Genomic DNA, 226,794 nt, shown 5'->3' with positions numbered 1-226,794 from the left:
CGCCGAGGTGCCGGAGGCGGTGGGGCTGTCCGCGTACCGGATCGTCCAGGAGGCCCTGGCCAATGTCGTACGGCACGCGCCCGGCGCCTCGACGCGGGTGTCGGTGGCGGCGGACGGCGAGCGGCTCACCGTCCTCGTCGTGAACGGCCCGGCGCCGCAGCCGCCCGACGCGCCGCTCGAGGAGGGCGGCACCGGGCATGGCCTCGTCGGCATGCGCGAGCGGGTGCGGCTCGCCGATGGATCGCTCGATGTGGGGCCGCTGCCGGACGGCGGCTTCCAGGTGCGTGCCCAATTCCCCCTGACTGAAGAGGACTTCACGTGACCACACGTGTCATCGTCGTCGACGACCAGGCCATGGTGCGGGCGGGCTTCGTCTCGCTGCTCGCCGCCCAGAGCGATATCGACGTGGTGGGAGAGGCACCCGACGGCGCGCAGGGCGTCGAGCTGAGCCGGCGCACGCATCCGGACATCGTGCTGATGGACGTCCGGATGCCGGAGATGGACGGCCTGGAGGCCACCCGCCGCCTGCTCGCTCCACCGCCGGGGGTCACGCACCGGCCGCGCGTCCTGATGCTGACGACCTTCGACGTCGACGACTACGTCTACGCGGCGCTGCGGGCGGGCGCGAGCGGCTTCCTGCTCAAGGACGCGCCACCGGACGACCTCGTCGCGGGGGTACGGGTCGTCGCCTCCGGCGAGGCGCTGCTGGCGCCCTCGGTGACCCGCCGCCTCATCGCGGACTTCGCATCCCGCCGCCCCACCGCGGGCGGCAAGCCCGCCCAGCGGCTCAAGGCGCTGACGGAACGCGAGACAGAGGTCCTCACGCTGGTGGCCCGCGGCCGGTCTAACACGGAGATCGCGGCGATCCTGGTGCTCGCCGAGCAGACGGTGAAAACGCACGTCAGCCGCGTCCTCACCAAGCTCGACCTGCGCGACCGCGCCCAGGCGGTGGTCTTCGCGTACGAGTCGGGGCTGGTGACCGCGGGCGAGTAGCACTCGGCCCGCCCGCCCCCTACCGGGGTACCCCCTCCAGCTTGGCTCCGCGGTATGACGACCGGCCCGCAGCCGTCCCCGCACTCTCTACCCGTCACACCGAGAAGATCGTGAGAGGGCAGGACATGAGGCTACGTAAAGGCAAGCGGCAGCAGGCGGACGACCGGCGGGAGGCCCCGGTACAGGCCCCCACCCAGGCCCCCGCCACCGCGTCCGGACTCGCCGTCGAGCTGAGCGGTGTCCGGCGCACGTACGGCCGCGGGGGCGGCACGGTGCACGCCCTCGCCGGCATCGACCTCGCCCTCCCCCGCGGCACCTTCACCGCGGTCATGGGCCCGTCCGGCTCCGGGAAGTCCACCTTCCTGCAGTGCGCGGCCGGGCTCGACCGGCCCACCGCCGGGTCCGTACGCCTCGGCGGCACCGAGATCACCGGGATGAGCGAGAACGAGCTCACCGAGCTCCGCCGCAGCCGCCTGGGCTTCGTCTTCCAGGCCTTCAACCTGCTGCCGTCGCTGACCGTGGAGCAGAACGTGCTGCTCCCGATGCGCCTCGCCGGGCAGCGGCAGGACCGCCGCCGCGCCGCCGGAGTGCTCGCCCAGGTGGGGCTCGCCGACAAGGCGCACCGCCGCCCCGGCGAGCTCTCCGGCGGCCAGCAGCAGCGCGTGGCCGTCGCCCGCGCCCTGGTCACCACCCCGGACGTGATCTTCGCCGACGAGCCCACCGGCGCCCTCGACACCGGCACCGCCACCGAGGTCCTCGGCCTGCTCCGGCACGCGGTGGACACCCTCGGCGCCACCGTCGTCATGGTCACCCACGACCCCTCCGCCGCCGCCTGGGCCGACCGCGTGCTCTTCCTCGCCGACGGCACCTTCGCCGGCGGCCTGGAGCGCGCCACCGCGGACCAGATCGCCGCGCGGATGACCGCGCTCACGTCCCGTACCGGCGCGATGGCGGGTGTCGCGGCATGATGCTGAAGCCGAATGGGCTGGCCCGCGCGGCCGTCCGCTTCAAGCCCGCCTCCTTCGCGGGCACCTTCGTCGCGCTGATGATGTCGGCGCTGATCGTCACCGCCTGCGGCATCCTCCTGGAGACGGGGCTGCGGGCCTCGGTTCCGGCGGAGCGTTACGACAAGGCGCCGGTCGTCGCGGCCGCCGACCAGTCCGCGCGGCTCGTCGCCGACTCCGTCGACGGCCCCGAGGAGACCTCCTTCCCGCTGCCGGACACCGCTCGCGTCGACACGGGCCTCGCGGCGAAGGCCGCGGGGGCCCCGGGCGCCCAGGCCGCGGTGCCGGACTTCACCTTCCCGGTACGGGCCGCCGGCGCGGCCGTCACCGGCCACGGCTGGGGCTCGCACGCCTTCACCGGCACCAAGCTGTCCGCGGGCTCCGCCCCGGCGGCCGGCGAGGTGGTGCTCGACTCCGGCGCGGCCCGTACCGCGAAGGCCGCCGTCGGCGACACCGTCACGCTCGAAACCGCCTCGGGACCCGCCGACTTCCGGGTGTCAGGCCTGGCCAAGGCCGGCGCCGGAGACACCGCCGACGGCGCCAAGCCCACGGCCTGGTTCGCCGACGCCCAGTCCGCCACGCTCGCCGGGCACCCCGGCAAGGCCGACGCCATCGCCGTGCTGGCGAAGCCCGGCACCGACACCGATGCCCTCGCCGCCTCCGTGGAGAAGGCCCTCGGCAGCAGCGTCAACGTCCACACCGGCGACGGCCGCGGCGAGGCCGAGGACCACGGCCTGATGTACGCCAAGGAGACGCTCACCTCCCTCGGCGGCCCCTTCGGCGGCATCGCCACCCTGGTCGCCGTCTTCACCGCGGCCGGCACGGTCGCGCTGTCCGTCGGCCAGCGCAGCCGCGAGTTCGCGCTGCTGCGCGCCATCGGCGCCACCCCGCGACAGATCCGCCGCGCGGTCGCGTCCGAGGCGCTGCTCGTCGCGCCGCTTGCCGGGCTGCTCGGGTCGCTGCCGGGGATCGGGCTCGCGCACTGGTGGTTCGGGCAGCTGCAGGACCGGGGCGCCATCCCGGAGGCGGTCGGGCTGCACGTGTCGGGGCTCCCGATGCTCGCAGCGATCGTGGTCGGGCTGCTCACGGCGCTCGGCGCGGGCGCGATCGCCGGGCGCAGGCCCGCGAAGATCAAGCCGGGGCAGGCGCTCAACGAGGCCTCGGTGGAGCGGCTGCGGCCCGGCATCGTCCGTACGGTCCTGGGCCTCGGCGCCCTGGGCGGCGGCGCGACCCTCGCCGGGGTCGCCGCGTCCGCGGGCGGTGACAACGCGGCCAATGCCTCGCTCGGCGTGATCATGCTCTTCATGCTGGCCATCGCCCTGCTCGGCCCGCTGGTGGCCCGGCTGTGCGCGACCCTCTTCGGCACGCTGCTGCGCAGCGGCGGCGCCTCGGCGTCGCTGGCGGCGGCCAACTCCCGTACCAACTCCCGCCGCCTCGCCTCCGCGATCACCCCGATCGTGCTGGCCATGGCCTTCGCCTCGACGTTGGTCTTCATGCACACGAGCGAGAGCAAGGTCGCCTCGGAGCAGCTCCGCGACGGCATCACGGCGGACCACGTCGTCACGGGCGGCCCGGCGGGCCTGTCCGGCGACGCGGCGGAGCGGGCTGCCCACGCGCCCGGCGTCGAGGCGGCCGTGAGCATGCAGGACGCGCAGGTGCTGGTGCCCGTGCACGGCGGCGGCGAGGTGTCCCTGCAGGCCACGCCGACCCAGGCCATCTCGGGCTCCGGCGCCCAACTCGCCAAGGTGCAGGACCTGGACGTACGCGACGGCGACCTGGACCGCGTAGGCCCGGGCCGGATCGCCATCGACAAGACCCTCGCCAACGGCGCGAAGGTCAAGGTCGGCGACAAGCTGCCGATCTATCTCCCGGACGGCACCAAGGCCCGCCCAGAGGTCGTGTCGGTGTACGGCCGCGGCCTGGGCCTGCCCGCGGTGACCATGGACCAGGCCTCGCTGGCCGGGCACGTCACATCGGGCTTCGACAGCACACTGCTGGTACGCGGCGGCGACGCGAAGTCGCTGACCGGGCTCGGCCTCGGCGAGGTCTCCGACGCCTCCGGCTATGTCGCCGCGCAGAACACCGACCGCGAGCTCGGCGCCTGGTCCAACTACGTGATGGCCGCGATCCTCGGCGGCTTCGCCGCCGTCGCCGCGGTCAACACCCTCGTGATGACGGTCCTCGACCGCCGCCGCGAGCTGACCACGCTCCGCCTCGTCGGCTCCACCCGCCGCCAGGTCCTGCGGATGCTCCGCTGGGAAAGCCTCCTGGTCTCCGCGGCAGGCGTGGTCCTCGGCACCACCATCGCCATGATCACGCTGACGCCGATGATGCGCGGCCTGACGGGCGAGTCCCCGCACATCCCGCCGCTCCTGTACGGCACCTTCACCGCCACCGCGGTAGGCCTCGGCCTCCTCGCCGTAACCCTGCCTGCCCGCGCGGCACTACGCGAGAGGAAGGCATGACCGACATCGATGAAGCCGGATTGCACACAAAGTGGAACGCGCGGCTGATAGGCCTGGTCGCCGTCCTTTCCCTGGTGAATTTCGTCGTCGACTCGGCCATCACCGCGCCGCTGGTCGTACTGCCGGAGATGCTCGACCACTTCGGGACCAGTCAGCCCGCATGGCTCAACGCCACGGCGATGCTGGCGGGGGTGGTGTGGGCTCCGCTGCTCGGAAAGGCCGCGGATAAGCACGGAAAGCGCAAGGTGCTCGTGCTGACCTTGCTCCTCAGCTGCGCGGGCGCGCTTTTGTGCGCGGTGGCGCCCAGCCTGTGGCTCTTCGTGCCGGGGCGGATGCTGCAAGGGGCGGCGCTGGCCGCGATGTTCCTGTCCGTCGCGATCGTACGGAGCGCCTGCGCGCCCCGCATCGGAATGATCGTCGTGGGCATCGTGACCTCGGGCTCCGCGGTGCTCAATATCGCGTCCCGGTTCTTCATCGAGAAGCTGGCCAAGGAGTTCGGCTTTCAGATCCTGTTCCTGATCTCGGCCGTCGTAGCGGTCGCGATGGCCGTCTGCGTCCGCAAGGTCGTTCCCGAATCGCCGGTGGTCAAGACTCCAAGCAGCAGCCGGGCCGGCGGTGGCCTCAGGAATCTCGGGCGGCCTTTGGTGCTCACCCTCCTCGTGATCTTCCTCGCCGCCGGTTCGTACCAGAGCATGCTGCAGCTCATCCCGCTCATCGGCGACGTCTCGGCGGGCCAGGATCTCGGGTACGGGCTGGCCGACCAGGGCTCGGTGGCGCTGCTGCTCGCGGCGCCGGGGATCGGGGTCACGCTCGGCGGTCCGGCAGCCGGATGGCTGGCCGCGCGCATCGGACCGGCGCCGACGCTGGCCGGGGCGGTCGCGCTCGGGACGGTGGGCACGATCGGCATGTTCCTCGGGGCCTCCGAGCTGGCCGCCGCGCTCTGCTTCGCTTTCCTGCTGGGGATCACGGCGGGAGCACTGGGGGCGGCGGGCTTCAACATGGCCATCAGCCTGGCCGCCGCCGAACGCCAGGGCATCGTGTCCAGCCTCGTCATGGTCATGGTCTCCATCGGCGCCGTGGTCCTCGACTTCGTCGGCGGGACCGTACTCAAGGCGACCACCGTGGACGTCGACGGCGACACGGTGAACTCGGCCACGGGCGTATTCACCTATATCGCGATCGGCACCGGCATGTTCGCGATCGCCGCGGTACTGGCGGCCACGCTCGTCCGCGGCACCCGCGCAAGCAAGACAGCACAGATCGGAGTCGAAGCATGAATACAGAAACCGCATCCAAAGGCACGGTCCTCGTCTCCGGCGCGAGCATCGCGGGGCCTGCCGTGGCGTACTGGCTGCACCGGTACGGATTCACGGTGACCGTCGTGGAGAAATCCACCGGCGTACGGGGCGGCGGCTACCCGATCGACGTGCGGGGCACAGCGGTCGAGGTGGCCCGCCGGATGGGCATCCTGCCGCGGCTGCGGGAAGCCCACATCAATTCCCGCCAATTGACCTTTCTCGACGCCGACGGCAAGAAGGCGGCCGTGGTGCACCCCCAGGCACTCGCCGGCGGCGTCGAGGGACACGACGTCGAGGTGCCGCGCGGCGAGCTGACCGACGTCCTGTACGAGACGGTCCGCGACAAGGTGGAGTTCGTATTCGACGACTCCATCGCCACGCTCGCGGAGCACGACCACGGCATCGACGTCACCTTCCGCAGCGGCACCCGGCGCACCTTCGACGTCGTCCTGGGCGCGGACGGCCTGCACTCGCACACCCGGAGTCTCGTCTTCGGCCCGGAGGAGCCCTTCCACCGCTATCTCGGCTACTGCTTCTCGATCTTCACCATGCCCAACACATACGGCCTCTCCCACGAGGTGCTCCTCTGGAACACCCCCGGCAGAGCCGCGGCCCTCTACGCCGTCAAGGACAGCAACGAGCTGCACGCATTCCTCAACTTCGCCCACCCGGAACCGCCGTACGAGGCCCTCCGCGACCCCGCGGCCCAACGCGACCTGGTCGCCGCCACCTTCGCGGACGACGGCTGGGAGATCCCGGAGCTGCTCACCGCCATGCGCCACGCGGACGACCCGTTCTTCGACACCGTCAGCCAGATCCGCATGCCCCGCTGGTCCAGCGGCCGGGTCGCGCTCCTGGGTGACGCCGCGTACGCCCCGTCCTTCCTGACCGGCCAGGGCTCCAGCCTCGCCCTCGTCGGCGCCTACATGCTCGCCCACTCACTGGCCACCCACTCCAACGACCACAAGGCGGCCTTCACCGTCTACGAACGCGACACCCGCGGCTTCGTCGAACAGAACCAGGACCTGGTCGGCAAGGGCGGCGCCGCCCTCTTCCCCACCACCGCCGAGGCCCTGGAGCAGCGCAACGCCCGACTCCGCAGCCTCACCACCCTGCCACCGGACACGGGCCGCCCGGCGCACACCGCCCTCACCCTGCCCGACCCGGTCGCCGGCTAGGCCGACGGCAGCCGGTAGACGGACACATGCGACCGCGACTCGGCGGTGAACTCGCCGCCGCCCCAGTCCGCATGCCGGCTCTCCAGCTCAAAGCCGGCCAGCTCGGCCATCAGGTCGAGCTCGGCCGGCCAGATGTAGCGGTGCGGGCTGCGGAAGAGCTCCGCCTTTGTGGAGTCGTCGAACCGGAAGTGGTGCGAGACGACGTGCTGCCGCAGCGTGTCGTACGTGTCCAGAAGGATGTATCCGGGCTCGCTCACGCCCACCGTGGCCTGCTGCCCCGGCGGCAGCTTGCGCAGCTCGGGCACCCAGAGCTCGATCACGAAGCGGCCGCCGGGCCGGAGATGCCTGGCGGCGTTACGGAAGCAGCGCACCTGTTCGCTCTGGTCGAGCAGATTGGAGATCGTGTTGTACACGAGATAGACCAGGCCGAATCGCCCGGGCGCGACGGTCGTCGCCATGTCCCCCATGACCACGGGGATCATCGCCTCGTCCGCCTTCGTACGCAGCTGCGCCACCATCGCCGCCGACAGCTCGATCCCGGTCACGGCCACCCCGCGCTCCGCGAGCGGCACCGCCACCCGGCCCGTACCGATGGCGAATTCGAGCGCGGCCTCACCTCCCGCGAGCTCGGCCAGCCGGGCCACGGTCGGCTCCAGCACCTCGGGGGCGAACATGCCGTCGCCCGGGGTGTCGTATCCCCGGGCGACGGTTTCGTTCCAGAGCTCGTCTTGTCGCATTCGGACAACGCTGGCTGCCGCCTTACGCGTTGTCCACTGATTATTGCTTCAGGTGCCGGCTGAAGAACCGGCCCGCCCCCTCCCCGGCGAACTGCGGGACGCCGGTGTGCCCGCCGAGATTGGCCTCCAGGGTCTTCTCCTTGGAGCCGAAGGCGTCAAAGAGGTCCAGGGCCGCCTGCCGGTCGTTCCCTTCGTCGTCCCACTGCAGCAGGACGTACAGCGGAATGGTGACCTGCCGGGCCTCCTCGAAGATGACGCGCGGCACGAAGCTCCCGGCGAACAGGCCGGCGGCCGCGATCCGCGGCTCGACCGCCGCGAGCCGGACACCGATGGAGATCACTCCCCCCGAGAATCCGACCGGGCCGCCGATCCCGGGCAGCGCCAGCAGGGCGTCCAGGGCCGCCTGCCATTCCGGTACGGCCTTTTCGACCAGCGGGAGGGTGAGGGCATCGATGATCTCGTCGCTGACCGGCTCGCCGGCCTCCAGCACCCGGCGCAGGCCGGCGCGGCCTCGCTCCAGGTCCGGCAGCCGGGGCCGGTCCCCGCTCCCGGGCAACTCGATGGTCGCCGTGGCGAAGCCCTCCGCCGCGGCGTGCTGGGCCCGCGCCACCAGGCGCGGATACATCTTGCCCAGCCCGAGCGGAGGGTGGCCGAGCAGGATCAGCGGAACCGGCTCGGATACGGGGGCCGACGCGGGCATCCACAGGATGCCGGGGATCTCGCCAAGGGTGAATGCGCGCTCGAAGACGCCGTCATCGAGGCGCTGCTCAGAAGTGAAGTGCATGGTCGTGCCTTTCGGGAGTGCACGGAAACGGCGCTCCCGGACGACCTGTCTACCGCCCGACCGTGACCCCGGAGGGGAGCACCCATGTCGATACTGAGTTCACGGGTACCACCTCCTGGATCTGTCGCACGGCCGTCAGGACATTAACACGGCCGGTGCAGCAGAGCGGCCTCGACGTCCTGGTCCACGGCGAGGCCGAGCGCAATGACATGGTCCAGCACGGCTGGGTCCAGGCCCGGACACTCCCGAGCCCCGAGGAGCGCCGAGGGCTGAGACATGCCGGTGGCCCCGTACGGAACGGATCCGTACGGGGCCACCGGCCGAGCTGTGCTCAGTACTGCTCGATCAGTACTGCTCGGTCTCCGCGAAGCCCGCGTCGACATCGTCGGCGCCCGCGCTGAACGGGGCCGCGGCGCCAAGCGCGGCGGTCGGGTCGAAGCCGGCCGGAGCGCTGTCCTTGAGGCCGAGGCCCATGCCGGTCAGCTTCTCCTTGATCTCGTCGATCGACTTCGAGCCGAAGTTACGGATGTCGAGCAGGTCCGCCTCGGACCGCGCCACGAGCTCACCCACGGAGTGGATGCCCTCGCGCTTGAGGCAGTTGTACGACCGGACCGTGAGCTCGAGCTCCTCGATCGGCAGCGCCAGATCGGCGGCCAGCGCCGAGTCGGTCGGCGACGGGCCCATGTCGATGCCCTCGGCGTCGATGTTGAGCTCGCGGGCCAGGCCGAAGAGCTCGACCAGCGTCTTGCCGGCGGACGCCATGGCGTCGCGCGGACGCATGGCCTCCTTGGTCTCGACGTCGACGATCAGCTTGTCGAAGTCGGTGCGCTGCTCGACACGGGTCGCCTCGACCTTGTACGTGACCTTGAGCACAGGGCTGTAGATCGAGTCGACCGGGATCCGGCCGATCTCCTGGCCCAGCTGCTTGTTCTGGACGGCGGAGACGTAGCCTCGACCGCGCTCGACGGTCAGCTCCATCTCCAGCTTGCCCTTGCCGTTGAGCGTGGCCAGGACCAGGTCCGGGTTGTGGACCTCGACGCCGGCCGGCGGGGCGATGTCAGCAGCGGTGACCACGCCGGGGCCCTGCTTGCGCAGGTACATCACGACGGGCTCGTCGTGCTCCGAGGAGACGACCAGCTGCTTGATGTTGAGGATGAGGTCGGTGACGTCCTCCTTGACGCCCGGCACGGTGGTGAACTCGTGCAGCACGCCGTCAATGCGGATCGACGTGACCGCCGCACCCGGGATCGAGGAGAGGAGCGTGCGCCGCAGCGAGTTGCCGAGGGTGTAGCCAAAGCCGGGCTCCAGCGGCTCGATGACGAACCGCGACCGGTACTCCTCGACGACCTCTTCGGTCAGGGAGGGGCGCTGAGCAATGAGCATGTGGTGTTGCCTCCAGTAATGGGCGCCCGCCATTTGACGCCCTGCACACTGCAAAATACCTGCTACTCACCCCTAACCGAGACCGCCCCGCCCAACCGGGTGCGTCGCGGCACGTCGGCGGGTGTCAGTCGGCCATGCCCAGAACCGTGATCGCGTACGGCTTCCGGTCGAGCTTCTTGGTGCGGCTGACCTGGAAACCTTCCTTGGACACCTCGGCCTCTACGAGCGCGCTGGTGTAGGGGTCGGTGAGGTAAACGGCCTTCTCGCCGGGGGCGAGCGAGTGCTGATTCTTCGTCCAGTCCGCGGACACCTTGAACGGGCTGGTCACCTTCGAGGAGTGGGTCACCTTCGCCGCCTTCGGGTCGATCGCGTGCAGCTCTCCGTTCGCTGTCAGCGCAAGACCCTGGTTCCAGTACGGGTCCCAGGCGTACGCGCCCCGGTCGGCGGGCAGGTCGATCCGGCGCAGCTTCTTGTCCTTGAGATCGACGGCGACCATGGCCTTGTCGCCGAAGGTGCCGAGGATGCGGCCGGCCCCCTGCCCGACGAAGGAACTGACGTGTTCCTCGTCACCCGTACCCTCCGGGTTGTCGATCTTGCTGCTGTCCCAGCCGCCGCCCTTCCGCTCCAGGACCAGCACGCCGTCCTCGCAGCCGAACAGCAGCTGCTTGTCGGAGACGGCGTACTCGCCGTGCAGCCCCGGGCACTCGGCGAAGGTGTCAGTGCGCCGGTTGTCCTTGTCGTAGACGGCGACGCCCGTGGCCGGGTCGTCCGAGGTCTTCCCCGGCAGGCTGGCGATCATCTCGCCGCTGTCCAGGGTCACGGCGACGCCGTGGTGCGGCCGCTTGGTGGTGAGCTCCCGCTCGGGTTTCGTACTCGCGTGCTCGCCACCGACGTGCAGCACCTCCGCCTTGCCGGTCCCGTCGTCGAAGACGGTCACGTGCTCGCCGTGCGGGACCACATGGGAGGGCGAGTCGCCCTTGAGCTGCCCGACGATGCGGGCGGGCTCGTGCCGCGGGTCCTTGTGGTCACCGTGGTCGTGCCAGCGGATGCCCGCGTCGACGAGGTGCGTGACCCCCTGCTCACCCTGCGGCAGCAGCACGTGGGTGCCGTCCTCGGTGGTCACGGGCCGGGACTGCCCGGCCGGCTTCAGCGTCTGCTCGGTCTTGCCGCTCGCGATGTCGACGACGCTGAGCTCCCCTGACCCCTGCGCGGATATGAGCGCCCGGAGCCGCGGCTGCCCGTGCCCCGCCTTCTCGGCGGGCCAGTCGCCGGCCTGCTCCCGGTTCTTGCCTTGGCTCTTACTCGCGCCCGGCTTGGCCGTGCCGCCCCCATCCCCGTCCTCGTCCTGCCCGCAGGCGGCAAGGGGGGCGACGAGTGCGAGGGAGATGACGGCCGCGTAGGCGGCCTTGCGGATCTTTGTCAGGAAAGTCATGGGTCCTTCCAAGTGCTTGGCAATGTCAGCACCGTACATGAAAATGGGAACCATTAACATGTACGGTGTCAGGCAGACCACCCCACCGAAGGGAGCCAGTCCATGGATCAGGCCATCGCCCCGGAACTGGGCACGGTCCAGGAGACCTTGCTCATCCCCCTCTACGGCCGCGCCGTCGAGACCCGCGACCCGGACGGCATGCTGCGCGACCCCAAGGCGCTGGAGATGGTCGCCGCCCTCGACTACGACTTCGCCCGCTTCGACGGCAAGCCGAGCCTCTTCGGCAGCGTCTTCCGCACCCTGCTCTTCGACCACTGGATCCGCGCCTTCCTGGCCGAGCGCCCCACCGGCACCGTCGTGGAGATCGGCTGCGGCCTGAACACCCGCTACGAGCGCACCGACAACGGCCGGGCCCACTGGCTGAACCTCGACCTGCCCGACGCGATCGCACTGCGGCTGCGCCTCTTCGGCCCCGACGGCGAACGGCGGCGCACCGTCGGCGGCTCGGTGCTCGACGAGCCGTGGCTCGCGGAGGCGGCCGCCCTGCCCGGGCCGCTCTTCTTTTCCGCGGAGGCGGTGCTTCCCTACCTGTCGGAGGAGGAGGTACGCGGACTGATGTCCCGGCTGGCGCACCGCTTTCCCGGTTCGCTGCTGGCCACGGATGCCGCCGCCGCGTCGATGGTCGACACCCAGGATGAGCACGACGCCCTCAGTCTGATGGCCGCCCGCATGCAGTGGCACTGCGACGACGCGCGGACGCCGGAGTCCTGGCACCCGGACATCCGCCTGCTGGAGACCCGCACCTTCACCGACTACCCGACCGTGATCCTCGACGCCCTGCCCGCGCCGCGCCGCGAGTTCGTTGATGTGATGACCGCGGAGGTGCCGGAGAAGCTGGCCGCGTACCGGCTCAACCTGTACCGCCTCGGCGACGGCTTCAGCCCCTCCTGAGCACGCGGGTATTTGCATTCCCGGTGCTACTATCCGGCTGTGCCAAGCGACCGCCGATCGCGTACGAAGCCCGTGCCCGCCGTTCCGGCGCCCGCCACCCCCGAGCCGGCCGACGGGCGGGCCGCCCGCTCGCACCGGACGCGGCTGGCGATCATCGACGCGATGCGGGCGCTGCACGCCGAGGGCGACTTGCGGCCGACGGCGCGGGCGATCGCGGAGCGGGCCGAGGTGTCGTTGCGTACGGTCTGGCAGCACTTCGCCGACCTGGAGACGCTGCTCACGCATGCCGGGGAGCGGGACCATCAGGTGCTTCTATCGCTGTCGCGGCCGATCCCGGCCGGGCAGCCGGTCGACGTACGCATCGAGGCCTTCGCGCGGCAGCGGGCGCGGCTGCTGGAGAAGATGACGCCCAGCTGGCGGGCGGCTCGGCTGGAGGAGCCGTTCTCGAAGGAGCTGCAGCGGATCAAGGAGCGCACCTTCGCGCTGGCCCAGGACCAGGTCGAGTCGGTCTTCGGGCCTGAGCTGGACCTGCTGGGCGAGCGGGAGCGGGCGCGGCTGCTGGACTGCCTGGTGGCCGCGGGTTCCTGGGAGCACTGGGACGCGCTGCGCACCGGGCTCAAGCTGTCCCGGCAGGCGGCGCGCGAGGTGCTCGTCACCTCCGTTACGGCGCTGATCGCGCGGACGGGCGCGGACGTGGGCTAGCACGTGTCTCAAAGTCCGGCTCATCCGGGCATGTGGCAGCATCGCGGGATGCTACGACTCACCGACTTCATCATCGATTGCCCGGACACGATGAAGCTCGCAGCCTTCTACTCCGAGGTGACGGGGCTCCCCGTCAAGGAGGACAGCAACGACTTCTGGGCAGGCATCAAGTTCGGCGAATTCGAACTCGCCTTCATCCGGGTGGAGGACTACCGCGCCCCGCAGTGGCCCGACAGCGAGCACCCCAAGCAGTTCCACCTCGACTTCGAAGTCGACGACATCGAGGCCGAACAGCGCCGCATCCTGGCCCTCGGCGCGACCCTGGAGCGGGACTGCGCAGGCCCCGACGGCTACGGCTTCCGCGTCTACACCGACCCCATCGGCCACCCCTTCTGCCTCTGCCGCAACAAGGGTGTCATCTGGACCGATCAGGGCCCCACCTGGCCCAAGCGCGGCTAGGGCTGGGCGCGCCACCTACTTCGATACACGCCCTAGCCCGCCGCCTCGATCGACGCGAGCTGGACGGCGAGGATCTCTTCGAAGGCGGCCCGGCGGTCCGCTCCGAGGGGGCGGATGTCGCGGGCGAAGTGGGCCAGGGCCGGGAAGCGGTCGGGGTCGGCGCCCAGGACCGCGACGCGGAACTGCTCCATGCCCTGTTCGTATTCCGTGGGGGCGACGGTCCCGAAGCCGGCGTCGGCGGTGACCAGCGCGGCGACGAGGATCACGATGCGGTGATAGCGCGCCGGGATCTGCTCGTCGGGCAGGCCGGACGCGCGCAAAGCCTGCAGCAGCTCCTCCATGAGTAGCCGCGAGCCGGTGCCACCGGAACCGTAGCGCCCCCAGACCGCCGCGAGTTGGGGCTGCTCGCCGAACGCCTCGCGCAGGCGCAGGGCCAGGCCGGTGATGCGCTGCTTCCAGTCGCCCTCTGGGCGATAGCCGTCCATGGCCGTCGCCAGGATGCGGTCGGCGACCGCGCGCAGCAGCTCGGTCTTGTTGCGGAAGTGCCGGTAGAGGCTGGAGGAGTCGGTGCCGAGCGCCGCGGCGAGCTTGCGCACGCTGAACGACTCGGCGTCTCCCGTACGGAGCAGCTCCGCCGCGGTGTCCAGGATCTCCTCGGTCGACCATCGTCTGCGGCCAGTCATCTCGCCCCTCTCGTCAAGTCCGAGCCTAACCTATGCACTTGCCGTTGCACGCACCGCGTGCATAATGAGGGCATCGCTGTTTCAACCACGCCGCATTGCCCGGCAGTTGGCCGGGCGGGAAGCAGGAGCCATGAGCGAGACCACGACCGCGGTCCGGCCGCCCGAGCCGGACTTCGAGACGATCACCGATCAGGAGCTGCTCACCTACCGCGAGGCGGAGAACCGCTGGCGGGCCTCCGGTGCGGCGCGGCCGTTCCTCGGGGAGCCGCATCCCGGCACCGCCATCGAGTGGCAGGAGATCGCCTTGCCCGGCCGTAACGTGCCGGTCCGGGTATACCGGCCGGCCGCCCCGACGGGAGCCGACGCAGCCGCGCCCGGCACCGGCCTGCCGCTCGTCGTGCATGTCCACGGAGGCGGCATCGTGGGCACGGCGACGCAGTGCGACTGGCCCAACAGCCACCTCTCCGCCGGCCTGCCCGCCGTCGTCGTATCGGTCGAGCACCGCCTCGTCGCCCCGGACACCTCACTCGCGGACGCCGCCGACGACGGTTGGGAGGTCCTCCAGCAGGTGCTGCGGCATGCCGCGCACTGGGGCGTCGACCCAGCCCGCACGGCCGTGTTCGGCGAGAGCTTCGGCGGTCTGGTCAGCGCCCTGACGGCCCTCCGGGCCCGGGAGGCGGGCCTGGAGCTCAAGGCGCAGGTGCTGGTGAATCCCGTGACCGAGGTGACCGAGACGATGTTCGCCTACGCGTCGATCGAGGAGTACGCCTACAGCCCGAGCCGGGCGCTCCCGCTGCTGCGGTACCTGCGGCGGCTGGCCGTTCCGTCGGGAACCGATTCCCGTGCATTGTCCCCGCTGTACGCCGACGACCTGAACGGGCTCGCGCCGGCGCTAGTGGTGGTGCCCACCCAGGACGCCGTCGCCGACCACGGCCGCCGCTACGCCGAGCGGCTGCGCGCGGCCGGGACGTCGGTGCGGCTGTCCGAATACCCGGACGCCAAGCACGCGTTCCTCACCCTGCCCGGCCTGGAACCACAGGCCGAGGCCGCTCGGGCGGAGATCCTCCGGTTCCTCCGGGCGTCGCTGGCGGCCTGAGACGTCAGCCGAACCGCAGGATGCGCGGTGCGAAGGTGCTCTCCGGGCCGTCCGCGCGGCCGACCGACCACACCGTCGACGTGCCGGGCACGGGGGCCAGTCGCAGGGTCCACGACTCGCCCTCGCCCGGCACCGCGGGTTCGCTGTGCTCGGTGAAGGTCTGGCCGTTCCAGGAGAGGAAGTCCGGGCCGGGGATGAGCGGTGGAGTGCCGCCCGGGTTCCATTTCTGGGAGCGGGCCACCGAGATCCAGCCCAGCCCGCCCGACGCCGAAGGCGCCAGCGAGTCAATCGAGCCGAAGTCGGTCGGTAGGGTCACCCGGCTCCACGTCTGGCCGTCGAAGCGGACCAGCAGCGGGGGAATCGGGCGGCCAGGAGGGCCGCCGACGAAGCCGGCCGTGCCGCCTGCCCAGACTTCGGTCGGTGAGACCGCGAGGATGCTGCCGACGGCGGAGCGCGGGAAGCCATAGACGATCGTCTGCTGCCACTCCTGGCCGTTCCAGTGCGATACGGCCGCGCCCGAGGCGGTGTCTCCCGCAGCCCAGACGTCGTCCGGGGCCAGGATGTGCAGCCCGTACACCGATCCCGGCGGCGCCGGCACCTCCCGCCACGCGCGCCCGTCGCGGCGCAGCAGCACCTGCGCGCCGTCACGCGAGCCGATCAGCCAGGTCTCGCCGCCGCCCACGACGACCTTCGTCAGCAGGACTCCGTGCGGCGGCCGGCTCTCGGACCAGGTGCTGCCGTCGTAGCGGAGCAGGCGGGCGCCGCCCGCCGTGTCCCGGCCGACCGCCCATACCGACGTCGACGAGGTCGCGGCGATGGACAGCAGCCTTCCCTGCCAGCTGACTCCGGGCAGGGCCTGGCGCTGCCAGGCCGTCCCGTTCCAGCGAAGTACCAGCGGGAAACCCGGCGCCTGGCGGCCGACGGCGTCCTCGCCGACCGCCCATGCGCGGTCGGGGCTGAAGGCCACGGCCTCGTTCAGTCCGGCCTGTGGGCGCACCTGAGCGGGGACCGGGACGTGTTCCCAGGCCTGGGTGTCCGCCGCCGCCGTGGTCATGAGGGTGATGACGGTCATCGCGACGGCGAGCGCCGCGACCAGCAGTCGGCGTGCCATGGTCAGCCTCCCAGCCGCTCGCTCATGAGGTTCGACTTCGAGCCGTAGATCTCGACCGTGCCGAAGGACAGCAGCCCGGATCCGGCCCTCGCGAGCTCCCGCGGCTGGACGTCGATCGCGTTCGTGCGCTCGGGTCCGTACGAGAAGGTGGTGCGGCGGCCGTCGAGCCGCGCGTACTTCGACTGGAAGGCCCGGTCGCTGCGGACCGGCAGCCACAGGGCGCCGTCGGGGCCGCGGGTCAGCGCCTCGGTGTAGGTGTCTCCGCTGAGCGGTGGGTGGGTGGTGCGCCAGGTGCGACCGTTCCAGGTCATCAGATAGACGCGGGATACGCCGTCGGTGTACTGGCTGCCGGTGATCGTGACCTTGCCGGGGCCTTCGACCAGCATGGTGTGCACGTTGCTGTTCGCCGGGAGTGGGACCTTCGCGTCCCGCCAAGCGGTGCCGTTCCAGCGCAGGATGGCCGGGCCGGTGTCGGCGTCCGCCCAGGCCCAGGCGTCGGTGGCGGTGCGGGCGGTGATGCCCATGACGAATCGCACCCCGTCCGGGGTCGACTGCGTGGTCCAGCCGGAGCCGTCGTAGTGCAGCACCTTCAGGCCGGTGTCGTCCTCGCCGACGACCCACGCTGCCCCCGGTACGGCGGTGAAGTCCTGGTAGACCCACAGGGTTTGCGGCAGCGGGATGGCGCTCCACCCCGAACCGTCCGCCGAGCGGCGCAGGATCTCGCCGCCCGTCTCCGCCCGGTTGGAGAAGATCCACACCTCGTCGCCCACAAACTGCACCTTGCCGAGCCATCCCGACCCGTCGGCGCCGGGGAAGCCGGTGTCGCGGCTCCACTCCTTGCCGTCCCACCGGTACAACAGCGGCCGCACCCCGTCCGCGGCATGCTCGTACCCGGTCGCCCACGCCTCACCAGGCCCCCGCGCGGCCAGGTCGGAGACGGTCTGCGGCGAGGCCCCCGCAGGCGGCACCGGCAGCGCGGACCACTTCGGGCTTACGGCGGCAGCGGGTGAAGCCACCGCGGCACACGCGAGCACCAGACACACCAAGAGCGCACGGAGACCTTTCACGGGACCTCCCAGCCGCGAAGGCCGCTCACATTATTGGCGTGCACCTGCCCGTGAACATACGTCATTCGGCCGATGAGTTGACTGCGCCGGAGTCAGTGCGCCCGGCCCGGTGCTACCAGCGGGCCTGCGCCGCCTGCCTCGAGTCCAGGGGCGCCGCGGGGCTCCTTATGCGGTGTCGACGGCGCGTCGCATAACCTCGTGCGTGGGGATGGCATGTGATTCCCCGTGCGCGCGGGTTGAGGAGGGCGATGGTGTTCGGGAGGGGTATGCGGTGGCTCGCGGGCGCCGCCATCCTGACCTGCCTGGTGCTGCTCGGGCCCAGCGCGCCCAGCAGCACCCCCTCGGCCAAGCCGCTGCCCGCGGAGGCCGTCCGGGACATCGCCTCGAACCGGGTCATGACCTGGAACATCTGCAATCCCTGCGGCACCGAGCACAACGCCGGCCGGGCGGCGGAGATCGCCTCGTACGCGCCGCAGGTCATCGGGCTCCAGGAGGCGTGCCAGCGTGACGTCGAGCGGATCCGGGACTTTCTGCGGAGCCGGTACGGGCTCAAGTATCACGTCGAGTACGGGATGGTGCTGCGGAACATGGGCCGCTGCGGCGGTTTCCCGTGGAACGCCGGGGCGTATGGGCAGGCGATCCTCTCCGCGGCGCCGATGACGGACCGCGAGAATGTGGAGTATCCCGAGGGCGGCTCAGAGGACCGCGGGTACATGGCGGTCACCACCAAGGTGGGCGGCCAGTCCGTCCGGGTCTTCAACACCCACCTCGCCGAGCGCGAGCAGGCCGACATCCGGGCGAAGCAGGTCCCGGTCTTCGCCGCCGCCTTCGCCCGGCACCAGCGGGCGATCGCGATCGGCGACTTCAACGCCACGCCGGAGTCCCCCGAGCTCGGCCGGATGTGGCCGCTGGCCCGGGATACGGACCCGCAGTGCCGGCCCCGGTCGACCGGCGACTGCCGGGTGACCACCGACTGGTACAGCAAGTTCGACTACATCTTCCCGCGCGGCTTCGAGCCGCTCGGGCATCAGGTGCGGCAGAGCGAGCACTCGGATCATCACCTGGTGCGCGCCGATCTCAAGCCGACCTGACGCGGCGCGTCTTGCCACACTCGTGACCTTGCATGACCATGCCACATATGCCCCAGAATCCCGTCACACCCCGCAGATCGGTTCTCACCGCCGCGGCCATGACGGCCGCTGCCGGTGCCTCCCTCGCCGCCGGGACCGGCGTGGCAAGCGCGGCCTCCAGCCGCGAGCAGAACGCCCTGCCCGCCACCGCGCAGCGCCCCGGACGCGAACTCCGCGCCCTCCTCAAGGAGATCGACCCCGCCCGCATCGAGGCGATCGTCCGCCGGCTCGCCGCCTTCGGCACCCGGCACACCCTCTCCGACCAGGACGACCCGAAGCGCGGCATCGGCGCCGCCCGCGACTGGATCCATGCCGAGATGAAGCGTTACGCGGCGGCGTCCGGCGGCCGCATGACCGTGGAGCTCCAGTCGTACGTCCAGGAGCCGGTGGAGCGCGTCCCCGTGCCCACCCGGATCACCAACGTCGTCGCCACCCTGCGCGGTTCGACCGACCCCGAGCGCGTGTATGTGGTCTCGGGGCACTACGACTCGCGCGTCACCGACGTCATGAACGCCACCGCCGACTCCCCCGGCGCCGACGACGACGCCTCGGGCGTCGCGGTGGCGATGGAGCTGGCCCGGGTCATGGCCACCCGGCGCACGGCCGCGACGCTCGTTTTCGCGGCCGTCGCGGGCGAGGAGCAGGGGCTGCTCGGGGCGGCGCACATGGCGGAGCGGTTCAAGGCGGCGGGCACGGACGTGCAGGGCATGTTCACCGACGACATCGTCGGCAGCTCCACCGCCGACGACGGCTCCCGCGACCCGTACACGGTCCGGCTCTTCGCCGAGGGCGTGCCCACCGCCGAGACGCCCGCGGAGGCCAACACCCGCCGCTCGGTGGGCGGCGAGAACGACTCGCCGTCGCGACAGCTGGCCCGGTTCGTACGCGACGTGGCGGTCAACGACGCGACCGGCATGGACGTGCGGGTGATCTACCGGCGCGACCGCTATCTGCGCGGCGGTGACCACATCCCCTTCCTGGAGCGCCGCTTCCCCGCGGCCCGCTTCACCGAGCCCGCCGAGGACTACGCGCACCAGCACCAGGACGTACGGGTCGAGGACGGCAAGCAGTTCGGCGACCTGCCCGAATTCTGCGACTTCCGCTTCATCGCCCGCGTGGCGCGCGTCAATGGCGCGGCGCTGTGGACCCTTGCGCAGGCCCCGGGCACGCCGCGCAACGCGAAGATCCTCACCAGCGCGCTGACGAACTCGACGGAGCTGGTCTGGGAGCGCGGCAAGGAGCCGGACTTGGCCGGGTACGAGGTGGTGTGGCGGGAGACCACCGCGCCGGAGTGGACCCACGTGTTCAAGGTGGGCGACGTGACCCGCCACACCGTGGACCTGTCAAAGGACAACGTCTTCTTCGGCGTACGGGCAGTGAATCGCGCGGGCAACCGCAGCCCGGTGGCCTTCCCGGCACCTCAGCGCTGAGCCCTCACGCCACGAGCAGCCGCAGCCCGAGCTCCGCCGCGTCCAGGGCGAGCAGGTCGCGGTTGCGTTCGGCCCAGCGGCCCGAGGTCAGGTCGGCGCGGAGCCCGTCCACCGCCCGCCGCTCGGCCTCCGGGCCGACCCTGGTCCACACCGAGACCGCGCGGCGGACGTGCTCGTCGAGGTACGCCTCCGGGCGCCGCCAGTACGCCTCGAAGAAGCCGTCCGTGCAGTCCCACGGGATCAGCACGGGCTCCGCGCGGCCCTCGATGGCGGACGTGAGATCCGCCAGCGACGGCCAGTCGGCGAGCAGCCCGCCGAACTCCGGCAGGTAGTCGCGGGTCAGCCAGAAGCGCTGCAGCCAGCCCTCGCTGCTGGCGTCGTACGTGAACACCACCACCCGCCGCGCCACCCGCCGCATCTCCCGCAGCCCGGCGACCGGGTCCGGCCAGTGGTGCACGGTGCTCACCGCCATCGCGGCGTCGAAGGACTGGTCCTCGAACGGCAGCTTCCCCGCGTCCGCGGCCACGCACGGCGCCGCTCCCGGCGGGCGCTGCGCCCGCATGACCGCCGACGGCTCGACCGCCGTGATATCGCGGTCGGTGGGCTCGTACGAGCCGGTGCCGGCCCCGACATTCAGCACCGTCTTCGCGTCCCCGAGCGCCTCCCAGATCCGCGCCGCGATCCGCGGCTCGGTGCGCCGCGTCGCCGGATAGGCCGATCCGATGTTGTCGTACAGCCGCGCCCCGAACACCTTCAGTTGATCCTCCGGCGTCGTCTCGATCCCCAAGGCCCGTGCCTCCAGTTCCTTGTCGATGGCCGTCACCATGGCGGCGGCGTGGTCCCGCTGCTCCAGCAGCAGGCCGCGCAGCCGGCGCAGGCGGGCGACCGCGTCGGTGGCCGGGTCGTCGACCAGATCCGCGATTTCGCGCAATCCGAAGCCCAGCCGCCGGTAGGCAAGCACCTCCCGCAGGCGCTCGACGTCACCCGCCGCGTAGGCGCGGTAGCCGGCGGCGGTGCGCGCGGACGGCCGCACGAGGCCGATCTCGTCGTAGTGATGCAGCGTGCGTACGGTCACCCCGGCCAGCTCGGCCACGCGACCCACGGTCAGGTGCTCTTCCACGCCCCCGACCCTGCGGCATGACGCCACGTGAGGGTCAAGCGGCGCCCGCCCGCTTGCGCTCCGCGCCACCGTCACTCGCCCCTCCCGTGGAGACTCCGTTGCGCTATCGCATGCTCGGCAGAACTGGCATCGAGGTCAGCGTGCAGGATCGGCAACATGTACTCCACCGGCGCGACGATGGCCGCAACCGGAGCGGCTGCGAGTGGTACGGGATGGGCGTACTGACCGCATCGACGAGATCGTGCCGCCGGGCACGGACGTCTATCGGGCGGACGGCGTGTCGGCCGGGCTCTCAGGCTCGGGCGCTCCACCGGGATACCAGCGCGGGCACGTAGTCTCGGCCGGGGATACGACCGGTGGAGGACAGTGCACGTGGCGGGCAGTGGAGCGGAGAGCGGTGCGGGGCGTACGTCTCTGAGCGAGCAGGCGCGGGAGGCCGTGCGGCAGCGCATCGTGGACCGCCGGTATCCGATGGGGGCGCGGCTGGTCGAGCGGGAGATCGCCGAGGAGCTGCGCATGTCCCGGGTGCCCGTACGGGAGGCGCTGCGCGCGCTCGTCGCGGACGGGCTGCTCGAGCTGCTGCCGCACAGCGGGGTGCGGGTGCGGAGCCTGGAGCGGTCCGATGTGCGGCATCTGTACGAGGTGTGGGAGCCGCTCGCCGTGCAGGCCTCGCGGATCGCGGCGCGGCGGGTCGCGGAGGCGGCGCCCGCGGAGCCGGCCGGCTTGGCCGAGCTGCGGCGGCTGCTGCGGACCGCCGAGCAGGCGGCGGCGGACGGCGAGGGCGCGGCCGAGGTGGCGGCGCACACCGCCTTCCACGAGGAGATCGTCGCGCTCGGCGGGAATCCGCTGCTGGCCAGGACCATGGAGCAGCTGAGCTGGCAGCTGCAGCTGCTGTTCGGGATGCGCGACGAGCCGGCGCACATGCGGGCGCAGCATGCGGACATGTACCGGTACATCGCCGCGGGGGACGAGGAGTCGGCGGCGGCGTGCACGATGCTGCATGTCCGGGACAGCCAGGCGGTCGCGTTCAAGTCGCTCTTCGGCGATGCGGCTTTGTATACCGAAAGCGCGTGAAGGAGCTTTACTGAAGATCCATCCTTGCCCGAGCTCGCGATTTGGTATACCAATTATGTCACCAGGCCGCCTGCCCGCAAGGAGCTGCCCATGTGCGTCCAGCCCGTCGATCCCCCGTCACGACGACTGACCCGCCGCGGCGTGCTGGCGGCCTCCGCCGCCCTCGCGGGCACGTCGACCGCCCTCGGGGCGAGCGGCCCCGCCTCCGCCTCCGCCCCGCGCCGCCGACCGGCGTCGGACCGGCCCCGTACCGGCGGCAATCTGGTCATCCAGGGCGGCACCCTCCTCGACCCGGCCACCGGCGACGTCACCGAGGACGCCGTCATCGTCATCCGCGACGGCATCGTGGCCGCCGCGGGCAGCCGCGACCGGATACGGATACCCGGCGGCGTCGAGCGCCTCGACGCGCACGGCCGCTGGGTGCTCCCGGGCCTCATCGACGCCCACATCCACCTGAACACCGCCACCGAGGCCCGCGACGCCGTCCGCCAGGGCGCCACCACCGCGCGCAGCGGCTCGACGAACTTCTACCAGGACATCGCCGTCCGCGAGCTGGCCCGCCAGGCGCCCGCGCTCGGCCCGCGCCTCAAGGCCGCCGGGATCTTCGTCACCCCCGACCTCGGCGACACGATCCTCGCCGACCCCGACCTCACCCCGCTCGCCCGCCTCAAGGACGGCGTCGTCTCCGCGGAGGCGCTGCGCCGCGTGGTCGAGGTGAACCTGGCCCGCGGCGCCGACGCCATCAAGACCCGCGTCAACGAGCGCGCCGGACTGCCGGACCAGGACCCGCTGAAGCAGGTCTATTCGTACGAGCAGCTCTCCGAGGTGGTGGCGGCCGCCAAGCGCGGCGGCAAGGGCGTGCTGTGCCACAGCTACAGCGAGAAGGGCTGCCACGACGCGGTCACCGCGGGCATCGCCTCGCTGGAGCACGGCGTGTACGTCGGGGAGCGCACCCTGCACGAGATGCGCCGTCGCGGCACGTACTTCACCCCCACCCTCAGCGCCATCGCGGGGCTCGCCAAGTCCGACGACCCCGTCCTCGCCGAGCGCGGCCGCACGTACCTCCCGGTCCTCAAGAAGGCCGTCCTCGCGGCGCACGAGCTCGGCGTCCCGCTCGCCGCGGGCACCGACTCCTCCGGCGGCACGGTCAAGCCGGTCGGCGGCGAGGTCGAGCTGATGCACGCGAGCGGCCTGTCCGCGCTCGACGCGATCCGCACCGCCACCACCGGCGCGGCCCGGCTGCTGGGCCTCGACGACTCCGTGGGCCGCCTCGCCCGCGGCTACGCCGGCGATGTCGCGGTCGTCAGCGGCGACCCGCTCAAGGACCTCGCCGTTCTCAAGACCCCTGTGCACGTGGTGCGTTCCGGTAACCAGGCCTGATCCCGCCCGCGCGCAGTCTTTCCCCCACCCTCCTGGAGATAGCTATGACTCCCCCGCCCCTCTCCCGTCGCGGCGTCATCACCGGAGCCGGCGCCGCGGCCGCGGCCGCCTCGCTCGGCGCGACGGCCTTCGGCTCGACCGGCGCCCAGGCCGCGGACGACAAGCCGGGCAAGGCGCAGGACACCCGGACCGGCAAGGCGGTCGTCTTCCGTAACGTCCGCCCCTTCGGCGCCGAGAAGGCCGTCGACCTCGTCGTGATCGACGGCCGGATCTCGGACAAGGAAGCACCCAAGGGCGCGAAGATCGTGGACGGCGGCGGCCGCGTCGCGCTCCCCTCGCTCATCGACGCGCACATCCACCCCGACAAGACCACCTGGGGCAGCGACTGGATCTCCCGTAAGCCCGCCAACGGCATCGCGGACTACATCAAGCAGGACGTCGAGGTCTTCCGCTCGCAGAAGCGCTCCGTCGGCGAGCGCGCCTACGGCCTGATGGCGCACGCCGTCACCCGCGGCACCCGCGGCATGCGCGCCCACGCCGACGTCGCCCCGGCGTACGGCCTCGCCGGCGTCGAGGGCGTCGCCGAGGCCGGCGAGCGCCTCTCGGACGCGCTCGACCTGCAGATCGTCGCCTTCCCGCAGCACGGCGTGGCCAAGGCGCCCGGCACCGACAAGCTCCTCGAGGCGGCGGCCAAGTCAGGAGCCGTCGACTTCATCGGCGGCCTCGACCCGATCAGCTTCGACAACGCCCTCGACGAGCAGCTCGACCTGCTCTTCAACCTCGCCGACAAGTACGGCGTCGGCGTCGACATCCACCTCCACGACCGGGACGCCAACGGCACCAAGGTCATGGACGGCATCATCAAGCGCACCCGCGCGCTGTCCCTGCGCGGCAAGGTGAACGTCAGCCACGCCTTCTGCGTGCCGATGCTGCCGGAGGCCGAGCTGGACAAGATGGCCGCCACGCTGGCCGACCTGGACATCTCGCTGACCACCGTGTCGCCGAGCGCCGAGCTGGTGCTGCCGATCGCCACCCTGAAGAAGGCGGGCGTACGGGTCGGCCTCGGCTCGGACGGCGTCCGCGACTCGTGGAGCCCCTTCGGCAATGCCGACATGTTCCACCGCACCCACATCTACGGCTGGGTCACCGACGTCCGCCTCGACGACGAGCTGGCGGCCTGCTTCGACGCAGCCGCGCACGGCGGCTCGGACGTGCTCGGCCTCGACCACGCGGACCTCAAGCCGGGCGCCCCGGCCGACTTCGTGCTGCTGAAGGCGGAGAACGTGCAGCAGGTCGTCATCGACATGCCGCAGCGCGACATGGTCGTGCACGGCGGGCAGGTCGTGGCCCGCAACGGCGAGCTCGTCTGACGTACGCGCACCGGTCTGACGTACGCACGCTGCAGGACGGCCCGCTGGACTCTCTCCGGCGGGCCGTTCGCGCGTTCCGGCAGTGCGGCGGGATTACGCCTTGACCGGCCACTCCCCCGGCCCCAGCATGCACATTGATTGACATGGTCATGATCTTCTCTGCTTCGCCGACAGCTTCGCAGTCAGGAGGCACCATGCGACGCCCCACCCGCGGCACCAGAGCCGCCCTATTGGCCGGCACCGCGGCCCTCGCTCTGGCCGCCCAGCTCACCGGCCCCGCCACCGCGGCGCCCGATCCCTCGGGAGCGGCCACCGCCGCCGGGGACCAGATCCGCCAGTACGAGATCCACGGCCCGTCCACCCCGGCCGCCCGTACCGCGCTCGCACAGACCGGCGTGACCATCGACGAGGCCTCGGACCACGCCGTGGTCGTCAGCGCCGACGCCCGCGAGGCCCGCAAGCTGCGCGCCCTCGGCTATCAGCTCAAGCAGCTGGCGGCGCCACCGGCCCGTACCAGCGGCTCCGACGCCCGCCCGCTGGACTTCCCGCCGGCCGACTCGCGCTATCACAACTACGCCGAGATGAATACGGAGATCAACCAGCGGCTGCAGCAGTACCCCAACATCATGCGCCGCCAGGTGATCGGCAAGTCCTACCAGGGCCGCGACATCGTCGCCATCAAGGTCAGCGACAACGTGGCCACGGACGAGAACGAACCCGAGGTCCTCTTCACCCACCACCAGCACGCCCGCGAACACCTCACCGTCGAGATGGCGCTGTACCTGCTGCGCGAGCTCGGCGCCGGCTACGGCAGCGACTCCCGCGTAACCAATGCCGTCAACGGCCGCGAGATCTGGATCGTCCCGGACCTCAACCCGGACGGCGGCGAGTACGACATCGCCACCGGCTCCTACCGCAGCTGGCGCAAGAACCGGCAGCCCAACACCGGCTCGCGGTACGTCGGCACCGACCTGAACCGCAACTGGAACTACCGGTGGGGCTGCTGCGGCGGCAGCTCCGGCAGCACCAGCTCCGAGACCTACCGCGGCAGCGCGGCGGAGTCCGCGCCCGAAGTGAAGGTGGTCGCGAACTTCGCCCGCAGCCGCGTCATCGGCGGCAAGCAGCAGATCAAGGCCGGCATCGACTTCCACACCTACAGCGAGCTGGTCCTGTGGCCGTACGGCTATACGTACAACGACACCGGCCCAGGGCTGACCCAGGACGACCACGACGCCTTCGCCGCGGTCGGCCGCAAGATGGCGGCGAGCAACGGCTACACGCCCGAGCAGTCGAGCGACCTGTACATCACGGACGGGACGATCAACGACTACCTCTGGGGCACCCAGAAGATCTTCAGCTACACCTTCGAGATGTACCCGCGCTCGGCGGGCGGCGGCGGCTTCTATCCGCCCGATGAGGTGATCGAGCGGGAGACCAGCCGTAACCGGGACGCGGTGCTGCAGCTGCTGGAGAACGCGGACTGCATGTACCGGTCGATCGGCAAGGAAGGTCAGTACTGCACCACCTGAGCGAGGTTCCAGTACTCGGCGTAGCGGCCGCCGCGGCGCACCAGTTCGTCGTGGCGGCCCTGCTCCACAATCCGGCCGCCATCGAGGAAGACGACCCGGTCGGCGCGCCGCACGGTCCGCATCCGGTGCGCGACCATCACCACCGTACGACCCGCCATCAGCCGCTCGATGCCCGCGTGCACGGCGGCCTCGCTGACCGGGTCGAGGGCTGAAGTCACCTCGTCCAGCAGCACGATCGGGGCGTCCTTCAGCAGCGCCCGCGCGATGGCGACGCGCTGCCGCTCGCCGCCGGACAACAGGGTGCCGCCCTCGCCGACATGCGCCTCCCAGCCGCCCGGCAGCCGCTCGACGACCTCGTCGAGCCGGGCCGCGGCGGCCGCCTCGCGCACCTCGGCGTCGGTGGCGTCGGGGCGGCCGAGGCGGACGTTCTCCTCGATGGTGCCGTCGAAGAGATAGACGTCCTGGAAGACGATGGCGATCCGGGCCATCAGATCCTCGGCCGCCATCTCCCGTATGTCCACGCCGCCGACCCGCACCGCGCCTCCGTCCACGTCGTAGAAGCGGGCGAGCAGCTGCAGCAGCGTGCTCTTGCCCGCGCCCGACGGGCCGACGACGGCGAGCCGCTGGCCCTCCCGTACGGACAACGACACCTGGTCGGCCACGGTGCGAGTTCCGTGGCGGAAGGTGACGGCGTCGAACTCAATGTCGTGGGTGGTGGGTTGGCGCGGCTGGGCGGGTTCCGGCAGCGGCTCGGTGTGGAGGACGTCATCGAGGCGGTGCAGTTCAGCGCGGGCCGCGCGGAGGCTGCCGCCGAGTTCGGCGAGCGAGAGGAGTGGGTCGGCGCAGCGGGCGGCGAGGACCAGGACGGCGAGGAGTTCGGGGGCGCCGATGTGCCCGCCGAGGGCGAGAAATGCGCCCAGGGCGAGGAGCGCGGTGAAGGCCGCCTGCACGGTGATGGCGAGGCCCAGCACGCCGGGCAGCGCCGACAGGGTGGAGTGGCGGGAGGCGCGCTGAAGGCCCGTGAGCGAGTCGTCGAGGAGGCCGAAGCGCTCGGTGGTGCGGCCGCCGGCCCGTAGCACCGGCTGGGCCTGGACGTACTCGATGACGCGGCCGGTGGCGTCCCGCTCGCGCTCGACGCGTTCGGCGTCGGTGGCGGTGGTGGCGCGGGCCGTACGGGACTGGACCAGGGCGACGACCGGCACGGCGGCGAGGGCGGCGAGGCCGAGCTGCCAGTTGAAGGCGAGCATGACGGCGATGATCGTGAGGGGGGTGGTGACGGCCGAGATGAAGGGGGCGAGGAGGTGGGCGATGACGCTCATCGCCTGGAGGACGCCCTGGCTGGCGAGGACCGATACCTCGCCGACGCGGGCGGGGGCGTACCAGCCGATGGGCAGGCGGGCGAGGTGGTCGCCGAGGCGGTAGTACATGCCGTGCAGCATGGTCGTGCCCGCGCGGAAGCCCGACCGGTCGCTGAGGTAGCGGAGGGCGGCGTATGCGGCGACGGCGGCGCCGAAGGCGAGGAGCCAGGGCCAGGCGTCGTCCGGGGTGTCGCCGAAGAGGGCGCGGAGGACGGGGACGAGGAGGGCGTAGGAGAGGCCTTCGGCGATGGCGGTGACGGTCATGAGGGCGACGGTGCGGCGGACCCGGGCGGCGTATTCGTGGCCGAGGACGCGCAGGAGCGTGGTGATCATCGGGTCTCCTCCCCTTCGGTTACGCCTGCGTGGAGCTGCCAGAAGTGGGCGAAGTCGCCGTTCTGGGCGAGTAGTTGTGCCGGGGAGCCGCGTTCGGCGATCGCGCCGTCCCGGAGCATCACGACGGTGTCGGCGTCGGCGATGGTCTCCATGCGGTGGGCGATGACGAGGGTGGTCCGCTGCGTCTTCCGCAGGGATTCGCGTACGGCCGCCTCCGTCTGCGGGTCGGCGAAGGCGGTGGCCTCGTCGAGTACGAGCACGGGGGCGTCGGCGAGGAGCGCGCGGGCGATCGAGATGCGCTGGGCTTCGCCGCCGGAGAGGCGGGCGTCGTCGCCGATGACGGCGTCGTAGCCGCGGGGGAGGTCGAGGATGCGGTCGTGGATGTTCGCGAGGCGGGCGGCCTCGGTGATGGCTTCGCGGTCGGCGTGCGGGACGGCGAGGGCGATGTTGTCGGCGACGGAGGCGCGGAGGAGCCGGACGTCCTGGAAGACGAAGGAGACCCTTCGGTAGAGCTCGCGGGTGCCGATGTCCCGGAGGTCGACGCCGCCCAGCAGCACCTGGCCGTGATCCGGGTCGAAGAAGCGGGGCAGGAGCTGCACCAGCGTGGACTTGCCGCTGCCGGAGGGCCCGACGACGGCGGTGACGGTGCCGGGTTCGAGGGTGAGGTCGACGCCGCGGAGCACCTCGCGGTCCTTCTCGTACCCGAAGCGCACATCGCGCAGCTCGACGCGATGCCCCTGCGGCGCCACGGGCCGGACGGGTTCGGGCAGCGGCGGCTCGGCGAGCACCGCTCCGATCCGGCCGACGGCGCGGCGGGCGGCCTGCAGGTCGTCGAAGCCGTGCCCGAGCGCGGCGACCGGCGCGGTGAGCCCGAGTCCGAGCAGGAGGAAGGGCAGCAGGTCGGCGGGGGCGAGCCCGCCGCCGGTGATCCGGTACGCGCCGCCGATGAGGACGGCGAGCAGCACGAAGGGCGGCGAGAGCGCGACTTGCATGCCGGCGGCGACGCCGGAGAGGCCGCGCACCATGGCGTAGAAGGACCGGGTGAAGTCATCGACGGCCGTACGGAATTTGCGATGCGCCCGCTCGACGCCGCCGAAGGCCTTCACCACGGCGATGCCTTGCACGAACTCGACGACGGAGGCGGCGATGCGCCCCATCGCGGCGTCGAACTCCTTCTGCTCGCGGAGCCGGGCCGGGGTCATCATCAGCGGGACGAGCGCTATGGCGAGGACCACCGGGATGAGGGTGATGAGGGTCAGCCGCCAGTCGATGGTGAGGAGATAGCCGAGGGACACGATCGGCACCACGAACGCGGACACCATCTCGCCGGGGGTGTGGGCGATGACGGGATGCACGGCGCTGACGTCGTCCCCGACGAGCTTCGCGAGCTCGCCGCTGCGGCGCCGGGACAGCCAGCCGATGGGGACGCGGCCGAGGGTGGTGGCGAGACGGCGGCGGAGATCCAGCTGGACCTTGGTGTCGAGGAGGTGACCGACGCCGGAGGACGCGGCCGTGAAGAGCAGCCGTACGAGGAGTCCGGCCGCGCCCGCGATGACGATGGTGCGGACGTGGTCGTGGTCGGCAGGGCCGGACGCCAGCAGCGTACGTCCGAGCTCGACGACGGCGAGAAGGGGGACGAGGCCGGCGACGGCGCCGATGACTTGGAGGAGGACGACGGCGGAGAAGGCGGGGGCGTGGGGGCGGAGGAGGCTCGTCGTGGTGGGCGGATCGGTGGTGGCTCGGTCGGTCATGGCTTCACCTTCGCTGGAGGTATGGGGCGGTGGATTGGAGAAATGTTCCTGTCGGTGGTCGGCCGTACGATGGCGGCATGGCAACCGCCGTGGGTTCGCAGGACGAGGCCGATGCGGGAGGGCAGGTCGACACCGCCGTGTGGGACTTGGCCCGCCCGGCCGGACCCAGCCGCGTGCCCGGCGTCGTGATCTCCGGCTTCCGCGACCGCGGCCCGGCGCCCGTGGACCACCGGCTGGACCCGCACCCGGTCCTGACCCTCGCCCTCGCCTGCGGCGACAGCGCGCCCGTCATCTACGACCACACGGGCATGCAGCAGTCAGGCAGCCTGGTCACGGGCCTGGGCTTCGGCTCCGGAGGCGCGGCGCGCATCAGAGCCACCCAGGTCGAATGGCTGCAACTCCGCCTCTCCCCCGCGATCGCCCGCACGGTCCTGGGCGTGGGCCCGGCGGACCTGGAGGGCTCTGTGGTGTCGCTCGACGACCTGTGGGGCGCCGGCCGGGCAGCCCGACTCCAGCAACAACTGGGCGAAACCCCTTCCTGGGAGCGCCGCTTCGCCCTGGTCGAAGAAGTCCTGGCGAGCAGATTCGCGAACACCCACACCATCGCCCCGGAACTGTCCTGGGCCTGGGACCAGATCATCGCGACTCAGGGCCGCATCCGCATCGACAACCTCGCCACCGAACTGGGCTGGACCCGCAAACGCCTCTGGTCCCGCTTCCACACCCACCTGGGCCTCCCACCCAAACGCGCCGCAACCCTCGTCCGCTTCGACCACGCCGCAACCCGCCTGGCGGTCGGCGAGGAAACGGCCCGCGTGGCAGCGGAATGCGGCTACACCGACCAATCCCACTTGCACCGCGACGTGGTGTCCTTCACGGGCGTAACCCCGTCCAGCCTCGCTGGCGAGTCACTGGTCCCCGTCGACGACCTCCCGTGGGCGGACCACGTCCCCCGCCTTACGGGCGCTGACGGCGGCTGACCGGGCCAGTTCGCGGTCCTGGGTCTGTGCCGCCGGGGCTGTCGGTCTTACGGGCCGGGGCAGGATCGCGAGGGCGAGGAGGACCGCGCCCAGCAGCAGGCCCGCGGCCAGGGTCAGGCCCAGGGCGTAGCCGTCGTTGAGGTCGGCGGGGGTCAGCGCATCGCCCGTGCGCTGTTGTGCCGCGGTGCCGAGGGCGGCCAGGCCCAGGGAGGCGCCGATCTGCCGGGAGCTGCCCAGGAGGGCCGAGGCGATGCCTGCTTCATCTGGGGATACGCCGCTTGTGGCCGTGGAGACCACCGGCCCGAGGCACAGGCCGAAGCCGAGGCCGGTGGTGATCGAGGGGCCGAGGACGTCCACCGCGAAGGTGCCGTCGGTGCTCATCAGGCCGAACCAGCCCAAGCCTGCCGCCGTCAGCAGGCCGCCGGTCACCAGCAGGGTGCGCGGGGCGTAGCGCAGGCCGAGCTTTACGGCCAGGAAGGAGCCGGCGACCACGGCGAGGGCCAGGGGGAGGAACATCAGGCCGGTCAGCGCCGGGCCGTTGCCCAGGACGCGTTGCACGTAGAGCGAGATGAAGTAGAAGGACGCGGCCATCGCGGCGCCGACCAGGAGGTTGAAGGCGTTCGCGCCGGTGACCGAGCGGTTCGTGAACAGGCCCAGGCGCAGCAGCGGTTCGCGGGTCGTCGTCCGCTCGACCTGGATGAAGGCGGCCAGCAGTGCCGCTGCCGCGGCCAGGGTCGTCAGCGTCGTCGGCGAGGTCCATGCGTGCTCGTCCGTGCGTACGACGCCGAAGACCAGCAGCGTCATGCCCGCGGTGACCAGGACCGCGCCCAGGACGTCCGGGCGGCCTGCCGTACGGGCGGTGTCGCGCGCGTCAGCCGCGATCCCGCGCCAGGCCACCGCCAGCGCGGCGGCCGCCATCGGCACGTTCACGAACATCACCCACCGCCACCCGGCGTACTCCGTCAGCAGCCCCCCGATCAGCACCCCAAGCGCACCCCCGGCCGCATTGGTCGCGCTCCACACCCCGAAGGCCTTCACCCGCTCCTTTCCGCCGGGGAAGGTCTGCGCCAGCAGCGCCAGCGCCGCCGGGGTCAGCGCCGCGGCGCCGATGCCCTGTGCCGCCCGGGCCGCGACCAATTGCCACGGGGCCTGCGCGAAGCCGCCGAGCAGCGACGCGACGCCGAAGAGGCCGAGGCCGAGCAGCAGCACCCGCTTGCGGCCGTACACGTCGGCGGCCTTCCCGCCGAGCAGCAGCAGGCCGCCGAAGGTGAGGGCGTACGCGTGGATGACCCACGTCAGGCCCACCGCGCCGAAGCCGAGGCCGCCCGCGATCTCGGGCAGGCCGACATTCACCACCGACAGGTCGAGCGACACCATGAACTGCACGACGGCGACCACGGCAAGTGTCAGACCTGGTCGCACACTTGCGCCTCCTCCGCTACGTCCTCTGCTGCTTCCTCTGCCTCCACGCATCACGAGCTCCCCACTCTCCGTGCTACTTTAGGAACGCGTTCCGAAAGTAGCACCAGCAAGCCCGGAAGGGAAACCCGGCATGATGGGCCCATGCCCCGACGTCCCGCTTCACCAGGCCGTACCGGCCGCCCGCCCGTCACCTCGCGCGCGGAAATCCTCACCGCCGCCCGCCGCCTCATCGACCGCGACGGCTGGGAAAAACTCACCATCCGCAGGCTGGCCGCCGAACTCGGCATCGGCGCGACGACCCTGTACCACCACATCCGGGACAAAGAGGATCTGCTGATCCAATTGCTCAACCACTACCTGACCGAACTGGAACGCCCCGAGCTCCGCGGCACCCCGAGCGACCGCATCGTCATCGCGGCCTCCGCCGCCCACGACGCGCTCAAGGCCTGGCCGTGGGCGGCGGAGGTCATCACGGCGGACGGATTCCTCGGCCTGCTCGACGAGTCGGCCCTGTGGCTGGTCGACGAGATCCTGGCGGCCGCCGCCGACCACGGCTGCACGCCGGAGCAGTCCGTGGACGTCTTCCGCAGCATCTGGTACTACACCGTGGGCGAGGTCATCGTCCGCTCCCGGTCCCCGTACCGCCTGCCGGACGGCGGCCTCCCCACGTACCGGACCGCCTTCGACCCGGCCAGGGTCCCGCATCTGGCCGCCATCGGCGTCCAGCGCTGGGGGGCGCAGTCCGCGCAGGACGTCTACCCGCGGGCGCTGCGGGTGTTCGTGGACGGGCTGCTCGCGCAGGCCAAGAGCTGATTTTCGCGCCCGACGTTTCTGTTACGCCCCCGCCCCCGACCGCCCCTCCCCTCGTATGAGCCACTCCTCCCCCACCGGCCCCGACGTCGTACGGGCCGCCCAGGCCGGCGACGAGCGGGCGCTCGACGCGCTCGTATCCGCACATCTGCCGCTCGTCTACAACATCGTGGGCCGCGCGCTCAACGCCCCGTCCGACACCGACGACGTCGTCCAGGACGTCATGCTGCAGATGGTCCGCGACGTGGCGCAGCTGCGCGATCCGGAGGCGTTCCGGTCGTGGCTGGTGGCCATCGCGATGCGGCAGGTGCGGCGTTACTGGCGGGAGCGGCGGGCCGTGCCGCCCGGCGCGGAGCTTGCGGAGCCGGAGTGGCTCGCGGACCCCGGGGCGGACTTCGCGGACCTCACCGTCACCGTGCTGCACCTGTCCGACCAGCGGCGCGAAGCGGCGGAGGCAGCGCGCTGGCTGGACGCGGAGGACCGCGAACTGCTCGCCGTGTGGTGGATGGAGGTCGCCGGTCAGCTGAGCCGGGCCGAGCTGTCGGCCGCGATGGAGATACCGGCCGCGCACGCCGGGGTGCGGGTGCAGCGGCTGAAGGCGCGGCTGGAGGTGGCGCGGGCGGTGGTCCGCGCGCTGCGGGCGGAGCCGCGGTGTGCGGGGCTTGCCCAGGTGCTGCAGGGGTGGGACGGGCGGCCGGCCGGGCTGTGGCGTAAGCGCATTGCCCGGCATATACGGGAGTGCCGCGGCTGTGCGCGGGCGTTCGCGGATGCGGTGCCGGCGGAGCGGCTGCTGGCGGACCTGGCGCTGCTGCCGCTCCCGCCGGCGCTGGCCGCGCTGACGGCGGCGGTGCTACGGGCCGTGGGCGGGGGCGGCGCGGGTGCGGGCAGTGCGGGCGCGGGCGCCGCTCAGGCCGCGCACGTGTCGCAAGCCGCGCACGCCACTAACGCGGCGCACGCCGCGAACGCCTCCCACATAGCCGCCCAAGGCGCCTCCCTCGGCAAGATCGCCGCAATCGCGTCCGGCGTCACCGCCGCCGTCGCCGCCACCACCATCGCCATAGTCGGCTTCGTAGTCTCCGACGACCCTCCCAAGCCCAAGCCCGCGGCCGCACCGGCGCCCTCCAACACCCCACCCCCGCCGCCGACCTCCCCAAAGCCCAGCCCCACAAAGAAGAAGCAGCCCAAGCCCACCCCCCGCCCCACCCCCGACACAGAACTCCCGCTCCGCGCCGCCTTCTACTACCCCTGGTACGACAAGAACCCCCACACCGACGGCGGCAGCAAATACACCGCCTCCGCCCCCGACTACGACCAGGACGACCCGGCCACCGTCAACCGCCAGATCAAGGACATGCAGTACGGCGGCCTCCAGGCGGGCATCGCCTCCTGGTGGGGCGCGGGCAAACGGGAGGACCGGCGGATGCCGCTGTTGCTGTCCGAGGCCGCGAAGCTCGGCTTCAAGTGGAGCGCGTACTACGAGAACGAGGCGTACGGAAACCCGTCGGCCGACCGGATTCGCAAGGACCTGGTCTACCTTCGCAAGTACGCGAAGCAGCGCACCTGGCTGCACATCGACGGCAAGCCGGTCATCTTCGTCTACGCGGACGGCAACGACGCCTGCGCCATGGTCAACCGCTGGACCGAGGCGAATCGCACCACGGGCTACTACCTCGTCCTGAAGGTCTTCGGCGGCTACCAGGACTGCGGCGACCAGCCCCAAGGCTGGCATCAGTACGCAGCCGGCCTGGACATCCAGAAGGGCCACTCGGCGGTCTTCTCCCCCGGCTTCTACAAATACGATGCCACCAAGCCCCGAGTGCCCCGCGATCTGTCCCGCTTCCGCCGGGAAGCCACCGAGGTGGCCACCTCCGGCGAACCGTTCCAGCTCCTCGTCACGTACAACGAATGGGGCGAGGGCACGGCGGCCGAGTCGGGCACCGCCTGGGACAGCGGGAGCGGCCACGGCGCGTATATGGACGTACTCCACGACGTCTTCGCGAAGCATCCGCGCTGAGCGCGGCTACCGGCGGCGGCGCAGCTGAGCGCGCAGGTAGGACGTCAGCGGCCGTTCTACGAAGCGGTGGATGAGCCACGCCGTGCCGAGCATTACCGCCACCGCCGTCGGCAGCGTCCATGCCGCCGGGAGGCCCAGGTGCTGGCGTAGCAGCAGGATTGCCGACCAGCCCACGTGCTCGTGAATCAAGTAGAAGGGGTACGTCAGGGCTCCCGCGACGGTCAGCCAGCGCCACCTGGCGAAGGCCAGGCGGCCCGTCGCGATCAGCGCCATCGCGCCGATCCCGCACGTCAGCACCGCCAGGATGATCAGCGGCTCGCGGGCCGACGTGCTCGGGGCGGGTACGTTCTGCATCGCGAAGCCGCTGCCCAGGGCCCAGTTGACCGCGACCACGCCCCAGAGCGCCGGGTCGTTGCCGAAGCGGTGGATCAGGTACAGGGCGAGGCCGATCACGAAGTACGGGGCGCCTTCGGGGACGACCAGGGTGTTGAGGATGTCGTTCTGCGCGCCCTGCGCGATCACCGCCGCGACCGTCCAGCCGCCGCAGAAGAGCGTCACCCGCCGCTTCGTCGCGCCCTTCCACAGCACAAAGGCCGCGAAGAGGAGGTAGAAGCGCAGCTCCGCCCACAGCGTCCAGCAGACGCCGAGCACTCGCGGCGTGCCCGTGGGCATCTGCAGCATCGTCAGGTTGATCAGGAAGTCGCCGTAGCGCGGCACACTGTCCAGCCCCACCAGCACCGCCGCGCCCGCGGTCAGGAACAGCGCCGCCCAGTACGCCGGATACAGCCGCACCACCCGCGAGCGGAAGAGGTCGCCGACGCCGCGGCCCCAGCTGCTCATGCAGATCACGAAGCCGCTGATGACGAAGAAGATCTGCACGCCGAGGCTGCCGTACTGACCGATCTGCGTCAGATGCGGGAAGACGTCGCGCGGCGAGCCGCCCCAGGCGTCGGCGACCGGGCCGTCGCGGCCTGTGTAGTGGTACAGGCAGACCATCAGCGCGGCGAGCAGCCGCAGTCCGTCGAGTTCGCGCAGGCGGGGGCCGGTGGTACGGGTGGAGAGGCCGGGTCTGGAGGTCGTCAGCGGGGGCCGGTCCTGCGTCGGCATCATGCGTTTGCTGAGCAGTTCGGTGGGGGTCACGCAGGGGCCTCCGGGGCGCGGTGGAACGGTGCCCTCCAGGTCCAGATCCAAGGGCACGGCGAAACGGTTTGCCGGGCAGACGCTAGATCCCGTTGCCAGGTGCACGCCCGGCCGGACGGCGTAGTCCACGGCGAATTCACTAAGTGATCACCGGCGGGGACTGCAGTGTTCCGCTTCTTTTCCGCGCACCGGGAATAGCGGGCATGTACATGCCCCCAGGGGGTTGACCCGGCCGGTCGGTGATCGCAGACTCGTCCAGGCTCCTTGTCCCCGTTGCACGTGCGCGACCCGCAAGAAGCATCACCACCGGCAACGGATCAGGAGGCTCACATGGCCAGATCGCGGCTGCACACCACCGTCGTCGCCCTCGCCGTCACCCTCGCCGCCAGCGCCTTGGCCGCTCCCTCGCCGCCCGGCTCGACGGCCGCACCCGGCGCTCCCGACTCCGCGACGACCACCCACGGCCGCTGGTCCACGGCCTGGGCCGGCAGCCCCGTATCCGGCGAGACCTCCACCGGCGCCTGCCCCAGCGCCGAAGGCCTGCGCGACCAGACGGTCCGTAACGTCGTCACCACCGGCGCGGCCGGCGACCGCATACGCGTCCGCCTCAGCAACTCCTTCGGCAAGGAAGACCTGCACGTCGGCCACGCCACCGTCGCCCGCCAGGCCGGCGGCACCGGCGCCGCGCTCGAGCCCGGCTCGCTCCGCGAACTCACCTTCCGCGGAAAGAAGTCCGTCGACGTCCCGGCCGGCGAGGAGCTCTTCAGCGACCCGGTGAATCTGGACGTAAAGGACCTCGCACGCCTGTCGATCAGCGTGTACGTACCGGAGGCCACCGGCCCGGTCACCAACCACGCCCTCGGCATGCAGCACAGCTACATATCCGGCGCCGGAGACCACGCCGCCAGCGCCGACGCCGCCCCGTACGACACCCCCATCACCTGCATGATGCTCGTCGACGGCGTCGACGTGGACCGCGGCCGCGACGCCGACGGCACCATCGTCACCCTCGGCGACTCAATCACCGACGGCCACTCCTCCACCCTCAACGCCGACCGCCGCTGGCCGAACAACCTCGTCCGCCGCCTCAACGAACGCCCCGGCCCCGACCCGGCGGTGGCCTCCGCCGCCATCAGCGGCAACGAGGTCCTCGTCGACCGCGTCCCGGTCTACTTCGGCATCAGCGCCCTGAACCGCCTGGACCGCGACGTCCTCGCGCAGAGCGGCGCCAAGACAGTGATCATGCTGGAGGGCATCAACGACATAGGCGCGGCAAGCGCGGACGCCAAGTCCCTCATCCGCGGCTACCAGCAGATCATAGACCGCGTCCACGCCCGCGGCATGAAGATCTACGGCGGCACGCTCGTGCCATTCATGGGCTCCAACGACCAGTACGGCGACGACTACGGCAGCGCGTACGGCGAGCGGCAGCGCCAGGCGGTCAACAAGTGGATGCGTACGAGCGGCGCCTTTGACGGGGTCATCGACTTCGACAAGACCGTCCGCGATCCGGCCAAGCCGGCGTACATGCTCCCGGCGTACGACTCCGGCGATCACCTGCACCCCGGGGACAAGGGTTACAAGGCGATGGCCGACTCAATCGACCTGGACATGATCCTCGGCAAGCGCTAAGACACGCGCTTAGCCCCGCCGGGGCTATTTGCCTCTCTGCAGCGCCTTCCAGGTGTTGGCGCCGACGATGCCATCGGCGGTGAGGCCGCGTGCCGACTGGTACTGCTTCACCGCCGATGCCGTGTTCGTCCCGAAGGAGCCATCGACCGCCACGGTCTTGCCGAGGGCGGCGGTCAGCGCGCGCTGCAGCCGCTTGACGGCGGTGCCGGTCGACCCGCCCTGCAGGGTCGGCGTCGTCCCGTACGAAAGCAGCGCCGTCCAGGTGTGGGCGTCGACCTCGCCGGACGCCGACAGCCCGACCTTCCCCTGGAAGCCCTTCACGGCGGCCGCGGTGTCGGCGTCGAACTCGCCCTTGTACGACTTGGGATCAAAGCCGACCGTCTTCAGCAGACACTGCGCCGCCTTGACGAGACTGCCGGTGGAGCCGGACTTGAGGGCGGAGTAGGAGGTCGCGTCGAGGGACACGTCGTCGCAGGTCGTGTCCGCATTCACGAAGGAGTTGGCGGCGGCCTCGCCGAGCTGCACCGCCTGCGCGTGATCCTCATTCTTCGACACCTTCGTGCCGGGGAAGGTCACGTACCCGACGACCTTGCCGCTGACGCCGCCGCTGGACGGGCTGGGGTTCATTCCGAGGTATTTCGCGGTCGCGTACGAGGCTTCGCCGATGATGCCCGCCGGGCCGCGGTCGCCAATGATTCCGTAAACGACCTTGTCCTTGTAGACCACGGCCCCGACCGTGCCGCAGCCCAGACCGGAAGCCGCCGGATCCCAGGTGCTGCTCTTCAGCGGGATGACAATGTGCGGCAGCGCAGCCGAATTCAGCGGCTGCCCATCCGACTCCACACAGGCAGTCTCATTCTGAAACCAAGGATCGGTGTCCTCATTGCACTCCGCCGTCCGCTTCCCATCACAGTCGACATCGAGATCGGCCGTCCAGAAAACCGCACCGCCCTTGCCACACACCGGAATATCCCGCGTACCGCCGGAATCCTGCGCATACTTCCCACTGGATACCTGCGAGCCACACGCGGCAATCTTCGCGCGCAACTGATCGGCACTCGGCCCGGCGAGGGTCGCGGCGGGCGCTTTGGACGCTTCGGGCGCGGCTTCCGCCGTAGTACTCAGAGAGACGGCAAGAAGCAGCGCCGCGATCGCGGCTATGAGCGAGAACGGCTTGATGCGCGGCATCGGTCCTCCGCTGGCGTCGTGGGGGGGGTACGGCGCCGCCAGAGATATCCCAGGGCGGTTGCGCCCCAGTTGCGCAGGGATACCCTGGACTCGACTGGGGCGTATGACACGGGGGAATTGCTGTGAGGCGACGGCGGCTCGGGCAGTTGGCGGCAGTGATCGCGGTGCTGCTGGCGGCCACCGGCGGTGCAATTTGGTACAAGGAGCACACACCGGCGGATCAGTTGGCCGAATTCTGCGACGGCGCCTTGCCCGTCGATGAGATGCTCGAACTGACGGACCCGGACAAGGAATACGCCGACGGTCCAAAGTTCGAACTGGACAGCTGGCATCCCGACCGTGACTCTTCGATCGGCGAGTCGGAAGGGCTGCCGCTCTCCTGCAGGACCACCCCGTCCGGCGTGTCGGTCGTGGTCGAGGCGGCCGACAACCCGTTCAACGTCTATGCGTCCCACACCTTCGTGGGACGTGACGACACCCTGCCGCTGCCCCTGGGACACGGGTGGACCGGGCTGCTGGCGGACAATGATCCGGATGAGGATCCGGGAGAACCCACGGTCTCCGTGCTGCTGAACTGCCCGGACTGGAAGCGCAGCCAAGGCAGCGGAATTCTGGTGACCGTGAGTGCCGAGGGCTCGCGCAGCACGGTGGCCCGGGTCGCCACCGTCGCAGCCGAGCGGACCGCGCGCCGGACCGGCTGCGGCGGCGAACCGGGCGGAAAGATCGACCGGGTCGCCGGGCCCGCCGCAGGTGAGAAGGTTGCCGCCGGCGAGGCGAAGGGCACCTGCGCCGGGCTGCGCTCGCGGTCCCGGATGCGGGAGACGGCGGCGGGCCAGGCGCCGGTCGAGTCGTGTGTGCTTGGCGAGGACCTGGTGCTGAGGGCCTACTACGAACCCTTCATCCTCGGCACTTCCGAGAATTCGGAGTACCGCAGGCCCTACGGCGAGTTCAAAAAGCCCGCGGGTGAGAACGGCTTCGGGATGTGGGGATCCGCCCGCTGCTCAGGGGTGTCCAAGACCGCCGTGTACGACATCTCGGACACCGAGAACAGCCAACGCAACTTCGTCAAGCGCCCGGTCACGGCAGCAGAACACGACGACCTCCGCCGCTTCGCCATCCGCGCCGCCGAACGGCACGGCTGCGAAACCCCGGTGCTGCCGAAATCACCGCGCGGCAACCGCGACCGATAGCTCAGAGCCACGTGGTGCCCAGCCAGACCGCGACCGCGGCGACGGCGATCAGGGTGACATTGAGCCCGGTCTCCTTGCGCTCCCCACGCGACAGGTGCAGGGCCATCGCCCCGATCTGCAGCACGACGAGCCCGACCGCCGCCGCGACCGCGAGCGGGCTCGCGACGCCCGTCATCGGCGGCAGCAGGAGCCCCAGCGCGCCCAGGAGCTCCACCACCCCGATGCCCCGGACCAGCGGCATCGGCAGCTGATCGACCCAGGCCATCATCGGGCGCAGCTGGTCCTGGCTCTGCAGGACCTTCTTGCCGCCGGCGTACGCGTAGAACAGGGCCAGCAGTGCGGCGACGATCCAGTACGCGATCTGCATGACGGGCTCCCGACCTCGAAGGTTACGAATCGTAAGGAGCCCCATCATGAGTCAGTATGGGAAGCCGTACAAAAGGCACACGGATGTGCGCTGCGCACAAGGAGCTGTCATGGAGCAGTACGAGCACACCTGCATGATCCGCGGGGACGGCGGCCAGGCGATCCGGGCCGTGCTGGACCGGATCTGCGACAAGTGGACGATGCTGATCGTGGCCACGCTCGACGAGGGGAGCATGCGCTTTACCGAGCTGCAGAGGCACATTCCGGGCATCTCGCAGCGCATGCTCACCCTGACCCTGCGCAATCTGGAGCGCGACGGGCTGGTCTCGCGTACGGCCTATGCCGAGGTCCCGCCGCGCGTCGAGTACGCGCTCACCGCCACAGGCCGCAGCCTGATCCCGCCCGCCCTCACGCTCGCCCGCTGGGCGATGGATCACCTGCCGGCGATCCTGGCCAGCAGGGACGCGTACGGCGAACGCGCCAAGTGAGGCGAACGCGCCGAGCGATCAGCCCGCCGCCAGCAGCTCCAGCGTGTCGACCACGCGGTGCGAGAAGCCCCACTCGTTGTCGTACCAGGCGACCACCTTCACGTGCCGGCCGTCGACCCGGGTGAGCGCCGAGTCGAAGATCGAGGAGGCCGGGTTTCCGGTGATGTCCGAGGAGACCAGGGGGTCTTCGGAGTATTCGAGGACGCCGGCGAGCTTGCCCGCGGCCGCTTCCCGGTACGCCGTCAGCACGTCATCGCGCGACACGTCACGCGCAACCACCGTATTGAGCTCGACGATCGAGCCGACCGGGACGGGCACGCGGATCGAGTCGCCGGACAGCTTGCCGTCCAGGTTCGGCAGCACCAGGCCGATCGCCTTCGCCGCGCCCGTCGTGGTCGGGACGATGTTCACGCCGGCTGCGCGCGCTCGACGCGCGTCGCGGTGCGGGCCGTCCTGGAGGTTCTGCTCCTGGGTGTAGGCGTGCACCGTGGTCATGAAGCCGTGTTCGATGCCCGCGAGTTCGTCGAGGACGGCGGCCAGCGGGGCGAGGGCGTTGGTGGTGCAGGAGGCGTTGGAGACGATCGTGTGGGCTGCCGGGTCGTACGCCTCGGTGTTGACGCCGGGCGCGAGGGTGACGTCGGCGCCCGCGGACGGGGCGCTGACCAGCACCTTGCGCGCGCCCGCGGCGAGGTGCCCGCGGGCCGCCTCCGCGGAGGTGAAGCGGCCGGTCGCCTCCAGCGCGAGATCGACGCCGAGGTCCTTCCACGGCAGCTGCGCCGGCTCGCGCTCGGCGAGCACGGCGATCCGCTGCCCGTCGACGATGAGCGCGTCCCCGTCGACCTCCACCGGCCGCCCCAGCCGCCCCGCGGTGGTGTCGAAGCGCAGCAGCCGCGCGAGGGTCGCGGGATCGGTGAGGTCGTTGACGGCGACGACCTCGAGGTCGGAGTCGCGCTCCAGCAGGGCGCGGAGCACATTGCGGCCGATCCGGCCGAATCCATTGATGGCGATGCGGGTCATGGTGGCGTCCCTTCCAGTCAGGTGGACCACTTCCAGCCTCGCCCGCGCCCCCGGCCCGTACCAGCACGAACGTCGCCACGATCCGCAAGGATCGCGACACCCGCGCGGGAGGGGGCGCGAGCGACGGGGCTCAGGCGGTCTTGATCGCTCCGCCGTCGATGATGTGGTCGGCTCCTGTGGTCGCGGCGGCGAGCGGCGAGGCGAGGTAGGCGACGAGGGTCGCGACCTCGTCCGGTTCCACCAGCCGGTCGATGAGCATGCCCATCGCCGCCGGCAGGCCGGCCAGCAGGTCGGCGTGCGGCACGCCCATGGACGCCGCCAGCTCCGCGCCGTACCCGGTCGGGCTCTCCCACATGTCGGTGCGGACCGGGCCGGGCGAGACGGTGTTGACCCGCACCCCCTGCGGGCCGAACTCGTGGACGAGGGCCTTGCCGAAGGCGGTGAGCGCGGCCTTGGCCGTCGTATACGCGATGGGGCCGCCGTCGGGGACGCGGGCGCCCAGGGAAGACACGTTGACGATCGCGCCGCGGGCCGTCAGCAGGGCGGGCAGCGCGGCGCGGGTCACGCGGACCGTGGCGAGGAAGTTCAGGTCGACCACCTGCGCCCACTGCGTGTCCGTCAGGTCGAGGAAGCCGCCGCTCAGGCCGCCGTCACCACCGCCGACGTTGTTCACCAGGACGTCGATGCCGCCCAGCTCGGCCACGGCCTCGGCCACCAGGCGCTCGGCTCCGGCCGGGTCCGACAGGTCCACTGCGATCGGCGTCGCACCGGCCGCCGTCAGCTCCGGGCCGGGCTTGCGGGCCGCGGCGACGACTCGGACGCCCTCGGCGGTCAGCGCCCGGACGACGGCCAGGCCGATACCGCGGCTCGCGCCCGTGACCAAGGCGGTCTTGCCGTTCAGCTGCAGATCCATGATGTTCCCCTCCACCAGCAAAAGCATCTTCTGTGTTGCACTGAACGTAGAACATGCAACATGCATGACGCAAGTTGCGATGGAGTCGGCACACCGGCGTACCATCACCACATGACGCCGCCCGCCTCCGCGCAGTCCAAGCCGCTCCGCGCCGACGCCGAGCGCACCGTCCGCGCGATCCTCGAGGCCGCCGAGCGGGTGCTGTCCGCGAATCCGGCGGCGCCGATGGAGCAGATCGCCGAGGCCGCCGGGGTCGCCCGGACCACCGTGCACCGCCGGTTCGCCTCACGGGAGGCGCTGATCACGGCGCTGGCCGCGTGGGCGACACAGCGGTTCCACGACGCGGTCGAGGCCGCCCGGCCGGAGACCTCACCGCCCGCCGTCGCGCTCTACCAGGTGACCGCGAACGTGCTGCGCGTAAAGATCGGCTGGGGCTTCGCCATGGGCGCCCTCCCCGCCGACGCACCCGAGGTCGGACGCGTGCACGCCGAGGTGCTCGCCCGCTGCGAGGGGCTCTTCACCCGGCTCCGGGACGCCGGACTGCTGCGGCCCGGCACCGACTTGGACTGGGCGCGGCGGGTGTATTACGCGCTCATCCACGAGGCGGCGGCCGAGCCGGCGGAGACGGACGCCGCCGTGGACGCCCTCGCGAGCCGGGTGGTCGACACCCTCATGCAGGGGATCGGCACCGGCAAGGGCTAGCTCATACGGTTGCCGGCCGGCGTCCACACGCCGCTGTCCGGGCGGCCGGGATACCCGGCGGTGAGCCGGCGACGCAGTGTGGCCAGCCCTGGATGCGGGTTGTCGGTGCGCCAGATCAGCGAGTGCGGGTAGACCGGGGTCGGGTCGCTGATCGGAATGCGGCGCAGGTCGAAGCCGGCGGGCCAGACCAGCGGGGTCTGCTCGCTGAGGAAGGTCGCCAGCGCGGATGAGCCGCCGATCGTGTCGAGCAGCGCCTCGACGCCGAAGTTGGGCCCGGTCGCCTCGACGGTGAAGCCGTACGCGGCCGCCAGCTCGTCGTAGTACGCCGCCCACTCCGTGCCGGGGTCGTTGCCCGGCATCCAGATCCGGCAGCCCGCGAGCTGCGTGGGCGTGATCGACTGCTCGCCGGCGAGAGGGTGTGCCGGGCCGGTGACCAGTTGGAGCGGCTCGTCCAGGACCGGCGCGGCCTCGAGGCCGGCGGGGAGGCCCCGTCCGGTCATGTGCAGGGCGCGGAACGTCGCGTCGACCGTGCCCGCCTCGACGGCCTCAATGGCCCGGTCCGCGCCGTAGAGAGTCACCACGTCCAGCTCGATGTCCGGGTGCGTCCGGTGGAAGTCGCGCATCAGGCCGCCGGTGGCGACGCGGCGGCCGACGACGTCGACGCGCAGGACGCGGCTGCCCGGCCGCACCGAGGCCGCGGCCCGCTCCTCGGCGAGCAGCAAGGCACGCGCGTGGGGAAGGAATGCCTGCCCGTCGATGGTGAGCTCGGCGCCGCGCGCGGTCCGGGCGAAAAGGCGCACGCCGAGGTCCGCTTCGAGCGCCGCGAGGCGCTTGGAGACGGCCTGCTGGGTGAGCGACAGATCGATCGCGGCCTTCTGGAACTGCCCCGCGTCCGCGGCGGCGACGAAGGTGCGTACGGCATTGAGGTCCACGGTCAGCCACCTTATCCGCACAACAACTGGTTGTGGCACGACGGCTCTGCGGTTGTTTGATCTGCGGTGACGCAGCTCGCTTTCATGGTGCCGGTCAACCTGAGGTTGAGCGCGGAGGTCACTCGCCCATGCCGGATTCCTTTGTCCATCTGCACAACCACACCGAGTATTCGATGCTGGACGGCGCGCAGAAGCTGCAGCCGATGTTCCGGGAAGTTGCCCGGCAGCAGATGCCTGCCATCGCGATGAGCGATCACGGCAACATGTTCGGCGCCTATGAATTCGCTCAGGTCGCGAAGGGCTTCGAAGACGTCAAGCCGATCATCGGCATCGAGGCATACGTGGCGCCCTCCTCCCGGTTCGTGCGCAAGCAGGAGTACTGGGGCCCGGGGAAGGAGCTCTCCGGCGGCGGCCGCTACACCCACATGACCATGTGGGCGCGGGATGCGCAGGGGCTGCGGAATCTGTTCTGGCTCAGCACCCAGGCCAGCTATGAAGGCCAGTTTCCCGCCGGAAAGCCGCGCATGGACCGCGAGCTGATCGCGCAGCGCCCCGAAGGCATCATCGCCACCACCGGCTGCCCCTCCGGCGAGGTCCAGACCCGGCTCCGGCTGCAGCAGTACGAGGAGGCGCGGGCGGCCGCCGCCGCGTATCAGGAGATCTTCGGCCACGAGAACTACTTCCTGGAACTCATGGACCACGGCCTCGCCATCGAGCGGGACGTCCGCGACGGGCTGCTGCGGCTGGCGAGAGAGCTGCGGATCCCCCTCCTCGCCACCAATGACGCGCACTACGTCACCGAGGACCAGGCCGACGCGCACGACAGCCTCCTCTGCATCGGCGTCGGCAAGAACAAGGACGACCCGGCCCGCTTCCGCTTCAACGGCTCCGGCTACTACCTCAAGAGCGCGGAAGAGATGCGCGCCCTCTTCGCGGAGCTGCCGGAGGCCTGCGACAACACCCTCCTGATCGCCGAGCGCATCGAGTCGTACGACGCGGTCTTCGACTACGTCGATGAGATGCCTCAGTTCCCTGACGTGCCGGAAGGCGAATCCCAGGAGTCGTGGCTGCGGAAGGAGGTGCTCAAGGGCCTGGCGATGCGTTACGGCGATCCGGTCCCGCCGCACATCATCGACCGCTTCGAGACCGAGATGTCCGTCATCGGCCCCATGGGCTTCAGCTCCTACTTCCTCGTCGTGGCCGACATCTGCCGCCACGCCCGCGACAACCGGATCCCACTCGGCCCGGGCCGCGGCTCCTGCACCGGGTCCATCGTCGCGTACGCCATCCGCATCACCGAGCTCTGCCCCATCGAGCACGGCCTGCTCTTCGAGCGCTTCCTGAACCCCGAGCGGATCAACCCGCCCGACGTGGACCTGGACTTCGACGACCGGCAGCGGGACCGGATGGTCCGATACGTGACGGAGAAATACGGGGACGAGTTCACCGCGATGGTGAATACGTTCGGCCGGATCAAGGCCAAGAACGCGATCAAGGACTCCGCGCGCATCCTCGGCTATCCGTACGCCCACGGCGAGCGCATCACCAAGGCGCTCCCGCCCGACCAGAACGGCAAGCCGGCCCCGCTCGCCGCCCTCTTCGACCCCGGCCACGAGCGGTATGGCGAGGCGGGCGAGATCCGGCAGCTGTACGGCGCCGAGCCCGACGTGCAGCGCGTCATCGACACCGCCCGGGGCGTCGAGGGCCTGACCCGCGGCACCGGAGTGCACGCCGCCGCGGTGATCCTCTCCAAGACGCGGCTCACCGACCGCATTCCGCTGCACATGCGGCCCGCGGACGGCGTGAAGATCACCGGCTTCGACTATCCGTCCTGCGAGGCCATGGGCCTGATCAAGATGGATTTCCTGGGGCTGCGCAACCTCGGCGTCATCGACCAAGCGATCGAGAACATCCGGGAGAACCGGGGCATCAGCCTGGCCACCGTAGATCCCCTCGACCATGACCACGATGCCGTCGTGATCCCGCTGGACGACGCCAGGACGTACGAGCTGCTCGCCGAAGGCAACACCTTCGGCGTCTTCCAGCTCGACGGCGGCGGCATGCGCGTACTGCTGCGGCAGATGGAACCCACCCGCTTCGAAGACATCGCCGCCGTCAACGCCCTCTACCGGCCGGGCCCCATGGCCGCCAACGCCCACACCAACTACGCCCACCGCAAGACCGGCCGCCAGGACATCACCCCGATCCACCCCGAGCTGCGCGACGCCCTGGAGCCGATCCTCGGCACCACCTTCCATCTGCTCGTCTACCAGGAGCAGATCATGGCCATCGCCCGGGAGCTGGCCGGGTACACGCTCGGCGGCGCCGACCTGCTGCGGCGGGCGATGGGGAAGAAGAAGCCGGAGGTGCTGGCGGCTGAGTGGGACAAGTTCCATGCGGGGATGCGCGGCAATGGCTTCAGCGATGAGGCCATCAAGGCGCTGTGGGATGTGATGCTCCCCTTCTCCGGTTACGCGTTCAACAAGTCCCATACCGCCGGATACGGGCTCGTCTCGTACTGGACCGCCTACCTGAAGGCGAACTACCCGGCCGAGTACATGGCCGCCCTGCTCACCTCGGTCGGCGACGACAAGGACAAGGCGGCGGTCTATCTGGCCGACGCCCGCAAGAACGGCGTCCGGGTGCTGCAGCCCGATGTGAACGAGTCCGTGGCCGAGTTCACGGCCGTCGGCGACGATGTGCGGTTCGGGCTGCGGTCCGTACGGAACGTCGGCGACCACGTCATCGAGGCGATCGCCGACGCGCGGCGCCGGAAGGGGAAGTTCACTTCTTTCGCCGACTTCCTGGACAAGGCCGATCTGCCCGCGCTCAACAAGCGCGCCGTGGAATCCCTGGTCAAGGCCGGGTCCTTCGACTCCCTCGGGCACAGCCGCAAGGGGCTCGCCGCGGTCTGCGAGGGCGCCATCGATGCGGTCATCCCCGTGAAGAAGGCCGCGAGTTACGGGCAGGACGACCTGTTCGCCGGGGCGGGCGGCGCGAGCGAGGACGGCTCGGCACCGGCCTTCGGCCTGGACCTCACCGTCGACGACGCCGAGTGGCCGCGCAAGCAACTCCTCGCCGCCGAGCGCGAGATGCTCGGCCTGTACGTCTCCGCCCACCCGCTCGACGGCGCCGAGCACATCCTCGCCCGGGCCCGCGACTGCGCCATCGCCGAGCTGCTCGCGTCGGGGCGCGCCACCGGGGACGTACGGCTCTCCGGGCTGATCACCGGCGTCCAGCACAAGATGACCAAGCAGGGCAGCGCCTGGGCCATCGTGAACCTCGCCGACCGCGACGCCTCGATCGAGGTGCTGTTCTTCCCCGCCGCCTACCAGCTGGTGCGGCACGCGCTGGCCGAGGACAACGTCATCGCCGTCAAGGGCAAGATCGAGGACCGGGACGGCACGCTGAACCTCTTCGGCCGCGAACTGTCGGTCCTCGACATCTCGGCGGCGGAGCTGGGCGGCAGGCCCCCCGTGCGGCTCGCGCTGCCCGCCCACCGCATCAGCGAGCGGTCCGTCGGGGAGCTCAAGCGGATCCTCGCCGCCCACCCGGGCGACAGCCCCGTACACCTCAGCGTCCGCGGCCCGCACAGGACGACCGTCTACGCGCTGGCGGCCACGGTCGACCCTGCAACCCTCGCCTCCGACGTGAAAGGCGCCTTCGGGGCCGACGCCTGGCAGGGCACGGGGGCGCCGGTCAGCGAGCCGTACGGTTGAACGTCACGTGCGTGACGCCGCTGGGCGAGGAGACGGACTCGACGTCGTAGTCCCGCTCCAGGTGCTCGAGGCCGTCCCAGAGGCGTACGCCGCGGCCGAGGAGGATCGGGACGACCACGACGTGCATGTGATCGACGAGCCCGGCGGCGAGGAAGTCGCGGATCATGCTGGGGCCGCCGCCGAGGCGTACGTCCTTGCCGTCCGCCGCGTCGCGGGCGGTGGCCAGCGCCTTCTCGGGTGCGGCGTCGAGGAAGTGGAAGGTGGTGCCGCCCTCCATCTCGATCGGCGCGTGCGCGTGATGGGTGAGGACGAACGTCGGGGTGTGGAACGGCGGGTTGGGGCCCCACCACCCCTTCCAGTCGGGGTCCTCGTGCCATCCGGGCAGGCCGTACTTCCCGGCGCCCATGATCTCCGCCCCGATCCCGGGCTCGTGCTGCCGCGCATAGGCGTCGTCGAGCCCGGCGCTGCCGCCTTCTCTGCCGGTCATCTCGTACCAGAAGCGGGTCTTGAACATCCACTGGTGCAGATCCTCACCGGCGTGACCGAACGGCGCCTCGGCGGTCAGGCCCTCCCCGGTGCCGAAGCCGTCGAGCGAGATCGAGAAGTTGTGGACGCGGACGAGTGACATGACTGCCCTTCCTTTTCGCCTTCGGCGGTCGTGGCACCGATGCTGGCCGCCTCAATGTCATGACGTCCAATGCCAATTGGCCCGAGTTCCCATAGATAAAATCGATCCATGCTGAACCTGACCCACCTCAGGGTGCTGGAGGCGGTCGCGCGCCACGGGTCGGTGACCGAGGCGGCGAAGGAGCTGCACTACTCGCAGCCGTCGGTCAGCCACCACCTGGGGCGGCTGGAGGCCTCGACCGGCGCGAAGCTCATCCAGCGGGTGGGCCGCGGCATCCGGCTCACGCCCGAGGGTGAGCTGCTGGCGCAGCGGGCCACGGAGATCCTGGGGCGGGTGGATGCCGCGTCGGTGGAGCTGGCGGCGCATGTGGGGCTGCGGGCGGGGCGGGTGCGGCTCGCGGGATTCCAGACCGTGTTGAGCACGCTGGTGCCGCGGGCGGCCGTCGAGCTGTCGCGGTCGTACCCGGGAATCGAGCTCAACCTCGTCGACGCCCACCCGTCCGACGGCCTGGAGATGCTGCGGTCCGGCCACGTGGACATCGCCCTGATCTTCCGGCACACCGAGACGCCGCTGGAGGAGGAGGGATTCCGGCTTACGCACCTGATGGACGACTCCCTCCACCTCGTCAGCGACCAGCCCCGCCAGCGCCTGGAGCAGCATCGCGACTCGGCCTGGGTCGGCGGCTGCGAGCGCTGCCGGGCGGCCACCATCACGGCCTGCGAGCGGGCTGGCTTCGCCCCGCGCTTCGCGTACTCCTGCGATGACACGGTCGTCGCGCAGGCGCTGGTGGCGGCCGGGATGGGCGTCGCGATTCTCAACGGGCTGGCGCTGGCGGCCCACCGGTCGCCGGGCATCCACACGACGCCGCTCCCCGGCAACGCCCGCCGCATCTACGCCGCGACTTACGGCGACCCGCCGGATCCGCCCGCCACGACGGCGCTGATCGAGATCCTGGAGGCGCAGTCGCGGTCTTCTTGAAGCTCAGTGCCCGCGGGCGCTTGAAGCTCAGTCCCCGCGGGCGAAGGTGCGCCGGTACTCGCTGGGCGTGGTCCCGAGGATGCGCTGGAAGTGCAGCCGCAGGTTGGCCCCGGTGCCGAGCCCGACGTCGGCGGCGATCTGCTCGATGCTCCGCTCCGACCGCTCCAGCAGCTCCCGTGCCACATCGATACGGGCCCGCATCACCCACAGCATCGGCGTATACCCGGTCTCGGCGACGAACCGCCGCGAGAACGTCCGCGGCGACACCCCCGCATGCTGCGCCAGCACCTCCAGCGTCAGCGGCTCGCCGAGCTTGCGCAGTGCCCAGTCGCGGGTCGCGGTGAAGCGCTCCCCGGTCGGCTCCGGCACACTGCGCGGCACGTACTGCGCCTGGCCGCCGCTGCGGTACGGGGCCGCGACGAGGCACCGGGCGGCGGTGTTCGACGTGGCCACGCCGCCGTCGGCGCGCAGGATGTGCAGGCACAGGTCGATGCCGGCGCCCGCGCCCGCGGAGGTGAGCACGCTGCCCTCGTCGACGAAGAGCACGTTCTTGTCGACCCGGATCTCGGGGTACTGCTCCGCCAGCGCGTCGGTATAGCGCCAGTGCGTGGTCGCCCGGCGGCCATCGAGCAGCCCCGCCGCCGCGAGCGTGAACGCCCCCGTGGAAATCGCGGCGACCCGCGCACCCCGCTCGTGCGCGGCGAGCAGCGCCTCGACCACCTTGGGCGGCGTGGCCTCGCGGTCCGGCTGCCGGTAGCCGGGCACGAAGACGATGTCGGCCCAGTCGAGCGCCTCCAGCCCGTGCTCCACCACGTACGAGAGGCCATTCCCGCTGGCCACCGGGCCGGGGGTGGTGCCGCACATGCGCACCTCGTACGGCATGTCCGCCCGGGTCGCGAAGACCTGCGCGGGGATCCCGAGGTCGAGCGGCAGCGCTCGGTCGAGGACCAGGACGGCTACGCGGTGGAGGCGGGTTTCGGGCACGGTGCCAAGGTTAGCCGGGGAGCCGGGGGTGGGCGCGTATGCCTCAGGCAGTCCGATAGCGGCTCGCCAGCTGCGGGCTCTGGCCGGCGAAGGCGGCCAGGTCGGCCTCGAAGACGCGGTCGAGGAGGCCTGCGTCCTCGACGCCGGGGGCGCAGACGACCTCGCCGAGGTCGAGGCCGCGGAGGCCCGCGGTGACGACCTCCTCGGCGCTCATCCGCGGGATGACGCTCATGTCCAGGCCCTGGCGGCTGTGGAACTCCGTCGCCACCACCCCGGGGCACAGCACCTCGACCCGTACGCCCGTCTCCGCCAGCTCGGCGCTGAGGGTCTGGGACATGGCGACGAGGTGCGCCAGGGTGCCCGCGTACACGGCGCGACGCGGCATGACCGACGGGTCCGCCGGGCCGCTGAAGGCGATCATCCCGGCGACATTGATGATGGCTCCGGTCCCGCGGGCCTGCATCCCGCCGACCGCGGCGCGGGTGATCAGGGTGGGGGCGAGCACCTTGACGTTGACCAGCTCGCGGGCCTTGGCGGCGGGGAGGTCGGCCAGGGGCATGTAGTGGGAGACGCCCGCGTTGTTGACCAGGAGGTCGAGCGGCTGTTCCGCGGCCAGTGCCGCGACGGCGTCGATGCCGGCGTTGGTGGACAGGTCGGCCGTCACGCCCTGCACCTTCGTGCCGGGGTGCGCCGCCGCGAAGGCGTCCAGGCGTTCCTGGCGGCGGCCGACCAGGATCAGGTCGTGGCCGTCGGCCGCCAGCCGGTCGGCGAAGGCGGCGCCGATGCCGGAGGTGGCGCCGGTGACGAGGGCGAGCTTGCTCATGCGGGGTGGTCCTTTCGTACGGTGACTGCCTCCAGCGTGCGGACAAAACGGGTGGTCAGCCAGCAGTCCCCGCTTCCTAGGACTCTCAGTACCAGCCACCCATAACGGCCCAGCCGCCATACTGATCGTCATGACCTCCACCGACCTCGGCGACGCGCTCAAGACCTGGCGGGCCGCCGTCGCCCCGCAGGACGCGGGCCTGCAGTCCGGCGGCCGGCGCCGCACACCCGGGCTGCGCCGCGAGGAGCTCTCCCAGCTCGCCGGAATCTCCGCCGACTACCTGACCCGCCTCGAACAGGGCCGCGCCAGCAACCCCTCCCCGCAGGTGATCGAGGCGCTGGCCCGCGCCCTGCGCCTGAACCAGGACGAGCGCCTGCACCTCTTCCACCTCGCCGGCCTCGCCCCGCCGGGCCCGGACCGCATCTCCTCGTACATCACCCCGGGCGTGCAGCGCATGCTGGAGCGTCTGCAGCACACCCCGGTCGCGGTCTACGACGCGATGTGGACGCTGCTGCACGCCAATCCGCTCTACGTCGCGCTGATGGGCGAGTGGCACGGCAACGACCGCAACGGCGTCTGGCGCAACTTCCTCGGCACCGGCACCCGCGTACGCCAGTCCCCCGACTCCCTCCGCGCCCTGCGGGCCGCCACGGCCGCCGACCTGCGCAGAACGGCCGCCCGCTACCCCAACGACCCGCGCCTGCGCGCCCTCATCCGCCAACTCCGCGCCGACAGCCCGCTCTTCAACGAGCTGTGGGAGTCCGGCGCCGTCGCCGAACACCACAGCGCCCGCAAAACCATCGACCACCCGCAGCTCGGCGCGCTCACCCTGGACTGCGATGTGCTGCATGTCGCGGGCGACGACCTGCGCCTCATGGTCTATACGGCCGAGCCCGGCAGCCAGGATGCCGAGCGGCTGTCACTGCTGGCCGTCATAGGGACGCAGTTCGCGAGCGGGTGTTGATGTTCGCCTCCCGCATGCGTCCGTCCGGAGCGAACCGGCCGAAGAAGTAGACCTCGATGACCAGGTTCTTCCCGCGCTGTGTCACATGCATCGTGTAGCGGGCAGCGAGCCGGTCGCCGTCGGTTATGGCCTCGTGCACCTCGATCGTGCCTATCGGGCGGTTCTTGCGGACCGGGCGGGTGTGTGCGATGAGCTTGTCGCGGTCGAGCCGGTTCCCGTCGGCGAACTCGATGACGTCGGGGGTGTGATAGCGGTCGACGATCGCTGCCGCGTCCTCGTCCGTCTGCAGCAGGTCATCGGTGAACGTCGTGAAGAAGTCCGCGATGAACTGCTTGGGGTCGCTGTCGGCCAGTGGGCGCATGTCACTCCAGCGGTACGTGGATCACGGGCGTAACTTTTACACTTCGTCAAAGATATCCTCAGCGATAAATTTGGCAAGATGTAAGAGATGAGCCCCGCCCGCAACCTCCGCGCCGACGCCCGCCGAAGCCGGGCCGCGATCCTGGACGCCGCGACCCGGATCCTCAACTCCGAGCCCGACGCGGGCCTGGAGGCGATCGCCACCGCCGCGGGCGTCACCCGCCCGACCGTCTACGCCCACTTCCCCTCACGGGAGCAGCTGCTGCTGGCGGTCACCGAGCGGATTACGGAGGAGTCGGCCGCCGTCATGGACGCGGCCGCCGCATCAGGCGGATCCGCCGCCGATTCCCTGCTGCGCCTCCTCGACGCCGCCGCGCAGGTGGCAGGGCGCTATCCCGTGCTCATGCAGCTGATCAGCGCGCACCCCGTCGCCCCGGCCGCCGACCACGACCGGCACTCCCCGATCGCCGACCGCTTCCGGCGTGTCATCGAACAAGGCCGGGAGACCGGCGAGTTCGACGCCCGCTTCCCCGTCGACTGGCTGGTCGCGGCCACCATCGGCCTCGCCCACACCGCGGCCGGGGAGCAGGACGGCGGGCGGCTGTCCGCCGCCGCGGCTCGCGACGCCCTGCACGGCAGCCTGCTCCGCCTGCTCGGCGCCGCCGCGGATTAGGCAGGCGTCGAGACCCGCCATACAACTGCCGTTCCCCTGCGCCACATGCGCGGTCCATTGCCTCGACCACCTGTCCGGTATTGACTACATCCCCGTGTCGAAGCGTCTTCCGGCGGCCGCGGCCGCCCTCTCTCTCCTTGTCCTGCTCGGTGCGCTGCCCGCCTCCGCGGCCGACGCGCCGCCGGCCTCCCGGTCAGGGCTGCCGCTGGGCCCGTCCGACCTCACCGAGACCCGGACCACCAGCACCCTGCAGCCCGGCGTCACCCTCACCCGGATCGTGCGCGGCGCCGAAGCCCCGGCGCTGCCGTGGACGGTCGAGGTGTCGATCCCGGGCGGCGCCGGTTCGCCCGACCCGGACGCGCCGCCGACCGCGCTCAAGGACCGGGTGAGCGCCGGTGAACTGGCCGACGAGCTCAAGGCGGACGGCTTCGCCGCGCGCGTCGAGGAGGTGACGACGCCCGCCGTCGCCGACTACGACGGCGGCACGCTGGGCTGGCGGGTGCGGGTCGGCAGCTTCGGATCGCAGGACGCGGCCACGTCGGAGCGCGGCCGGCTCGTCGCGGCCGGGTACGCCGGGTCGGCCATCTACACCGGATGGGACGGCGATCCGGACAGCGCCGACGACCGCGGCCCGTGGCGGGTCGACGTACTCACCATCGATCCGCGCCGCTTCCGCGGCAGCCTGCGGGCGTCGTACGGACCCGACTTGGAGCGGCGGGAGAAGACCAGCGAGCTGGCTGCTGAGGCCACTGCCGCGGTGAACGCAGGGTTCTTCGTCCTCGATCCGAAGGCGGGCGCGCCCGGCGATCCGGCGGGTGTGGGCACGTACGGTGGCCGGCTGCTCAGCGAGCCGGTCGGCGACCGCCCGGCGCTGGTGCTCGGCGCGGACGCGCGGCGGACGGACGTCACCCGTCTCACCTGGCGCGGCCGCGTCACCGGCGCGCACGGCTCGGAGCGGCTGGACGGCGTCAACCGCGTCCCCGGCCTGATCCGCAACTGCGGCGGCACCCCCGACGACTCCCCCACCGCCCGCCCGCTGCACGACGTGACCTGCACCGACCCGGACGAAATCGTCGCCTTCACCCCGTCGTACGGGCAGCAGACCCCGCCCGGCGACGGCCTCGAAGCCGTGCTGGACGCCCGCGGCCGCGTCACCGGCCTCCGGACCCCGCGCGGCGGCCCGCTCCCCGCCGGCGGCAGCTCCGTGCAGGCGACCGGCGACCGGGTCGCCGACCTCAAGTCGCTCGCCAGGCCGGGCGCCCGCCTGGCCGTCGACAAGACGCTGCTCGACCGGCGCGGCAAGCCGGTCCCCGCCTCCCGTACGACCGACATCGTCAACGGCGGCCCCGAACTCGTCCACAACGGCCGCACCCACGTCACCCCGGCCGCCGACGGCATGGTCCAGCCCGGCAACCCGAGCTTCTACTACGGCTGGGTCCACAAGCGGAACCCGCGCACCCTCGCCGGCGTGGATGCCTCGGGCCGCACGGTGCTGGTCACCGCCGACGGCCGCGGCACCGGCTCGCTCGGCCTGTCGATCCCCGAGAGCGCGGCAGTGGCCAAGTCGCTCGGCCTGCGCGAGGCGATCAACCTCGACGGCGGCGGCTCGACCACCATGGTCGCCGACGGCAAGGTGATCAACACCCCGTCGGACGCGGCCGGTGAACGCCCGGTGGGCGACGCGCTGCTGATCCTCCCGTAAAGCCTGATCCGCCAACCATCAGGAGCCGCCGTGATCCGCAGAGCCCGAATACTCACCCTGCTCTTCGCCTTACTCGTCGCGCTCAGCCCGGCCGCCCCGGCAGCCGCCTCCCCAAAGGGCGCCAAGGTCGTCGACGTCACCCAGGTCGCCGACCGCCAGGTCGACCTGTCCGTCCGCTCCCCCGCCCTCGGCGGCCGTACGGTGAACGTCCGCCTGCTCACGCCGGACGGCTGGGACCCGTCCGACCGGCGGCAGCACTGGCCGACGCTCTGGCTGCTGCACGGCTGCTGCGGCGACTACACCGCCTGGACGTCGATGACCGACGTGGCCCGCACCGCGGAGCTGCGCGACGTGCTCGTGGTGATGCCGGAGGCCGGCTGGAACGGCTGGTACAGCGACTGGTGGAACAACGGCGCGGGCGGTGATCCGGCGTGGGAGACCTTCCACACCGGGGAGCTGCGGCGGCTGCTGGAGCGGGACTGGGGCGCGAGCGCGAACCGGGTGACGGCCGGTCTGTCGATGGGCGGCCAGGGCGCACTGATGTACGCGGCCCGGCACCCGGGGATGTTCAAGGCGGCCGCGGCGTACTCGGGCTCCGTACACCCGCTGCTGAACGACGAGTCCGCGGACCGCATCATGGGCTTCTTCGCCGGACCCGGCGGGACCGACGACCCGCGGCGGGTGTGGGGCGACCCGGTCGAGCAGCGCGCGATCTGGCGGGCCCACGACCCGTACCACCTGGCCAAGCGCCTCAAGAACACCCCCGTCTACCTCTCCTGCGGCGACGGCCGGGCCGGCCCGCTGGATCAGCCGGGCGGCACCGACGCCCTGGAGGCTGACTTCAACCGCCAGAACCACGCCCTGGCGGACGCCCTCAGGAGCGCCGGCGCCAAGCACCTCACCACCAACTTCTACGGTCCGGGCAAGCACGCCTGGCCGTACTGGGAGCGGGAGTTGCAGGCCTCCCTGCCGATGCTGCTGCGGGCACTGGACGTTCGCCGAGCCTCGCCAATTCATCGGACCAGTAACCACAGATGATGCGCGCGAAGCCTTGACCACCCATCATGTCCCTGCAATCCTCCGATCTCTATGGGACGGAGATTGCGCTTACTCGTGGTCGCACTGGTCGCCGCACTCGCGGCCGGACTGCTCGGCGGGCCTCCGGCCGCGACCGCGGCGCCGCCCGTACCGCAGGAGGTCGAGCATCCGCGGCAGCAGTGGCTGCGCGACTCCACGGCAGGGCTCTTCCTGCACTGGGGGATGTACACCGCGCCCGCGCACACCGACTGCCGCGCGTGGGAGAAGTCGGTCACCGACGGCGGCTGGAGCGCCGATTACTGGGTCGACGAGGCGAAGAAGCTCGGCGCCTCGTACATCGTCCTCGCGACCTTCCACAGCCGGCTCGGCTACGCCCGCCCCTGGCCGTCGAAGATCCCCGGCAGCTGCGCCACCGAACGCGACCTGCTCGGCGAGCTGGTCAAGGCCGGCCAGGCGAAGGGCGTCAAGGTCATCCTCTACATGACCGACGACCCGCAGTGGCACAACGAGACCGGCACCGAATCCCTCGACTCGGCCGCGTACTCGAAGCACAAGGGCAAGGACGTCGACCTCACCACCCGGGAGGGCTTCGGCGAGTTCAGCTACGACCTCTTCCACGAGGTCATGGACCGCTACGACGACCTGGCCGGCTTCTGGATCGACAACGACAACGAATACTGGGAAGAACACCACCTCTACGAGCAGATCCGCGAGAAGCGCCCGTCCTGGCTGCTGAGCAACAACAACGAGGACACGCCGATCATGGACACCGTCAGCAACGAGCAGAAGACCGGCATGACGCCGTCCTACGACTACCCGCAGGCGGCCTTCACCCCGATGCCACGGCTGACCGAGGCGGACTACAAGCTCCCGACCGAGGGCGCCTGGTGGTACGACGGCAAGGACCACCCGGTCGACTACCGCCTCTCCACCGGCCGCTACGTCGCCAACGCCGGCTCCTCGATGAAGTCGCTGATGGCCGAGACGCCGATGGTGAACGGCAAGATGCCTCCGGCCCAGGAGAAGTTCAACGACTTCATGTCGACGTGGGCGCCGCCGATCCGCGAGTCCCTCGCCCGCACCGAGGGCGGCGGCTATCTGTACGGCGGGCTGCAGCCGGGCTTCTGGAACGACGGCGCGCACGGCGTGGTGACGGTCGCCAAGGAAGACGACAACACCCAGTACGTACACGTCCTCACCCGCCCCGGCGGCGACCTGCTGCGGCTGCGCGACAACGGTTACGACGTCACCGAGGTGACCGACCTGCGCACCGGCAAGCCGCTGCGCTTCAGCCAGTCCGGCGGCTATCTGAACCTCCTCGGCATCACCGCCTGGGATCGGTACGACACCGTCTTCAAGGTCGAGACGGCCGGTCAACGCGGCTACTACGACCCCAAGTCCCTCAAGGCCACGGCCTCTTCCGCGGCGGCCGGTCACCCGGCGGCGAACCTCGTCGACGGCACGTACCCCGGCTACTGGGACAGCGACCGCAAGGTCCCGGCATCGCTGACCATAGACCTGGGCCACCGCCGCGCCGCCACCACCCTCGCGGTCAACCAGCGGGAGAGCTCCCCCACCCACGCCCGCGTCTCCTTCGGCAGACCCGAGGACTCTGCGCGGATCAAGGACTACACGGTACGGGCGAGCGACGACGGCAAGCGCTGGCGCAAGGTCAGGACCGGCGTGCTGCCGAGCGCCCGCGGGGTGCGGTTCATCGACCTCGGGGCCCAGCGGGCCCGCTATCTCAAGCTCGACGTACACAGCCTCTGGGGTGGCGCGCAGGCGCCGGAGTACCACAACAGGCTGCAGATCGACGAGATCAAGGTGGGCCACGGCTTCGTGGAGTCGGACCCGTCGGCCGCCCCGCTGGAGGCTGAGGCGCCCGCCAACGGCCGCACCGGACGCGCCCGCTCCGAGCGCTGCGCCGGCTGCTCCGGCGGCCGCCAGGTCACCGGCCTCGGCGGTGGCACGGCCAACGCGCTCACGTACCACAACGTCCGGGCGGCCGAGGGCGGCGACTACCGGCTGCAGCTCGACCACACCGCGGCCGCCGCCACCTCCCTCTCGGTGCGGGTAAACGGCGGCGAGCCGCGGCAGGTCGCGGTCCCGGCGAGCCGCGCGGACGTGCCGGGCAGCACATCGGTGCCGGTGAGCCTGCGGGCCGGGGCGAATACGGTGCAGATCTACAGCACCGACCGCCACGGCCCCGGCGTCGACCGCGTCGAACTGGGCACCCTGCCACCGGAGTCGTCCGTGCCGAAGACCACCATGACCGTGCGGCCGCACGGCCTGCAGTGGGTCGGCAAGGGCGCGCAGTCGATCCGCGTGACGGCGAAGCTGCGGCTCGATGACGATACGGTGCTGGACGGGCTGAAGCTGGCCCCGAAGGCCCCCGACGGCTGGCAGATCGAGGGCGCTCCCGTCACCGCGGATCAGCTGCGGCTCGGCGGGACCATCGAGGGCGAGTGGACCATCACCTCACCCGCCGGCCGGGACGTGACGTCGGCCCAACTCCCGGTCACGGCTGCGTACTCCTGGCTCGGCCGCGCCCACGAGGCGCAGCAGGACGTGGGGGTACGGGCCCGGCCCGCCGACCGCGTATGGATGCGGGAGGCCGAGGACTCGGCGAACGGCATGGGCAGCACCGGACTGACCGGCTGCTCGCCCTGCTCCGGCGGCGAGAAGGTGCGCAACATCGGCGGCAGCGCCGCCGCCGCGGTGACCTTCCCGCAGGTGACGGTGGACAAGGCCGGCATGTACCGCCTCTACCTCGACTACACGGTCAACGGCACCCGCTCGTTCTTCGTCAGCGCGAACGGCGGCCCGGCGGCGGAGGCGAAGGTGAGCGGCTCGGGCAACAGCACGCCGGCGACGACCTCGGTGGCGGTGCAGCTGAAGGCGGGCGTGAATGAGCTGCGGGTCTTCAACGACGCCGCCGGCGCGCCGGACCTGGACCGGCTGTCGCTCGCCCCGTGATCAGTCCGCCAGCCCGACCAGCCGGGCGCTGTCCTGCCACAGGGCCTGGGCCGCCTTGTCGCTGCGGGCCTGCAGCGACGGTTCGGTAGTCCAGGTCAGGTGGCCGCGGCGGAGGGCGGCGTACGCGCCTCCCGGCGGGCGGGAGCCGCGGTCGAGGGCGAGTTCGGCGAGGGTGTTCCCGGCCGCGGCGCGGGAGTTGAGCGTCGGGCTGAAGCGGCGCATCGGCGCGCCTGCCGGAGTGCCCAGCAGGGACCAGGCCAGCCGCAGCGGCAGGGCGAGATGCTGCGCGAGACCCGTGCCGAAGACCTGCCCCGGGTCGTACGCGAGCGCGCTCACCTGCCGCTCCCCCGCCTCCGGCCGGCTCTGCAGCGCACGTACGGTCAGCACGGCGCACAGCTTGGACGCCGTGTACGCGTGCTGGCCCGCCTTGGCCGGGCGGGTGTCCAGGCCCGGGTCGCGTTCGGGATAGGCGAGCAGCTCGGCTTCCGCGTGCCGCGGTGTGACCAGGCTCGCCTTCGTGGCGGGGTCGTGGGTGCCGCTGGTGGTGAGCAGGACTACGGCGCCCGGCGCGAGGGCGGGCAGCAGGAGGCGCAGCAGTAGATAGTGCGCGAGGTGGTTGACGGCGAAGGTGGTCTCGTAGCCGTCGGGGGTGCGGCCGTCCGCGTCGGGGCGGATGAGACCGGCGTTCAGGACCAGGGCGGCTATGCCTTCGGCGCTGCCTGCATCGCCGCCGTCGAGCCGGTCGCGGACCTCATCGGCGAAGGTCCGGACGGCATCGAGGCTGGTCAGGTCGACGCCGATGCGTTCGCCCGCCCCGGTCGTGTCCCGCGCCCCCAAGATCAGCCGCACATCGCCGACCGCCAGCATCCGCCGCGCGGCGATCGCGCCGAACCCCGAGGTCCCGCCGGTCATTACCACCGTCGCCATGCCGCACCCCCTTGCCCAGCCGGGCCCCTCACCCGTACCACCGCCTCCCGGCGCTGTCAGCGGCTGCGGGCCCGTACGTGAATGCGCTCGCCCTGGCCGCCGAAGAGGCTGAGCACCTCGACGCTGCCGCGGCCCGCGGCGCCGAACCAGTGCGGCACCTGACAGTCGAACTCGGCCACCTCGCCGGGCCCCATCACGAAGTCCTGATCCGCCAGTCGGACCCGCAGCCGGCCGCGCAGCACGTACAGCCACTCGTATCCCGTGTGCGTCCGCAGCACGGGCTCCTCGTCATGGGCCGGGATCGTCAGCTTGTACGCGCGCGGCTCCCCCTGGGTGCGGGAGAGCGGCACCATCACCCGGCCTTCCTTCTTCGTCTCGTGCTGCGGCACCCGCGGGTCGACGATCCGCGGCGCGGCGACGATCTCGTCCAGGGGGATGCCGAGGGCGGCGGTGATCGGCAGCAGCAGTTCGAGGCTGGGCTTGCGCTGCCCGGACTCCAGCCGGGACAGGGTGCTGGTGGAGATGCCCGTGGACCGGGCGAGCGCGGCCAGGCTGACGTCCTTCTTCTCGCGGGCCCTGCGCAGCTTGGGGGCGATCTGGTCGATGGCGGCGGCGACGGCCGGTTCCTGCTCCATGCGGCCCAAGACAACCAAGGCGTCCCGGAATCGGCAATGAACTTTGCTGGTGTGGCACGGTCCGGCCGACGCTCTTCGCGGAGGTGATCCGCATGGAATCGACACTGGACACGCCGCCCGCGACCGCCGGTCGGCTTCCCGCCGGGGTGTATCTGCTGGGCTTCAGCCTGTTCGCCATGGGCAGCGCGGAGTTTCTGATGGCCGGGGTGCTGCCGGAGATCGCCGGGGATCTCGGCGTCGGGCTGTCCTCGGCCGGGATGCTCATCACCGCGTTCGCGATCGGGGTCGTGCTGGGCGGGCCGCCGTTCGCGGTGCTGAGCCTGCGCTGGCCGCGGCGTACGGCGCTGGTCGCGACGCAGGCGGTGTTCGCGGCGAGCACCGCGGTCGGGTTGCTGGGGAGTTATGAGGTGCTGCTGGTCATGCGGTTCGTGTCCGGCGTGGCGTATGCGGGCTTCTTCGCGGTGGCGTCGGTGACGGCGGTCGGGCTGGCGCCGCCGGGCCGCGCCGCGCGGGCGTCGGGGGTCGTGGTCTCGGGGCTGAGCGTCGCGATGGTGGCGGGCGGCCCCGCGGGGACGCTGCTGAGTCACGTCACCGCGTGGCGGGGCGGGTTCTGGGCGGTGGTGGCGCTGACGCTGGCCGGGATCGCGGGATGTGCGCGCGGGCTGCCTGCGGGGCGTACGGGATCCGGGGCCGCCGACGCGCCTTCCGCCCGGCCGAGCATGGCGCGTGAGCTGGCCACGATGCGCAACCCGCGGCTCTGGGCCGTCTTCGCCATCACCGTCCTCACCACCGCCGCGTACATGATCTCCTTCAACTACCTGGCCGCCATGCTGGAGGACCGCACCAATCTCCCCCAGGTCTGGATCCCGGCCGTCCTCGCCCTCTTCGGCATCGGCGCCTTCCTCGGCCTCGCCGTCGGCGGCCGCATCGCCGACCGGCGCCCGCACCTGGCGCTGCTCACCGGGGCGGCGGCGATCGCGGTCCTGTCGGGCGCGCTGGCCGGGGTGATCGAGCGGATCTGGGCCGTGGTGCCGACGGTGCTGCTGCTGGGCATCGCGGCCTTCGTGCTCAATCCCGCGCTGTACGGGCGGGTGTTCGCGATCGCCGGGGACGCGCCGACGCTGGCGGGCGCCACCACCGTGTCGTCCTTCCAGCTGGGCATCAGCATCACCCCGCTGCTGGCCGCCGCCTCCCTCGCCAACGGCGGTGCGCTCACGTCGGTCTGCCTGATCGGCGCGGCGCTGGCGGTGGCGGCGGTCCCGTTGATCGCCATCGACCGCAGGTCCTAGGGCCCGTGGTCCTAGTCCCAAGGGCGCAGACCTGGTCCGCCGGGTGCCCGATGCCGCGGGTGCCCGGCGCGCGGCATGCTCCTTCCCGTACTCAACGACGCGGGGAGGTGGCAGCCATGATCGGACCGGATGGGCCGAGCGCGGGCGCCCCTCACCGCGGCGCCCTCAAGGGCTGCGCGAACAAGTGCCCGCCGTCCCCGGTGCACCGCTACCCGAGCACGCACCGGACCACGGACGGACGAAAGGCACCACCATGTCTGCACCGCAGGCGCGCGACACCCGCCCGCAGCGCACCGGGCTGATTCTGGCCCTGCTGGCGCTCTCCCAGCTCATCATCGCGCTGGACTACAACATCGTGTACCTGGCGCTGCCCGACATCAGCGCCGACCTCGGCTTCAACTCCCAGAACCAGCAGTGGGTGATCAGCGCCTACGCCGTCGCGTACGGCGGCTTCCTGCTCCTCGGCGGGCGCGCGATCGACCTGCTCGGCCGCCGCCGCATGGCCGTCACAGGCCTCGCGCTCTACGGCGCCTCCTCGCTCATCGGCGGCCTGGCCTGGAACCAGGGCCTGCTCATCGCCGCCCGCGCCGTGCAGGGCCTCGGCGGCGCGCTGCTCTTCCCGGCCACCCTCGCGCTCATCTCCACCACCTTCGCCGCGGGCCGCGACCGCAACCGCGCCTTCGCCGTCTGGGCGACGGCGGGCGCGTCCGGGATGGTACTGGGGTCGCTGCTCGGCGGGGTGCTCACGGAGGCGTTCGGCTGGGCGTCGGTGTTCTACGTGAACGTGCCGCTGGCCGCCGTCGCGATGGCGCTCGCCTTCCCCCTGATCGCGCCCGACGGGCCGCGACGCACCGACCAGTCCTTCGACCTGCCGGGCGCGCTGACCGCCACCGGCGGCCTGACCCTGATCGTCTTCGCCCTGGTCCAGGGGCCGGAGTCGGGCTGGGCGTCGGCGCCGGTGCTGGCCTCGGCCGCGATCGGGATTGCCCTGCTGGCCGCCTTCGCGGTGATCGAGCGCCGCAGCGCGGACCCGGTGCTGCCGGTGCGGCTGCTGCGCAACCAGGACCTGGGCGCGGGCGTGGCGACCACGTTCATCTTCATGGCCACCTTCGGCACGCTGGTGTACTTCCTGATGACGTACTTCCAGGGCGTCCAGGGCTACGGCCCGCTCCGCACCGGCTTCGCCTACCTGGTCCCGATGGCCGCCGTCGTCGCCGGCTCCAACCTCGGCGGCCGCCTCAACACCCGCTACGGCGCCCGCCGCACGCTCCGCGGCGGGGTGCTGCTGGGCGTGATCGGCACGGTCTGGCTGGGTCTGGCGCTGACGCCGCACGCGTCGTACGGCTCGCTGGTGGCGCCGATGCTGGTGTACAGCCTCGGCCAGGGCATCGTCTTCACCTCGATGTTCGCGGCGGCGGCCGCCACGGTCCCGGCCAAGCAGCAGGGCGTCGCCTCCGGCATGGCCTCGACCGGCCAGCAGGTCGGCAGTGCGGTCGGCCTGGCGGCGCTGGTCGCCATCGCCAACTCCACCGTGGACGGCCAGACCGGCGAGGCGCTGCGAGTGGCGACGACGGACGGCCTGCGCACGGCGGTGTTCGTCGCGGCGGCGGCGATGGCGGCGCTGCTGGTGGTGGCCGGGCGCTTCGAGCGGTCGCCGGGCGGAGAGACTGCGGAACGGCAGGCGGAGGCACCGTCGCAGGAACCGGCCGGCATCGCGCGCGGTCGCCAGGTCAGGTAGACGTGCACGGACGACGCCGCCGGTCCGGCCGGCCGGGTCACCCGATCGGCCCACGGCGGGTGCTGCGCCTGGCGTGCGGGAGTCCCCTGGAGGTATGCGCATACGCAGCTCCCTGGCCGGGGTGGCGGTCGCCACCGCCGGGGCCGTCGCTGCGGTCGCCGCGATTGCCGGGGCGCAGGCGCCGCCGTCGCCCGACGCCGGCGCGACGCCCGGCGGCGCCCGGCTCGTCGTGCACTACGAGCGCGGCAAGACGGAGGGAGATCGCCGGGTGCAGCGCTTCCTGCGCCGCAACCGGGTGCTGGAGCAGGTGTCCTCCTACGCCGGCGAGCGGATCGCGCTGCCGCACGACATCCCCCCGACCGGGAAGAGCTGCGGCTACGCCAACGCCTTCTGGGATCCGGAGACCAAGACCATCACGTACTGCTATGAGCTGGTGAAACAGCTCAAGCCCGTCTTCCGCTCCCAGAACACCAAGGGCAGCCCCGAGCAGCGCACCAAGGCCACCGACGAGGACCTGATCGGCCTCACCAACGGCGTCCTCTTCCACGAACTGGGCCACGGTCTCGTCCAGCTGTACAACCTGCCGATCACCGGCAAGGAAGAGGACGCCGTCGACCAGCTCGCCACCCTGCTGCTCGCCGGCGGCGACGAGGAGCACGTCGACTACGCGATCAGCACCATCAACGCGTGGGCCGGGCTGACCCAGGCCGATCAGGCACCCGGCCTGCGCGAATATTCGGACGAGCACTCCTTCAGCGCGCAGCGCTATTACAACGAGACCTGCTGGCTCTACGGCTCCAACCCCAAGCGATACGCGGACGTCGTGGAGAAGGACGGCAACCCCGACGGGGTGCTGCCGCAGGAGCGGGCGGAGCGCTGCCCGGACGAATACCGGCAGCTCTCGCAGTCGTGGTCGACGCTGCTGAAGCCGTACTGGAAGAAGCAGGCCGGCGCCGCGTCCCCGGCCGCCGCCGACGATGACCCGGGCAAGCTGGTGGCGGTGTACGAGCCGGGGCAGACGGAGGCCGACCGCCGGGAAGAGCGGTTCCTGAGCCGCAACAGGGTCCTGGACCGGATCGCCGCCGACGCAGGCGCTCGCATCGTGCTGCCGGACATCATCGGCGTGAAGGCCACCAGCTGCGGCGAGCCCAACTCCTTCTGGCGCTCCTACCAGCGCCAGATCGTCTACTGCTACGAGTTCGCGGAGAAGGCCAGGAAGGTCTTCCGGCAGCCGGACGCCCAGGCCGACGGCGCCAAGCCGACCGCCGCGGAGGTGAATGAGGACGTCACCGGCTTCACCAACGCGATCGTCTACCACGAGCTGGGGCATGCCCTGATCGACCTGTACGACCTGCCGACCACCGGCAAGGAGGAAGACGCCGTCGACCAGCTCGCCGTGCTGCTGCTGACCACCGGCGACGACCGGCACGCCGGCTACGTGATCGACACCATCAACGCCTGGGGCGGTTTCGCCGCCGCGGACAAGGCCGACCCGAACGCCACCGACGGCCTGGACAAGTACGCCGACGAACACTCCCTGGACAGCCAGCGCTTCTACAACTGGGCCTGCTGGCTCTACGGCTCGGACCCGGACGCGTACGCCGACGTCGTGCAGAACGACGACAACCCCGACGGCATGCTGCCCAGCTCCCGCGCCGCCGGCTGCGACAACGAGTACCACCGCATCGACAAGGCCTGGAAGACGCTGCTGAAGCCCTACCTGAAGGCCCGCTGAGTCCCTCTACTCCGCCCCCGGCCCCGCCAGCCCGTACAGCAACAGCGCCGTCAGGCTGTCGATGATCTCGTCGTCACCCGCCCCCGGCCCGTCCTCGCCGGCGGTGATGACGGCGTACCCGACCATCGAGACCATCGCACCCATGGCCGCGGCAACCAGCTCCGGTTCGCCGGGCAGGTGGTGGCCGCGGCCGCGCAGCCACTCCAGGTGGTCGCGGAAGGCGACCGTCTCCGCGGCGAGGCTCGCCCAGGCGCGGCCTTCCGCGGGCGGGCCGGCGAGGTTGGTCTGCATCATCGCGGCCACGACCGGCAGGTGTTCGCGGATCATCCGCCAGCTCAGCGCGAGGTGTTCGCGTAGCTGATCGGGGTCCGTGAGGTCGTGGTCGACGGCGTGTCCGGCCGCGCCGATCTCCGTGCCCGCCTGCGCGATCATGTCCTGCAACAGAGCCCGCAGTAGCGCGTTCTTGTCCGCGAAGTGCGCGTAGAAGGAGCCGGTGGCGCGGCCGGCCTCGCGCGTGATGGATCGGCATGAAGGTGACGGTCTACGAGACGTATGCCGAACCGGCGGGACAGGTGGGCTCGTTCCTGAGCCTGGCGTCCAACGGCCTGCGGGTACTGCGCACGCTCGGCCTGCTGGAGCGGGTGCAGGCGGCCCGCTTCGCGGTGCCGCGGCAGCGCATGTGGTCGGGCTCGGGCAAGCTGCTCGGCGACGTGCCGCGGGGGCGGCTGAGCGGCGACGATCTGCATAGCGTGACCCTCATGCGGGGCGCGCTGGTCGAGGTCCTGCGCGCCGAGGCGCTCGCGGCCGGGGCGGAGATCATCACCGGGGAGCGGGGGGTGGACGTGATCACCCGGCATGACCGGCTGCCGCCAGCGATCTTCGAATCCACCACCGAACTCCACCACCCCACCCATGCACCGCCTCGCCTCGGTCCCCGTCCACCGCGGCGCCCGCATCGCGCTGCTCGGCGACGCCGCGCACCCGGTCGGCGCGGGACAGGGCGCCTCCATGGCGCTGGAGGACGCCCGCTCGCCCGTCGGATGCGCGACGTGGTGATGCCGCTTGCCGTCCGCTTCTTTTACGAGCGGGCCACCGCCTGGCTGTATACGTACGACTGCGGCGAGCTCAGGGCGCTTGAACCGAGTGACTCACCGCCAGTGGGTCGAAGCTGACGCGCGTCACGGAGGCGTCGTCGCTCCAGCGCACTTCAAGGCTGCCGGCATCCGCATCCACACCGGCAACCACCGCCGAGGGAACAGCGCCACCGGTCAGCGAGGCCAGCGCCACGAACACCTGCGTGCCCTCCGCCGCACCGGTCAGCCGCGGCATCCGGGCCCAGGGCGTGTAGGCCGTGCCCTCGGGGGCGCGTTGCTCATCCCGGTCGGCCCAGCCGAGCAGGGGTTCCAGCCCCGACAGGGTGTCGTCGTCGCGACCCGTCGCCCAGCCGGTCAGCGTCACCCGCGCCCCGGGCGGCGCGCCGAGCACGCGGTGGACGCGCAGTTCGTACGGGCCGCGCGCCACCGTCACGCTCTCCACCAGCAGCCCCGGCACCATCTCAGGACCGGCCCCGTAGACCGGGCGGTGCCAGGACGCCGCCCACCCCCAGCCCTCACCGTCACCCGCGCCCAGCGGGTGGATGCGGCGCCGGACGCTCGGCACGCCGGCCACCTCCACCGCGAAGTGGTTGTCGGCGGTGTTCTCCGCCGATGTCGGGCCCGTGGCGGTGGAGTAGGCCAGGCGCCCGTAGTGCGGATCGTCGGCGGCGGCCGACTCACCCTCGTGCGGGCGGACATGGTCGCTGCCGTGGTTGTGCAGCCGCACGATCCCGTCCGCCCGCGTGGAGTGGATCAGCAGGCCGGGTCCCGGCAGCGCGAGCACCTGATCCCCGGTCTCGACCGGGGCCGGCTCCTCCCCGGCCGTCCACAGCTCGTGCCCCGCGCCCGCCAGCAGCCCGACGAAGCCCTTCGATGCCCAGTACGGCGACGCCGGCCCCGAGTACCGCTGCAGCGAGGCCGCATGCGGCCCGTACCAGCCCAGGCTCAGCAGCCCGTCCTCCCCCACCGCGCCGCGGTCGAGGAAGTGCTTCAGGCAGCCGCTGATCACCCTGCGCGAAGCACCCGCCGACAGCGGCGAGTGACCCGTCAGCGCCCCGAGCGCCACCGCCGCAGCCGCCGCGAAGCGGTACGTCAGCGAGCGCCCGAAGTGGATCGGCGCGCCGTCCGCGCCGAAGAGCAGCGCATGGCTCTCCAGGTACTCGCTCAACCGCTCCCCGTGTCGCGCCAGCCGCTCCGTATCGCCCGCCAGATACGCGTCCAGCACCGGATACAGGTGCAGCGCCCACCCGTTGTAGTGATCAAAGGCCCGCCCGTCGCCATCCGCGTACCAGCCCTGCCCCCGATACCACCCCTCCAGCAGCTCCTCCGCCCGCGCATGCGCCCGCGCCGTCTCCTCGTCGCCGCGCCCGACCGACTCCAGGAAACCGGCCACGGAATGCGGGAAGAAGTACCAGTTGTTCGGCGCCGGTACGTGCCGCAGCGACCCGCGCAGCCACTCCTCCGCCCGGTCCTGCACCCCCGGCTCCAGCCGGTCCCACAGCCACGGCCGGGTCAGCCGCAGGCCGAGGGCCACCGACGCGGACTCCACCATCGGCTGCCCCTGTGCGGGGGTGCCGAAGATCACCGGCCACGACTCGGCGTCGTCGCGCCCCGGCGTCGCGGTCCCCGCGGCCAGCCCGTCGGCATAGCGCTCCAGCATCCCGTCCGGGTCCTTCCCGCCCGCGCCCGCGGTGCGGAAAGCGGCGGCCAGGAACGTACGGGCGTACCCCTCAAGGCCGTCCGAGCGCACCCCGGAACGCGACGGCCGCCCCGGCAGGTCGAGCAGCGCCCCGCGCGGCGTCGCCCACCGCCAGGCCGCCCGCAGCAGCCCGTCGGCCGCGGCCTCCCAGTGCTCGCGGGTGTAGCCGGTGTGCGGGCTGAGGTCGCGGTCGTCGGCGGGGAGTTCAAGGTGAGCGGTCATGCGAGGAAGGCCAGCCTTTCGCGTCGTACGGGATGATCGAAGCCCTCGCCCGCCGCCCAGCGGGCCACTTCGCCGGCGGCGAGGTCGGCGAGGCGGCCCCATTCGTTGCCCTGGGAGCCGGCGAGGTGCGGGGTGATGGTGACGTTGTCGCAGTCCCAGAGCGGGTGGTCGGGCGGGAGCACCTCCGGGTCGGTGACGTCGAGGACGGCGCGGATCCGGCCCGCGGTCGCCGCGTCGGTGAGGGCGTCCTGGTCGATGACGGCGCCGCGGGCGGTATTGATCAGCACCGCGTCGGGGCGCATCGCGTCGAGGAGCGTGCGGTCGACGAGGCCGCGGGTCGCGGGCAGCAGCGGCGTGTGCACGCTGACCACGTCGCTCTCCGCGAACAGTTCGCGCAGCCCGACGGGCCGCGCGCCCAGCTCCCGCGCCTCGTCCTCCGACACGTACGGATCATGCAGAAGAATCTGCAGGTCGTGCGGGCGCAGCAGCTCGATGGTGCGGCGGCCGATGAGCGAGGCGGAGAGGATGCCGATCGTGCGGCGGTAGTTGCCGACGGACTGCGGGACCGCGTACGGGCTGCCGGCGCTGCGCGCCGCCTTGAAGTCGCGGGCGCGCTCCAGGACCTGCTTGCCGCTGAGCAGGATCATCGAGACCGTGTACTCCGCGACCGGCAGCGCGTTGGCGGCCGCCGCCGAGGAGACCTCGATGCCGCGCTCCCAGCAGGCGTCGGTGATGTGGCCGCGTACGGACCCGGCCGTGTGCACGGCCGCGCGCAGCCGGGGCGCCGCGGCGAGGGCGGCCGCGTCGAGGCGCGGGCAGCCCCAGCCGGTGATCAGCAGCTCGGTGTCGCGCAGCACCGAGCGGGCGTACGGGGTGGTGAAGTCGTCGAGCACGGGGCCCTGGTGAAGGTCGCAGACGGCGGCGAGGGCCGCCCGGGACTCGGGGGTGAGGACGGCCTCCGCGATATGAGCCTTCATGGCGAGGGCGGCCTTCGGATGGTGCGGGTGGGTCACTTCGTGGCTCCTGCTGTCACTTGACGGCTCCTGCGGTGAGACCCGAGCGCCAGAACCGCTGCAGCAGCATAAAGGCGGCGATCAGCGGCAGCACCGCCAGCAGCGAGCCCATGACGACGACGGGGTAGTACTCGGGTGAGACGGAGGCTGAGCTGTTCCAGGTGTACAGGCCCAGGCTGAGCGGATACAGGTGCTGATCGGACAGCATCACCATGGGGAGGAAGAAGTTGTTCCAGATCGCGGTCAGCTGGAAGAGGAAGACCGTGACCAGGCCGGGGCCGAGCATCCGCAGCGAGACCTTGAAGTACGTGGTCAGCTCGCCGGCGCCGTCGACCCGCGCCGCCTCCAGGACCTCGCGCGGTACGTATCCCTCGCTGAAGATCCGGCCGAGGTAGACGCCGAAGGGGTTGAAGAGGACGGGGATGAAGACGGCCCAGAAGGTGTCGACGGCGCCCGCCTTCGACGCCATCAGGTAGAGCGGCAGCGCCAGCACCGTCTGCGGGACCATCACGGCCGCGAGGACGAGGCCGAAGACCTTCTCCTTGTGCCGGAACCGGTATTTGTCGAAGGCGTAGCCGCAGGCCACGCTGATCAGGGCGCTCAGCGCGGCGCCGAGGACGGCGTAGAGGAGGCTGTTGACGTACCAGCGGCCGTAGAGCCCGCCGTCCATGGCGAAGAGGTCGCTCAGGTTCTGGCCGAAGGAGAAGTTGCTGAGGTCGAGGATGTTGCTGCTGAAGAGGGCGTCGCGGTCCTTCGACGCCGCCAGGACCAGCCACAGGACCGGCAGCAGCGTGTAGAGGACGGCGATGCCGACGATCGTGTTGACGGCGGCGCGGCTCAGCATCCGGGGCCGCAGGATCATGGACCGGGCGCTCATCGGCCGTCCTCCTCGCGGGTGCGGGTGGTGATGCGGGTGACGCCGTACGACAGCGCGATGGTGCAGATCAGCAGGATCACGGAGGCGGCCGCGGCCAGGCTGTAGTTGTTGCGGGTGAAGGCCGCGTCGTAGATGTACATGCTGGGCGTGAAGCGCGAGTTGATCATCGGGGTCGACTGGCTGAGCAGCATCGGCTCGGTGAAGAGCTGCAGCGCCCAGATCAGCGTGAAGAGCGACACCATGACCACCGCGGACCGCACCAGCGGCGTCTTGATCTGCAGCGCGGTGCGCATCCAGCCGGCGCCGTCGACGACCGAGGCCTCGATCACCTCGCGCGGTACGGCCTGGAGGGCGGCGTAGAAGATCACCATGTTGTAGCCGAGGTTGCTCCACAGCGCGATGTTCACGATCGACGGAAGCACCGTATGCACGCCGAGGAAGTCGATGGTGATGTCGCCCTTGGCGAAGAGGTCGACGATCGGGCTGAGGCCCGGGGTGTACAGGTACAGCCAGATGATCGCGGCGATGATGCCGGGCACGGCGTGCGGAAGATACAGCGCCAGCTGCGCCGAGGCCCGTAGCCGTACGACGCCCGAGTCGAGCAGCAGCGCCAGAGCGAGGGCGGCGATCACCATCAGCGGGATGTAGATCAGGCAGTAGAGGGCGACCAGGCCGAGCCCGCCGAGGAAGGTCGGATCGGTCAGCACCGCGGCGTAACTGCGCAGCCCGACGAAGACGGTGCGCTCGGGACCGAAGCCGAGCCCCGGCTGATCGTCGCTGAAGAAGCTGAGCCAGACGGCGGTGCCGACGGGGATCAGGAAGACGACGGCGAGCAGGACGAGGAAGGGCGCCATCAGCACCGCACAGGCCCCGCCTTCGCGGCGCCGCGCGCTGGCGCGGGCGGACTTGGCGGGGGCGGGCTTCGCGGTCGGTGCGGTACGGGCCGGTGTTGCGGTCGTGGTCATCAGTTGGTTCACCTTCCTCTCTACGAACTGCGCTGGGTGGTTGTGAGACCAAGGGACTTCAGGTCCGGCATCGTGCCTTCCTGGGCTGCCCGTACGGCGCCGAGGATGGAGCCGGAGCCGCCGCCGGCCTGCGCGAAGCCGTCCTGCATGACGCGCTGGGTGGCGGTCATGCGCGGGCCCCAGAGCCAGCCGTCGCGGACCTTGTCGGCTTCCTTGCGGAAGAGGGTGTAGATGTCCTGGCCGCGGTAGTACTCGTCGGGGAAGGCCTTGCGGCCGACGCCGACGAGGCCGGGTGCGGCCGGGTACTGGCTGCTAGCGCCGCTGGAGAGGCGGGCCTTGAGCGCGTCCGGGTGGGAGACCTGCCACTCGATGAACTCCATGGCGGCCTCGGGGTGCTTGCTGTCCTTGGTGACAGCGAAGGTGGACCCGCCGTGCGTGCCGACGGCCGGCCGGTCCGGGTCCCACTGCGGCAGCGGGGCGACCCGCCACTTGCCCTTGTGGCCGGGCTGGGCGGACATCAGCGCCCCGGCGTCCCAGGCCCCGGTGAGCCGGGTCAGGACGAGGCCGTCGCCGATCTGGGCCTTGTGCTGGTTGCTCTCGCTGCCGTTGGCAAGGACCAGGTCCTCGTCGAGCATCCGCTGCCAGTACGCGGCGACCTTGCGGGTCGGGGCGTCGGCGAGGGACACGTTCCAGGCGCCGTCGCGGGTGTCGAACCACTGCGCCCCGGCCTGCCAGGCGTACGCGGCGAACTGCATGCCGCCGTCGGTGGGGAAGAGCACGAGCTTCCGCTGCCGGGACTTGGAGCGCACCTTACGGGCGGCCTCCTCGAATTCGTCCCAGGTGCGCGGCACCCGCAGCCCGAACTCCTCGAAGAGGTCGGTGCGGTAGTGCAGCACCATCGGCTCCACGTCGAGCGGCACGGTGTAGGTGCGCTTCTCGAAGGTGGTGAGGGCGAGGGCCTGCGGGAGCAGCTTGCGGCGCAGTCCGGCGCTCATCAGGTCGGTGATGTCGCGGGCGACGCCGTCGATGGCGAAGCCCGGGACCTGCGGGTATTCGATGGTGGCGACGTCGGGGGCGTTGCCGGCGCGGGCGGCGTTGCTCAGCTTGGCGTAGCCGCCCTGGCCGCCCGAGGGGATCTGCTGGAAGTCGACCTGGATGCGGTCGTGGGTGGAGTTGAACTTGTCCACCACCTCCTGGCTGCCGCGCAGCGCGGACCAGAAGGTGATGTGTACGGCGCCGCCGGTGCGGGCGCTGCTGCTACTGCTGCCGCCGGAGCAGGCGCTCAGCGCACCGGCCGCCAGTGGGGCGGCGGTTGCGGCGAGCAGGGTTCGGCGGCTTGGTCGACCGGGCATGGAGGGCCTCCCGCGGCTCATCTTCGGAGACACGGGAATCCTGACCGCCTGAACGGGTCCGGTCAATATACCGATCAGAAGAACTTAAAGCGGTCAAACGGTCGTTGCGGCCTGGGTGGACCCGCGCACCTCGAGCCGCGGCAGCAGCTCCACCCGGCTCCCGGGTGGCGCGCCGCCGTCCTTCCCGCCCCGCCCGAGCCGGCGGAGCAGCAGCTCGGCGGCCATCCGGCCGACCTCCGCCTTGGGCGGGGCGATGGCGGTGAGCGGCGGGTTGCCGAGGGCTGCGACCACGTCGTCGTACGCCACCACCGAGCAGTCCTGCGGCACCTTGAGCCCGGCGTCGGCGAGCTGCTGCACCAGCATCAGCGCGTCCACGTCGCCGTGCAGCACGGCCGCGGTGGCGCCGCGCTTGCGCAGCAGCGCGGCGAGTTCGACGGGGGTGCCGGGGCCGTGGTCGGCGCCGGCGTCGGGCGCGCTGTAGATGACATCCCAGGTCTCGCCGTCGCTGCGTTCGGCGGCGATCGCCGCGAAGGCGGCCCGTACGGCGCGGGCGGTGGGGCTGTCGTCGCGGGCGGCGAGCACGATGCGGCGGTGGCCGAGCCGCAGCAGGTGGTCGACGGCCAGGTGCACGCCGTACCAGTGGTCGGAGCAGACGGAGTCCATGGCATGCAGCAGGCTGCCGGGCCGGGGCCGCCGCTCCATCAGCACGGCGGGCACCTCGGCGGTGGCGTCGGCGAGCCACGCGTAGTCGCCCTCCTCGACGGCCGCGCTGCGCCACCGCGGGGCGAGCAGCAGCCCGCGTACGCCATCGGCCAGCGCCCGCTCCACGATGGGCCGTTCGGTGCCGGGCGCCTGCGGCGCGATCAGCAGCGCGGGCCGTACGCCCGCGGCTTGCAGCACCTCGCGGGCGCCGTTCATGGTCTCGTACAGATAGGCGTGCCGCTCCGGCACCACGATCCCCACGGTCCCGCCGGCCGGCTCCGCGGCCGGCTCGGCCCGCTGCACGGGCACCACGGGGCGGGCCACGCCATGGCCGCGGCGCAGCTTCCCGGCGCGGGTCAGATCCTCGATGTCCCGCCGGATGGTAATGATCGAGACCTCGAGGTCCCCCGCGAGTTCGGTCAGCCGCACCTCCCCGCGCGCCTGCACCGTCGCCAGGATCCGCCGCCGCCGCACCTCCGCAGACTCCCGCATCCCCCGCCCTCCTCCCGCGCCTGGACGTTCGTTTGAACGCTTCGGCGCCAGAATAACGATCGCCGCGGACCGCGACCACGGATGCCCGTATCCGGACCGGTAAAGGCGCTCACGCTTCGACATGCTCGGCGCGGCCCGGCCGAAAGGTTCCGGCCGCTGCCCATAACTCCCGCGTGGGGGCAAGTGAGATGTCTCCGGGCGGCATGCGCGTGCCGATACTTTGGCCCATGTTGCTACGCCGCGCGTGCACCTTCATCGCTACCGCCGCGGTCGGCCTGGCCGCGGCCGTCGCCGCTCCCGCCGCCTCCACCGCCGCACCCCGGGCGGCCGTCGTGGCCCCCGACATCCCCCTCGCCAACGTCAAGGCGCATCTGTCCCAGCTGCAGTCCATCGCCAACGCCAACGGCGGCAACCGCGCCCACGGGCGCACCGGCTACCGTGCCTCGCTCGACTACGTCAAAGGCAAGCTCGACGCCGCCGGATACACCACCACCATCCAGCAGTTCACGTCCAACGGCGCTACCGGCTACAACCTCATCGCCGACTGGCCGGGCGGCGACCCGAACAAGGTGCTGATGTCCGGCGCCCACCTCGACTCGGTCAGCTCCGGCGCCGGCATCAACGACAACGGCTCCGGCTCCGCCGCCGTCCTGGAGACCGCGCTCGCCGTCTCCCGCGCCGGGCTGCAGCCCACAAAGCACCTGCGCTTCGCCTGGTGGGGCGCGGAGGAGCTGGGCCTCGTCGGCTCCAGGTACTACGTGAACAACCTCCCGTCCGCCGAGCGCGCGAAGCTCACCGGGTATCTGAACTTCGACATGATCGGCTCCCCCAATCCCGGCTACTTCGTCTACGACGACGACCCGGCCCTGGAGAAGGTACTCAAGGACTACTTCGCCTCCATCAACGTCCCCACGGAGATCGAGACCGAGGGCGACGGCCGCTCCGACCACGCCTCGTTCAAGAACGTCGGCATCCCGGTCGGCGGCCTCTTCACCGGCGCCAGCCGTACGAAGACCTCGGCCCAGGCGCAGAAGTGGGGCGGGACCGCGGGCCGCGCCTTCGACTCCTGCTACCACTCGTCCTGCGACACCACGTCGAACATCAACGACACCGGCCTCGACCGCAACAGCGACGCCCTCGCCCACGCGGTGTGGACGATCGGCACCGAGCCCGACATCCCGGGCCGTACCTTCGAGAACACCACCAACGTCGCCATCAGCGACAACGCCACCTCCACGTCCCCCATCACGGTCAGCGGCATCGGCGGCAGCGCCCCAGCGGCGCTGAAGACCTCCGTCGACATCAAGCACACCTGGCGCGGCGACCTGGTCATCGACCTGCTCGCCCCGGACGGCACCGCGTACCGGCTGAAGAACTCCAGCGGCAACGACTCGGCGGACAACGTGCTGGCGACCTACACGGTGAACGCCTCCGCCGAGCAGGCCGACGGGGTCTGGACGCTGCGGGTGCGTGATGTGGCGGCGAACGACATCGGCTACATCGACAGCTGGAAGCTCACCTTCTGACGACCGTGTCCGGCAAGCCGCCGTCCCGGCGCCTTGAGGCGACGAAATATCCGGCCAACAGCCCGACGATGAGGAAGGCGAGGCGGCCGGGGGCCGGCGGCGAGTCGGGCGGGGTGACGTATCCGCCGTCGGCGAGGCCCGCCGCCCGTTCAAAGTGGTTGAAGGCGCCGGGGAAGAGGGATTCGTCGGCGCTGTACAGCGCCGGGAAGGCGAGCGGGCCCGCCAGCAGCGTGGATACGGCCCACTGGTCGGCGTGCTTCGCCTCGTGCTCCGACAGCCGGCGCATCCGCGGCGACGCCGCCTCGGTGCGCTGGTCGGTGAGGAAGACCGTGCCGTACATGGTGCCGCCGCGCGAGAAGCCGTTGTCCATCACGACGGCCGTGGTGCCGTTCCCCGCGCACTGGTACGCGGCGCCGCCCCTGGCCTCGCCGTAGAGCAGCGCGGCGCCGGAGACCGGGGCGTTGATCGCGGTCCGCAGGGTCTGCCAGGCGCCGCCGTGCTGCGGTGGCGCCTTCGGTGCGGAAGATGGCGGCCCGTACGTGGGGGCCGCCGCCTCCGCCGGCCACACCGGCGCCGGTGCTGGACACGCCCGCAGGTCACCGGCGACCGCGATGCCGGCGAACAGGCTCGCGCACACCAGCTGCACCACCGCCCCGCCCACCACGAGCAGCACCCGCCGCCGCGTCGGCCGCTCGCCCCGCAGCGTGCCGCGGACCGCGAGCGCCAGCCCCAACAACCCGCCGCACGCCAGGCATGCCGCCCACCAGCACGCCGCTCTTCGTCGCTGCCGGACCCCGACCGGGACTTTCCGTATCGGCGGTCCGGCCGGGGATAACGGGCGGAGGGATGTTGTCGTGGTCGCCATGGAGCTCCTCTCCTGGCCACGGCAGGCGAGTCAAGACGTCAGCATCACGCTCCTATAACATAAGGGATTCGATTGGGACTCGGGGAGTCGGGTCCACGTCAACCCGTACTCCCGGGGCGCGTTACTCGAACCGGTCGACCGCCCCGGCCCCGCGCCGTACGACCTCCGCCTCCCCGCTGGAGAAGTCGATGACGGTCGTCGGCTCCGTACCGCAGTCTCCGGAGTCGACCACCGCGTCCACGGCGTGGTCGAGCGCCTCCTTGATCTCCCAGCCCTGCGTCATCGGCTCGTCCTCGCCGGGCAGCAGCAGCGTGCTGGACAGCAGCGGCTCATCCAGTTCGGCGAGGAGTGCCTGGGTGACGACGTGGTCGGGGATGCGGACGCCGACGGTCTTCTTCTTCGGGTGCTGGAGCATCCGCGGCACCTCGCGGGTCGCCGGGAGGATGAAGGTATAGCTGCCGGGAGTGGTCGCCTTGATCGCGCGGAACACGTCGTTGTCGATGTGCACGAACTGCCCGAGCTGCGCGAAATCGCGGCAGACGAGCGTGAAGTGATGCTTGTCGCCGAGCCCGCGGATCGTACGGATCCGCTCGGTGCCGTCGCGGTTGCCGAGGCGGCAGCCCAGCGCGAAGCAGGAGTCGGTCGGATACGCCACGAGCGCGCCGTCGCGGATGCTGTCCGCGATCTGGCCGATCGCCCGGGGCTGGGGATTGTCGGGATGAACGTCAAAGTACCTGGCCACGGCGGAAGCTTACGGTCCGCGCGGACGCGCACCGGGCGGAAGAGCGTAGATGAACACGTACAGATGAGCGCTTGTTTACCGCACGTAACCGTCGGATACTCCCGTCAGCGTTTGTCAGGGACACGCCGCGACCCGGATGGCGTCCCTCCCCCACATCTCTGCCTGAGGAGGCCGAGTTGAGAACCAAGCGCACCATCTCCCGATTAGCGATCGTCTCCGCGCTGGCCGCTGCGGTAGCACTCACACTGCCATCGGCCCAGGCGGCAACCACCGCCGACCACCCGACCGCGGAAGCGCGGGCCGCCGTGGCGAACACCGACATCCCGGGCACCGCCTGGGCCACGGACGGCCAGGGCCGCGTGCTGGTGACCGTCGATAAGTCGGTCAGCGGCAGCGAGCTCGCGACGGTCAAGAAGGCGACGGCCAAGTACGGCGACAGCGTGCGTATCCAGCGTACGCAGGGCACCTTCAGCACGCTGCTGCGCGCGGGCGACGCCATCTACGGCGGCCCGTACCGCTGCTCGCTGGGCTTCAACGCCCGCAGCGGCAACACGTACTACCTGATCACCGCGGGACACTGCACCAACGCGGCGAGCACGTGGTACGCCAACTCCTCGAAGACCACCCTGATCGGACCACGCACGGGAACCAGCTTCCCCACCAACGACTACGGCATCGTCCGCTACCAGAACACCTCGCTCAGCCACCCGGGCGGCTTCACCGTGGCCGACGCCTATGTGGGCGAGAATGTGACCCGGCGCGGCTCGACGACCGGCGTGCACACCGGCAGGGTCACGGGCCTGAATGCGACTGTCCGGTACGCCGAGGGCACGGTGTACGGCATGATCCAGACGAACGTCTGCGCCGAGCCCGGTGACTCCGGCGGCGCGCTGTACGACGGCAGCAGGGCGCTCGGCATCACCTCGGGCGGCAGCGGCAACTGCTCCTCGGGCGGCACGACGTTCTTCCAGCCGGTACGGGAGGCGGCGAACCGCTACGGCGTGACGATCTACTGACGGCACGGCGCAAGAGTCCAAGCCACGGACCGGGTTCGTCCATGGCGGGGCTGGGGCGTGGGGCGGTAAAACCTCCACGCTCCAGTCCCCCACAACGAGACGAGTCCCCCATGTCCCGAGCCCGGACCCTCCGCCGCAGCCTTCTCGCCGCCGCCGGCGCAGCCCTGTTACTGGCCGTACCGCAGGCCGCACACGGCGCCGTCGGCGGCGGCAACGTCCTGGTCAACTGGTCCCTCCCCGGCACCCCCGCGGACGGGCTGTCCAACATCACCTTCCCGATCACGGTCAACCCGGAGACCGCCCACAAGGCGGGCATCTACTTCGCCCAGCAGTACGACTTCGCGAACGCCATGGGCTACACCGGCCTCCAGCCCCGCGAGAACAGCGGCGGCAAGGAGCGCCTCTCCGCCCGCTTCTCCACCTTCACCGCGGGCGCCACCACCTCCGACCCGCTCTGCCACGAAGGCGCCGACGGCGGCCCCGGGGTGACCTGCGCGGTGGACTTCGACGCGGTCTACGGCCATCGCTACGACATCAAGGTCGAGCGCACCGGCACCAACACGTGGTCGGGGACGGCCAGGGACACGGTCAGCGGCGCCTCCCACCACCTGGGCACCTGGACGCTCCCCGACGGCAGCGGCAACCTGAAAGGCACCCAGGTCGGCTTCGTCGAGTACTACCTCGGCATCCCCAGCTGCGCCGAGATGCCCCGCTCGGACGTCGTCTTCGGCGGCCCGACGTCCTCCGACGCGGGCGGGCTGAGCGGGACGACGCGGGCGAGCCACGAGTACTCCGACTGCGTGGGCGAGGGCAACTACAAGGCGGCGGACGACGGTTCCGGCACCCATGTGACCCGGGGCTTCGTGAGCTAGAGCCCCAGGATCTCCAGCACCCCGTCGAGCGATGTGACCTCGTGGGCGCGATAGCCGGGCGCCGGCTGCTCGGTGCCGCGGTTGAGGTAGACCGTGTCGCGTACGCCGAGGTCCGTCGCCGACATCAGGTCGTAGCGCGGGCTGGACGATACGTGCAGGGTCTCGTGCGGCGCGCAGCCGAGCTGCTCGTGGAGGAACTCGAAGGCGCGCAGGCGGGGCTTGTACGCCTGTGCCATCTCGGCGGTGACCACCGTGTGGAAGGGGGCGCCGAGCTTGGCGACGTTCCGGTCGACCTGCTCGTCCGCGGCGTTGGAGAGGATCGCCAGCGGGTAGTGCTCGGCAAGCCGGGCGAGGGGCTTCGGGACGTCGGGGTGCGGGCCGAAGTCCGGCACCGCGGCGTAGACCCGGGCGGCGTCCGCCGGGCGGAAGGGGATGCCGGTGGCGGCACAGGCGCGCTCCAGGGTGCGGGCGACGACCTGGTCGTACGGGCGCCAGTCGCCCATCACTTCGTCGAGCGAGTAGCGGCCGAAGCGCTGCAGGAAGGCCTCCGTCTCGCCCGGCGGGAGGAGGTCTGCGACCGCCTCCTGGGCGGCAGCGCCGATGGCGAAGTCGATGAGCGTTCCGTACAGGTCGAAGGTGATGAACTTGGGCTTCGTCATACGTACAACGCTAGCCCCGTCACCTTTCGGTGCCGGCCGAAGTGACGCCGCCGAGCACCGCCGTCACCGTCCTGCGCACCTCTGCCGCGTCCGGCGCGCCGCTCCCCGCCGCGATCAGGTGCCCGGAGCCGATGAGGGTCGGCGCGAGGACGTCGACGTCCGCGTCGGCGGCGATGCGGCCGAGGTCGCGCTCGGCCCGCAGGTAGTCGGCGAGCATCGCCGCGGCCTCGGTGAGCAGCGGGACGCCGACCGGGGTGGTGCGGCGCAGCCGCTCGCGCAGGGCGTCGCGGGCGAAGATCAGCGCCACGATCGAGACGGCGACGGTTTCGAAGAGGTCGGTGAGCGCGTCGGTGAGATTGCCTGCCACGCTGCCGGTGCCGGGATCGAGCAGCTCCGACCGCTCCCCCAGCCGGGCAATGCGGTCCTCCACCAGCGCGGCGAGGAAGTCGTCGAAGTCCGCGAAGTGCCGGTGCAGCACGCCCTTGGCGACGCCCGCCTCCTCGGTGACGGCGCGGCTGGTCAGCCCGCTCGCGCCGGCCCGCAGCAGGACGCGCTCCGCGGCCGCGAACAGCTGCTCGCGCACGTCCCGGATGGCCACTCCTGTCGGCACCCCGCACCGTCTCCTCGTATCGGCGTCGGCCCCAGCTTACGACCTGCACACTTGGTGAGTGGGCAGCCGCCCACTAGAGTGGGCGCATGCCCACTTCAGCGCAGAGCGAGCCACCCGAGACGCACCGGCTCCGCGAGACGGCCGAGTCCTTCGGCACCGACGCCGAGCGTTACGACCGCACCCGCCCGGCCTACCCCGCGGCCCTGATCGAGCGGATCGCCGCGACCGCGCCGGGCCCCGACGTGCTCGACGTCGGCTGCGGTACGGGCATCGCCGCCCGGCAGCTGGCGGCGACCGGCTGCCGCGTCCTCGGCGTCGAACCGGACGCGCGCATGGCGGCACTGGCCCGGCGGTACGGCACCGAGGCCGAGGTCACCACGATCGAGGAGTGGGACCCGGCCGGGCGCACCTTCGACGCGGTCGTCGCCGGGCAGACCTGGCACTGGGTCGACGCGCCCGCGGGCACGGCGAAGGCGGCGCGGGCGCTGCGGCCCGGCGGCCTGCTGACGGTGTTCTGGAACGTGGCCCAGCCCGGCCCCGCGGCGAGCGAGGGCTTCGCGGCGGCGTACCGCCGGGCGGTCCCCGACCTTCAGCTGCCCGCCACCCAGTCGGCCCTGGCCGCGTACGAGCCGATGTTCACGAAAGCCGCCGACGGCATCCGCGCCGTCGACGGCTTCAGCGCGCCGCGGGAGTGGCGCTACGAGTGGCACCACACGTACACCCGCGACGAGTGGCTCGATCAGCTGCCGACCGGCGGCATCTTCACCCGCCTCCCGCGGCCCGCTCTCGACGCGCTGCTGGCGGAGGTCGGGGCGGTGATCGACGCGCAGGGCGGCGGCGTCCCGATCGCGTACACGACGGTTGCCGTCACGGCCCGGCGGGGCTGATCAGCTCGACCAGGAGAGCGTGCCGCTGGCGACGCTCAGGGCCGCCAGCACGGCGAGGTCCGCCACGCCCAGGGCGATGCCGAGCCAGGCGCGGCCGCGGCGGGAGGTGCCGCGGGCGAGGGCGAGGCCGCCGAAGACGAGGGCGCAGGGGCCGAGGAAGAGGTTGAAGACGAGGAGTCCGGCGAGGCCGGTGACGAAGGAGGCCACGGCGAAGTCGTCGCTGCGGTTACGGCGGCGGGGCGCCGCGGCATGCGTGGATTCGGTGGGCTCGGACGTGCGTTCTGTCAGCGTGGTCACCGCTCCGCCCTCCGGGTGTAGCGCTCGCGGACCGCGAAGCCCAGCAGCCACGCGGCGATTGCCGCCCCGGCCACCAGCGAGACGCCGACGGGCAGTTGAGCGGCGGCGCCGATGACGACGCCGAGCAGCAGGAATGCCGCCACGATGATGAGCATGGGTGTTTTGCCCCCTCTTCGGTGAACGGTTGTAGTAACAGTTGTTCACTGAGATCGAGAGTACGCACACCTGGCGCGCCTTGGCAAACGAGTGTTTACTGATTTCCCGTGAGCCGCACCACAAGCACCCCGAGTACCACCCCTGGTCTGCGCGAAGCCCGCAAGCAGCAGACCCGCCAGGCCATGCTCGACGCCGCGCTCGGCCTGCTGCAGGAGCAGAGCCTGTCCAGCCTCGGCCTGCGCGAGGTCACCCGCGCCGTCGGCATCACCCCGGCCGCGTTCTACCGTCACTTCCGCGACATCCCCGACCTGGGCGTCGCCCTGGTCGAGCAGGCGCTGGACAGCCTGCACACCCTCGTCACCACCCTGCTCGCGGAACAGGACGGCCCGCAGGAGCGGATCGACACCAGCGTCGAGCTGATCCGGCAGTACGTACGCGACCACCCGGCACACGTGCGATTCGTGGCGAGCGAACGGCACGGCGGGGTGCGCAAGGTGCGCCTCGCCATCGCGGGGCAGTTGGACCTCTTCACCCGGGAGGTGGCCGCCGCGCTGGCCGGCGAGGCGGAGGCGGACGGCTGGAGCCCGGCCGAGCTGGGGATGCTCGCCGGGCTCTACGTGGACCAGATGGTGCTGACGGCCTGCGCGTTCTTGAGCGCCGAGCTGGGCGAGGGCCCGCCGGCGGACGAGGTCGCGGCCACGGCGCGGGCCCGGATGCGACTCGTACAACTGGGCCGGGCGCACTGGCACGGGTGACGCTGTCCGCCAACCGCGCGGGAGGAGGGTCCGGCCTGCCCCTTGCGGACCCTCCTCCCCCGCGACCTCAGGCCTGGTCGTCGTTGTCCGCGTCCTCGCCCTCGGGGTTGTCCGGGGTGTCGAGAACGGCGTCGGCGGTCTCGTCGGCCAGGTTCGCGATGTCGTGGAGGATGCCCATCGAGAAGAGCTGGCCGAGGAGGCCACCGCTCTCCGGGTCGTCGCCCGCGCCGGCGGCGCTGGCGGGGAAGGCGGTGAGAGCGGTTACTGCGAGGCCGGTTGCGGCGACTACGGCCGCGCGGCGGATACCTGCACGCATGAAGTGTTCTCCTGCATGTGGGGATTGAAAGGACGAATTCAGGTATTCCGCGCAAAACGGATAATATGCTAAATGGCCCCCATTTGGCGGATCCGACGGAGCATCACCCACTGCGCCGCGGCGAACGCGGCGGTGACGGCAGCTTGGAGCGGGATCCAGATGGTGCCGGTGTCGGACGGGTCCAGCCATGCCACGATCGCCACGATGCTGGCGACTGTCCACGCGAGGTTGATGTCGATGAAGGCGGCGACCGCGCCCGGCGGCGGGGAGGGCCGCAGGCCGACGTAGCCGACGACGGCTCCGTATACGAGCAGGAAGGCGCCGAGGCCGAGCAGCAGGCCGCGGTCCATGCCGAGCTCATCGGCCAGCGGGCCTGAAACGGCCAGGTAGGCAAGGCCGTTGGCGCCGGTGACGACGGCATCGAGGAGCAGGATGCGGCGCAGCCAGGTGACGGGGGTGGTCGGGGTCCGCGGGTGGGTGGTGGGAGTGGTGAGGGACACGGCTCCTCCTACGGATGCTGGTGGGTGTGTCCACCGTGCCGTTGGCGCGGAGTCGGGTCGATTACCGCAGAGGTAATGCGGGTTACGCGGGTGCGGGGTCAGGGGTGCGGGGTCAGACGTCGTAGTTGAAGCCGAAGGCGCGGACGCCGGTCTCGGTGCGGGGGCGGTGGCTGGTGCGGTCGCCCATGGCGACATACGTGCCGGGGCCGTGGGTGCGGTCGCCCTCGATGATCTCTCCTTCGACGACGAAGTAGGCCTCGCCGTACGTCTCGTGCACGTCCGTCTCGGGCCATTCGGCGCCGGGGGCGAGATCGATGACCCAGGTGCGTATCCCGGGCATGCCGGGGAGCATGCGGACCTTGATGCCGGGGGCGAGTTCGGTGGCGGGGAGGGCGTCGACGTCCACGGGGAGGATCTGGCCGGTGGCGACGGGCGGTGGTGTGATCATGGCTGCACGCTGTCACAGCTCCGCGCGCGCGGCGAGCGATTTGAGCTCCGCCCGGGAGGCGATGCCGAGCTTCGGGTACGCCTTGTAGAGGTGGTAGCCGACGGTGCGGTGGGAGAGGAAGAGCTGGGCGGCGATGTCGCGGTTGGACAAGCCCTGGGCGGCGAGGCGCACGATCTGCAGCTCCTGCGGGGTCAGGCTCGCGGCCGCGCCGTGGGGCGGGGCGGCCTGCTTGGCGGCGGGGCCGGTGCCGGTGGCGGTGAGTTCGGCGCGGGTGCGGTCGGCCCAGGGCCGCATGTTGAGGCGCTCGAAGACGTCGAGCGCGTCGTCCAGTTGCTTGCGCGCCTCGGCCTTCCGGCGGGAGCGGCGCAGCCATTCGCCGTAGAGGAGGGCGGTCCTGGCGTACTCCAGGGGGCGGCCGTCGCGGTCGTGGGCTGCGAGGGCGGCGGCGTAGTGCGTGGCGGCGGTGTCGTCGGTGGCGAGGAGGGCGCGGCTGCGGTGGAGGAGGGCGTGGGCCCAGTCCTGTTGTACGGAGGTGGCCCACTCGGTGTAGCGGGTGAGGGCGTCGGCTGCGCGCTCTGGGGCGCCGACCCGTACGGCGGCCTCGACGAGGTCGGGGGTGGAGCGCAGGGCGCAGAAGTGGTGGCGCATCGGCTCGCGGGTGAGGCGCTCGAAGCGGGAGAGGGCGGACTCGGCGCGGCCCAGGCCGAGTTCGAGGAGCCCGAGCGACCAGTGCGCCCAGGGGGCGCCGGGGGCGAGGGCACCTGCGGTGCCACCGGCGAGGCCGGCGTCGGCATGGCGGCGGCAGGCGTCCTCGTCGCCTTCGGCCGCGTGGAGATAGGCGAGCACGCTGCTGAACTGGCCGATCCACTGCTCCTGCCCGGTGTCCCGAGCGAGGCGCAGCGCCTCGGCGGCGCTGGTGTGCGCATCGCGATGCCGCCCGGTGAAGACCTCGGCCTCGGCGACGAAGAACAGCACCGTGGGCAGCCGCCCGGCCGCGCCCGCGGTGCGCTGCTTGGCGGCGAGGGTGGTGGCGAGGCGATACGCGTCGGCGTCCTGGCCTCGGGCGAGGGCCGCACCGCAGAGGATCATCAGCGCTTGGTCGGGCGCGCGCCCGCGCACCTCGGCCCCACAATCGCCGAGGACGGGTGGCGGTCCGGTGCGCCCGCGATCGAGCAGGTGGCTGAGGAAGGCGGCGACATGGGCGAGGGGTTCGCCGTCGGGCAGCGGCACCGAGGAGAGGGCGTCGAGGGTATCCGCGAGCTTGCGCTCGCCGAGATACCAGGCGGGGTGGACGGCTTGGATCAGCATGGCCGCGGCCTGGGGTGGATCCGTATCGCGAACCAGCGCGGCGCCGTCGAGGAGCAGCTCCTGGGCGGCGGGGTAGGCGCCGCGCCAGAACTCGACTAGGGCGCGGACGTGGGCGGTTCGGGCGGCGATGGCGGTGGGGGTGTTGGCAAGGGCAGCCGCGGCTGTGCGGTGGGCGCGGTTGGCGCCATCGACGCGGTCGGCGCGGCCGGCGCCATCGACGCGGTCGACGCGGTCATACCCGTCCAGGCGTGCAGCGCGGGCAGCGCTATCGGCGGCGGCCTGGTCCGCCGAGCCGGCGGCCTGGACCGCGCCATAGGCAGCTGTCGCCTTGGCCGAGCGCGGGGCGCCGATACCGGCTGGCGCGGCGGCGGCTCGCTCTGCCGCGCGTATTGCCAGCTGTTCCGCGCGTTCTAGCTGGCCTGCCGCCAGGGCGGCCTCCGCGGCGAGCGCCTCGCGGCGGGCGCGTGCGGCCGGGGCGGTCGTCAGGCGGGCGGCGCGTTCGTACGCGGCTGCCGCCGCTTCGTGGCCGCTGCGGCCGCGCGCCCGCGCGGCGGTGTCCTCCAGTGCGGCGGCCGCCTCGTCGTCCGGCCCCGAGGACGCCGCCGCCAGGTGCCAGGCCCGGCGGTCCGCGTGTACGGGCCCGTCGAGCGCCGCGGCGAGCGCCCGATGCGCCTCCAGGCGGCGGCCGAGTGGCGCCCGATGGTGCACGGCGGCACGGATGAGCGGGTGCCGGAAAGCCACCGTCTCCAGGGGCGCGTAGGCCCCGCCGCCTGCGCCTCCGACGCCGTACGACCCGCCGCCAGCGGCCCCGGCACCGACTGGCCCACCGCCGACGGCCTCAGTGCGGTCCGCCCCGGCGCCGCCCGCGCCGCCCGCACCACCCGCGTCCCGGCGTACCAGCAAGCCCGCCTCCTCGGCCCGTATCAAATCCGCGATCGTCGCGCCGACGGCGCCCCCGGCGCGCAGCAACACCTCCGGGTCACCGGTCTCATCGACCGCCGCGATCAGCAGCAGGTCCTGCACCGGCTGCGGGAGCCGGCTCACCCGGCCGTGAAAAGCCAGCTGCAACCGCCCCGTCAGGGGCAGCGCGCCCGGCGCGAAGCCGCCCGGGTTGTCCGCCGCGAGGGCGAGCGGGAGCTCGTGCAGCGCGAGCGGATTGCCGTGCGCCTCGGCGAGGACGCGATACCGGACGGCCGGTGACAGCGCCGGCACCGGCGAAGCCGGCGTGTCGGCCCGGTCCAGCAGCATCGCCGCCGCCTCCGGTGCCAAGCCCGCAAGCTGCCGCGACGGCAGCCCCGCAGCCGGGAAGGCGCCCTCCCCGTCCCGCGCCGCGAAGACCAGCGCGACGCCCTCCGCGTACAGCCGTCGCGCCGCGAACACCAGCGCGTCCTGCGACGCCCGATCCAGCCACTGCGCGTCGTCCACCACACACAGCAGCCCCGACTCCCCCGCATGCTCCGCCAGGAGCGACAGCACCGCGAGCCCCGTGAGCATCGCATCGCGGTCGCCCGCCGCCCCCAAGCCCAGCGCCGCCTCCAGCGACGCACGCTGCGGCTCCGGCAGCGCGCCGAGCGCGCCCAGCGCCGGGCGCAGCAGCAATTGCAGGCCGGCGAAAGGCAGCTCCGCCTCGACCTCCACCCCCGTCCCCCGCAGCAGCCGCAGCCCCAGCCCCGCGGCCCGCGCCGCCGCATCGTCGAGCAGCGCCGTCTTGCCGATGCCCGGCTCGCCGCGCAGCACCAGCGCGCCGCTGCGCCCCTCCCGCGCCTCGGCGAGCAGCCCGCCGAGCGCCTCCTGCTCCGCCTGCCTGCCGTACAGCTCCGCTATCTGTTGATCACCCATGTCTGCACGCATCATCGCCGCGACAGATGCCGCCCGGCAACCGCCTGTGGAAATACCTAAGCGCGACAGATTCCGCCCCTCCGCGCCCCGCCTAACTTTGTGTTCACCGCAAGGCGATCACAAAGGAGCACACCCCATGGACACCAAGAACGACCTGGTCGAGCGCTACATCGCCGCCTGGAACGAGACCGACGCCGGCAAGCGCAAGCAGCTCCTCACCGAGGTCTTCGCCGCGACCGGCACGTACACCGACCCGCTGGTCGACGTCCAGGGCCCCGAGGGGCTCGACGCCACCATCGCCGCCGTGCAAGGCCAGTTCGGCGGGCTGGTCTTCAGCCTCGGCGGCACGGTCGACGCGCACCACAATGTCGCCCGCTTCACCTGGCACCTCGGCCCCGAGGGCGGGGAGCCGGTCGTGATCGGCTTCGACGTCGCGGTCGTCGACGACGACGGCCGGATCAGCCAGATCGTCGGCTTCCTCGACAAGGTCCCGGCCGGGGCCTGACCCCTCCCGGGAGGGCGGGCGGGCAACGAGCCCCGCCCGCCCTCCGGGCCCAATCCCCGTACCCGATCCCCGTACACCCCCGAAAGGACCCTCATGTCCGCCTACGTCATCGGCCGCCTCCAAGACGCCGCTCCCCACCCCGACATCGCCGAGTACATCGAGCGCCTCCCCGACACCTTCACCCCGTACGGCGGCCGCTACCTCATCCACGCCACCCCTCACGAGACCCTCGAGGGCACCTGGACCGGCGGCATCGTGATGATCGGCTTCCCGTCGCTCGAAGATGCCCGCGCCTTCTGGGACTCCCCCGCCTACCGGGAAATCGCCCCACTGCGCTCCCGCCACATCCCGGGCGACCTCGTCATGGTCGCGGGCGTCCCCGAGGACTACGACCCGACCCCGTTCGCACGGTCGATCCGCGAGGCTGCCAACGCGGCCGCCGAACAGCGATGAGTATTGGCGTGCCGGCGGGTCTGTCCCAGTAACAGACTCATCGCCGCACCCAAGGAGCGCATCATGACCGCCACCTACACCTTCGACATCTTCTCCAGCCTCGACGGCTACGGCTCGTACAACGAGGACGGCGACTGGGGCGGCTACTGGGGCAAGCAGGGCCCCGAGCTGCTCGACCACCGCCTCGGCCTGTACTCCGGTGACCACCGGATGGTCTTCGGGGCCACCACGTACCGGGAATTCGCGCAGATGCTCGCCGAGAGCACCGAGGAGTCCGAGGTACGCGACGCGTGGGTCACCCGCATGCGGAACCTCCCCATGACGGTGGTGTCGAGCACGCTGCAGGGCCCCCTCGACTGGCCGGACGCGACCGTCGTGAGCGGCAATGCCGTCGACATCGTCGCGCGCCTCAAGGAGGAGTCCGACGTCCCGCTGCGCTCGCACGGCAGCCTGTCGCTGAACCACGCGCTCCTGGCGGCAGGCCTGGTCGACCGCGTCCAGGTGACCGTCTTCCCGGTGATCACCGGCAGGACCGGTACCGGGCCGATCTGGGGCGGCGCGGACGACTTCGACCTGGAGCTGATCGAGACGCGGACCCTCGACGGCAACACCCAGGAGCTCACCTACCGGCCCACCCTGCACGGGAAGCAGTGACGCAACCCACCGAGGTATAGTTGAGCTCTCAAGCACCACAGGAGGCCGCTATGCCGACGATGCCCGCGCTCTACCTCTCGCACGGCGCGCCGCCGCTCGCCGACGACCCGGTCTGGCCGGGGCAGCTCGCCGCCTGGTCGGCCGAGCTGCCGCGGCCGCGCGCCATCCTCATGGTCTCCGCGCACTGGGAGGAGGCGCCGCTCGCCATCGGCGCCACCGAGACGATGCCGCTGGTGTACGACTTCTGGGGCTTCCCGGAGCACTACTACCAGGTCACGTACGCCGCCCCCGGCGCCCCCGAGCTCGCCGCCTCCGTACGGGCACTGCTCCGCGGCCCGGGGACGGACGTGCAGGACACCCCGGACCGCGGCCTCGACCACGGCGCTTACGTACCGCTCGTCGAGATGTATCCGGACGCCGACATTCCGGTGCTGCAGATCTCCATGCCCACCCTCGACCCCGAGGCGCTGCTCGCCATCGGCCGCAAGCTGGCGCCGCTGCGCGACGAGGGCGTGCTGATCGTCGGCAGCGGGTTCTTCACGCACAACCTCGCCGCGTTGCGCCACAACGGCGTGCCCCAGTGGTCGACGGAGTTCGATGCCTGGGGGCGCGAGGCGCTCGCCGCGCAGGACGTGGACGCGCTTGCCGACTTCCGCCACAAGTCCCCGGCTGGGGCCCTCGCACATCCGCGTACCGAGCACTTCGCGCCGCTGTTTGTGGCCATGGGCGCCGCCGAAAGTGACCTCCCCACGCAACGCAGCGTCATCGACGGCTTCTGGATGGGACTGGCCAAGCGGTCCGTCCAGTTCGGCTAGCAGAACCTCCCCGCGCTTCATGACAACCGTGTGAAGAGTTTATTCCGAGCTGTTGACATAAAACCTCGACCCTTCGCATGCTGTGCGGCATGCCACAACCCGACGGTCCGCTCGCACGCCTGCGCCGCGGTCACGAATCCCTCGTCCTCGGCCTGCTGCGCAAGCACGGCCCGCTCAGCCGCGCCGAACTCGGCCGGCTGAGCGGCCTGTCGCGCACCACGCTCTACGACATCGTCGCCGCCCTCGTCGACAGCGCCGCCGTGGCCACCGCCGCCCCCGCGACGGACGCGTCCGGCAAGCGCGGCCGCGGCCGCCCGGTGGAGAAGCTCACCCTCAACCCCGAGGCAGGCCAGGCGCTCGGCATCGACTTCGCCCGCCGCGCGGTGCACGTCGCCGCGGTCAACGTCGCCCACGAGGTGATCGGCTCGGCAAGCGAGGCACACGCCCCCGACCTGCCGTGGGAAGAGCGCATCGACCTCGCCGAGCGCCTGGTCGGCACCCTCGGCCGACGCGGTCAGGGCGCGCTGCGGCTCTCCTCGCTCAGCGCCATCGGCGTCGGTGTCGTCGGCCCGGTCGGCGCGCCCGGCGAGGAAGCCACCAGGGCGGGCGACAGCGACGGGCTGCCGGGGCTGCTGGCGAAGCGCTTCGGCGTGCCGGTCCTCGTGGACAACAACACCCGCCTCGCCGCGCTCGCCGAGGCCACCTGGGGCGCGGCGGCCGGTGACGAGGACGTGCTGTATCTGAAGATGTCGTACGGCGTCGGCGGCGGACTCATCGTCGGCGGCTCGCTGCACCGCGGCGCGTACGGCCTTTCCGGCGAGTTCGGGCACATCACCGTAGAGCCGGGGTCGGACGGGCGGCCGTGCGAATGCGGCGGCACCGGGTGCCTGGAGACCGTGGCCTCGGCCGGGGCCGTACTCGAAGCCGCCCGGGACGCGGGCTGCGACGCGGCAGATCTCCCCTCGCTGATCGCCGCCGTGGAGGCGGGCGACGCACCCGCGCGCGGTGTCTTCGACCGCGTCGGTACGGCCGTGGGCGAGGTGCTCGCCGCCACCTGCAACGCCATCGGCCCCGGCGTCATCGTCCTCGGCGGCGAGGTGGCGGGCGCGGGCGCCGCGCTCCTCGACCCCGTCGAGCGCGCCCTCACCGAGCACATCCAGCCCATCGCCCGGCACCGCGTGGACCTGCGCCGGGCGGCCATCGACGAATCGGGCGGCGCGCTGGGCGCCATCGCCCTCGTCCTGCACGAATCCCCCTTGCTCTCCCGCTATCCGGCGGCGTCGCCGGACTCCGAAGTGGAGGACCAGTCGTGAAGATATCGAGGCATACGGAGCGGACATGGCTGTGATCACCGCACCGGAGGATGAGAAGGCCACGGGCGCGGCGGCGCCGGTCCGCGGGAAGAAGCGGCGGGTTCCGGCCCTCGTGCTCAACCTGATAGCGCTCGCCATCGGCATGGTCATCTGGAACATCGGGGCCGGGCTCGGGATGATCGGGGACTTTCCGGGGCCCGGCGATGTCCTGCCCCGTGCCGGGGAGATGATCGGTGACGGTCAGCTCTTCGACAACGCCGGCGCCAGCCTGCAGCGCGTATTCCTGGGGTTCCTGATCGGCAACGTGGTCGCGATACCCCTCGGCTTCCTGATGGGCTGGTATCCGGTGGCCCGTGGGCTGCTGGAGCCGTACATCCAGTTCTTCCGCACGATCCCGCCGCTGGCAATCATCCCGCTCGCCATCATGCTGATGGGCATCGGCGAGACCCCGAAGGTCTTCGTCATCTCCATCGCGGCTTTCATGGCCACGGTGGTGGCCGCGTTCCAGGGCGTGACGAACGTCGACCGGACGCTGATCAACGCGGCCCGGGTACTGGGCGCCTCCGACTGGGTCATTTTCCTGAAGGTCGTCATGCCGGCGTCCGTGCCGTTCCTCCTGGTCGGCATGCGGATCGGCCTCGGATCGGCGTGGGCGACCGTGGTGGCCGCCGAGATGGTGGGCGCGGAGTCCGGCGTGGGCCAGTCGATGATGAACGCCCAGACCTACTACGACATGCCCACGATCGTCGTGGGCGTCATCACCATCGGCGTGATCGGCCTGGTCATGGACCGAGGGCTGCTCTTCGCCGAGCGCCGTCTGACCGCTTGGCAGGAGACCCGATGAACAGCAAGATCTCGTTCCAGAACGTCACCAAGACCTTCGAGATGAAGGACTCCGTCTTCACCGCCCTCGACGACGTATCGCTGGAGATCGAGGACCAGGAGTTCGTGACCGTCGTCGGCCCGTCCGGGTGCGGCAAGTCGACGCTCATGGGCATGGCCGCCGGCCTGGTGACCCCGGACGGCGGGACGGTCGAGGTCGATGGCGCGCCCGTGACCGGACCGGGGCCGGAGCGCGGCGTGATCTTCCAGCAGTACGCGCTGTTCCCGTGGCTCACGGTGCGCGGCAACGTCGAGTTCGGGCTGAAGCTCGCCGGGCTCTCGGCCGAGGAGCGCGGCAAGCGCGCCCAGCAGGCCATCGACCTCGTGGGCCTCACCGACTTCGCCGACGCACTCCCCAAGGCCCTCTCCGGCGGCATGAAGCAGCGCTGCGCCATCGCCCGCGCCTACGCCGTGGACCCCGAAGTGCTGCTCATGGACGAGCCGTTCGGCGCCCTCGACGCGCTCACCCGCATCCAGCTGCAGGACCAGCTCCTGGATACCTGGACACAGAAGAAGCGCACCGTCATGTTCATCACCCACGACGTGGATGAGGCCGTCTATCTGGCCCGCCGGGTGATCGTCATGGCCGCCCGTCCGGGCCGGATCTTCCGCGTTATCGACGTGGACCTGCCGTACCCCCGTACCGAAGAGATGCGCCTGTCGCCCGAGTTCGCCCGGATCCGTAACGAGGTCTGGCACGCCGTCTACCACCAGGACGAGCCGCAGGACGCCGTCGCGGCCTGAGGCCCCACGAAACTTCCTTCCACCCGAAAGGACCTACGCGCCATGAGCGTGACCCGCCGCGGTTTCCTTACCGCACTCTCCGCAACCGCTCTATCACTCCCCGTAATGTCCGCGTGCTCCAACTCCAAGACCAGCACGGGTCCCGGCAGTGGGGGCGGTGGCGGCGGTAAAGCCGACAGCAGCATCAAGTTCGGCTATATCTCCGACTACAACGGCGTCAGCCTGCTCGCCGTGGCCGACAAGCTGGGGCTCTGGAAGAAGCACGGTCTCACCGTCGACGTCACGTCGTTCTCCAACGGCCCCATCCAGATTCAGGCGCTGAACGCCGGAGACCTCGACTTCGGCTACATCGGCCCCGGCGCCATGTGGCTGCCCGCCTCGGGCAAGTCGAGGATCGTCGCGATCAACACGCTCACCTATGCCGACCGCGTCATCGGCCAGCCAGGTCTGGAGACCATCAAGGACCTGCGCGGCAAGCGCATCGGCGTGCCCGAGGGGACCTCGGGCGAGATGATCCTCAACCTGGCGCTCCAGGATGCCGGGATGACCATGAAGGACATCAAGAAGATCCCCATGGATCCGCCGACCGTCGTCTCCGCCTTCTCCTCCGGCAAGATCGACGGCGCCGGCATCTTCTACCCGCTGGTCGACACCATGAAGGAGAAGGTGCCGAAGCTGGAGGAGGTGGCGAGCACCCGCGATCTGCCGGACAGCAACTTCCCGACGGCCTTCGTGTCCGGCCAGAAGGTCTCCGACGCCACCGTCTCGAAGGTCCTGAAGGTGCTCCAGGAGGCCAACGACTGGCGCGAGCAGAACTACGAAGAGTCGATCAAGCTCTCCGCCAAGATGCTCAAGATCTCCGAGGACAAGGTCGCCGCGGACGCCAAGAACGTGAAGATCATGACCACCGACGACCTCGTCGCCAAGACCAAGGACGGCACCGTCGAGAAGTGGCTCGACGGCATGAGCGACTTCTTCGTCAAAACCGGCCAGCTCAAGGAAAAGCCCAAGGCCGCCGACTTCTACACTGCCGATCTCTACACAAAGGCTGCCGGCAAGTGAACCTGCTCTTCCTGATGACCGACCAGCATCGGGTCGACACCCTTGGCTGTTACGGAAATCCGCACGTCGCCACCCCGAACCTCGACCGCCTCGCCGCCACCGGCACCCGCTTCGACCGCTTCTACACGCCCACCGCGATCTGCACCCCGGCGCGGGCCAGCCTGCTCACCGGCCAGGCCCCCTTCCGGCACCGCCTCCTCGCCAACTACGAGCGCAATGTCGGCTATCTGGAGGACCTGCGCGAAGACGCGTTTACGTTCCCGGAGGCGCTCGCCGAGCGCGACTACCAGCTCGGTCTCATCGGGAAGTGGCACGGCGGTACGCGGCGGAACGCCGCCTCGTACGGCTTCGAGGGCCCCGACCTGCCCGGCTGGCACAACCCGGTCGACCACCCGGACTACCTGGCGTATCTGGACGAGAACGACCTCCCCCCGTACCGCATCAGCGACCTCGTCCGCGGCACGACCCCCAACGGCAACCAGGGCAACCTCCTCGCCGCCCGCCTCCACCAGCCGGTCGAGGCGACCTTCGAGTACTACCTGGCCACCCGCGCCATCGAGCAGCTGGAGAAGTTCGCCGCGGACGGCCGTCCCTTCTACCTGGCCACCCACTTCTTCGGCCCGCACCTGCCGTATCTGCTCCCCGACTCCTACTACGACATGTACGACCCGGAGCTGGTCGAGCTGCCGCCGTCGATCGCCGAGACCTTCGAGGGCAAGCCCCCCGTCCAGCGCAACTACAGCGATCACTGGACCTTCGACACCATGCCGATTGAGGTCACGCGAAAGCTCATCGCCGTCTACTGGGGCTATGTGACGCTCATCGACGAGCAGATCGGCCGCATCCTGACGCGGATGGAGGAGCTCGGCCTCGCCGACGACACCTCCGTCTTCTTCACCGCCGACCACGGCGAGTTCACCGGCGCCCACCGGCTGCACGACAAGGGGCCGGCGATGTACGAGGACATCTACCGCATCCCCGGGATCATCCGCATCCCGGGCCAGGAGCCGCAGGTCCGCGACGAGTTCGTGTCGCTGACCGACATGACGGCGACCATCCTGGAGCTGGCCGGCTGCGACACCGAACCCGCCACCGACAGCCGCTCGCTGGTGCCGATCGTCGGCGGCGAGCGCCCGGAGTGGCCGGCCGAGCTGCTGGCGGAGTTCCACGGGCACCACTTCCCGTATCCGCAGCGGATGCTCCGCGACGACCGCTACAAGCTCGTCGTCAACCCGGAGTCGGTCAACGAACTCTACGACCTGCACACCGACCCGCACGAGCTCAGCAACCGCTACGAGCACCCCGAACTGCACGACGTCCGCCGCCGGATGATGCGCCGCCTGTACGACCTGCTGCGCGAGCGCGGCGACAACTTCTTCCACTGGATGACGCCGATGTACGACATCGGCGCGCTGGATTACGACCCCACCCTGAGCTCCTTCGAGACGGAAGGCACTTGATGCGAGGTCCCAAAGGCCTTATACGGACAGCTGCGCTCATCGGCGCGCTGACGGCACCTCTGCTGGCGGCGCCGGCAGGCGCGGCCGGTAACAACACGTATGCCAACGACGTCACCGCCGGTGTCGTCGACACCTTCCCCGACCCGGCGATCATCCGCGGCAAGGACGGCTTCTGGTACGCGTACGGCACCCAGAATCCGGTCTTCCAGAGCAAGGGCGAGAACCGCGAGCGGATGCTGCCGATCCTCAAGTCCAAGGACATGGCGCACTGGGAGTACGCGGGCGAGGTCTTCGCGAAGGACACGCAGCCGGGATGGCACGAGGGCTCGCGGCTGTGGGCCCCCGACGTCCGCTACTCGGGCGGTAAATACCAGCTCAGCTACTCCGTCCCCGGCAAGAACACCGTCGGCCTCGCCACCGCGCCCACGCCCACAGGACCGTGGACCGACGAGGGCTCGATGCTGCCGAAGCCGAGCGGCTGCGCCACGGGGAACATCGACCAGGCGTCCTTCACTGACACCGACGGCACGGCGTACCTCTACTGGGGCAGCTACGACACCATCTGCGCGGCCAAGCTGAACAAGGACCGCACGCGGATCGAGGGTGACGTCACCGAGGTCGCCGCCGGCAGCCGCATGGAGGGCGGTTACGTGGTCCGCCACGGCCGCTACTACTACCTCCTCTACTCCGACGCGGGCTGCTGCGACGGCGCGTACAGCGGCTACCAGGTGAAGGCCGGCCGCTCGACCAGCCCGCTCGGCCCGTTCACCGACGACGAGGGCACCGAGCTGACCGCACCCACCAGCAAGGGCGCGATCGTGGCGGGCGGCAATGGCAACCGCTGGATCGGGCCGGGCCACAACTCCGTACAGACGGACCTGGCCGGACAGGACTGGATGGTCTACCACGCCATCCCGGCCGACGACCCCGACCTCGACCGCTTCCCCGACCTGCCCGACCGCCAGCTCACCCGCCGCCCGATGCTGATCGACCGGCTCGACTGGATCGGCGGGTGGCCGGTGCTGCGGGCGGCCAAGGGCGCGTCCGAGGGCAGGCAGCAGGCGCCCGTCGCCGAGTGGGACGTGGGCGGCTCCTTCGGCGACGACGGATCGCTGGACGGCTGGCACGCCACGGGCGCCGGGGCCTGGAAGGCGGCGAAGGACCCGGACGCCCGCGGGCACACGACCCGCACCGGCGCCGCGGACCCCGGCTTCCTCCTCGCCGACGGCTCCGCCCCCGCGGCGGTGCGGGCCGAGGCCGACCTCAAGGTCGCCTCCTCGTCCGGCGCCGCCGCGGTCGTCTTCGGCTACCGCGACCCGCGCAACTACCTCGCGGCCTGGCTGGACCGCGACAAGGGCGCGCTGGTGACGGAGGCGGTCGTCGGCGGCCGCAGCCGCGGCGCCGAGGCCACGGCGCTGCCGGACGGCTTCGACTGGGACCAGTGGCACACCGTCACCGCCGAGCTGCGCGGCACCCGGCTCACAGCGGAGATCAGCGAGGACCGGCTCGGCGACCCGGTCGCCCGGCAGGAGCGCAAGGTCCCCGGCGAGGCGGCCCGCGCCGGTCGCGTAGGCACGGCCGCCCGCGGCGGCGCCACCGCGGCGGACAACGTCGGCGCCGCACGCCTCCACACCCCGGTGACCAAGCGCGCCGCCGACCCGCGGCCGGGCCCGCTGCTGCCCGCTTACAGCGACGAGTTCACGAGCGCCGGGCAGCCGGGCAAGGACTGGTCCTGGGTACGCGACCCGGCGGCCGGGGCCTCGGTAGGCGACGGCGCGCTGAGCTGGCCGTCCCAGGAAGCCGACCTGGCGCTGAAGAAGAACACGGCGTCGGTCCTCACCCGTAACGCCCCCAAGGGCGACTACACGGTGGAGACGAAGCTGCACTTCACCCCGGACAAGGCGGGCCAGCAGGCCGGTCTCATCCTCTACGCCGGCGACGACCGGTTCTTCAAGAACGTGCACGCGGTCGAGCCCGTCCGGCATCGCGAGGGCAAGGTGCTGCACAACAGCGAGTTCGGCAAGGAGGGCCCGCGGCCCACCACCGACCCGCCGCAGCCGGTGGCCGCCGCGCCGATGTACGGCGGCCCGACCGCCGACACCATGTGGCTGCGGCTGCGCAAGCACACCGACCCGGCGAACGGCGAGACCGAGGTGCGCGCCGCCACCAGCCGCGACGGCAAGCACTGGGTCTGGAACGGCACCTGGACGCTGCCCGGCACCGAGGAGCTGAAGCTCGGGCTGATCTCGATGGGCAAGGAAGGGGCGACCGCGCGCTTCGAGTACGTGCGGACGTACGCGGGCTGACCTGCGCGGATCGTGCTGGGGGCGGAGACCGCGATCTGCGCCCCCAGCACGTGTCAGGGGCGGCTCACGCCTCGTATCGCTCGATGCGCAGCTGCGCCGGCGGGAACGGGGAGGAGGCGTCGGTGCCCACGGAGAGGTAGTCCCCGGTGCCGGGGATACGCGCGATTCCGTTCATCATCGCCGCCTTCCCGCTGGGTGCGGCCGGGCCGCGGACGGTGACCCAGTTTCCCGCCTCCCAGCGGAGGTAGTGCGCGCTGGTGTCGTCCCAGAAGTCCCACCCGGAGATGAAGGCGGGCTGCCCGTCGGCGGCCGCGGCGATGCCGGACAGCGAGCCGACGGTGAACGGGGTGGCGACCTTGGTCCAGGCGCTGCCGTCGTAGTGCAGGAGCAGGACGCTGGGCGGCTTGCCGGGCGGGCCGCCGATGCCGTAGTCGTGGCCGGTCACCCAGACGTCGGTCGCGGACAGGGGCAGCACGCCGGTGGCGACTGGCCGGAGACCCGGGAGCGCGGGCAGCGGCTGCCAGCTGCTGCCGTCGAAGCGGGCGACGGCGTCGCCGCCGACCCAGGCGCTGCCGTCGCGGGCGGTGTACGCGGACCAGAGGGCGGGGGCGGCGCCGCCGGGCAGCGGCGGCGTCCAGCGCCAGCTGCTGCCGTCGAAGTGCAGCAGGCAGGAGCCGCCGCTGTAGCGGCCGGAAACCCACACCTCGCCGCCGTGGGTGGCGACTCCGTAGAGCTCGGTGCCGGCCTCGCCGCGGCCGGGGAAGGTGGTCTCCCGCCAGTCGGTGCCGGTGAAGGACAGCAGGTGGTCGGCCCCTGTGGTGTCGTAGCCGACGGCCCAGGCGGCGTCCGGTGCGCCGCTTGCCACGGTGCGCAGGCTGCCGGGAAAGGCCGGGACGCCGGTGCGCGACCAGCTGCTGCCGTTCCAGTGCAGCGCCAGCGGGCGTCCGCGGGTCCCGCCGCTGCGGGCCTCCTCCCCCACGGCCCAGGCGGCGGCCTGGCCGCCCGCCGCCACGGCGTTCAGCACCGCTGCCGGCTGCCCGTCGGGCGCGGCCATCTGCTCCCACGCCCCCGCCGCGGCCCGCGCCGCGCCCACGGAACCGAACGCGACCGCCCCGGCCGCACCGAGCACCCCGCCTACAAAATGCCGTCTTCGCATGAACTCCCCTTTCACGCACTGCCATTGAGGCCGTAACCGTGACCCGGCGGGAGCAAAGGGTCAATGGGCACACCGCATGCCGCGGCCGTGTGAGTCGCGCCACCCCGGTTCTGCAACTTGTTGCATAACCCAGGTGGCGGCCGCTACAAAGAGCACCATGACGGCTTACCCGCACCTGCTCCGCCCCCTGGACCTCGGCTTCACGACGCTGCGCAACCGCGTCCTCATGGGCTCCCTCCACCTGAACCTGGAGGAGGCGGAGAACGGCTTCGAGCGGCTCGCCGCCTTCTACGCCGAGCGCGCCCGCGGCGGCGCCGGGCTGATCGTCACCGGCGGCATCGCGCCGAATGACGCGGGGCGCCCGTACGGCGGCGGCGCGAAGATGACGACCGAGGCGGAGGCGGAGGAGCACCGCCAGGTCACCGACGCCGTCCACGAGGCGGGCGGCAAGATCGCGATGCAGATCCTGCACTTCGGCCGGTACGCGTACGACGAGGGCCTGGTCGCGCCCAGCGCGCTGCAGGCGCCGATCAACTTCTTCGAGCCGCACGCGCTGACCACCGAAGAGGTCGAGCAGACCGTCGAGGACTTCGTCCGCGCCGCCGAGCTGGCCAAGCGGGCCGGGTACGACGGTGTCGAGATCATGGGCTCCGAGGGCTATCTGATCAACGAGTTCATCGCGTCCCGGACCAATCACCGCGACGACGAGTGGGGCGGCTCGTACGAGAACCGGATCCGCTTCCCCCTCGAAATCGTGCGCCGGACGCGGGAGCGGGTGGGCGCCGACTTCATCATCATCTACCGGCTGTCGATGCTCGACCTGGTGCCGGGCGGCTCCACCTTCGATGAGGTCGTCACGCTCGCCAAGGCCGTCGAGGCGGCCGGCGCGACCATCATCAACACCGGCATCGGCTGGCACGAGGCCCGTATCCCCACCATCGCCACGTCCGTGCCGCGCGCCGCCTACTCCTGGGTGACCAAGCGGCTGATGGGCGAGGTTTCCGTGCCGCTGATCGCGGTCAACCGCATCAACACCCCGGAGAAGGCCGAGGAGGTCCTCGCCGACGGCAGCGCCGACATGGTCTCCATGGCCCGGCCCTTCCTCGCCGACGCCGACTTCGTCGCCAAGGCGGCAGCCGGGCGGGCCGACGCCATCAACACCTGCATCGGCTGCAACCAGGCCTGCCTCGACCACACCTTCAGCGGCCAGATCGCCTCCTGCCTGGTCAACCCGCGCGCCGGACGCGAGACCGAGCTGGTCCTCTCCCCCACGCGGACGGTCAAGTCGGTCGCGGTCGTCGGCGCCGGGCCGGCCGGGCTGGCCTGCGCGGTGAGCGCGGCCGAACGCGGCCACGCCGTCACCCTCTTCGACGCCGACGACAAGATCGGCGGGCAGCTGAACATCGCCCGCCGCATCCCCGGCAAGGAGGAGTTCGACGAGACGCTGCGCTACTTCCGCACCCAGCTCGCCGAGCACGGCGTCGAGCTGCGCCTCGGCACGTACGCCACCGCCGAGCAGCTCGCGGACTTCGACGAGGTCGTCGTCGCCACCGGCGTCACCCCGCGGGTGCCCGAGATCGAGGGCGTCGGCCACCCGAGCGTGCTCGGCTACCTCGACGTGCTGCGCGACGGCGCGGCGGTCGGCGAGCGGGTCGCCGTCGTCGGGGCGGGCGGGATCGGCTTCGATGTCGCCGAATTCCTTACGGACGAGGGCGAGGAGGCGAGCCTCAAGCCGGAGGTGTTCTTTCGCCAGTGGGGCGTCGACACCGGCTATACGACGCCCGGCGGCCTCACCGAGCCGCAGCGCTCGCGGGCGCCGCGCTCGGTGCACCTGCTGCAGCGCAAGCCGTCGAAGGTGGGCGCGGGGCTGGGCAAGACCACCGGGTGGATCCACCGGACCGAACTGCGGCAGCGCGGGGTGGAGATGGTGAAGGGCGCGTCGTACGACCGGATCGATGACGCCGGGCTGCACATCACGGTGGATGGCGAGTCCCGGGTCCTGGAGGTCGACACGGTGGTGCTGTGCGCGGGGCAGGAGCCGCGCCGGGACCTGTACGCGGAGCTGACGGCCGCGGGCCGTACGCCGCATCTCATCGGCGGCGCGGACGAGGCGGCGGAGCTGGATGCGAAGCGGGCCATCCGGCAGGGCACCGAGGTTGCCGCGGCACTCTGACAGGATGCGGTCATGTCCCTCCAGCACGCGATCCTGACGGCCCTGCTAGAGAAGCCGTCGTCGGGGCTCGAGCTGGCCCGCCGCTTCGACAAGTCGATCGGCTACTTCTGGTCGGCGACGCACCAGCAGATCTACCGCGAGCTGGGCAAGCTGGAGGGCGCCGGGCTGATCAGCGAGCTGCCGTCCGCGCAGCCGGCGCGCGGGCAGCGCAAGGAGTACCAGGTGCTGCCCGCGGGCCGGGACGAGCTGACGGCCTGGGTCGGCCGCTCCGAGGACCCGCGGCCGATGCGCGACCCGCTCGGGCTGCGGCTGCGGGCCGCGGCCATCGTGGGCACGGCGGGCCTCGCCGCGGAGATCCAGCGCCATCTCGCGCTGCATCGCGCGCAGCTCGCGGAGTACGAGGCGATCGAGGCCCGCGACTTTCCGCCGGGCGGCTCCGGCGACGAGCTGCAGCACCTGGTGCTGCGGGGCGGCATCGAGGCGGAGACATTCTGGATCAAGTGGCTGTCGGACGCGGCGCGCCGGATTCCGCCGGAGCGTCCGGAGAGCTGAGTGCGCGCCGGTGCCGAACTGGGCGCCTCCGGGGCACACTTGACCCACACGCGCGTCGTCGGACACCCCGCTCCCCGGTGAGGAAGCCAGCCATGAACCGGCTGCCGGCACTCGTCAACAGACCCACCCGCTCCCCGCACGCCCAGCGCGACGCCGAGCACCTGCTCGCGGCCGGGCCGTGCGCCGCCTGCGCGGAACGCGATGACGCGGTGGCGCGCTGGCTGCGCTACTACACCCACCACAGCCGCACCGAGGCCGCCGGCCGCACCCGCATCCGCGCCTCCATGGGTCTGTGTCCGCCGCACACGCGGCACCTGCTCGGCGATCCGGCCTCCGCCGCGTGGCTGCTGCCGCAGCTGTACGACCTGGCGCTGGACGGCGGCCTGCGCCTGCTCGCCGTCCCGGCGCGGCGCCCCGCCCCGCACGCCTGCCCGGCCTGCGTGTGCGGCACGCGAGCGGCCGCGCGGGCGCGCACGGTGCTGCTGCGCGCGCTGGACCGGGCGCCGGTCTTCGCGGCGGTGACGGGCGGCGCGGTGTGCGTGCCGCACCTGGCCGCCGCGGCGGCCGCGCTGCCCGCGGAGGAGGGTGTCAGGGTCGCCGAGGCGGTCGTGGAGCGCTTCGCGGCGCGGGAGCGGGAGCGGGCGCGGGCGGACGGCGCCGCTGAGGCCGCGGCAGACCTCCGCGCCGGGACCGGGGCGGGCGAGCCCGCCGGGACTGTCGTGGATGACCGCGTCGGTGCCGGCCCGTATGACCGTGCCGGGACCGGCCCGCATGCCCGTGCCGGGACCGGCCCGTACGACCGCGCAGGGACCGGCCCGCACGACCGCGCCGAGACCGACCCGCACGCCCGCGCCGAGACCGACCCGCACGCCCGCGCCGAGACCGACCCGCACGACCGCGCCGAGACCGACCCGCACGCCCGCGCCGAGACCGACCCGCACGCCCGCGCCGAGACCGACCCGCACGCCCGCGCCGAGACCGACCCGCACGCCCGCGCCGAGACCGACCCGCACGCCCGCGCAGGGACCGGCCCGTACGCCCGCGCCGAGACCGGCCCGCATGCCCCCTCCCGCGCACGGATGGACGACCCGGGCTGGTCCGCGGCCGACGACCTCGAGTGGATTGCCGGGCCTGACCCCGACGCCCCCATCCGTGCCCGCCTGCACCGCGCCCTCGACCCCCTCGTCGACGAGGAGGACCGCCGGCAGCAGCGCTCCGTGCTCGACCGCGTCGACGCCGACCTGCGCCTCGACTGCTGCCCGCTGTGCCTCGCCGAGCACCGGGCAGCGCGCCGGCTGCTGCGCTGGGCCGCCTGGGCCGGGCCCGAGCCGCCGGACGGTGAGGACTCCGCGCTGTGCGGCCGGCACCTGCACGACCTCGCCGCCGACGGCGGGCCCAACCTCGCCGTCATCACCGCCGCGAACGCCGCCGTCTGGAAGGCCAGGTTCACCCGCTTCCACCTGCTGCGACGTCAGGGCGGCGGCGCGCGCCGCGCGGCGCCCGAGCGGCTGCTGCACGGCCCGGACAGCCGCCGCTGCCGCGCCTGCCGCGAAGAGGCGCTCGCCGTGCGGCGGCAGCGCGAGCTGCTGACCGCGGTCCTGTACGACACGGAGCGCGCCCGCCGCTACGAGACCAGCCACGGCATCTGTCTGCGACACGCCCTCACCTGGCCGGACCCGCCGGCGCCGGTCTTCGCCGCATTACGGGCCCGCACCGCACTCCTGCGCTGGGAGCTCGACGAGGCGCTCCGTAAACAGGAGTGGCACACCCGGCACGAGGTCAGAGGCGCGGAACTGGGCGTCGGCCTGCGCGCACCCACGCTGATCGACGGCCGGGTGTACGCGGGAATGCCGCCGCAGCCGCGGGCGGTGCCGGGAGCCGCCGCCGCGGAGCTCCAGTCCGCGCGCCGCCCGGAGCCGGAGGACGCGCGGCCAGGCCCCGTACGCCCCGAGCCCGAGGACCGGCGCCCGGAACCCGAGGACCGCCGCCCCGAGCCCGAGGACCGCCGCCCGCCCGCATGGGACTAGCCGCCTGCCCGCACGGGGGCTGCCCGGGCACCCGCACGGGGCCGACCGGGCACCCGCATGGGGCCGACCGAGCGCCCGGATGCGCGAGCACATAACACAAAACCCACGCTTTCGTCATAAACTATCCAAATGCACACCTCGGCGGCCCTCGCAGCCCTCGCCACCGGAGTGTGGCGCTGGGACGCAGCCACAGACGTGGTGTCGCTGGACGCGGAGGCCGCGCGGCTGCTCGGGCTGCCGCCGCGGGCGGCGGAGCTCGGCCTCGGGGACGTCCGCTCCCGGCTGGACGCCCTCGACTGGGCACAGCTCGCCGGCGTCGCGGAACTCGCCCATGTCGACGGCGTCCTCGCCGAATCGCGGCTGCGGCTCCCGGCGCCCGACGGCTCCGTGCTGCGCACCCTGCGGGTGCGGCTGTCCATCACCGGGCCGCGGCCCACCCGCGTAGCGGCCGGCACCGTCCAGGAGGCGCTGAGCCAGGCCCCGTACGCCGACGACCCGCCAGGGCTCGCCCGCGAGGCGTTCCTCCTCGACGCGGGCAGCGCCCTGGCCGAGGCCACCTCCACCGACCAGGTGCTACGGGTCGCGAGCTCCCTCGCGATGCCCGGCTTCGCGCCCGCCCGGCTGGCCGTCTTCCGCGGCGAGGGCGGCCGGCTGGCGCTGGTCGGCGCGCACGGCGCGGACGCGGACGCCGGGGCCGTGGACGTGCCCCTGGACGCGGAGACGCCCGCGACCGCGGTGCTCCGCGCCGGCCGCGCCATCTACCTGCCGGGCCCCGACAGCTACCGCTCCCGCTTCCCCGACGCCTGGGGCGCGGCCGACGGGGACATGCAGTCCTGGGCGTACCTCCCGCTCTTCGACGGCGACGACGTGGCCGGGGTCTGGGAGGCGGCCTTCCCGGACCCCACGCCGTTCTCCGCCGACCAGCGCTCGGTGCTGACCACCGTCGCCAGGATGCTCGCCCGCGCGCTGGTCAGGACGCAGGTGCGGGACTCCGAGCGGGAGCTGGCCGGCGGCCTGCAGCGCTCCATGGCGCCGCCGGATCTCCCCGACATCCCTGGCCTGTCCATGGCCGCGCGCTATGCCCCGGGCGACGGCGGGCTGAGCATCGGCGGCGACTGGTACGACGTCATTCCGCTGCCCTCAGGCCGCTTCGCCCTGGTCATCGGCGACGTGGAGGGGCATGACGTACGGGCCGCCGAGCTGATGAGCCAGCTGCGCGTCGCCATCCGCGCGTACGCCGTCGAGGGTCACGCCCCCGACGCGGTCCTCAGCCGCGCCAACCGCTATCTCGTGAGCCTCAACGAGCGCGCGGAAACCCTGGATTCCACCGACGAACCCGACCGCCGCTACGCCACCTGCTTCTACCTGGAGGCCGACCCGGCGACCGACGCGCTGCGGATGGCCCGCGCGGGCCATCTCGACCCGGCGATGGTGCTGTCCGACGGCACGATGCTGATCCACCCCACCCAGGGCGGCATCCCGCTCGGCATCGCCCCCCTCGACGACTACCCGGTCAGCCGCCATGTCCTCGCCCCCGGCGAGACGATGCTGCTGTGCACCGACGGCCTGGTGGAGAACGGCGGCCACGACCTCTACACCGGCCAGGCCCGGCTGCAGGCCGCCTTCCACGCCACCGCGGACGCCGGCGTCGAGGAGGTCGCGGACGCGGTGCTGGCCTCGGCCACCGGCCCGGAGGCGTACAAGAACCCGGGCCCGCACTCCGCCCGCCGCGAGGACGACATCGCCTTCCTGCTGCTGCGCACCGCGACCGCGAGCCCGCCGCCCGCGGGAGCGGGCCGCCATACGCACATGGTGGTGCCGCAGACCGAGCAGCAGCGCATCTCCGACGCCCGCCATCAACTCCGCGGCATGCTCCACGACTGGGCGGACACCGACCAGGTGGACGCGGCCGAGCTGGCCCTGTCGGAGATGATCGCGAACGTCATGATGCACACCGACAGCCCGGCCACCGTCTCCATCACGGTGATGGGCGCCCCCGGCACCCGCACCCTCAGCCTCCGCATCTCCGACAACGACGCCACCCTCCCCCACCTCAAACACCCCGGCGAACTCTCCGCCTCCGGCCGCGGCATCCTCCTCCTCGACTCCCTCGCCGACACCTGGGGCGTGCAGCCGCAGGGCGACGGGAAGGTGACGTGGGGCGAGTTCCACGAGCACCCGGCGACACCGGCCGCCCGGGTGCCCAGCGCCTAGGCGCGTGGGCCGAGGAACAGGCCCCCGCTCGCGTCGACCGTCTGACCGGTGATCCAGCGGGCGGCGTCGGAGGCGAGGAAGCCGACCACCTCCGCGACGTCGTCGGGGCCGCCGAGCCGGTCGAGCGCCGTCATGGCGGCGATCTGCTCGGCGAGGCCCGGCACGTCGAAGAAGGCGCCGTTGGTGGGCGTCTTGGTGGCTCCCGGAGCGACCGCGTTCACCGTGATCCCGCGTGGTCCGAGTTGGTTGGCGAGGGTTTTGCTCATCGTCTCGATCGCGCCCTTCGTCATGGCGAAGGACGTCTGGGTGGCGTTGGCCATCCGGGTCGCCACCGACGAGATCGTGATGATCCGGCCGCCGTCGCGCAGCAGGGGCAGCGCGCGCTCGATGATGAAGTACGGGGCCCGCACGTTCACCGCGAAGAGGTGGTCGAACTCCGCCCGGGTCGTCGTGCCGAGCGGGCCGGCGGGTGCGGCCGCCGCGTTGTTGACCAGGATGTCGAGCGGGCGGCCGGCCAGGCCCGCTTCGACCCCGGCGAAGAGCGTCTCGACGTCGCCGTCCACGCCCAGTTCGGCCCGGACGGCGACGGCGGTCCCACCGGCGCGCTCGATCCCCTCGACCGTCGCCGCGGCTCCGCTCTCGTCCGTACCGAAGTGCACGACGACCATGGCGCCTTCAGCCGCGAGCCGGGCCGCGATCGCCTGCCCGATGCCGCGCGAGGCACCGGTCACCAGAGCCGTCCTGCCGGTCAGTCCACTCATTCCACCCACCCCATGTGTTAGTCACTAACATTGCGGTAGTGTCTATCACATGAGCGAGCGGAAACCGACCCTGCGGGAGCGGCAGCGGTCCGAAACGCGGTTGGCGATCCAGGGCCACGCGGTGCGGCTGTTCACCGACCGCGGCTATGCCGACGTGACGGTGGCCGATGTCGCCGCGGCCGCCGGCGTATCGGCGATGACCGTCTACCGGCACTTCCCCACCAAGGAGGACCTCGTCCTGCTGGACCAGCCCGCAGAAGTCATCGCCGAACGGGTCGCCGCGTCGTCCCCGACCGACCCTCTGGTACGCCGCGTCGGCGGCGCACTCATCGAGGCGGCCACGGCGTTGAGCGGTGGCGGGGACGACGCGGCGGCGAACGAGCGGTTCCTGCTGGACTGCCTGCAGCTCATGGTCGCGACGCCGGCTCTCCGGGCCCGGCACCTGGACACCCAGTACGCCATGCAAGAGGCCATCGTCGACGCCCTCGACCTCGACGCGACCGACGCCGAGGCCGAGTTCCGCGCCCGGGCCGCGACCAGCGCCTGCCTGGCCGCGATGCATACGGCGCTGACCCGCTGGGCCGAGGACGACGGGCGGACCCACCTGCCCGACCTGATCGCCCAGGCGCTCACCGCTTCCTTCGGTCGCGCAGCTCGATGCTGAGCGGGACTGCCGTCATCACCGAGGAGTACGTGCCGACGGCGAGGCCGAGCAGCAGGGCGAGGGCGAAGTCGTGCAGGGAGTCGCCGCCCAGGATGGCGAGTGCGGTGAGGATGAAGGCGGCGCCCATGCCGGTGTTGACCGTACGCGGGAGGGTTTGGAGGATCGCGCGGTTGGCGGTCTGCCGGCGCGGGGCCTGGTAGTCCTTCCGCTCCAGCTCGCGGACGCGGTCGAAGACCACGACGGAGTCGTTGACGGAATAGCCGATCACGGTGAGCAGCGCGGCCAGGAAGACGCCGTCGATCGGCTTGCCGAGCCAGGCGAAGAGGCCGATGAGGATCACCGCGTCGTGGGCGAGGGCGGCCACCGCGCCCGCGCCGAAGGCCCAGCGGAAGCGTGCGGCCAGGTAGAGCAGTTGGGCGCCGATGGCGAGGCCAAGGGCGAGGATGGCGTTGCGGCGCAGCTCGTCGCCGAGGCTCGGGCCGATCAGTTCGTCGCGGACCTTCTGCGCTCCGCCGCCGGCCGCTTCGACGGCTTCCGTGACCTTGGCGGCCTCGGCGTTGGTGAGTTCGTGACTGCGCACTGTGAGCCGGTTGTCCCCGGAGGACTGCACGACGGCCTGCGGGAAGCCCGCGTCGGCGAGCGCGGAGCGCGCCCGGTCGGGGGTCACGTCGGCACTGGTCGAGTACTCGATCAGCCGACCGCCGGTGAACTCCACGCCATAGTTCAGCCCGCGCACCACGATCCCCGCGCCCGCGAGCACGACCACGACGGCGGACACGGCGAGCCAGCGGGCCTGGCGGCGGAGCAACTGCGGGTTGCGGCGGGTGAGATAGTCGCGGACCCGGCCGAGGGTGGTCAGGCCCGTAAGCGATGGGCGGCGGCGCAGCCGGCCCGTGGACACCGCGTATTCGGCGAGCACGCGGGTGATCACGAGGGCACTGATCATGGATGCGAGGACGCCGATGCCGAGCGTGGCGCCGAAGCCCTGCACCGGGCCCGACGCCAGCAGGAAGAGCAGGCCCGCCGCGATGAGCGTGGTGACGTTGGAGTCCGCGATCGCGCTGAACGCCCCCTTGAAACCGGCCGCCAGCGCCGACCGGCCGCTCGGCCGCCGGCGCGCTCCGTACTCCTCGCGGGCGCGCTCGAAGACCAGCACATTGGCGTCCACGGCCATGCCGATGGCGAGGACGAATCCGGCGAGTCCCGGCAGGGTGAGGGTGGCGCCGAGGGCGGCGAGACCGGCGTACGAGATGACGCCGTAGCAGACCAGGGCGAGCACGGCTAGGACGCCGAGGAGGCGGTAGACGACGGCGAGGAAGGCCGCGGTGAGCGCGGTGCCGATGACGGCCGCCCAGGCGCTGGCCTCGATGGCCGCGGCCCCCAGCGTCGGGCCGACGGTCCGCTGCTCGACGGTCTCCACCGGCACCGGGAGCGCTCCGCCGTGGATCAGCAGGGCCAGCTCGCGGGAGGTTTCGTCGGTGAAATTGCCGGTGATCTGCGTGGAGCCGCCGGCGATCCCGGTGCCGCAGGCGACGGACGGGTCGACCTCGGGCGCCGAGATGATCTTGTCGTCGAGGACGATCGCGACCCGCCGCTGCGGGTCACCAGGCGGCTTGCAGGCGGCCTTTCCGGTGAGCTCGGCCCACCCCTTGTCGTTCTTGAAGTCCACCGTCACCTGCCAGCCGGCGCCGCTCTGCTGCTCGAAGCGGGCCTCGGCGCCCTTCACGTCCTGGCCGCTCAGCGCCGCGCGGGCCAGCCGCAGCCGTTCGCCGCGGTCGTCGGCCAGCACGCGTTCGCCCTTCTGCGGCCGGGTGTCGGCGCCGGCGCCGAGCACCGGATGGACGGACAGCTGCGCGGTGCGGCCGAGGACGCCCGCGGCCTTGCGCGGGTCCTGCACGCCGGGCAGTTCGGCGATGATCCGGTTGTCGCCGGAGCGGACGAGCGTGGGCTCGGCGACGCCGAGCGCGTCGATGCGGCCGCGCAGCACCTCCAGGGTGCGGTCGGTGGCGTCGCCGTCGGCCTTGACGGCGTCGGTGGAACGGGTCTCCAGCACGATCTGGGTGCCGCCGCGCAGATCGAGCCCCAGGCGTACGGGCACGGTGACGGCGATGGCTACGGACAGCGCGATCACGGCAAGGGCAATAAAAGCCCTGATTCGGGCGATACGTTTCAAGACAGACTCCAGCAGGCACACCGCGGCCGGGCAGGCCGCGGCGGAGGCGGAAAAGGGCGCTCAGGTGCTGGAGTTGGCGGGCGGTGCCCGCTGGGAATCCGATGTCGTACGGGCGGTGGTGTGCGGCAGGTGCGCCTGCGGCCCGGCCCCGTCCGGTACGGGCGCGGCCCGCGGCACGGTCGGCGCGGCAGGCGGCAGGTGGCCCGGCGGCCACAGGCGGTCGCCGGTGTCGCGCTGCTGGCCGGCCTGCGTCCGGTGCAGGCCGGTGCCGGCGTCGTCCAGGTGCGCGGCAGCCGCCTCGGCGGCGTGCGTGTGCGGGGCTGCGGTGGCGGAGTTGAGGGCCGGGCTCAGCCCGAGAGCAAGCAGGGTCGCGGCGATGGCGGCGAAGGCCGCGGCGACGCGCGGCAGGCGCCGGGCGGCGGCACCGGACCGGTGCGGGCTCTGCGGGCTCCGAGCGCTCATGGCTCCACCAGCCCCGCCCGGATCGCATAGCGGACGAGCTCCAGCCGATTGTGCAGGCCCAGCTTGTTCAGCAGGTTCTCGCGATGCCGCTGCACCGTCTTGACGCTGATGAACAGCAGCTCGGCGATCGCCTTCGAGGAGTGCCCCTCCGCGACCAGCTTCAGCACCTCTTCCTCCCGCGGCGTCAGCAGCTGTTCGGCCGCGTCCTCGCCGCGCCTGATCCGGTCGAGATAGCTGCGGATCAGCGCCGTGACCGCCCCCGGATACAGGAACGGCTCGTCCCGCATCGCCGCCCGGCAGGCGGCCACCAGGTCGAGGTCGGCGACGGATTTCAGCACATAGCCGCTGGCCCCCGCCTTCAGCGCCTGGAAGAGGTACTGCTCGTTGTCGTGCATCGTCAGCATGAGGATACGCAGCCCCGGCCGCAGCGTGCTCAGCTCGCGGGCGGCCTGCAGCCCGGTCAGCCGGGGCATGGCGATGTCCAGGATGGCCAGGTCCGGATTCAGGCCGGGGGTACGGGCCAGGTCGACGGCCTCGGCGCCGTTGCCGGCCTCGGCGACCACCTCCAGGTCCGGTTCCCGGTCGAGGATGAGCCGCACCCCGCGCCGTACCAGCGCATGGTCGTCGGCCAGCAGGATCCGGGTCGCGCCCGGGCGACCCTCGCCGGTCATGGCTGCTGTCCGAGTGCGGGCACGGCGAGCCGTACGCGGGTGCCGCCCTGAGCGGTGGCGCCGAGGTCGAGGGTGGCGCCGACGAGCAGCGCCCGTTCGCGCATGCCGCGGATGCCGGCGCCCTCGTGGGCGATGCCCATGCCGCGGCCGTCGTCGCTCACTTCGAGCGCGACACCGTCGCCGGCGCGCCGCAGCGTCACGTGGACCGCGTCCGCGTCGGAGTGCCGGGCGGCGTTGGTCAGGCTCTCCTGCGTCACCCGGTAGATCACCAGCTCCGTGCCGTGGTCGAGCGGCGGCAGCTCCGCGCCGAGGGAGTGCGTCACGCGCAGCCCCGTGTGGGTGTCGAATTCGGTGGCGAGCGACGTGATGGCGGCGGCCAGGCCGAGGTCGTCCAGGACGCCGGGACGCAGCCTGCGCACCAGGCGGCGGACCTCGTCCAGGCCGTCCCTGACCAGTTCCTGGGCCTGGCGGAGCTCGGCGGGCCGCGGTTCGTCGGCGGCCCGCTTGAGCGTGAGCAGCACGGCCGTCATGGTCTGTCCGACCTCGTCGTGCAGCTCCTGCGCGATCCGGCGCCGCTCCGACTCCTGGGCCAGCAGGGCGCGGGCGCTGCTGCCGATGCGCTCCTTCTCCAGCCGTTCCAGCATGGCGTTGAAGGCGATCACCAGCTCACCGACCCCGCCCTGGCCGTACTCGGGCAGCCGCTGTCCCGGCCGCAGCAGATCGACGGTGGCCATCAGGCGGCTCACCCTGGCAAGCGGGGTGAGCCCGACCCGCAGCAGGGCCGCGTTGGCGACCAGCATCACCGCGAGGCCGCCCACCAGGATCACCGCCTCCGTCATCAGCACCGGTACGGACACGGTTACCGGAGCCCACAACAGCAGCGCGGTGGCCATGCCCAGCACCACCGCGTTGAGAGTGAAGATCCGCCAGTACAGGGACACGGATGCCACGCCTTTCTCGACCGCCTGCCGCAAGCATCGAAGACGCGGCTCGTCCTGGCAAACAGCGCACCAGCCTGCAGCGCGCGACCGCGCCCCGTCGATGGGTCGGCCGCCCCATTTCCGGCGGCCTGCCCGGCCCAACGGGACCGGCTGGGGCCCGGGATCCGGCGGAATGGGTGGTGCACCCGATGGGCTGGGACACGAGCTTCGGTCACGGTGAGGAGCAGCAGGCAGCCACGCCTGGACCGACCTCGGGAGGAACTCCATGTCATCGAACGCGCCGCAGACCCCACCGCGTACCGGCCCTGCCGCCCACGCGGAGATCAAGCGGCGCCTCGAGCACGCGCGCAGCACGCGGCTGGCCCAGCTCCAGGCCCTCGCCGAAAGCGGCCAGGGGCCCGACGACCACCTGCTGTCCAGCCAGCAGGAGGCCATCCAGCGCGTCCTCGACGAGATCGAGTCGGCCTTCGCGCGCGTCGAGAACGGCACGTACGGCACCTGCCCCGGCTGCTCACGCCCCGTCCCCCCGGAACGCCTGGAGATCCTCCCGCACACCTTGCACTGCGTCGCCTGCCAGAGCCGAAGGTGACCACGACGGGCCCCGGATGGCGCCGCCGCACGGGCATCGCGCTCGACATGGGCAGTGCCCGCACCCGGGCATGGATCGCCGGCCGGGGCATGATCCTCGACGTGCCGACGGTGACCTTCCCGGGCCGCGGCGCCATCCATCCGATCCAGCGCGGCACCATCGTGGACGTCCCCGGCACGTCCCGGATGCTCCAGCGGCTGCTCGACCACCGGCTGCCCCGCCTCGCCCGCCCCGTGATCGTCCTCACCGCCCCGGTCCTGGACGGCCTCGCCTTCCGCACCGCGGCCCGCACCGCCGTCGACATCCTCCACCCGCGCGCCGTGGTGACCGTCCCGGGCGCGCGGGCGGTGGCGCTGGCCGCGGGCGCCGACCACACCCGGCCGCTCGTGGTGGTGGACATCGGCGCCCACCTCATGGAGGTGGTGCTGCTCGCGGACCAGCAGGTCGTCGACGCCAGACGCACCGCCCTGGGCACCACCGACCTCGGCGACGACACCCCGCCCCGGCAACTCACCGACGCGGTCGTCGCGATGGTGCAGGCAATGGTGCGCGACGACCACACCCCCATGACCGCCGGCGCCCTGCAGCGGGGCATCCTGCTGTCCGGCGGCGGCGCCCTGCGCCCGGACGTCACCCTCAGCCTGCCCGACGTGCTCGGCTGCCCGGTACGTACCGCGCCATCACCCCACACCGCGGCGGTACGAGGCGCCGCCGGCCTGCTCGGCACCGCGCATGCCCGCGCGCTCCAGAACCGCGGGGCCTAGTCCACCTCCCGGCCGTCCGCCTCCACCGAGATCACCGTCGGCATTTCCGCGACCCGCAGCCGGGCGCTCCCGTACGGGACGAGCGGGCGGTCCACGACTGGTGAGCCGGTGACGACCGGGCTGTCCGGCGGCTCGGGTGCCGAGCCGTGCTGGGCCTGCCACTCCATGACGCGCGCGCCGCGCCCGCGGATGACGACCGGCGGCCGGCCGGGGCTGAACGGCGCGTCGGGGACGGCGCGTCGCTCGACCGGCCACTGCTCCAGGCCGCCGCGGGCGCGCGCGTGCAAGGCGTAGTTCCAGGAGGACAGCGGCAGCACCTCCCACTCCCCCAGGCCGCGCTGCTCCGGCAGCGGGCGCCACGACTCGGCGATCGGCATCACCATCACCAGCGGCCCAAGTCGTACGCCGAGGGCGCCGCGCTCGCGCTTCACCCGGCGGATCGCCATCGGCAGCCGCAGCTCGACGGCGTCGCCGGTGGTCCAGGTGCGGTCGAGGACGACGTAGCCGTCGGGCCCGGGGGCGGCGGGGACGCTCTCGCCATTGACCCGCAGCTCCGGCTCCGTACACCAGCCGGGGATCCGCAGCCGCAGCGCGAAGTCGACCGGGCTGGACACCGTCAGGTTCAGGCGGATCGTCTCCTCGAAGGGATACTCCGTCTCCTCCTCGATGGTCACGTCGCTGCCCGCGATGCGGGTGTGCAGCGTGTTCGGCGCGTACGCGAAGACCGCGAGCCCGTCATCCGCCGACCGCATCCAGAGCGACGCCGCGAACTTCGGCCAGCCCTGGTGCAGGTTCGCCATGCAGCAGCCGTAATGCGGTTCGAGGCCGAAGATGTTCGCGTCGTCGGAGCTGTGCGACCAGCGGCGCTCGTCGACGGTGGCGGCGATCTGGGTGGCCTGCTGGTGGTACTGGTGGGCCTTCATGTGCGGGTCGCAGGCGGCGGCGAGCTGGTTGAAGGCGACCAGCTCGCCGAGGTCGCCGAGTTCACCGGCGCCAAAGGCGAGCGCGGACTGCTCAAGGGTGTAGAGGTACTCGACGACCTGGCAGGTCTCGATGCCCTGGTAGGCCTCCCGCCCGGCCAGCCACTCGTCGCCGGAGAACATGCCGTGCACCTGGCCGTGCCAGCGGTCGAGGGAGGTGAGGCAGGCGCGCAGGTCGGCCAGTTGGCTGTCGTCGTCGCCGTGCAGCAGGGCCCGTACCGCGGGGACCTTGAGCCCCATGGCGACATTCGGCCCGTGCGTGAGGTGATCGAAGACCGTGGCGCGGCCGGTGATCAGGTCCTCGGTCAGGTAGCGCGGCCAGTCGGCGTTCTGCTCCATCAGCAGTTCGCCGAGCCGCAGCCAGCGCGCGTCACCGTCGCGGCGGTGCAGCCACAGCGCGGCGAGGACGTTCTCGGTGGCGCGGACCTGGCCCCAGTCCCGCAGCGGGCGCGCCGGGAGATGCTCCAGCTGATACGCGAAGTAGCGGGCGAGGAAGGGCGCGACGCGATCGTCGCCGGTCGCCTCCGCATGCTGGATCAGCACCTTCAGCGCGACCATCCGCGGCCACCAGTCGTCATTGCCCTCCGGCCCGAACTGCCCGTCCTCCCGCTGGCTGCCGAGCATCCACTCGATCCACGCCTTGGCCTTGCGCAGCAGCCCCTCGTCGCCGAGGAGATGCGCGAGCGGCACCAGGCCGTCGAGGTAGTACGGGCCGCGCTCCCAGTTCTCGCCGGGGCCGCCGAGCCAGCCGGAGTCGGGGCCGAGGTCGGGCCAGATCTCCTCGGCCTGGCCGGTGAGTCCTGCGGCCTGCAGTTCGAGCTGGCGGCGCAGCCAGCCGGCGGGGCGTATCTCGCCGAGGCGGACGGGGTCGTAGCGCATGCCCATGTGCGGTGGGTGTCCTCTCCGTACGGGGAAGGGGGTCAGTCGCCTGCGATGGTCGAGCCGCGGACCACGAGGCGCGGCTGGACGTACTCGATGCCGTGCCGTCCGGTCCCGGACTCGGCCTGGATCTCGGCCAGCAGCCGCTCCGCCGCGCGCTGGCCGAGCAGTTCGAGCTCCATGTCGACGGTGGTGAGCGGGGGGCGGCTGGCGGACCACATCACCCGCCAGTTGTCGTAGCCGGTGACGGCGATGTCGTCGGGGACGCGCAGGCCGCGCTCGCGGAGCCGGTCGGCGGCGGCGCGGGCGAGTTGGTCGGAGGCGCAGACGAGGGCGGTTGGTCCGCCTTCGTCCCGTTCGTCGCGCAGCACGAGGTCGACGGCCCGCCGCCCCCACGGCTCGCTCCACTCGCCGAACAGCGGCTCGCCGACGAGCTCCATCCCGGCCTCGGCGAGCGCCTCGCGCAGCGCGGCGAGCCGCACCCGCGAGGTGTTCTGGTCGGCGCGCCCGGCGATGTGCGCGACCCGGCGGTGGCCGAGCGTACGCAGATGGTCGACGACGAGGCGCATGCCGGCGGTGTCGTCCGGCAGGACGGAGATGTCGGCCGGGTCGGCGGAGGGGGCGAGCGCGTAGACGACCGGGACCGGGACCTCGATGGGCTCGCGGGCGTCGGTGGTCTTGCCGGTGACGATGATGCCGTCGACGCGGCGGGCGATGAGCGTACGAAGGTGGTGCTGCTCGCGCACCGCGTCATGCCGGGCGGTGGCGAGCAGCGTGGAGATCTCCCCGACGGCGAAGGCGTTTTCCGCGCCCTGCATCACCGGCATGCTGAACCGGCCGACGTCGTCGGTGCTGAGCAGCCCGACGATGAACGTGCGCCGCATCGACAGCGCCCGCGCCCCGGCGTCGGAGACAAAGCCGAGCCGGTCGGCGGCCTCGCGCACCCGCTCCCTGGTGGCCGCCTTCAACGAGCCCGAGTCGTTCAGGGCCTTGGAGACGGTGCTCGGGGAGACCCCGGCGGCGCGGGCGACGTCCACGATGCGCACGGGGCGTCCGTCCTGCTTCATGCTTCCTCCGTTTTCCGGTCGTTCCTATCGGACACTACGTGGATCAACACGTCAATGGCTGCACACGGGTTGACGGTGGTCTGAGTGCGCTTCTACGGTCAGGAAACCGATTTCCGAATTTTCCTTCCGCGGTTGGAGTGGGACACGATGGAGCTAACCCGCGGCCGGTTCCTCGCACTGCTCGGCGGCGCCGCCGCGGGCGTCGCAACGGCCGGATGCGCCGAATCGCCGCCGGCGATGGACGTCACCACGGCAAGGTTCGACCGCCCCGCGAGCGGCACCGTCGAGGTCTGGTCCCGTGGCGGGCTGATCGCCACCTCGCAGCCGCAAGTGGCGGCCTTCCACGCCGCGCAGGACCGCGTGCGGATCCGGCTGGTGTCGATCCCTGACCAGCTCTTCGTCACCAAGCTCGCCACCGCCATCCGTGGCGGCCGCATGCCCGACCTGGTCGACATCGACCTCATCAACTCCGCCGCCTTCGTCCACCGCGGCGCCTTCGCCGATCTGACGCCGCTGCTCGAGCAGTTGCCGTACCGCGACAAGCTCAGCCCCGGACACCTGGCCCTGGCCAAGCGCGGCGGCCGCTACTACGGCGTCCCCTCGATCGCCGACAACTCCGCCCTCTGGTGCAACCAGGCGCTGCTGGACCGCGCCAAGGTCGACCTGGACGATGCCACCGGCTCCTTCGAGGGCTATCTGGAGGCCGCCCGCGCGATCCGCGGCCTCGGCAAGGACTACTACGGCTGGTATCTGCCCGGCAACGGCAGCGGCGGCCTCGCCTTCGTGGTCCAGCCGCACATCTGGGCCGGCGGCGAGGATCTCGTCACCGGCCGCATAGGCAGCCAGCGCGCGAACATCGCGGGCAATGAACCGCTGCGCCGCACCCTGAAGTTCCTGCACACCCTGTACGCCGAGCGGCTGATGCCGCGCGACACCGCATCCGACGGCGGCACCCGCTGGACGGTCGCCTTCCATGCCGGGAAGGTCGCGATGCTGCCCAGCGGCTACAACATCACCTACTCGAAGGCGCCCAAGGCGCTCAAGGACGACCTCGCGGTCCGGCTGCTCAGCGGCCCGGACGGCGGCCACGCCTTCTTCGCCGGCGGCAACAACTACGGCATCCCGAACGGCGCCAAGAACCCCGCGGGCGCCTGGGCCTACATCCGCTTCTGCCTGACCGTGGGCCAGCAGGCCAAGCTGCCCGAGGCCTTCATGTCGCCGGTGCGCTCCGATGCCGCGACACCGGCCTTCCGCAAGAAGTACCCCCTCGCGGTGGCCCCACTGGCGGACATCGACTCCGGCCGCGCGCCGCTGGCGCTCGCGTACAACCGCATCTTCAACCAGAACGACGGCCCCTGGCTGGCCATGATCCGCAGCGCCGTCTTCGGCGGCGACGTGGACCGGGCGATGCGTGAGGGCCAGGACAGCTTTGACGAGGCTCTTCGACAGGGGGACGCGTGAGTACCGCACTCAAGCCTCCGGCGCAGCGCCGCCGCTCCGCCTCCGCGGCGCGCAAGGCGGCGCCCCGCCCGCGGGCCGGCTCGCTGACCCACCCGGCCCGCACCGGCGTGCTGCTGGTCGCGCCCGCGGTGCTCTTCGTGCTCGCCTTTGTCTTCACGCCGCTGGTGATGGCCGGCTATATCTCGCTGACCGACTTCCCGCTGATCGGCCCGTACGAATTCACCGGCCTGAAGAACTACGAACTGGCCCTCACCGACCCGGTGTTCCTGCCGTCCATCGGCTACACGCTCTTCTACACCGCGGTCGTCACGGTGCCCATCCTCGCCCTCGGCTACGGACTGGCGGTCCTGGTGCGGTCCAACCGCCGCGGGGCATCGCTGCTGCGCACCATCTTCTTCCTGCCGTTCATCATCGGCCTGACCACGATCAGCTTCACCACACTGCTGGAGGCGCAGCCGAACAGCGGCGCGATCAACCAGCTGCTGAAGGCGCTGGGCATCACCGACGGCACCACCGCCTGGCTGGTCGACGGGCCGCTCGGCACCGGCCTCATCATCGTCATGGTCATCTGGGGCACCTCGGGCCTGACGATGATGCTGCTGATGGCGTCCATGCAGGGCATTCCCAAGGAGGTCTACGAATCCGCCGAGCTGGACGGTGCCGGCTGGTGGCGCACCGAGCGGGAGATCACGCTGCCGATGGTGCGGCGAACGCTCGGGCTGTGCACGGTCATCTCCGTGATCGGGTCGCTGCTGGCGTTCAACCAGTTCTACATCCTCACCCAGGGCGGGCCGGGCTCGGAGACCACGACCGTGGTGATGTCCGTGTACCGACGCGCCTTCGTGGACCTGCAGTTGGGCGCTTCCACCGCGATGTCGCTCATCCTCGTACTGATCATCGCCATCATTGCCGCCGTGCAGTTCTGGCTGCTCCGTGAGAAGGACTGAGGTGTCGTGGCCACCACCCGTATCAAGCTGATCCTTTACGTCCTCGGCGGCGGCGGCGCGGCGCTGGTGTTCCTGGTGCCGCTCGCCTTCGCGCTGATCCGCGCGGCGCAGCCGAGCGACGTCATCATGAACAAGCCGGGCCTGTCGTCCTTCTTCGACTGGACCGGCGCCAACTTCAGCGGGCTCTTCACCAACGGCGACATGGCCCGCCCGCTGCTCAACAGCCTGCTCGTGTCGCTGTCCACGGCGGCGCTGACGGCCTTTCTGTCCGTGCTCGCCGGCTACGGCTTCGCCCGCTTCGACTTCCGCGGCCGCGGCGCGCTGCTCGGCGTCGTCGTACTGACGATGATGGTGCCGTTCCAGGCCATCCTCACGCCGCTCTACCTGGAGATGAACACCCTGGGCCTCACCGACTCGCTGCTCGGCCTGGTGCTCTTCTACACCACCCTGAACCTCCCGTTCGGCGTGATCGTGATGCGTAATTCCTTCGCCTCCATCCCCGGCGAGCTGGAGGACTCCGCACAGGTGGACGGCGCGGGCACGCCACGGCTGCTGCTGTCGGTGCTGCGCCCCCTGATCACCCCGGGCACGGCGACTGTGGCGCTCTACGCCTTCCTGGCCTCCTGGACGGAATTCCTGGGCGCCCTGACCTTCCTCACCGACCCGGACCTCTTCACCCTCCCGGTCAGCCTGTCCAATCTCCAGCAGGGCTCGTACGGCCAGGTCGACTTCGGCCTGCTGGCGGCCGGAGCGGTGGCGGCGATGATCCCGTGCGTCGTCCTGTACGTGGCCCTGCAGCGCTTCTACGTCGCGGGCCTGGCGTCGGGGGCGGTGAAGGGCTGACCCAGGGGCCATCCCGCCTCTCCCTATGCGCACCCATATCCCGCTATGGTGCGTCCCGCCGCGACATGCCCGCCGCGGTGCATGGGGAGGGCGCCGCGTAGGGGACGCGGCGTAACGGGCCTTGGGGGGCGAATCCGTGATGCGTGCTGCGCACGAACTGTTCAGGCTGTCCAGAATCAGATCCCGTGGGCTGATATTGCTCATGCTGGGAGCCGTCGCGGCGGCCCTGCTGCCGCTCATATCCAGCCTCGACGCCACCGCCAAGTCCGCGGCGGCGCCGCCCGGCCAAGACCCGAAGGCGCCGCAGACCTCGCCGCACCACCGCGCCGCACCCGCCGACGCCCTGGTGCCCACCGCGCCGCAGCTGCCGCGCGCCGACTGGACCGTCTCCGCCTCCGACGAGGAGTCCGCGGCGCAGAACAACCGCGCCGCCAACGTGCTCGACGGCAGCAACGGCACCATCTGGCACAGCAAGTGGTCCGGTACGCCGACAGCGCTGCCGCACACCATCACCATCGACATGCACCGCACCGCCGTCGTCTCCGCCCTTCTCTACCAGCCGCGGACCGACGGCAGCGCGAACGGCCGGATCGGCGGCTACGCCGTCCACCTCAGCACCGACGGCCAGAGCTGGGGCGCCGCCGTCGCCTCCGGGACGCTCGCGGACGACGCCACCGCCAAGACGCTCAGCTTCTCCGCCCAGGGCGCCCGCTATATCCGGCTCACCGCCACCACCGAGGCGGGCAATCGCGGCCCGTGGTCGTCCGCCGCCGAACTCAACCTCCTCGGCGACCCCGGCCAGCCCGCCTCCGTCGTCGATCTCCCCCGCACCGGCTGGACCGCCACCGCCAGCGACGAGGAGACCGCCGCCCAGGACAACCGCGCCGCCAAGGCGCTCGACGGCAACGACGACACGATGTGGCACAGCAAGTGGTCGGGTACGGCGACGCCGCTGCCGCACCACATCACCATCGACATGAAGGCCTCCCGTACGGTCTCCGCGCTCAGCTATCAGCCGCGCAAGTCCGGGGCCAACGGCCGGATCGGCACGTACACCGTCACTACCAGCACCGACGGCAGCACCTTCGGCGCGCCGGTGGCCCGCGGCACCTGGAAGGACGACGACACGATCAAGGGCGCCACCTTCACCGCACCGGTGACCGCCCGCTATGTGCGGCTGACCGCCACCACCGAGGCCGGCGGACGCGGCCCCTGGTCGTCCGCCGCCGAGCTACGGCTCAGCGGGCCCGCCAACCCGGCCGTGCACGGCAGCTGGAGCAAGCTGACCGGGTTCCCGCTGGTGCCGGTGGCGACCGCGGTGCTGCCCAACAACAAGCTGCTGGCCTGGTCCGCGTACGCCACCGACCGCTTCGGCGGCAGCAACGGCTACACCCAGACCGCGATCATGGACCTGAAGACCGGCGCGGTCACCCAGCGGCGGGTCGACAACACGGGGCACGACATGTTCTGCCCGGGCACCGCGACCCTCGCAGACGGCCGGGTGCTGGTCACCGGCGGCAGCAACGCCGAGCGCGCCAGCATCTACAACCCCGCCACCGACGAGTGGACGCGCACCGCGGACATGAACATCCCGCGCGGCTATCAGGCGATGACGACCCTGTCGAACGGCGACGCGTTCGTCCTCGGCGGGTCCTGGAGCGGCGGCAACGGCGGAAAGGGCGGCGAGGTCTGGTCGGCAGCCACCGGCACCTGGCGCAAGCTGACCGGGGTGCCGGTGACCGGCACCATGACCGCCGACCCGGCGGGCCCGTACCGGGCCGACAACCACCAGTGGTTCTACGCCACCTCGGGCGGCCGCGTCCTGCACCTCGGCCCCAGCAAGCAGCTCAGCTGGATCTCCACCTCCGGCAACGGCAGCATCACCGCGGCCGGCACTCGCGCCGACAGCGCGGACGCGATGAACGGCAACGCCGTCGCGTACGACATCGGCAAGCTGCTGACGCTCGGCGGCGGCACGGCGTACGAGAAGGTGGGCGCCACCAACCGCGCCTATACGGTGAACGCGAACGGCAGCGGCAATCCGGTCAGCGCCCGCACCGGGAACATGGCCGACGCCCGGTCCTTCAGCAACAGCGTGGTGATGCCGGACGGCAAGGTCGCCGTCTTCGGCGGCCAGTCGTACCCGGTCCCGTTCTCCGACGCCACCTCCTCGCTGACCCCGGAGATCTGGAACCCGGCCACCGGCACCTTCACCCGCCTCGCGTCGATGGCCGTGCCGCGCAACTACCACAGCGTGGCCAACCTGCTCCCCGACGGCCGGATCTTCTCGGGCGGCGGCGGACTGTGCGGCGACTGCGCCACCAACCACGCCGACGGCGCGATCTTCACGCCGCCGTATCTGCTGAATGCGGACGGGACCCTCAAGACCCGCCCGGCCATCACCGGCAGCGTCCCGGCGAAGGTGGCGAACGGCGCCAAGCTGCAGGTGACGACCGACTCGGCGGTCTCCTCCTTCGTACTGGTCCGCAACAGCGCCGCCACCCACTCCACCGACAACGACCAGCGGCGCGTCCCGCTCACGTCGGCCCAGACCGGCACCGGCGCGTACGAGGTGCAGATCCCGGCCGATGCCGGGGTGGCGCTGCCCGGCAGCTACATGCTGTTCGCGCTGAACTCCCAGGGGGTGCCGAGCGTCGCCAAGCTGCTGACGGTGGGCTGAGGTTACGGCGCCGGGGCGGTGAAGGGCTGCCCCGGCAGGACGACGTACACGCCACTGCCCGGCGGGCACTCCTCCGAGCGGGCCTTGAGGGCGGCGACGTCCACCGAGGCGGGCCAGCGGGTGCCCTGTTCCGTCCAGCGGACGCCTATGAGGTCGACGCCGGTCAGGTCGGCGGCGCTCAGGTCCGCCTCGGTGAAGTCGTTCAGGAACTCCTCCACCGCCGTCTCGCCGAACAGCGGCGGGTACTGGGCGAGCGTGATGCCCGTGGTGTCCTCGACCCGCCTGCGGCACTCGTCGGCCAGCACGCGCGCCCGCGCGCGGGCGCGGTCGAGGCCCAGGGCCAGGTCGCGGATGCGGTCGCGGACGAGGTCGCCGGAGAAGCGGCGGACCAGTTCGGTGATGGTGCCGAGTTCGCGGACGAGGTCGTCGAGGCAGGCGCGGGCCCTGGCCAGGTCGGACTGGAGCACGGCGAGGTCGAGGGAGCAGACCCCGACGAGGTTGTCGAGGAGCTTGATGTCCGCCACCAGGTCGCGATTGAGGCGGCGGGCCACATCGCGGTCCTGGCCGAGCGCGTGATCGCGGTCGACGGGGCGGTCCAGGCCGTGGTCGAGGGCGAGCGCGCGGTCCAGGGTCAGCGCCCGGTCGCGGCCGCGGGCGAGGGCGGCGGCGGCGTTGAGCGCGTAGACGAGGACGCGGTATTCGCCCGCGACGGCGGGGTCGCCGCGCAGCGTCATCCGCTCGGGCGGGCTGACGAGGGCGGCGGGGCCGTGCGCGAGGTGCGGCGGCAGGAGGGGCATCGCGTTCGGCACGATGTCGCGCAGCCCCGACTCCACATCGAGCAGCTCCTCCAGATCCTCGGCCAGCGCCTCGTAGCGGGCGTGGATCAGCACCTCGCGCAGTCCCGCCTCCAGGTCGAGCCGCTCGGCGAGCGTCGCGGCAAGCGCGGACTGGTGGCCGGCGAGCAGCCGCCCGGCGGCTTCCCGCGCTTCGTTCACGAATCCGTCCGTCACCGTTCCTCCTTTCGGTCCGCCACTTCGGGCCGGAGTTCCGCGCTCACCGCGCGGCGGGCCTTGCGCAGGCTTGCGCTGACGGCGTTGGGGGTGATGCCGAGTTCGCCGGCGATCTCGCCGGGGCTGAAGCCGCTCAGGGTCCAGGCGAGGACCTGGCGCTGCCGCGGCGGCAGCCGGCGCAGCACCGTGAGGGCGTGCTCGGTGAGCTCCCACTCCACCACGTCGCCCACGCCCGGCAGCAGCGAGGACGGCTCCGGCAGCTCGCCGACCGGCCGCTCCCGGGTGCTGCTGAACTCCCGGATCAGCGCCCGGGACGCGACCGTGTGCACCCAGGCCCGCGGATTGCCGATGGCTGACCAGCGCTGATATGCCTTGATCATGGTCTCCTGCGCGATGTCGGCGGCAAGGTGCAGCGAGGCACCCTGGTTGATGAGGAAGGCGACGAGATGGTTTGTCGTCTCCCGGTAGAACGCCTCGAATCCGACGGTTTCCGTGCGGCTCGACGCGTCGCCCAGTTGCGGTGCGGTGCTGTCACTCACGATGGCCCGCCTCCCTGCGCGGCGTCCGCGCGCTGGGGCATGCGTGGCGTTCATGGCGGGCGTATTTACGCTGGTGCAGCCAGTCCGACAGCAGGGTCAGACTCTGATTGGCCAGCACCGCCGCGACGGCGGCGGCCATGGCGCTGAGTGTGTGCATGAGCTCCCTCTTCTCGATGGTCAAGACCCGGTAAAGGGGCGCTTGTTGAGAAGAGGAGCCGACAAGACGTCGGTACGTGAACCCGGCGGGCGAAACGGTCCGCGGCGGTGGTCGCTTTCCGGCCACCCGTCCTACGCGCCCGCGCCGAACCGCTCCCGGTAGCCGTCGAGATCGGCCTCCGACACCTTGCCGAAGAGCACGGGCGGGACGGTGAACGGCGTGCCCGCGGCGACCGCATTCAGCGAGCGGGCCGCGTCAGCGGTCGGCCACCCTGCGGCCGGCTCACCGCCGAAGACGCCCGCCAGCGTCCGGGCCGTCGCCGGGACGACCGGCTGCGACACCTGCGCGTACAGCCCGATCAGGTTCATCGCGGTCCGCAGCGTCACCGCCGCTGCGGCCGCATCCGTACGGACCTCCACCCAGGGGGCCTTCTGGTCCACGTACGCGTTCCCGGCGCTCCACAGCGCCCGCAGCGCGGCCGTCGCCTTGCGGAACCGCAGCGCCTCCAGGTGCCCCTCGTACTCCGCGAGCCCGGCCGCGATCTCCTCCCCCAGCCGCTCCTCCGCCGCGCCGGGCGTGCCGCCCGCGGGCACCGCGTCGCCGAAGCGTTTCCGCGAGAAGGACAGCACGCGGTTGACGAAGTTGCCGAGGGTGTCGGCCAGATCCTTGTTGACCGTCGCCGCGAAGTGCTCCCACGTGAAGGTGGAGTCGTCGGACTCGGGCACGGCCGCCATCAGGTAGTAGCGCCAGTAATCAGCGGGCAGCAGCTCAAGCGCCACGTCCGTGAAGATGCCGCGGCCCTGGGAGGTGGAGAACTTGCCGCCGTAGTAGTTCAGCCAGTTGAAGGCCTTGAGGAAGTCGACGGTCTGCCAGGGCTCGCCCGTGCCGAGCTGGGTGGCGGGGAACATCACTGCATGGAACGGCACATTGTCCTTGCCCATGAACTGCGTGTAGCGGACGTCGTCGGCGTCATACCACCACGCCCGCCAGTCGCGGTCGGCCGGCTCCCGCTCGGCCCACTCCTTTGTGGCGCCGATGTACTCGATCGGGGCGTCGAACCAGACGTAGAAGACCTTGCCGTCGGCCGCCAGCTCCGGCCAGACGTCGGCGGGGACCGGGACTCCCCAGTCGAGATCGCGGGTGATGGAACGGTCCTGTAGTCCCTCGGCCAGCCACTTCCGGGCGATGGACGTGGCCAGATGCGGCCAGTCGTGGGCGCGGTCGTCGATGAACTCCTCGACCGCCCGCTGCAGCTTCGACTGCAGCAGGAAGAGATGCGTGGTCTCGCGCACCTCCAGGTCCCGGCTGCCGCTGATCGCGGACCGGGGCGCGATCAGGTCGGTGGGGTCGAGGACCCGGGTGCAGTGCTCGCACTGGTCGCCGCGGGCGGCGTCGTAGCCGCAGTCCGGGCAGGTGCCGACGATGTAGCGGTCGGGCAGGAAGCGGCCGTCGGTGGGCGCGTACACCTGCCGCACCGTGCGCTGCTCGATGCAGCCCTGGTCGTGCAGGCGGCGGGCGAAGTGCTGGGTGATCTCGGTGTTCTGCGCGGAGGAGCTGCGGCCGAAGTGGTCGAAGGACAGCGCGAAGCCGTCGTAGACCGCCCGCTGCGCCTCGTGCTGGCGGGCGCAGTACGCGTCCACCGGCAGCCCGGCCTCCTGGGCGGCGAGCTCGGCCGGGGTGCCGTGCTCGTCGGTGGCGCAGATGAAGAGCACCTCGTGCCCGCGCAGCCGCAGGTAGCGGGCGTAGACGTCGGCGGGGAGCATGGACCCGACCAGGTTGCCCAGGTGCTTGGTGCCGTTGATGTACGGCAGGGCGCTGGTGATGAGGTGCCGGGTCATGGCGGTGAAGCGTAACGGCGGCGGCCCGTCAGGCCGACAGCTTTTCCAGCAGCGCCGGATACACGGTCATGGCGTTCCCCGCGAGGATGAGCCGGTTGGTCTCCTCGTCGAGCCCGAGGGCGAGGATCGCACGCGCGTTGCGGGCGATGCCCGGGATGCCCGGCCAGTCGGTGCCGAAGATGAACTTGCGGGCGAGCCGCGGGAAGTGGTGGTTCGCGTAATACTCGGGCAGCTTGCGCGGCGGCAGCCCGGACACCTCGATCCACACCCGCTCGTGCATCGTCGCCAGGAAGGCCGCCCCGTCGTACCACCACCCGCGCCCGCCGTGCGCCAGCACCAGGTGCAGCCGGGGAAAGGCCTGCACGATGTCGTCGAGCAGCTCGGGGCAGGCGTAGCGGTTGACCGAGCCCGGGAAGCTGCTGGTGCCGCAGTGCACCACCACCGGCAGGCCGAGGTCCTGGCAGATCTGGTACGCGGGATACATCTCGCGGTCGTTGGCCGGGAAGGCGCCGTGCACCGGGTGCACCTTCAGGCCGACGGCGCCGAGGCCCAGCTGCCGCTCCAGTTCGGCGGTGAGCGGGTAGTGGAGGTGCGGGTTGACGTTCGCGAGGAACGAGACCTTCGCCGGGGCATGCTTGATCAGCGGGAGCAGGTCCTCGGGCGGCTGGATGCCCGTGACCCGCGGGCTGTGCTCGCACATGGCGATGGCGTGGTCGACGCCCTCGGCCTCCAGGTGCGCGGCGAACCGCTCCGGGACGGGAGTGCCGTCGGCGTCGTAGACCTCGGCGACGATCCGCGGATCCCCGAAGCGATCGGCCCACTCCCGCCAGGCGGGCTTGAGGGTGGGCAGCCGGGCCGGGTGCAGGTGGGCGTCGATGAGGAGGTGGTCGTCGAGCACGGTGGGGCTCCGTCTCTCGGATCTTTCAGACCAGGTGCACGTATTCGTAGTCGAAGGGCTTTCCGTTGATGCCGTTGGCGGGCGGCGCCACCCAGGCGGCGATCTTTCCCGGGTCGTATACGGGCCGCATCAGCGACTCGACATACGCCTTGTCGGCGGGCGTCGGCAGCCATGTCGTACGGGCAGCCTCCCACGCCTCGGCCGACACCAGCCGCCCGTCCGGGGTGATGTGGTGGCCGGAGTACGTGCCGACCTTGCGGTTGAAGCCCTGGTGGGGAAGGTAGAGGCGGGGGTCGAGGCCGGCGTCGGTGAGGATGGCGTTCCAGCGTTTGACGCCGCCGGCGCAGTCGGCCGCGTACTCGTCCCGCAGGTCCTGGTTGAGGCCGGTGAGCGCCGGGATCTCGGTGGCTGCGAGCTCGTCGTCCCGTACGGCACCGATCTCGGTGAACGCGTCGGTGAGCCGGTGGTCGTCCTTGCGGCGGTCCTCCATCCAGCGGCCCTTCAGCCCGGCGGTGAAGTAGTTGGCGGCGTTGGTGGAGGTCTCGGAGCCGAAGAGGTCGAGCGAGACGCTGTAGTGGAAGTTGAGGTACTTCTGGATGACGGGGAGGGGGATCGCGCCGTACGCGGCGACCTCGTCCGTGTCGCGCTCGCGCATCACCTCGGCGGTGCGGCGTACGACCCGGTCGACGCCGGTGGTGCCCACCATCATGTGGTGCGCTTCTTCCTTCAGCATGAACTCGCAGGTGCGCGACAGCGGGTCGAAGGCGCTCTCCTTGAGCGTGCCGAGCTGGTATTTGCCGTCGCGGTCGGTGAAGTACGTGAACATGAAGAAGGAGAGCCAGTCCGGGGTCTCCTCGTTGAAGGCGCCGAGGATGCGCGGGGATTCCTCGCTGCCAGAGTTCCGTACGAGGAGATTCTCGGCCTCGTCGCGGCCCTCGCGCCCGAAGTAGGCGTGGAGGAGATAGACCATCGCCCAGAGGTGGCGGCCCTCCTCCACATTGACCTGGAAGAGGTTGCGCAGGTCGTAGAGGCTGGGTGCGGTCGAGCCGAGGCGGCGCTGCTGCTCCACGGAGGCGGGTTCGGTGTCGCCCTGGATGACGATGAGGCGCTGCAGGTCGGCGCGGTATTCGCCGGGCACCTGCTGCCAGACAGGGCGGCCCATCTCCTGCCCGAAGCCGATCCGCCGGTCCGGTTTCCGGTCGGCGAGGAAGATCCCCCACCGGTATTCGGGCAGCGCCACATGCCCGAAGTGCGCCCAGCCGGCGCGGCCGACGTCCACGGCCGTACGGAGATAGACGTCCTGGGTGGGAAGGGCAGGGCCGAGGGTCTGCCACCAGTCGAGGAACTTGGGCTGCCAGGATTCGAGGGCCCGCTTGAGGCGGCGGTCGTCGGCGAGGTCGACGTTGTTGGGGATGCGGTCGGTGTAGTCGATGGGCATGGGTCACCTTCGCTTCGGGTCGTTGTGGGACCACCCGTCCACCCATTGCTGCATCGGGCCGTGTGGTCGGAGAAGACCGGCCGCTCGGCGGCCATTCGAGGGCACCCTCACACCCGCTTCCGGTCGAAGACCGGCCGCTGCCCCGTGCCGTAGCGGCGGAGGGCGCCTTCGGCGCCGCTCGCGTTCGGGCGGGTGAAGATCCAGTTCTGCCAGGCGGCGAGGCGGCCGAAGATCTTGGTCTCCAGGGTCTCGGGGCCTGCGAAGCGGTAGTTGGCCTCCATGCCGGTCAGTGCGTCCGGGCTGAAGGCGGCGCGCTCCTCCAGGGTGAGGCGGAGCTCGTCGTCCCAGTCGAGGTCGTCCGGGGTGAAGGTGACGAGGCCGAGGGCGGCGGCGGCCGCGGCGTCGAGTGGTTTGCCGAGGGCCTCTTCGCCGGGGGCGGGCTTGCCGCAGAAGCGGTTACGGAGCCGGGAGAGGCCGTTCGCCATGGGGTACGCGCCCAGGTTCGCCTCGGTGAGCACCAGTTCGGCGGGGTCGCCGGGGTCCGGGGCGTCCTCGAAGACGCCGTCGAGCATGTACTGGCGGTCGCAGGCGAGCGCGAGCTCCAGCAGCAGGCCCGCGAAGGCGCTGCCGGGCTCGATCGCGGCGATCAGGCTGCGGCTGGAGGCGTCGAGGCGCTTGAGGGTGCGCTTGGTGTAGTGCCGGACCTCGTTGATGAACCAGTGGTCGGCGTGGGTGGTGAGGAAGGCGTCGTGGTCGAGGACGGCGGCCGGGTCGCCGGTGGTGCGGAACAGCCAGGTGCCGAGCTCGGGCTCGTTGGTGCGCAGGCGGAGGATGAGGTCGTCGAGCTCGCGGGTGACGGCGAGGGGCCAGTAGCCGGCACCCTGGGCGACGGCGTCGGCGGGCGTGGCGGGGGCTGGGACTGGTGGCCCCGCGACGGTGATCTCGACCAGGCGGCGGTCGCGGTCGTACGCGGCGCGCACGTGCTCGTACGCGAGGCCGGCCTCGCTGGACTCGCGCCGCAGCGGCGTCAGTTCCACGCCCGGCCCCTCGGCGTGTCGCGCCGACTCCGCGACCGCCCGCGCGGCGTGTCGCGCCACCGTCGCGTCGAAGTCGCGGCGCGGCACGGACTCGTCGAGCAGGCCCCACTCGACGGCCCGCGGCCCGCGTACGCCCTCGGCCTTGGTCGCGAAGTGGTCGGCGAGGTCCCGCCGCACCCCGCGCTTGTCCACGACCCGGGTGAGCCCGCCGGTGCCGGGCAGCACGCCGAGCAGCGGCAGTTCGGGCAGCGACACGGCCGAGCTGCGGTCGTCGACGAGCACGATGGCATCGCAGGCGAGCGCGAGCTCGTAACCGCCGCCGGACGCCGTCCCGTTGAGCGCGGCGATCCAGCGCTGCCCCGAGTGCTCGGTGGCGTCCTCCATCCCGCAGCGGGTCTCGTTGGTGAACTTGCAGAAGTTCACCTTCCACTCGTGCGGCGACTGAGCGAGCATCCGGATATTGGCGCCCGCGCAGAAGACCTTGTCGGGGCCGCCGGTGATCACGACGGCGCGCACTTCGGGGTGCTCGAAGCGCAGCCGCTGGGTGGCGTCGTAGAGCTCGATGTCGACGCCGAGGTCGTAGGAGTTGAGCTTCAGCTCGTATCCCGGGACGAGGCCGCCGTCCTCGGCGACGTCCATCACCAGGTGGGCCACCGGGCCTTCGACGGTCAGCTGCCAGTGGCGATAGCGGTCCGGGTGGGTGTCGAAGGAGACCTCCATGCCTACGACGATCCACGCTTCTTCGACGTCGCGTCAAGAGTCTGTAGACTATTGGCATGCCCGAGAACAACTCCCCGCGCACCAGCGCCCGTTCGCTCCTGCTCACCGCGCTCGGCGAGTTCGTGCTCCCCAACGGCCCGGCCTGGACCTCCGCGCTGGTGCATCTCCTCGGCACCCTCGGCGTCGAGGAGAAGGCGGCTCGCCAGGCCTTGTCCCGTACCGCCGCCGACGGCTGGCTGACCGGCGAACGGGACGGCCGCCGCGTCCGCTGGTCGCTCACCGCCCGCGGCCGCCGGCTGCTGTCCGAGGGCGCCGAGCGGATTTACGCGCTCGGCACCGGGCGTTCCTCGTGGGACGGCCGCTGGCTGGTGCTGACGGTGACGGTCCCCGAGTCACAGCGCAGCCTGCGCCATCGCCTGCAGACGAAGCTGACCTGGGCGGGCCTGGGCAATCCCGCGCAGGGGCTGTGGGTCACGCCGCATGCAGGGCGGGAGGCGGAGGTGAAGGAGGTGGTGGCGGAGCTGGGCCTGGACGGGTCCGCATTCTCGTTCACGGGCCCGTTCGCGGGTGTCGGCGAGGAGGCTGTGCTGGTACGGAGGGCGTGGGACCTGGAGGCGGTGGCGCGGCAGTACGAGGCCTTCCTGGCGGCCTTCGCGGGGGTGCGGCCCGGCGGCGGCGACGCGCTCCTGGCCGCCCAGACCCGCCTCGTCCACGAATGGCGCCGCTACCCCTTCCTCGACCCCCAACTCCCGGACGAACTCCTCCCCCCACAATGGACCGGCCGCACGGCCTCCGCCCGCTTCCACGAACTACACGACCGCTGGTCGGACAGGGCGCAGCGGCGGTGGGCGGAGCTCAATGACCAAGGCAATGGATCCTGACCGGATTTCGCATATTCAGTGGCGGTGATATCGCCGCGACCGTCACCCTCTGGAGTCGTCCCCAACGAATCCAGGAGGTGCCGACCGTTCCCATAATCATCGTCCTGATTCTGCTGGTCCTGGGAGTTGAGTTAATCTCCCGCATTCACATCGTCATCCACATCGCCATCCCCACCCTGCCGTCCCTGATCGCCATCGAGATCATCCGCCGCCTGATCCGGTCCGCCCTGAGCAGCAAGGAACAGTAGGGATTCCCTCGCGCCCGGCGCCGCGCCTCCGCGGTCCGGGCGTCGGGAGTGTTTAGCTTGGCCGGATGTGCCACTACTGCGGTTGCCGGGAGATCCCGCTGATCAGGGAATTCATCGCGGAGCACGACCAGGTCAAGGATCTCGCGGGCGATGTCGAGCGGGCCTACGATCGCGGCGATCCGGCGCGGGTCAGGGAACTGGTCCAGGCGATGGCGGAGATCCTGCGGGCGCATTGGAAGGGCGAGGAGGACGGGCTCTTCACGGTGATGCAGGGCGATCCCGAGTACGCGGATTACATCGACGCGCTGAAGCGGGAGCATCGCGAGCTGGCTGAGCTGCTCGATACGGCTGACCCCGATGATGCCGCCGACCGGAAGAGGCTCTTCGAGGCGTTCGACGAGCTGCACCATCACATTGCCAAGGAGGAGGACGGGCTGTTTCCGGCGTCGCTCACGGCGCTGACGGGCGAGGAGTGGAACCGGTCGATGGCGGCATGGCGCACCGCGCACCCGGAACAGGCGGGGCGGCTGCCGGGGTGAGCGCCCCGCCGTGATCCGTGGTTATGCCGCCCGGTGCGTCTCGTCGGCCGGGGGGTCGACCGGCACGGTGGTGCCGGAGCCGGCGGCCGTGCCCGTACCGGAAGGCGTGCCCGCGCCCGTGCCCGAGCCCGTCATCGTGCCCGTACGGGCACTCTTGACCGCGTCATCCACCGTCCGCAGATTCCGCACCTGGTCCTCGTTCAGCCGGCCCGCCTTCGCGTCCCGGCGGAGCTTCAGGGCCGTCATGATCTCCATGATGCCCATGGCCACCAGCCACGCACCGGCGACGATCGTCAGCACGGCGATCGACTCGAACGGCGACACCAGCAGCACCACACCGGCCAGCGCGCTCATGATGCCGAGCGCGATGTGCCAGCCACGGGCGGGCATGTCGTCGTCCTGTACGGAGGCCACGGTCTCCGTGATGCCGCGGATCAGCCAGCCGATGCCGATCCAGATCGCCAGCAGGAAGATCGACTGCAGCGGGCCGCGGAAGCAGAGCAGGCCAAGCAGCACCGACAGGGCACCGCTGATGAAGGCCAGCACCCGCATGGCGGCGGAGGTGTGCGTGCCGAACGCGGCCACCAGCTGGGCGATGCCCGTGAACAGCAGATACAGGCCGAAGAAGATGCCCGCGACCAGCAGCGTCGGCCCGGGCCACGCCAGGACCATGATGCCCAGGATGAGCGCCGCGATCCCGGCCGCGAGCAGCGTGTGCCAGGCGCCCTTCGCCAGGGTCTGCAGCGGGGTCTGATAGGTCTGCTTGGAGTGCTTGGCGCCTTGCGGCGGCGCCTCGGTGGTTCCGGTCGTTGCAGTTTCGTCGGCGGACATGGGTGTCCTCCTTACGCCACTACTCACGGAAGCAGCACCTGCGCGCCTTCGCAAAAGATCAGCCGCCTGAGTAAGGTAAGCCTTACCAATCTGCCATCTGCCGCCCCGGAGGCCGCATGCCCGCGCCGGCACCGTCCGCCGCCCCGCCCGCGAAGCGCCATCCGCCGCGCATCCCGCGCCCGCAGCCCGTGCCGCGGGCCACCACCGACCTGGTCACCCGACTGGAGCAGGGCGACATCGCCGAGGAGGCGTTCTGGGAGGAGGCGGCGCGGGCGGGGACGCCGCTCGTGGAACCCACCGGCGCAGGCGACGCCATCGTCACCTTCCTCTGGCGCGGCACGGAAGCGACCCGGGCGGTACGGGTCACCCCGAACAAGCTCGCCGACCCGCGCGACCCGGACGCCAACCTGATGACGCACGTCCCCGGCACCCACACCTGGCACTGGTCGATACGGATGCGGCGCGACTGGCGCGCCACGTACACGCTCGCCGTCGACGAGGGCGACGGCTCCCAGCACCGCCCCGACCCGTACAACACCCGCACCCTCGCCCCCCGCTGGGCCGGACCGCCGGTGCCGTACGTGGAACTCCCCGACGCCCCCCGCGCCACCGACTGGCAGCGCCACCCCGACACTCCCCGAGGCACCGTCACCGAGCACACCGTCGCGAGCGCGCGGCTCGGCAATGAGCGCCGGGTCTGGCTGTACGAGCCGCCAGGCGCACCCGCGCCCGCAGGCCCCCTCCCCCTCCTCGTCCTCTTCGACGGCGAGATGTGGCAGCCGGGCCTCGACCTCGCCGCCCTCCTCGACAATCTCATCGCCGCCGGCCGCATCCCCCCGCTCGCCGCGCTGCTCCCCGAGTCGCTCGGCGCGGACACCCGCTATGACGAGCTCGCCTGCAGCGAGCGCTTCCTCGGCTTCCTCACCGATGAGCTGCTGCCCTGGGCCGCGGCCGAAGCCCGCCTCCCGCTGACCACCGACCCGTCCCGTACGGTCATCGCGGGCCAGAGCCTCGGCGGCCTTGCCGCGGCATACGCGGCCTACGCGGCGCCACACCGCTTCGGCGCGGTGCTGGCGCAGTCCGGCTCCTTCTGGTGGCCGAACGGGCCCGGCGCCGAGTGGCTGACCGCGCGGCTCGCCGAGGCGCCGCGGCTGCCGGTCCGCTTCCGGCTGTCCGCGGGCGAGCAGGAGTGGGTGGCACTGCCCGCCTGCCGCCGGCTGCGGGACACGCTGGCCGCGAAGGGTTACGACGATGTCGAGTACCGCGAGTTCAATGGCGGGCACGACTATCTGTGCTGGCGTACGGAGCTGACGGACGGGCTGTGCGCCCTGCTGGGAGACCCGGCCTGAGGAATTCCCGTATCGCCGGGGGTGTCTGCTCGCCTTCGCCCGCGCGCCCGCCAAGGATGAGCGGCGTGACGGACCTCCTCAGCCACCACTCGCTCGACCTCGCCACGCGCTACCTGGACCTCGCCGGCGTCTTCGCCTCCGCGCTCCTCGGCGGCGCCATCGCCCGCGTCGAGCGGCTTGACCTCTTCGGCTTCCTGGCCGTCGGCATCGCGTCCGGGCTCGGCGGCGGCATCATCCGGGATGTGCTGCTGCAGCACGGCACGCCGGTCGCGCTCACCGATGTCGCCTATCTGCCGACCGCTATCGCGGGTTCGCTGATCGCGTTCGCCATCAACATCGGCCAGCACGCCTGGGACCGGCTCTTCACCGCGCTCGACGCCGCCGTCATCGGCTTCTGGGGGGTCACCGGCGCGCACAAGACGCTGGCCGCGGGGCTCGGCTGGCTGCCCGCGGTGCTGCTCGGCACCATGAGCGCGGTCGGGGGCGGGGTGACGCGGGATTTGATGCTCGGGCGGGTGCCCGCCGTGTTCGGCGGCAACGCCATGTATGCGACGGTCGCGGCGATCACCTCCGGGATCATGGTGCTCTGCTCCTACCTCAACGCCCCCGCCCTCGGCATCATCCTCGGCATCGTCGTCGGCCTGATCGTCCGGGTGCTGGCCGTACGGCACGGCTGGGGCCTCCCGAACGGGCGCGACTGGCAGCCCCATTCCCGCCTGGCCACCGTCTGGCAGCGCGGCCGCCGCGCGATCCCGCGGCGGACGTCCGCCCGCCGGTCCAGGCCGTAGCCCACTCCGGCGCTCTGCGACTCTCCCTCCGCCAACCGCCGCTGCCCCATGCACTGTTGTCCCGCACACCCCCTCTCGATCAGAATGCTCATGACAATGCCGGGCGAACAAAGTCGCCCGGCGACAGAGGGGACCCCCACATGAAGAAACCTCTCGTCAGCGCGTTCGCCACCAGCCTGCTCCTGATCGGCGCAGGCGCGGCACCCGCGCTCGCCGGCAGCCGCGGCGAGGCCGGGCCGGAGGCCGCCGGCTTCGCCGGCACCGTCGCGCTCAGCAACTGTTCCGGCTCGGTGATACGCATGCCCGACTCGCAGCCCGCGGACCCGGCGCTCGTGATGTCCAACGGGCACTGCCTGGAGAGCGGGATGCCAGGCCCCGGCGACGTCATCGTCGACGAGCCCTCGGGCCGGACCTTCGACCTCCTCGACGCCTCGGGCAAGGAGGTCGGGACGCTCAAGGCGAGCAAGGTCGCGTACGGCACGATGACCGACACCGACGTCTCCCTGTACGAACTCACCAGCACGTACGAGGAGATCGAGACCGACTACGGCATCAAGGCGCTCGAGCTGTCCGCGGAACATCCCGCCCAGGGCTCCGCGATCACCGTCGTCTCCGGCTACTGGAAGCAGACCTACAGCTGCGCGATCGACGGCTTCGCCAATGAACTCCGCGAGGCCGACTGGACCTGGAAGGACTCGGTCCGCTACACCTCCGCCTGCAAGACCATCGGCGGCACCTCCGGATCCCCGGTGGTGGACGACGCCGGCGGAAAGGTCGTCGCGGTCAACAACACCCTCAACGAGGACGGCCAGGAGTGCACCCTGAACAACCCCTGTGAGGTGGACAAGGACGGCAAGGTGACCATCCACCCCGGCATCGGCTACGCGCAGGAGACCTACCAGATCGTGCCGTGCGTGGGAGCGGGCAGCAAGATCGACCTCAACGCGTCCGGCTGCACCCTCCCCAAGCCCAACTAGCCCTCACTTCCTCCAGAGCACGTGATGCGTCATCCCGCTCGGGCTCGGCACGACGTCGTGGTGGAAGCGGTCGTCCAGCTCCTCCGGCGACTCCCACAGCCGCGAGCCGGCGCCGAGCTTGATCGGGGCGACCGCCACATGCAAGGTGTCGACAAGGTCGGCGTCGAGGAAGGCCCGGATGATCTTGGCGCCGCCGCCGAGCCTGACGTCCTTGCCCTGGGCGGCCGCCTTCGCCTCGGCGAGCACCGCGGCCGGCTCCGCGTCGGTGAAGTGGAAGGTGGTGTCGGAGAGGGAGAAGGACGGGCGGGTGTGGTGCGTCATGACGAAGACCGGGGTGTGGAACGGCGGCTCGTCGCCCCACCACCCCTGCCACTCCTCGTTCTCCCAGGGGCCGCGGTGCGGGCTGAACTTGTTGCGGCCCATGATCTCCGCGCCGATGTTGTGGGTGAAGTCGCGGGTGAAGTAGTCGTCCAGGCCGCGGCTGCCGCCCGGGTCCGTACGATTCGGCCAGCTCGCGGTCGCGCCCGCCCAGCTCATCATCGTGGCGGGATCGGCGTGGCCGAACGGCGTCTCCAGGCCCTGACCCTCGCCGGCGCCGTATCCGTCGCTTGAGATGGTGAAGTTCTGGACTCGCAGCAACTGGCTCATGGTCTACCCCTGCTTCCTAGATGCTGATCATCTGTTGCGAGGGTAGACCAGCGGGGCTGCAGAAACTCATCGCAGCCGCTCCCGCAGCACCGCCGCTATCTCCTCCATCCGCTCCGGCTGCGTCAGCTCCTGGTGCAGGCAGTCGATGTCGTGGTTCTCCAGCGTCCCGCCGATGTACGGCGCCCACGCCTTCCGGGTCAGCCAGTCCTCCTCGCGCGGCGCCGCCGCCGTGAAGAACAGCGCGTCGCCGTCGAAGACCCGCGTCTCGTGCTCGCGCATCAGCCGGGCGTTGTTGACCACGATGTCCAGCACCGCCCGCAGCGTCCGCCGCGACAGGCCCGCCAGCGCGCTGCCCTCGCGGCGCAGCGTCGCCAGCACGTCGTCGGTCGTGAGCGCGGCGACGTCGTCCCGGTCGAAGCCCGCCATCCGCAGCAGCGCCCGCAGCGCATCCGCCTCGACGGGCACGGCCAGCCCGCGCCACTGGTCGGACGGGTAGGCGTCGAGCAGCGCCAGCAGCTCCACCCGCTCCCCCGCCTCCTGCAGCCGTACGGCGACCGCCTGCGCGACCACGCCGCCGACGGACCAGCCGAGGAGGCGGTACGGGCCGTGCGGCTGGACCGCGCGGATCTGAGCGGCGTAGTCGGCGGCCATGTCCTCAAGCGAGACAGGGAGCTCGAAGTCTCCGGTCAGGCCGCGCGCCTGCAGCCCGTACACCGGCTGCTCCGGATCGAGGCGGGCCAGCAGCCCCGAGTAGCACCAGCTCAGCCCGCCCGCCGGGTGCAGCGCGAAGAGCGGGGTGCGCGCACCCGTGGCCCGCAGCGGCAGCAACACGCCGAGCGCGTCGTCCCCCGCTCCGCCCTCCTCCAGGCGGGCGGCGAGGGCGGCGGGCGAAGGCGCTTGGAAGAGCGTGCCGATCGTCAGCTCCGCGCCCAGCGTCTCGCGCACCCGCGTCACCAGCCGGGCGGCGAGCAGCGAGGTGCCGCCCAGGTCGAAGAACGCGTCCTCCACCCCGACCCGGTCGAGGCCGAGCGCCTCGGCGAAGAGGCGGGTGAGCGTCTCCTCCAGCGGGGTGCGCGGGGCGCGGGCCGCATCGGCGTCGTACGAAGGGGCGGGCAGCGCCTTGCGGTCGAGCTTGCCGTTCGGGCTGAGCGGGAAGGCGTCGAGGACGATGATCGCGCCCGGGACCATGTACTCGGGCAGCGTCGCGGCCAGCCGCTCGCGGAGCGGCTGCGGGTCGGCGGCGCCGGTCACGTACCCGACGAGCCGCTGGTCCCCCGGCCGGTCCTCGCGGACCAGTACACACGCTCCGCTCACCGTGTCGTCCGCGGCCAGCGCCGCCTCGATCTCGCCGAGTTCAATGCGCAGACCGCGCAGCTTCACCTGATGATCGGTACGGCCGAGGTACTCGACCTCGCCTCCCGCCGTCCACCGCGCCAGATCGCCGGTCCGGTACATGCGGGTGCCGCCAGGCCCATACGGATCAAGCACGAAGCGCTCATCGGTCAGCTCCGGGCGGCCGAGATAGCCGTCCGCCAGCTGCGCGCCCGCGAGATACAGCTCGCCCGGCACTCCCGGCGGGCACGGCTGGCCGGCCGCGTCGAGGACGTACAGGCGGGTGTTCCACACCGGACGGCCGATCGGCACGGGCCCGGATTCGCCCGGCTCGCAGGCGTGATACGTAACATCCACCGCCGCCTCGGTCGGCCCGTACAGATTGTGCAGCGGCACCCCGGGCAGCGCCTGATGGAACTCCGCCGCCGTCTCCCGCGGCAGCGCCTCCCCGCTGCAGAAGACCCGCCGCAGCGCGCCCCCGCATCCTGACGACTCCGCCGCGCCCAGGAACACCTGCAGCATCGACGGCACGAAGTGGCAGGTGGTGACGGCCTGTTCGCGGATCGTACGGGCGAGATAGTCCGGGTCCTGGTGACCGCCGGGCTCGGCGACGACCAACGTCGCGCCCTCCCGCAGCGGCCAGAAGAACTCCCACACCGATACGTCAAAGCCGGACGGCGTCTTCTGCAGCACCCGGTCGGAGGGCTCCAAGCCGTACTCGGCCTGCATCCAGCGCAGCCGGTTGTCGATCGCCGAATGCGGCACGACGACGCCCTTCGGGCGGCCGGTGGAGCCGGAGGTGTAGATGACGTAGGCCGGGTGCTGCGGGGTGAGCGCGCGGGGCGGGTTGATGGTGAGGTACGGGCTCAGGTCGAGGCCGTCGAGCACGACGTGTGGCACGTCGCCGGTGTCCGGGAGTCGGTCGGGGGTGTCGGTGATGACGCAGGCGGGGGCGGCGTCGTCGAGCATGTACGTCAGGCGCGCCGCCGGGTAGTCCGGGTCGAGCGGCAGATAGGCGCCGCCCGCCTTCAGCACCGCGAGCAGGGTGACCACCAGGTCGAGCGAGCGCGGGACCGCCACCGCGGCCAGCGCGCCGGGGCGTACGCCCAAGGTGGCGAGGTGGCGGGCGAGCTGGTTGGCGCGGGCGTCGAGCTGGGCGTAGGTGAGGGCCTGGAGGCCATGCACCACGGCGGTGGCGTGCGGGGTGCGCATCGCTCGGGCCTCGATCGGGCCGACGAGGGTGGTGGGGGGCACCTCGCGGGTGGTGGCGTTGAACTTCTCCAGCACCTCCTTGCGTTCCGCCTCCGTCGCGATGCCGTGTGCGCCGAGTGGAGCGTGCGGGTCGGCGGCGGCCAGCCGGGCGAGGAGGTCGAGGAAGCGCTCCTGGTGGGCGGCGACCTCGGCGTCGTCGTACAGCGCCGGGTTGGCGTCGTAGTCGATGCCCAGGCCGCGGCCGTCGGTGCGGTCGTAGATGTTGATCGTGAGGTCCTCGACCGGGCCCGCCGAGAGGTTGTGGGCGTCGGTGCGGGCGCCGGCGAAGGTGAGGTCGTAGTCGAAGGGCATGACGTTGACCAGCGGGCCGGTCAGAGCGCGGCCCTCTCCCAGGAGGCCGAGGTCGCGGCGGATGTCCTCGTAGCGGTAGCGCTGGTGCTTGCGGGCGGCGCGGATGCCGAGGACGACCTGCCGGGTGAGTTCGGCGAAAGTGGCGTCGGGGGTGACGGTCAGGCGCAGCGGGAGGACGTTCATGACCATGCCGGGGATGCGCAGCGCGGCGGAGCCCATGCGGCCCATCATCGGGAGGCCGAGGACGACGTCGGTGGTGCGGGTGGCGCGTGATACGTACAACGCCTGGGCGGCGATGAGGACTTCCGGCCAGGTGGCGCGGATGGCGCCCGCCACCGCCTTCAGCCGGTCCGTGGCCTCCGGGCCCAGGTGGGCTGAGCGGCGCAGGAAGGTGCGGGAGGGCAGCGCGGTGCGGCCGGCGAGGGTGGTGACCTCGGGGCGGTCGGCGAAGGCCTGCGCCCAGTGGTCGCGGTCGCGCGCGAAGGCGTCGGAGGTGCGGTACGCGGCGTCCTCGGCGACGAGGTCGGTCAGCGGGCCGAAGGGGGACGGGCCGGGGTCCTGCCCGGCCGCCAGCGCCGTGTAGGTCTCGGCGGTGCGGCGGGCCAGCAGCGAGTAGCCGTAGCCGTCCATGACGATGTGGTGCACCCGCTGGTACCAGAACCAGCGCCGCTCCCCCACCCGGATGAGCGCGTGCCGGAAGGGCGGCTCGGCGGCGAGGTCGAAGGGGCGGCCGAGGTCGGCACGCATCCAGGCGAGCGCCTTCGCGGCGGACAGGTCGAGCACGTCGAGCGGGAAGGCGACTGGCGCCGCGGACCACTGCCGCGGCCCCGCGGGCCCGTCGGCGATCCGTACCCGCAGGGCGTCCGCCTCCCCGGCCACCCGGCGCAGGGCCTCGGCGAAGGCGTTCGGGTCGATGGCGCCGTGGATCTCCAGGTATTCGGCGGTGTTCTGCGCCGGGCTGTCCGGGTCCAGGGCCTGGGCGTACCACATGCCCGACTGGGCGGCGGTGAGCGGCAGTTCGCAGGTGGCCGGTTCGGCCAGGGCGGTCACGCGGCAACCCCCAGCATCGGCGCCCACGCCTCCACGGCCGGCTGCTCTGCGAGGTCGGCGAAGCTTGCCTCGACGCCGTGGTCGCGGCGCCAGCGCTCGAGGAGGGACATGATGCGGACGGAGTCGAGGCCGTAGTCGACGAGGTTTTCGTCCACGGGTATCTCGGCGGGCTCCTCGCCGAGGACGTCGGCGACGTCCGCCCGTATCTGCTCGATGGTCAACGGCATGGCGGGCTCAGGCTCCCTTCAGCAGCTCGGCGGTGGTGGTGACGACGGCGCAGCGGCCCGCGGCCCACTTGAGTGCCATGTCGTGGTCTTCGCGGGAGAAGTCGGCGACGGCGTCGGCGGCCACGAAGGCCTGGATGTCCTGCATCCAGGCGTCGCAGGCGGTCATCATGACGCCGATGTGGGCGTAGACGCCGGCGATGACCAGCTGGTCACGGCCCAGTTCACGCAGCTTCCCGGCCAGCCGGGTCCGTACGAAGGCGCTGTACTTCCACTTGGTGAGCACGGTGTCGCCGGGCTCAGGCGCGATGGCGTCCGGCACCGCCTTCGGCTGCTCACCGGCCGGGAGGCCGGGGCCCCAGAAGTCCTGCTGCAGGCCGCGCTGCGCAGGGCTCTGTCCGGCGGGCTGTACGGAGTAGACGACCGGCATGCCGAGGCGGCGGGCTTCCTTGGTGAGGAGGCCGACGTTGCCGAGCAGCGGGTCGAGCGGTGCGGTGCCGGGGGTGAAGGCGCCGAGGAAGTAGTTCTGCAGGTCGTGCACGAGCAGCACGGCGCGGTCGGGGTCGACGGTCCAGTCGACACGGTTCGCGGGCAGCTCCGCCGCGGTGGGCATGGGGTATGGGGCAATGGCGGGCAGGGCCATGGTGGTTCAGGCCTTTCGGTGGGGCTCGGCGGCTTCGTCGCGCAGGTCCTTCTTGCTGACCTTGCCGACGCCGGTCGACGGGAAGGCGGCGACGAACTCGACCTTGTCCGGCACCTTGTAGGCCGCCAGGCCGCGCTCGCGCACATGCTTCTTGATGGCTACGGGCTTCGGCCGCTCGACGCCGTCGCGGACGATCACGTAGGCGAGGGTCCGCTCGCCGAGGTAGTCGTCGGGCATGGCGACCACGGATACGTCGTGGACGGCCGGGTGGGCGAGGATGACGTTCTCGACCTCCTCGGGGGCGATCTTCTCGCCGCCGCGGTTGATCTGGTCCTTGGCGCGGCCCTCGACCACGAGGTGGCCGGTCGCCGTCATCCGTACGACGTCGCCGGTGCGGTAGAAGCCGTCCTCGGTGAAGGAGCGCTTGTTGTGCTCGGGCGCCCGCCAGTAGCCGCGGATGGTGTACGGGCCGCGGGTGAGGAGGTGGCCGGTCTCGCCGGGGGCGACGTCCACGTCCTCGTCATCCACGATCCGGATCTCATCGTCCGGGGAGATCGGCCGCCCCTGGGTGGTGACGATCGTCTCGGTGGGGTCGTGGAGGCGGGTGTAGTTGACCAGGCCCTCGGCCATCCCGAAGACCTGCTGCAGCGTGCAGCCGAGCGCGGGCGTGACCCGGCGGGCCGCCTCCTCACTGAACTTGGCGCCGCCGACGAGCAGCACGTCCAGGCTGTCGAGGTCGTACGGGGTGCCAGGGCCCGCCTCCGTCCAGACCAGGGCGAGCGGCGGCACCAGGCCGGTGATCGTCACCCCCTCCTTCTCGATGAGCGGGAAGGCGGTCTCGGGGTCGGGCTGCGGGCACATCACGACCCGGCCGCCCGCGTACAGCACCCCCAGCGAACCGGGCGAGCTGAGCGGGAAGTTGTGCGCGGCGGGCAGCACGACGAGGTAGACGGAGTCGGCGTCGACGTCGCAGAGCTCGTTGGAACCCCAGAGCGAGTAGATGTAGTCGTCGTGGGTGCGCGGGATCAGCTTCGGGACACCGGTGGAGCCGCCGGAGAGCTGGAGGAAGGCGAGGTCGCCGGGCTCGGGGGCGTCGATGGCGGCGGTCGCGGTGTCGGCGGGGAGGTCCGGGTCGCCGGCGATCCAGACGTGCCGGAGGGTAGGCACCTGGGCCTGCACCGCGCCGGCCAGCCGCCGGTAGTCGAAGCCTCCGACCGGCTCCCCCGGGATGACGTACGCGACCGCCTCGGTGAACTCGCAGAAGTACCGGATCTCGGTCTCCCGGTGCGCGGGCAGCGCGAAGACCGGCAGCGCGCCGATCCGGAAGAGCGCGAAGATCACCTCGAAGAACTCGGCGACATTCGGCATCTGCACGACGACCCGGTCGCCCTTGCGCACGCCGCGCGCGGCATACCCGGCGGCGAGCCGGTCCGCGCGGGCGTCCAGCTCCCCGTACGACCAGCGCCGGTCGCCGTCGACGACGGCGATCCGGTCGGGGTGGACCGTGGCGCGTGCACGGAGCATCCGCCCGAAGGTCTCGCCGCGCCAGTACCCGGCGGCCCGGTAGCGCTCGGCGAAGTCGTCGGGCCAGAGCGGCGCGTCAGCGGTGCTGGTCATCGTTGCCCCCCACGGCATCCAGGAACGTACGGAACTTCGCCGCCGTCTCGGCGGTCTCGGCCTCCGGCGTGGACGCGGCGACGACCCCCGCGCCGGCATACAGCCGCAGCCGCCGCTCCGCCGCCTCCGCGCACCGAATGGTCACTACCCACTCGCCGTCACCCTGCGCATTCCCCCAGCCGACGACGCCGGTGTAGTGGCCGCGGTCGAACGGCTCCAGCTCGCCGATGACTTGGCGCGCGAGGCCGGTCGGGGTGCCGCAGACGGCGGGGGTGGGGTGGAGCGCGCAGGCGAGTTCGAGGGCGGAGGTGCCGGTGTCGGTCAGCTCGCCGGTGACGGTGGTGGAGAGGTGCCACATGGTCGCGGTACGGACGAGTGTGGGGAGTTCGGGTACGTCGAGGCGGTCGCAGTACGGGCTGAGGGCGGCCCGTACGGCGGCGACCACGACGGCGTGTTCGTGCAGGTCCTTCGCCGATTCGAGGAGGGCGGCGGCGCGGCGGACGTCCTCGGCGAGATCGTCGCTGCGCGGGGTGGAGCCGGCGAGGGGGTTGGCGACGACGGCGTTGCCGCGGCGGGAGACGAGGAGCTCGGGGCTGGCGCCGAGGAGAGTGCGCCCCGGTCCTGTCGGCATCGCGAAGGTGTAGCCGTCGGGGTCGCGGCGGGCGAGGCGCTGCAGCATTGCGGGGAGGTCGAGGGGCGCGTCGCGCTCGAGTTCAAGGGTGCGGGCGAGCACGACCTTGCCGAACTCGCCGTTCTGCATGCGCTGTACGGCGTCGGCGACGGCGTCGCCGTACTGCCCGGCCGTGGGCACCTCACGCCGCCGCCATCCCGCCGTCCCCCCGGCGGCGGGCGCGGGCAGCGCGATGAGCGGGTCGGCACGCAGCGCGGGCGCCCAGCTGACGGCCTGCGGCACGGCGAGCTCGGGCGCGGCGGCATGGTCGAAGGGGACGGAGCCGACGACGACGGGATCCCGGTCGCCGAGCTCGCCCTGTCTTTGCAGAGTCGCCCGCACGCGCTCGGCCAACGGCCGCGAGTCGTGCGGCACTTCGTCCCGTACTCCATGAGCAAGCAGCGTCCGCGTAGGCGACGCGAAAAACCGGCTGTCACCGGGGCGATAGCCCTCCAGCAACGCGGTGGCAGTACCGACGGCCCCAACAGCGGCCGGCTGCGCCGGGGCCTCGTGGGCGGTGGTCAACGTGATCTCCGATCGAGTGAGGGGTGAGCAAGCAAGGCAAGGCAAGGCTATGGGCAGGCGTCCCGCATGGCGGGACGGGTGGGCACAGCCGGACGGGCAGCCGGGTACGCGACCGGCACCGGGACTTCAAGCCCGCAGCGTCGCGCCGCCATCCACGTACATGTCGTGCATCGTGATATGCCGAGCCCGGTCGGAAGCCAGAAAGACCACCGCCTCCGCGACATCAGCCGGATCCGCGATCCGCCCCAGCGGAATCCCCGTGCGATACGTCTTCGGATCACCGTCGATCACCCGGCGCGGGACCTCGTCCCCATCCCACAGCTCCCGCTGCATCGCCGTATCCGTCGACCCGGGCGACACCACATTGCATCGCACCCCGCTCCGAGCGACCTCCAGCCCAAGGCACTTCGTGAACATCGTCGCCGCGGCCTTGGAAGCCGCATACGCCGCCATCCCCGTCCGCGGCACACCCGCCGCATTGGACCCGACCGTCACGATGCTCCCGCGCCCGCGCGGCGTCATCCGCCGGGCAGCGGCCCGGGACGTATTCATCACCCCGGTCGTATTCACGGCAAAGGTGTACGCCCAGTCCGCGTCCGTAAGCTCCGCGACCTGCGAAGGCCGCAGCACCCCGGCCACATTCACCAGCACATCCAGCTGCCCGAGCGTGCGCTCGGCCTCGGCCACCAGCTCCTCCACCGCCGTCGCATCGGCGACGTCGACCGTGCGGGCGAGCACCCGCTCGGGCCCGTACTCGCGCTCCAGCGTCTTCACCCCGCCGGGCGCCAGGTCGGCGGCCACCACCCGCGCGCCCGCTGCCGCGAACGCGCGGGTGACGGCCTCGCCGATGCCCTGCCCTGCACCGGTGACCAGCACGGTGCTGCCGGAGAGACCGTCGGCTGCGGTCACTGGTCCCCCATGGCCTTTTCGATGTCGTCGAGTACGGACACCGACGCCAGCGCGCCGCCGAGGCTGGTCCACTTCGAACCGTCGATCTCGGTGGTGCTGCCGTCCTTCACGGCGGTCAGCTGCTTGTAGGCGGGCTTGGACTTGAGCTCCTTGAAGAGCGAGGCGTCCTTGCCGGTGGAGGCCAGGGTGCCGATGAAGAGCCAGTCGGCGTCGATCTGCTTGAGGTCTTCGTCGCTGAGGGGGGTGGAGTGGCCCTGGCCCGGCTTGTTCTGGATGCCGGGGCGCTTGAAGCCCATGTCCTTGAGGACGTCCGAGATGAAGACGCCCTGCTGCATGACGGCGGTGCCCTTGGCGGAGTAGCGGGCGACGGATACGGTCGCGCCGGCGTTGTCGCCGAGGGATTTCTTCACCTCTGCGACCTTGGTGTCGTAATCGGCGAGGAACTTCTTCGCCTCGTTGTCCTTGCCCAGCACCTTGCCGGTGAGGGTGAGGGCCTTCTTCCAGTCCTTCTTGCGGTCGATGGTGACGACCGTCGGCGCCACCTCCTGCAGCTGCTTGAGCACCTGCTGGTCGGCGAGCTGCCCGGCGAGGATGACGTCCGGCTTGGCCTGGACGACCTTCTCGATGTCGGGCCCGGTGACGGCGCCGACCACGGGTATGTCCTTCGCCTTGTCGGCGAGGTATTCGGGCGCGCCCTTCTGGCCGCGGCCCGCGGTGAGACCGACCGGCTCCACGCCGAGGGCGAGGGAGGAGTCGAGGTCCATCTCGCTCAGTGCGATGACCTTCTTGGGGGCGGCCGGAACCTCGACCTTCTTGCCGGTCGCGTCGGTGACGGAGACCTTCTTGGCGTCGGCGGCGGCATTGTCCGCGTCGGACGCGTCGTCCCCGGAGCCGCAGGCGGCGAGGGCCAGCGCGGATGCTGCGGTGAGGGCCGTGACGGCGGCCATTCTGGTGCGCTGCGGTCTGCGGGTCATCGACATGTGTTCGTCTCCGGATGTGTCAATCGCGAGGGTGGGTAGGGTCATTGAGCTGGTTCAGGGCATGCCGAATAGACCCGTGAGGGCCTGAGGCGCGGGCCGCTCGGCAGCCCCGAACCGCACTTAGGTTAGGCTAACCTCATGTTGGTTGCGCAAGAGGAGGCGGCCCCCGGGGCCGGTTCCGGTCCCCCGATACCGGCCGCGGCGAAGGCCCACCGCCCGACCGTCTGGGCGGCGGTCACCCTCCTCGCCCTGCTGGCCGTGCTGGCCCTCCTGTCGCTCCTCATCGGCACCGGCTCCTCCCCCTTCGCCCGCGCCTGGGACTACCTCCTCGGCGACCCCTCCGCCCGCGCCGACGCGCAACTGCGACTGGCCGTCGTGGACGTACGACTGCCGCGCACCATCGCCGCGGTGATGGTCGGTGTCAGCCTGGGCGTCGCCGGCTGCCTGCTGCAGGCCGTCACCCGCAACCCGCTGGCCGAAACCGGACTCCTCGGCGTCAACAACGGCGCCGCCTTCGGCGTCGTCCTCGGCCTCACCTACTTCGGCGTGAAATCGCCGTTCGAGATGCTCATATGGGCCCTGGCGGGCGGCATGGCGGCAAGTGCGGTCGTGCTGCTCCTCGCCGCCTCCGGGCGCGCGGCCGGGTCCCCGCTGCGGCTGGTGCTGGCGGGCTCCGCGCTCGGCGCCACCTTCCATGGGCTGACGTCGTACGTGCTGCTCAGCACCCAGTCGACCTTCGATACGTTCCGGTACTGGACCATCGGATCCCTGGCCGGGATCGAGACCTCGGATACGTATCCGCTGCTGCCGCTGATCGCGGTGGGGCTGGCCGTCGCCTTCGCCTGCGTCCGCCCGCTGTCCGCGCTGGCGCTCGGCGACGACGGCGCCCGCGCGCTCGGGCACCGGCCGACGCGGGTGCGGTTCGCGGTGGCGGGCGCGGTGACGCTGCTCGCCGGGTCGGCGGTGGCGCTCGCCGGGCCGATCGCGTTCCTCGGACTGCTGGCGCCGTACGCGGCGCGGACGGTCACCGGGCCGCGGATGGCCGGGCAGTTGGTGCTGTCGGGGCTCATCGCGGCGAACGTGATGATCGTCGCGGATGTGCTGGCGCGGGTGGTGATCCGGCCGTGGGAGACCCCCGTGAGCGTGCTGCTGGCGCTGGTGGGCGGGCCGCTGCTGATCTGGATCGCACGGTCGTCGCGGATGTCGACGGCGGGGGCGGCATGAAGGAAATGACGGACAAATCAACTGACGCGGCCATTGACGTAACGCCGCCGGACAGCACCGTAGTCCGCGCCGGCCCGCTCTCCTGGCTCTTCCCGCGCCGCAGCGCCCTGATCGCCGTCGCGCTGTCGCTCCTCATCGCCGTCATCGTGGCGCTGGCGTCCTTCGCCAGCTCCACCTCCATGAGCTTCTCCGACACCGTCTCCGGCCTGCTCGGCACCGGCGACTCGGCGACCGTGATGCTCGTCCGCGACTTCCGGCTGCCCCGTATCGCCGTCGGCCTCCTGGTCGGCGCCGCGCTCGGCATCGCCGGCTGCCTCACCCAGACCCTCGCGGGCAACCGCCTCGCCACCCCCGACATCATCGGCGTCAACGAGGGCGCCACCGCCGCCGTCGTCGCCTCCGTCGTCGGCTCCTCGACGGGCATGATCGGCGACTGGTGGCTCGGCCCGCTCGGCGCCGTCGGCGCGGCGGTGCTGGTGGTGCTGTGCGCGGGCGGCGCGGGACACCGCGGCTACCGGGTGCTGGTCGTCGGCATCGGCGTATCGACGGTCATCGGCGCGGTCACCGACCTGGTGATGTCCCGGGAGAACGACAACACCGCGGGCGGCGTCTTCCTCTGGACCGTAGGCAGCCTCAACGGCCGCGACTGGGGCGTCGGCACGCCGCTGACGCTGATCCTTGTCGTCCTGGTCCCGCTGGCCCTGGTGGCCGGAAACCGCCTCCAGATGCTGCGCTTCGACGACGACATGGGCGCCGCCCTGGGGGTGAATGTCCGTCTCGTACGGGCCTGCGCCCTCGCGCTCGCCGTCGCGCTCGCGGGGGTGGCGGTCGGCGTCGCCGGGCCGGTCGCCTTCGTGGCGCTGGCCGCCCCGGTGATCGCGGCGCGGCTCACCGGGCCCGCCCGGGTCCCGGTGCTGGGCTCCGCACTCACCGGCGCCGCGCTGATCGCGGCGGCGGATGCGCTGGGGCGTGTGATCGCCCCGGTGGAGATTCCGGTGGGGGTGGTCACCAGTGTGCTGGGCGGCCCGTTCCTGCTGTGGGTCCTGTTCGGCTCCGAGAAGACAGGTGCGACTGCGCGATGACGACCGAGACGACGACGAGCGAGGCCGCGAAGGACCAGGCGGGCGGCCTCAGCCTGACCGTGGAGGCACTCACGGCCGGCTACCCGGGCCGCACCGCCGTAGCCGGCGTCGACCTGGAGCTGCCCGCCGGCCACGTCACGGCCATCGTCGGCCCCAACGGCTGCGGCAAGTCGACGCTGCTGCGCGCCATCGCCCGCCTCCACAAGCCGGATTCCGGCACCGTACGGGCCGGCGACGCCGACGTCTGGCAGCTCACCCGCCGCCGCGCCGCCCACCGCATCGCCCTCCTCCCCCAGGCCCCGCAGGCCCCGGAGGCCGTGACGGTGGCCGGTCTCGTACGCTACGGCCGCCACCCGCACCAGGGCCTCTTCCGCCAGTGGTCCCGCGAGGACGAACGCGCCGTACGCGCGGCCCTGGCGGCCACCGGCACAACAGACCTGGCCACCCGCCGCCTCGACCACCTCTCCGGCGGGCAACGGCAGCGCTGCTGGCTGGCGATGGTCCTCGCCCAGGAGACCCCGTTGGTGCTCCTCGACGAACCGACGAGCGCGCTGGACCTGGGCCATGGGGTGGAGGTGCTTGAGCTGGTACGGAAGGTGGCGGCCGGGGGCCGCACGGTCCTGATGGTCCTCCACGACCTGGCCGCCGCCGCGCGCTACGCCGACACCCTCGTCGCGATGAACGACGGCAAGGTCGTGGCCCAGGGCCCGGCCCGCGAGGTCGTCACCTCCGAACTGGTGAAGGACCTGTACGGCGTGGAAGCCGACATCCTCCGCGCCCCGGGCGACGACTCCCCGGTGGTCGTGCCGCGGCGCTTTCGGCGTGACCAGCTCACTTCCGGCTGAAGAACCCCCACCGTGCGCGCCGCGGCTCCTCGCCACGGGCCGCCGCGGCCTGCCGGGCCTGCTCGCGGGCGGCCTCCTGGCGGGCCAGCAGGGCGGTGCGGGCCTGGAACATCTCGTACTCGTACTTCTCGTTCATCTCGGGCTTCCCTCCGTGGTGGGCCGGTGTCCTCCGGCCGTGCTTCAAAGATCGCGTCCGAGGGGGGTGCCGGGCATCGGGTAAGTGCCCGATCTTGAGCCTTGTGCGGTGCCTTAGATGGCGGCGTTTCCGCTGGTCGTAGCCCTAAGGCCCCGACTTAGACGACCTCAGGGCGGCGCTGGTCTAGGCCAGGAAGCCGCGCCCCAGTACTCTCCTCCGTAGCCAGTGCCACACCGCGTCCCCCCTTCCCCCCACCCCGGAGGATCACGGTGAAAGTCCGCACGAGAAGCTCCGCGATCATCGGCTCCATCTGCCTCTTCGCCACCATCGCCTTAGGCTCCGCCTCCGCCGCCCCAGAGCGGTCGGCGGAGGCCGCGGTCTCCCTGACGAAAGTCGCCACCGCAAAGAACCCGACCGCCGGCGTCGCCGGACCCGGCGACTCGGTCTGGGTCGCCGAGCGCGCGGGCACCGTCCGCGCCCTGAGCGACCAGGGGCTGAGCGAGCCCCTGCTCGACATCTCCGCAGAGACCACCAACGACGGCGAGCGCGGCCTGCTGGGCATCGCCTTCGACAAGGACTTCGCGCATTTCTACATCTCGTTCACCGACCTGCAGGGCAACAGCAAGGTCGACGAGTTCGCCGTCGCCGACGGCAAGATCGAGCCGGACACACGGCGCACCGTCCTCACCCAGACCCAGCCGTTCGCGAACCACAACGGCGGCGACCTCGCCTTCGGCCCCGACGGCTACCTCTACATCGCCCTCGGCGACGGCGGCTCCGGCGGCGACCCGCAGGGCAACGGCCAGAACCTCGGCACCCTCCTCGGCAAGCTGCTGCGCATCGACCCGGGCGGCGGCGACCCGTACGCGATCCCGAAGGACAACCCCTTGGTCGGCACCGAGGGCGCGAAGGGCGAGATCTGGTCGTACGGGCTGCGCAACCCGTGGCGGTTCTCCTTCGACAAGGGCACCGGCGACCTGCTCATCGGCGACGTCGGCCAGAACGCCTGGGAGGAGATCGACTGGGCCGCCGCGGCCAGCAAGGGCGGCGAGAACTACGGCTGGGGCGAGATGGAGGGCACCCACCCGTATCAGGACGGGAAAGAGCCCGCGAATCACGTGCCACCGGTCCATGAGTACGACCGCAGCGGGCTCGCCTGCTCGGTGACCGGCGGTTACGTGTACCGCGGCGAGGCGATCCCGGACCTGAAGGGGCAGTACGTCTACGGCGACTACTGCGACGGCACGCTCCGTACGCTCACGATCGAGAACGGCAAGGTGACCGCCAAGGGCGACCTCGGGGTCAACGGCGGCGAGGTCGTGTCGTTCGCGCAGGGCGGCGACGGCGAGCTGTACGTGATGGATCTCGGCGGCGCCATCAACCGCATCGATCCGGCGTAGGCATCGCCGCCCGAGCCCTTACGTGTCGTACTCCTGAATACGCCGGCCCTCCCGCCTCGCGGTGAGGGCCGGCAGCCGTTCGGCCAGTTCCGCGGCGACCGCCGGGACGTCGACCGTGAGCAGGCGGCGGTCGCGCATCAGCACCCGGCCGTCCACGATCGTCGTACGGACATCGGCGGCGCGGGCGCTGTGCACCAGGGTGGCGGCGAGGTCGTGCACGGGCTGGGTGTGCGGTCCGGTGAGGTCGACCAGGATGATGTCGGCGCGGTGGCCGGGGGCGAGGGTGCCGGCCGTGCCGCCGAGGCCGGTGACCGCGGCGCTCTCGGTGGTGGCGTGGCGGAGGGCGCGGCGGGAGGTGAGCCAGGTCGGGTCGCGCTCCGTGGACTTCTGCACCAGCGCGGTCAGCGCCATGGACTCCCACACGTCGAGGGAGTTGTTCGAGGCGGCGCCGTCGGTGGCCAGGCCGACCGGGATGCCGGCGGCGCTGAGGGCCCGTACCGGTGTGGTGCCCCAGCCGAACTTCAGATAGCCGCGGGGTGCGGTGGCCACGCCGATGCGGCCGCTCGCGGCGCCGAGGAGGGCGATGTCGGCGTCGGTGGCGCCGGTGGCGTGCGCGATGAGGAGGTCGGTGTCGAGGAGGCCGGCGCGGCGGAGGGTTTCGATCGGCGTGTGGCCGTTTCTGGCCAGGGCCGTGTCCGTCTGCTCCCGGTTCTCCGCCGCGTGCAGGTGCACCGGCAGGCTGTGCTCGGCGGCCAGCCGGGCGGTGGCGGCCAGGTCGGGTTCGTCGACGGTGTACGGGGCGTGCGGGGCGAGGCAGGTGGTGATCCGGCCGTCGGCGGCGCCGCGCTGCCGCAGCGCGAAGTCCAGCGAGCGCTCGCGGCCCGCGGGGCCCTCGGAGGAGAAGTACGCCGAGCCGAGCAGGGCACGCAGCCCACTGGTGTCCACGGCCGCCGCGACCCGGTCCATGGCGAAGTAGTGGTCGGCGAAGGCGGTGACCCCGCCGCGGATCATCTCGGCGCAGGCAAGCAGCGCGCCCAACTCCACGTCGCGGTCGGTGAGATTGCTCTCGACGGGCCAGATCCAGTCGTTGAACCAGGTCTCGATCGGCACGTCCTCGGCGAAGCCGCGCAGCGCCACCATGGGCGTGTGCGAATGGCAGTTGATCAGCCCGGGCATGGCGACGCAGCCGTGCCCGTCGACGACCTCGTCGGCCGCGACCCGTGCCGCCCGCTCCGCCGTGGTCACCTCGGCGATCGACCCACCGCGGACCACGATCCCGGCGTCCTCGGCGAAACTCACCTCGCCGTCCGCGTCATGGACAAGCGCCGTGCACCCCGCGATGACGAGCTCCGCTGTCTCCCTCATGGTCCATCCATACACCACCCGTCGCCGGGTAATCTGCGCTGATGACCGATCAAGAAGCCGAGGCACTGCTCATCGGCGGCCGCTCCGGCTCCGGGAAGTCCTCCGTGGGCTGGGAGGTCGCCGCGCAGCTGCGTGCCGCAGGGGTCGGCCATGCGCTGATCGAGGGCGATGTGATGGGCGAGATCTATCCGCCGCCCGCGGACGACCCGCACACCTCCGGGATTACGCAGCGCAACCTCGCGGCCGTCTGGGCCAACTACGCCGCCCTCGGCTGCCGCCGCCTCGTCTACACCAACACCGCCGCCGTCCTGGCCTCCGAGACGGGCCTCTTCACCGCCGCCCTCGGCGCCGGCACCCGCCTGATCCGGGTCCTGCTCACCGCCTCCGACGCCACCGCCGAGGCCCGCCTGTCCGGCCGCGAGCTCGGCTCGGAGCTCGGGCAACAGCTGCGCCGCAGCGCCCACATGGCCCGCGTCCTCGCGGCGGGCGTGCCGCCGGGGACGGTACGGGTCGCCACCGACGGCCGCACGGTGGGCGAGGTCGCCGCCGACGCGATCGCGGCCGCGGGGTGGAAACCGGCCGCGTAGTCAGCCCGCCGCCAGCTTCCGGAGCGCCTTGCGGTCCAGTTTGCCGACGCTGGTGAGCGGGAGGCCTTCGAGGACGTGCACGTCGCGGGGGTACTTGTTCGCCGCGAGCCGCCCGCGGGCGTACTCCACCAGCTCGGCCCCGGTCAGCTTGCTGTCCGGCTGCAGCGCCACGTATGCCACCACCTCCTCCCCCAGCCGCGCGTCCGGGCGGCCGACCACGCCCGCCGCGGCGACGTCCGGGTGGGCGATCAGGGCGTCCTCGACATCCCGCGGATATACGTTGAAGCCGCCGCGCAGAATCAGGTCCTTCTTGCGGTCGACCACATACAGGTGGCCGTCCTCGTCGAGGCGGCCCATGTCGCCCGTGCGCAGCCAGCCGTCGCGCAGCGTCTCCGCCGTCTGCTCAGGCGCGTTCCAGTAGCCGGCCATCACCCCCGCCGACCGGACCCAGATCTCGCCATCGGCCCCTGCCGGGACGGGACGTTCGCCGTCGTCGTCGCGGATCTCGACCTCGTATCCGGGCAGCGCTTTACCGACCGAACCCGGCCGGATGTCGCCGGGGTGCGTGGCCGACACCACCGAGCCCGACTCCGTGCACCCGTACCCCTCCAGGATCCGGCTCGACGGCACCCGCCGCTCCCACTCCTCCCGAGTGTCCGGGGGCAGCGGCGCGGCGCCGCTGTTCACGTATCGCAGCTCCGACAGATCGGCGTCCTCCAGCGGCAGGTCCAGGAGCATCCGGATCATGCTGGGCACCAGCGTCGTCCGGTGCACCTGGTGCCGCGCCGCCAGCTCCAGCCACTCCTGCGGCGTGAACCACCGCTGCAGCACGCCGAGTCCGGGCCGGGTGGCGTGCCAGGCGGTCAGCGTGACGATGAGCCCGTACGCATGTGAGAGCGGCAGCGGGACGAGCGTGCGCGTGGCATCGTCGGCGTCGCTGGCCTCGTGCGTGGCCAGGGAGCAGGCGTGCAGATTGCGGTGTGTCAGCACGACGCCCTTCGCACGGCCCGTGGTGCCGCCCGTGTAGAGGAGCGCGGCCGGGTCGTCGTCGGCGCGCGGCGTGATGCCGGCGGGGGCGGCGGCTTCCAGTTCGGCGTACGGGGTGACGGCCAAGGTCTCCGGCAGCGCGTCCGGTGCGTACGCTCCCGCGACGACCACCCGGCGCAGCCCCGGCACATGCGGCGCCGCCGCGGCCACGGTGCCGAGCAGCTCGGGTGACGTCACCACCACCTGGGCCTGCGAGTCGATGAGGATGTGCGCGAGCTCGGCCGGGCTGATGAGGAAGATGACCGGGGTGACGACAGCGCCGGCCCGCCAGAGGGCGTGGTAAGTGGCCGGGACCTCCGGGCAGTTGGCCATGAGCACCACGACCCGGTCCCCCGGCCGTACGCCGGTCTCCGCGAGCCCGCCGGCCACCCGCCGGCCGCGCTCGAAGAGGTCGCCCGAGCGGTGGGCTCGCCCCTCGTAGACGAGGCTCTCGTGATCGCCGAGCCGCTGATATGCGGCCTCCGCGAGCCGGGCGAGATTGCGGGTCCGTTCCTGCGCCATGACAACACCTGCCTTCGCGATCAGGGATGCACGGAGTATCGCGGCACGGAAGTCAGGGCGCAATACCGGCGGTTACCGGCCAGTCGGAGTGGATCAACGTTGACACTCTCCGTGCGCAATGGATAACTTATCGGCGTCGTCGCCACACCAGGAGCACGGGGCTCCATTGGGACTAGCGACGCGAAGGATGCTCTGCCGTTGACGACAGCGACCGAGATCCTCGGGATTCAGTCCTGCTTCAAGGTTCAGCCGTACACCGCTCATTGCCAGGTCATCTGTGCTGAGGGTGCGCATGCCTTGATAGGCGTTTCCCCGGGAAACAGCTATTTCTCTGCTCAACGGGTTCTTGATCTGGCCCGCTGGGGAGTAGAAAATTTCGACACTGTTCATATTCTCTATACAGACCGCCACATCGCCGAGATGTACGAGGCCTTTGGGTACGACCCGGAGCAGGCGCGGCGTAAGGCCGTGAAGAATCTGCGGGGTGTGCGGGCGAAGGTGCGGGCGGCCGTTGAGGCCGTCGATCCGGAGGGGCGGCGGGCCCGCGCCGTGGCCCTGTCAGACCTCGCTGACCAGCAGGATTACCGGCGTATCCACGACCATCTCTGGCACCGGATGAAGACCGACCAGGATTTCCGCCGCACCTGCGGCGAGCTCGTGGACACCTTCCTGACCGCCAAGGTGCTCGACGGGAACCCCGCCACCGAGGAACAGCGCGACGTCTGCCTCAAATACGTCTGCGCGGAGGCTCCGCTCTTCCTCGACACCCCGGCGATCTTCGGGGTTCCGTCATCGCTCAACTGCTACCACCAGCTGCTCCCGATGGCCGAGCTGCTGTATTCCCGCGGGGCCGGGCTGCGCGCCTCCCGTAATCAGGGACACGCCATCATCACGCCCGCCGAAGGAGACTGAAGGAATGACCGCCGACGTCCTGTTCGACCACCGCACAGAGCCACTCGACTTCCCCTTCGACGCCCGCGGCGACCGACTCCCGACGCAACTCGAGGCGTTGCGCAAGGAACCCGTCAAGAAGGTGCGCACGATAGCCGGGGATGAGGCCTGGTTGGTTTCTTCCTATAGCCTTTGCAAGCAGGTATTGGAGGATCCGCGCTTCAGCCTCAAGGACACTTCGGCGCCCGGTGTCCCGCGCCAGTACGCGCTGACGATCCCGCCCGAGGTCGTCAACAACATGGGCAACATCACCGGCGCCGGGCTGCGCAAGGCCGTACTGAAAGCGCTCAACCCCAAGTCCCCCGGCCTGGAGGACTGGATGCGCTCGTACGCCGCCGAGCTCATCGACAGCCTGGTCGCCGAGGGCGCGCCGGTGGACCTGCGCGGCCGGTTCACCAACCCGTACTCGGAGGGGCTGCACTGCAAGATCCTCGGCTTGCCCTTCGAGTACGCGCCGCGGCTCGCCGCCAGCCTCGACATCGCCTTCATGAACTCCGCCTGCCCGATCACCGGCGCCCGGCTCAACTGGGACCGCGACATCGCGTTCATGGTGGAGCGGCTCGACGACCCGGCCACCACGGGTCTGATGAAGGAGCTCGCCGCGCTGCGCGACGACCCGGACTTCGCCGACGTGCCGGTGGAGATGCTGGCGACGGTCGGGGTGACCATGTTCGGCGCGGGGGTCATCTCCACCATGGGCTTCCTGACCATGGCGATCTTCTCGCTCATCCAGCACCCGGAGCTGAAGGCGGAGTTGCTGGCCGACGCCTCGAAGCTGCCCGCGGCCGTGGACGAGCTGCTGCGGATCAACCTCTCCATCGCCGACGGCCTGCCGCGGCTGGCGCTGGAGGACGTGCAGCTGGGCGATGTCCTCGTACGCAAGGGGGAGCTGGCGCTCGTCCTGGTCGAGGGCGCCAACACCGACCCGGAGGCCTTCGCGGACCCGGAGCGGGTCGACCTCACCCGCGAGAACAACCACGCCCACCTCTCCTTCGGCGGCGGCCGCCATTACTGCCCCGCCACCGCCCTCGGCAAGAAGCACGCCGAGATCGCCCTGGAGACCCTCCTGGACCGGATGCCGGGCCTGGACCTCGCGGTCCCGGTCGACCAACTGGTCTGGCGCACCCGCTTCATGAAGCGCATCCCGGAGCGGCTGCCGGTGCTGTGGTGACCCACTGACCTGCCGATCCCGACGCCGGCGCGTCAGCGCACCTTCCCGTTGCGCTGCCGCGCCAGCTCCGCGTCCAGCTTCAGCCCCAGCAGGATCGCCATGTTCGACAGCCACAGCCAGGTCAGGAAGATGATGACGCCGGCCAGGGTCCCGTAGATCTTGTTGTACGAGCCGAAGCCCGAGGCATACAGCGCGAACCCGCCGGACGCGAGCAGCCACAGCAGCACGGCGACCGCGGCGCCGGGGCAGAGCCAGCGGAAGCCGGGGCCGTGCGCGTCCGGCGCGCGCCAGAACAGCAGCGCGACCATCAGCACCACCAGCAGGAGCAGCACCGGCCACTTGGCGATGCCCCAGACCGTCACGGCGGCGTCGCCCACCCCGAGCACCTCACCCGCGCGCCGCGCCAGCGGCCCGGTGAAGACGACAATGAGGGCGCTCAGCCCCATCAGCACCATCAGCGCCACGGTCAGCCCGAGCCGCAGCGGGGCGAGCTTCCACACCGGGCGCTCCTCCTCGATGCCGTACACGGCATTGGCGGTGCGGATGAAGGCCCCCACGTACCCGGAAGCGGACCAGACCGCGGCGACGATCCCGACCGCCGCCATGACGCCGCTGGTGCCGCCGCGCCCGTCCAGCTCCCGTACGGCATCCGTGAGCAGGTCGCGGACCGCGCCGGGCGCCAGATGGCGCACGCTGTCCAGCACCTTGTGGGTCGCCGACTCGCCGATGACGCCGAGGGTCGAGACCATCACCAGCAGCGCGGGGAAGAGCGAGAGCACGGAGTAGTACGTGAGGGTGGCGGCGCGGTCCGGAAGGTCGTCGCCCAGGATGTCCTTCCCGGTCCGCCGCAGCACCGCCCACCAAGACCGCTTGCGCGGGAGGATGTCCATACCCTGCGGGTACCCCGACCTGGCGGTTCAACGGCCCCGGAGGTAGGTTCCCTTTGGGATCAAGGCGCGCCCTGACCAGGCGCGTCGGCAAGCCGGCGCCGATCCGTTCGGCGGCCATCGCATCATGCACGGGGAGTACATCAGACATGCCCAATTCCACGGTGAGCCCGGCGATAGTCCTGCTGGGTCTGCTCGCCGCAGGACCCAGCGACAGCCACGCCCTGAAGCAGCGCTACGACACCCACTTCCCCGAGACCCGCCCCCCGTCGTACGCGCAGCTGCACGCCGTCCTGCTGGGCCTGGTCGAGGACGGGCTGGCCGAGCAGGAAACCCCGGCGTACGGCACCGAAGGCGTCAGCTACCGCTCCACCCCGCGCGGCGCGGCGCAGCTGCGGGCGTGGCTGCGCGAGATCGTCCGCCCGGCGCCGTTCGTCGCCGACCAGATACTGACGAAGGCTGTGGTGGCGGTGCTGGCCGGCTCCGGGGACGCGGCCGCCGGCTATCTGGACGCCCAGCGCGCCGCCCACAGCACCCGCGTCGAGCACCTCAGGGCCGCGAAGAGCGCCCCCGGCGCCACGCAGGCCACCGTCCTGTCCGCCGATTACGCGCTGCACCATCTCGCCGCGGACCTGGAGTGGATGAGCGAGCTCGCGGATCGCCTCGACGCGCTGGTCGTGGAGGTCCACTCGCGCTGAGGGCCGCCACAGGAGCAGTCCACTGGCAGCTGGTCCAGACCCTTTACGTGCACGCGTCAACGTGCGTCACTCGAATACGGAACGTCAGCACCTCGCTCGTATCGCGCCCCACGTCATCGCACGTGACACAGGAGGTAGCTATGCCGTTATTCCGTACTCCCCACCGAAGACTGGGCCGCCGCCGGACACTCGCGGCCGCCGGCGCCCTGGCCGCCGCGCTCGGGATGCTGATCGGGCTCAGCCCGAGCGCCACCGCCGCGCCCGACGGGTCCGGCGATCCGGTGCCGGTCGGCCACGCCTATATGGGCATGGGCGTCGACAAGGAGCAGTCGCCGCCGTCCGGCGCCGGCATCATGGCGCCGACCGACGGCGTGCAGGGCATCGACATCTCGCACTGGCAGGGGTCGATCAACTGGAGCGCGGTGCGCGGCGCCGGCATCCAGTTCGCCTGGATGAAGGCCACGGAGTCCACCACCTACAAGGACCCGACCTTCAACACCAACTACGTGAACGCCTATAACGCGGGCGTCATCCGCGGCGCGTACCACTTCGCCCGCCCGAACCTCTCCAGCGGCGCCGCGCAGGCCAACTACTTCGCCTCCAACGGCGGCGCCTGGTCCCGCGACAACCTGACGCTGCCGGGAGTGCTCGACATCGAGAGCAACCCGTCAGGCGCGCAGTGCTACGGCCTCTCCCAGACGTCGATGCGCAACTGGATCCTCGACTTCTACAACACGTACAAGTCGCGCACCACCCGCGACGTCGTCATCTACACCAGCCCCAGCTGGTGGAACACCTGCACCGGCAGCTGGAACGGAATGGCCAGCCGCAGCCCGCTCTGGGTCGCGCACTGGACCACGGCCGACAACCCGACCAAGCCGGGCGGCTTCTCCGCCTGGACCGTGTGGCAGTACACCAGCACAGGACGGGTCAACGGGGTCTCCGGGAACGTGGACCGCGACAAGTTCAACGGCTCCCGCGACCGGCTGCTGGCCCTGGCCAACAACACGCCGTAGCCGGGGCGGCCGGTGCGCGGACCCCCGTGCCGCGCGCCGGCCGTCACGCGCGACTCCTCAGGCGTTTTCGCCGTACAGCCTGGCGACGTCCGGGGAGTCGAGCCACTTGCTGTAGGTCGGCGACTGCGGCCAGCCGTCGGGCACGTCCTGCCACTCCTCCTGGCGGCCGTACGGGAGCAGGTCGATCAGCGGGAAGGTGTGGCTGAGCTGCTCGCTGCCGCGGCCGGTGGTGTGCCAGGTGCGGTAGACCGTGTCCCCGTCGCGCAGGAAGACGTTGAACGCGAAGCCGCCGCCGGGCGGGGCGTCCACGTCGGCGCCGAAGGGGCTGTTGGCGGTGGAGTACCAGTCCATCCTGTTCCCGACGCGGCGCTTGTACGCGAGGGCCTCGTCGATCGGCCCCTGCGTGACGATGACGAAGCGGGCGTCGTACGGCTCGAGGAAGCCCAGCCGGGTGTACTGCGAGGTGAGGCCAGTGCAGCCGCCGCACTGCCACTCCTTGCCCTCGAACCACATGTGGTTGTAGACGATCAGCTGCGACTTGCCGTCGAAGATGTCGGCGAGCCGCACCGGCCCGTCCGCGCCCTCCAGGACGTAGTCCGGCATCTCGACCATGGGCAGCCGGCGCCGCTGTGCGGCGATCGCGTCGAGCTCCCGGGTCGCGGCCTTCTCCCTGACCCGCAGCTCTTCGAGCTCGCGCTGCCAGGTCTTGGCGTCGACCACAGGGGGTAGTGCCTTGCCGGTCATATGAGCCTCCGTGCGTTACGGCGAGTGGTTCACCTGGGTAGACCGGGGCCCGGCGCGGAACTCATCGCTGCCCCTGAAAATACGGATCCCCCAGGCGCTGAGCGGTCCCCGCGTGCCGCTCAGCGCCCGACCCTTCCCGTCACCCGAGGTCCCCTCCACCCCGGGTGCCGGGTGTCTGTGGGCGGTAGTCGAGGACCACCGCGCCCGAGGCGAACGGGATCGCCTCGGCCAGCCGCCAGTACGACGGCGCCCCGCCGTCGCCGAAGAGCCGCCGGCCCGCGCCGACGACGATCGGGTGCACCCACAACTTCAGCTCGTCGATGAGCCGGGCCGCGATGAGTGCGGTGGTGAGGCGGCGGCTGCCGTAGATCAGCACATTTCCGTCATGCCGCCGCTTCGCCTCCACCGCCGCGGCAGCCGGGTCGCCGCCGAGGACGGTGGTGTTGTTCCACGCGGTCTCGCCGTCTCCCCCGGTGAGCGACGACGAGACCACATACTTCGGAAGGCTGTTCATCCTGACGGCGAAGTCACCCTCCGACTCCTCCTGATACGGCCAGGAGGAGGCGAATGCCTCATACGTGACCCGACCGAGCAGTAGCGCCTCGCTGGAGCGCAGCCGCCCGTGGGCGTATGCCTCGTGCTCGGCGTCGAAGTAGCGCCCCACCCAGGACGGGGACTCCATGACCCCGTCGAGGGAGAGGTACGTAAACGCAACGATCTTCCCCATCGTCTGCAATCAGGCCAGCGCGACAAAATGGTGGATTTTGTCGTTTCCGCAGGCCATGCACCCTCCTCGTCCCGTACTAAGCGCCCCGTCAAGATTGGAATGAGACAGGTCGCGCAACAAGTTGGCATAGTGGAACGTCCGTTTAGCCGCGCTCAACGAAACCGGAGGGGTCATGCTCGAGAGGCACGAGCTGGAGGCGTTTCTCACGCTTGCTGAGGAACTGCACTTCGGCCGCACCGCCGAGCGGCTCCACGTCACCACCGGCCGGATCAGCCAGACGATCAAGAAGCTGGAGCGGCAGAGCGGCGCACCGCTGTTCCACCGCACCAGCCGCAAGGTCGAGCTGACCGAGCACGGCCGCCGGCTCTACGACGACCTGCACCCGGCGTACGCCCAGCTGGAGACCGTCTGGAAACAGGCGGTGACGGCGGGCCGCGGCCTGACCGGCACGCTGAAGGCGGGCTTCCTCGGCGCCGCCGCCGGGCAGCTGTCGGCGCAGGCCGCCGACCTGGTGCGCCGCCGGCATCCGGAGATCGAGGTGCAGATGTGCGAGACGACGGTGTCCGGCTGCCTGGAGCGGGTGCGGGACCAGACCGTCGACGTCCTGCTGCTGCCGCTGCCGCACGCCGAGCCGGACATGGCGACGGGCCCGGTGCTGTTCAGCGAGCCGCGGATGCTGGCCGTACCGTCGAACCACCCGCTGGCCCGGCAGGAGACCGCGTCGCTGGAGGACCTCGCCACGATCCCGACGCTGCGGCTGCCGGACGGCGTCCCGCCGGCCTGGCATGCGGACCGCACGCCGGACCGTACGCCGCTGGGCAAACCCATCCAAAGGGGACCCAAGCTGCAGACGATGATGGAGGCGCTGGCGATGATCGGCGCGGGTGCGGGCGCGCTGACCGTGGGCGCGCAGCTGAACAGCTTCTACGGGCGCCCTGATGTGACGTACGTGCCGCTGACCGATGCCGGGCCGCTGGAGTGGGTGCCGACCTGGCTGACCACCAGGGGCGGCCCGACCGTGGACGCCTTTGTGCAGGCGGCGCGGGAGGCGGCGGCGCGGGTGTACTTCGGCGGGCGCGGCGCTTGAACGCGGGGGCCGGCTCATTCAGCCTCTTTCAGCCCGCCGCTCCCCCGGCCAGCAGCGCGTCTCCCAGCGGCGTCCGCGTATGGATCACCGCATTCGCATCCCGCACGCTCACGACAAGCCCGGCCTCCCGCAGCACCCGCGCATGCGCGCTCGCGCCCGCCGCCGACAGGCCGAGCCGGCTGGCGAGCTCCGTGGTGGTCACGCCGTCCGCCGCCGCCTCCAGCACCCGCGCCCGGGTGCCGCCGATCAGCCGCCGCAGCGAGGCCGCGACGTCCCGGGCGCCGGGCTCCGACGGCACCGGCCGCAGTGGGTAGACGAGCGTGGGCGGCAGCCCGGGGTCGGCCAGGGGAATCGGGTTCAGCCAGCAGAAATACGACGGGATCAGCACCAGGCCGCGCCCGTTCAAGTACAGATCGCGGTCCACCTGCTTGGGGATCTCCAGCACCGGCCGCCGCCAGCGCATCATCGGCGCGAACCCGCTCAGCAGCCCCTCCGTCCCGGACGTCCGCTGCAGCCGGGCCCGGCGCGCCAGGTCGGCTTCCGCATGCCCGGCCATCCCCTCCCAGCCGGGCGCCAGCACCGTCCGGTGGTACGCGGCCATGCCCGCCCCCAGGTCCGCCAGCACCTCGCGATCGGCAGCCACCAGCCGGCGCGCCCACGGCGCCAGCCGCTCCGGCACCTCGACCCGCGCGACCTCCGCGCGCAGCCGGCGCCGCGGCGTGGCCCGCAACGCCTCGACACCGGCCTGCAGGCCCAGCAGCCCCTCGGGCGGGGTGAGGAAGTCGGGAAAGTACGAGGCGTCCGGCGTCAGCGGAAACAGCACGTCGCGCAGCAGCCGCCCCTGCCCCGCCGCGCGCACCGCCGCCCGCGCCTCCCGCCGCCAGTCACCGAAGGCGCCCCCGCCATAGCCGGCCCGCAGCATCTGCAGGCTCAGCACCGTCTCCCACATCGGGTCGGGCCCGGACGCGAGCCGCGTACGCACCAGATCTACGCCCGTGAAGTGGATGCGCAACACGGCTCGCATGCTCCCACAGCGCGCCCGGGTTCGTAACCGCGTGTGCCTGGCTGACCACGCTCTTTCGCTCGGGAGCAAAACTCGCTTGCCCGAACGCAACCCCTGCGGCAAATTCACTTGGATGGACCGGCGCGGGCAACCGACGGCGGACGGGGGGTCGTCGGCTGTCCGCGCTTCCGTATGCCCATGTAGCATCCACCATCTGGATGGCTGCACTACGGCATAAGGGGTGAGGGCGCGATGGCGCGGTCGGGGTCCGCCAGTGCCGGGGGTACCGGCACCGGGACGCAGAGTGTGGAGCGGGCGCTGTCGCTGCTGTCGTATTTCAGCGATGAGCATCCCGAGCGGCGGATCGCGGAGCTCGTGGAGCTGACCGGGCTCGGGCAGTCGACGGTCTCGCGGCTGGTCGCCGCGCTGGAGACGCTCGGCTATCTCGTACGGGACGAGCGGAGCGGACTGCACCGGATCGGGCCGAAGGTGGTCGAGCTGGCCGGCATCGCGCTCAACCAGTCGCCGGTGCACCGGGCCGCGCGGCAGGTCGCCCAGAATCTGGCGCACGAGCTGGGGCTCGGCGCGAATGTGGCGGAGCGGCACGGCGACGCGATGTTCTATCTGTGCCACTTCGAAGGCCCGCAGGCACCGCGCTCGTTCACCCTCACCGGCCGCTCCGCGCCGCTGCACTCCACCGCGATGGGCAAGGCGCTGCTCTCCGGCCTCGGCGAGGCGCAGGTGCGCGAGGTGATGGGCGCGACGTACCCCGCCTACACCCCGCACACCCTCACCACGGCCGCCGGCCTCCTCAAGTCCCTCCAGGAAGTGCGCTCCCGCGGCTACGCCACCGAGATCGAGGAACTCGCCTTCGGCCGCGCCTGCCTGTCGGCCCCGGTCCGCGACCGCTCGGGCGACGTCATCGCCGCGGTCTCCGTCTCCGGCTCACTCTCGGCGATGGACCTGCCGCGCCGCCAGGACGAACTGGCGGCAAAGGTCATCGAAGCCGCCGACCACATCTCCACCAGCCTCGGCTTCATGGCCCAGGCGACCGTCACCCCTTGATGAGCGTGGTCACCTCCTCGCGGGCCCGCTTCATCGCGTCCTTCGGTGAGGACTGACCGACCAGGACCGCCTGCACCTGCTTGGCGACGGCCTCCTCGATCTGGGCGTTCTTCGCGTACGTCCAGAAGGGGCCGGGTGACGCCGTCTTCGTGATCTTCTTGGTCCAGTCGGAGGTGAAGGTGTCCGCCGCGACCTTCGGGTCGGCCAGCGCCTTCGTGGTGGCGGGCGGGTAGGCCACCTTCTGGAAGTAGTCGACCGCGGTCTCGACGTCCGAGGTCGTGTGCAGTGCGAAGTCGGTGGCCGAGTCGGAGCCCTCGCCCTTCACCACCGCGAGTACGCCGCCCCACAGCAGCGCCTGCGGATCGTCGCCGCGCTTGAGTACGGGCCGGGCCACCGGCACCATCGCGTCCGCGAGCTTCTTGTCCTTCGCGGTGGCGAGGGTGGCGCCCTTGCCGATGACCGCGTCGTCGTAGAAGCCGACCGTGCCCTGGCCGAAGAGCGCGCGGGCGTCGAAGCGGTCCACGTCCTTGGCGATGAGCCCCGCGTCGTGGAGCTTCTTGTACCAGGCGACGGCGTCGATGGAGGCGTCGTCGCCGATGGTGACGCTGCCGTTCTCGAGGATGGTGCAGCCGAAGGTCTGCATCCAGGGGAAGATGTCCTTCAGCTGCGCGACCTTGGTGGCGGCCGCGTACGGAGTGACGCCCTTGAGGTCCTTCAGTGCCCGCAGCGCGTCCTCGAACTCCCCGATGGTCTGCGGCAGTTTCTTGATCCCGGCCTCGTCCAGCAGCTTCTGGTTGCCGATCAGGCCGATGGAGCCGGTGCTCCACGGGAGTCCGTACTGCTTGCCGTCGTACTGCCCGCTCTTCTGCGCGATCGAGGTGTAGCCGCCCTTCCGGGCCGTCTCCCCCAGGTCGACGAGCTTGCCCATCTGCGCGATCGCGGCGAGCCAGGCGACGTCGAGGTGGACGGCGCCGGTGATCTCGCCGCCGTTGAGCTTGAGGGTGAGCTGCTGGAGGTATTCGTTGTACGGGTACGCGGTCGTCTTGATCTTCGCCTTGTGGCCCGACTCCCAGGACTTGACGATCTTGTTGACCATCGGCTTGGTGGCCTCTTCGTTCAGCGACCACGACGTGAAGCCGAAGTTCTTCGCCTTGGCGTCGCCGCCGCTGTCGGTGCTGCCGCCGGAGGGCGCGCAGGCGCCGGCGGCTATGCCGAGCGACGCGGCACCGAACAGTCTGAGAGTGGTGCGGCGGTTGAATCCGGGTGTACGCATGCGGGGTCTCCTTGAGGGCGGTCAGCTCTTCACCGCGCCGGCGGTGAGCCCGCCGACGAGGTAGCGCTGCAGGAACATGAAGGCGATGACGACGGGCAGCGAGACCACCAGCGAGGCCGCCATCAGCGCGGGCCAGGCGGTCTGGAACTCGCCGATGTACGTGTTCACCAGGCCCGGCGGGAGGGTCATGGTGTCCTTGTCGGCGAGCGTGAGCGCGAAGATGAAGTCGTTCCAGCCGCGGACGAAGGCGAAGAGCCCGGCCGCGATCATGCCGGGCGCGGCCAGCGGCGCGACGATGGTGTGCAGGGTGCGCCACCGCGACGCCCCGTCGATGGCGGCGGCTTCGAGCAGCGCGTCGGGCACGGTGTCGAAGATCCCCTTCAGCATCCACACGCACAGCGGCATGGTGAAGGTCGCGAAGGACAGGATCAGCGCCGTATAGCTGCCCAGGAGCCCGAACTGCCGGAAGACCGCGTAGAGCGTGATCAGCAGCAGCGCCTGCGGGAACATCTGCGAGGCGAGCACGAAGTTCATCAGCGACTTGCGGCCGCGATAGCGGAACTTCGAGAACGAATACCCCATGTACGTCGCCACGACCACGCTCAGCAGCGACGTCAGTACGGCCACGATGACGCTGTTGACCATGTAGTCGAAGAGCGCGTCGTTCTCGGCGAAGGCCCGGAAGTTGTCGAGGGTGAAGTCCGTCGGGAAGAGCTTCGGCGGGAACTGGAACACCTGCTCCTTCGGGCTGACGGACGTCACCAGCAGCCAGTACAGCGGCAGCAGCGCGAACAGTCCGATCACCGCGACCGCGATCCACGCGGCGATGGCGGAGCGGATCTGGTCGGGGCGGCGGCGCGGCCGGCGGGGGCCCGCCGGGTGACCGCGCCGGGCCTCCGGTGCGGTGGCCTCTTTGACCAGCACGGCAGTCACTTCGCCTCCCGTTCAGAGGTCTTGAGATACACCCCGACGAGCACCAGGAGCAGCAGCATCCACAGCCCGCCGAGCGCGGTCGCGTGGCCGAGGTCGTAACCCTTGAAGGCGTCCTGGTAGACGGCGACGGCGAAGGTCTCGGTGGCACCCGCGGGGCCGCCGCCGGTGAGGACGTAGATGGTGTCGAAGTGCTGGAAGTTCCAGATGAACTCCAGCAGGACGGTGATCGCGGCGACGGCCCGTACGCCCGGCCAGGTCACGGCGAAGAAGCGGCGCACCGCACCCGCGCCATCGACGGCGGCCGCCTCATGCAGCTCGCGCGGCACCGTCTGCAGCCCGGCGAGGAGCATCACCATCATCCAGGGGAAGCTCGCCCAGGTCTTGGTGATGATCACGGCGAGCATGGCGGTGGTGGGCTCGCCGAGCCAGCTGATGGACTCGTCGATGATCCCGGCCTTCATGAGGGCGCCGTTGAGCACCCCGTAGTTGGCGTTGAAGATCCACATCCAGAGGAAGGAGACGACGACGCCGGGGATCACCCAGGGGAAGAGGAAGAGCCCGCGCAGGAAGCCGCTGCCCTTGAGCCCGCTGTTGAGGGCCAGCGCGAGGGCGAAACCGATCACGAAGGGGATGGCGGTGGCGCCCACGGTGAAGACCAGGGTGTGCTGCAGCACCGGCCAGAAGTCCCGGTCGAGGACGTCCGCGTAATTCTGCAGCCCCGCCCAGGTGCGGCCGGGGAAGCGCAGGTCCTGCTTGAAGAACCCGGTGGTGATCGAGGCGATCAGCGGGTAGAGCACGATCGCGCCGAAGAGCGCCATGCCGGGCAGGGTGAGCAGCAGCGCGAAGGCGCCGTTGGAGAGCTTCTGCCCGTGCCGGGACTTTGGTGGTGGCGCTGTGCCGGTGGTGGTCACGCCCGGCTCCTCTCCGGTACGGCGGCGGGTGCGCCGCGCGGTCCTACGTAACCGAGGCCGACGCTGATCGAGTCGGCCGCCTCGATGGCCGCCCGCGCCAGCTCCGTCTCGCGCCGGTCGAGGGCGACCGTGGACAGCGGCCCGGAGATGGAGATGGCGGCGGTGATGGCGCCGGTGCGGTCGCGGATGGGGGCGGCGACGCAGGAGCGGCCGTGGGCGAGCTCCTCGACTTCGGTGGCGTAGCCGTGCCGGGCCGCCTGCTCCAGCTCGGCGTCGAGCTGCCGGTGGCTGGTGATGGTGGCGTGCGTGAAGCCGTGCAGTTCGGCCTCCGGCAGCAGCTCGCGGCGCTGCTCGGGAGTGAGGCCGAGGAGCAGGCACTTGCCGAGCCCGGTGGCGTGCAGCGGCTTGCGCTGGCCGGTCAGGACGGTGGAGCGCGGGGCCTGCCGGCCCTCGAAGTTGAGCAGGTAGAACAGCGCGGCGCCGTGCCGGATCGCGACATTGGCGCCGAGTTCGAGGCGGGCGGCGAGCTCCTGGGCGAGCTGCCGGGCCTCGCGGTGCACGGGGTGGTTGTTCACGGCGACGCCGCCGAGCGTGATCGGCGCGGTGCCGAGGCGGTACAGGCCGCTGAGTCCGTCGCGTTCGACGAAGTCCAGCGACTCGAGGGTGGCGAGCAGCCGCGAGGTGGTGGACGTGCCGAGCCCGGTGATCCGTACGACGTCGGAGACCCGCAGCTCGGGGTGCCCGTCTCCGAAGACGCCGAGGACGGCCATCGCCCGCTCCACGCTCTGGTTATTGCCCTGATCCGATGCCATCGACCAACTCCAGTGAATCTGCCTTGCAACATGCGGGATCGTTGCCCACATATTGCGTAGCCGTCAACCCTCGTGACACTCTCCCTCCAATTCGCCTGCCCCACACGGGACTTACGGAGGTCGTAATGCACGGCTTGAGACGAACCACCATCGCTCTCGCGGCAGTCGCCCTGCTGACCGGAACCGCCCCCGCGGCTTCTTCAGCGGAGCCGGCCGTCGCCGCGGGCCCGCCCGGGACCGGCTGGCGGCTCGCGTACGGCGACGAGTTCACCGGCTCATCGGTCGACACCGGCAAGTGGACCTTCCGTACGGATGTGAAGGCCAACAGCGCCCAGCGCCCGCAGAACGTCACCCAGGCGAACGGCCTGCTCAGCCTGAACCTCAAGAAGGAGGCGTACGCGGGCAAGGACTTCACCGGCGGCGGCGTGATCGCCAAGAAGAAGCTCCGCTACGGCTACTACGAGACCCGCGCGAAGATCAACGACGGGGCGGGCTGGCACACGTCGTTCTGGCTGATGGCGGGCGACGGCAGCACGACGTTCCCGGACGACCGCCGGACGGAGGTGGACGGCTTCGAGACGGACTCGGTGAACCCGACCAAGACGTCGCACAATGTCCACGCGTGGACCGGCCCCACGGCCGACGGGGCAAAGCACTGGGGCTCGGGGCACTACGACACGGGCACGGACCTGCGGGACTGGCATACGTATGGCTTCGACTGGTCGGAGACCGGGGTGAAGTTCTACCTGGACGGGGTGCTGAAGTACTCGGCCGCGTATGCGCCGTCGGCCGGCACGCACGACTACGTCTCGCTGTGGCTGACGTCCATCGCGTACGGCGCCACCCCGCCCGACACCGCCAAGCTCCCGTCCGCCGCCCAGTTCGACTACGTCCGCTACTGGCAGCGCGACTACTACGCCGACAACGACGGCCCGGCCGCGTACGCCTACTCCACCGCCGGCACCTGGCAGCGCAGCTCCCTCACCGGCTGGACCAAGGGCTCCCCGGTGGACTACGGCTGCGCCGCGGGCGCCCGCGCGACCTGGCGCCCCGACATCAAGTCGGCCGGCAGCTATGAGGCGTACATCTGGAAGACCGCCTCCACGACGGGCGGCGACCCCGCCGCCAAGGTGTCGCTCGACAACAACGGCAGCGTCACCAACCGCACCCTCGACGAGCGCTCCGGCAGCAGCGGCTGGGTCTCCCTCGGCACGCAGTCGTACGGGGCCGGGACCGGCGCCGCGGTGTCGCTGACCGCGAGCGGTGTGGGCTGCGCACACGCGGACGCGGTCAAGTTCGTACGGCGCTAGCGCGGGCCACCACGCCATGGCTTAGATTAGGCGAGCCTTACCTAATCTTTGCCAAGTGATGGGAGTCCCATGCCCCCGCTCGCCAGACCCGTCGCGCAGGGCCTGTTCCAGTCCGCGTACTCGGACCGGCATCAGGCCCTGTGGGTCACCGCCTCGGTCGGCCGCCCCCCGCTGGTCACCGACTCCCGGCTGCTGCGCCTCGACCCGCGGACGCTGCGAATCGAGGCGGCGTACCCGCTGCCGGTCACGGACGCGGAGACCGGGGCGGTACGGGCCGTATTCGGGGTCGCGGTGGACGACGAGCAGGACACGGTGTGGACCACGAACACCCTCGACGACTCGGTCTCCGTCTACCGCCAGGCGGACGGCGAGCACCTGGCCACCCTCCCGGGCGTGGCGCACGCCCGGGAGATCGTGGTCGACGCGGAGCACGGCACCGTATGGGCGAGCGCGTTCGGGACGGGGGCGCTGGTGGCGTTCGACTCGCGGACGTACGAGGAGAAGCGGCGCGTCACGGTCGACGGTGCCGGGCCCACGGGCCTGGACGTGGACCGGCGCACCGGCGCGCTCTACGCCGCCGACTTCACGCGCAGCCGCATCATCGAGGTCACGCCGGGCGCCGCCACCCCGCGTGTCCTCCCTGCCGGCGATGGGCCGCTTTCCGTCGCCCTGTCCGCCGACGGCCGTACCGCCTGCACCGCCGACCAGACCGGCGGCACGCTCACGGTGGTCGACCTGCGCACGGGCGAGGCCACCGCGTCCGTGCCCACCGGCGCGGGTGCCAAGTCCGCGTCCTTCGACCCGCGTACGGGCGAATTCCTGGTCGTCAACCGGCTCGCGGGCGACGTGACCGCCGTGGACCCGGGCACGGGCGCCGTCGTGCGGACGGTGCCCACGGGCAAGTTCCCCAACCACGTCGCGATCGCGGCCGGTGCGGCGTACGTGGCCGACAAGTCCGGCTCCGGACCGGCCGGCGAGGACGTACTCACCCGCATCGCCCTCGACGGCTGACAGCTCCCTACAGAAACCGCTCCCGCAGGTCGGGCCGCAGCCAGGCGGCGGGCGAGGAGATGCTGAGCCCGCCGTCCACGGGCAGCACGGCGCCGGTGATGAAGGATGCCGCGGGCGAGGCGAGGAAGTGGACGGCGGCGGCGACCTCTTGGGCGGTGCCGGTGCGGCGGAGGGGGTAGCCCTCGGCGATGTTCTCCAGCGGCGGGGCGCCGATCATCCCAGGCGCGACGGAGTTGGCGCGGATACCCCGCGGCCCGTAATCGAGGGCGAGCTGCCGGATGAGCCCCTCGACCCCTGCCTTGGCCGCGGCGTATCCGGGCAGGCCCGGGGCGGCGAGGAAGGCATTGACGGAGGAGACCGCGACAATGGCGCCGCCGCCCGCAGCCCCGCCGCCCCCGGCACTGCCGCCAAGGTGCGCCAGGGCCGCGCGCGTTACATAGAAGGCGGTGTCGAGCGTGGCCGCCTGGGCCAGCCGCCACTGCTCGTCGGTGGTCTCCGCGGCCCGCGCGACCGGCATCGCCGCGGCGGCCAGGACGAGGACGTCCAGCCGCCCCAGGGCGGCCACCGCCTTCTCCACGCAGCCGCGTGCCGTCTCCGGATCCGCGCAGTCCGCCTCCTGATACAGCGCGTACGCCGGGTGCGCGCTGCCGCGCAGGCCGCAGCCCGCGACGTGGTCGCCGCCCTCAGCGAAGGCCGTCGCGACCGCCTCCCCGACCGGCGACTCACCGCCGATGACGAGGACCCCGCGCGCCGCAGCCGCTCTCCCACGGCCCTGCCCGCCAGCCTCCGCGCCCAGCCCCCCGCCCGCCTCCGCGCCCCCGCCCCCGCTCGCGTCCGCCGCCAGGCCCCCGGCCCCGCTGCGACCTCCGCTCACCGCCCCTTCTCCACCCGGCTCGCGGGCACCGGCGCCGCCGCGGCAGGGAGCCCCAATCGGTCGAGTACTCCCTCCAACTGCCCCCTGACCGCCTCCGACAGGTCCTGCGCCGGCATCCGCACCGTCGCACTCGCCACGATCCCGCGCCGCACCAACACCTCCTTGTGCACAGCCCACGCCAGCCCAGGCTGCATCCCGAACCGGATCAGCGGCAGCAGCCGCTCGTACGCCGCATGGGCATCCGCCACCCGCCCCGCCGACCAGTCATCCAGCACCACTCGCAGCGCATCCGTGAACTCGCACGCCGGCATCGTCCCCACCGCCCCCGCCGCCAGCTCCTCCAGCAGGAAGAAGGCGTTCTGCCCGCCCAGCACCTCGAAGCCGTCCGGTGCCGCCGCCGCGACCGCCTCGATCTTCGGGGCGGTCGGAGCGGACTCGACCTTGACCGAGTCGACCCCGGCCAGCTTCCCGAACTCCGTGATCAGCGGTACGGGCATGGGCACCCCGGTCACCCCGGCGGCGTCCTGCACCATCACCGAGGCGCCACCCGCCCGCTCCCCCACCGCGCCGTAGAAGTCGACGAGCTGCTGCGCCGACGGCTTCGCCAGATACGGCGGCAGCACCATCAGTGCGTCCGCCCCGCCCGCCACCGCCTGGTCCACCTGCTCCAACGCCGTGACCAGGCTCGTCGGGCTGACACCGGCCACGACCGGCACCGCGCCGCCCGCCACCGCCGTGACGTCCTCCAGCACCGCCGCCCGGTCGGCCCCCGTCAGCGCGAAGCCCTCGCTCGCCATCCCGAAGACGGCGACCCCGTCGGCCCCGGAGCTCAACTGCCACTCCACCAGCCGCCGCAGCGAGGCCCGGTCCAGGCTGCCGTCGGCGGTGAAGGGGGTGGCTAGGACCGGGACGAGTCCGCGTACGGGCCGGGTCATGCGGTGATCTCCTCTGCGTGCTTGACGATGAATTCGGTGTCGACGTCGATGCCGAGCCCCGGGCCTTCCGGCAGCGGGATGCCCTCCCCCGGGCCGCCCGCGAGCGGCGTGCGCAGGATGCGGCTCGCGACCTGCCAGGTGGTGGGCTGGTATTCAAAGAACGGCATGTCCGCCACCGCCGCCGCCAAGTGCAGCCCGGCGGCGGTGACGACGCCGAGGCCGACCGAGTGGTGCGGGGCGACGGGTATGTGGTGGACGGCGGCCAGTCCGGCGATGGCGAGGGCTTCGGTGATGCCCGTACGGCCGACGTCGGGCTGGGCGAGGGACATCGCCCGCCTGCCCAGCCAGTCCGCGAACTCGTACCGGTTCCGCAGCGTCTCCCCCACCGCCACCGGCAGGTCGAGGCGGCGCTGCAGCTCGCCGTGGCCCGCCGCATCCTCGGGCACGAGCGGCGCCTCCAGGAACAGCACCCGCCCGCGCCGCTCCAGTTCGCGGCCGAGCCGGGCCGCGTCCGGCAGCCCGTACGCCCAGTGCGCGTCGACCGCGACCCGCAGCCGCGGATCGGCGCCGAGCACGGCGTCCACGGTGGCGAGATCGGCCTCGACGCCGCGGCCGAGGTGCAGTTTGATCCGGTACGCCCCCTTCTCCGCCCACTCGCGGGCGAGTTCGGCGCGTTCGGCGTCGGTGTCGCGGGGCAGCCCGGAGACGTACGCGGGCAGCACGTCGCGGAAGGCGCCACCCAGCAGTTCGGCGACCGGCAGCCCGGCGTGCCGACCCGCCAGGTCCCACAGCGCGATATCCACCGCCGCGAGGGCGTCCGCCTGGTGTCCGGCCAGATGGCCGCGCTCCCGCATCAGGTCGCGGAGCCGGTGCCAGGCGGGCCGTACGGCACCCACCGGCATCCCGAGCAGCACCGGCTTCAGCAGCGCGGCCACCGCGTGCCCCGGCACCTCGGGCCCGACGGGCGCCAGCGCCTCCCCCCACCCCGCCGTGCCGTCCTCGGCGGTCACCCGCACCAGCAGCGTCTCGAAGCGCGACGAGTACAGGCTGCGCCACGGCTCGCGCACCACGTATCCGCGGTCGTCGGTGAGTTCACTCCCGTCGTCGAGCCGCCCGAGGTAGGTCTCGTCGTGCGGCAACTTCAGGGTGTAGACCCGGACATCAGTGATACGGGGCATGGCACCATCCAAGCGATCAGCGATCAACTACGCCTAAGCTGACGGCAGATTCCCACATGGTGCAAGCGTCATGCAAGAAGTGCATCCGACTTCACAGTTCGCGTGGCCCCAGCTCCGATACGGTGCGGGCGAGGTCGCGGATGGCGTCGGTGACGGCGTTCGTGCGCCAGACCAGCGCCCATCGGGCGGGCGGCGCGTCGTGGACGGGGAGGAAGACGATGTCGGGCCGCACGTAGTAGCGCAGCCCGTGCGCATGCCCGGCGGAGACCGCCTCACCGCTGCTCACGTACGTGATCACCTCGACGTTGCTGGTCACCTCCGGCCCCTTCGCGATGGGCCGCCCGCTGGGCGTGTGGGTGGGGATCAGCGAGTTGCGCCAGTAGTCCGGCATGACGCCCGCCAGCACGGTCTCGTCGGCGAAGACCTCGTACGAGACGGACTCGCGGCCCGCCAGGGCGTGGTCGGGCGAGACGAGGAGCATGACCTGCTCGGTGTAGACGAGCGGGCCGACGGTGAGGTCCGGCTCCTGGACCGGGAGCCAGGCGAGGAGCACGTCGATGGTGCCGTCGCGGAGCTTGTCGAAGGGGTTGTCGTAGCCGACGCTGCGGATCTGCAGCCGGCAGCCGGGGCGGCGCTCGGTGAAGGCGTCGCGGAAAGGGCGCAGGTCCTCGCCGTTGGTGGAGATCATGCCGAGCCGCAGCATCTCCGTCTCCTGGCCCGCGGTCCGCCGCGCCCGCTCCACGCCTTCGAGGAGGCCGCGGTACACGGGCAGCAGGTCGTCGTAGAGCTGCTTGCCGATCGGCGTGAGCGCCACGTGGTGGCTGTTGCGGTCGAAGAGCTTCGCGCCGATGCGGCGCTCCTGTTTCTTGATCGCCTGGCTGACCCTGGCCGCGGTGACGTGCAGTCGCTGGGCGGTGCGGCCGAAGTGCAGCTCTTCGGCCAGGGTCAGGAATATCTCCAGCTCACGTATCTCCACGGTCCCCCCGGTGGCGCGTTTTCGCAGAGGCTACCGCGACCTGCTGAAAACGCCGATCCCGTTGGGCACCGGGCGCTCGAAGGACCCCGGCGGCCGGTTCTTGACCGTGACCGTCGCGGCGCCCGGGTCCCGTACCGCCAGGGTCGAGGAGCCGCCGCCGTCGAGATTCACCGCGTCGGTCGCGCCGAGCTCGCCCATCATGTCGGCCAGCTCCGCGATGGTCAGGCCCGCGCTGGTCTCGGCATTGCCGTCGAGGGCGAGGAGGTACAGGCGGTGGCCCGCGTCGCCGATGCCTGCCGAGGTGCGGGCGGCGGCGGCCACCGTATCCACACCGGGGAGCGGCGCGCCGCCGCGGCGGATCGGGTAGCCGCCGACGGCGAAGGCGTACGGCACCGGGCTGGTCGGCGCCAAGTGGTGCCCGACCGCCGCCGGTTCGCCGACGCCGAGCTTGCGCAGCTGCTGGGCGCCGGCTTCGCGGCCGACCAGCACGGTGGTGCCCGCGGCGATGGGGCCGCGGCCCGGGGTGTCGGAGGTGGCCACGACCCGGCCGCGGCTGATCGTCACCTCGTGGGTGTCGGTGCTGCAGGGGTCGCCGCGGCGGGTGTCGCTGCCGCAGGTGGCCCGTACGCGGGAGGTGGTGCCCCATTTCGCGGTGAAGGCGCCTATGCCGCCCTCGGCCAGGGCGTACTGGTTCAGCCCGGCCAGCGGCAGCGTGCCGTCGCGCGTGATCGCGGCGCCGCGGAGCTTCAGCCGGTCGAGGCGGGCCCTGCGGTCGATGCCGACGCCGATCACGTCCTCGGTGGTGTCGCCGGGCGGCAGGGCGGGGCCGAAACGCTGCGAGTTGGGGACGGCGGCCTTCAGGTGGCGGGCGCCGGCGATCGCGGGGCCGACGGGGGCGCCGGTGGCCTCCACGCCGGGGTGCTGGGACTCGTCGATGTTGAAGAAGTCGCCGTTCACCGCCGCGACCGCGCCGCTGGTGTTCGCCATGCCGGAGACCGGGGAGCGGGCGCCGACCGCGCCCGGGTACAGCAGGTCGGTGCGGACGTGGCGGTCGGACAGGTCGACCGTGACCAGGTGTCCGGTGACGCTGCCGTGCGAGGCGGGAAAGGTGAAGGATCGGTAGTCGACGCCGGGCGCGACGGGTGCGGCCGCGGACAGCCGTACGTCACGGTCGTCGCCGTGCGCCACCGGCGCGACGGTGCCGGCCAGCGCGAGGCTCGCGGCGCAGGCCGCGAGGACGTTGAGTGCGGTGCGCTTTCTCAAGATCCCCCCCCCAGGGTGTGATCAGCCCGCTTCCTGTACGTACTTCATGTAGGTGTCCCAGTCCCAGTTGGGCCCGGGGTCGGTGTGGTCGGTGCCGGGGACCTCCACGTGGCCGATGATGTGCTCACGGTCCTTCGGGATGTTGTACGTGGTGCAGATCGCGGCGGTCAGCAGGGCTGACTGCCGGTACATCGCGTCCGTGAACCAGGCCGGGTCGTCGACCCACCCCTCGTGCTCGATGCCCACGCTGCGCTCGTTGTAGTCGCGGTTGCCGGCGTGCCAGGCGACGTCCTTCTCGTCGACCATCTTCGCGATGTGGCCGTCCTCGGAGCGGACCAGGTAGTGGGACGACACCTGCCGCGACGGGTCCTGGAAGATGGCGATGGTGTCGTCGTAGAACTCCTGCGTGACGTGGATGACGACCAGTTCGACAGGGAATTCCGTGGGCCGGTCCGCGACGCGGTAGTTCTGCGGGGACGCCGGTATGAATTCCGTGGGGGGATACTCCGCGGCGTAGGCGTTGCGGGCGGTGAGCGGGCCGAGGGCGGCTGCTGCCGCGGTCACGGCGGCACCCTGGAGCAGGCGGCGGCGCGACACTCTGGCGAGGTCCATCTGGGGCTCCCGATGCAGGCGGTGGGGCGCTTGCGCGTACATGACAGATCGATGGTGCGAGTCCATGATGAGCGGCCGGTGAATCCCTGCCAAGAGGCATCGGAACATGCCAATGGGCGCACCAAAGGCGGTAGTTGGGGCAAGCTCGTTGGTATGGACCTGGAGCTGCGGCACCTGAAGGCGATACGGGCGATCCACGACGCGGGCAGCCTCACCAAGGCGGCCACCGCCCTCGGCCTCGCCCAGCCCGCGCTGAGCGCGCAGCTCAAGCGCATCGAACGCACCCTGGGCGGGCCGCTCTTCGAGCGCGGCCGGCAGGGCGTGCAGGCCACGGCGCTCGGCGAGCTGGTGCTGCAGCGGGCCCGTATCGTGCTGCCCGCGGTGCACGGACTCCAGCAGGAGGCCGCTCAGTTCGCCCGCAGCGCAGGGGACGGCTGGCGCGCGCTGCGCATCGGCGCCGGCTACGGCGAGCCGCTCGGCGGCCTGGTCGACCGGCTCGCCGCGCTCCGCCCCGGCGTCCGCATCGCCACCCGTACGTCCTGGTCGGAGGAGGATCTCGCCGCCTCGGTCGCCGACGGCCGGCTGGACTTCGCGCTGATCGGCACCTGCGGCTCGGGCACGCCGCCCGCCGCCGACCAGATCAGCTGGCAGCCGGTGGCGGCGGATCCCGTACGGCTGATGGTGGCGGTCGGCGGCCCGCTGGATCACCCCGGACCGCTCGACCTGGCCGCGCTGGACGGCTGGGCCTGGACCGCGGTGCCCGGCGACGGCTGCCTCGCGGACTGCTTCACCGCGGCCTGCGCGCGGGCCGGCGCGGTGGCCGGTTCGCTGTACGAGACGGACGCCGCCTCCTGTGCGCACCTGGCGCGGGTCGGCCGCGCCGTGGGCCTGTGCCGGGCCACCTTCCCCGGCGCGCCGGGCGTGGCCACCCGGGAGTTGAGCGGCAACCCGCTGACCTGGCGGCATCTGCTCGGCCACCGGCCAGGAGGGGCCACCGCGGCGATCGCCCCCGTGGTGCTGGAGCTGGCCGGCGCGGCGTACGCGGAGGCGCTGCGTGCGGTCCGCCCGGACGCGGCAGCGCTGTCCTGAGGGGCCATAACACCGCGCAGAGGGAAAGCTGACATCTCCCGAAGTCCCGGCCTCCGCTTCTACGTTTCCGGTGCTCCACGCAGCAGCGCTTCCCCCATGGCAGCACCGGAACAGAACCGGGAGACCCCCTGATGCTCCTCCGACTCCGCAGCCGACGCAGAGCCTTACCAACGGTCATCGCGGCCGTCACCCTTTCGCTGGCGGGACTGCCGCATACGGCGGCCGCCGCCCCCGACACCGACGCCACCACCTCCTCACCCTCCTCCGAGGTGCTCCGCGCCATGCAGCGCGACCTGGGCCTGACGGCGGGGCAGGCCAAGGCCCGACTGGCCAACGAAGCGCGGGCGGGCGCCGATGCCGGCCGACTTCAGCTGGCCCTGGGCAAGGACTTCGCCGGCGCCTGGGTCAGCGGCGCCGAATCGGCCCGCCTGACGGTCGCCACGACGGACCGCTCCGACGCCGCCGCGATCAAGGCGCGCGGAGCGACGGCCAAGGTCGTCGACCACAGCCTGCGCGCGCTGGAAGCCACCAGGGCGAAGCTCGACAAGGCCGCTACCCGGGCCCGCACCGCCGACGCCCCCGTCTGGTACGTGGACGCCCGCACCAACACCGTCACCGTCGAGGCCGTACGCGCCGCGGCGGCACGCGAGTTCGTACGGGCGGCGAAGGCCGATCCGGCGCAGATACGTGTGGTCCGCACCTCCGAACGCCCGCGCGCGCTCTACGACATCCGCGGCGGCGACGCGTACTACATGAACGGCACCGGCCGCTGCTCGGTCGGCTTCGCGATCACCCGCGGCACCACCAACGGCTTCGCCACCGCCGGGCATTGCGGCCGCCCGGGCACCACGACCACCGGCTACAACCAGGCGGCCCAGGGCAGCTTCCAGGCCTCGGTCTTCCCCGGCCAGGACATGGCCTGGGTGGCCACCAACACCAACTGGCGCTCCACGCCGACCGTGAACGGCTCCAGCCAGCAGGTCGCCGGCTCCACCCAGGCGCCGGTCGGCTCCTCGGTGTGCCGCTCCGGCTCCACCACCGGCTGGCACTGCGGCACCATCCAGCGCCACAACACGTCGGTGACCTACCCGGAGGGCACCATCAACGGCGTGACGCAGACGACCGTCTGCGCCGAGCCGGGCGACTCCGGCGGCTCGTACATCTCGGGCAGCCAGGCGCAGGGCGTGACCTCCGGCGGCTCGGGCAACTGCCGCTCGGGCGGGACGACCTTCTACTTCCCGATCAACCCGATCCTGTCCTCGTACGGGCTGACGCTGACCACCAGCGGCTCGGGCCCGGGTGACCCGGGGCCGGGTGAGCCGGGCACCTGGTCGGCCGGGACGGTCTACAAGACCGGCGACACGGTGACCTACGGCGGTGCCTCGTACCGCTGCCTGCAGGGCCACCAGGCCCAGCCCGGCTGGGAGCCCCCGAACGTCCCGGCGCTCTGGCAGCGCGGCTGACCTTGCGGGAGCAGTAAGGGGCGGCCCTCCGGGTGGGCCGCCCCTTACTTACCTAGATGTTCAGCGTCAGCTGAGCGTCGCCAGCGCGGCGTTCAGGGTCTGCGACGGGCGCATGACCGAGGCGGCCTTGGCGTCGTCCGGCTGGTAGTAGCCGCCGATGTCGGCCGGGGAGCCCTGGACGCCGTTCAGCTCGCCGACGATCGTCGCCTCCTGCTCGGAGAGCGTCTTCGCCAGCGGGGCGAACTCGCCCGCGAGCTCGGCGTCCTTGGTCTGCTTCGCCAGCTCCTGGGCCCAGTACAGGGCGAGGTAGAAGTGGCTGCCGCGGTTGTCGATGCCGCCGACGCGGCGGGTCGGCGACTTGTTCTCGTTCAGGAACGTGGCCGTGGCCGCGTCCAGGGTGTCCGCGAGGACCTGGGCGCGGGCGTTGTCCGTGGTCTGCGCGAGGTGCTCGAAGGACACGGCCAGCGCGAGGAACTCGCCGAGCGAGTCCCAGCGCAGGTAGTTCTCCTTCACGAGCTGCTGCACGTGCTTCGGCGCGGAGCCGCCGGCGCCGGTCTCGAAGAGGCCACCGCCGTTCATCAGCGGCACCACCGACAGCATCTTGGCGCTGGTGCCCAGCTCCAGGATCGGGAAGAGGTCGGTCAGGTAGTCGCGCAGCACGTTGCCGGTGACGGAGATGGTGTTCTCGCCGCGGCGGATCCGCTCCAGGGAGAAGCGGATCGCGTCGACCGGCGCCATGACCTCGATCGTCAGGCCGGTGGTGTCGTGGTCGCGCAGGTACGCCTCGACCTTCTTGATCAGCTCCGCGTCGTGGGCGCGGGTCTGGTCCAGCCAGAACACGGCCGGGTCGCCGGTGGCGCGGGCGCGGGTGACGGCGAGCTTGACCCAGTCGCGGATCGGCGCGTCCTTGGTCTGGCACATGCGGAAGATGTCGCCCTCGGCGACCTGCTGCTCCAGGACGACATTGCCGGAGCCGTCGGTGACCTTGACGGTGCCCGCGGTCGGCGCCTCGAAGGTCTTGTCGTGGCTGCCGTACTCCTCGGCCTTCTGCGCCATCAGGCCGACGTTCGGGACCGAGCCCATGGTGGCCGGGTCGTACGCGCCATTGGCCCGGCAGTCGTCGAGGACGACCTGGTAGATGCCGGCGTACGAGGAGTCGGGCAGGACCGCGAGGGTGTCGTGCTCGCCGCCGTCCGGGCCCCACATGTGGCCGGAGGTGCGGATCATGGCCGGCATGGAGGCGTCGACGATGACGTCGGACGGCACGTGCAGGTTGGTGATGCCGCGGTCGGAGTCGACCATCGCCATCTCCGGGCCCTCGGCGAGCTCGGCGTCGAAGGAGGCCTTGATGGCGGCGCCCTCGGGGAGGGACTCGATGCCCTTGAGGATGCTGGCGAGGCCGTCGTTCGGGTTCAGGCCCGCGGCCTTGAGGGTGGCGCCGTACTCGGCGAAGGTCTTCGGGAAGAAGGCGCGGACGGCGTGGCCGAAGATGATCGGGTCGGAGACCTTCATCATCGTGGCCTTGAGGTGCAGCGAGAACAGCACGCCGTCGGCCTTGGCCTGGGCGACCTGCGCGGCGAGGAACTCGCGCAGCTGCGCCACGCGCATCACGGAGGCGTCGACGACCTCGCCGGCGAGGACCGGGACGGACTCGCGGAGGACGGTGGTGGAGCCGTCGTCACCGACGAGCTCGATCTTCAGCGCGCCGTCGGCCGGGATGACGGCGGACTTCTCGGTCGAGCGGAAGTCGTTCTCGCCCATGGTGGCGACGTTGGTCTTCGACTCCGGGGTCCAGGCGCCCATGCGGTGCGGGTGGGCCTTGGCGTAGTTCTTCACGGAGGCGGGGGCGCGGCGGTCGGAGTTGCCCTCGCGGAGGACCGGGTTGACCGCGGAGCCCTTGACCTTGTCGTAGCGCTTGCCGATCTCGCGCTCTTCGTCGGTCTTCGGCTCGTCCGGGTAGTCCGGCAGCGCGTAGCCGTGCTCGCGCAGCTCGGCGATCGCGGCCTTGAGCTGGGAGACGGAGGCCGAGATGTTCGGCAGCTTGATGATGTTCGCGCCCGGGGTCTTGGCCAGCTCGCCGAGCTCGGCGAGGGCGTCCGGGATGCGCTGGTCCTCCGAGAGGTACTCGGGGAACTGCGAGATGATCCGGCCCGCGAGGGAGATGTCGCGGGTCTCCACACTCACCCCTGCGGTGGAGGCGTAGGCCTCGATGACCGGCAGGAACGACTTCGTCGCCAGGGCCGGCGCCTCGTCGGTGTGCGTGTAGATGATGGTCGAGTCTGTCACCGGGTGCTCCGCTCCGCGTCTGCCTTCTGCAACATTTCTCGACATCAAGATATCCCAAGGGTGGGTCATACCGGAAACCCCTCCCACCCACCCGCTTAACTCGCTCCGTCCCAGCGGTAGCGCAGTTCTGGTCTGCCGACCTGGCCGTATGTGGGGGTACGGGCCGCGCGGCCGGTGTCGGCGAGGTGCTCGAGGTAGCGGCGGGCGGTGATGCGGGAGGTGCCGGTGGCTTCGCCTGCGGCGGTGGCGGTGATGCCTTCGGCGCCGGCGGCCCGCAGGGCTTCGGTTACGGCGGCGAGGGTGGGGGCCGCGAGGCCCTTGGGCAGGGCGGCGGGTGCGGGGGCGCGTAGGGCAGCGATGGCGCGGTCGACCTCGTCCTGGCCGATGGCTTCGCCGCCGGCGGCCGCGGCGCGGAAGTCCGCGTAGCGGAGGAGGCGGTCGCGGAGGGTGGGGAAGGCGAAGGGCTTCAGCACGTACTGGACGACGCCGAGGGAGACCCCCTCGCGGACGACCTGGAGGTCGCGGGCTGAGGTGACGGCGATCACGTCGGTGCGGTGGCCTGCGGCGCGGAGCTGGCGGAGGAGGGCCAGGCCGTGGCCGTCGGGGAGGTAGAGGTCGAGGAGGATGAGGTCGACGGCGGTGTCGTCGAGGCGGCGCTTCGCTTCCGCGAGGGAGTGAGCGATGGCTGTCGCCGTGAAGCCGTCGACGCGGTCGACGTAGAGCTTGTGGGCGTCTGCGGCTACGGGGTCGTCTTCGACGACTAGGACGCGGATGTCTGTCATCGGGCGCCCCGGACGGTCTCGGTGCCGGTTTCGGTGGCGTCCGCCGGTCCGGCCGTGCCCACCCGTGCCGCCCCGCGGCCCGCCTGCCCACGGCCTTGCGAAGCTTGCAACGGGAGTCGCACCGTGAACTTCGCCCCTCCCGACTCCGCCCGGTCCACCCTGGCCTCCCCGCCGTGCCTCCGCGCCACCTGTCGTACGAGGGCCAAGCCCAGCCCGCGGCCGCCCGGCCCCGCCGGCTTCGTCGTCCAGCCGCGTTCGAAGACGTCGTCCGCTGCCGCGGGGGCTATCCCGGGGCCGTTGTCCGCCACCGACACCCGCAGCTCGCCGTCAGTCGCGCGCAGCGCCACCGTCACTCGCGGCACGGCATCCGACACCGCCCTCGCCGCGTCTATCGCGTTGTCGATCAGGTTGCCCAGCACCGTCACCAAGTCCCTCGCGGGCAGCGATCGCGGGAGCACGTCGTCCTCGATCCGGCTGTCGGGGGCGAGCGACAGCTCCACGCCCTGTTCGTTCGCCTGGGCCGCCTTGCCCAGCAGCAGGGCTGCCAGGACCGGCTCCGCCACCGCCGCCGTGACCTGGTCGGTCAGGGCCTGGGCCAGTTCCAGCTCGGCCGTGGCGAACTCGACCGCCTCGTCCGCGCGGCCCAGCTCGATCAGCGAGACCACCGTGTGCAGGCGGTTCGCCGACTCGTGTGCCTGGGCGCGCAGCGCGTCCGCGAAGCCGCGTACGGAATCCAGCTCGCCCGTGAGCGCCTGCAGCTCGGTCACGTCGCGGAGCGTCACCACCGTGCCGCGCCGCTCGCCGCCCGTGACCGGCGAGGTGTTCACCACGATCACCCGGTCCCGGGTGAGGTGCAGGTCGTCCGTGCGCGGAGCGTCCGACAGCAGCGCCTCCGTGAGCGGGTCCGTCAGGCCGAGGTCGGCGACAGACCTGCCGCGCGCCGTGCCGGCCACCCCCAGCAGCTCGTGCGCCGCGTCGTTCATCAGCACCACCCGGTGGTCGGCGTCCACCAGCAGCAGCCCCTCGCGCACGGCGTGCAGCGTCGCCTGGTGGTAGTCGTGGAGCCGGCTCAGCTCCGCGGCGTTCATGCCATGCGTGTGCCGCCGCAGCCGGGCGTTGATCAGGTACGTGCCCGCGCCGCCCAGCGCCAGCGCGCCGAGCGCCACCCACAGCACGCGCAGCACGTTCTCGCGTACCTCCGCGCTGATCTGGTCGACCTTGATCCCCGCGCTCACCAGCCCGACGATCCGGCCGTCCGCGGCCCGTACCGGCGTCACCGCCCGCACCGAGCGGCCGAGGGTGCCCGTATACGTCTCGTGGAAGGTGCCGCCGCGCAGCGCCCTGGCGGTGTGGCCGCGGAAGTCCTTGCCGATCTTGTCGGGGTCGGGGTGGGTGAAGCGGGTGCCGTCCGGGGCCATGATCGTGACGAAGGCCACCCGGGTGCCGTACATCGCGTCGTCCGCGTATGGCTGCAGCACGGCGGTCGGGTCGTCGGCGTTGGTGATCGCCGGCGCGACCCCCGGGGCGGCGGCCACCGCGCGGGCGGTGTTCTCGACCTGGCGGATCGCGGCGCGCTCGGCGTCGCTGCTCGCCATGAAGTACGTGAAGACGGCCGAGCCGGCGACCACGAGCGCCACCAGCACGACCTGCATCGCGAAGAGCTGGCCGGCGAGGCTGCGGGGACGGGGGACGCGCATGCTCCCGTTTTACCTCACACGGCCGTCAGGCCCTCCCCCGCGAAGATCGCCTTTGCCGCCGCGACCTGCTCCGGGGTGGGCGTCGGGGTGTCGTGCAGGGCGTACGGCATGCCCAGCCCGTCCCACTTCGCCTCGCCGAGCTTGTGGAAGGGCAGCACGTCGACCCGCGAGACATTGCCGAGGGAGCCGGTGAAGGCGGCGAGCCGCTCGATGTTCGCCGGGTCGTCGGTGAGGCCGGGCACGAGCACGAAGCGCACCCACACCTCCTTGCCGAGGTCGGCCAGGCGGCGGGCGAAGTCGAGCGTGGGCTCCAGTTCACGCCCTGTGACCTTGCGGTACGTGGGCCGGTTCCAGGACTTGATGTCGAGCAGTACGAGGTCGACGTCGCGCAGCAGCGCGTCCGTGGCGCGGGCGCCCAGGTAGCCGGAGGTGTCCAGGGCCGTGTGATAGCCGAGCTCGTGCTTGAAGCGGTGGAAGAGCTCGCCCGCGAAGACCGGCTGCAGCAGCGGCTCGCCGCCGCTGATGGTGGCGCCGCCGCCCGCGGCCCTGATGAAGGTCGCGTACTTGGCGGCCTCGCCGACGATCTCGTCCGCGGTGACCCGGCGCCCGTTGCGCATCCGCATGGTGTCCGGGTTCTGGCAGTACAGGCACTGCAGCGGGCAGCCGGACAGGAAGGTCACGAAGCGGCTGCCGGGGCCGTCGACCCCGGTGGACAGGTCCCAGGAGTGCACGGTCCCGGTGACCGGGCGGCTCTCACGGTGGAGAGCCGCCCCGGCCGCGGTGACCGCGCCGCCGGCGTACGCCATCACAGCGCCCCGTGGAAGGTCCGGTTGATCACGTCGAGCTGCTGCTCGCGGGTCAGCCGGACGAAGTTCACCGCGTAGCCGGAGACCCGGATGGTGAGCTGCGGGTAGTTCTCCGGGTGTGCCATGGCGTCCTCGAGGGTCGCCTTGTTGAGGACGTTGACGTTCATGTGGAATCCGCCGCTGCGCATGTAGCCGTCCAGCACGCCGGAGAGGTTGCGGATCCGGTCCGCCGGCGTGCGCCCGAGCGCGTCCGGCGTCACCGTGTTCGTCAGCGAGATGCCGTCCTCCGCGTCGTCGTACGGCAGCTTCGCCACCGACAGCGCGGAGGCGATGTAGCCGTGCTGGTCGCGGCCGTTCATCGGGTTGGCGCCCGGGGCGAACGGCTCGCCGGCACGGCGGCCGTCCGGAGTGTTGCCGGTCTTCTTGCCGTAGACGACATTCGAGGTGATCGTCAGGATCGACTGGGTGTGCACCGCGTCGCGGTACGTCGGGTACTTGCGCAGCTTCTCCATGAAGTCGTGCACGATCTGCACGGCCAGCTGGTCGGCGCGCTCGTCGTTGTTGCCGTACGCCGGATAGTCGCCCTCGATCTCGAAGTCGACCGCGAGGCCGGTCTCGTCGCGTACCGGACGCACCTTCGCGTACTTGATCGCCGAGAGGGAGTCGGCGGCCACGGACAGGCCCGCCGCGCCGAAGGCCATGGTGCGCAGCGGCGCGTAGTCGTGCAGCGCCATTTCGATGCGCTCGTAGGAGTACTTGTCGTGCATGTAGTGGATGACGTTCATGGAGTGCACGTATGTCTTGGCCAGCCAGTCCAGCAGCTGGTCGTACCGTGCGGCCACGGTCTCGTAGTCGAGCACCTCGTCGGTGATCGGCGCAAAGCCCTCGGCGACGACCTCGCCGGTCTTCTCGTCGCGGCCGCCGTTGATGGCGTACAGCAGCGCCTTGGCGACGTTGACGCGGGCGCCGAAGAACTGCATCTGCTTGCCGGTCGCCGACGGGGAGACGCAGCACGCGATGGCGGTGTCGTCGCCGTACTTGGGCCGCATCAGCTCGTCCGACTCGAACTGCAGCGCCGAGGTGTCGATCGCCACCTTCGCGGCGAAGTCCTTGAAGCCCTGGGGCAACCGCTCCGACCAGAAGACCGTCAGGTTCGGCTCCGGGGCCGGGCCGAGGTTGTAGAGGGTCTGCAGGAAGCGGAAGGAGGAGCGGGTGACCAGCGGGCGGCCGTCCTCGCCGATGCCGCCGATGGACTCGGTCACCCAGGTCGGGTCGCCGGAGAAGCCCTGGTTGAAGTCGTGGGTGCGCAGGAAGCGGACGATGCGCAGCTTGATCACGAAGTCGTCGATCAGCTCCTGTGCCTGCTCCTCGGTCAGCAGGCCGTCCTTGATGTCCCGCTGCAGGTAGATGTCGAGGAAGGTGGAGGTGCGGCCCAGCGACATCGCGGCGCCGTTCTGCTCCTTCACGGCGGCGAGGTAGGCGAAGTACGTCCACTGGATCGCCTCGCGGCCGGTGGTGGCGGGCCCTGAGATGTCGTAGCCGTACGCGGCCGCCATCGTCCTCAGCTCGCGCAGCGCCTTGATCTGCTCGGCGAGCTCCTCGCGGTCGCGGATGTTGGCGTCGGTCGGCCAGTGCTCGCCGACGGCCGCCCGCTCCGCCTCCTTGGCCGCGATCAGCCGGTCGACGCCGTAAAGAGCGACGCGCCGGTAGTCGCCGATGATGCGGCCGCGGCCGTACGCGTCGGGCAGGCCGGTGATGACGCCGGAGGTGCGGCAGGCGCGGATCTCGGGGGTGTACGCGTCGAAGGTGCCGTCGTTGTGGGTCTTGCGGAGCTTGGTGTAGATCTCCTTGATCTGCGGGTCGGGCTCGTAGCCGTAGTCGCGCAGGGAGGATTCGACCATCCGCCAGCCGCCGTTGGGCATGATGGCGCGCTTCAGCGGCGCGTCGGTCTGCAGGCCGACGATGAGGTCGAGGTCCTCGTCGATGTAGCCGGGGCCGAAGGCGTCGATGCGGGACGGGGTGTGCACGTCCACGTCGTGGATGCCGCGCTCGTTCTCCACCGGGAACATCGCCATCAGCCGCTGCCAGACGGCCTGCGTGCGGATGGTGGGCCCGGCGAGGAAGGTGTCGTCGCCCTCGTACGGGGTGTAGTTCTGCTGGATGAAGTCGCGGACGTCGACCGCGTCGCGCCAGAGGCCGCCCTTGAAGCCGTCCCAGGCGCCGGTGGTCTGCCGCTCAACGGGGGTGGTGGTCATGTCGGTCACGCTTCCTTCTCGGTGCCGTAGTAGGCCTGCTTTATGAGGGCTTCGATGTCGCCGAGCATCGGCATCCGCGGGTTGGCGGGGGCGCACTGGTCGGCGTAGGCGTTGCGGATCTGCTGCGGGAGGGCGGCGAGGAACTCCTGCTCGTCGACGCCGGCTTCGGCGAATGAGGCGGGGATGCCGCACTTGGCGCGCAGCTCCTCGACGGCCTTCGCGTACGACTCCACGCCTTCCGCGGGCGTCTCGGCGGGCAGGCCGAGGGTCTGGGCGATCTGCTGCAGCCGCTCGGCGGCCTGGTAGGTCTCGGCCTTCGGCCACGGGGTGGCCTTGCCGGTGACGGTGCCGTTGTGGCGGATCACGTGCGGGAGGAGGAGCGCGTTCGTACGGCCGTGGGCGACCTTGAAGGTGTTGCCCAGGGTGTGCGCCATGGCGTGGACGAGGCCGAGGAAGGAGTTGGCGAAGGCCATGCCGGCGACGGTCGAGGCGTTGTGCATCTTTTCGCGCGCCTCAGGGTCGTTGGCACCGTCGGTGACGCAGCGCTCCAGGTTGCCGAAGATCAGCTTGATGGCCTGGAGGCAGAGGCCGTCCGTGTAGTCGCTGGCGTAGACCGAGAGATACGCCTCCGTGGCGTGGGTCAGCGCGTCGAAGCCGGAGTCGGCGGTGACGTGCGGCGGCAGCGTCCTGGTGAGCACCGGGTCGACGATGGCGACGTCCGGGGTGAGCGCGTAGTCGGCGAGGGGGTACTTCTGGGCGGCCGCCGGGTCGGAGATCACCGCGAAGGGCGTGACCTCGGAGCCGGTGCCGCTCGTCGTGGGGATCGCGACGAGCTGCGCCTTCTCCCCCAGCTTCGGGAAGGTGTACGTCCGCTTGCGGATGTCGAAGAACTTCTCCTTCGTGTCCGCGAACGCCACCTCCGGGTGCTCGTACAGCAGCCACATCACCTTCGCGGCGTCCAGCGGCGACCCGCCGCCGAGCGCGATGATCGTGTCCGGCTGGAAGTCCCGCATCCGGGCGGCGCCGGCCTCGACGGTGGCGAGCTCCGGGTTGGGCTCGATGTCGTCGATGACCTGGAGGCTGACGGGCTGCTCGCGGTGGCCGAGGATCTCGGTGACCTTACGGAGCACGCCGAGCTCGCCCATCGTCCTGTCGGTGACGACGGTGACCTTCCGCATGCCGTCCATCTCGCCGAGGTAGCGGATCGAGTTGCGCTCGAAGTAGATCTTCGGCGGGACCTTGAACCACTGCATGTTGGTGTTGCGGCGGCCGACCCGCTTGATGTTGAGCAGGTTCACCGCGGAGACGTTGTTCGAGACGGAGTTGCGCCCGTACGAGCCGCAGCCCAGGGTCAGCGAGGGCAGGAAAGCGTTGTAGACGTCGCCGATGCCGCCGAAGGTGCTCGGCGCGTTGGCGATGACGCGGATCGCCTTGACCCGCTTTCCGAACTCCTCGGCGAGCTCCTCGTCCTCGGTGTGGATGGCGGCGGAGTGGCCGAGCCCGTCGAACTCCACCATCTGCTCGGCGAGCTTCATGCCGTGCTCGGTGTCGGCGGCCTCCAGCACGGCCAGCACCGGGGAGAGCTTCTCGCGGGTCAGCGGCTCGGCAGGGCCGACCGAGTCGACCTGGGCGGCGAGCACGAGGGTGTCGCCGGGGACGGTGAAGCCGGCCTGCTCGGCGATCCAGGGGGCGGGCCTGCCGACGACGGCGGCGTTCAGCTTGCCGCCGGGGAAGACGTACTCCTCCAGGAGCACCTTCTCCTCGACCGTCACGAAGTACGTCTGCAGCCGGCGCATCTCGGCGATGCCGCGGTCGTAGACCTCGGTGTCGAGGATGACCGCCTGCTCGGAGGCGCAGATCATGCCGTGGTCGAAGGCCTTGGAGAGCACCACGTCGTGGATGGCGCGCTCCAGCTTGGCGGTCTTGGTGATGTACGCGGGTACGTTCCCCGCGCCGACGCCGAGGGCGGGCTTGCCGCAGGAGTAGGCGGCCTTGACCATCGCGTTGCCGCCGGTGGCGAGGATGACGGCGACGCCGTCGTGGTTCATCAGCGCGCCGGTCGCCTCGACCGAGGGCTGCTCGATCCACTGCACGCAGTGCGCGGGGGCGCCGGCGTCGATGGCGGCGTCGCGGACGATGCGGGCGGCTTCGGCGCTGGCGCGCTGGGCGGAGGGGTGGAAGGCGAAGACGATCGGGTTGCGGGTCTTCAGGGCGATGAGCGCCTTGAAGACGGTCGTCGAGGTGGGGTTGGTGACCGGGGTCAGGGCGGCGACGACGCCGACCGGCTCGGCGATCTCCGTAATGCCGTTCAGCTCGTCGCGGCCGATGACGCCGACGGTCTTCAGGCCGCGGAGCGAGTTGGAGACGTGCTCGCAGGCGAAGAGGTTCTTCACGGCCTTGTCCTCGAAGAGGCCGCGGCCGGTCTCCTCGACGGCCAGCTCGGCGAGGTCGCCGTGGGCGCTGAGGGCGGCGAGCGAGGCCTGGCCGACTATTCGGTCGACGGCCTCCTGGCTGAGCGAGTCGAAGTCCCGCAGGGCCTTTCCGGCCGCCTCGACGAGGGCATCTACGTGAGTTTCCGCTGCCGTGACCACGGGGCCACCTCCAGAGTTCGTGAAAACTTTCACAAGCTCATCGTAGCAGGTAATTCGGACATATCCATGGCGAGGTGGGGATTGCGCCTCAGATCGGCAGGTACAGGGAGGTTCTCCACCCTCTGATTACAGGTGCTTACTGAGCGGCAGCGGGGGCCGTAAGGCCCGCCACGTACCCCAGCAGGCCCCACACCACCGCCGCGACCAGCAGCCACACCACCGCGACCACCGGCAGGGCGCCGCCGAAGAAGCCGATCGCCAGCGCCAGCGCCAGCGGCGGCAGCAGGTGGCCGACGAGGCCGCTCCAGCGGACGGGCGTCTGCGACAGGTGCCGCGACGCGATTGCCGCGACCGCGGCGATGACGACGTAGGTGGCGAAGCTCGCGGCCAGCACCCAGCGGATGTTGTCCGGCAGCTCGCCGTGGCGGTGCTCCATTGACGCGCCGAGGCCGGCGGCGAGGGCGGTCAGGGCGCCGTTGGTGATGCAGTGCAGGAGCAGCACGAGACGCGGCTCGACGGCGGACTCGCGCAGGTTGGGCACGCCGCCGTAGCCGCGCACGAGGGACAGCTGCCAGATCGATACGAGGAGCAGGAAGCCGCCGAGCGCGAGCGCCCGCAGCGTGTGGTCCCAGCCGGCGCCGGAGCCGACGGCGACGAGCTGGGCGACGCTCTCGCCGAGCACGATGATGGTGAACAGCCCGAGCCGCTCGCCCAGATGGACCGGGTCGAGGTGGGCGACCTGGAAGTTCATCCGTCCGTCGTCCACCACACCGCGCTTCTCGGCGCGCTGCTGCGCCAGCTCGCGGCGGGCGTCGACATTCTCCTGGAAGCGGCGGGCGGAGAAGCTGAGCGTGGCCCACAGATCGATGGCCAGGCCGGCGGCCCAGAGCCAGTAGCGCGCCTGCCCGTCCACCCAGATGGACACGATCCAGGGCGTGACGCCCGCGGTGAACTGCGCGACGGGCCAGTCCATGACCACCTCGCGCCGGCCGCGCCAGGTCCGGCTCGCGACGGTGCGCAGCACCACGTACGTGACCGCGAAAACCTGCAGATGCTCGCCCTCGTGCACCCCCGCCACGGACGCGGCCAGCACGGCCATGCCGAGCATCCCGATCAGCATGGTGCGGGTGTGCGCCTTGTCGCCGGCGACGTTGCCGTAAACCGTGAAGCACATCCAGATCGTCCAGAAGGCGAGGTACAGCAGGACGAACAGCCCGAAGTCGGCGAACGACGGCTCGCCGTGCAGCAGGTGCGCCAGCTGCGCCGTGCCCGCCACGACGATCAGGTCGAAGAAGAGTTCCAGCCAGGAGGCGTGGCGCTCCTCGGCGGTGGTCTGCTGGGGCCGCTCCCCGCTCTGCACATCCGACACATAGGCACCATAAGGGACGTCCGAATCGGGACATTCCCGAGCCACGCTGCTGGTTCTACGTTGCCCCCAAGTGACCCAGGGGGTGGAGTCCATGGCGCAGACCCACGAGTGGATGTTCTACGAGGTCATGTGGCGGACCTGGGCGGGGCGGCACCCGTATCCCGTGCCCTGGTGGCTGCAGCAGGCCTTCCGGCGCTGGAGCGACGACTTCGACGGCGGGCTCTTCGAGTCCAAGGAGGCGGCGCTCGCCTCCAACGCCCTGTACCGCTACTGGCACATGACCGGCGTGAAGGACCACCGCCAGGAGGCGCTCATCGGCCAGGCGGGCGAGGTGGAGCCGGTCTACGACACGTACGCCCTGGTGCACTTCCTCTACGAGCCGGGGACCGGGCTGCTGCAGCTGCCGCAGCTCGGCGGCGAGGTGACCCAGGAGATGGCGGACGGGGATCTGCCGGTGGTGGTGACCACCTATCGGTCGCCGTCCGGTGTGGAGGTCGTACGGCGCACGCTCGGCACCACTGTCGGCGAGCGGCAGCGGGCGCTGGTGCTCGACCGGCTCGCGGTGCGCTCGGCTGACGGCGAGGCGCACGAGGGGTGGCTGTGCGCCGGGGTGGTGCCCGCGGGGCCGAGCGGCTTCCAGCGGCACGACCGCGCCGGGAACACGGTCGCCGACCGGCGGCTGACCTTCCTTCGCTGGCTGCCGGAGGAGCAGCGGGTGGAGGCGAATACGGGCATGGGCCCGTGCTTCGACACCGCGCCCGAGTACGCCGGGGTGTACGGCAACCCGGACGGCAGCTTCGACCCGGATACGTACCTGGTCCGCAATCCTTTCCACGACCTGGCGAACGGCGGCAAGCTGAACGCCGTCCAGGGCGCCACCGACCACATCGCCGGGCTGTGCTCGGCGGTCTTCGCCTGGCCGTACCAGATCGACCGGCGGGACCGGAGTGCCTTCACCCTGGACATGCGGCTGCCGGTCGACGACTTCCGCGGGCCGGGCGATCTGGCCGAGCTCCGTTCCGTGCCGGCCGATGACCTGGAGGCGGCCAACCGGGCCTTCTGGGAGGGCAAGCTGCGGCGGGACGGCACGGCCTTCTCGCTGCCGGCGCCGGTGGCGCATCTGCCGGAGCTGTTCCGGCGCAGCCGCGCCCAGTTGCTGATCCTGTCCGACGGCGGGCAGATCCATCCGGGGCCGACGGTGTACGACTCGTTCTGGATCCGCGACTCGTCCGTGGAGGCCACCGCCTGCGCGCTGGCCGGGGACACAGGGCTGGCCGAGCGGCAGCTGGGCACGCATCACCGGGACGCCTTCAACCTGGGGCGCGGGCGGATCGGGCCGTGTGCGGAGTACGGCTTCTTCGGGCGGGAGCACGAGCGCAACGACCGGGAGTGGGACGCCAACGGCGAGGCGCTCTGGGCCATCGGCCGCTTCGACCGCATCAGCGGTCCGGGGGCGGCGTTCGGCATGCGGCTGTTCACCCCGTACGTCCTGGACGGCGGCCGCTGGCTGCGCGACAACCGGGACGGGAACGGCCTGCTGCACAGCGGCTGGAGCGCGGAACACCTCGGCGAGGCCGACAAGCCACACTACTGGGACGACCTGTGGGGCCTGGCCGGGCTGTACGAGGCGGCGCGGCTGGCGGAGCGGATCGGGGCGGGCCAGGAGGCGGCGGAGCTGTGGGCGGCCTTCGACGACCTGAAGCGGGCGACGGCGGCGTCGATCCGGTGGGTGCTGGGCGAGCAGCGGCGGGGCGGCGAGTGGCAGACGTACATCCCGACCGGGCCCGCGGATGTGGGACGGTTGGACTCGACGATGATCGGCGCGATCGCGTACTTCCACCCGACGCGGCTGTACATGGGCGCGAAGCTGGGCGCGGACCTGGACCTGGCCTTCCGGCACACCCTCGACACGATCTGGGCGCACTTCGTCACCGGCGGCTTCCGGCACGACGCCGCGTGGAACGCCTACGCGCCGTACCTGGGGCAGCAGTTGGCGCACGCGCTGCTGCTCGCCGGGGAGGTGGAGAAGGCGGACCGGCTGCTGGCGTGGACGGTCGCAGAGGGCAGCGCGACCGTCAGCCGCGGTGACGGCGCGGCCGAGCGGTGGCAGGCGACGCTCGGCGCCTGGAACGAGCAGCATGCGTATCCGATCGCCTCGGACTTCCGCGAAGTGCCGGGCCGACCCTGGTACATGGGCGACATGCCGCACGGCTGGGCGGCCGCGGAAAGTCTGCTGCTGCTGCGCGACATTCTCTTCTTCGAGGCGGACGAGGACGCGGACCCGCACCTGTACGTGGCCCCGGGCGTGCGCCCGCACTGGGTTCCGGACGGCACCGCGGTCACCCTCTCCCCCGCGCCGACCGTCTTCGGCTCGCCCTTCCGGTACGAGCTGGCGCACGACGCGGCGGCGCGGCGGGTGACGATCGGGATCGCGGAGGCGCCGGCGCGCGTCCGCTTCGTGTACCCATGCCGGTTCGGCCCGGTACGGGCGGCGTGGGCGGACGGGGAGCCGCTGGCGCTGACCGGCGATGACGTGCAGGCGCCCGCGGGCACGGTGCGGCTGGAGGTGGAGTACGCGTAGGCGGCCCCTCAGCCGCCCGCGAGCGGGACGAGCCGGATGAAGACGAGGTCGTGTACTTCGGTGAGGTCCACGACCTCGTCCAGCTCCTCCACTTGGCGCTCCCCCGCCAGCACGAAGAAGCCGTTGGCCAGGAAGGCGTGTTCGGCTATCTCCGCCTGCCGCTCCCAGCCGCCCATCGGATGTGCGTTGTGCCGGGCGACCTCCTCGCGGACCCGGAGGCGGATCAGCTCCCGTACCGTCATCCGGTCCGGCAGCCCGGGCGCCTCCCAGGCCTCGGCCACCGGCCGGCCCGTCGCGGTCTCGTCCCTGAAGGTCACGGTGGGCATCAGGCGCCTCCCTTGATCTGGGCGAGGATCGTGTCGTCGGTGATGTCGGTGTCGGCGGCGAGCAGGAAGGCCTTGCTGAGGATCAGCGAGAGCCGGTCGTCCTCGAAGGGCAGGAAGATCCGGCCGGCGTCCCCCTTCTTGGTGCGGCGCTCCGGGACGACGCAGAGGTAGGCGTCGTCCGGCTCCATCAGGATGTTGCCCGAGCCCAGATGGATTTTGTACGTACGCAGGTCGCCGCGGACCCGCAGGAAGCGGCCGTCCAGCGAGCAGCGGTCGGCGATCCGCAGCCGCGGCAGCAGGCGCTCGAGCGCGGCACGCCGCGCCTCGGCGTTCTCGGTCAGCTCGCCGAACCGCGCCCGCTCCCAATAGGCGCGCTCCGGGCCCTGGTCGGTCCACTCGGGGTCGGCGGCGATCGAGGTCACGCCGACGAACAGGTCCACATCGCGCATCGACTCGGAGAACACCAGCGGCGGCACGTCCGCCAGCGGCACCTCGCGCAGGCCCGCGTCCGTGCGCCGCCGGTAGCGGACCTGGTCGGTGGACGCGAGCTCATGGCCGTCCTCCCAGCCCGCCAGGCCGTGGCGGAAACGCACCTGCCACGCGCCGCCGGCCAGCGCCCGCACCGCCTCGTCGGACCCGCCGCTGTCCCATGGGCCCAGCCTGCCGCTCCGCCAGCCGCGGGCGCGGAAGAGGGCGAACATCCGGTGATAGTGGACGAGGTGGGCGGCGAAGCGGTTGGAATAGCTCCCGGTCTCCTCCTCGGCGCGGGTGAGGCGGTAGATCTCCCGGAAGGCCTGCTTGAACGGCTGCCGGATGCGCCGCTCGACGAGCAGATCGCGCCAGGCCCGTACGGTGCCGGGATCGGAGCGGATCGGGTGCCACAGCCGTACCGGAGCCTCGTCCGGCGCGTCGGGCAGCTCACCGGCCGCCGGCAGGACGGCCTGCCACTGCCCTGGGCCGACCTCGACCTCCCAGATCAGCCGGCCCACCACCGCCCTGGCCAGCGGATGGGCGGCGAGCTCGGCCCGCCACCAGCCGTACGGGTGCGTGGCGTCGGCGGTGAAGCCGCCCTCCAGCGCACGGGCGAGGGTGCCGAGCTGGATGTCGACCCGTTTCGCCAGCTCGCGTGCCTCCTTGACCAGTCCGGGGTCCTCGCGGCGCAGGGCCGCGGGCGCGCCGCTCACGGTCCGGCCCTCCTTCTCCCAGGTCAGGACGGCGGTCTCGGCGACCGTGAGGACGGCGGCGCAGCCGGCCGCCTCCCGGCGCAGGACGCCGTCGTCCCTGAACCCGAGTCTCGGCAGCCGCAGCGCCACCTCCGTCCGCTCAGCGAGGGCGGCGTCGACGTGCTTGAGCATCTTGTCGAGCTGCTTGGGCACGCCCGCATGCCGGACCGCCTTGCGCACCGAGCGGATGCCGGTCACCAGCTCCGGGGTCGGGAAGTCCTGCGCGGCGCGGACCAGTTCGTACAGCAGCGCCTGCGACGGAAGGGTCTTGGCGGCCGTGGGCGCGACGGATATGGCGGGCAGCAGCCGGTCGAACAGCTCCGGCAGCCAAGGCGCGTCGCCATGCAGCGCCAGGCGCGCGGCATGCCCGAGCGCGGTGACCTCAGGCGTGGTGAAGGCCTTGTCCGCGCGATACGGGGTCGTGCCCGCCTGGATGGCCTGGGCCCGGTCGGCGGCGCTGTCGAGGGCACGACGGGCGAAGGCGGCATACGCGGGCACGGCGGCCAGCCGCTCCCACAGGTCGGGTACGGGCGGCGGTGCCGTGAAGCTGGAGTCGCCCTCGGCATCGGCCACCAGCGCCGCTTCCGCCGGCACGAGACCGGCGAGCACCCGGAACTCGTCCACGGCGATGGCGCCCGCATTACGGGACAGCCGCTCCATGACGGCGTCCCGCGCGTCCGGGCCGGCAAGACCGGCCACGCAAAGGAGCGCATACGGATGGTCAGGGCGCTCCTCACCCAGAAGAAAGCCGACCAACTTGCCGGCCTGGGCGGCCAGCTCGGGCACCGGACCCGTGCAGCGGACCAGCGCGCCGGCGCCGAGGGTCAGGTCCGCGAACTCACGCTCGGGCAGCTGCGCGACCAGGGCGTCGAACATGTCCCGGCAGGCGTCTGGCGTATAGCGCGGCTGCCGTTCCTTCCCCGCGTCCTCCAGGGCGAACCGCACCATCATCGCCGGATGGGGCGCCGAGCGGCCGCTCCGGTACGCCGCCGGGAGCAGGCTGCCGAGCGCCTCGTCGGAGAGCCGCGCCACGTCATAGCTGTTGGGGTCGACCTCGAAGCCGGGCTCGGTGAGCGCCCGCAGCAGCCGCTCGGCGAGATCCATCGCGCGCCCCTCCCTGTCGACGAAAGCCATGCCGAGATCGTCGCAGACGGCACTGACATCCCGGCTCCAGCCAGCGAATCGCGGCCCGCGGTCCGCGTCATTGGTTCGTCCGGCCCACCTGAGGTCCTGCGGATGTCAGTGGTGTCCGCGAGGATGGGTCGCATGCTGCTCGATGACGTGGCCAGGACCTCGCGGGACGTCGCGGCGACCTCGTCGCGTACGGAGAAGACCGCGCTGCTCGCGGAGCTGTTCCGGAAGACCGAGCCGGAGACGGCGCCGCTGGTCGTCATGTATCTGGCGGGGCGGCTGCCGCAGCGGAAGATCGGGGTGGGGTGGGCCGCGCTGCGGGAGCCGGTGCCGCCGGCTGCCAGCGCCACGATCACCGTCACCGGGCTGCACAAGGCCTTCGACCGTATCGCCGCCGTCGCCGGGAAGGGAGCGCAGGCCGAGCGGAAGCGGCTGGTGGCCGAGCTGATGGGGGCGGCCACCGCCGAGGAGCAGGAGTTTCTGCTGCGGCTGCTCGGCGGGGAGCTGCGGCAGGGGGCGCTGGACGCGTTCGCCGTCGAGGGGCTCGCCGCGGCGGCCGGGGCCGAGGCCGCCGATGTGCGGCGGGCGGTGATGCTCGCGGGGTCGCTGGGCGCCGTCGCGCGGGAGGTGCTGGCGCGCGGGCCGGAGGCGCTGAGTGAGTTCCGGCTCGGCGTGGGCAAGCCGATTCTGCCCATGCTCGCCACGACCGCCAAGGACGTCGACGAGGCGATCGACAAGCTCGGCCCGTGTGCCGTGGAGGAGAAGCTGGACGGCATCCGCGTGCAGGTGCACAAGGACGGCGACAGCGTCGGCATCTACACCCGTACGCTCGATGAGATCACCGACCGGCTGCCCGAGGTCGTGGCGGCCGCCCGCGAGCTGACGGCCGCTCAGGCGGTGCTCGACGGTGAAGTGATCGGATTCGGCGAGGACGGCGCGCCGCGGCCCTTCCAGGAGGTCGCGAGCCGCGTCGGCTCCCGGGTGGACGTGGCCGCCGCGCGGGCCACGCTGCCGGTGGCGCCGGTCTTCTTCGATCTGCTCTTCGTCGACGGCCGCGACCTCCTCGACGCGCCGGTGCGCGAGCGGCATGCCGAGCTGGCGCGGATCACGCCGGAGCCGCGCAGGGTGCGCCGCGTCGAGGTGGCCGATCCGGCGGACGACAAGGCGCGGGCTGCCGCCCGCGAGTTCGCCGAGGCCACCCTCGCGCGCGGCCACGAGGGCGTGGTGCTCAAGGCCCTCGACTCGGCGTACAGCGCGGGACGCCGCGGCGCCGCCTGGGTGAAGGTCAAGCCGGTGCACACCCTCGACCTGGTGGTGCTGGCCTGCGAGTGGGGGCACGGGCGGCGTACGGGCAAGCTGTCGAATCTGCACCTGGGCGCGCGGCGCGCGGACGGCTCGTTCGCCATGCTGGGCAAGACCTTCAAGGGTCTTACGGACAAGATGCTCGCCTGGCAGACCGAGCGGCTGCAGGAGCTCAAGGAGAGCGACGACGGCTGGGTGGTGCGGGTACGCCCGGAATTGGTGGTGGAGATCGCCTTCGACGGTGTGCAACGCTCCCCTCGGTATCCGGAGGGCGTCACGCTGCGCTTCGCCCGCGTGGTGCGCTACCGCGAGGACAAGCCCGCCACCGAGGCGGACACGGTCGAGACGGTGCTGGCGCTGCAGCACGATGCGGCTCCGCCGCCGTCCGGTGCCGGAGAATCCCCGGGGGCTCCGCCCCCGGACCCCGCTTGAGCAAGCATGGCCAGGAGACCGGCCAGCATCGGATCGTGATGGCACCGGCAGCACTCCAAGAGGGGGAGTACGAGGATGGCGTTGACCGAGCAGACGGCCGTGCGGGCCCGCCAGGAAGCGGCCCGGCTCACCGCCGAAGGTGTCCGCGGCACGGCGGTGACCTGGGTCGACAATGCGGGCATCGCTCGGGTGAAGGGCGTGCCGATCGGGCGGCTTGCGCAGGCGGCGCAGCGCGGCCTCGGGATGTCCCCGGTCTTCGACGTCTTCGCCGTGGACGACTCCATCACCACCAGTCGCTACATCGGCGGTCCGGACGGCGACCTGCGGCTGATCCCCGACCTCGACCGGCTCACCGTCCTCGCCGCGCAGCCCGGCTGGGCCTGGGCGCCCGCCGACCGGTACGACCAGCAGGGCCGCCCGCACCCCGCCTGCCAGCGGCAGTTCGCCCGCCGGATGACGGAACAGGCCGCGGCGGAGGGGCTCCAGCTGCGCATGGGCTTCGAGACGGAGTGGGTGGCGGTGCGGGCCGAGAGCGCCGCCGAGCTGAGCTACCCGACCACCGCCCCCGCGTACGGCATGGGCCGCCTGGTCGACGCCTCCGCCTACCTCGACGGCATCCTCGCCGCGCTGCACGCCCAGGGCGTCGAGGTGCTGCAGATCCACCCGGAGTACGCGGCGGGCCAGTTCGAGGTCTCCGTCGCCCCCGCCGACCCGGTCGGCGCCGCCGACCTGGCCGTGCTCGTACGGCACACCATCCGCGCGGTCTCGGCCCAGCACGGCCTGGCCGCGCTCTTCGGCCCGGCCGTCGAGGCGGGCGGTGTCGGCAATGGCGGGCATCTGCATCTGAGCCTGTGGGAGGGCGACCGCAATCTGTGCCGCGGCGGCGACGGCCCGCAGGGCATGGCGGGCGTCAGCGAGGCGTTCCTGGCCGGGGTGCTGGCCGAGCTGCCGGCGCTGCTCGCGATCGGCGCCCCCTCCCCCGCGAGCTATCTGCGCCTCACGCCGTCGCACTGGGCGGGGGTGTATCAGTGCTGGGGCGTGGAGAACCGGGAGGCGGCGATCCGCTTCATCACCGGCGCTCCCGACGACCCGGAGGCGGCGAATGCCGAGGTGAAGTGCGTCGACCAGGCCGCGAATCCGTACCTGCTGGCGGGCGCAGTGATCGCGGCGGGCCTCGACGGCGTGGCCCAGCGCCGCACCCTCCCGCCGCCGGTCGCGGGCGACCCGGTGCACGACGGCCGCGAGCCGCGGCTGCCGACTTCGCTGCCGCAGTCGCTGGAGCATTTCCTGGGCTCGGAGGTGCTGCGCAAGGCCCTGGGCGACCCGCTCTTCGAGTCGATCGCGGCGGTACGGAAGGCGGAGTCCGAGCTCTTCGCCGACGCCGACCCCGCCGCCATCGCGGCCGCCACGCGCGGGCGTTACTGACCGCCATGGACCTTCAGCTGCCCCCGCTCGTGGACCACCACTGCCACGGCGTCCTGCGCACGGGCCCGGAACCGCCCGCCTTCGAACGCTATCTGACGGAGTCGGCGGCCCCGGCCGCCCCCGGCACCAGCTACTTCGACAGCCAGCTCGGCTTCGCCGTCCGCCGCTGGTGCCCACCCCTGCTGGACCTGGAGCCGCACTGCCCGCCGGAGGTCTACCTGGCCCGCCGCAGCGAGCTGGGCAGCGAGGAGGCCACGCGAAGGCTCCTGCAGGGCGCGGGCATCGGGGCGTACGCGGTCGACACCGGTCTGCCGGGCGACCTGACGGACCCGGGCGAGCTGGTGGAGCTCGCCGGGGGCACGGCCACGGCGCACGAGATCGTGCGCCTGGAGACCCTCGCCGAAAGCCTGGCGTCGAAGGCGGACTCGCCCGCGGACCTCCTGGACGCCATCGACGCGGCAGTGGCGGACGCCACCCGTACCGCCACCGGTTTCAAATCCATCGCCGCCTATCGCCACGGCCTCGACTTCGACCCGGCACCACCGGCCCGCGAGGAGGCGGAGCGCGCCGCGACCCGCTGGCTGGCAGCAGGCGCCGGCAGGCTGGACGACCCGGTCCTCATCCGCCACCTCCTCTGGTCAGCGATCCGCACCGGCCGCCCCCTCCAGCTACACACCGGCTTCGGCGACACAGACCTGAAGCTGCACCGCGCCGACCCCCTCCTCCTGACGGACTTCCTGCACGCCACCGCCCCACTCGGCACCCCGGTAGTCCTCCTGCACGGCTACCCCTACCACCGCCACGCCGCCTACCTCTCCGCCGTCTTCCCCCACGCCCACGCCGACGTAGGCCTGGCCCTCTCCCACACCGGCACCCGCGCGGAAGCAGTCCTGGCGGAAACCCTGGAACTGGCCCCCTTCGGCAAACTCCTCTTCTCCACCGACGCCTACGCCCTCCCGGAGCTGTACGTAACCGGCGCCCAACTCTTCCGCGAAGCCCTGACCCGCCTCCTCACCCGCTGGACAGCCGACGGCTCCTGGTCGGAGCCGGACGCCCACCGGGTGGCGACGCTGCTGGCAGCGGACAATGCCCGACGGGTGTACGGGCTGGCATAGGCGTTGCGCCCGCCCGGCCGGTCCTTTGCCTCAAGGATGCGGCAGTCGTAGCCGGCCTTGCCCAGCTCGTACGCGGCGGCCGGTACCCCTCCGCGCGGGCGCCGAGTAGAGCAAGCCGGCGCCGCCGGCCGCGCCGACGGACCTCAGGAAGTTGCGGCGGGATGCGTCAGCGGTCATACGTCCTCCTCCTCACCGTGGTGCGACCCCGGCCCGGGGATGGGGCCGGGGTCGCATGATCGGTTCGGAGCTGAGCCTCCGTCAGGAGTGTTTCGGTGCTATGCCAGTGACGTATCTGCCGCATGAGAGCTGCGGGCGTCGCGGTCGCCGCGCGTAACCCGACCGTGCAGCAGCAGGCCGACGCCGATCAGCCACAGCGGTGTGGCGTAGTAGACGCCGATGCCGGTCGGGCCGGTGAGGCTGAGGACGCCGAGGGCGGCGGTGACGTACGCGAGCCAGCGCGGCAGCACCGCCGTGCGCAGCCCGCCGAGCCCGGCAGCCAGGAACAGCACCCCTGACCCCGCGGCCCACGGCACCCAGCTGAACTCGTCGGCGTACCCGAGGGCTGTGACCACCGCGGTCCGGCCATCGGCGGCGGCCTCGACCGCGCCCATCCGCAGCGCGCCGGTCAGCACCGACGACACCGCGATCAGCAGCCCGCCCGCGAAGGCGGCCGTGGAGTACGTCGATTCGCCCGGCTCCCCCGAGCGCAGCGCCTGCCTCAGACCGGTGGCGAAGAAGAGCATCAGCACCGCGAAGTACCCGGAGGCGACCGCGGCGAGAAAAGCCCGCGCCTGGTGGTCGTCGAGCCAGCGGGCGGTCTCGGCGGGGCCGTCGGAGACGGCGGGCATGCCGTTCATGAGGATCTCCGGGACGGCGAAGAGCACCGCGGCCAGCACCGCGGCCAGCGGAAGGAATCGTTCGAAACGGCTGGTAGGCATGGTGGTGTTCGTCCCCCTCGGGCCGTCGGCGACCGGGCGGCCGCCGCACGAACGCCACTGAAGCCGCCCGCCGTCCCGGGCGCCTCGGCCGGCCGTCCCGAGTCGCCCGGGAAGCTTTCCCGGGCGCCTTCCGCACCCGCCCCCGCTCCCCCAACATGGCGGGCATGGACAGGCCTTCGGGCGCCGCGGCCACGACCGCCGCGCTCGCGATCGTCGCGGCCACGGCGGCGGTGGCCGGGGTGGGCGTCGCGTACTTCGCCGACACCGCGCACGTCGTCCTGTGGTCCGCGCTGCTGCTCTGCGAGACCCTCACCGCCGCCGCGGTCGGGGCGCTGATCGTCCGCCGCCGGCCGCGCAATGCCGTCGGCTGGCTGCTGCTGGCGCACGGCTTCCTGGTGGCGGCGACCCTCGGTTACGACGGCTACGCCGAGGCGTTCTCCCCCGACGTACGGGCGTGGGCCGACGGGCACACCGAGGGCACGTGGGTGTTCGCGTACGTGGCCCTGGCGCTGATCGGCTACGTCTTCCCCGACGGCCGCTTCCGCGGCCCGCGCTGGCGCCGCTTCACCTACGGCTGGCTCGGCTGCTACGCCGCGTTCGTCGCGGTCACGGCGCTGGCGCCGGAGTCGCCCGCCGCCCTCGTCCCGCTCGCCGGGGTCGCCGCGAGCCTCTTCGGCGCGGCGGCCTGCGCGCGGGTGCGGCTGCGGCAGGCGGCCGGGGCGGAGCGGGAGCAGATGCTGTGGTTCGTGTGGGCGGCGCTGGCGATCCCGGCGGGGATCGCGGTGTGCTGGACGGACTACTGGCTCACCGGCGAGGCGGGCCCGCTGACCTTCATCGGCGTCACGGTCGCCGGCTCGGTGATCCCGCTCGCGATCGGGGTGGCGGTGCTGCGCCGGGGCCTGTTCGACATCGAGCTGGTGCTGAGCCGGACGCTCACGTACGGCGCGCTGACGGTGCTGGTGGTGGCGGTGTACGCGGCGATGGTGCTGGGCGTGGGTGGGCTGGTCGGCGCCGGCCAGAGCGGCGGCGGCCCGGCCGGGCTGCTCGCGGTGGGCGTGGTGGCGGTGGCGATCCAGCCGGTGCACGCGGCGGTGCGGCGGCGGGCGGAGCGGTGGGTGTACGGCGACCGCTCGGACCCGTACAGCGCGCTGCGGCGGCTGGCGGCGCGGCTTGAGGGTTCGCTGTCGCCGGACGAGGTGCTGGCGACGGTCACCGGGTCGGTGGCGGAGGCGCTGCGGGTGCGGCGGGCGGTGGTGGAGCTGCAGCGGGACATGGGTTCCCCGCAAATCCCGCCGACAGCAGCCAATATGGTGCGCGCACCCCTGACGTACCAAGCCACCCACCTCGGCACCCTCGCCGTCGAAGTCCCGCCCGGCCGACAGCTCACCACCGCCGACCGCCGCCTCCTCGACGACCTCGCCCGACAGGCCGCCATCGTCGTCAACGCCGTCCACCTCACCCTCGACCTCCGCCGCTCCCGCGCCCGCCTCGTCACCGCCCGCGAGGAGGAACGCCGCCGCCTCCGCCGCGACCTCCACGACGGCCTCGGCACCTCCCTCGCCGCGATCGTCCTGAAGCTCGACGCGGTCGCAACCGTCGCCACCGGCCCGCAGGCCGGCCGTCTCCTGCGCGAACTGCGTGCCGAAACCCGCGCCGCCATCGCCGAGATCCGCCGCCTCGTCGACGACCTCCGCCCGCCCGCGCTGGACGAGATGGGCCTGGTCGCGGCGATCAGACAGCAGGCCCAACGCCTCTCCCGCCAGGCCGCCGACGCCCCCACCATCACCGTCTCCGGCCCCGAGTCCCCGCCCCCGCTCCCGGCCGCGGCGGAGGTCGCCGCGTACCGCATCGCGGCGGAGGCCCTCACCAATGTCGTACGACACTCGGGCGCCAGCCACTGCACGGTGACGATCGCCGTGGACGGTGCGCTCGAGGTCCGGATCGCCGACAACGGCACCGCCGCCACCCCCGGCACCCGCCCCGGCGTCGGCTGGGACTCCATGCGCGAGCGCGCCGCCGAGCTCAGCGGCGCCTGCACCATCGCCCGGCGGCCGGAGGGCGGCACGCTGGTGCGGGCGGTGCTGCCGTTGCCCGTGGCCGTCTCCGCAGGCGAAACGTGACGCGAAAGAAGCCGTGCGGCCCGTAGCAGCGACGGCGGTGCGGCCCGTATAAACAGGCGCATTGGGGAGGGGGACCCATGACGCGCGTGCTGATCGCCGACGACCATCCGGTCTTCCGGGCCGGGCTGCGGCTGATGCTCGCCGCCGCGCCCGACCTCGAGGTGGTGGGCGAGGCGGAGACCGGCACCGCGGCCGTCGAACTGGCCGTCGGCACCCGCCCCGACGTCGTCGTCATGGACCTGCGCATGCCCGGCCTCGACGGCATCGAGGCGACCCGGCGGCTGCTCGCCGCGGACCCGGAGCTCGGCGTGGTCGTCCTGACCATGTTCGAGGACGACGACTCGGTCTTCGCGGCGATGCGCGCGGGCGCGCGCGGCTATCTGCTCAAGGGCGCCGACCAGGAGGAGCTGTTACGGGCCATCCGCTCCATCGCCGCGGGCGAGGCCATCTTCGGCCCGGCGGTGGCCAAGCGCGTCATCGAACACTTCGCGACCGGCGACGGCTCGGCCCGCGCCGCCTTCCCCACCCTCACCGACCGCGAGCGCGAGGTGCTGCAGCTGATCGCCCGCGGCAAGGGCAACGCGGCCATCGCCCACGAGCTGGTGCTCACCCTGAAAACGGTCCGCAACCACGTCTCGAACATCTTCGGAAAGCTCCAGGTCCCGGACCGGGCAGCCGCCATCATCAAGGCCCGCGACGCGGGCTACGGAACGCCACCCGGGGGGACGGATGGCGAACGGCGGCAAGGACACTCCGGTCGCGCCTGACCGGCGCGAGAAGGCGCTGGCCGGCTGCGGCCTCTAGGGAGCCCCGAGACTGAGCTCCTCCGCGCAGCACGCGTCCCGCCGCAGCTCGCGGCCGACGGCCAGCCACGAGTCGTGGCTCTTGGTCGAGTGCCGCTCGCCGCTGTGTGCGTACGCGTCGACAAGGTCCGCCGGGCGGTGCACGATCCCGTCCCGGATCGCGTACGCCGTGTCGACCAGCGCCGCGAAGTCCGTGAACGGGTCCCCGTCCACCACCGTCAGATCCGCCAGCCGCCCCTCCTGCACCGTGCCGAGGTCATCGGCCACCCCGAACACCCGTGCGGGGGCCACCGTCGCGGTGTGCAGCGCCTCGGCCGCCGAGAAGCCGTAGCGGTGCAGCGCCCGCAGCCCGAGGTGGAGGTGCAGGCCGATGGGGACCAGCGGCTGGTCGGTGCCGAGGACGAGGGCGCCGCCGGCGTCGACCACCCGGCGGTAGATGCCGATCTCGGTCTCCAGCGCGGCCAGTTGCGCCGCCGTCGGGGCGGTCTTCGCGGTCTGCTGCACGACCGCCGTGTCCCACGGCGGCATCAGCACCGTCACCCGCGGGTCCTGCGCGAGATCCGGGTCGGCGCCGAGCAGCGGCAGCGCGGTGAACGGGGTGGCGATGAGGCGGAAGTGCCCGTCCCGGTACTCCTCCAGGAGGTCCTGGTAGGCGCGGCCGGCCGTGCTGGTGGCGTGCCCGTACTCGAGCCGCTGGGTGGCCTGGAGGTGGGTGGTCAGGTCCTGGCCGAGGTTGCGGCCCGGGTAGCAGAGGTGGCTGCCGGCGGGGACGCCGAGCTCGTCGTGCGCGGTCCGCGCGGCGGCGGCCATGGTCGAACCCGGGGCCCGTACGTACGTCTTGACGAAGTCGTAGTCGAGGGCGACAGCCCGCCCCAGAGTGCGCGCGACGCCCTCGCGGGTGCGGTGGGCGCGGCCCATGCTGTACGCGACGCGCGGCCCGTCGATCAGCTCGCCGGTGGCCAGGAGCCGCGGCCCGGTCGTGTCGCCGGAGGCGAGGGACTCGCGCAGCCGCACGGCCTCGTGGGCGAAGCCGCCGAGGGAGGCGTTGGCGGTGACGCCGTAGGCGAGGTTGAGCAGGGTCTGGCGGCCGCCATACGTGTACTGCCAGGGATGCGTGTGCGCGTCCCAGAGGCCCGGCAGGACGGTGCGCCGCGAGCAGTCGAGGTACGTCTCGCCGCCGCGGGCGCCATCGCCCCGGTGCGGCCCCACCGAGACGATCCGGTTGCCGCGCAGCACGACATCGACGTCCTCGCGGACCGTGTCCCCGGTGCCGTCCCACAGCCGCCCGGCGTGGATGCGGGTGGTGTCGGTGCGCGGCGGGATGCGGCGCCGGTACGTGAGCGACGCGGCGACCTCGCGGCGGCCGCCCCCGTCCCGGTCGATGAGCCGCAGCCGGCCGCTGGAGAGATAGCAGAGCGTGCGGGAGTCCCCCGCCCACGACGGGTGATCGGCCGCCTCGTCATCGCGGGTGATGCGGCGCGCCGGTCCCGTAGGCGCGCCCTCGGGCGTCACGGGCAGCACCCACAGCGCGGATTCGGCGATGCACGCCATCCAGCGGCCGTCGGGCGACCACACCGGGCCGCTGTCGCACCGGTCGGCGATCGACTGGTGGTCGGCGAGCAGGTGGTACGCGGAGTCGCCGGACTCGGCGTCGATGACGCGGATCAGGTTGTAGCCCTCGCGGAAGCGCTGGTTGAGCCGGTTGCGGTCGCAGATCGCCACCCGACGGCCGTCCGCGGACCAACTCGGTCGCCCCGGCAGCCCATTGGCGCCGATCGGGGTGGCCAGCTTCTTTTCCGTACCGCCGCGGAGGTCCTTGACGTAGATCACGCCCGTGCTGTCTTCACTGGCCAGCCGCTCGCCGTCCGGGGAGAGCGCCGGATTGAGGCGGCCCCCGGCGGCCAGCAGCTCCTCGCTGCCATCGGCGATCGTGTGCCGGTAGACGGCGGCCAGCCCGTCCCGGTCGCTGGTGTAGACGATGCTGCGGCCGTCCGCGGCCCAGGAGGGCATGTGCAGGTAGTGCGCGGACTTTTCCTGTACGAGCTTGCGCGGGCGGCCGCCGATCCGCAGCAGCCACAAGGCGTTGAGGGCGACGAACGCGATCGACTTGCCGTCGGGCGACAGCGCCGGGAGGTGGATGCCGCGTACCGGCTTACGGTCGGTGGAGTCGAAGTCGTGCCGCTTGCCGCGGTAGCTCGGGGTGTCGACGGCGAGGGTGGCGGTGAAGGGGATGTCCTTGGCGTCGCCGCCGCCGGCGGGCCGCTCGCGCAGCGCCCCGTCCGCCGCGTACAGCAGCCGGTCGCCGTCGAGCCAGCGCGGCGTCGCCGGGAAGACGTCCTCGCCGTCGGTGAGCGCCTTCCCGTCGATCTCCAGCGCCGCCCGCGGCTTCGGGTGACCGGCGTCGGCGGGCGTCAGCCGTACGTACGCGATCCGACCGCCGGGACCGACGGACGGGCACAGCAGCGACCCGGCCGTGACGGTCCGTTCCGTACGCGCCTCGCCCCCGCCCACAGGCGCCGACATCAGCGCGAGACCGCCGTCGTTGCCGCCCGCGGCGAGACGGGCCGCGCGGACGAACACCAGCCGCTTGCCGTGCGGCGTCCACGCCGGGTCGTAATCCTCGACGGCGCCGGGCTTGGTGACCTGGGCCAGCGCGCCGGAGCGCACGTCGATCGTCCAGATCGTGTACGAGCCGCCCTTGACGGCGTCCGTTCCCCGCTCCGACGCGAAGGCGAGCTTCGTGCCGTCCGGCGACCAGGCGACGCCGCGGTCGTCCCACGGGCCGTCGGTGAGCTGCCGCAGCCCGGAGCCGTCCGGGGCCATCAGCCACAGGTGGAAGCCGCCGCTGCGGAAGGCGCACACGGCGAGCTGCGAGCCGTCGGGGGAGAGCGCGGGCCGGGTCGGCTCCAGCTCCCACTCCGTGAGCCGCTTTGCGCGGCCGCCGGTGCGCGGCAGCGACCAGAGGTGGCCCTGGACCTCCATCACCAGCCGCTTCCCGTCGGGGGTGGCGGTGGCGGACATGCCGGTGCCCGCGGTGTAGCGCAGCGACGGCGGTGCGGCGGCGGCCGCCCGCTGTCCCGGCACCGTGAGGGCGGTGCCGCCCGCGGCCACGGCGGCGCCGGTGGCCTCGATGAAGGTTCTTCTGGTGATGGGCATGCCGGCCGCCTTCGCTGTAGACGCCACGAAACACTCCCAGCCCTTGTGACACTCCGTCAACGGGGCGTGACAGAGGTGCCGTTGGGCTGGGAGTGCTCGGCCGGAACGGTCAGGGCACGGTCAGCGGCCGCTCGCGTGGGTGAGGGTCTCCCAGGAGACGAACAGGTCGTCCGTGCCCGCCGGGCGCTGCTTCGCGATCAGCTTCGCGGTGTGCGGCATGGGGAGCCCTAGCCGGTCCGCGAGGTGGTGGTAGCCGACCTCGGAGTCGTCGCCCATGTTGCGGGTGACCTTTCCGCCGCAGAGCCACTTCGGCGCCTTCGCGCCGTTCTGGTACTTGGCGTGGAACTCCATCGCGGCCCGCAGCCGGTCGCGCTGCTCGCCGTACAGGTCGACGCCCTGGTGCCAGGCCGTCTCCGCGATGTGCGAGGTGGCGGCGATGGCGTAACCGATGTGCATGAAGTTGCGGCAGGTCTCCTGGGCGATGCCGCTGACGAAGCGCGGCTGCTTGAACCAGAAGTTCACCAGCTGCTTGCGGCCGTGCACGCCGGTGTCCGGCGGCTCGACCGGCTGGCGGCCGTCGGAGGCCAGGTAGAAGTACGCGGGCACCCGGGCGCGGAAGCGGCTGACCGCCTTGTCGAAGGCCTCGCGGTCGTCGAGGAAGACGGCGATGCCGATCGCGGCGTCGGTCATGGCCAGGTCCCAGTTGCCGTTCTGCGGGGCCTTGCGCTGCACCATCGGCAGGTAGATGTCGCGCAGCATCCGGTCGAAGCGGCGCTGCTTCGGCCAGCGCGGGTACGTGTACTTGATCAGCTCGCCGGCCTTCGCCCACGACGCGCCCGCCCAGGCGGTCTGCAGCGGGGCGTTGTCGTCGGTGTGCTTCTTCAGCTTCCCCGACCAGGCGTCCATGATCTGCATCGCCTTCTCGGCGTGCGCCCGCTTGCCGGTGGCGTTCCACAGCAGCGCCTGGGTGTACGCGGCGATGGCGTCCTCGCGCTCCTCGGTGCAGCCGTGGCCCGGCTTGGCGTCGAAGGGGCACTGGACGTTGGCCCGCGGGTGTGTCTGGTACGCCAGCGACCCGTACCGGCTGCTGCGCATCTCGACGAACGCGGACTTCCAGGGCTGGGCGCCTGCCGTGACCTGCTGCCGCATGAGGGCGAGCTGGTCGCGGTTCTCCAGGACGCCGGGGTGGTTGAAGCGCCCGCCGGGGGCGGGCCGGGGGCGGGCGCTCGCGGCGAGCGCCTGCTGGCCCGTGATTGCGGTGAGCAGCGCGAGAATCAGGGGCATCAGGAAGGCCCTGCGGAGTAGCACCATGCGGCCACTCTCGTCCGGCTGCGCGAGGTCCGCAGATTCTGCTGGGCCGAAGCGGTCATGGGCTGACGCCCGAAGGCGTCATTGGATCAGCAGCCAGGTCATCCCCAACGTCATCGCCACCGACCCGATCTGCGGGGCCGTGACCAGCAGCCGCCGCTGCCGCTTCACCAGCTCGGGGCGCGCGTCCTCCGGCTCCGGACCGCGCCGGTGCCGGCCGGTCCCCGGCGCCTCCAGTACGGGCCGTACCAGCGGCCAGCTCGCCGCTCCCAGACACACCGCCGTGATCAGCGCGGCGGGCGGCCCGAGCGTAGCGCCGCCGGCGAGCATCAGCGCCATCGCGGCATTGCCGCTGAGCAGCAGCAGCTCATGCGGCCGGAACGCCCTGCGGCGCCGGGCCCGCAGCGCCATCGACGCGGTGAGCGCCACCGCGGCGGCCCCGAAGACGAGCGCGAGCGGCCGGTGCGCGGCCGCGGGCGTCCCGGGAAACAGCAGGTAGACGAGCGCGGCCGCCATCCCCGCCCGGGCCCCGTCGTCGACGGGGTGCGCGTCGCTGAGCAGCGGCACCGCGAGCAGCCGCAGCAAATGCAGCGCCAGCACCCACCAGAAGACCCCGAGCAACGCCAGCTGCACCATCAACGCGACCATCGGGGGCGCCGCCGGCGCATCCGTTCCGCCACCCATGTGCCCGTACTCCTTCCAGCCGATCGGCGTCCCAGGTGGGTGAGTCCGGATCCCCGTCGTCGCGCGAAGCGCGGCGCAGCGGCGTCCGGTGCGTGCGATCGGCGTGCGGCGTCGCTGGTCATGTGGCGGAGCCACCTGTCCTGCGGCGCCGTGCGGCGAGCGTGCGTGCCGGGCGTCGCTGCGCAGGCGGGGATCCGGACTCACCCACCTTGGTCAGGGCAAGATTTCCCGCCCGACGTGGGAGGGATGCTTCGCACACCCGTCCGCTACGGGCCCGCCGCCACACCATCGGATGGGTTTACGGACCGCCCCGGCTGCCCCGGCCGCCCCCGGGCACGGATGCGGACATGCACGAGATCAGCGGATTACTGGCCGCCGCCCCCGGCGCGACGGCCGTCTACGCGATGCTGCGCTGGACCGCCCTGGCCGGGCTCGTGGTGGTGACCGGCGCCGCGGTGTGCGCCGGCGTGTGCCGCCCCGACGGCCCGTCGGCGGTGGCGCTGCGCCGGGTCCTCGGCATCGGACTGGCCGCGGGCTGGGCCGCGGGTCTGATCCTCCTCCTGCTGCCGGGCCCGCTCTCGCCCGCGGGCGTGCGCACCCGCGCGGGCCTGCTCCTCGCGCTGGGCGCCGCCTGGCTCCTGGCCCGCCGCGCGCTCGCGAACCCGGACGCCCGGCTCCCGCACCGCATCGCCATCACCGCGGGCACAGCCGCGACCGCGGTGGCGGCGGCGGGCATCTGGTATGTGGGCGAACTCCCGGTGGGCGCCCCGTTCATCCTGCCGCTCGCCGCGGCGGAAACAATCCAGCTGGCCGCGACCGCCGTCTGGCTCGGCGGCACAGTAGCCCTGGCAGCGATGCTGATCCCCGAACGCGACACCACCCAAGCCCTCACCGCAGCCCGCCGCTTCGCTCCCGCCGGAGTGATCTGCCTCCACCTCCTGATGGCAACGCTCAACATGGAGGCCTGGCAGTCCATCGGCAAGGCCCCGGCCCTCCTGGCCACCGGCTACGGCCAACTGCTGCTGGCGCAGATCGGAGCCCTGACCCTCCTCCTGGCCCTGGACTCCCTGGCCCGCGCCTGCGTCTCCCGCTCCCGCGGTGAACCGCGCGACACGATCGCGCCGCGGGCACAGTCCCCGACCGTGCGCCTGGTCGTACACCGCACCCTGGCCGCACAACTGGCGGTGGGCCTGGCCCTCTTCCTCATCGCGGGCCCGATCCCCTTGATCACCGCCGACCTGCCGATTCCGCCCCAAGGTTGACAGCGCGCGGAGCCTCGTCACCTCACGAAGTGCGGCCTATTGTGCGACCCATCACATCGCATGACGGACATCCCGCCCGTCCGACAGGAGGGCACATATGACCCGCATCTCGGTGAAAGTCGACGGCACCGCCTACGAGGACGACGTAGAGCCGCGCCTCCTCCTCATCCACTACCTGCGCGACCACCTGGGCCGCACCGGCACCCCCGTCGGCTGCGACACCGGCAACTGCGGCGCCTGCACCGTCGAGCTCGACGGGCGGACCGTGAAGAGCTGTTCCGTACTCGCCGTGCAGGCCGACGGCGGCGAGGTGACGACGGTGGAGGGTCTCGCCACCGACGGCGAACTCCACCCCCTGCAGAAGGCGTTCCACGACCAGCACGCCCTCCAGTGCGGCTACTGCACCCCGGGCATGATCATGGCCGCCCGCGACCTGCTGGCCGAGAACCCGCACCCTTCCCCCGAGGAAGTACGCCACGGCCTGGAGGGCAACCTCTGCCGCTGCACCGGCTACCAGAACATCGTCAAGGCCGTCCTCGCGGCCGCGGAAGAGCAGCGGGAGGCCACGCCATGACCACCGCCTCAGAGCCCGAAATAGGCCGCGCCCGCCTCCGTAAGGAAGACGCCCGCCTCATCACGGGCCAGACCAACTGGACCGACAACATCTCCGCCCCGGGGATGCTCCACCTCGCGATCCTCCGCTCCCCCATGGCGCATGCCCGCCTGGAGCGCGTGGACGTCTCGGCCGCCCGCGAACGCCCCGGCGTCATCGCCGCGTTCAGCGGCGCCGACCTCGCCGAGGACCAGGGCCTGCTCCCCTGCGCATGGCCCGCCGCCGAGGACACGGTGGTCCCCGACCACCCGCCCGTCGCCGTGGACGAGGTCCGCTACGCGGGCGACCCGGTCGCCGTCGTCGTCGCCCGGGACCGCTACGCGGCCGCGGACGCCCTCGAAGCGATCGTGGTCGACTACGAGCCGCTCGACCCGGTCCTCGACCTCGAAGCCGCCCTCGCCGACGGCACGCCCCTGGTGCACGCCGACAAGGGCAGCAACCGCTGTTATACGTACCACCAGCCCTGCGGCGACTACGAGGCGGCAAAGGCCAGCGCCGACGTCGTGCTGCGCCGCCGCTATCACCAGCAGCGGCTCATCCCGGCCGCGATGGAGCCGCGCTCCGTGGTGGTGCTGCCGGTCGCCGCGGCGGGCGAGTACACGCTGTACTCCGCCACCCAGATCCCGCACATCCTGCGCGTCATGCTCGCCGTGACCACCGGCATCCCGGAGCACAAGCTGCGCGTCATCGCCCCGGACGTCGGCGGCGGCTTCGGCTCCAAGCTGCAGGTGTACGGAGAGGAGGTCCTCGCCCTCATCCTGGCCAAGCGCCTCGGCCGCCCGGTGAAGTGGACGGAGTCCCGCTCCGAGGCCAACCTGGCCACCCACCACGGCCGCGGCCAGGTCCAGGACATCGAGATAGCGGCCACCCGCGACGGCAGGCTCCTCGGCCTCAAGGCCGACCTGCTGGCCGACATGGGCGCGTACCTGATGCTGCTGACGCCGTCGATCCCGATCCTGGGCGCGACGATGTTCCCGGCGATCTACAAGATGGACGCGTACGACTTCCGCTGCACGGGCGTCTTCACCACGCAGACGCCCACCGACGCCTACCGCGGCGCGGGCCGGCCGGAGGCCACGTACGCGATCGAGCGCATCATGGACGACCTGGCCGCCGAACTCGGCCAGGACCCCCTCGAACTGCGCCGCCGCAACTGGATCAAGCACGAGGAGTTCCCGTACACGACGGTCGCCGGCATGACGTACGACAGCGGCAACTACGAGGCCGCCACCGACCGCGCCCAAGTCCTCCTCGGCTACGACGAGCTCGTCGCCGAGCGCGCCAAGCGCAATGAGCAGGTCGACATCTTCCGGCTCGGCATCGGCATCTCGACGTATACGGAGATGTGCGGCCTCGCGCCCAGCCGCTGGCTGCGCGACATGCGCAGCGGCGCGGGCGGCTGGGAGGCGGCGTCCATCCGGATGCTGCCGACCGGCAAGGCCGAGGTGATCACCGGGACCAGCCCGCACGGGCAGGGTCATGTGACGGCCTGGAGCCAGATCGCGGCGGACGTCCTCGGCATCCCCTTCGAGGACGTCGAAGTGCTGCACGGCGATACGAAGCTGGCGCCGGTGGGCCTGGACACGTACGGCTCGCGGTCGCTGGTGGTCGGCGGGACCGCGGTGTACGAGGCGGCGCAGGGGGTCGTGGCCAAGGCGCGGCAGGTGGCCGCGCATCTGATGGAGGCGAACGAGGCGGACCTGGAGTTCCGTAACGGCGCCTTCGCCGTGAAGGGCTCGCCCGAGGCGCAGAAGTCCATCCAGGAGGTGGCCTTCGCGGCCTTCACCTCGCATCACCTGCCCGAAGGCGTGCAGCCGACGCTGTCCGCGGAGCATGTGACCGACCCGGACACGTTCTCGTTCCCGCACGGCACGCATCTGTGCGCGGTCGAGGTGGACACCGAGACAGGTGCGGTGAAGATCCGGTCGTACGTCTGCGTCGACGACGTCGGCAAGGTCGTCAACCCGCTGATCGTCGACGGCCAGATCCACGGCGGCCTCGCCCAGGGGATAGCCCAGGCGCTGTACGAGGAGGCCGTCTACGACGAGGACGGCAACCTGACCTCGGGCACCCTCGCCGACTACCTGGTCCCCGCCGCCCCGGACCTGCCGGACTTCACGACGGACAGGACCGAGACCCCGGCGACCTCGAACCCGCTGGGGGTGAAGGGCGTCGGCGAGGCCGGAACGATCGCGTCGACCCCGGCCGTGGTCAACGCCGTGCTGGACGCGCTGCGTCCGCTGGGCGTGACGGAGATCCAGATGCCGTGCACGCCGGAGCGGGTGTGGCAGGCGATCAGGGCGGCTTCCGGGGCTCCTGGGGCTTCCGGAGCGAAGGAGGCGGCATCATGATCCCGGCCGCATTCGAATACGCCCGCCCGCAGAGCATCGGCGACGCGGCCCGGCTGCTGTCCCAGGGCGGCGAGGAGACGAAGGTCCTGGCCGGCGGCCAGTCCCTGATGCCGATGCTCCGGCTGCGGCTGTCGTTCCCCGAACTGGTCGTGGACGTGGGCCGGATCGAGGAGCTGCGCGGCGTACGCGACGACGGGGAACGGCTCGTCATCGGCGCGATGACGACGCACCACGACGTCATGCGCGATCCGCTGATCCGCGAACATGCGGCGCTGCTCGCCGAGGCCACCGCGACGGTCGCCGACCCGGCGGTCCGGCACCGCGGCACGATCGGCGGCTCCCTCGCCCACGCGGACCCGGCCGGGGACCTCCCGGCGGTCGTGCTGGCGCTGGACGCGGAGCTGGTGACCACCGAACGGACCATCCCGGCGGCGGAGTTCTTCCGCGACTACCTGCAGTCGGCGCTGGCGCCCGACGAGCTGCTCACGCAGATCCGGGTGCCGAAGCTGACGGGGTGGGGCTGCCACTACGAGAAGTTCCACCGGGTGGCGCAGGCCTGGGCGGTGGTCGGCGTGGCGGCGGCGGTGCGCCGCGAGAACGGTCGCATCGCCGAGGCCCGCATCGCCCTGACGAACATGGCGCCGACGCCGGTACGGGCCCGTACCACCGAGGCCGCACTCGCGGGCGCCGACGCCACCGCGGATGCGGTCGAGGCGGCGGCCCGTAACGCGGCTGACGGCACCCGCCCGGCCGCCGACCTCTCGGCGGGCCCGGAGTACCGCGAGCACCTCGCGAGGGTGCTCACCCGCCGCGCTGTGCTGGCCGCGGCGGACTCGGCATGACGGATACGACGGGCGGGCCCGCACACCTGCGGGCCCGCCTGGCGGCGACCGGCTACTTGGCCGACGACGGCCTGGCCACCGCCTGCCACCTGGCGCTGGCCCTGCACCGTCCGATCTTCTGCGAGGGCGCGCCGGGCGCGGGCAAGACCTCGCTGGCGGGCGCGCTGGCGGAGCTCCTGGACGCGCCGCTGATCCGGCTGCAGTGCTACGAGGGCATCGACGCGACGCAGGCGCTGTACGACTGGGACTTCCCGCGGCAGCTGCTGCACTTGCGCGCCGGACACTCGGATACGGACCTCTACGACGAACGCTTCCTGGTCACGCGGCCGCTGCTGCGGGCGCTGCGCACGGCGCCTGCGGTGCTGCTGATCGATGAGATCGACCGGGCGGACGACGAGTTCGAGGCGTTTCTGCTGGAGCTGCTGTCGGAGTACGCGGTCACGATCCCGGAGCTAGGGACCGTACGGGCGACGACTCCCCCGGTGGTCGTACTCACCTCGAACCGCACCAGAGAAGTCCACGACGCCCTGAAGCGCCGCTGCCTGTACCACTGGTTCGACCACCCGGACTTCGCCCGCGAGCTGGCGATCGTCCGGCGTCGCCGGCCGGACGTCTCGGAGCGGCTGGCCCGGCAGGTGACGGCGGCGGTACGGCGGATCCGCGCGGCGGATCTGATCAAGCCGCCGGGGGTGGCCGAGACGATCGACTGGGCAGAGGCGTTGGCGGTGCTCGGCGCGGACGACCTCGAACCGGGCACGGGCGTCGCGACGCTGGGGACCGTGGTCAAGTACCACGAGGACCTGGACCCCGCCCGCGAGGCGCTCCGCGAGGAGCTGGGGGCGTGAGCGGCGGGGCGGAGGACGGGCGTCCTCCCGGCCCGCCGGAAGGTGGGCAAGCGGACGCCGTCCTCGTCCGTTTCGCGCGGTCGCTGCAGGCCGGGCCCGACCGCACACAGGCGTTCCTCGCCGCGGTCGCCGCCCTCGACGCGGCGCGACGCGCCGACGTCTACTGGGCGGGCCGGCTCACCCTCTGCGGCAGCAGGGCCGAACTCGACCGCTACGACGAGGCCTTCGCCTCCCACTTCTCGGGCCACGCGCCGCCGCACGCCCCCGCGGCCCGCCCCCGCCTCGCATCGGCGCCGCCGACCGGCGAGCCGCCGCAGATCCGCCCAACGCCCCCCACGCCATCACCACAGCCCCCCACCGCGGCCCCGCTCCCGGCCCTCGCGCTGGCCCCGGCGCCAGCCGCCCGGCAGGACGACACCCCACCCGACTCCCCCCGCCCCGCCCTCGCCTCCCGCGCCGAGGTGCTGCGCCACCGCGACCTCGCCGACCTCACCCCGGCCGAACTCGCCGACGTGGCCCGCCTCCTCGCTGTCCTCGACCTCCGCGGCCCCGACCGCAGAACCGCCCGCCGCCGCGCCTCCCACCGCGGCCCGGTGGACGCGCATCGCACCGCCCGCGAGACCCTCCGCCGCGGCGGCGAACCGGCGCGACTGCGCCATCGCACGCGCGCCGCCAAGCCCCGCCGCGTCGTCCTCCTCGCCGACGTCAGCGGCTCGATGGCCCCGTACGCCGACGCCTTCCTCCGCTTCGCGCACGCCGCGGCCCGCACCCGCACCGCCCCCACCGAGGCGTTCACGATCGGCACCCGCCTCACCCGCGTGACCCGCCGCCTCACCCACCCCGACCCGGATACGGCCCTGCGCGCCGCGGCCGCCGCGATCCCCGACTTCAGCGGCGGTACGCGCCTGGGCGAGACGATCCGCGAGTTCCTGGACCGCTGGGGCCGCAGAGGCCTCGCCCGCGGCGCCGTCGTGGTCGTCCTCTCCGACGGCTGGGAGCGCGACGACCCCAACCTGCTCGCCGCGCAGATGCGCGCCCTCCACCGCCTGGCCCACCGCGTCATCTGGGCCAACCCCCGCAAGTACCGCCCCGGTTACGCCCCGCTGGCCGCCGGCATGGCCGCCGCGCTGCCGAGCGTGGACGCGTTCGCCGAAGGCCACAGCCTGGCCGCCCTCGAGAAGCTGGCGGCCCTCGTCAGAGACAGGAGCTGAGCGCATCATGGAGCTGCACCACGAGTTCAACGTCCCGATCCCCATCGACCAGGCCTGGGACCTCCTCTCCGACGTCGAGCGCATCGCCCCCTGTCTCCCGGGCGCGAGCGTCGAGGACTTCGACGGCGAGCGGGTCAAAGGCGGCGTGAAGGTGAAGGTCGGCCCGGTCACGGTGACGTACCACGGCACGGCCACCTTCGAGGAGCGCGACGAGAAGACCCACCGCATGGTGCTGGCCGCCAACGGCCGGGAGATCCGCGGCCACGGCACCGCCCGCGCGAGGGTGGTGTCGACGCTGGCGTATCTGGAGGACGGCGTCACGTCGGTGGCCGTGGACACGGACCTGAAGATCACCGGTCGGCCCGCCCAATTCGGCCGCGGCGTGATGGAGGAGGTCGGCGAGCGCCTGATCGGCCAGTTCGCGGACTGCCTCGCGTCGGAGCTCACGAGCCCGGGCGGCGAGGGCGAGAGCGACGAGGAGGCAGAGCCCATCGACGCGCTCCGCACGGCGGGCGTCCCGGTCGCCAAGCGCCTGCTGGCGATGGCGGCCGGCCTCGGCCTGCTGGCGCTGGCGCTACGGGCGGCACGCCGGAGGCGGGGCACATCCGGGCGGCGAGGCGTATCCGGCAGGCGCAACGCATCCGGGCGGCGCGGCGCATCCCGGCGCCGGCAGGCCACCCGCGCCGCGAAAGCGTCCCTCCGCAAGGCCGCGCGCAGCAAAGCCGCGCTGCGCAAGGCCCGTACCAAGGCTCGCGCCAAAGCCCGCGCTCAGGCCGCCCTCCAGAAAGCCGCGCTCAAACAGGCCGCGCAAGCAGCCCGCCACCGCCGGGCTTCCCTGCGCCGCTGACCAGCCGCCGCACCGCCCCCTCGTCCCCCTCCACGGTCAACTCCCCGTCCCGTACGGCCGCCGCCAGCGGACGCTCGCCGCCCAGCACCGCCTGCAACGTCCGCTGGTCCGTGACCACATCGGCATCCGGCTCCCCGTCCCCGGCCCGCTCCCCCCGATGCACATCGACGAGCTCCCCGCCCGCCACCTCCAGCCGATACACCTCCCGCTCCATCCGGAACCGGTACGTCGCCGACCACCCCGGATCCGCCTCCCCGGCGAAAAACGCCCGCAGCCCGAGAAACACCGTGTCACCGCTGATCTCCCCCGCCAGCGGCACCACCGGCGACCGCAGCCCCCACGTCCGCAGCGCGGCAAAGACCGGCTCCAGCTCCGCACCCCACTCGGTGAGCTCATACACCTTCGCCCCCGCGGGCGGCGGCAGCTCGCGGCGGCGCAGCACCCCGACCCGCTCGAGGTCGCGCAGCCGCTGCGCCAGCACGCTCGGCCCGATCCCGGGCAGCGCGTGCTGCAGATCGGCGTAGCGCCGCGCCCCCAGGCGCAGTTCGCGTACGACCAGCAGCGCCCACCGCTCCCCGATCATGTCCAGCGCATGCGCGATCGGGCACGCCTGCCCGTAACTCCGCCGCTCGGCCATGCCGGTTCCTCCCGCCGAAGAATTTCACTACGAAAACAGTAGCATGCACTTCGATTTCCGTAGTACGGTCGTGGCACGCCCCATCACCCGACAGGGAGCCGACCATGAGCACCGAGCAGCTGCTGCACGTCAACGGCATCGACATCTGCGCCGAGGCCTTCGGCGACCCCGCCGACCCCGCGCTGCTGCTCATCGGCGGCGCCGAGGCCTCGATGGACTGGTGGGACGACGAGTTGTGCGAGCGCCTGGCCGCCGGGGGCCGGCGCGTGATCCGGTACGACACCCGCGACACGGGCCGCTCCACGACCTTCCCGCCCGGCGCACCCCCGTACAAAGGCGAGGCGCTGCTCACCGACGCCGTCGGGGTGCTCGACGCGCTCGGCATCGCGGCGGCGCACATCGTCGGCATCTCGGCGGGCGGCGGCATCGCCCAGCACCTGGCCGCACACCACCCGGACCGGGTGATCACGCTGACGCTCATGTCCACCACCCCGGACGGCCCGGGCGGCCCCGGCGGCGCGGAACTGCCGCCGCCGACCGAGGCGGTGCAGCGGATGTTCGCCGAGGGCGGGGACGAGGGACCCGACTGGTCGGACCGCGAGTCGGTCATCGCGCACTTCATGAAGGGCGAGCGCGCCTTCTCCGGCGCCATCCCCGTAGACGAGGACCGGATCCGCCGCATCGTCACCCGCGCCTTCGACCGCAGCCCGTCCATGGCCTCCGCGCAGAACCACTGGCAGCTCGAGGGCGGCGAGTCACTCGGGGACGGGCTCGCCAAGATCACCGTGCCGACGCTGGTCCTGCACGGCACCGAAGACCCGCTCTTCCCGTACCCCCACGGCGAGGCGCTCGCCCGGGCGATCCCGGGGGCGCGCCTGGTGCCACTGCCGGGCATGGGCCACCAGATGCCGCCGCCGGAGGTCTGGGACGTCGTGACCACAGAAATTCTGCGAAACACCTGAGATCCAGGACACCGGGACGACGGCACGACGACAACGCCGCCGCCGAGAGCATGGCTCCCGGCGGCGGCGTTCGTGCGAGGGTCAGCCCCGGCCGCCGATGCGGTGCGACCGGAAGAACCAGGCCTGCTTCTCGAGGTCGGCGGTGACCGCGATGAAGAGGTCCTGCGTGATCGGATCCGCCGTCTCCGTGGCCGACACGCGCTCGCGCATCCGCGCGGCGGTCTGACCCAGCAGGTCGGAGAAGTCGTCGATCACCTTCTGGTCGGAGAGCTCGCCCGGACCCACGTCCGGGCCCTGCCGCGAGCCGGCGAGCGTCGAGGCCCGGCCGTCCGGGCTCTGCCCCAGCGCGGCGGCGCGCTCGGCGACGGTGTCGGCGTGCTCGCGGGCCAGCTCCACCACCTCGTCGAGCTGCAGGTGCAGCTCGCGGAAGAGCGGGCCGCTGACGTTCCAGTGGGCCTGCTTGGCCTGGAGCGAAAGGTCGAGGAGATCCACCAGCGCGCTCTGCAGAGCCTCACCGGTTACGTCGAGGTCCTTGCCCTCGAGGATGGTCGTGCGCATCGTCGGCGCCTCCTTTTGCACGTCCTGCACGTCGTTCCTTATGGATCCCATCCTACCTTAGACATTGTCTAAGTTCCTGTTGGGAGAGAACCGATTCCCTTCAGATGTCGCCATCATTCGGATGTTCCGAGTATCCTGATGCCATGGCACGACTCACCAGGGCCCAGCAGCAGGAGCGCACCCGCGCCTCCGTCCTGGAGGCCGCGCGAGCGGAGTTCACCGAGCGGGGATACGCCGCGGCGAAGGTCGACGGCATCGCCGAGCGCGCGGAGCTGACCCGCGGCGCGGTCTACTCAAACTTCCCCAGCAAGCGCGCCCTCTATCTGGCGGTGCTGGCCACCGAGGCCGACAGCGGCCGTACGGACGACCAGGCCCCCGCCTCCCCTCCCTCCCCCGCCGAGGCGCTCGGCGCCTTCGCCCGCACCTGGTTCGACCGCCCGCGCCCGCTGGCCGGGGTGCTCGACGACGAGCCGCTGCGGATCGCGTACGGGCAGCTCGCCCGGCTCGAGTCGCTCCTCCTCGCGCTCGCGCTGGAGTCGTACGGGAAGGACACCCGGCAGGTGCGCAGGGCCGCGCTCGCACTCCGGCTGCTGGAAGGCCCGGGCGCCTCGGTCGATCCGGCGCTGGGCCTCGGCGACCCCTTCGACATCGCGGCCGCCTGCGCGCAGCTGGCCGGCCTCGACCTCGCCGACACCTGGGACCCGCCGCACCTGCCCCACACCAAGCCCGCCCAGTCCTGCCGCGACGCATGGACGCCGCCGGAGCACCTGCCGGATCTGATCACCGGCCGCGCCGTCGGATTCGCCGGGGACGGGGTGCTCGCCGTGCTCGGCAGCAGCCGCCTGGAGGCCGCCGAGGAAGCGGTCCGCGCCACCCGGGCAGGCGACCAGGTCACCGTCGCCGTAGTGACCGCCGCGCCGGACGAGATCGGCCGGCTCGTCCGGGTACGGATCGCCGGCCTCGCCCGCTGCCTGCGACGCGTCTTCGCACCCGACGCCCTGCCGCGCCTCCGCGTGGTGCTCGATGACGGCGGTCTGCTGGCTGCGGCGGCGGGCATCGCGGACGCCGACGACGCCACGGAAGCCGCCGTACGCATCGGGCCCGGCCGGATCACCGCCCGCGCCCAGGGCCGCGGCGCAGCCCACGCCGCGGCGGCCGCCCAGCCCGCCCGCGGCATCAGCAGGAAGGCGGCCCTGTGACCCGGCCGGTATCGCCGCACCCCACCACCACCGACCTCCTGGTCCTGCACACCCTCCGCTGCACCGGCTTCACCGGCCTCGCCGGGGTGGCCACGGCGACCGGACTCCCCGAGCCGGAAGCCGAGTCGGAGCTCATCGACCTCGCCCTCGCCGGACTCGTCACCCGTACCGCAGGCGACTTCGGCGGCTGGGGCCTGACGCAGGCAGGACGGGCGGCGGACGCCGAGCGAATCGCCGAAGAGCTGGCCGCGGCAGGCGGACGGACCGCACTGACCGCCGCCCTCGAACGCTTCCTGGTCCTCAACCCCGAGCTCCTCGACCTCTGCACGGCCTGGCAGCTCCGCTCCACGGACGGCTCCCTGACGGCGAACGACCACACCGACCCCGCCTACGACGCCCGCGTCCTGAACCGCTTCGAAGACCTCCACCAGCGCGCCGAGCCCGTCTGCGCGGAACTCACCGCCGTGCTGCAGCGCTTCAGCCGCTATCCGGCCCGCCTCGCCGACGCGCTCGCCCGCGCGCAGGCGGGCGAGTTGGCGTACGTGACGGACAGCACCGCCTCGTACCACACCGTCTGGGCGCAGCTGCACGAAGACCTGCTCGCGACGCTCGGCATCCCCCGATGACCTGGATTCACCCGCTGACGGCGGAGGTTACGGAACCCATAACGGCGCTCGGGGCCAAGGCACACGGCCTCATCCAGCTGCGGCGGCTCGGCCTGCCCGTGCCGGCCGGGTTCGTCATCACCACCGCGGCCTGCCACGCCTTCCTCCGCGACGGGCGCCTCCCGCGCGGCCTCGACGCCGAGCTGGCCGCCGCCGTCGCCCGCCTGGACGCGGCCACCGACCGGCCGCTCGCCGTATCCGTCCGCTCCGGCAGCAGCGTCTCCATGCCCGGCATGATGCACACGATCCTCAACCTCGAAGACCCCGCCCCCTCAGCCCTCCACCACGCGATCACCACCGTCTTCGACTCCTGGCACACCCCCCGCGCCAAGACCTACCGCGACCTGCACGCCATCCCCGACGACCTCGGCACCGCCGTCACCGTGCAGACGATGGTCTACGGAAACCGCGACGAACACAGCGGCAGCGGCGTCGCCTTCAGCCGCGACCCCGGCACGGGCGAACACCGCCCCTTCGGCGACTTCCTCCCCGGCCACCAGGGCGACGCCGTCGTCTCGGGCACCTCGGCGACCAGGCCGCTGCCCGAGCTGGCCGGTCACGAGCCCGCGGTGTGGGCGCGCCTGCGCGCGGCCCTCGACCGGATCGAGGCGCACTACCGGGACGCCTGCTACGTCGAGTTCACGTACGAGACGGGCGAGCTGTGGCTCCTCCAAGTACGCCCCGGCCGCTACCCCGGCCGCGCCGCGATCCGCGTCGCCGTCGACCTCGCCGACGCGGGCACGATCACCCGCGCCGAAGCGCTCCACCGCATCCCGCCACAGCAACTCAAGCCCGTACCAACCCGCCGCATAGCCGACCCCGACCTCCTCACCCGAGGCGTCCCGGCCGCCCCGGGCATCGCCGTGGGCAGCGTGGCGACCACCGCCGACAGCGCCGCCCGGCTGGCCGCCGACGGGCCGGTCATTCTCGTACGCCCCGAGACCTCCCCGCTCGACCTGCACGGCCTGGCCGCCGCCGCGGGCGTCCTCACCGCCCGCGGCGGCCCGGCCAGCCATGCGGCCGTCGTGGCGCGCTCGATGGGGAAGCCCGCCGTGGTCGGAGCGGCGGACCTCACCATCGACGCCACCGGCATCCGGGCAGCCGGACGCGCGCTCGCCGAAGGCGCCCTCATCGCCATCGACGGCACCGGCGGCGAGGTCGTCGCCGGTGCCCCGCGCATCGTGGAGAGCGCCGCCGACCCCTATCTGCGGCGGCTGCTCGGCTGGGCCGACGACGCGCGCCTCAGCCGAGATCCTTGAGCGCGTCTTCCACGCCCCGGTGGAAGGTCGGGTACGCGTAGATCATGTGCCGCAGCCGCTCGACAGGCACCTCCGCCTGCACGGCGACGGCAAGCCCGTAGAGCACCTCTCCCCCGGCCGGGCCCGCCGCGGTGGCGCCCACCAGCACGCCGCGGTCGGCGTCGGCGACGAGCTTGATGAAGCCCTCATTACCGGCCTTGTGGATCCAGCCGCGGGTCGAGTACGGGACCTGGCCGATGCCGGTACGGACCTTCAGCCCGGCCTCGCGGGCGCCGCCCTCGGTCAGCCCGACCGCGCCCACCTCCGGGTCGGTGAAGGTGACCCGCGGCACGGCCCGGTAGTCGGCGTCGGGACCCGGGTCGTCCAGCAGCGCGCGGGCGGCGATCTCCGCCTGGTACATCGACATGTGCGTGAACGCCCCCTTCCCCGTCACATCCCCGATCGCCCACAGCCCGGGCGCCGCCTGCATCTGCCCGTCCGTATCGAGGGACCGCGCCGACGCGTCGAGGCCGACGGCGTCGACGCCGAGCGCGGCGAGGTCGACGCGGCGGCCGGTGGCCACGAGCAGCCGCTCCGCGGCGAGGTCCGCGCCCTGTCCCGTCATCGCGAGCGTGAAGCCCGCCGCCTCGTCGTGGTCCACGTCCACGGCCTTCGCCCCCACCAGCACCTCGACGCCATCCGCGCGCAGCGCCTCGGCGACGAGCTCCCCCGACTCCGGCTCGTCCAGCGGCAGCAGCCGGTCCTGGGCCTCCACCACCGTCACCTTGGAGCCAAAGCGCGCAAAGGACTGGGCGAGTTCGACGCCGACGGCACCGCCGCCGAGCACGATCAGCGACGCGGGCGGCTCTTTGGCCGAGACGGCCTGCCGGTTGGTCCAGTACGGCACCCGTCTGATGTTCGACACCGGCGGCACCGCCGGCTTCGACCCGGTCGCGACCACGATCCCGCGCCGCGCCGTGATGACCTCGCCGCCCACCTCCACCTGCCCGGGGCCCGTGAGCTTGCCCCGGCCGCGTACGAGACGCCCGCCCTTCCCCGTAAAACGATCCGCCGCGATCTTGTCATCCCAGTCGGTCGTCGCCTCATCCCTGATCCGCGCCGCCACCGGCGCGAAGTCCGGGCGCACCTCGACCCGGCCGGCCATGCCGGGGACGCGGCGGGCCTCGGCGAGGAGGTTGCCGGCGCGGATCATCATCTTGCTGGGAATGCAGGCCCAGTACGGGCACTCGCCCCCGACCAGCTCCGCCTCGACGCCGTGCGCGTTTCATTCATCAAACCATTTGTGTGTTTTGCATAGTATGTGACCATGCGTCAGCTCCCCCGTCGCCGGCTGGCCTTGGCCTGCGCGCTTCTCACCTCCCTGACCGCTCCCGGCCTCGCCGCCTGCTCCGATCAAACCGAACATCCGCTCGCGTTTCAGGCCTTCGACGCCGCCGCCCGGCTCGCGATCGCGGGCCGCGGCGCGGACGGCCTCGACCCCGCCCGGCCCCTCGTCGTACGGTCCGCCTCCCCCGGCGACCGGATCACCGACGTTACGGCGGTCGACCAGGACGGCCGCCACGTGGGTGGCCAACTCAGCGCCGACGGCGCCCGCTGGCTCAGCAGCGCGGCGCTCAGCGGTGGCGCCCGCTACACCGTGCAGGTCCGCACCGAGGACACCTCGGGTGCCCCCGGGAGGGGCACGCTGCACGTGCACACCCGCAAGTTCCCCGGCAAGCAGCAGACCCTTGACGTCGAACTCGGCCCGCGCAGCGGCACGTACGGCGTCGGGCAGCCGATCCGCGCCAAGCTCGCCAAGCGCGTCACGGACCCGGAGCTGCGCGCGGCCGTGGTGCGCGCGCTGCACGTCGACTCCAGCCCGAGCGTGGCGGGCGCCTGGCGGTGGGTCGACGACCGCCGGCTGCACTACCGGCCGCGCGACTACTGGCCGGCGGGCACCCGCATCACCGTCCGCACCGGCGGCGCCACCCCGGTCAGGGCCGGGCAGGCCCTCCGCCTGCGCGCCCCCGGCGAGCTGCGGCTGCGTATCGGCGCCGACATCCGCGCCGTGACCAACGCGGCCGAGCACGAGATGACCGTCTGGAAGAACGGTGAGCTGGTCCGCACCATCCCGGTGACCTCCGGCAAGCCCGGCTTCGAGACCCGTAACGGCGTGAAGGTCATCCTCGGCGAGGCGGCCAGGAAGCGGATGCGGAGCGCTTCGATCGGCATCGCGAAGGGCAGCAAGGAGTCGTACGACCTGAACGTGCGGTGGGCCAGCCGGCTGACCGAGAGCGGCGAATTCGTGCACGCCGCGCCGTGGTCGGTGGCGTCCCAGGGCTCGGCGAACGTCAGCCATGGCTGTACGGGCATGAGCACCGCCAACGCGCACTGGTTCTACCGGCACACCCGGCCCGGCGACGTCGTCGTGGTCGAGGGCAGCGACGGCAAGGAAATGGAGCCCTTCGGCAATGGCTTCGGCGACTGGAACCTCTCCTGGCGCGACTGGATCGACACCACCCCGCCCGCGGACCGCGGCCGCCTCCGCGTCGGGGCGTAGGCGAATGTGACCCCGGCCCCGCGCACCCCGGGCCGCACCCCGGCCCGTACCCACGCCCGCTCCTGGACCCGGGCGGTCCGTGACGCCGCGCGGGCCGGCGTGTCGGTCGAGCGCGCCTCGCTCACGCCGCTGATCGCCATGCGCGGGGCCTGCGGGGTGGGGCTGATCCTCGCCGGGGCGCTGTGGCTGGGGTCGCCGGCGCTGGCGGTGTCGTCGGCGTTCGGGGCCTTCGCCTCCGGGGTCGCATCCTTCCAGCGCAGCTGGCGGCCGCGGCCGGCGCTGGCGCTTGGGGCCGCGGCCGGGCTCAGCTTCAGCTCCTTCTGCGGCTATCTCGCGGCCGGGCATCCCGCGCCGTTCGTGGTGCTGCTCGCCGTGTGGGCGTTCGGCGCCGGGATGGCATGGGCGGTCGGGCAGGTGTCGGGCGTGGTGAGCGCGCTGACGGTGGCCGCGATGCTGGTCGTCGTCACGCTGCCGACGTCGGTGGCGCAGGCGGCGATGCACGCAGGGATCATCGCGCTCGGCGGGCTGCTGCAGGCGGCGCTGATCGTGATCTTTCCGGTACGGCCCTGGGGCAACCGGCGCGACGCCCTCGCCGACGCGCTCGCCGCGGTCGCCGACTATGCGCGCCGGCTGCGCGAGGACCCGGACGCGCCGTTCGACCCGCAGCCGCTCATGGAGGCCCGCGAGGCCGCCGCCGTCACCCCGCGCCAGGCCCGCCGCCGACCCCGCCAGCTGCACGGCTACCGCACCCTCGCCGAGAGCATCCGCCCCGTCCTCGCCTCCCTCGCCGACCCGGTCGTCGGCGCCGCCCCCGAGGGCCCGGAGCGGGACCGGGTGCGCGAACTCCTCGCCGCCTCCGCGACCGTCCTCGACGCCACCGCCCGCGCGGTGCGCCGCGGCGAGGCCGTACGCCTCCCTGAACAGGCACTTGAAGTGCTCAAGGTCCCCGAGGCCGGGCCCGCGCTGCCGCCGGGCCCGGCGCGCAAAGCGGCGCTGCGGCTGCTCGCGCTGAGCGACGAGGTGGTGGAGGCGGCGCAGGAGCCGGTGGAGGTCACCTCCTCCCGCACCGGCGCCGGAGCCGCGCACCCGCACCTGCGCCGGCCGAGCGGGCCCGGGCTGCTGCGGGTGGCGCTGCGCGCGGTCCGCCGCGAACTGCGCTGGTCCTCCCCCGTCTTCCGGCACGCCGTCCGGCTCTCGGCGGTGGTCGCGGTCGCGTATCTGCTCGGCGAGGCGCTGCCGCCGACGCACGGCTACTGGATCGCGCTCACCGTCGTCATGGTGCTGCGCCCCGACTTCTCGCAGACGTACGAGCGCGGTGCCGCCCGCCTCGCCGGCACCATCACGGGCGTCGCGATCGCGGGCGGGGTGCTCGCGCTGATCGCCGTCGGGCCGTGGCTGAGCGCGCTGTTCGCCGTGCTGTCGGTGGCGCTGCTCTATCTGCTGATGCCGCTCGGGTACGCCGCCGTGTCCGCCTGCACCGGGGCGTACGTGGTCTTCCTCCTCGGCATCGTCGGCGAGGACTGGGCGCAGACGGTGTGGGAGCGGATCGCGCTCACCCTGATCGGCGGGGTGCTGGCCACGGTCTCGTACGCCCTCTTCCCCGCCTGGGAGAGCCCCTGGCTGCGCGACCGGCTGGCTTCCTGGCTCACCGCCAACAACCACTACGCGGCCGCGGTGTTCACCGCCAACGCCGTGGAGCCGTCCGCCGACCTGCAGCGCGACGTGCGCCAGGCGCTGCTCGACGCGCGCGCCGCGCGCATGGAGTGGGAGCAGGCCACCGCGCGCGCCGCCGCCGAGCCGGTGCGGCACCGCGGCATGTCCCGCCGCAAGTCCGCGGAGGCGCAGGACGCGCAGGTCACCATCGGGCGGCTGGCGATGCTGCTGGAGGCGCACACGCCCAACGGGCCCGCCGAGCCCGAGGCGCAGGACTTCGCGGCGGCCCTCGCCGACGCCTCCGTGGACGCCGCGGCGGCCGTACGGGAGAAGCGGCCGCTCGACTGGACGCCCGTGCACGCGGCGCTGGCGCGGTGGCAGCGGGAGACCTCGCGGCCCGCGGGCGTCGCGCTGCGCGTGGCCGATCTGATCACCGACGCGCTGGACGAACTGGCCGCCGCGGTGGGGTGAGGCGGCCTCCGGAATTGTTCACCGAGACGTAACGCTGAGTGTTACAGGTGTGCTTGACCGTAGTCGTCAACAAGCTGTTGAATCCGCAATGCCGCTCACTCCCCCATCGCCGTCGCGAGAGGCACACCACATGACATCCGCGCCCTTGGCGCCACTCGACCTGGCCTTCTGGACCCTGGAATCCGTCGCCCACCCCATGCATATGGGCGCCCTCGGCGTCTTCAGCGGAGCCGCGCCCGGAGCGGCAGGGCGCGCCGCCGATCTGCTCACCGAGCGGGCCAAGGGGGTGGCCGGGCTCGGGATGCGCATCCGGGGCGTGCGGGTGCCGCCGGGCGCGGCCGTACGGGAGCCGGACCCGGACTTCGATCCGCTGGATCACGTCCATCTGACCGCGGCGACGGCGGACTTCCACTCCGCCGCCGGGGAGATCATGGCCGCGCCGCTCGACCGGCGGCGGCCGCCGTGGGAGGCGCATGTGGTGCCCGCGGCGGATGGGGCGTCGTTCGCGGTGCTGTTCAAGTTCCACCACGCGCTCGCCGACGGCCTGGGCGCGCTGCTGCTCGCCTGCGGCGTCATGGACCCCGACCCGGCGGCGGAGCCCCGACCCCCGCGGCCCGTACGATCGCCGAAGTCCTCGCGCTGGCTACTGCCGGGCCCCAACCCCCTCGCGCTGCCCGGCGCCGTCCGCCGCCGCGCCGAGGAGACCGGGCGCGCCCTCGGCATAGCGGCCTCGGTCGTCGGCGCCACCCTGGAGATACGGACCTCCCCCTCCCTCACCGCGCCCGCCAGCGGCACCCGCCGCACCGCCGGCGCCGTCCTCGACCTCGACACCGTCAACCGGGTCCGCAAGCAGACCGGCGGCACCGTCAACGACCTCCTCATCGCCCTCGTTGCCGGCGCCCTGCGCAGCTGGCTCGACGAACGCGGCGCCGAGACCGCCGACGTCGTGCCGCGCGCCCTCATCCCGGTCTCCCGCCGCCGCCCGCGCACCGCCCGCCCGCAGGGCAACCAGCTCTCCGGCTATCTGCTGCGCCTCCCGGTCGCCGAGCCCGACCCCCTCGCCCGCGTCCGCCGCGTCCGCGTCGACATGGACCGCAACAAGGAGGCGGGCGCCGACCGGGGCGCGGGAGCCGTCGCGCTGCTCGCCGAGCAGGTGCCGCCGCTCGGCCACCGGCTGGCGGGGCCGCTGCTCGCGCAGGCCGCGCGGCTGCTGTTCGACCTGATGATCACCAGCGTGCCGCTGCCCAGCCTGGGCATGAAGCTGGACGGCTGCCCGCTGACGGAGGTGTATCCGTTCGCGCCGCTCGCCCACGGCCAGTCGCTGGCGGTGGCGGTGTCCACGTACCGCGGGAAGATCCACTACGGGCTGGTCGCGGACGGCGAGGCGGCGCCCGACCTGGACCGGCTCGCGGCGGCGCTCAGCGCCGAACTCGACAGCCTCTCGGCGGCCGTTCAGTCGAGCAGCAGCCCCATGTAGTACTCGCTGACCGTCGCGCCGTCCATCTCGATGGCGGCGCGGCGGCGGCCCTCGAACTGGAAGCCGCAGCGCAGATACAGCGCGATCGCCGCCCTGTTGTGCTCCATCACGGTCAGCTCCAGCCGCCGCAGCCCGCACCTCCGCCCCGTCTCGGCGGCCGCCGTCAGCAGCTCCCGGCCGACGCCGCGGCCCGCGCTGCCGGCCCGCACCCCCATTACCACGTAGCCGGTGCGCCGCGCACGGGCGTACGGGAGCACCGACACGTCCACATAGCCGACCAGCAGCCGGTCCTCGA

General features: G+C 72.0%; 200 protein-coding genes and 2 pseudogenes (2 of these 202 cut by a window edge). 102 read left to right on the top strand and 100 right to left on the bottom strand.

What is annotated here, in order from left to right; translation table 11 throughout:
* The 6 genes from ACNNMR_RS41590 to ACNNMR_RS41565 all read left to right on the top strand — a co-directional run.
* Positions 1–322, top strand: the 3' end of a protein-coding gene (locus ACNNMR_RS41590; protein ID WP_419999939.1) for a sensor histidine kinase. Its footprint begins 899 nt before the window's first position; the window shows 322 of its 1,221 coding nt (coding positions 900–1,221); its start codon lies off the left edge, out of view; it ends in the stop codon at positions 320–322.
* Complete coding sequence (locus ACNNMR_RS41585) at positions 319–993, top strand: response regulator (protein WP_419999938.1); 675 nt, start codon at positions 319–321, stop codon at positions 991–993. Before ACNNMR_RS41590 ends, ACNNMR_RS41585 begins: the two co-directional genes overlap by 4 nt.
* Before the next feature lie 125 nt (positions 994–1,118).
* A complete protein-coding gene (locus ACNNMR_RS41580; RefSeq protein ID WP_419999937.1) occupies positions 1,119–1,961 on the top strand; it encodes an ABC transporter ATP-binding protein in 843 nt (280 codons plus the stop codon).
* Complete coding sequence (locus ACNNMR_RS41575; RefSeq protein WP_419999936.1) at positions 1,958–4,462, top strand: ABC transporter permease; 2,505 nt, start codon at positions 1,958–1,960, stop codon at positions 4,460–4,462. The genes ACNNMR_RS41580 and ACNNMR_RS41575 overlap by 4 nt, the downstream gene beginning before the upstream one ends.
* Entirely contained in the window at positions 4,459–5,739 is a 1,281-nt protein-coding gene (locus ACNNMR_RS41570) for an MFS transporter (RefSeq protein WP_419999935.1), read from the top strand. The genes ACNNMR_RS41575 and ACNNMR_RS41570 overlap by 4 nt, the downstream gene beginning before the upstream one ends.
* The gene (locus ACNNMR_RS41565; RefSeq protein ID WP_419999934.1) at positions 5,736–6,938 is read left to right on the top strand and encodes an FAD-dependent monooxygenase; all 1,203 of its coding nucleotides are present in this window, start codon (positions 5,736–5,738) and stop codon (positions 6,936–6,938) included. The genes ACNNMR_RS41570 and ACNNMR_RS41565 overlap by 4 nt, the downstream gene beginning before the upstream one ends.
* Here the strand turns inward: ACNNMR_RS41565 and ACNNMR_RS41560 are convergent.
* Both ACNNMR_RS41560 and ACNNMR_RS41555 read right to left on the bottom strand, forming a co-directional pair.
* Positions 6,935–7,675: a class I SAM-dependent methyltransferase gene (locus ACNNMR_RS41560; protein ID WP_419999933.1), complete on the bottom strand. Its 741-nt coding sequence runs from the start codon at positions 7,673–7,675 to the stop codon at positions 6,935–6,937. The two genes, ACNNMR_RS41565 and ACNNMR_RS41560, sit on opposite strands and share 4 nt — an antisense overlap.
* 40 nt (positions 7,676–7,715) lie before the next feature.
* Positions 7,716–8,459, bottom strand: a complete 744-nt coding sequence (locus ACNNMR_RS41555; protein WP_419999932.1) for an alpha/beta hydrolase — start codon at positions 8,457–8,459, stop codon at positions 7,716–7,718.
* Between the two features lie 17 nt (positions 8,460–8,476).
* On the opposite strand from ACNNMR_RS41555, the gene ACNNMR_RS41550 reads away from it, so the two are divergent.
* On the top strand, positions 8,477–8,860 hold the full coding sequence (locus tag ACNNMR_RS41550; protein WP_419999931.1) for a hypothetical protein: 384 nt from the start codon (positions 8,477–8,479) through the stop codon (positions 8,858–8,860).
* Here the strand turns inward: ACNNMR_RS41550 and ACNNMR_RS41545 are convergent.
* A complete protein-coding gene (locus ACNNMR_RS41545; protein WP_419999930.1) occupies positions 8,805–9,842 on the bottom strand; it encodes a DNA-directed RNA polymerase subunit alpha in 1,038 nt (345 codons plus the stop codon). The genes ACNNMR_RS41550 and ACNNMR_RS41545 overlap by 56 nt on opposite strands.
* A 124-nt stretch (positions 9,843–9,966) precedes the next feature.
* Entirely contained in the window at positions 9,967–11,274 is a 1,308-nt protein-coding gene (locus ACNNMR_RS41540) for a hypothetical protein (protein ID WP_419999929.1), read from the bottom strand.
* A gap of 102 nt (positions 11,275–11,376) precedes the next feature.
* Here ACNNMR_RS41540 and ACNNMR_RS41535 point away from each other — a divergent pair, with 102 nt between their 5' ends.
* Genes ACNNMR_RS41535 through ACNNMR_RS41525 form a run of 3 tightly spaced genes read left to right on the top strand, consistent with a single transcriptional unit; the run spans position 11,377 to position 13,386 of the window.
* Positions 11,377–12,225, top strand: a complete 849-nt coding sequence (locus ACNNMR_RS41535; RefSeq protein WP_419999928.1) for a class I SAM-dependent methyltransferase — start codon at positions 11,377–11,379, stop codon at positions 12,223–12,225.
* Positions 12,226–12,264: 39 nt separating this feature from the next.
* Positions 12,265–12,927: a TetR/AcrR family transcriptional regulator gene (locus tag ACNNMR_RS41530; protein ID WP_419999927.1), complete on the top strand. Its 663-nt coding sequence runs from the start codon at positions 12,265–12,267 to the stop codon at positions 12,925–12,927.
* 48 nt (positions 12,928–12,975) lie between these two features.
* Positions 12,976–13,386: a VOC family protein gene (locus ACNNMR_RS41525; protein WP_419999926.1), complete on the top strand. Its 411-nt coding sequence runs from the start codon at positions 12,976–12,978 to the stop codon at positions 13,384–13,386.
* Between the two features lie 32 nt (positions 13,387–13,418).
* Here the strand turns inward: ACNNMR_RS41525 and ACNNMR_RS41520 are convergent, their stop codons facing one another.
* The gene (locus ACNNMR_RS41520) at positions 13,419–14,069 is read right to left on the bottom strand and encodes a TetR/AcrR family transcriptional regulator (protein WP_419999925.1); all 651 of its coding nucleotides are present in this window, start codon (positions 14,067–14,069) and stop codon (positions 13,419–13,421) included.
* Between the two features lie 130 nt (positions 14,070–14,199).
* Between ACNNMR_RS41520 and ACNNMR_RS41515 the strand changes: the two genes are divergently transcribed.
* Positions 14,200–15,165 (top strand): alpha/beta hydrolase, encoded by a 966-nt coding sequence (locus ACNNMR_RS41515; RefSeq protein ID WP_419999924.1) that lies wholly within the window; start codon positions 14,200–14,202, stop codon positions 15,163–15,165.
* 4 nt (positions 15,166–15,169) lie between these two features.
* Here ACNNMR_RS41515 and ACNNMR_RS41510 read toward each other — a convergent pair whose 3' ends face one another.
* Together ACNNMR_RS41510 and ACNNMR_RS41505 are read right to left on the bottom strand one after the other, a co-directional pair.
* Positions 15,170–16,276 (bottom strand): hypothetical protein, encoded by a 1,107-nt coding sequence (locus tag ACNNMR_RS41510; protein ID WP_419999923.1) that lies wholly within the window; start codon positions 16,274–16,276, stop codon positions 15,170–15,172.
* A gap of 2 nt (positions 16,277–16,278) precedes the next feature.
* Positions 16,279–17,343: a hypothetical protein gene (locus tag ACNNMR_RS41505; RefSeq protein ID WP_419999922.1), complete on the bottom strand. Its 1,065-nt coding sequence runs from the start codon at positions 17,341–17,343 to the stop codon at positions 16,279–16,281.
* A 266-nt stretch (positions 17,344–17,609) separates the two neighbouring features.
* On the opposite strand from ACNNMR_RS41505, the gene ACNNMR_RS41500 reads away from it, so the two are divergent.
* Both ACNNMR_RS41500 and ACNNMR_RS41495 read left to right on the top strand, forming a co-directional pair.
* A complete protein-coding gene (locus ACNNMR_RS41500; RefSeq protein WP_419999921.1) occupies positions 17,610–18,434 on the top strand; it encodes an endonuclease/exonuclease/phosphatase family protein in 825 nt (274 codons plus the stop codon).
* A 47-nt stretch (positions 18,435–18,481) separates the two neighbouring features.
* The gene (locus ACNNMR_RS41495) at positions 18,482–19,903 is read left to right on the top strand and encodes a M20/M25/M40 family metallo-hydrolase (protein ID WP_419999920.1); all 1,422 of its coding nucleotides are present in this window, start codon (positions 18,482–18,484) and stop codon (positions 19,901–19,903) included.
* Between the two features lie 4 nt (positions 19,904–19,907).
* On the opposite strand, the gene ACNNMR_RS41490 is transcribed toward ACNNMR_RS41495, so the two are convergent.
* A complete protein-coding gene (locus ACNNMR_RS41490; RefSeq protein WP_419999919.1) occupies positions 19,908–21,023 on the bottom strand; it encodes a MerR family transcriptional regulator in 1,116 nt (371 codons plus the stop codon).
* Positions 21,024–21,395: 372 nt separating this feature from the next.
* On the opposite strand from ACNNMR_RS41490, the gene ACNNMR_RS41485 reads away from it, so the two are divergent.
* From ACNNMR_RS41485 to ACNNMR_RS41470, 4 genes are all read left to right on the top strand, one after another.
* Positions 21,396–22,097: a GntR family transcriptional regulator gene (locus ACNNMR_RS41485; RefSeq protein WP_419999918.1), complete on the top strand. Its 702-nt coding sequence runs from the start codon at positions 21,396–21,398 to the stop codon at positions 22,095–22,097.
* Positions 22,098–22,187: 90 nt separating this feature from the next.
* Positions 22,188–23,477, top strand: coding sequence for an amidohydrolase family protein (locus ACNNMR_RS41480; RefSeq protein ID WP_419999917.1), 1,290 nt, complete (start codon positions 22,188–22,190; stop codon positions 23,475–23,477).
* Between the two features lie 44 nt (positions 23,478–23,521).
* Positions 23,522–24,847: an amidohydrolase gene (locus ACNNMR_RS41475; RefSeq protein WP_419999916.1), complete on the top strand. Its 1,326-nt coding sequence runs from the start codon at positions 23,522–23,524 to the stop codon at positions 24,845–24,847.
* Positions 24,848–25,041: 194 nt separating this feature from the next.
* On the top strand, positions 25,042–26,376 hold the full coding sequence (locus ACNNMR_RS41470) for a M14 family metallopeptidase (protein WP_419999915.1): 1,335 nt from the start codon (positions 25,042–25,044) through the stop codon (positions 26,374–26,376).
* On the opposite strand, the gene ACNNMR_RS41465 is transcribed toward ACNNMR_RS41470, so the two are convergent.
* Positions 26,358–28,067 (bottom strand): ABC transporter ATP-binding protein, encoded by a 1,710-nt coding sequence (locus ACNNMR_RS41465; protein ID WP_419999914.1) that lies wholly within the window; start codon positions 28,065–28,067, stop codon positions 26,358–26,360. The two genes, ACNNMR_RS41470 and ACNNMR_RS41465, sit on opposite strands and share 19 nt — an antisense overlap.
* Positions 28,064–29,818, bottom strand: coding sequence for an ABC transporter ATP-binding protein (locus ACNNMR_RS41460; protein ID WP_419999913.1), 1,755 nt, complete (start codon positions 29,816–29,818; stop codon positions 28,064–28,066). The genes ACNNMR_RS41465 and ACNNMR_RS41460 overlap by 4 nt, the downstream gene beginning before the upstream one ends.
* Before the next feature lie 77 nt (positions 29,819–29,895).
* Between ACNNMR_RS41460 and ACNNMR_RS41455 the strand changes: the two genes are divergently transcribed.
* Positions 29,896–30,798 carry a helix-turn-helix domain-containing protein gene (locus ACNNMR_RS41455; RefSeq protein WP_419999912.1) on the top strand — a complete coding sequence of 301 codons (903 nt, stop codon included), beginning with the start codon at positions 29,896–29,898 and terminating at the stop codon, positions 30,796–30,798.
* Here ACNNMR_RS41455 and ACNNMR_RS41450 read toward each other — a convergent pair.
* A complete protein-coding gene (locus ACNNMR_RS41450) occupies positions 30,727–32,271 on the bottom strand; it encodes an MFS transporter (protein WP_419999911.1) in 1,545 nt (514 codons plus the stop codon). The genes ACNNMR_RS41455 and ACNNMR_RS41450 overlap by 72 nt on opposite strands.
* A 90-nt stretch (positions 32,272–32,361) precedes the next feature.
* On the opposite strand from ACNNMR_RS41450, the gene ACNNMR_RS41445 reads away from it, so the two are divergent.
* Together ACNNMR_RS41445 and ACNNMR_RS41440 are read left to right on the top strand one after the other, a co-directional pair.
* Complete coding sequence (locus ACNNMR_RS41445) at positions 32,362–33,033, top strand: TetR/AcrR family transcriptional regulator (RefSeq protein ID WP_419999910.1); 672 nt, start codon at positions 32,362–32,364, stop codon at positions 33,031–33,033.
* Between the two features lie 55 nt (positions 33,034–33,088).
* A complete protein-coding gene (locus ACNNMR_RS41440; protein WP_419999909.1) occupies positions 33,089–35,044 on the top strand; it encodes a sigma-70 family RNA polymerase sigma factor in 1,956 nt (651 codons plus the stop codon).
* 6 nt (positions 35,045–35,050) lie between these two features.
* Here the strand turns inward: ACNNMR_RS41440 and ACNNMR_RS41435 are convergent, their stop codons facing one another.
* Entirely contained in the window at positions 35,051–36,184 is a 1,134-nt protein-coding gene (locus ACNNMR_RS41435) for an acyltransferase family protein (protein ID WP_419999908.1), read from the bottom strand.
* A gap of 330 nt (positions 36,185–36,514) precedes the next feature.
* Here ACNNMR_RS41435 and ACNNMR_RS41430 point away from each other — a divergent pair, with 330 nt between their 5' ends.
* Entirely contained in the window at positions 36,515–37,816 is a 1,302-nt protein-coding gene (locus ACNNMR_RS41430) for an SGNH/GDSL hydrolase family protein (RefSeq protein ID WP_419999907.1), read from the top strand.
* 24 nt (positions 37,817–37,840) lie between these two features.
* Here the strand turns inward: ACNNMR_RS41430 and ACNNMR_RS41425 are convergent, their stop codons facing one another.
* Positions 37,841–39,004, bottom strand: a complete 1,164-nt coding sequence (locus ACNNMR_RS41425; RefSeq protein WP_419999906.1) for a peptidoglycan-binding protein — start codon at positions 39,002–39,004, stop codon at positions 37,841–37,843.
* A 155-nt stretch (positions 39,005–39,159) separates the two neighbouring features.
* Here ACNNMR_RS41425 and ACNNMR_RS41420 point away from each other — a divergent pair, with 155 nt between their 5' ends.
* Positions 39,160–40,194, top strand: coding sequence for a hypothetical protein (locus tag ACNNMR_RS41420; RefSeq protein ID WP_419999905.1), 1,035 nt, complete (start codon positions 39,160–39,162; stop codon positions 40,192–40,194).
* A 1-nt stretch (position 40,195) separates the two neighbouring features.
* Here the strand turns inward: ACNNMR_RS41420 and ACNNMR_RS41415 are convergent, their stop codons facing one another.
* Complete coding sequence (locus tag ACNNMR_RS41415) at positions 40,196–40,561, bottom strand: DoxX family protein (protein ID WP_419999904.1); 366 nt, start codon at positions 40,559–40,561, stop codon at positions 40,196–40,198.
* Between the two features lie 109 nt (positions 40,562–40,670).
* Between ACNNMR_RS41415 and ACNNMR_RS41410 the strand changes: the two genes are divergently transcribed.
* Positions 40,671–41,048, top strand: a complete 378-nt coding sequence (locus ACNNMR_RS41410; RefSeq protein WP_419999903.1) for a winged helix-turn-helix transcriptional regulator — start codon at positions 40,671–40,673, stop codon at positions 41,046–41,048.
* 18 nt (positions 41,049–41,066) lie between these two features.
* Here the strand turns inward: ACNNMR_RS41410 and gap are convergent, their stop codons facing one another.
* Both gap and ACNNMR_RS41400 read right to left on the bottom strand, forming a co-directional pair.
* Positions 41,067–42,065, bottom strand: a complete 999-nt coding sequence (gap, locus tag ACNNMR_RS41405; protein WP_419999902.1) for a type I glyceraldehyde-3-phosphate dehydrogenase — start codon at positions 42,063–42,065, stop codon at positions 41,067–41,069.
* 130 nt (positions 42,066–42,195) lie between these two features.
* On the bottom strand, positions 42,196–42,978 hold the full coding sequence (locus ACNNMR_RS41400) for an SDR family NAD(P)-dependent oxidoreductase (RefSeq protein WP_419999901.1): 783 nt from the start codon (positions 42,976–42,978) through the stop codon (positions 42,196–42,198).
* 111 nt (positions 42,979–43,089) lie between these two features.
* On the opposite strand from ACNNMR_RS41400, the gene ACNNMR_RS41395 reads away from it, so the two are divergent.
* Positions 43,090–43,680: a TetR/AcrR family transcriptional regulator gene (locus tag ACNNMR_RS41395; protein WP_419999900.1), complete on the top strand. Its 591-nt coding sequence runs from the start codon at positions 43,090–43,092 to the stop codon at positions 43,678–43,680.
* Here ACNNMR_RS41395 and ACNNMR_RS41390 read toward each other — a convergent pair.
* The gene (locus ACNNMR_RS41390) at positions 43,677–44,612 is read right to left on the bottom strand and encodes a LysR family transcriptional regulator (protein WP_419999899.1); all 936 of its coding nucleotides are present in this window, start codon (positions 44,610–44,612) and stop codon (positions 43,677–43,679) included. The genes ACNNMR_RS41395 and ACNNMR_RS41390 overlap by 4 nt on opposite strands.
* A 128-nt stretch (positions 44,613–44,740) precedes the next feature.
* Between ACNNMR_RS41390 and dnaE the strand changes: the two genes are divergently transcribed.
* A complete protein-coding gene (gene dnaE / locus ACNNMR_RS41385) occupies positions 44,741–48,331 on the top strand; it encodes a DNA polymerase III subunit alpha (RefSeq protein ID WP_419999898.1) in 3,591 nt (1,196 codons plus the stop codon).
* Here the strand turns inward: dnaE and ACNNMR_RS41380 are convergent.
* Positions 48,312–48,959 (bottom strand): dihydrofolate reductase family protein, encoded by a 648-nt coding sequence (locus ACNNMR_RS41380; protein ID WP_419999897.1) that lies wholly within the window; start codon positions 48,957–48,959, stop codon positions 48,312–48,314. The genes dnaE and ACNNMR_RS41380 overlap by 20 nt on opposite strands.
* Positions 48,960–49,067: 108 nt before the next feature.
* Here ACNNMR_RS41380 and ACNNMR_RS41375 point away from each other — a divergent pair, with 108 nt between their 5' ends.
* Entirely contained in the window at positions 49,068–49,937 is an 870-nt protein-coding gene (locus ACNNMR_RS41375) for a LysR family transcriptional regulator (RefSeq protein ID WP_419999896.1), read from the top strand.
* Positions 49,938–49,964: 27 nt separating this feature from the next.
* Here ACNNMR_RS41375 and ACNNMR_RS41370 read toward each other — a convergent pair whose 3' ends face one another.
* Positions 49,965–50,921 (bottom strand): GlxA family transcriptional regulator, encoded by a 957-nt coding sequence (locus tag ACNNMR_RS41370; protein ID WP_419999895.1) that lies wholly within the window; start codon positions 50,919–50,921, stop codon positions 49,965–49,967.
* Positions 50,922–50,964: 43 nt separating this feature from the next.
* On the bottom strand, positions 50,965–51,744 hold the full coding sequence (locus ACNNMR_RS41365; protein WP_419999894.1) for an SDR family NAD(P)-dependent oxidoreductase: 780 nt from the start codon (positions 51,742–51,744) through the stop codon (positions 50,965–50,967).
* 130 nt (positions 51,745–51,874) lie between these two features.
* Here ACNNMR_RS41365 and ACNNMR_RS41360 point away from each other — a divergent pair, with 130 nt between their 5' ends.
* On the top strand, positions 51,875–52,708 hold the full coding sequence (locus tag ACNNMR_RS41360) for a helix-turn-helix transcriptional regulator (RefSeq protein WP_419999893.1): 834 nt from the start codon (positions 51,875–51,877) through the stop codon (positions 52,706–52,708).
* Here ACNNMR_RS41360 and ACNNMR_RS41355 read toward each other — a convergent pair.
* Positions 52,677–53,069 carry a nuclear transport factor 2 family protein gene (locus tag ACNNMR_RS41355; protein WP_419999892.1) on the bottom strand — a complete coding sequence of 131 codons (393 nt, stop codon included), beginning with the start codon at positions 53,067–53,069 and terminating at the stop codon, positions 52,677–52,679. The genes ACNNMR_RS41360 and ACNNMR_RS41355 overlap by 32 nt on opposite strands.
* An 87-nt stretch (positions 53,070–53,156) precedes the next feature.
* Between ACNNMR_RS41355 and ACNNMR_RS41350 the strand changes: the two genes are divergently transcribed.
* From ACNNMR_RS41350 to ACNNMR_RS41335, 4 genes are all read left to right on the top strand, one after another.
* Positions 53,157–53,741: a TetR/AcrR family transcriptional regulator gene (locus ACNNMR_RS41350; RefSeq protein WP_419999891.1), complete on the top strand. Its 585-nt coding sequence runs from the start codon at positions 53,157–53,159 to the stop codon at positions 53,739–53,741.
* 94 nt (positions 53,742–53,835) lie between these two features.
* Positions 53,836–55,443: a phosphodiester glycosidase family protein gene (locus ACNNMR_RS41345; RefSeq protein WP_419999890.1), complete on the top strand. Its 1,608-nt coding sequence runs from the start codon at positions 53,836–53,838 to the stop codon at positions 55,441–55,443.
* 30 nt (positions 55,444–55,473) lie between these two features.
* The gene (locus tag ACNNMR_RS41340) at positions 55,474–56,481 is read left to right on the top strand and encodes an alpha/beta hydrolase (protein ID WP_419999889.1); all 1,008 of its coding nucleotides are present in this window, start codon (positions 55,474–55,476) and stop codon (positions 56,479–56,481) included.
* 75 nt (positions 56,482–56,556) lie between these two features.
* Positions 56,557–59,457, top strand: a complete 2,901-nt coding sequence (locus tag ACNNMR_RS41335; RefSeq protein WP_419999888.1) for an alpha-L-fucosidase — start codon at positions 56,557–56,559, stop codon at positions 59,455–59,457.
* Here ACNNMR_RS41335 and ACNNMR_RS41330 read toward each other — a convergent pair whose 3' ends face one another.
* Positions 59,458–60,384, bottom strand: coding sequence for an SDR family NAD(P)-dependent oxidoreductase (locus ACNNMR_RS41330; protein WP_419999887.1), 927 nt, complete (start codon positions 60,382–60,384; stop codon positions 59,458–59,460).
* A 56-nt stretch (positions 60,385–60,440) separates the two neighbouring features.
* The gene (locus ACNNMR_RS41325) at positions 60,441–61,019 is read right to left on the bottom strand and encodes a helix-turn-helix domain-containing protein (RefSeq protein ID WP_419999886.1); all 579 of its coding nucleotides are present in this window, start codon (positions 61,017–61,019) and stop codon (positions 60,441–60,443) included.
* 92 nt (positions 61,020–61,111) lie between these two features.
* On the opposite strand from ACNNMR_RS41325, the gene ACNNMR_RS41320 reads away from it, so the two are divergent.
* From ACNNMR_RS41320 to ACNNMR_RS41310, 3 genes are all read left to right on the top strand, one after another.
* Positions 61,112–62,308, top strand: coding sequence for an MFS transporter (locus tag ACNNMR_RS41320; RefSeq protein WP_419999885.1), 1,197 nt, complete (start codon positions 61,112–61,114; stop codon positions 62,306–62,308).
* Positions 62,309–62,561: 253 nt separating this feature from the next.
* Entirely contained in the window at positions 62,562–64,046 is a 1,485-nt protein-coding gene (locus tag ACNNMR_RS41315; protein ID WP_419999884.1) for an MFS transporter, read from the top strand.
* A gap of 94 nt (positions 64,047–64,140) precedes the next feature.
* A complete protein-coding gene (locus tag ACNNMR_RS41310) occupies positions 64,141–65,781 on the top strand; it encodes a DUF4344 domain-containing metallopeptidase (RefSeq protein WP_419999883.1) in 1,641 nt (546 codons plus the stop codon).
* Between the two features lie 6 nt (positions 65,782–65,787).
* Here ACNNMR_RS41310 and ACNNMR_RS41305 read toward each other — a convergent pair whose 3' ends face one another.
* Positions 65,788–66,213 carry a hypothetical protein gene (locus tag ACNNMR_RS41305; RefSeq protein ID WP_419999882.1) on the bottom strand — a complete coding sequence of 142 codons (426 nt, stop codon included), beginning with the start codon at positions 66,211–66,213 and terminating at the stop codon, positions 65,788–65,790.
* A gap of 95 nt (positions 66,214–66,308) precedes the next feature.
* Here ACNNMR_RS41305 and ACNNMR_RS41300 point away from each other — a divergent pair, with 95 nt between their 5' ends.
* The gene (locus ACNNMR_RS41300; protein ID WP_419999881.1) at positions 66,309–66,953 is read left to right on the top strand and encodes a hypothetical protein; all 645 of its coding nucleotides are present in this window, start codon (positions 66,309–66,311) and stop codon (positions 66,951–66,953) included.
* Here the strand turns inward: ACNNMR_RS41300 and ACNNMR_RS41295 are convergent.
* From ACNNMR_RS41295 to ACNNMR_RS41270, 6 genes are all read right to left on the bottom strand, one after another.
* On the bottom strand, positions 66,907–68,796 hold the full coding sequence (locus ACNNMR_RS41295) for a DUF2264 domain-containing protein (RefSeq protein ID WP_419999880.1): 1,890 nt from the start codon (positions 68,794–68,796) through the stop codon (positions 66,907–66,909). The genes ACNNMR_RS41300 and ACNNMR_RS41295 overlap by 47 nt on opposite strands.
* Entirely contained in the window at positions 68,793–69,773 is a 981-nt protein-coding gene (locus ACNNMR_RS41290; protein ID WP_420000650.1) for a hydroxyacid dehydrogenase, read from the bottom strand. The genes ACNNMR_RS41295 and ACNNMR_RS41290 overlap by 4 nt, the downstream gene beginning before the upstream one ends.
* Before the next feature lie 52 nt (positions 69,774–69,825).
* On the bottom strand, positions 69,826–70,686 hold the full coding sequence (locus ACNNMR_RS41285) for a carbohydrate ABC transporter permease (protein ID WP_419999879.1): 861 nt from the start codon (positions 70,684–70,686) through the stop codon (positions 69,826–69,828).
* The gene (locus ACNNMR_RS41280) at positions 70,683–71,651 is read right to left on the bottom strand and encodes a carbohydrate ABC transporter permease (protein WP_419999878.1); all 969 of its coding nucleotides are present in this window, start codon (positions 71,649–71,651) and stop codon (positions 70,683–70,685) included. The genes ACNNMR_RS41285 and ACNNMR_RS41280 overlap by 4 nt, the downstream gene beginning before the upstream one ends.
* Before the next feature lie 20 nt (positions 71,652–71,671).
* The gene (locus tag ACNNMR_RS41275) at positions 71,672–73,003 is read right to left on the bottom strand and encodes an ABC transporter substrate-binding protein (protein WP_419999877.1); all 1,332 of its coding nucleotides are present in this window, start codon (positions 73,001–73,003) and stop codon (positions 71,672–71,674) included.
* A 93-nt stretch (positions 73,004–73,096) separates the two neighbouring features.
* Positions 73,097–74,197: a substrate-binding domain-containing protein gene (locus ACNNMR_RS41270; protein ID WP_419999876.1), complete on the bottom strand. Its 1,101-nt coding sequence runs from the start codon at positions 74,195–74,197 to the stop codon at positions 73,097–73,099.
* A gap of 227 nt (positions 74,198–74,424) precedes the next feature.
* Between ACNNMR_RS41270 and ACNNMR_RS41265 the strand changes: the two genes are divergently transcribed.
* Complete coding sequence (locus tag ACNNMR_RS41265) at positions 74,425–75,723, top strand: M28 family metallopeptidase (RefSeq protein ID WP_419999875.1); 1,299 nt, start codon at positions 74,425–74,427, stop codon at positions 75,721–75,723.
* Here ACNNMR_RS41265 and ACNNMR_RS41260 read toward each other — a convergent pair.
* Together ACNNMR_RS41260 and ACNNMR_RS41255 are read right to left on the bottom strand one after the other, a co-directional pair.
* Positions 75,713–76,588 carry a hypothetical protein gene (locus ACNNMR_RS41260; protein ID WP_419999874.1) on the bottom strand — a complete coding sequence of 292 codons (876 nt, stop codon included), beginning with the start codon at positions 76,586–76,588 and terminating at the stop codon, positions 75,713–75,715. The genes ACNNMR_RS41265 and ACNNMR_RS41260 overlap by 11 nt on opposite strands.
* A gap of 121 nt (positions 76,589–76,709) precedes the next feature.
* Positions 76,710–77,330, bottom strand: a complete 621-nt coding sequence (locus ACNNMR_RS41255; protein ID WP_419999873.1) for an L-threonylcarbamoyladenylate synthase — start codon at positions 77,328–77,330, stop codon at positions 76,710–76,712.
* 176 nt (positions 77,331–77,506) lie between these two features.
* Here ACNNMR_RS41255 and ACNNMR_RS41250 point away from each other — a divergent pair, with 176 nt between their 5' ends.
* Both ACNNMR_RS41250 and ACNNMR_RS41245 read left to right on the top strand, forming a co-directional pair.
* A complete protein-coding gene (locus tag ACNNMR_RS41250) occupies positions 77,507–78,346 on the top strand; it encodes a S1 family peptidase (protein ID WP_419999872.1) in 840 nt (279 codons plus the stop codon).
* A 110-nt stretch (positions 78,347–78,456) separates the two neighbouring features.
* Positions 78,457–79,218: a hypothetical protein gene (locus tag ACNNMR_RS41245; RefSeq protein ID WP_419999871.1), complete on the top strand. Its 762-nt coding sequence runs from the start codon at positions 78,457–78,459 to the stop codon at positions 79,216–79,218.
* Here the strand turns inward: ACNNMR_RS41245 and ACNNMR_RS41240 are convergent.
* Positions 79,215–79,877 (bottom strand): haloacid dehalogenase type II, encoded by a 663-nt coding sequence (locus ACNNMR_RS41240; protein ID WP_419999870.1) that lies wholly within the window; start codon positions 79,875–79,877, stop codon positions 79,215–79,217. The genes ACNNMR_RS41245 and ACNNMR_RS41240 overlap by 4 nt on opposite strands.
* 19 nt (positions 79,878–79,896) lie before the next feature.
* Complete coding sequence (locus ACNNMR_RS41235) at positions 79,897–80,487, bottom strand: TetR/AcrR family transcriptional regulator (protein WP_419999869.1); 591 nt, start codon at positions 80,485–80,487, stop codon at positions 79,897–79,899.
* Positions 80,488–80,573: 86 nt separating this feature from the next.
* On the opposite strand from ACNNMR_RS41235, the gene ACNNMR_RS41230 reads away from it, so the two are divergent.
* Positions 80,574–81,374: a class I SAM-dependent methyltransferase gene (locus ACNNMR_RS41230; protein ID WP_419999868.1), complete on the top strand. Its 801-nt coding sequence runs from the start codon at positions 80,574–80,576 to the stop codon at positions 81,372–81,374.
* Here ACNNMR_RS41230 and ACNNMR_RS41225 read toward each other — a convergent pair whose 3' ends face one another.
* Together ACNNMR_RS41225 and ACNNMR_RS41220 are read right to left on the bottom strand one after the other, a co-directional pair.
* Positions 81,375–81,671, bottom strand: coding sequence for a hypothetical protein (locus ACNNMR_RS41225; protein WP_419999867.1), 297 nt, complete (start codon positions 81,669–81,671; stop codon positions 81,375–81,377).
* Positions 81,668–81,826, bottom strand: coding sequence for a hypothetical protein (locus tag ACNNMR_RS41220; RefSeq protein WP_419999866.1), 159 nt, complete (start codon positions 81,824–81,826; stop codon positions 81,668–81,670). The genes ACNNMR_RS41225 and ACNNMR_RS41220 overlap by 4 nt, the downstream gene beginning before the upstream one ends.
* Positions 81,827–82,009: 183 nt before the next feature.
* Here ACNNMR_RS41220 and ACNNMR_RS41215 point away from each other — a divergent pair, with 183 nt between their 5' ends.
* Positions 82,010–82,582, top strand: a complete 573-nt coding sequence (locus ACNNMR_RS41215) for a TetR family transcriptional regulator (protein ID WP_420000649.1) — start codon at positions 82,010–82,012, stop codon at positions 82,580–82,582.
* Positions 82,583–82,649: 67 nt separating this feature from the next.
* On the opposite strand, the gene ACNNMR_RS41210 is transcribed toward ACNNMR_RS41215, so the two are convergent.
* The 4 genes from ACNNMR_RS41210 to ACNNMR_RS41195 all read right to left on the bottom strand — a co-directional run bounded on the left by ACNNMR_RS41210 (position 82,650) and on the right by ACNNMR_RS41195 (position 86,993).
* Positions 82,650–82,898 (bottom strand): hypothetical protein, encoded by a 249-nt coding sequence (locus ACNNMR_RS41210; RefSeq protein ID WP_419999865.1) that lies wholly within the window; start codon positions 82,896–82,898, stop codon positions 82,650–82,652.
* A 68-nt stretch (positions 82,899–82,966) separates the two neighbouring features.
* Positions 82,967–83,398, bottom strand: a complete 432-nt coding sequence (locus ACNNMR_RS41205; RefSeq protein WP_419999864.1) for a hypothetical protein — start codon at positions 83,396–83,398, stop codon at positions 82,967–82,969.
* Positions 83,399–83,510: 112 nt separating this feature from the next.
* Positions 83,511–83,846: a cupin domain-containing protein gene (locus tag ACNNMR_RS41200; RefSeq protein ID WP_419999863.1), complete on the bottom strand. Its 336-nt coding sequence runs from the start codon at positions 83,844–83,846 to the stop codon at positions 83,511–83,513.
* Between the two features lie 12 nt (positions 83,847–83,858).
* Positions 83,859–86,993 carry an AAA family ATPase gene (locus tag ACNNMR_RS41195; protein WP_419999862.1) on the bottom strand — a complete coding sequence of 1,045 codons (3,135 nt, stop codon included), beginning with the start codon at positions 86,991–86,993 and terminating at the stop codon, positions 83,859–83,861.
* A 136-nt stretch (positions 86,994–87,129) separates the two neighbouring features.
* Here ACNNMR_RS41195 and ACNNMR_RS41190 point away from each other — a divergent pair, with 136 nt between their 5' ends.
* From ACNNMR_RS41190 to ACNNMR_RS41145, 10 genes are all read left to right on the top strand, one after another.
* Positions 87,130–87,498, top strand: a complete 369-nt coding sequence (locus ACNNMR_RS41190) for a nuclear transport factor 2 family protein (protein WP_419999861.1) — start codon at positions 87,130–87,132, stop codon at positions 87,496–87,498.
* A 93-nt stretch (positions 87,499–87,591) separates the two neighbouring features.
* A complete protein-coding gene (locus ACNNMR_RS41185) occupies positions 87,592–87,951 on the top strand; it encodes a DUF1330 domain-containing protein (protein WP_419999860.1) in 360 nt (119 codons plus the stop codon).
* A 63-nt stretch (positions 87,952–88,014) separates the two neighbouring features.
* Positions 88,015–88,605, top strand: coding sequence for a dihydrofolate reductase family protein (locus ACNNMR_RS41180; protein ID WP_419999859.1), 591 nt, complete (start codon positions 88,015–88,017; stop codon positions 88,603–88,605).
* A 50-nt stretch (positions 88,606–88,655) separates the two neighbouring features.
* Positions 88,656–89,420, top strand: coding sequence for a dioxygenase (locus tag ACNNMR_RS41175; RefSeq protein WP_419999858.1), 765 nt, complete (start codon positions 88,656–88,658; stop codon positions 89,418–89,420).
* Between the two features lie 77 nt (positions 89,421–89,497).
* On the top strand, positions 89,498–90,733 hold the full coding sequence (locus tag ACNNMR_RS41170; protein ID WP_419999857.1) for an ROK family protein: 1,236 nt from the start codon (positions 89,498–89,500) through the stop codon (positions 90,731–90,733).
* Between the two features lie 25 nt (positions 90,734–90,758).
* Positions 90,759–91,577: an ABC transporter permease gene (locus ACNNMR_RS41165; protein ID WP_419999856.1), complete on the top strand. Its 819-nt coding sequence runs from the start codon at positions 90,759–90,761 to the stop codon at positions 91,575–91,577.
* Positions 91,574–92,359 carry an ABC transporter ATP-binding protein gene (locus tag ACNNMR_RS41160; protein ID WP_419999855.1) on the top strand — a complete coding sequence of 262 codons (786 nt, stop codon included), beginning with the start codon at positions 91,574–91,576 and terminating at the stop codon, positions 92,357–92,359. Before ACNNMR_RS41165 ends, ACNNMR_RS41160 begins: the two co-directional genes overlap by 4 nt.
* A gap of 42 nt (positions 92,360–92,401) precedes the next feature.
* Entirely contained in the window at positions 92,402–93,421 is a 1,020-nt protein-coding gene (locus ACNNMR_RS41155) for an aliphatic sulfonate ABC transporter substrate-binding protein (RefSeq protein WP_419999854.1), read from the top strand.
* Entirely contained in the window at positions 93,418–94,881 is a 1,464-nt protein-coding gene (locus ACNNMR_RS41150; protein ID WP_419999853.1) for a sulfatase-like hydrolase/transferase, read from the top strand. The genes ACNNMR_RS41155 and ACNNMR_RS41150 overlap by 4 nt, the downstream gene beginning before the upstream one ends.
* Positions 94,881–97,187 carry a family 43 glycosylhydrolase gene (locus ACNNMR_RS41145; RefSeq protein ID WP_419999852.1) on the top strand — a complete coding sequence of 769 codons (2,307 nt, stop codon included), beginning with the start codon at positions 94,881–94,883 and terminating at the stop codon, positions 97,185–97,187. Before ACNNMR_RS41150 ends, ACNNMR_RS41145 begins: the two co-directional genes overlap by 1 nt.
* A gap of 64 nt (positions 97,188–97,251) precedes the next feature.
* Here ACNNMR_RS41145 and ACNNMR_RS41140 read toward each other — a convergent pair whose 3' ends face one another.
* Positions 97,252–98,343, bottom strand: coding sequence for a hypothetical protein (locus tag ACNNMR_RS41140; protein WP_419999851.1), 1,092 nt, complete (start codon positions 98,341–98,343; stop codon positions 97,252–97,254).
* A gap of 157 nt (positions 98,344–98,500) precedes the next feature.
* Between ACNNMR_RS41140 and ACNNMR_RS41135 the strand changes: the two genes are divergently transcribed.
* From ACNNMR_RS41135 to ACNNMR_RS41120, 4 genes are all read left to right on the top strand, one after another.
* Positions 98,501–100,516, top strand: a complete 2,016-nt coding sequence (locus ACNNMR_RS41135) for an FAD-dependent oxidoreductase (protein WP_419999850.1) — start codon at positions 98,501–98,503, stop codon at positions 100,514–100,516.
* Positions 100,517–100,528: 12 nt separating this feature from the next.
* Positions 100,529–101,068, top strand: a complete 540-nt coding sequence (locus ACNNMR_RS41130) for a PadR family transcriptional regulator (protein ID WP_419999849.1) — start codon at positions 100,529–100,531, stop codon at positions 101,066–101,068.
* A 92-nt stretch (positions 101,069–101,160) separates the two neighbouring features.
* Complete coding sequence (locus ACNNMR_RS41125; RefSeq protein ID WP_419999848.1) at positions 101,161–103,095, top strand: hypothetical protein; 1,935 nt, start codon at positions 101,161–101,163, stop codon at positions 103,093–103,095.
* Between the two features lie 129 nt (positions 103,096–103,224).
* The gene (locus ACNNMR_RS41120; protein ID WP_419999847.1) at positions 103,225–105,309 is read left to right on the top strand and encodes a SpoIIE family protein phosphatase; all 2,085 of its coding nucleotides are present in this window, start codon (positions 103,225–103,227) and stop codon (positions 105,307–105,309) included.
* Here ACNNMR_RS41120 and ACNNMR_RS41115 read toward each other — a convergent pair.
* A complete protein-coding gene (locus ACNNMR_RS41115; protein WP_419999846.1) occupies positions 105,306–106,070 on the bottom strand; it encodes an SDR family oxidoreductase in 765 nt (254 codons plus the stop codon). The genes ACNNMR_RS41120 and ACNNMR_RS41115 overlap by 4 nt on opposite strands.
* A gap of 49 nt (positions 106,071–106,119) precedes the next feature.
* On the opposite strand from ACNNMR_RS41115, the gene ACNNMR_RS41110 reads away from it, so the two are divergent.
* Positions 106,120–106,734 carry a TetR family transcriptional regulator gene (locus ACNNMR_RS41110; protein WP_419999845.1) on the top strand — a complete coding sequence of 205 codons (615 nt, stop codon included), beginning with the start codon at positions 106,120–106,122 and terminating at the stop codon, positions 106,732–106,734.
* On the opposite strand, the gene secD is transcribed toward ACNNMR_RS41110, so the two are convergent.
* The 4 genes from secD to ACNNMR_RS41090 form a co-directional block, all read right to left on the bottom strand.
* On the bottom strand, positions 106,700–108,865 hold the full coding sequence (gene secD / locus ACNNMR_RS41105; RefSeq protein WP_419999844.1) for a protein translocase subunit SecD: 2,166 nt from the start codon (positions 108,863–108,865) through the stop codon (positions 106,700–106,702). The two genes, ACNNMR_RS41110 and secD, sit on opposite strands and share 35 nt — an antisense overlap.
* Before the next feature lie 102 nt (positions 108,866–108,967).
* Positions 108,968–109,369: a hypothetical protein gene (locus ACNNMR_RS41100; protein WP_419999843.1), complete on the bottom strand. Its 402-nt coding sequence runs from the start codon at positions 109,367–109,369 to the stop codon at positions 108,968–108,970.
* Positions 109,366–110,040, bottom strand: coding sequence for a response regulator (locus ACNNMR_RS41095; RefSeq protein WP_419999842.1), 675 nt, complete (start codon positions 110,038–110,040; stop codon positions 109,366–109,368). Before ACNNMR_RS41095 ends, ACNNMR_RS41100 begins: the two co-directional genes overlap by 4 nt.
* Positions 110,037–110,990, bottom strand: coding sequence for a HAMP domain-containing sensor histidine kinase (locus ACNNMR_RS41090; protein WP_419999841.1), 954 nt, complete (start codon positions 110,988–110,990; stop codon positions 110,037–110,039). The genes ACNNMR_RS41095 and ACNNMR_RS41090 overlap by 4 nt, the downstream gene beginning before the upstream one ends.
* A 256-nt stretch (positions 110,991–111,246) precedes the next feature.
* Here ACNNMR_RS41090 and ACNNMR_RS41085 point away from each other — a divergent pair, with 256 nt between their 5' ends.
* Together ACNNMR_RS41085 and ACNNMR_RS41080 are read left to right on the top strand one after the other, a co-directional pair.
* Positions 111,247–111,570 (top strand): TraR/DksA family transcriptional regulator, encoded by a 324-nt coding sequence (locus ACNNMR_RS41085; RefSeq protein WP_419999840.1) that lies wholly within the window; start codon positions 111,247–111,249, stop codon positions 111,568–111,570.
* Positions 111,571–111,617: 47 nt separating this feature from the next.
* A complete protein-coding gene (locus ACNNMR_RS41080) occupies positions 111,618–112,334 on the top strand; it encodes a rod shape-determining protein (RefSeq protein ID WP_420000648.1) in 717 nt (238 codons plus the stop codon).
* Here the strand turns inward: ACNNMR_RS41080 and ACNNMR_RS41075 are convergent.
* Both ACNNMR_RS41075 and ACNNMR_RS41070 read right to left on the bottom strand, forming a co-directional pair.
* On the bottom strand, positions 112,331–114,199 hold the full coding sequence (locus ACNNMR_RS41075; protein ID WP_419999839.1) for a beta-L-arabinofuranosidase domain-containing protein: 1,869 nt from the start codon (positions 114,197–114,199) through the stop codon (positions 112,331–112,333). The genes ACNNMR_RS41080 and ACNNMR_RS41075 overlap by 4 nt on opposite strands.
* 35 nt (positions 114,200–114,234) lie before the next feature.
* Positions 114,235–115,260 carry a LacI family DNA-binding transcriptional regulator gene (locus ACNNMR_RS41070; RefSeq protein ID WP_419999838.1) on the bottom strand — a complete coding sequence of 342 codons (1,026 nt, stop codon included), beginning with the start codon at positions 115,258–115,260 and terminating at the stop codon, positions 114,235–114,237.
* Between the two features lie 147 nt (positions 115,261–115,407).
* On the opposite strand from ACNNMR_RS41070, the gene ACNNMR_RS41065 reads away from it, so the two are divergent.
* The 4 genes from ACNNMR_RS41065 to ACNNMR_RS41050 all read left to right on the top strand — a co-directional run bounded on the left by ACNNMR_RS41065 (position 115,408) and on the right by ACNNMR_RS41050 (position 121,191).
* Entirely contained in the window at positions 115,408–116,721 is a 1,314-nt protein-coding gene (locus tag ACNNMR_RS41065; RefSeq protein WP_419999837.1) for an ABC transporter substrate-binding protein, read from the top strand.
* Entirely contained in the window at positions 116,718–117,668 is a 951-nt protein-coding gene (locus tag ACNNMR_RS41060; RefSeq protein ID WP_419999836.1) for a carbohydrate ABC transporter permease, read from the top strand. The genes ACNNMR_RS41065 and ACNNMR_RS41060 overlap by 4 nt, the downstream gene beginning before the upstream one ends.
* 6 nt (positions 117,669–117,674) lie before the next feature.
* Positions 117,675–118,511 carry a carbohydrate ABC transporter permease gene (locus tag ACNNMR_RS41055; RefSeq protein WP_419999835.1) on the top strand — a complete coding sequence of 279 codons (837 nt, stop codon included), beginning with the start codon at positions 117,675–117,677 and terminating at the stop codon, positions 118,509–118,511.
* A gap of 202 nt (positions 118,512–118,713) precedes the next feature.
* Positions 118,714–121,191, top strand: a complete 2,478-nt coding sequence (locus ACNNMR_RS41050; protein WP_419999834.1) for a discoidin domain-containing protein — start codon at positions 118,714–118,716, stop codon at positions 121,189–121,191.
* 2 nt (positions 121,192–121,193) lie between these two features.
* On the opposite strand, the gene ACNNMR_RS41045 is transcribed toward ACNNMR_RS41050, so the two are convergent.
* The 7 genes from ACNNMR_RS41045 to boxC form a co-directional block, all read right to left on the bottom strand.
* Positions 121,194–122,201: a hypothetical protein gene (locus ACNNMR_RS41045; RefSeq protein ID WP_419999833.1), complete on the bottom strand. Its 1,008-nt coding sequence runs from the start codon at positions 122,199–122,201 to the stop codon at positions 121,194–121,196.
* Positions 122,198–122,740, bottom strand: coding sequence for an RNA polymerase sigma factor (locus tag ACNNMR_RS41040; RefSeq protein WP_419999832.1), 543 nt, complete (start codon positions 122,738–122,740; stop codon positions 122,198–122,200). Before ACNNMR_RS41040 ends, ACNNMR_RS41045 begins: the two co-directional genes overlap by 4 nt.
* Positions 122,733–122,879, bottom strand: coding sequence for a hypothetical protein (locus ACNNMR_RS41035; RefSeq protein WP_419999831.1), 147 nt, complete (start codon positions 122,877–122,879; stop codon positions 122,733–122,735). The genes ACNNMR_RS41040 and ACNNMR_RS41035 overlap by 8 nt, the downstream gene beginning before the upstream one ends.
* 149 nt (positions 122,880–123,028) lie before the next feature.
* Positions 123,029–124,735 (bottom strand): methionine--tRNA ligase, encoded by a 1,707-nt coding sequence (gene metG / locus ACNNMR_RS41030; RefSeq protein ID WP_419999830.1) that lies wholly within the window; start codon positions 124,733–124,735, stop codon positions 123,029–123,031.
* A 28-nt stretch (positions 124,736–124,763) separates the two neighbouring features.
* A complete protein-coding gene (locus ACNNMR_RS41025) occupies positions 124,764–125,633 on the bottom strand; it encodes an amidohydrolase family protein (RefSeq protein WP_419999829.1) in 870 nt (289 codons plus the stop codon).
* Between the two features lie 25 nt (positions 125,634–125,658).
* On the bottom strand, positions 125,659–127,071 hold the full coding sequence (gene boxB / locus ACNNMR_RS41020; RefSeq protein WP_419999828.1) for a benzoyl-CoA 2,3-epoxidase subunit BoxB: 1,413 nt from the start codon (positions 127,069–127,071) through the stop codon (positions 125,659–125,661).
* A 107-nt stretch (positions 127,072–127,178) separates the two neighbouring features.
* Positions 127,179–128,828 (bottom strand): 2,3-epoxybenzoyl-CoA dihydrolase, encoded by a 1,650-nt coding sequence (boxC, locus tag ACNNMR_RS41015; protein WP_419999827.1) that lies wholly within the window; start codon positions 128,826–128,828, stop codon positions 127,179–127,181.
* 56 nt (positions 128,829–128,884) lie between these two features.
* On the opposite strand from boxC, the gene ACNNMR_RS41010 reads away from it, so the two are divergent.
* From ACNNMR_RS41010 to ACNNMR_RS41000, 3 genes are all read left to right on the top strand, one after another.
* Positions 128,885–129,709 (top strand): PaaX family transcriptional regulator C-terminal domain-containing protein, encoded by an 825-nt coding sequence (locus ACNNMR_RS41010; protein ID WP_419999826.1) that lies wholly within the window; start codon positions 128,885–128,887, stop codon positions 129,707–129,709.
* 77 nt (positions 129,710–129,786) lie between these two features.
* Entirely contained in the window at positions 129,787–129,957 is a 171-nt protein-coding gene (locus ACNNMR_RS41005) for a hypothetical protein (protein ID WP_419999825.1), read from the top strand.
* A 65-nt stretch (positions 129,958–130,022) separates the two neighbouring features.
* Positions 130,023–130,496, top strand: a complete 474-nt coding sequence (locus ACNNMR_RS41000) for a hemerythrin domain-containing protein (RefSeq protein WP_419999824.1) — start codon at positions 130,023–130,025, stop codon at positions 130,494–130,496.
* A gap of 21 nt (positions 130,497–130,517) precedes the next feature.
* Here the strand turns inward: ACNNMR_RS41000 and ACNNMR_RS40995 are convergent, their stop codons facing one another.
* A complete protein-coding gene (locus ACNNMR_RS40995; RefSeq protein WP_419999823.1) occupies positions 130,518–131,327 on the bottom strand; it encodes an HdeD family acid-resistance protein in 810 nt (269 codons plus the stop codon).
* A gap of 116 nt (positions 131,328–131,443) precedes the next feature.
* Between ACNNMR_RS40995 and fes the strand changes: the two genes are divergently transcribed.
* The 3 genes from fes (at position 131,444) to ACNNMR_RS40980 (ending at position 134,441) form a co-directional block, all read left to right on the top strand.
* Entirely contained in the window at positions 131,444–132,676 is a 1,233-nt protein-coding gene (gene fes, locus ACNNMR_RS40990) for an enterochelin esterase (protein ID WP_419999822.1), read from the top strand.
* A 65-nt stretch (positions 132,677–132,741) separates the two neighbouring features.
* On the top strand, positions 132,742–133,464 hold the full coding sequence (locus ACNNMR_RS40985; RefSeq protein ID WP_419999821.1) for a trimeric intracellular cation channel family protein: 723 nt from the start codon (positions 132,742–132,744) through the stop codon (positions 133,462–133,464).
* A 140-nt stretch (positions 133,465–133,604) separates the two neighbouring features.
* A complete protein-coding gene (locus ACNNMR_RS40980) occupies positions 133,605–134,441 on the top strand; it encodes a S1 family peptidase (RefSeq protein WP_419999820.1) in 837 nt (278 codons plus the stop codon).
* A 3-nt stretch (positions 134,442–134,444) separates the two neighbouring features.
* Here ACNNMR_RS40980 and ACNNMR_RS40975 read toward each other — a convergent pair whose 3' ends face one another.
* The 8 genes from ACNNMR_RS40975 to ACNNMR_RS40940 all read right to left on the bottom strand — a co-directional run bounded on the left by ACNNMR_RS40975 (position 134,445) and on the right by ACNNMR_RS40940 (position 144,596).
* Positions 134,445–135,089, bottom strand: a complete 645-nt coding sequence (locus ACNNMR_RS40975) for a dihydrofolate reductase family protein (RefSeq protein WP_419999819.1) — start codon at positions 135,087–135,089, stop codon at positions 134,445–134,447.
* 66 nt (positions 135,090–135,155) lie between these two features.
* Positions 135,156–139,034 (bottom strand): amino acid adenylation domain-containing protein, encoded by a 3,879-nt coding sequence (locus ACNNMR_RS40970; protein WP_419999818.1) that lies wholly within the window; start codon positions 139,032–139,034, stop codon positions 135,156–135,158.
* Positions 139,031–139,261, bottom strand: coding sequence for a phosphopantetheine-binding protein (locus ACNNMR_RS40965; RefSeq protein ID WP_419999817.1), 231 nt, complete (start codon positions 139,259–139,261; stop codon positions 139,031–139,033). Before ACNNMR_RS40965 ends, ACNNMR_RS40970 begins: the two co-directional genes overlap by 4 nt.
* A 7-nt stretch (positions 139,262–139,268) precedes the next feature.
* On the bottom strand, positions 139,269–139,901 hold the full coding sequence (locus tag ACNNMR_RS40960; RefSeq protein ID WP_419999816.1) for an isochorismatase family protein: 633 nt from the start codon (positions 139,899–139,901) through the stop codon (positions 139,269–139,271).
* Between the two features lie 6 nt (positions 139,902–139,907).
* Positions 139,908–141,518, bottom strand: coding sequence for a (2,3-dihydroxybenzoyl)adenylate synthase (locus ACNNMR_RS40955; RefSeq protein WP_419999815.1), 1,611 nt, complete (start codon positions 141,516–141,518; stop codon positions 139,908–139,910).
* Positions 141,502–142,713, bottom strand: a complete 1,212-nt coding sequence (gene dhbC / locus ACNNMR_RS40950) for an isochorismate synthase DhbC (protein ID WP_419999814.1) — start codon at positions 142,711–142,713, stop codon at positions 141,502–141,504. Before dhbC ends, ACNNMR_RS40955 begins: the two co-directional genes overlap by 17 nt.
* Positions 142,714–142,839: 126 nt before the next feature.
* Complete coding sequence (locus tag ACNNMR_RS40945) at positions 142,840–143,622, bottom strand: 2,3-dihydro-2,3-dihydroxybenzoate dehydrogenase (protein WP_419999813.1); 783 nt, start codon at positions 143,620–143,622, stop codon at positions 142,840–142,842.
* Positions 143,619–144,596, bottom strand: a complete 978-nt coding sequence (locus tag ACNNMR_RS40940) for an ABC transporter substrate-binding protein (protein ID WP_419999812.1) — start codon at positions 144,594–144,596, stop codon at positions 143,619–143,621. The genes ACNNMR_RS40945 and ACNNMR_RS40940 overlap by 4 nt, the downstream gene beginning before the upstream one ends.
* Before the next feature lie 144 nt (positions 144,597–144,740).
* On the opposite strand from ACNNMR_RS40940, the gene ACNNMR_RS40935 reads away from it, so the two are divergent.
* From ACNNMR_RS40935 to ACNNMR_RS40925, 3 genes are read left to right on the top strand one after another with little or no spacing between them, the layout of a single operon-like run.
* Complete coding sequence (locus ACNNMR_RS40935; RefSeq protein WP_419999811.1) at positions 144,741–145,826, top strand: FecCD family ABC transporter permease; 1,086 nt, start codon at positions 144,741–144,743, stop codon at positions 145,824–145,826.
* A 5-nt stretch (positions 145,827–145,831) separates the two neighbouring features.
* A complete protein-coding gene (locus ACNNMR_RS40930) occupies positions 145,832–146,908 on the top strand; it encodes a FecCD family ABC transporter permease (RefSeq protein ID WP_419999810.1) in 1,077 nt (358 codons plus the stop codon).
* Positions 146,905–147,753, top strand: coding sequence for an ABC transporter ATP-binding protein (locus ACNNMR_RS40925; RefSeq protein WP_419999809.1), 849 nt, complete (start codon positions 146,905–146,907; stop codon positions 147,751–147,753). Before ACNNMR_RS40930 ends, ACNNMR_RS40925 begins: the two co-directional genes overlap by 4 nt.
* Here the strand turns inward: ACNNMR_RS40925 and ACNNMR_RS40920 are convergent.
* Positions 147,740–147,889 (bottom strand): hypothetical protein, encoded by a 150-nt coding sequence (locus ACNNMR_RS40920; protein ID WP_419999808.1) that lies wholly within the window; start codon positions 147,887–147,889, stop codon positions 147,740–147,742. The two genes, ACNNMR_RS40925 and ACNNMR_RS40920, sit on opposite strands and share 14 nt — an antisense overlap.
* 269 nt (positions 147,890–148,158) lie before the next feature.
* Between ACNNMR_RS40920 and ACNNMR_RS40915 the strand changes: the two genes are divergently transcribed.
* Positions 148,159–149,289 carry a PQQ-dependent sugar dehydrogenase gene (locus ACNNMR_RS40915; protein WP_419999807.1) on the top strand — a complete coding sequence of 377 codons (1,131 nt, stop codon included), beginning with the start codon at positions 148,159–148,161 and terminating at the stop codon, positions 149,287–149,289.
* Positions 149,290–149,307: 18 nt separating this feature from the next.
* On the opposite strand, the gene ACNNMR_RS40910 is transcribed toward ACNNMR_RS40915, so the two are convergent.
* Entirely contained in the window at positions 149,308–150,654 is a 1,347-nt protein-coding gene (locus ACNNMR_RS40910) for an amidohydrolase (protein ID WP_419999806.1), read from the bottom strand.
* 41 nt (positions 150,655–150,695) lie between these two features.
* On the opposite strand from ACNNMR_RS40910, the gene ACNNMR_RS40905 reads away from it, so the two are divergent.
* Positions 150,696–151,241 (top strand): hypothetical protein, encoded by a 546-nt coding sequence (locus ACNNMR_RS40905; RefSeq protein ID WP_419999805.1) that lies wholly within the window; start codon positions 150,696–150,698, stop codon positions 151,239–151,241.
* Here the strand turns inward: ACNNMR_RS40905 and ACNNMR_RS40900 are convergent, their stop codons facing one another.
* Positions 151,242–152,789: a class I adenylate-forming enzyme family protein gene (locus ACNNMR_RS40900; protein ID WP_419999804.1), complete on the bottom strand. Its 1,548-nt coding sequence runs from the start codon at positions 152,787–152,789 to the stop codon at positions 151,242–151,244.
* A gap of 198 nt (positions 152,790–152,987) precedes the next feature.
* Between ACNNMR_RS40900 and ACNNMR_RS40895 the strand changes: the two genes are divergently transcribed.
* Together ACNNMR_RS40895 and ACNNMR_RS40890 are read left to right on the top strand one after the other, a co-directional pair.
* Positions 152,988–153,701 carry a tRNA-dependent cyclodipeptide synthase gene (locus ACNNMR_RS40895; protein WP_419999803.1) on the top strand — a complete coding sequence of 238 codons (714 nt, stop codon included), beginning with the start codon at positions 152,988–152,990 and terminating at the stop codon, positions 153,699–153,701.
* A gap of 4 nt (positions 153,702–153,705) precedes the next feature.
* Positions 153,706–154,911 carry a cytochrome P450 gene (locus ACNNMR_RS40890; protein ID WP_419999802.1) on the top strand — a complete coding sequence of 402 codons (1,206 nt, stop codon included), beginning with the start codon at positions 153,706–153,708 and terminating at the stop codon, positions 154,909–154,911.
* A gap of 32 nt (positions 154,912–154,943) precedes the next feature.
* Here the strand turns inward: ACNNMR_RS40890 and ACNNMR_RS40885 are convergent, their stop codons facing one another.
* Entirely contained in the window at positions 154,944–155,801 is an 858-nt protein-coding gene (locus ACNNMR_RS40885; protein WP_419999801.1) for a YihY/virulence factor BrkB family protein, read from the bottom strand.
* Positions 155,802–155,947: 146 nt separating this feature from the next.
* Between ACNNMR_RS40885 and ACNNMR_RS40880 the strand changes: the two genes are divergently transcribed.
* Together ACNNMR_RS40880 and ACNNMR_RS40875 are read left to right on the top strand one after the other, a co-directional pair.
* The gene (locus ACNNMR_RS40880) at positions 155,948–156,496 is read left to right on the top strand and encodes a PadR family transcriptional regulator (protein ID WP_419999800.1); all 549 of its coding nucleotides are present in this window, start codon (positions 155,948–155,950) and stop codon (positions 156,494–156,496) included.
* Positions 156,497–156,636: 140 nt separating this feature from the next.
* Positions 156,637–157,512, top strand: a complete 876-nt coding sequence (locus tag ACNNMR_RS40875; protein ID WP_419999799.1) for a GH25 family lysozyme — start codon at positions 156,637–156,639, stop codon at positions 157,510–157,512.
* Between the two features lie 57 nt (positions 157,513–157,569).
* Here the strand turns inward: ACNNMR_RS40875 and ACNNMR_RS40870 are convergent, their stop codons facing one another.
* Both ACNNMR_RS40870 and ACNNMR_RS40865 read right to left on the bottom strand, forming a co-directional pair.
* Positions 157,570–158,256 (bottom strand): DUF899 domain-containing protein, encoded by a 687-nt coding sequence (locus ACNNMR_RS40870; RefSeq protein WP_419999798.1) that lies wholly within the window; start codon positions 158,254–158,256, stop codon positions 157,570–157,572.
* 139 nt (positions 158,257–158,395) lie between these two features.
* The gene (locus tag ACNNMR_RS40865; protein ID WP_419999797.1) at positions 158,396–158,983 is read right to left on the bottom strand and encodes a dihydrofolate reductase family protein; all 588 of its coding nucleotides are present in this window, start codon (positions 158,981–158,983) and stop codon (positions 158,396–158,398) included.
* A gap of 172 nt (positions 158,984–159,155) precedes the next feature.
* On the opposite strand from ACNNMR_RS40865, the gene ACNNMR_RS40860 reads away from it, so the two are divergent.
* Entirely contained in the window at positions 159,156–160,070 is a 915-nt protein-coding gene (locus ACNNMR_RS40860) for a LysR substrate-binding domain-containing protein (protein ID WP_419999796.1), read from the top strand.
* 28 nt (positions 160,071–160,098) lie between these two features.
* Here the strand turns inward: ACNNMR_RS40860 and ACNNMR_RS40855 are convergent, their stop codons facing one another.
* Complete coding sequence (locus ACNNMR_RS40855; RefSeq protein ID WP_419999795.1) at positions 160,099–161,094, bottom strand: helix-turn-helix domain-containing protein; 996 nt, start codon at positions 161,092–161,094, stop codon at positions 160,099–160,101.
* A gap of 231 nt (positions 161,095–161,325) precedes the next feature.
* On the opposite strand from ACNNMR_RS40855, the gene ACNNMR_RS40850 reads away from it, so the two are divergent.
* Positions 161,326–162,138: an IclR family transcriptional regulator gene (locus ACNNMR_RS40850; RefSeq protein ID WP_419999794.1), complete on the top strand. Its 813-nt coding sequence runs from the start codon at positions 161,326–161,328 to the stop codon at positions 162,136–162,138.
* Here the strand turns inward: ACNNMR_RS40850 and ACNNMR_RS40845 are convergent.
* The 4 genes from ACNNMR_RS40845 to ACNNMR_RS40830 are packed head-to-tail and all read right to left on the bottom strand — an operon-like array spanning position 162,128 to position 166,067.
* Positions 162,128–163,411, bottom strand: a complete 1,284-nt coding sequence (locus ACNNMR_RS40845; protein WP_419999793.1) for an ABC transporter substrate-binding protein — start codon at positions 163,409–163,411, stop codon at positions 162,128–162,130. The two genes, ACNNMR_RS40850 and ACNNMR_RS40845, sit on opposite strands and share 11 nt — an antisense overlap.
* Positions 163,412–163,432: 21 nt before the next feature.
* Positions 163,433–164,335: a carbohydrate ABC transporter permease gene (locus tag ACNNMR_RS40840; RefSeq protein WP_420000647.1), complete on the bottom strand. Its 903-nt coding sequence runs from the start codon at positions 164,333–164,335 to the stop codon at positions 163,433–163,435.
* A gap of 5 nt (positions 164,336–164,340) precedes the next feature.
* Positions 164,341–165,255, bottom strand: coding sequence for a carbohydrate ABC transporter permease (locus tag ACNNMR_RS40835; RefSeq protein ID WP_419999792.1), 915 nt, complete (start codon positions 165,253–165,255; stop codon positions 164,341–164,343).
* Positions 165,252–166,067 (bottom strand): IclR family transcriptional regulator, encoded by an 816-nt coding sequence (locus ACNNMR_RS40830; protein ID WP_419999791.1) that lies wholly within the window; start codon positions 166,065–166,067, stop codon positions 165,252–165,254. Before ACNNMR_RS40830 ends, ACNNMR_RS40835 begins: the two co-directional genes overlap by 4 nt.
* A gap of 134 nt (positions 166,068–166,201) precedes the next feature.
* Here ACNNMR_RS40830 and ACNNMR_RS40825 point away from each other — a divergent pair, with 134 nt between their 5' ends.
* Positions 166,202–167,377 carry a family 16 glycosylhydrolase gene (locus tag ACNNMR_RS40825; protein WP_419999790.1) on the top strand — a complete coding sequence of 392 codons (1,176 nt, stop codon included), beginning with the start codon at positions 166,202–166,204 and terminating at the stop codon, positions 167,375–167,377.
* 69 nt (positions 167,378–167,446) lie between these two features.
* Positions 167,447–168,388, top strand: a complete 942-nt coding sequence (locus ACNNMR_RS40820) for a YncE family protein (RefSeq protein ID WP_419999789.1) — start codon at positions 167,447–167,449, stop codon at positions 168,386–168,388.
* A gap of 7 nt (positions 168,389–168,395) precedes the next feature.
* On the opposite strand, the gene ACNNMR_RS40815 is transcribed toward ACNNMR_RS40820, so the two are convergent.
* From ACNNMR_RS40815 to ACNNMR_RS40790, 6 genes are all read right to left on the bottom strand, one after another.
* On the bottom strand, positions 168,396–169,262 hold the full coding sequence (locus ACNNMR_RS40815; RefSeq protein ID WP_419999788.1) for an SDR family NAD(P)-dependent oxidoreductase: 867 nt from the start codon (positions 169,260–169,262) through the stop codon (positions 168,396–168,398).
* A complete protein-coding gene (locus ACNNMR_RS40810) occupies positions 169,259–170,197 on the bottom strand; it encodes a dihydrodipicolinate synthase family protein (RefSeq protein WP_419999787.1) in 939 nt (312 codons plus the stop codon). The genes ACNNMR_RS40815 and ACNNMR_RS40810 overlap by 4 nt, the downstream gene beginning before the upstream one ends.
* Positions 170,194–171,375 (bottom strand): mandelate racemase/muconate lactonizing enzyme family protein, encoded by a 1,182-nt coding sequence (locus ACNNMR_RS40805; RefSeq protein WP_419999786.1) that lies wholly within the window; start codon positions 171,373–171,375, stop codon positions 170,194–170,196. Before ACNNMR_RS40805 ends, ACNNMR_RS40810 begins: the two co-directional genes overlap by 4 nt.
* A gap of 91 nt (positions 171,376–171,466) precedes the next feature.
* The gene (locus tag ACNNMR_RS40800) at positions 171,467–172,351 is read right to left on the bottom strand and encodes a LysR family transcriptional regulator (RefSeq protein ID WP_419999785.1); all 885 of its coding nucleotides are present in this window, start codon (positions 172,349–172,351) and stop codon (positions 171,467–171,469) included.
* Positions 172,352–172,381: 30 nt separating this feature from the next.
* A complete protein-coding gene (locus ACNNMR_RS40795; RefSeq protein ID WP_419999784.1) occupies positions 172,382–173,614 on the bottom strand; it encodes a phosphodiester glycosidase family protein in 1,233 nt (410 codons plus the stop codon).
* Positions 173,615–173,635: 21 nt separating this feature from the next.
* Positions 173,636–174,226, bottom strand: a complete 591-nt coding sequence (locus ACNNMR_RS40790; RefSeq protein WP_419999783.1) for an N-acetylmuramoyl-L-alanine amidase — start codon at positions 174,224–174,226, stop codon at positions 173,636–173,638.
* 153 nt (positions 174,227–174,379) lie between these two features.
* Between ACNNMR_RS40790 and ACNNMR_RS40785 the strand changes: the two genes are divergently transcribed.
* A complete protein-coding gene (locus tag ACNNMR_RS40785; RefSeq protein WP_419999782.1) occupies positions 174,380–175,315 on the top strand; it encodes a LysR family transcriptional regulator in 936 nt (311 codons plus the stop codon).
* A gap of 131 nt (positions 175,316–175,446) precedes the next feature.
* Positions 175,447–176,778 carry a carbohydrate-binding protein gene (locus ACNNMR_RS40780; RefSeq protein WP_419999781.1) on the top strand — a complete coding sequence of 444 codons (1,332 nt, stop codon included), beginning with the start codon at positions 175,447–175,449 and terminating at the stop codon, positions 176,776–176,778.
* A gap of 66 nt (positions 176,779–176,844) precedes the next feature.
* On the opposite strand, the gene ACNNMR_RS40775 is transcribed toward ACNNMR_RS40780, so the two are convergent.
* The 7 genes from ACNNMR_RS40775 to ACNNMR_RS40745 all read right to left on the bottom strand — a co-directional run bounded on the left by ACNNMR_RS40775 (position 176,845) and on the right by ACNNMR_RS40745 (position 188,564).
* Positions 176,845–179,064, bottom strand: coding sequence for an NADP-dependent isocitrate dehydrogenase (locus tag ACNNMR_RS40775; protein WP_419999780.1), 2,220 nt, complete (start codon positions 179,062–179,064; stop codon positions 176,845–176,847).
* Positions 179,065–179,159: 95 nt separating this feature from the next.
* A complete protein-coding gene (locus ACNNMR_RS40770) occupies positions 179,160–179,846 on the bottom strand; it encodes a response regulator (RefSeq protein WP_419999779.1) in 687 nt (228 codons plus the stop codon).
* Positions 179,843–181,543 (bottom strand): ATP-binding protein, encoded by a 1,701-nt coding sequence (locus ACNNMR_RS40765; RefSeq protein ID WP_419999778.1) that lies wholly within the window; start codon positions 181,541–181,543, stop codon positions 179,843–179,845. Before ACNNMR_RS40765 ends, ACNNMR_RS40770 begins: the two co-directional genes overlap by 4 nt.
* Before the next feature lie 14 nt (positions 181,544–181,557).
* On the bottom strand, positions 181,558–182,349 hold the full coding sequence (gene pflA / locus ACNNMR_RS40760; RefSeq protein WP_419999777.1) for a pyruvate formate-lyase-activating protein: 792 nt from the start codon (positions 182,347–182,349) through the stop codon (positions 181,558–181,560).
* Positions 182,349–184,604: a formate C-acetyltransferase gene (gene pflB / locus ACNNMR_RS40755; protein WP_420000646.1), complete on the bottom strand. Its 2,256-nt coding sequence runs from the start codon at positions 184,602–184,604 to the stop codon at positions 182,349–182,351. The genes pflA and pflB overlap by 1 nt, the downstream gene beginning before the upstream one ends.
* Before the next feature lie 5 nt (positions 184,605–184,609).
* Complete coding sequence (gene adhE, locus ACNNMR_RS40750; protein ID WP_419999776.1) at positions 184,610–187,195, bottom strand: bifunctional acetaldehyde-CoA/alcohol dehydrogenase; 2,586 nt, start codon at positions 187,193–187,195, stop codon at positions 184,610–184,612.
* 136 nt (positions 187,196–187,331) lie between these two features.
* Positions 187,332–188,564 (bottom strand): low temperature requirement protein A, encoded by a 1,233-nt coding sequence (locus ACNNMR_RS40745; RefSeq protein WP_419999775.1) that lies wholly within the window; start codon positions 188,562–188,564, stop codon positions 187,332–187,334.
* Between the two features lie 70 nt (positions 188,565–188,634).
* Between ACNNMR_RS40745 and ACNNMR_RS40740 the strand changes: the two genes are divergently transcribed.
* Positions 188,635–191,145, top strand: coding sequence for a hypothetical protein (locus ACNNMR_RS40740; RefSeq protein WP_419999774.1), 2,511 nt, complete (start codon positions 188,635–188,637; stop codon positions 191,143–191,145).
* An 8-nt stretch (positions 191,146–191,153) separates the two neighbouring features.
* Here the strand turns inward: ACNNMR_RS40740 and ACNNMR_RS40735 are convergent, their stop codons facing one another.
* Positions 191,154–191,471, bottom strand: coding sequence for a hypothetical protein (locus ACNNMR_RS40735; protein ID WP_419999773.1), 318 nt, complete (start codon positions 191,469–191,471; stop codon positions 191,154–191,156).
* The gene (locus tag ACNNMR_RS40730) at positions 191,471–193,828 is read right to left on the bottom strand and encodes a DUF4132 domain-containing protein (protein WP_419999772.1); all 2,358 of its coding nucleotides are present in this window, start codon (positions 193,826–193,828) and stop codon (positions 191,471–191,473) included. Before ACNNMR_RS40730 ends, ACNNMR_RS40735 begins: the two co-directional genes overlap by 1 nt.
* 132 nt (positions 193,829–193,960) lie before the next feature.
* Between ACNNMR_RS40730 and ACNNMR_RS40725 the strand changes: the two genes are divergently transcribed.
* The 3 genes from ACNNMR_RS40725 to ACNNMR_RS40715 all read left to right on the top strand — a co-directional run bounded on the left by ACNNMR_RS40725 (position 193,961) and on the right by ACNNMR_RS40715 (position 198,099).
* A complete protein-coding gene (locus tag ACNNMR_RS40725; RefSeq protein ID WP_419999771.1) occupies positions 193,961–195,559 on the top strand; it encodes an ATP-dependent DNA ligase in 1,599 nt (532 codons plus the stop codon).
* 75 nt (positions 195,560–195,634) lie between these two features.
* The gene (locus ACNNMR_RS40720) at positions 195,635–196,984 is read left to right on the top strand and encodes a glutamine synthetase (protein ID WP_419999770.1); all 1,350 of its coding nucleotides are present in this window, start codon (positions 195,635–195,637) and stop codon (positions 196,982–196,984) included.
* A gap of 5 nt (positions 196,985–196,989) precedes the next feature.
* Entirely contained in the window at positions 196,990–198,099 is a 1,110-nt protein-coding gene (locus ACNNMR_RS40715) for an amidohydrolase family protein (RefSeq protein WP_419999769.1), read from the top strand.
* Between the two features lie 2 nt (positions 198,100–198,101).
* Here ACNNMR_RS40715 and ACNNMR_RS40710 read toward each other — a convergent pair.
* Positions 198,102–198,276 (bottom strand): annotated as a pseudogene (locus ACNNMR_RS40710) (FAD-dependent oxidoreductase); the annotation flags it as partial.
* Positions 198,277–198,374: 98 nt separating this feature from the next.
* Positions 198,375–199,037 carry a hypothetical protein gene (locus ACNNMR_RS40705; RefSeq protein ID WP_419999768.1) on the bottom strand — a complete coding sequence of 221 codons (663 nt, stop codon included), beginning with the start codon at positions 199,035–199,037 and terminating at the stop codon, positions 198,375–198,377.
* 164 nt (positions 199,038–199,201) lie between these two features.
* Between ACNNMR_RS40705 and ACNNMR_RS40700 the strand changes: the two genes are divergently transcribed.
* Together ACNNMR_RS40700 and ACNNMR_RS40695 are read left to right on the top strand one after the other, a co-directional pair.
* Positions 199,202–201,157, top strand: coding sequence for a sensor histidine kinase (locus ACNNMR_RS40700; protein WP_419999767.1), 1,956 nt, complete (start codon positions 199,202–199,204; stop codon positions 201,155–201,157).
* Positions 201,158–201,234: 77 nt separating this feature from the next.
* Positions 201,235–201,924 carry a response regulator gene (locus tag ACNNMR_RS40695; protein ID WP_419999766.1) on the top strand — a complete coding sequence of 230 codons (690 nt, stop codon included), beginning with the start codon at positions 201,235–201,237 and terminating at the stop codon, positions 201,922–201,924.
* A 33-nt stretch (positions 201,925–201,957) separates the two neighbouring features.
* Here the strand turns inward: ACNNMR_RS40695 and ACNNMR_RS40690 are convergent, their stop codons facing one another.
* From ACNNMR_RS40690 to ACNNMR_RS40680, 3 genes are all read right to left on the bottom strand, one after another.
* Complete coding sequence (locus tag ACNNMR_RS40690) at positions 201,958–205,116, bottom strand: amidohydrolase family protein (RefSeq protein WP_419999765.1); 3,159 nt, start codon at positions 205,114–205,116, stop codon at positions 201,958–201,960.
* A 120-nt stretch (positions 205,117–205,236) separates the two neighbouring features.
* The gene (locus tag ACNNMR_RS40685) at positions 205,237–206,427 is read right to left on the bottom strand and encodes an alginate lyase family protein (protein WP_419999764.1); all 1,191 of its coding nucleotides are present in this window, start codon (positions 206,425–206,427) and stop codon (positions 205,237–205,239) included.
* A 78-nt stretch (positions 206,428–206,505) separates the two neighbouring features.
* Complete coding sequence (locus tag ACNNMR_RS40680; RefSeq protein ID WP_419999763.1) at positions 206,506–207,108, bottom strand: hypothetical protein; 603 nt, start codon at positions 207,106–207,108, stop codon at positions 206,506–206,508.
* A 347-nt stretch (positions 207,109–207,455) separates the two neighbouring features.
* Here ACNNMR_RS40680 and ACNNMR_RS40675 point away from each other — a divergent pair, with 347 nt between their 5' ends.
* The 7 genes from ACNNMR_RS40675 (at position 207,456) to ACNNMR_RS40645 (ending at position 215,079) form a co-directional block, all read left to right on the top strand.
* Positions 207,456–208,370, top strand: coding sequence for a CopD family protein (locus tag ACNNMR_RS40675; RefSeq protein ID WP_419999762.1), 915 nt, complete (start codon positions 207,456–207,458; stop codon positions 208,368–208,370).
* A gap of 97 nt (positions 208,371–208,467) precedes the next feature.
* Positions 208,468–208,944, top strand: coding sequence for a (2Fe-2S)-binding protein (locus ACNNMR_RS40670; protein WP_419999761.1), 477 nt, complete (start codon positions 208,468–208,470; stop codon positions 208,942–208,944).
* Positions 208,941–211,334: a xanthine dehydrogenase family protein molybdopterin-binding subunit gene (locus ACNNMR_RS40665; RefSeq protein ID WP_419999760.1), complete on the top strand. Its 2,394-nt coding sequence runs from the start codon at positions 208,941–208,943 to the stop codon at positions 211,332–211,334. Before ACNNMR_RS40670 ends, ACNNMR_RS40665 begins: the two co-directional genes overlap by 4 nt.
* The gene (locus tag ACNNMR_RS40660) at positions 211,331–212,176 is read left to right on the top strand and encodes an FAD binding domain-containing protein (RefSeq protein ID WP_419999759.1); all 846 of its coding nucleotides are present in this window, start codon (positions 211,331–211,333) and stop codon (positions 212,174–212,176) included. Before ACNNMR_RS40665 ends, ACNNMR_RS40660 begins: the two co-directional genes overlap by 4 nt.
* Positions 212,173–213,021: an AAA family ATPase gene (locus ACNNMR_RS40655; RefSeq protein WP_419999758.1), complete on the top strand. Its 849-nt coding sequence runs from the start codon at positions 212,173–212,175 to the stop codon at positions 213,019–213,021. The genes ACNNMR_RS40660 and ACNNMR_RS40655 overlap by 4 nt, the downstream gene beginning before the upstream one ends.
* A complete protein-coding gene (locus tag ACNNMR_RS40650; RefSeq protein ID WP_419999757.1) occupies positions 213,018–214,232 on the top strand; it encodes a vWA domain-containing protein in 1,215 nt (404 codons plus the stop codon). Before ACNNMR_RS40655 ends, ACNNMR_RS40650 begins: the two co-directional genes overlap by 4 nt.
* Positions 214,233–214,239: 7 nt before the next feature.
* Positions 214,240–215,079 (top strand): SRPBCC family protein, encoded by an 840-nt coding sequence (locus ACNNMR_RS40645; RefSeq protein ID WP_419999756.1) that lies wholly within the window; start codon positions 214,240–214,242, stop codon positions 215,077–215,079.
* On the opposite strand, the gene ACNNMR_RS40640 is transcribed toward ACNNMR_RS40645, so the two are convergent.
* On the bottom strand, positions 215,027–215,716 hold the full coding sequence (locus ACNNMR_RS40640; RefSeq protein WP_419999755.1) for a winged helix-turn-helix transcriptional regulator: 690 nt from the start codon (positions 215,714–215,716) through the stop codon (positions 215,027–215,029). The two genes, ACNNMR_RS40645 and ACNNMR_RS40640, sit on opposite strands and share 53 nt — an antisense overlap.
* 104 nt (positions 215,717–215,820) lie before the next feature.
* Between ACNNMR_RS40640 and ACNNMR_RS40635 the strand changes: the two genes are divergently transcribed.
* Positions 215,821–216,678: an alpha/beta fold hydrolase gene (locus ACNNMR_RS40635; protein WP_419999754.1), complete on the top strand. Its 858-nt coding sequence runs from the start codon at positions 215,821–215,823 to the stop codon at positions 216,676–216,678.
* Positions 216,679–216,759: 81 nt separating this feature from the next.
* Here the strand turns inward: ACNNMR_RS40635 and ACNNMR_RS40630 are convergent, their stop codons facing one another.
* Positions 216,760–217,236 (bottom strand): Dps family protein, encoded by a 477-nt coding sequence (locus tag ACNNMR_RS40630; protein WP_419999753.1) that lies wholly within the window; start codon positions 217,234–217,236, stop codon positions 216,760–216,762.
* A gap of 143 nt (positions 217,237–217,379) precedes the next feature.
* Here ACNNMR_RS40630 and ACNNMR_RS40625 point away from each other — a divergent pair, with 143 nt between their 5' ends.
* The 3 genes from ACNNMR_RS40625 to ACNNMR_RS40615 are packed head-to-tail and all read left to right on the top strand — an operon-like array spanning position 217,380 to position 220,359.
* Positions 217,380–218,435: a TetR/AcrR family transcriptional regulator gene (locus ACNNMR_RS40625; RefSeq protein ID WP_419999752.1), complete on the top strand. Its 1,056-nt coding sequence runs from the start codon at positions 217,380–217,382 to the stop codon at positions 218,433–218,435.
* The gene (locus ACNNMR_RS40620) at positions 218,432–219,061 is read left to right on the top strand and encodes a transcriptional regulator (protein WP_419999751.1); all 630 of its coding nucleotides are present in this window, start codon (positions 218,432–218,434) and stop codon (positions 219,059–219,061) included. The genes ACNNMR_RS40625 and ACNNMR_RS40620 overlap by 4 nt, the downstream gene beginning before the upstream one ends.
* Positions 219,058–220,359: a PEP/pyruvate-binding domain-containing protein gene (locus ACNNMR_RS40615; RefSeq protein ID WP_419999750.1), complete on the top strand. Its 1,302-nt coding sequence runs from the start codon at positions 219,058–219,060 to the stop codon at positions 220,357–220,359. The genes ACNNMR_RS40620 and ACNNMR_RS40615 overlap by 4 nt, the downstream gene beginning before the upstream one ends.
* Here the strand turns inward: ACNNMR_RS40615 and ACNNMR_RS40610 are convergent.
* Complete coding sequence (locus ACNNMR_RS40610; protein WP_420000645.1) at positions 220,343–220,759, bottom strand: hypothetical protein; 417 nt, start codon at positions 220,757–220,759, stop codon at positions 220,343–220,345. The genes ACNNMR_RS40615 and ACNNMR_RS40610 overlap by 17 nt on opposite strands.
* Positions 220,760–221,602 (bottom strand): annotated as a pseudogene (locus ACNNMR_RS40605) (FAD-dependent oxidoreductase); the annotation flags it as partial.
* Positions 221,603–221,665: 63 nt separating this feature from the next.
* On the opposite strand from ACNNMR_RS40605, the gene ACNNMR_RS40600 reads away from it, so the two are divergent.
* From ACNNMR_RS40600 to ACNNMR_RS40590, 3 genes are all read left to right on the top strand, one after another.
* The gene (locus ACNNMR_RS40600; protein WP_419999749.1) at positions 221,666–222,898 is read left to right on the top strand and encodes an Ig-like domain-containing protein; all 1,233 of its coding nucleotides are present in this window, start codon (positions 221,666–221,668) and stop codon (positions 222,896–222,898) included.
* Positions 222,899–222,904: 6 nt separating this feature from the next.
* Positions 222,905–225,022 (top strand): FUSC family protein, encoded by a 2,118-nt coding sequence (locus ACNNMR_RS40595; RefSeq protein ID WP_419999748.1) that lies wholly within the window; start codon positions 222,905–222,907, stop codon positions 225,020–225,022.
* 130 nt (positions 225,023–225,152) lie between these two features.
* A complete protein-coding gene (locus ACNNMR_RS40590; protein WP_419999747.1) occupies positions 225,153–226,499 on the top strand; it encodes a wax ester/triacylglycerol synthase family O-acyltransferase in 1,347 nt (448 codons plus the stop codon).
* Here the strand turns inward: ACNNMR_RS40590 and ACNNMR_RS40585 are convergent.
* Positions 226,475–226,794, bottom strand: the 3' portion of a protein-coding gene (locus ACNNMR_RS40585; RefSeq protein ID WP_419999746.1) for an N-acetyltransferase family protein. The gene runs 166 nt beyond the window's last position; the window shows 320 of its 486 coding nt (coding positions 167–486); the start codon falls outside the window, past its right edge — the gene reads right to left on this strand; it ends in the stop codon at positions 226,475–226,477. The genes ACNNMR_RS40590 and ACNNMR_RS40585 overlap by 25 nt on opposite strands.

The sequence above is a fragment of the Streptomyces boninensis genome (assembly GCF_048572725.1).
GTDB classification, from domain to species: domain Bacteria; phylum Actinomycetota; class Actinomycetes; order Streptomycetales; family Streptomycetaceae; genus Streptomyces; species Streptomyces boninensis.
Note: the sequence above shows the minus strand (reverse complement) of the source record. Positions and strands in the feature narration are given on the sequence as shown.

Bases quoted from the DNA above. Each gene is read 5' to 3' on its own strand.
- dnaE (WP_419999898.1), top strand. From the start codon at position 44,741: ATGCCGGATTCCTTTGTCCATCTGCACAACCACACCGAGTATTCGATG.
- ACNNMR_RS41415 (WP_419999904.1), bottom strand. From the start codon at position 40,561: ATGCAGATCGCGTACTGGATCGTCGCCGCACTGCTGGCCCTGTTCTAC.
- ACNNMR_RS41525 (WP_419999926.1), top strand. From the start codon at position 12,976: ATGCTACGACTCACCGACTTCATCATCGATTGCCCGGACACGATGAAG.
- ACNNMR_RS40735 (WP_419999773.1), bottom strand. From the start codon at position 191,471: ATGCCCACCGTGACCTTCAGGGACGAGACCGCGACGGGCCGGCCGGTG.
- ACNNMR_RS40900 (WP_419999804.1), bottom strand. From the start codon at position 152,789: ATGGCGCAGGAACGGACCCGCAATCTCGCCCGGCTCGCGGAGGCCGCA.
- ACNNMR_RS40820 (WP_419999789.1), top strand. From the start codon at position 167,447: ATGCCCCCGCTCGCCAGACCCGTCGCGCAGGGCCTGTTCCAGTCCGCG.
- ACNNMR_RS40645 (WP_419999756.1), top strand. From the start codon at position 214,240: ATGGAGCTGCACCACGAGTTCAACGTCCCGATCCCCATCGACCAGGCC.
- ACNNMR_RS41580 (WP_419999937.1), top strand. From the start codon at position 1,119: ATGAGGCTACGTAAAGGCAAGCGGCAGCAGGCGGACGACCGGCGGGAG.
- ACNNMR_RS41070 (WP_419999838.1), bottom strand. From the start codon at position 115,260: ATGAAGCAGGACGGACGCCCCGTGCGCATCGTGGACGTCGCCCGCGCC.
- ACNNMR_RS41365 (WP_419999894.1), bottom strand. From the start codon at position 51,744: ATGAGCAAGCTCGCCCTCGTCACCGGCGCCACCTCCGGCATCGGCGCC.
- ACNNMR_RS41125 (WP_419999848.1), top strand. From the start codon at position 101,161: ATGAACCGGCTGCCGGCACTCGTCAACAGACCCACCCGCTCCCCGCAC.
- ACNNMR_RS41480 (WP_419999917.1), top strand. From the start codon at position 22,188: ATGTGCGTCCAGCCCGTCGATCCCCCGTCACGACGACTGACCCGCCGC.
- ACNNMR_RS40655 (WP_419999758.1), top strand. From the start codon at position 212,173: ATGACGGATACGACGGGCGGGCCCGCACACCTGCGGGCCCGCCTGGCG.
- ACNNMR_RS40670 (WP_419999761.1), top strand. From the start codon at position 208,468: ATGACCCGCATCTCGGTGAAAGTCGACGGCACCGCCTACGAGGACGAC.
- ACNNMR_RS41160 (WP_419999855.1), top strand. From the start codon at position 91,574: ATGAACAGCAAGATCTCGTTCCAGAACGTCACCAAGACCTTCGAGATG.
- ACNNMR_RS41300 (WP_419999881.1), top strand. From the start codon at position 66,309: ATGAAGGTGACGGTCTACGAGACGTATGCCGAACCGGCGGGACAGGTG.
- ACNNMR_RS40860 (WP_419999796.1), top strand. From the start codon at position 159,156: ATGCTCGAGAGGCACGAGCTGGAGGCGTTTCTCACGCTTGCTGAGGAA.
- ACNNMR_RS40720 (WP_419999770.1), top strand. From the start codon at position 195,635: ATGGCGTTGACCGAGCAGACGGCCGTGCGGGCCCGCCAGGAAGCGGCC.
- ACNNMR_RS40685 (WP_419999764.1), bottom strand. From the start codon at position 206,427: ATGGTGCTACTCCGCAGGGCCTTCCTGATGCCCCTGATTCTCGCGCTG.
- ACNNMR_RS41065 (WP_419999837.1), top strand. From the start codon at position 115,408: ATGGAGCTAACCCGCGGCCGGTTCCTCGCACTGCTCGGCGGCGCCGCC.
- ACNNMR_RS40625 (WP_419999752.1), top strand. From the start codon at position 217,380: ATGGCACGACTCACCAGGGCCCAGCAGCAGGAGCGCACCCGCGCCTCC.
- ACNNMR_RS40980 (WP_419999820.1), top strand. From the start codon at position 133,605: ATGAAGAAACCTCTCGTCAGCGCGTTCGCCACCAGCCTGCTCCTGATC.
- ACNNMR_RS40780 (WP_419999781.1), top strand. From the start codon at position 175,447: ATGCTCCTCCGACTCCGCAGCCGACGCAGAGCCTTACCAACGGTCATC.
- ACNNMR_RS41095 (WP_419999842.1), bottom strand. From the start codon at position 110,040: ATGACCGGCGAGGGTCGCCCGGGCGCGACCCGGATCCTGCTGGCCGAC.
- ACNNMR_RS40590 (WP_419999747.1), top strand. From the start codon at position 225,153: ATGACATCCGCGCCCTTGGCGCCACTCGACCTGGCCTTCTGGACCCTG.
- ACNNMR_RS41495 (WP_419999920.1), top strand. From the start codon at position 18,482: ATGCCCCAGAATCCCGTCACACCCCGCAGATCGGTTCTCACCGCCGCG.
- ACNNMR_RS41460 (WP_419999913.1), bottom strand. From the start codon at position 29,818: ATGACCGACCGAGCCACCACCGATCCGCCCACCACGACGAGCCTCCTC.
- ACNNMR_RS41455 (WP_419999912.1), top strand. From the start codon at position 29,896: ATGGCAACCGCCGTGGGTTCGCAGGACGAGGCCGATGCGGGAGGGCAG.
- ACNNMR_RS40960 (WP_419999816.1), bottom strand. From the start codon at position 139,901: ATGGCCCTGCCCGCCATTGCCCCATACCCCATGCCCACCGCGGCGGAG.
- ACNNMR_RS40975 (WP_419999819.1), bottom strand. From the start codon at position 135,089: ATGAGCCAGTTGCTGCGAGTCCAGAACTTCACCATCTCAAGCGACGGA.
- ACNNMR_RS40940 (WP_419999812.1), bottom strand. From the start codon at position 144,596: ATGACCCGCAGACCGCAGCGCACCAGAATGGCCGCCGTCACGGCCCTC.
- ACNNMR_RS41115 (WP_419999846.1), bottom strand. From the start codon at position 106,070: ATGAGTGGACTGACCGGCAGGACGGCTCTGGTGACCGGTGCCTCGCGC.
- ACNNMR_RS41190 (WP_419999861.1), top strand. From the start codon at position 87,130: ATGGACACCAAGAACGACCTGGTCGAGCGCTACATCGCCGCCTGGAAC.
- ACNNMR_RS41355 (WP_419999892.1), bottom strand. From the start codon at position 53,069: ATGCGCCCACTGGCCGACAGCGACCCCAAGCAGTTCATCGCGGACTTC.
- ACNNMR_RS41085 (WP_419999840.1), top strand. From the start codon at position 111,247: ATGTCATCGAACGCGCCGCAGACCCCACCGCGTACCGGCCCTGCCGCC.
- ACNNMR_RS40715 (WP_419999769.1), top strand. From the start codon at position 196,990: ATGGACCTTCAGCTGCCCCCGCTCGTGGACCACCACTGCCACGGCGTC.
- ACNNMR_RS40910 (WP_419999806.1), bottom strand. From the start codon at position 150,654: ATGAGGGAGACAGCGGAGCTCGTCATCGCGGGGTGCACGGCGCTTGTC.
- ACNNMR_RS41375 (WP_419999896.1), top strand. From the start codon at position 49,068: ATGCTGAACCTGACCCACCTCAGGGTGCTGGAGGCGGTCGCGCGCCAC.
- ACNNMR_RS40665 (WP_419999760.1), top strand. From the start codon at position 208,941: ATGACCACCGCCTCAGAGCCCGAAATAGGCCGCGCCCGCCTCCGTAAG.
- ACNNMR_RS41310 (WP_419999883.1), top strand. From the start codon at position 64,141: ATGCGCATACGCAGCTCCCTGGCCGGGGTGGCGGTCGCCACCGCCGGG.
- ACNNMR_RS40615 (WP_419999750.1), top strand. From the start codon at position 219,058: ATGACCTGGATTCACCCGCTGACGGCGGAGGTTACGGAACCCATAACG.
- ACNNMR_RS41075 (WP_419999839.1), bottom strand. From the start codon at position 114,199: ATGGGCATGCGCTACGACCCCGTCCGCCTCGGCGAGATACGCCCCGCC.
- ACNNMR_RS41220 (WP_419999866.1), bottom strand. From the start codon at position 81,826: ATGCTCATCATCGTGGCGGCATTCCTGCTGCTCGGCGTCGTCATCGGC.
- ACNNMR_RS40935 (WP_419999811.1), top strand. From the start codon at position 144,741: ATGTTGGTTGCGCAAGAGGAGGCGGCCCCCGGGGCCGGTTCCGGTCCC.
- ACNNMR_RS41560 (WP_419999933.1), bottom strand. From the start codon at position 7,675: ATGCGACAAGACGAGCTCTGGAACGAAACCGTCGCCCGGGGATACGAC.
- ACNNMR_RS40810 (WP_419999787.1), bottom strand. From the start codon at position 170,197: ATGACCCGGCCCGTACGCGGACTCGTCCCGGTCCTAGCCACCCCCTTC.
- ACNNMR_RS41325 (WP_419999886.1), bottom strand. From the start codon at position 61,019: ATGGAGCAGGAACCGGCCGTCGCCGCCGCCATCGACCAGATCGCCCCC.
- ACNNMR_RS40630 (WP_419999753.1), bottom strand. From the start codon at position 217,236: ATGCGCACGACCATCCTCGAGGGCAAGGACCTCGACGTAACCGGTGAG.
- ACNNMR_RS40805 (WP_419999786.1), bottom strand. From the start codon at position 171,375: ATGCCCCGTATCACTGATGTCCGGGTCTACACCCTGAAGTTGCCGCAC.
- ACNNMR_RS40890 (WP_419999802.1), top strand. From the start codon at position 153,706: ATGACCGCCGACGTCCTGTTCGACCACCGCACAGAGCCACTCGACTTC.
- ACNNMR_RS41425 (WP_419999906.1), bottom strand. From the start codon at position 39,004: ATGCCGCGCATCAAGCCGTTCTCGCTCATAGCCGCGATCGCGGCGCTG.
- ACNNMR_RS41100 (WP_419999843.1), bottom strand. From the start codon at position 109,369: ATGAGCGCTCGGAGCCCGCAGAGCCCGCACCGGTCCGGTGCCGCCGCC.
- ACNNMR_RS41285 (WP_419999879.1), bottom strand. From the start codon at position 70,686: ATGAGCGCCCGGTCCATGATCCTGCGGCCCCGGATGCTGAGCCGCGCC.
- ACNNMR_RS41575 (WP_419999936.1), top strand. From the start codon at position 1,958: ATGATGCTGAAGCCGAATGGGCTGGCCCGCGCGGCCGTCCGCTTCAAG.
- ACNNMR_RS41395 (WP_419999900.1), top strand. From the start codon at position 43,090: ATGACGCCGCCCGCCTCCGCGCAGTCCAAGCCGCTCCGCGCCGACGCC.
- ACNNMR_RS40925 (WP_419999809.1), top strand. From the start codon at position 146,905: ATGACGACCGAGACGACGACGAGCGAGGCCGCGAAGGACCAGGCGGGC.
- pflB (WP_420000646.1), bottom strand. From the start codon at position 184,604: ATGACCACCACCCCCGTTGAGCGGCAGACCACCGGCGCCTGGGACGGC.
- ACNNMR_RS41210 (WP_419999865.1), bottom strand. From the start codon at position 82,898: ATGCGTGCAGGTATCCGCCGCGCGGCCGTAGTCGCCGCAACCGGCCTC.
- ACNNMR_RS40690 (WP_419999765.1), bottom strand. From the start codon at position 205,116: ATGCCCATCACCAGAAGAACCTTCATCGAGGCCACCGGCGCCGCCGTG.
- ACNNMR_RS41555 (WP_419999932.1), bottom strand. From the start codon at position 8,459: ATGCACTTCACTTCTGAGCAGCGCCTCGATGACGGCGTCTTCGAGCGC.
- ACNNMR_RS40695 (WP_419999766.1), top strand. From the start codon at position 201,235: ATGACGCGCGTGCTGATCGCCGACGACCATCCGGTCTTCCGGGCCGGG.
- ACNNMR_RS40865 (WP_419999797.1), bottom strand. From the start codon at position 158,983: ATGGGGAAGATCGTTGCGTTTACGTACCTCTCCCTCGACGGGGTCATG.
- ACNNMR_RS41450 (WP_419999911.1), bottom strand. From the start codon at position 32,271: ATGCGTGGAGGCAGAGGAAGCAGCAGAGGACGTAGCGGAGGAGGCGCA.
- fes (WP_419999822.1), top strand. From the start codon at position 131,444: ATGCCCGCGCCGGCACCGTCCGCCGCCCCGCCCGCGAAGCGCCATCCG.
- ACNNMR_RS41265 (WP_419999875.1), top strand. From the start codon at position 74,425: ATGTTGCTACGCCGCGCGTGCACCTTCATCGCTACCGCCGCGGTCGGC.
- ACNNMR_RS41275 (WP_419999877.1), bottom strand. From the start codon at position 73,003: ATGCCCGGTCGACCAAGCCGCCGAACCCTGCTCGCCGCAACCGCCGCC.
- ACNNMR_RS41400 (WP_419999901.1), bottom strand. From the start codon at position 42,978: ATGGATCTGCAGCTGAACGGCAAGACCGCCTTGGTCACGGGCGCGAGC.
- ACNNMR_RS41305 (WP_419999882.1), bottom strand. From the start codon at position 66,213: ATGATCGCGCAGGCGGGCACGGAGATCGGCGCGGCCGGACACGCCGTC.
- ACNNMR_RS40880 (WP_419999800.1), top strand. From the start codon at position 155,948: ATGCCCAATTCCACGGTGAGCCCGGCGATAGTCCTGCTGGGTCTGCTC.
- ACNNMR_RS40680 (WP_419999763.1), bottom strand. From the start codon at position 207,108: ATGGGTGGCGGAACGGATGCGCCGGCGGCGCCCCCGATGGTCGCGTTG.
- ACNNMR_RS41410 (WP_419999903.1), top strand. From the start codon at position 40,671: ATGGAGCAGTACGAGCACACCTGCATGATCCGCGGGGACGGCGGCCAG.
- ACNNMR_RS41280 (WP_419999878.1), bottom strand. From the start codon at position 71,651: ATGACCACGACCGCAACACCGGCCCGTACCGCACCGACCGCGAAGCCC.
- ACNNMR_RS41500 (WP_419999921.1), top strand. From the start codon at position 17,610: ATGCGGTGGCTCGCGGGCGCCGCCATCCTGACCTGCCTGGTGCTGCTC.
- ACNNMR_RS40965 (WP_419999817.1), bottom strand. From the start codon at position 139,261: ATGCCGTTGACCATCGAGCAGATACGGGCGGACGTCGCCGACGTCCTC.
- ACNNMR_RS40640 (WP_419999755.1), bottom strand. From the start codon at position 215,716: ATGGCCGAGCGGCGGAGTTACGGGCAGGCGTGCCCGATCGCGCATGCG.
- boxC (WP_419999827.1), bottom strand. From the start codon at position 128,828: ATGGAGGTCTCCTTCGACACCCACCCGGACCGCTATCGCCACTGGCAG.
- ACNNMR_RS41000 (WP_419999824.1), top strand. From the start codon at position 130,023: ATGTGCCACTACTGCGGTTGCCGGGAGATCCCGCTGATCAGGGAATTC.
- ACNNMR_RS41380 (WP_419999897.1), bottom strand. From the start codon at position 48,959: ATGTCACTCGTCCGCGTCCACAACTTCTCGATCTCGCTCGACGGCTTC.
- ACNNMR_RS40875 (WP_419999799.1), top strand. From the start codon at position 156,637: ATGCCGTTATTCCGTACTCCCCACCGAAGACTGGGCCGCCGCCGGACA.
- ACNNMR_RS41330 (WP_419999887.1), bottom strand. From the start codon at position 60,384: ATGGCGACGGTGGTAATGACCGGCGGGACCTCGGGGTTCGGCGCGATC.
- ACNNMR_RS41445 (WP_419999910.1), top strand. From the start codon at position 32,362: ATGCCCCGACGTCCCGCTTCACCAGGCCGTACCGGCCGCCCGCCCGTC.
- ACNNMR_RS40920 (WP_419999808.1), bottom strand. From the start codon at position 147,889: ATGAACGAGAAGTACGAGTACGAGATGTTCCAGGCCCGCACCGCCCTG.
- ACNNMR_RS41565 (WP_419999934.1), top strand. From the start codon at position 5,736: ATGAATACAGAAACCGCATCCAAAGGCACGGTCCTCGTCTCCGGCGCG.
- ACNNMR_RS41185 (WP_419999860.1), top strand. From the start codon at position 87,592: ATGTCCGCCTACGTCATCGGCCGCCTCCAAGACGCCGCTCCCCACCCC.
- ACNNMR_RS40785 (WP_419999782.1), top strand. From the start codon at position 174,380: ATGGACCTGGAGCTGCGGCACCTGAAGGCGATACGGGCGATCCACGAC.
- ACNNMR_RS41215 (WP_420000649.1), top strand. From the start codon at position 82,010: ATGCTCGACGCCGCGCTCGGCCTGCTGCAGGAGCAGAGCCTGTCCAGC.
- ACNNMR_RS41430 (WP_419999907.1), top strand. From the start codon at position 36,515: ATGGCCAGATCGCGGCTGCACACCACCGTCGTCGCCCTCGCCGTCACC.
- ACNNMR_RS40610 (WP_420000645.1), bottom strand. From the start codon at position 220,759: ATGTACCAGGCGGAGATCGCCGCCCGCGCGCTGCTGGACGACCCGGGT.
- ACNNMR_RS41165 (WP_419999856.1), top strand. From the start codon at position 90,759: ATGGCTGTGATCACCGCACCGGAGGATGAGAAGGCCACGGGCGCGGCG.
- ACNNMR_RS40930 (WP_419999810.1), top strand. From the start codon at position 145,832: ATGACGGACAAATCAACTGACGCGGCCATTGACGTAACGCCGCCGGAC.
- ACNNMR_RS40635 (WP_419999754.1), top strand. From the start codon at position 215,821: ATGAGCACCGAGCAGCTGCTGCACGTCAACGGCATCGACATCTGCGCC.
- ACNNMR_RS40705 (WP_419999768.1), bottom strand. From the start codon at position 199,037: ATGCCTACCAGCCGTTTCGAACGATTCCTTCCGCTGGCCGCGGTGCTG.
- ACNNMR_RS41470 (WP_419999915.1), top strand. From the start codon at position 25,042: ATGCGACGCCCCACCCGCGGCACCAGAGCCGCCCTATTGGCCGGCACC.
- ACNNMR_RS41035 (WP_419999831.1), bottom strand. From the start codon at position 122,879: ATGGCCGCCGCCGTCGCGGCGGTGCTGGCCAATCAGAGTCTGACCCTG.
- ACNNMR_RS40700 (WP_419999767.1), top strand. From the start codon at position 199,202: ATGGACAGGCCTTCGGGCGCCGCGGCCACGACCGCCGCGCTCGCGATC.
- ACNNMR_RS41050 (WP_419999834.1), top strand. From the start codon at position 118,714: ATGCTGGGAGCCGTCGCGGCGGCCCTGCTGCCGCTCATATCCAGCCTC.
- ACNNMR_RS40845 (WP_419999793.1), bottom strand. From the start codon at position 163,411: ATGCGTACACCCGGATTCAACCGCCGCACCACTCTCAGACTGTTCGGT.
- ACNNMR_RS41080 (WP_420000648.1), top strand. From the start codon at position 111,618: ATGGGCAGTGCCCGCACCCGGGCATGGATCGCCGGCCGGGGCATGATC.
- ACNNMR_RS41110 (WP_419999845.1), top strand. From the start codon at position 106,120: ATGAGCGAGCGGAAACCGACCCTGCGGGAGCGGCAGCGGTCCGAAACG.
- ACNNMR_RS41510 (WP_419999923.1), bottom strand. From the start codon at position 16,276: ATGGCACGCCGACTGCTGGTCGCGGCGCTCGCCGTCGCGATGACCGTC.
- ACNNMR_RS41545 (WP_419999930.1), bottom strand. From the start codon at position 9,842: ATGCTCATTGCTCAGCGCCCCTCCCTGACCGAAGAGGTCGTCGAGGAG.
- ACNNMR_RS41245 (WP_419999871.1), top strand. From the start codon at position 78,457: ATGTCCCGAGCCCGGACCCTCCGCCGCAGCCTTCTCGCCGCCGCCGGC.
- ACNNMR_RS41230 (WP_419999868.1), top strand. From the start codon at position 80,574: ATGCCCACTTCAGCGCAGAGCGAGCCACCCGAGACGCACCGGCTCCGC.
- ACNNMR_RS40905 (WP_419999805.1), top strand. From the start codon at position 150,696: ATGACCGATCAAGAAGCCGAGGCACTGCTCATCGGCGGCCGCTCCGGC.
- ACNNMR_RS40730 (WP_419999772.1), bottom strand. From the start codon at position 193,828: ATGGCTTTCGTCGACAGGGAGGGGCGCGCGATGGATCTCGCCGAGCGG.
- metG (WP_419999830.1), bottom strand. From the start codon at position 124,735: ATGACCCGGCACCTCATCACCAGCGCCCTGCCGTACATCAACGGCACC.
- pflA (WP_419999777.1), bottom strand. From the start codon at position 182,349: ATGGCGTACGCCGGCGGCGCGGTCACCGCGGCCGGGGCGGCTCTCCAC.
- ACNNMR_RS40830 (WP_419999791.1), bottom strand. From the start codon at position 166,067: ATGGCATCGGATCAGGGCAATAACCAGAGCGTGGAGCGGGCGATGGCC.
- ACNNMR_RS41320 (WP_419999885.1), top strand. From the start codon at position 61,112: ATGGAATCGACACTGGACACGCCGCCCGCGACCGCCGGTCGGCTTCCC.
- ACNNMR_RS41130 (WP_419999849.1), top strand. From the start codon at position 100,529: ATGTCCCTCCAGCACGCGATCCTGACGGCCCTGCTAGAGAAGCCGTCG.
- ACNNMR_RS41145 (WP_419999852.1), top strand. From the start codon at position 94,881: ATGCGAGGTCCCAAAGGCCTTATACGGACAGCTGCGCTCATCGGCGCG.
- ACNNMR_RS40765 (WP_419999778.1), bottom strand. From the start codon at position 181,543: ATGCGCGTCCCCCGTCCCCGCAGCCTCGCCGGCCAGCTCTTCGCGATG.
- ACNNMR_RS41200 (WP_419999863.1), bottom strand. From the start codon at position 83,846: ATGATCACACCACCGCCCGTCGCCACCGGCCAGATCCTCCCCGTGGAC.
- ACNNMR_RS41140 (WP_419999851.1), bottom strand. From the start codon at position 98,343: ATGCGAAGACGGCATTTTGTAGGCGGGGTGCTCGGTGCGGCCGGGGCG.
- ACNNMR_RS40600 (WP_419999749.1), top strand. From the start codon at position 221,666: ATGCGTCAGCTCCCCCGTCGCCGGCTGGCCTTGGCCTGCGCGCTTCTC.
- ACNNMR_RS40870 (WP_419999798.1), bottom strand. From the start codon at position 158,256: ATGACCGGCAAGGCACTACCCCCTGTGGTCGACGCCAAGACCTGGCAG.
- ACNNMR_RS41175 (WP_419999858.1), top strand. From the start codon at position 88,656: ATGCCGACGATGCCCGCGCTCTACCTCTCGCACGGCGCGCCGCCGCTC.
- ACNNMR_RS41180 (WP_419999859.1), top strand. From the start codon at position 88,015: ATGACCGCCACCTACACCTTCGACATCTTCTCCAGCCTCGACGGCTAC.
- ACNNMR_RS41350 (WP_419999891.1), top strand. From the start codon at position 53,157: ATGAGCCCCGCCCGCAACCTCCGCGCCGACGCCCGCCGAAGCCGGGCC.
- ACNNMR_RS41570 (WP_419999935.1), top strand. From the start codon at position 4,459: ATGACCGACATCGATGAAGCCGGATTGCACACAAAGTGGAACGCGCGG.
- ACNNMR_RS41240 (WP_419999870.1), bottom strand. From the start codon at position 79,877: ATGACGAAGCCCAAGTTCATCACCTTCGACCTGTACGGAACGCTCATC.
- ACNNMR_RS41465 (WP_419999914.1), bottom strand. From the start codon at position 28,067: ATGATCACCACGCTCCTGCGCGTCCTCGGCCACGAATACGCCGCCCGG.
- ACNNMR_RS40725 (WP_419999771.1), top strand. From the start codon at position 193,961: ATGCTGCTCGATGACGTGGCCAGGACCTCGCGGGACGTCGCGGCGACC.
- ACNNMR_RS40790 (WP_419999783.1), bottom strand. From the start codon at position 174,226: ATGGACCTCGCCAGAGTGTCGCGCCGCCGCCTGCTCCAGGGTGCCGCC.
- ACNNMR_RS41120 (WP_419999847.1), top strand. From the start codon at position 103,225: ATGCACACCTCGGCGGCCCTCGCAGCCCTCGCCACCGGAGTGTGGCGC.
- ACNNMR_RS41260 (WP_419999874.1), bottom strand. From the start codon at position 76,588: ATGGCGACCACGACAACATCCCTCCGCCCGTTATCCCCGGCCGGACCG.
- ACNNMR_RS41535 (WP_419999928.1), top strand. From the start codon at position 11,377: ATGGATCAGGCCATCGCCCCGGAACTGGGCACGGTCCAGGAGACCTTG.
- ACNNMR_RS41440 (WP_419999909.1), top strand. From the start codon at position 33,089: ATGAGCCACTCCTCCCCCACCGGCCCCGACGTCGTACGGGCCGCCCAG.
- ACNNMR_RS40850 (WP_419999794.1), top strand. From the start codon at position 161,326: ATGGCGCGGTCGGGGTCCGCCAGTGCCGGGGGTACCGGCACCGGGACG.
- ACNNMR_RS41475 (WP_419999916.1), top strand. From the start codon at position 23,522: ATGACTCCCCCGCCCCTCTCCCGTCGCGGCGTCATCACCGGAGCCGGC.
- ACNNMR_RS40855 (WP_419999795.1), bottom strand. From the start codon at position 161,094: ATGCGAGCCGTGTTGCGCATCCACTTCACGGGCGTAGATCTGGTGCGT.
- ACNNMR_RS41515 (WP_419999924.1), top strand. From the start codon at position 14,200: ATGAGCGAGACCACGACCGCGGTCCGGCCGCCCGAGCCGGACTTCGAG.
- ACNNMR_RS40660 (WP_419999759.1), top strand. From the start codon at position 211,331: ATGATCCCGGCCGCATTCGAATACGCCCGCCCGCAGAGCATCGGCGAC.
- ACNNMR_RS40885 (WP_419999801.1), bottom strand. From the start codon at position 155,801: ATGGACATCCTCCCGCGCAAGCGGTCTTGGTGGGCGGTGCTGCGGCGG.
- boxB (WP_419999828.1), bottom strand. From the start codon at position 127,071: ATGCCCATCGACTACACCGACCGCATCCCCAACAACGTCGACCTCGCC.
- gap (WP_419999902.1), bottom strand. From the start codon at position 42,065: ATGACCCGCATCGCCATCAATGGATTCGGCCGGATCGGCCGCAATGTG.
- ACNNMR_RS40675 (WP_419999762.1), top strand. From the start codon at position 207,456: ATGCACGAGATCAGCGGATTACTGGCCGCCGCCCCCGGCGCGACGGCC.
- ACNNMR_RS41135 (WP_419999850.1), top strand. From the start codon at position 98,501: ATGACGGCTTACCCGCACCTGCTCCGCCCCCTGGACCTCGGCTTCACG.
- ACNNMR_RS40995 (WP_419999823.1), bottom strand. From the start codon at position 131,327: ATGTCCGCCGACGAAACTGCAACGACCGGAACCACCGAGGCGCCGCCG.
- ACNNMR_RS41520 (WP_419999925.1), bottom strand. From the start codon at position 14,069: ATGACTGGCCGCAGACGATGGTCGACCGAGGAGATCCTGGACACCGCG.
- ACNNMR_RS40955 (WP_419999815.1), bottom strand. From the start codon at position 141,518: ATGACCAGCACCGCTGACGCGCCGCTCTGGCCCGACGACTTCGCCGAG.
- ACNNMR_RS41195 (WP_419999862.1), bottom strand. From the start codon at position 86,993: ATGGGTGATCAACAGATAGCGGAGCTGTACGGCAGGCAGGCGGAGCAG.
- ACNNMR_RS41360 (WP_419999893.1), top strand. From the start codon at position 51,875: ATGACCTCCACCGACCTCGGCGACGCGCTCAAGACCTGGCGGGCCGCC.
- ACNNMR_RS41295 (WP_419999880.1), bottom strand. From the start codon at position 68,796: ATGACCGCTCACCTTGAACTCCCCGCCGACGACCGCGACCTCAGCCCG.
- ACNNMR_RS41540 (WP_419999929.1), bottom strand. From the start codon at position 11,274: ATGACTTTCCTGACAAAGATCCGCAAGGCCGCCTACGCGGCCGTCATC.
- ACNNMR_RS41270 (WP_419999876.1), bottom strand. From the start codon at position 74,197: ATGCGGGAGTCTGCGGAGGTGCGGCGGCGGCGGATCCTGGCGACGGTG.
- ACNNMR_RS41315 (WP_419999884.1), top strand. From the start codon at position 62,562: ATGTCTGCACCGCAGGCGCGCGACACCCGCCCGCAGCGCACCGGGCTG.
- ACNNMR_RS41170 (WP_419999857.1), top strand. From the start codon at position 89,498: ATGCTGTGCGGCATGCCACAACCCGACGGTCCGCTCGCACGCCTGCGC.
- ACNNMR_RS41290 (WP_420000650.1), bottom strand. From the start codon at position 69,773: ATGAAGGCTCATATCGCGGAGGCCGTCCTCACCCCCGAGTCCCGGGCG.
- ACNNMR_RS40770 (WP_419999779.1), bottom strand. From the start codon at position 179,846: ATGACAGACATCCGCGTCCTAGTCGTCGAAGACGACCCCGTAGCCGCA.
- ACNNMR_RS41155 (WP_419999854.1), top strand. From the start codon at position 92,402: ATGAGCGTGACCCGCCGCGGTTTCCTTACCGCACTCTCCGCAACCGCT.
- ACNNMR_RS41010 (WP_419999826.1), top strand. From the start codon at position 128,885: ATGCCCGAGAACAACTCCCCGCGCACCAGCGCCCGTTCGCTCCTGCTC.